Genomic DNA, 230,686 nt, shown 5'->3' with positions numbered 1-230,686 from the left:
ATCGTCGAGGTCGACGTGCGACTGCGGCGTGCCCGCGACCTCGAGCTCCCACCCGTTCGCGAACCCCGAACGGACGATGGTGGCGATGGTCCCGTCCGACAGGCGCGCCGAAGGGCCGGATGCCTCGACCCGAGCGCGCGCCATATGTCAACGCTACCCGTGGGCGCAGTCGCCTGGTCTAGCGTGCTGGGATGCCCGATCTTCCCGTGCACACGTTCCGGCGCGGCGGCGATGTCATCGTCTACACGCGTTCCGGCCGCGCAGGCGGGCCCGTGTTCGTGCTCGTGCACGGCATCGGGATGGGCCGCGGCGTGTTCGGCGACCTCGTGGAAGAGCTCGGCGCCGCGGGCGAGGTGATCGCGCTCGACCTTCCCGGCTTCGGCGACTCGCCGAAGCCGCGCCGGCCACTGGACATGGCCGCGTGCGGGGACCTCGTCGCCGCCCTGCTCGACGCGCTCGGCGTGCGCGACGGAGTGCTCGTCGGCCACTCCATGGGGGCGCAGGTCGTGACCGAGACGCTCGCGCGGCATCCGGATCTTCGCGGCCGCGCGGTGCTCGTGTCGCCGACCGTCAACCCGGCCGAGCGGAGCGCGGTCGTCCAGGGCCTGCGGCTGCTGCAGGACATCGCGATCGAGAGCCCGAAGGTGCTCGCGCTCGGCGCGGTCCACTACGTCAAGGCGGGACCCGTCTGGTACGCGAAGACGCTGCGCCGCATGGTCGGCCATCGCATCGAGGATGTGCTGCCGCGGCTCGACGCCGACACCCTCGTGATCCGCGGGGAGGTCGACCGCGTGAGCCCGCGCGAGTGGGCTCGCGAGGTCGCGAGGCTCGTGCCCCGCGGAGTGCTGCGCGAGGTGCCCGACCGCGGACACGAGGCGATGATCCGCACGGCACAGCCCGCCGCCACGCTCATCGCCGAGCACGCCGCGGGAACGAGCGGGCGCACACCCGACTCCGGACCGCCGCGCGGCGATACCGTGGAGGAGTGACGTCGATCGACCTCAACGCCGACCTCGGCGAGACGGTCGGCGGGATTCCGACCGCCGACGACGAGGCCATGTTCGCGGTGATCTCGAGCGCGAGCATCGCGTGCGGAGGGCACGCGGGCGACGACGAGACGATGCGCCTGTCGGCGGCGCGTGCGGTGCGGCTCGGCGTCGCGGCGGGCGCCCACCCGTCGTATCCCGATCGCGCGGGGTTCGGCCGCGTGGGCATCGAGATCGGACGCGAAGCCCTCACCCTCGCGATCGCGGGCCAGCTCGAGGCGCTGCGGGCGGCGGGCGCCGACATCCGCTTCGTCAAGCCTCACGGCGCGCTCTACAACCGGATTGTCGCCGACCGCGAGCAGGCGGCGGCCGTCGCCGATGCGGTCGCGGCGCTGTCGGAACGGCTCGGGCGCGCGGTTCCGCTGCTGGGGCTCGGGGGAGTCGGCGCGGCGATGGCGGCCGAGCGCGGGCTGCCGTTCGTGCAGGAGGCCTTCCTCGACCGCGGCTACCGCTCCGACGGCACGCTCGTGTCGCGCGGGGAGCCCGGAGCGCTGCTGAGCGATCCCGACGCGGTCGCCGAGCGCGCGGTGCTCCTCGCCACGGAGCGGGTGGTGGAATCGGTCGACGGACGCGTCGTCGCCGTGGGCGCCGCGTCGCTGTGCGTGCACGGAGACTCGCTCGGCTCGGTCGCGATCGCGCGGGCGGTCCGGGCGGCGCTCGACGAGGCCCGCGTCGAGGTGCGTGCGCCATGGTGACGCTCGGCCGCGAGGCATCCGGAGGGCGGATCCTGCCGATGGGGGACCGCGCGCTCCTGCTCGAGGTCGGCTCGCTCGACGACGTGCTCGACCTGCGCGACCGGCTCGAGGCGTCCCGCCCCGACGGCATCGTCGACCTCGTTCCCGGTGCGAGGACGGTGCTCGTGCGCGTCGACCCCGCGGTGCTGTCGCTGGGTGCGGCGCAGGCCTGGGTCGCGGGGGCGAAGACGGATGCCGCATCCGCGGCCGCCGCATCCGGCCCGCTCGTCGAACTCGACGTCGTCTACGACGGCGCCGACCTCGCCGAGACCGCGGTGCTGCTCGGCGTGAGCGCCGACGAGCTCGTCCGCCGGCACGCCGCCGCCGAGTGGACCGTCGCGTTCACGGGCTTCGCGCCCGGCTTCGCCTACCTCGTGAGCCACGAATGGACGTTCGAGGTCCCCCGGCTCGCGTCGCCCCGCACGCGCGTCCCGGCCGGGTCGGTGGGTCTCGCGGGGGTCTTCTCGGGCGCGTATCCGCGTGAGACACCGGGTGGCTGGCGGCTCATCGGCACGACGTCGACGCCGCTGTGGTCGCCGGATGCCGCATCCCCCGCGCTCCTTCCGCCGGGCGCCCGCGTGCGGTTCCGCCGGGCCGAGAAGGCGTCGCCGGAGTCGGGTGCGGTTGCCCCTGTCGAGACGGATGCGGCGCGCAGCGGCATCCGCGTCATCCAATCCGGCCTGCTCGCGACGATCCAGGACCGCGGACGCGAGGGAGCGGCCTCGCTCGGCGTCTCGCGCTCGGGTGCACTCGACCGCACGGCCCTCGGTGTTGCCAACCGGCTCGTGGGCAACCGCGACGTCGCGGCGGGCGTCGAGGTCACGATGGGCGGCTTCCGCGCGGTCGCGGAGCGCGACCTGTGGTTCGCCGTCACCGGGGCGTGGGGTCCCGTGCGCCTGGGCGGCCACGAAGTCGACCCCTACACGGCACTCGAGTGGCGTGCGGGCGAGGAGCTGCACCTCGATTGGTTCGCGCACGGCGCGCGCGCCTACCTCGCGGTGCGCGGGGGAGTCGACGCTCCCGTCGTGCTCGGCTCGCGCGCCACGGATCGCCTCGCGGGCATCGGCGCCGCGCCCCTCGCGGCGGGGTCGACGGTCGCCGTGGGCGACGACGTGGCGGGTCCGATCCCCGTCGCCCCTCCCGCCCCGTGGGGCACACCGCACGACGACGAGCTCGAGATCGAGCTCGCACCCGGACCCCGCGCCGACTGGTTCGCGCCCTCCGCGCTCCGCGCCCTCTTCGACGAGACGTGGACCGTGTCGAGCGCCGCCGACCGCGTCGGCATGCGCCTCGACGGCACCGAGCTCGTGCGCACGCGCGACGGCGAGCTTCCGAGCGAGGGCATGGTGCCCGGCGCGCTCCAGGTTCCCCCGAGCGGCCGCCCGACGATCCTCCTCGCGGACGGTCCCGTGACAGGCGGCTATCCCGTGATCGCGGTGGCGACGGATGCCGCGCTCGACCTCCTCGCGCAGGCTCGGCCCGGCACGCGCCTGCGCTTCCGCCACGCACGGCCGCCGGCCTGAGCCCCACCACCCGGTCGAGATCGCACGAACGGCGGCGCCACGCGGTATCCGCCCGTCATTCGGGCGATCTCGGCGCCTGTTCGCCGCCGAGCGGGGGCTACCAGTGCCGCAGGATCTCGTCCACCTCGGGGTGCTCCTCGTCCGGGAGGGCGAGCAGCACCGCCTCGGCCAGCGACATCTCCTCGCCGGCGGCCTCGCCGCGAGCGACGGCCTCCGGCTCGCGGCCGCGCAGGATCTCCAGGTGCGGCGTGTGCACCGTGAACGCCTCGACGTCGAACACGCCGATCCGATGCCGCACCGAGCTCGCCGCGACCGCGAGGGCAGCCGCCCGCCACGCGTCGCCGCGCGCGGCGGCCACAGCGCACACGCCCTCGAGCCCGTACGCGACGCCCTCGTCGTAGTGCAGCCGCAGCGACAGCAGGAGAGTCTCGAGGAACTCCGGCTCGGCGAGGTCGATCTCGCCCCGCACGAAGTTCAGCCGTGCGCGCAGGTTGCCCGCCACCGACGTCGTGAACAGGTCGCCGCCCGCACGGGCGACCTCGCTCGCGCGGTCGAAGTGCGCGAGCGCGTCGTCGATCGAGCCGCGGACCCAGCACAGCCGCCCGAGCGACACCTCCGAGATCGCCTCCGCCCAGCCGTTGCCGAGGTCGTGCAGCCGCTGCACCGCATCGAGCAGCTCGGCCTCGGCCCGCTCGACGTCGATGTCGGACAGCTGCACGCGCGCGGTGCCGCGCGCCGCGAGGGCCATGGCCGCGGCATCCGCGTCGCCCGCCTCGGCGAACAGCCGCACGCACTCGCCGAGCCCCGCGACGACCTGATCGCTCGGGCGCTGCCACATCTCGCCCCACAGGGCGAAGAACCATGCGACGGCGCGCGTGTGCTGCGAGATGGGCTGCGGCTTGTCGAGGAGCTCGAGCATCCACACGCGCACCTCGCCGAAGAACCCGGCGATCCACCAGTAGATGAGGAGGGACCACGCGAAGTCTCCGGCATCGTCGAGCCGGTCGGTGTAGACGAGGTGGCGCACCGCCGCGCGCAGGTTCGGCAGCTCGAGGCCGAGCCGGGCGACGGCGTCCGCCTGCTCCTCGCCGCGCAGTCCCGGCGCGACGCGCTTGACGAACGCGCTGTAGTAGTCCGCGTGGGCCGCGCGCATGCGGCCGGCCTCGCCGCGCTCCTTGAGGCGCCCGAGCGCGTACTCGCGCACGATCGCGAGGAGCGACAGCGCAGCCCGGCCGCCGACCTCGGTCTGCTTCACGAGCGACGCGTCCACGAGCGACGCGATCCCGTCGATCGTGTTGCCCTCCCACGAGCGTCCCGCGCCGAGCGCCTCGACCGCGTCCAGCGAGAACACGCGCGCGAACACGCCGAGGTCCTCGAGCAGCTCGCGATCGCGGTCGGGGAGCAGGCTCACGCTCCACTCGATCGTCGCGCGCATCGTCTGGTGCCGCTCCGGCATGTCGCGAACGCCCGCCGTGAGGAGGGGGAGCCGCTGCTCGAGGCGCTGCGCGATGCCGCGCGGGGTCAACAGGCGCATCTTCGCCGCGGCGAGCTCGATCGCCAGCGGCAGCCCTTCGAGGCGGCGGCAGATGTCGGCGACGTCCGCGGCGTTGTCCGCGGTGATCTCGAACCCCGGCTTCACCGCCTGCGCGCGGTCGACGAAGAGGGACACCGCGCTCGTGCGCGTCGACGGATCGAGGCTCGCCGCCCGCCCCTCGTCGGGCGTGCGCAGCCCCTGCACCTCGTACACGCGCTCGCCGCGGATACGCAGGATGGTGCGGCTGGTCACGAGGAAGCTCGCGAGCGGCGCGACCGTGTACAGCCGCACGAGCGCGGGCGCGACGTCGATGATCTGCTCGAAGTTGTCGAGGACGAGCAGCACCTTGCGCCCGTCGAGAGCGCGCGAGATGCGCTCCTCGAGCGACGCCTCGCCGTTGTCGCGGATGCCGAGGACGTACCCGATCGTCGGCAGCAGCAGCGCCGACTCGAGCACGCCCTCGAGCGGCACGAAGTACGTGCCGTCGGGGAAGAGGTCCTCGGTCGACCGCGCGACCTCGATCGCGAGCCGGCTCTTGCCGATGCCGCCCGGCCCGATGAGGCTCACGACGCGGTCGGTGCCGCGCGCGAGCAGCTCGCGCACTCCGGCGATGTCGCGCTCGCGGCCGATCGTCGTCGTATAGGGGACAGGCACGCGCGACGCGAGGGATGAGGAATCCGGCGCCGGGGGCTCGGGCTCGGCGCGCGACTCGTCGAAGCGCTCGGCCAGCAAGGTCGCGAGGTCGGCCGCGATCTGGTCCTCGAGCTCCGAGGCGTCGCGGAAGGGTAGGTACGCGGCGGTGTCGTCGTCGCGGATGCGCGCGATGAGCTCCTCGAGCCGCGCGTCGCGCCCGTCCGACACCCGCACGTAGATGAGCTTCGGCATGTTCCTCGGGGCGAGGTCGTACTCGTCCTCCAGGCCCGAAACCGTCTCCTCGGGGGCGACCCAGCCGTAGCTGTCGCCGTAGATGCCGATGAAGATGTCGCTCTGCGCGAGGTAGGAGCGGTAGAGGCTGCGCGGCGGATGCGGCCGCGCCCCCAGCTCGAACATCACCGGTGCCAGGCGCATCCGCTCGATCGCCGCGCGCGCCGCCCTGCGCTCGTCGGCGAGCTCGCGCAGCGTGGAGCTCACGAACACGCGGATCCTCTGGTCGGGCGTTCGGATGCGCGGATGCTCGCGCTCGCCGGTCACCACGCCTCGGCCAATCGCCGCATCTCGACCTCGGCGTCGGGCAGCGCGAGGGCGATCGCCTCGGCGAGGCTCATGTCGCGCCCGGCGCGCTCGCCCGCCGCGACCGCGTCGGGGTCGGCGGCGCGCGCGGCCTCGAGCGGCTGGAGGTGAATGGCCAGCCCCGCGATGTCGTAGATGCCCGTCTCCTGCCGGATCGTGGCCGCCGCGGCCGCGAGCGCGCCCGCGCGCCACGTCTCGCCGCGGCTCGCGGCGATCGCGCACATGCCCTCGATGCCGTACGTGGCGCCCTCCACGAAGCGGAGCTGGATCGCCAGGCGCAGCGTCAGCAGGAACTCCTCCTCGCATTCCTCGACGATGCCCAGGAGGAAGCGGAGTCGTGCGCGGTTGTTGCCCGCCACGATGCGCGTGAACGCGTCGTCGGCCGCCTCGGCGATCTCCACAGCTCGGTCGAAGTGCGCCAGAGCCGCCGGGATGTCCTGCACGACGACGCCGAGCTGACCGAGGGCGACTTCCGCGAGCGACTCCGCCCACCGGTCGCCGAAGCCCTGCAGACGCGCCACGGCGTCGTCGAGCTCGGCCTTGGCCACCGCCGGATCGAGGTCGGGGAACTGCAGCCGCGTCGACGCGCGAGCGGTGAGGGCCATCACCGCGGCATGCTCATCGCCGCTCAGCGTGAACAGCCGGGCGCATTCGCCGAGCCCCGCGACGACCTCGACGCCCGGGGTCTGCCACATCTCCGCCCAGATCGTGAAGAACGTCACGATCGCCTGAGTGCGGACGGTCGTCGGCCGTCCCGTGCGCTGCAGCTCGATCATCCACAGGCGCACATCGGCGAAGTACCCCGAGATCCACCAGTAGACGAGCAGGTCCCACGCGAAGTCGGCGGCGTCGTCGACGCGTCCGGCGTGCACGAGGTGACGCGCCGCCACGCGCAGGTTGGGCACCTCGAGCCCGAGCTCGGTGACGGCGTCGACCTGCCCCTGGCCCCGCAGCCTGGGCGCGATGTCCTTCACGAGGGCGAGGTAGTGGTCGGCGTGCGCGAGCTTCAGCTCGTCGGCATCGCCGCGCTCCTCGAGCGCCTCCAGCGCGTACTCGCGCACGATCGTGAGCAGCGAGAAGACGGACCGGCCGTCCTGATCGGCCTGGCGCACGAGGCTCGCATCGATGAGGGCCGCGAGCGTCTCGATGGCGTGGCCGCCCCAGGGCCTCGCGGATCCGACCGCTTCGACCGCGTCGAGCGAGAAGCGCGCGCCGAACACACCGAGGTCCTCGAGCATCTCGCGCTGCTCCGCGGTGAGCAGCCCCACGCTCCAGTCGATCGTGGCGCGCATCGTGCGATGCCTGTCGGGCAGGTCGCGCATGGGCGCCGACAGCAGGGGGAGTGCGCGTCCCAGCCGCGCCGCGATGTCGGCGGGCGGCAGCAGGCGCACCTTCGCGGCGGCGAGCTCGATCGCCAGCGGCAGTCCGTCGAGGCGACGGCAGATCTCGATGATGTCCGCGGCGTTGGCCTCCGTCAGCTCGAACTCGGGCTTGACGGCCGCCGCGCGCTCGGCGAACAGCACGCACGCGGCCGACTCCTGCGCCTGCGCGAGGGTGGGCGGGGCATCCGCCGGCGGCAGGCCAAGAGTGTCGACGTCGAACACGCGCTCGCCGCGGATGCGCAGGATGGTGCGGCTCGTCACGAGGAAGCACGCGTTCGGCGCGAGCGTGTACAGCCGCACCAGCACGGGGGCCTCGTCGACGATCTGCTCGAAGTTGTCGAGCACGATGAGGACGCGCCGGTCATCGAGGGACTGCGCGATGCGCTCGTCGAGGGAGTCGGCGCCCGTGTCGCGGATGCCGAGCACGTACGCGATCGTCGGCAGCAGCAGCCCTGGCTCGAGCACCCCCTCGAGCGGCACGAAGTAGACGCCGTCGGGGAAGAGGTCGGCGTTCGCGTGCGCGGCGACGATCGCCAGACGGCTCTTGCCGATGCCGCCCGGTCCGATGAGGCTCACGACGCGGTGCCGGCCGCCGGCGAGGAGCGCCCGGATCTCGGCGAGCTCGCCATCGCGTCCGATCGTCGTCGTGTAGGGCGCGGGAACGCGGGCGGCCAGATCCGGCTCGGCGGGGGCCGGGGCATCCGCCCTCGACTCGTCGAATCGCTCGGCGAGCAGCGTCGCGAGGTCCGCGGACACGCGCTCGCCCAGCTCTTCGGCGGTGGAGAAGTGGAGGTACGCGGCGGTGTCGTCGGCCTGGACGCGCGCGATGAGCTGCTCGAGTCTCTCGTCCCGCGCGGGCACGTCCTTGATGTAGATGAGCTTCGGCATCGAGCGCGGTGCGAGGTTGTACTCGTCCTCCAGGCCCGACACCTCCTCTTCCGGCGCCACCCAGCCGTAGCTCGCACCGTAGATCCCGACGAACACGTCGCTCTGCTCGAGATACGAGCGGTACAGGCTGCGCGGCGGATGCGGCCGCGCCCCCAGCTCGAACATCACCGGCGCCAGGCGCATCCGCTCGATCGCCTCGCGCACTGCGTGACGCTCCCCCGCGAGTTCACGCAACGTCGAACTAACGAACACCCGGATCCGCTGATCGGGCGTACGGATCACGGGGTGCTCCACCCCAGTCATGTGCACATCATCCCCCCGACAAGGTCGCGACGCCATCATTCGCGCGAATGCGATGCCACTGCGGATGCCGTCCGCGGCGCTTATACCGCAGCATCCGGAACTTTTCAAGAATGCGAGTGGACACGCCGCGCCCAGCGGCGTATAGTGGGTAGTTGCGCTCTTGGATTCCCCCTGCCCTCATATGGTGGTCGGCTGTGCCTGTGCGCCCCCTACGCGAACGCTGTTCCCGTGTAGGAGTGCGTCGCGCGGGCTTCGGGGACCGGAGCACTTCACTCACGACAAGGAAACGAGCCCTCGCCCGGGCCCACGGAGGTAATCCCCTTGGCTGCTGCGCGCAACGCATCCAACCCCACCACCACCACCCCCAAGAACGGCCGCGGAGCATCCCGCCTCTCGTTCGCCAAGATCTCCGACACGCTGACGGTCCCTGACCTGCTCGCCCTGCAGACCGAGTCCTTCGACTGGCTCGTCGGCAACGAGGCATGGAAGGCGCGCGTTGCCGAGGCCAAGGCCGTCGGTCGCACCGACGTGCCCGAGGTCAGCGGCCTCGAGGAGATCTTCGAGGAGATCTCGCCGATCGAAGACCTGAGCGAGACGATGCAGCTCTCGTTCACGAACCCGTACCTCGAGCCCGAGAAGTACTCCATCGAGGAGTGCAAGGAGCGCGGCAAGACCTACGCCGCGCCCCTGTACGTCGAGGCCGAGTTCATGAACCACCAGACCGGTGAGATCAAGACCCAGACAGTCTTCATGGGCGACTTCCCGCTCCAGACCGACAAGGGCACGTTCATCATCAACGGCACCGAGCGCGTCGTCGTCTCGCAGCTCGTGCGCTCGCCCGGCGTCTACTTCGACAAGACGCCCGACAAGACCTCCGACAAGGACATCGTCTCGGCGCGCATCATCCCGAGCCGCGGCGCGTGGCTCGAGTTCGAGATCGACAAGCGCGACCAGGTCGGCGTCCGCATCGACCGCAAGCGCAAGCAGTCCGTGACCGTCTTCCTCAAGGCGCTGGGTCTGACCAGCGAGCAGATCATGGAGGAGTTCGCGGGCTTCGAGTCGATCGAGGAGACGCTCTCGAAGGACACGATCCTCACCAAGGAGGACGCGCTCCGCGACATCTACCGCAAGCTCCGTCCGGGCGAGCAGGTGGCCGCCGAGGCCGCGCGCGCGCTGCTGGACAACTTCTACTTCAACCCGAAGCGCTACGACCTCGCCAAGGTGGGTCGCTACAAGATCAACCAGAAGCTCGGCCTGAGCGCCGAGCTGACGGCGTCGGTGCTGACGGTCGACGACATCGTCGCGACGATCAAGTACCTCGTGCGCCTGCACCGCGGCGACGAGACCTTCGAGGGCGACCGCAACGGCAAGCTCACGGAGATCCGCCTCGACATCGACGACATCGACAACTTCGGCAACCGTCGCATCCGCGCCGTGGGCGAGCTCATCCAGAACCAGGTCCGCACCGGCCTGTCGCGCATGGAGCGCGTCGTCCGCGAGCGCATGACCACGCAGGACATCGAGGCGATCACGCCGCAGACCCTGATCAACGTGCGCCCCGTCGTGGCGGCGATCAAGGAGTTCTTCGGCACGTCGCAGCTGTCGCAGTTCATGGACCAGAACAACCCGCTCGCGGGCCTGACCCACAAGCGCCGCCTGTCGGCGCTGGGCCCCGGCGGTCTGTCGCGTGAGCGCGCCGGCGTCGAGGTCCGCGACGTCCACCCGTCGCACTACGGCCGCATGTGCCCGATCGAGACGCCGGAAGGCCCGAACATCGGCCTCATCGGCTCGCTCGCATCGTTCGCGCGCATCAACGCGTTCGGCTTCATCGAGACGCCGTACCGCAAGGTCGTCAGCGGCAAGGTCACCGACCAGATCGACTACCTCACCGCGTCTGAGGAGGACGACTACATCGTCGCCCAGGCCAACGCGCGCCTGAAGGCCGACGGTCACTTCGCCGACGACCGCGTGCTCGCCCGCAAGAAGGGCGGCGAGGTCGACCTGTTCCCGGCCGAGGAGATCGGCTACATGGACGTCTCGCCGCGCCAGATGGTGTCGGTGGCGACCTCGCTCATCCCGTTCCTCGAGCACGACGACGCGAACCGCGCGCTCATGGGCGCGAACATGCAGCGTCAGGCCGTTCCGCTCCTCCGCTCGGAGGCCCCGGTCGTGGGCACCGGCATGGAGGGCTACGCGGCCGTCGACGCGGGTGACGTCGTCATCGCGGAGCGCCCGGGCGTCGTGGTCGAGGTCTCGGCCGACGTCGTGACGGTCCAGCTCGACGAGGGCGGCACGCAGGACTACTACCTGCGCAAGTTCGACCGCTCGAACCAGGGCACGTCGTACAACCAGCGCGTCGTCGTCTCGGCGGGCGACCGCGTCGAGGCCGGCGAGGTCATCGCCGACGGCCCGGCGACCGAGAACGGCGAGCTCGCGCTCGGCAAGAACCTCCTCGTCGCGTTCATGACGTGGGAGGGCCACAACTTCGAGGACGCGATCATCCTCAGCCAGAACCTCGTGAAGGACGACACCCTCTCCTCGATCCACATCGAGGAGTACGAGGTCGACGCCCGTGACACGAAGCTCGGCAAGGAGGAGATCACGCGCGACCTCCCCAACGTGAGCCCCGACCTGCTGAAGGACCTCGACGAGCGCGGCATCATCCGCATCGGCGCCGAGGTGCGCCCCGGCGACATCCTCGTCGGAAAGGTCACGCCGAAGGGCGAGACCGAGCTGTCGGCGGAGGAGCGCCTGCTCCGCGCGATCTTCAACGAGAAGAGCCGCGAGGTGCGCGACACGTCGCTCAAGGTCCCGCACGGCGAGGCCGGCACGATCATCGCGGTGAAGGAGTTCAACGCCGAGGAGGGCGACGACGAGCTCGGCTCGGGCGTCAACCGCCGCGTCGTGGTCTACATCGCCCAGAAGCGCAAGATCACCGAGGGCGACAAGCTCGCGGGCCGCCACGGCAACAAGGGTGTCATCGCGAAGATCCTCCCCGTCGAGGACATGCCGTTCCTCGCGGACGGCACGCCGGTCGACGTGATCCTGAACCCGCTCGGCATCCCCGGCCGCATGAACTTCGGCCAGGTGCTCGAGACCCACCTCGGGTGGATCGCGAAGCAGGGCTGGAAGGTCGAGGGCGAGCCCGAGTGGGCCGTGCGCCTGCCCGAGGGCGCCCGCGAGGCCGCTCCCGGCACCAAGGTCGCGACCCCGGTGTTCGACGGCGCGTCCGAGGACGAGATCGTCGGCCTCCTCGACTCGACGAACCCGACCCGCGACGGTGAGCGTCTCATCGACTCGTCGGGCAAGACCGTCCTGTTCGACGGTCGCTCGGGCGAGCCGTTCCCGGCTCCGATCTCGGTCGGCTACATGTACATCCTGAAGCTGCACCACCTGGTCGACGACAAGATCCACGCGCGTTCGACCGGTCCGTACTCGATGATCACGCAGCAGCCGCTGGGTGGTAAGGCGCAGTTCGGCGGTCAGCGCTTCGGCGAGATGGAGGTGTGGGCACTCGAGGCCTACGGCGCGGCGTACGCGCTCCAGGAGCTCCTCACGATCAAGTCCGACGACATCCTCGGCCGCGTCAAGGTGTACGAGGCGATCGTCAAGGGCGAGAACATCCAGGAGCCCGGCATCCCCGAGTCGTTCAAGGTGCTCATGAAGGAGATGCAGTCGCTCTGCCTGAACGTCGAGGTGCTCTCGGCGGACGGCACGGCGGTCAACCTCCGCGACACCGACGACGACGCCTTCCGTGCGGCCGAAGAGCTCGGCATCAACATCTCCACCCGGTTCGAGTCCTCGTCGATCGACGAGATCTGACGCTTCGGCAAGCTCAGCGACCGGTTACCAAGAAGAATTCCGACACAGGAGAATCAGTGCTCGACGCAACAACTTTCGATGAGCTTCGCATCGGCCTGGCCACCGCCGACGACATCCGTCGGTGGTCGTATGGTGAGGTCAAGAAGCCCGAGACCATCAATTACCGCACGCTGAAGCCGGAGAAGGACGGCCTCTTCGGCGAGCAGATCTTCGGACCCTCCCGTGACTGGGAGTGTGCGTGCGGCAAGTACAAGCGCGTCCGCTTCAAGGGCATCGTGTGCGAGCGCTGCGGCGTGGAGGTCACCAAGTCCTCCGTCCGCCGCGAGCGCATGGGCCACATCGAGCTCGCCGCGCCCGTCACCCACATCTGGTACTTCAAGGGCGTCCCGTCGCGCCTCGGGTACCTGCTCGACATGGCGCCGAAGGACCTCGAGAAGGTCATCTACTTCGCCGCCTACATGGTGATCTCCGTCGACGACGACGCGCGTCACCGCGACCTCGCGACGCAGGAGAGCAACATCCGCCTCGAGATCAAGACGCTCGGCGACCGCCGTGACGCCAAGATCGCGACCCGCCTCCAGAAGCTGGAGGAGGAGCTCGCCGCGCTCGAGGAGGAGGGTGCCAAGGCCGACCAGAAGAAGAAGGCCAAGGACGCCGCCGAGAAGGACATGGCGCAGTACCGCAAGAGCGCGGACGACCAGATCGCCAAGCTCGAGCGCGTGTGGGAGGACTTCCGCACGCTCGAGGTCGGCCAGCTCAAGGGCGAGGACGAGATCTTCCACGAGCTGCAGGACCGCTTCGGCCAGTACTTCGAGGCGTACATGGGCGCCGAGTCGATCAAGCGTCGCCTCGAGTCGTTCGATCTGCAGGGCGAGGCCGACAGCCTCCACCAGCAGATCGCCGAGGGCAAGGGCCAGCGCAAGATCCGCGCCATCAAGCGGCTCAAGGTCGTCAACTCATTCCTCTCGACGGGCATGAGCCCCGCCTCGATGGTGCTCGACGTCGTGCCGGTGATCCCGCCGGAGCTGCGTCCGATGGTCCAGCTCGACGGCGGCCGGTTCGCCACGAGCGACCTGAACGACCTGTACCGTCGCGTGATCAACCGCAACAACCGCCTCCGTCGCCTGATCGACCTCGGTGCGCCCGAGATCATCGTCAACAACGAGAAGCGGATGCTGCAGGAGGCCGTCGACGCGCTGTTCGACAACGGCCGCCGCGGCCGCCCCGTCACGGGCACCGGCAACCGCGCGCTCAAGTCGCTGTCCGACATGCTCAAGGGCAAGCAGGGCCGGTTCCGCCAGAACCTGCTCGGCAAGCGCGTGGACTACTCGGGCCGTTCGGTCATCGTCGTGGGTCCGCAGCTCAAGCTGCACCAGTGCGGCCTGCCGAAGCAGATGGCGCTCGAGCTGTTCAAGCCGTTCGTCATCAAGCGCCTGATCGACCTCGGTCACTCGCAGAACATCAAGGCGGCCAAGCGCGCCGTCGAGCGCACGCGCCCCGAGGTGTGGGACGTGCTCGAGGAGATCATCCGCGAGCGCCCCGTGCTCCTCAACCGTGCGCCCACGCTGCACCGCCTCGGCATCCAGGCCTTCGAGCCGCAGCTCGTCGAGGGCAAGGCCATCCAGCTGCACCCGCTCGTCTGCGCCGCGTTCAACGCGGACTTCGACGGTGACCAGATGGCCGTGCACCTGCCGCTGTCGGTCGAGGCGCAGGCCGAGGCGCGCATCCTGATGCTCGCGTCGAACAACATCCTCAAGCCGTCGGACGGCCGCCCGGTGACCCTGCCCTCGCAGGACATGATCATCGGTCTGCACCACCTGACGACGATCAAGGAGGGCGCTGAGGGCGAGGGCCGCGTGTTCGGCTCGGTCGCCGAGGCGATCCTGGCGCGCGACGAGGGCACCCTCGACCTGCAGGCCAAGGTCCGCATCCGCATCCCGGGTCTCACGTTCCTCGAGGGCGAGGCCCCCGAGGGCTACGGGGACGACCTCGACGGTGACGGGACCGTCGTGAAGAAGGGCCACGGTCTCGTGGACGCCTCGCTGGGCCAGGCGATCTTCAACGACACGCTCCCCAAGGGCTACCCGTTCGTGCGCGAGCAGGCCGACAAGGGCAAGCTGTCGCAGATCGTGAACAAGCTCGCCGAGGAGTACCCGAAGGTGGAGGTCGCCGCGACGCTCGACCGCATCAAGGACGCCGGCTTCTACTGGGCCACGCGTTCGGGTGTGACGGTCGCGCTCAGCGACATCCTCACTCCGCCGAACAAGCAGGAGATCGTCGCGCAGTACGAGAAGCAGGCCGCGAAGGTCCAGGCTCAGTTCGAGAAGGGTCTCACGACCGACGCCGAGCGTCGTCAGGAGCTCATCAAGATCTGGACCGAGGCGACTGACGAGGTCCAGAAGGCGATGCGCGAGAACTTCCCTGCGGACAACACCATCAACCGCATGGTGTCGTCGGGTGCTCGAGGCAACTGGCTGCAGATCCGCAACATCGCGGGTATGCGAGGCCTGGTGAACAACCCGAAGGGTGAGATCATCCCGCGTCCGATCATCTCCTCGTACCGCGAGGGTCTGTCGGTGGCGGAGTACTTCATCGCGACGCACGGTGCCCGCAAGGGTCTGGCCGACACGGCCCTCCGCACGGCCGACTCGGGCTACCTCACGCGTCGTCTCGTGGACGTCTCGCAGGATGTCATCATCCGCGAGGACGACTGCGGCACGACGAAGGGCCTCGAGCTGCCGATCGCCGCTCCGTCGTTCGACGGCACGCTCGTGAAGGACGCGAACGTCGAGAACTCGGTGTTCGCCCGCACGCTCGCCGCGGATGTGGTCGACGCTCAGGGCACGGTGCTCGCGGAGGCCGGCCAGGATGTCGGCGACCAGCTCATCGACCGCCTCGTCGAGGCCGGCATCGAGACCATCAAGGTCCGCTCGGTGCTGACCTGCGACTCGGCCGTCGGCGTCTGCGCCCGCTGCTACGGCCGTTCGCTCGCGACCGGCAAGATGGTCGACATCGGCGAAGCCGTGGGCATCATCGCGGCGCAGTCGATCGGCGAGCCCGGCACGCAGCTGACGATGCGCACGTTCCACACCGGTGGTTCGGCATCGGCGGATGACATCACGCAGGGTCTGCCCCGCGTGCAGGAGCTCTTCGAGGCCCGCACCCCGAAGGGCGCCTCCCCGATCGCCGAGGCCGACGGCCGCATCACGATCGAGGAGACCGACCGTTCGAAGAAGGTCATCCTGACGCCCGACAACGGCGACGAGCCGCACGTCTACCCGGTGCTCAAGCGCGCGACGCTGCTGGTCGAGGACGGCCAGCACGTCACAGTGGGCCAGCCGCTGCAGGTCGGCACGCTCGACCCCAAGGAGGTCATGCGCGTGCAGGGTGCCCGCGAGGTGCAGAAGTACCTCGTGAACGGCGTCCAGGGCGTGTACCGCTCGCAGGGTGTGCCGATCCACGACAAGCACATCGAGGTCATCGTGCGCCAGATGCTGCGCAAGGTCACCGTCGTCGACCACGGCGACACGACCCTGCTCCCCGGTGAGCTGGTGGACTTCAAGCGCTACCAGCTGATCAACCGCGAGGCCGTGGCCGAGGGCAAGCGCCCCGCGTCGGGTCGTCCGGAGCTGATGGGCATCACGAAGGCGTCGCTCGCGACGGAGTCGTGGCTGTCGGCCGCTTCCTTCCAGGAGACCACCCGCGTCCTCACGCAGGCGGCCATGGAGGGCAAGAGCGACCCGCTCGTCGGGCTCAAGGAGAATGTCATCATCGGAAAGCTCATCCCCGCCGGCACGGGACTTGCGAAGTACCGCAACGTCATCGTGGAGGCGACGGAAGAGGCCAAGAGCGAGCGGTACCCCAACCGCATCTTCGCCTCGGACGGCGCGTTCAGCGACGCCGACCTGAGCTACGTCGACTTCGACAGCTTCTCGACGGACGACTTCTCGGGCAACTACAACTGACCCGACAACGTCTGAAAGAGGAAGGCCCCCGGCGCGATACCGGGGGCCTTCCTCTTTTCATTTTCCGGATGCTGCGACCGCGGCATCCGAGCCGTCAGCGCTCAGCCCCGAGGCCGACGCCCTGGTCCTGGTCACCGCTCGATGAAGTGACGCGCTCCTTGACGTGCTCGGTCGTGTCTCGCGCCTCCGTCTTGACGTGGTCGGCGGCGTCCACGGCCTCGGACTTCACCTGTTCGAACGCCTCGCGAGCGGGCTCCTGGAGTCCGGACGCAACCTCCTTCGCGGCATCCGTCGCCGAGTCGACGATCGGCTGCGCCGATTCGCGCAGCGACCGGGCCATCCGGCGCTCCGCGGCCGACGGCGGGGCGAGCGACGCCGCGAGCCAGCCGAGTCCGAGGGCGACGAGTCCGACCGCGATGGGCGCGCCCTGTGCGGCGCCTGCGGCGCGCTTGGGCAGCTCGCGCACCCCTTCCGCCGCGCTCTCGGCGACATCGGATGTCGCGTTTCCCACGTCTTCGGCTACACCCATGATGCGGTGCCTGACGTCTTCGAAGGCGCGCCGCATGCGGGACTTCTGGCGTTCGACGATCTTGCCGGGCGTGACCTTGTCGGCCAGCGCGTCGACGTCGCGCCCGAGCTCTTCTCGGGTCACCTCGATGTCGGCGCGGATCTGCTCGGGGCTGGTGGAAGTGCTGGGGGTGCTCATGATCTGTTCTCCTCGTTCCTCTTGAGCGCGTCCGGGATCTCCTTGACCGTCTCGACGGTCCGCGGGGCGCCGCGCACCGAGCGCAGCCGGCTCATGCCGACGGCGTACAGCACAGCGGCGATCGCCGCCCAGATGACGGCCACGATGACCGCCGACCATCCTTCGCCGACGAGCGCGGCCAGGGCCTGCCACAGGGCGATCGACAGGAACAGGAGCGTCATGGCCGCCCCGTACGCCGCCGCCGCCATGAGGCCCGAGCCGACCCCGGCTCGCTTGGCCGACTCGGTGAGCTCGGCCTTCGCGAGCTCGAGCTCCTGGCGCATCAGCACGGACATGTCCCGCGTGACCTCGCCGACGAGCTCGCCGAGCGACGTGTTCGCGGCCTTCTCCTGCGATGGCGTGGGCATGTCGGTCATCGTCGTACCTCGCCGCTGCGCGACCACTCGTCCTGCGCGGACTCGCCTTCGGTCAAGAGGCCTTGCGCCCCGTCGCGCCCATCGGTGCCGTGTCCGCTGCCGGTCTCGGCTGCGAGGGCATCTGCGATGGGCGTGTCACCGGCCGCGGTCGCCGCGCCCGAGGGCGCCGCGGCCCGGCCGGCCTCACTCGTGCCCACGCCGCTCGCGGCTCCGGTCGAACCGGGACCCATCGCGCCGACGGCCGCGCCGGTCGCCATGGGGTGGCCCGCCGATCCACCGCCCGCGGCGGGTGTGGACCGCGCGGACGTCCGGCTCGATGACGACCCGTCGCCGTTCGACATGAGCGCGCGCGTCAGCCTGCCGGCGACGACGCCCACTCCGACGGCGATCAGCAGGAACGCGCCGGTGTGGCGCCGCGCGAAGCCGCGCACCTCGTGGACGAGGTCGCCGGGCTCGCGCTGGTCGAGCCACGACGCCGCGTCGCGGGTCTTCTGCCCGACGGTGCGGACGATGCCCGTCGCGACGTTGTCCGACTCGGTGGACTGCGCCATCCCGACGAGCTGGTCGCCCGTCGTGCGCAGCGAGCCCGCCGCGCGCCGCTGCTGGTGCGACGCCTGCTCGGTCAGCTGGTGGCGCGTCTCGTCGAAGAACCCCCGCGCGGCCGTCTTCGCCTTGTGCGCGACGTTTCCGAGCTCGTCCCCGGCGACGCCGACGACGTGCTTCGCTCCCGCGTCGACCTCGCCCGCCGCCTCGGCGGCCCGTTCCTTGAGCTCTTCCTTCTTCGAATCGGTTCCCGCGGTTGCGCCCGCTTCGTATGCAGACATGCTGGTCCTCCACTCTCTTCGGCGGATGGGGGTCCCGGGAGCGAGTGCGCTCCGTCGGCTCCGCCGTGGCGAACCACCGTCCCCCACGCAGGCGAATCGCACAGAGGGGGTCGCTTCCGCGAGAAGCGCGAGGTATCCTCTGCGACCCGCCGGATGAGCCTGCCCGAGTCCTGCGCGCCGTGCCGGGGCATCCGCCATCGCGTCTTAGCGTGGAGGTCGCGGAGGGATCCATGGCGCGGACCGGCGGTCGGAATCTGTGGATCGCGGTGCCTGCTGGGCTGCTGTGCGCCGCGGTCGTCGTCGCACTCGCCTATCTGGCGCTGCCGATGATTCCGGTCAGCGTCGCATGGGCGGGGGAGGTCCTTCGCTCGGCGAGCACACCGAAGGATCCGGGCGACGCGCCGCCGCCCATCACTCAGGCCGAGCGGCCCGACTGCCGCGATCTCTACCCCGACGATCTGTGGGCCGAGCTCGTGTGGTCTCGCGACACCCTGCTCGCGCAGTCGATCGCCGTGCCCGACACGATGCCGCCGACGCTCGTCGAGGCGCTCACGCCCACCGTGCTCGTGACATGCACGTGGCGCGGCGGCGACGGGCGGCAGCTCGTCACGGCGCTCGCGCGCGTCCCCGATCAGATGACGCCCGTCGCCGAGGCGGCGCTGCGCGCCGAGGGGTTCCTGTGCCGCACCGTGGTCGGCGGCACGCTCATCTGCCGGCAGCCGTCGGGCGACGACGATCTCGTGCAGCAGGTGCTGCGGGACGGCGTGTGGCTCTCGATCGCCGAGCGCGGGTGGCACCCGCTCCGCTTCGCCGACCGTGTGGTCGCGCACGTGTGGGAGTGACGGCCGTCAGCCCCACAGCGCCGCGATGATCGCGTCGGTGTAGCCGGAGGGCGCGAGGTTCGAGTACCGCGTGTCGATGAGGACGTCGTCACGCCAGAACAGCGTGCGCCCGTCGGTGACGGGGTACTGCTCGTTCTGCCACGTCTTCTCGCAGCGCGTGCCCTGGTCGGGCGTGTAGCACGTGAAGTCCTCTTGGTCCGCGAGCTCGTTGAGCAGGTCGAGCGCCGGCCCGCGCGACAGATAGCTGATCGTCGTGACGAGACTCGTCGTGTCGGCACCGGGGTCGCCCCACACGCAGATGAGGCTCCCATCGGGCTGCGGGCCGGACGGACCGAACGCCTCGTCGTTGAGGGGCACGCCCTCGAGCTGCTCGAGCACCGAGGCGCTCAGGATCGCGCGGCAGTCCTCGGGGATCGGCGGGGTCGCATCGGCGGTCGACGTGGGCGACGGCTCGGGCGAGCCGGACTCGGCCGGCGACGAGGTCTCGCTCGACGTCGGAGAGGGCGCGGGTCCCGCGGAGTCATCCGGCGCGCAGCCGGCGAGCGCGAGGACGAGCAGGACGGATGCCGCGGCCACCGCCGCCGTGCCACGTCGATGCGACATGCGGTCACGATAGCCCCGGCGCCCGCCCTCCGACGCGCGACGCCCGGGCGAACCGCCGGAACGGGAGCGGGCCGCCGGTGAAACGCCGCGTGTCTTCGGCACGCCTCCGCGACCGCCCGGATGCGGAGCGCTACTCTGCACCGTGCGGGGAACCGCCCCGCGTGAGGAGTCGATCCCGGATGAGTGACCCCACGAACCGCCCCGGCGAGCCCGCCGACGAGCCGCGTGACGTCAACGGCGTCGTCGGCAGTGCGAACGAGAGCCTGGCCGAGGCCGACGCCGCCGGGCGCGACGCGGTGGGGGAGCCCACGCCCGGCGAGCCCGTGACGACGGACGCCGAGCCGGTCGTCGTCGAGCAGGAGCCCGTCGTCGTCGAGCAGGAGCCCGTAGTGGCCGAGCAGGAGCCTGTGGCCGAGACGGCTGCCGCGGATGCCGACGCCACGACTGCTTACGACACGACGACTGCCGACGCCGGAGACACCACGATGCACGATGCCCCCACCACCGCCTACGACGAGTACACGCGCTCGGACGACGCCCCTGTCGTGACCTCGAGCGAGCCCGTCGTCGCGACCGGTGCCGCGGCCGGAGCCGCGGCCGCGGCGCCCCAGCCGATCTTCGTGCAGGCGCCCGAGCCGCCGCGCCCTCGCGGCAACCGTGCGGCCGCGGGCGCGATCGGCCTCATCGCCGCGCTCGCGTTCGCCGTGCTGTACCTCGCGGCGTGGCTCGGTTTCGGCGCGCTCGCGGGCGACGTGACGATCGACAATGTGGGCGAGACCGCGCTCGAGGCGCTCGGCACGTGGTCGCTGTGGGTGCCGGTCATCGTGTTCTTCATCGCGTTCTGGCTGCTCGGGGCGATCATCAACCGCGGGCGCTGGGGCGCGTGGGTGATCATGGGCCTGCTCGTCGGCCTCGCCGCGTACGGCGGCCACCTGCTCGGTCAGCTCTTCCAGGCGCCGTTCTGGATGCTGACCGCGACCGAGGGGGCCGAGCTCGTCGAGGGCCAGCTGCTGGCGCCGCTCGCGATCGCCGCCTTCGTGTTCGGTCGTGAGCTCACGATCTGGTTCGGTGCGTGGGCCGCCGCACGCGGCAAGCGCGTGACCGAGCTGAACGACGCCGCCACGTACGAGTACGAGCGCACGCTCGAGGCGGGTCCGACGATCGTCCGTCAGTGATGGACGACGGGCAGCCTCCGACTCCACCCCCGCCGCCGGGCGGTCCCGTCCGCAAGCCGGTCGCGCTCGCGTTCGCGACCGTCGCGTTCATCGCCCTTGAGATCGCGGGCCTCGGCATGGCGAGCCTGCTCCTCGACGAGGACGTGGTCGCGTCATCCGGTCTCGGCCCCTGGCCGGCCATCGCGAGCACCGGCCTCGCGACGATCGTGTTCGGCGCCGGGCTCGCGCTCGCGTTGCGGCCCGACCCGCCGTCGTACTGGAGCGCGGCGTGGATCGCGCTCGCGACCGCGCTCGCCTACGTCGGCGGGGCATGGTTCGGGTGCCTGTTCGCGGGCGCCGACCTCGCGGTCGCGGGATCGGTCGCCGGGCGGATCGCGACGAGCTGGTTCGGCGTCGTGGTGCTCGCGGCGGCGGCCGTGTCGGCGTGGGGCGGCATCGCGCTCACGCGCACGAGGGCGCGTCGTCCGCTGTGGCCGTGGGAGGACGACGAGGACAGGTGACCGGGATTCGGCCGTTGACCTCGCGATCTTCGTGCACGCCGTCCGGCGAGGTCGGGATACCGTAGGACCATGGAGCGGTCGCTCGAGACCCGCGTGAGCCAGGCTGTCGACGCCTGGCTCAAGTGGCTGCCGCGCTGGGAGCCGGCGACGCACCGCGGTCGCGTCGCCCCGTGCCGGCGCTGCTTCGGGTCTCCTGTGCTGTCGGCCGCGGGCCTCGGCGCCGATGTGCCGCACGGCGTGCAGCACGGGCTCTCGACCCGCATCAAGACGATCGTCGACCATGCCGTCGCCGAGTACACGGCGCGCAACCTCCCGATGCTGCAGGCCGAGCTCGATCAGCAGGCGGCGCGCAACCGCGCGCGCAGCTACCGTCCGACCGAGGGTCTCGAGCCCGAGTTCGAGGGGCTGCCGCTGGATCCCGAGCCCGCCCCGGGGGCGCCGTTCCTGTTCACGATCGCCGGGCTGGCCGAAGAGGCGGATGCCGACGTGCCGGCGCTCCCGCCGCTGAGCGAAGACGCCAAGGCGGCGCTGCGGCAGGAGGTCGGACTCGCCGACGACTACGCGAACATGATCGGGCGCGAGGTGTGCACGATCCTGCTGCACCACCGCCTGCGGATCCAGGCCGCGATCACGCGGTACGTCGAGCCGCAGATCGAGGCGATGCTGCAGGAGCTCACGCAGTCCCTCGACGTGCCGTTCGACCCGCTCGACGGTTCGCAGGACTGACGCTCGACGACACGAGCGCGGGCCGGAGGCTCCTGTGGACAGTCGCCTGCGCTCTCATGCGCCTTTGTTAGCATGACGGGGCCGACGCGGATGCGTGAACGAGGGGCGTTGGGGACCCTCGGCTCCGTCCAGCAGGGAGGATCGTGGCGACCAGACTCCCCTCAGCGCCGCCCATTCTGCCGGGGCTGTCCTACATCCGGCCGCTCGGGTCGGGTGGCTTCGCCGATGTCTTCCTCTACGAGCAGGACATGCCCCGTCGTGACGTGGCGGTGAAGGTGCTGCCCAGCGACGTGCGTGACCCCGACCTGCTGCGCATGTTCAACGCCGAGGCCGACGTCCTCGCGCACCTGTCGGCGCATCCGTCGATCGTCACCGTGTACCAGGCGGGCATCTCCGCCGACGGCCGTCCGTACATCGTGATGGAGTACTGCCCGGGCTCGCTCGCGCAGCGATACCGCATCGAGCGGATCCCCGTCGACGAGGTGCTGCGCATCGGCGTGAAGATGGCGTGCGCGCTCGAGTCCGCGCACCGCGCGGGACTCGTCCACCGCGACGTCAAGCCGAGCAACATCCTCGTCACGACGTTCGGAGCCCCCGTCCTCGCCGACTTCGGAATCTCGTCGTCGCTCGCGCGGCAGACCGCCGACGAGGTGCTCGCGATGTCGATCCCGTGGAGCGCGCCCGAGGTGATCGCCGAGCAGACGGCCGGCTCGATCCCGAGCGAGGTGTGGAGTCTCGGTGCGACCGTCTACTCGCTGCTGGCGGGGCACAGCCCGTTCGAGCGACGCGAGCGCGGCCAGAACAGCAAGGAGCAGCTGCGCCGCCGCATCGCCCGCGCCACCTACACTCCGATCGCGCGCGCCGACGTGCCGCCCGCCCTGCAGGAGGTGCTCGCGGCCGCGATGTCGCGCGACGTGCGGCAGCGGCATCCGTCCGCGTTCGCCTTCGCCGAGGCGCTGCGCCGCGTTCAGGCGTCCATGGGTCTCACGCCCACGCCGCTCGAGGTGCCCTCCGACGAGTGGATGCCCGTCTCCGACGAGGTGGACTTCACGGATGCCACGCCCCGCGGCCCCGTGCGCAGCAAGGTCGAGCACGAGAGCGCCCGCAAGCAGCCCGTCGCCGTCGGCGTGGCGGCGCTCGCGCGTGACGAGGAGACGGACTTCGCCGAGCCGGCCGCGTCGAACGGGGTCTCCCGACGCGCGGCCGTGTGGATCGTCGCCGGAGTCGTCGCGGCGGCGGTCGCGGCATCCTCCGCTGTCGTCTACTTCGTGCTGACCGGAGCCTCGTGATGCGCCGGAGCACAGCGATCGGGCTCGCGTCGGCCACGGCCGTCGCGGCGCTCGTCGTGGGCATCGGCATCGTGTGGCCGGGTCTCGACGCGCAGGAGACGCCTCCCGTCGACACGTCGGTGTGGGCTCTGCAGACGGCCGACGGTCGCCGGTACGCGCGCGTGAACACGGCCGTCGGCGAGCTCGACACCGTGCGCGCCGTCAGCAATCCGAGCGATGTGGTGCAGACGGGCGACCGCGCCTACATCTTCTCCGACAGCTACAGCAAGGTCACGCCGATCGATCCCGTCCTGCCCGCCGACCTCGGCGAGGACGCGCTGCGGGCGTCGCCGCCGACGCCTCCGGGCACGGTCGAGGTCTCCACCGCCGGGGACTTCGTCGCGTACATGACCGACTCCGGCGTCGTGCACGTCGGGCGCCTCTCGACCGGCGAGACGAAAGAGCTCGACCCCTACCCGTCCGAGGACGAGGACGCTCCGCAGTACACCTCCGACGCGCTCGCCGTCGACGAACGCGGCCGGCTCTACTCGTACTCGTCGGCCGACGGCGCGGTGCTGCGGTACGACATCCCGGCCTCCGAGGTGCGGGGGCGTGACGAGCTCGACGTGGATGGGCTGGCCGAGCCGATGATCTCGGCGGCGGGGAACCGGTGGGTCGTCGTCGACGCGGCCGACGGCGACGTGTGGGTGCGCGATGTCGATGGCGCGTTCGAGGCGCCCGTGTCGGATGCGGCGGTGATCAGCGTGCCGCAGGAGGACGGAGACGCCGTGTACGTCGCCGACGACGCCGTGCTCGTGCGGGTTCCGGTCGACGGCTCCGATCCCGTCGTCGTGCCCGGCACGGGCGGTGCGGGGCTCGGCACGCCCGCGCGGCCGGTCGCGCGCGACGGCATCGTGTACGCCGCGTGGCTCCCGCAGGGCGAGGGGCCGGGAACGCTGTGGAACTCCGAGACGGGGGCGTTCGAGCAGCTCGACTACGGCGGCCAGGCGCTCGTCGACGAGGGGCGCCCCGTGTTCATCGTGGGCGGCGACGGAATGATCCTCAACGAGACGCGCACGGGGTGGGTATGGACCATCCCCGACGGACGCCTCGTCGCGTCGAGCCAGGACTGGAGCCTCGACGACAAGATCGAACCGGATGCGGTCGAGAGCGAGGTCGAAGTCCCCGTGGTGATCGACCCGCGTCCGCCGGTGGCGGAGCCGGATGCCTTCGGCGTGCGTGCGGGCGGGCTCACGACGCTGCCCGTGCTGTTGAACGACCACGACCCCAACGGCGACGTGCTCAGCATCGACCCGGCGTCGGTGGCGGGGCTCGATCCCGCGTTCGGCACCGTGTCGATCACCGACGATGGGCAGCGGATCACCGTGCGCACGGAGCCCGGCGCGTCGGGGACGGCGGCCTTCTCGTACGCCGTCACCGACGGGACGGTCGAGGGCGGGCTTCCGTCTGACGCCGCCGTGGTCACTCTGACGGTCAGCTCGGCCGACTCCGCACCCGTGTGGTGCGGCGTCGAGGGATGCCTCGCGGAGTGGCCGGAGCCGCAGGTCGGGCGAGGGGGCACCGTCACGGTTCCCGTCCTGCCGGGATGGGTCGACCCCGAGGGCGATCCGCTTCTGCTGCTCGACGTGAAGAACGTGTCGGGTGGGGGCACCGTCGCGGCGACTCCCGACGGCGACGTCGTCTACCAGCACAGCGAGGACGGCTCGGGCGGCACCGACACGGTGGAGCTCGACGTCACGGTCTCCGACACGACGGGGCGCATGGCCACGAAGACGCTGGTGGTCGAGGTCAGCCCCGAACCCGAGCTCCGTGTCCAGTCGTTCGCGGTGATCGACTCGATCGGGTCCGCGATCACGGTCGACGTCGCGCCGCACGTGACCGGCACCGCGGGCACGCTGTCACTCGAGTCCGTGCGCGTGCTCGACGATGCGGCCGCGACGGCGACGATGGTGCGCGGCGCGACCGAGTTCGACTTCGCGGCGACGGAGCCCGGCACGTACCGCGTGGGCTTCACCGTGACGGATGGCAAGAACGACGACACGGGCACCGCCCGGATCACGGTGCTCCCGTCCGACGCTCCGCCGCAGCTGGCGACCGCGCCCGTCGTCGCGTTCGTGCACCCGCAGCAGGACGCGACGCTCGACGTGTTCGTCGCGGTCGAGAACCCCACACGGCGAGTGCTGCTGCTGTCCGACGTCGTCGCCACCGCGGACCCGGGCGCCTCGCTGTCGGTCGACGTCGTGGGCCAGAACTTCCTGCGCGTCTCCGGCACCACCGCGACGAGCGAGGCGGGGCGGCTCGGCACGATCACCTACACCGTGAGTGACGGCACCACCGACCGTGGAGCGAGCGTTCAGGGCGAGGCGACCGTGTATCTGCTCCCTGTCGCCCCCGAGCTCGCGCCGATCGCCGTCAACGACTCGCTCGTCGTGCGCGCCGGCGCGCAGATCGACATCCCGGTGCTCGAGAACGACACCGCCCCCGCAGGCGGCCGGCCCATCCTGAATCCCGCGTCGATCGACTCGTCGACGCCCGACGCGCTCGCGTTCGCGTCGGGCGACACGCTGCGGTACCTCGCGCCGGAGGAGCCAGGGCAATACCGCGTGGAGTACTCGGTCTACACATCTGGCGCTCCCGCGCTCGTCGACTCGGCGGTCGTGCGCATCGACGTGCTGCCCTACGACGAGAACCGTGCGCCGCAGCCCGACACGCTCGAGGGCCGCGTCCTGAGCGGCCAGTCGACGGTGATCGAGTTCGACGGGTACGGCATGGACCCGGACGGCGACGTCGTGCAGCTCGACCAGGTCGTGAGGCAGCCCGACCAGGGCGTCGCCACGATCTCGCCGGACGGCGAGTCCCTCATCTACACGAGCGTCGTGGGATTCAGCGGCCAGGTGTCATTCCGCTACCGCGTCGTCGACGCCTTCGGGCAGACCGGCGAGGCGACCGCGCGCGTCGGCGTACTCGACAGTCAGGCGAACCCGAGTCCCGTCACGTTCACCGATTACGTGCAGGTGCAGGTGGGGGCTTCCAGCACGATCCGAGTGAGCCCGCTGTCCAACGACATCGACCCGACGATGGGCGAGCTGTCGATCACCGACGTGCGTCCCGACGTCGCGCCGACGCTCGACGACGGCACCGAGAACCCCGAGTACGAGCGGCTCGAGTCCCGTCTGCGGGAGGTGGACGACACGACCGTCGTGATCTCGGCCGGCAACGTGCCGGGCACGATGGCCTTCCTGTACGACGTCGAGTCGTCGTCGGGCAACACCGGCCGAGGCCTCATCGTCGTGAAGGCCGTTCGCGAGTCCGTCCCCGACTACCCGATCGTGACCGACACGGTGCTGACGGCCGAGTCGCGTGAGGACTTCCCGCGCGGCGTCGACGTGCTCACGGGCAAGGTCTCGTGGCCCTCGGGCGAAGTCGACGACCTCGACCTCGAGCTGTGGGGCGACCCCGACGACGTCGCCGCTCAGGGCCGCCGCATCCGTGGCGAGCTCCCCGAGTCGACCCGCGTGATCCCGTTCTCGGTCACAGGCGAGGGGCAGTCGGGCGAGGTGACGACCTACGGCTTCCTGCGCGTGCCCGGCGAGGACGATCTCGCTCTCGCGCTGCGCGCAGGCATGGGCGCCCGCGACGTGCGCGAGCTCGCGTCGGTCGCCTTCGACATGGCCGACCTCATCGTGCGCCCGCGCGGCGCGGCGGTCGAGGTCGGCGACGGCGTCAAGGCGTCCGGCGCCCGCCAAGGAGCCGCGTGCGCGCGCGAGACGGGCACGACCGTCCGCTACGACGCGGGTGCGGGCGCGCCGTGGGCGGACGCGTGCCAGGTTCCCGTGCGTCTGGCCGGTCAGACGGAGTGGACTTACCTGTCGGTGCCGATCCGCGTCGAGCCGCTCGATCCGCAGCCCGTGCTGCGGGCCGGCTCGATGACGGTCGGGCCGGGCGAGACGGCGACCTTCGACCTGACTGCCATGACGGACTGGCAGCTGCGCCCCGACCCGGATGGCATCGAGTACGCCCTCGACTACCAGGGCGCCGCGTTCGACGTCTCGCTCGACGGCTCGATCGTGACGGTGACCGGTGCGGACCGGGCGCTCCCGGGCACCGAAGAGGCGTCGATCGTGTCTGTCACCAGCCACGCGGGAGTCGAACCCGTCCGGCTCATCCTGCGGGTCGGCGCCGCGCCGTCGACACTGCCGCGCGGCGGGTCCGTCACGCAGCAGTGCACGCAGGCCGCGGGCACTTCGTGCACGATCGACGTCGTCGGGGCGACGGGCGAGGTCAACCCGCTGCCGCGCACCCCGCTGCAGGTCGTGGACGTGAAGCCGACGGGCGCGTGCGTCGGTGTCACCTTCCAGGTGGCATCCGAGACGTCTGTCACAGCGTCGTGGACCGCGGATGCCCCGGGCGCGACGTGCACCGCGGCCTTCTCGGTCGAGGACGCGCAGAACCGCCGCACCAACGCAGAGCGCGATGGGCAGCTGCTCCTCGACCTCCTCGGCTACCCCAAGGCTCCCGCGAGCGTGCGTCAGACGGCGTACGCGAACGGCTCGCTCACGCTGCGGGTCGATCCGGGGGAGTCGGCGCTGGCGTACCCTGCCCTGTCGGGCTTCGTGATCCGGTCCGCGGGGTCGATCGTCGCGCAGTGCGACGTCCAGGGGCTGTGCCCCTCGATCTCCGCGCCGAACGGCGAGCGGCGCGTGTATGAGGCATCCGCGGTCAACGCCGTCGGCGAATCGCTCACGCGCGTGAGCACGGCCGCGTGGGCGTACGACGCGCCGCCCGCGCCCGCATCCGTCAGCGCCCGGCCCGTGGTGACGGGCGGCGAAGGCGGCGTCGTCGCGCTCACGGTCGAGGGCGTCGATGCGACCCAGACGGCGAGCCTCGAGGTCGCGAGCCCCGCGGGCGAGCTCCTGCGCGTGCAGGTCGGGCGCGGCCAGACGACCGTGGAGATTCCGTCTTACCGGGTCGGGTCGAACTCCACGTCTCCCATCACGGTGACGCCGTTCTCGCGATTCGAGCTGCCGCCGGGGCTCGGCGGCACGACCTCCGGGTCCGCCGTGACGGTGTGGGCGAACGGCATCGGCGCGCCGCGCGATCCGGTCCTCACCCTCGCGGCGCAGTCTTCGGGAGACGGCACATCGGTCGTCACCGCCAACGGCTCGGCGGGGCTCAACGGCGACGGATCCACCTTGCGGTTCGGAATCGTGCGCGACGGCCAGCCCTGCACCGCGACGCCCGACGGTGCGAGCGCGGTGTTCGGCGGTCTGCCCGACGGCGAGGAGTACGCCTTCACGCTGTGCGCCGAGTCGTGGTTGGGCGACACCTCGTACGGGCGCATCACGGCGACGGCGTCGGTCCGCGCGGTGCAGACGGGCGCCGCTCCGACCGGGTGGACGTTCGTCGTCGACGGCATCCCCAACGTGGGTGAGAGCCGTGCGGACTGGATCATCCGCTCGACCCCGACCTCGCCCGAGCGCATCCCGAACCGCAACCGTGTCGAGTTCAACCAGGCGATCCCGCCCGCGGTGTTCGACCGCGATCCTGGCCTCCAGGTGCGCTACGTGCACCAGAGCTGGGGCACCGCGACCCCGTGGGCGAACGTCGTGCCCGCCGCGGGCAGCGCACCCTTCCAGCTGCAGGCGACATGGTGGGTCGACTCGTGCGTCGGCGGGAACCAGCTCCAGCCCCGCGGCGATTCGTCGGCGACGCCCGCCGGCAAGGCCGCCATGGCGTTCTCGAACGCCAGGCTGAGATACTTCGACGCGGCAGGCGTGCCTCTCGCGTCGACGCCCGGAGACTGGACGGTGCCTGTGGGCGCGGTGCGCGTCGAGGGCATCGGCGTGAGCGTGGACTGGTCCGCGCAGGGCTGGGGCCTCCAGCCGGCGTCGACGACGTACTCGGCCACGTGCGACCCCAACCTCCCGCCGGGCCCCCCTGGGCCCCCGGGGCCCCCTGGGCCCCCTGGCCCCCCTGAGCCCGCGCCATGAACGACACCCGGAGGACGACCCGCATGACGATCACGCAGGAGCAGGCGACCTGGTTCGCGCAGACGTTCGGCCAGATCGCCGACAACGTGGAGCGCGCCGTGCTCGGCAAGCGCCACGTCGTCGAGCTCGTGCTCACCGCGATGCTCAGCGAGGGCCATGTCCTCCTCGAGGACGTGCCGGGGACGGGCAAGACCTCGCTCGCCCGCGCGATGGCGCAGTCGGTGCAGGGCACGAACACGCGCATCCAGTTCACGCCCGACCTGCTCCCCGGCGACATCACGGGGATCACCGTGTACGACCAGAAGTCCGGGGCGTTCGAGTTCCACGCCGGCCCGGTGTTCGCGAACATCGTGCTCGCCGACGAGATCAACCGCGCGAGTCCCAAGACGCAGGCGGCGCTGCTCGAGGTCATGGAGGAGGGGCGCGTCACGATCGACGGCGTCTCGCGTCAGGTGGGCGTGCCGTTCCTCGTGCTCGCGACGCAGAACCCCGTCGAGCAGGCCGGCACATACCGGCTCCCGGAGGCGCAGCTCGACCGTTTCATGATGCGCGCGTCGCTGGGCTACCCAGACCACGCGGCGACCGTCCGCATCCTCGACGGCGCGGCCGTCGCGACCGCCGAGCTGGAGCCCATCATCACGCCGCAGGCGCTCGTCGGCATGGCCGACCTCGCGCGCGACGTGTACATCGACGCACTCGTGCTGGACTACATCGCGCGACTCGTCGACGCGTCGCGCTCGGCCGACGAGGTGCGGCTGGGTGTGAGCATCCGCGGCGCCCTCTCCCTCACGCGTGCGACGCGCACGCGCGCGGCGTCGCAGGGGCGCACGTACGCGACCCCCGACGACGTGAAGGCGCTCGCCGTGCCCGTGCTGTCGCACCGGCTGATCCTGCACCCCGAGGCCGAGTTCGACGGCGTGACGCAGGAGGCCGTCGTCGGCCAGGTGCTCCTCGATGTGACACCGCCCAGCCGCAGAGAGGCCGTATGACGCTGACCGACCCGCGGCAGACCCGGCTCTCACTCGAGACCGACGCGTCCGACCGCACGACCCAGGTGACCTCGACCACGCGTCGAGGCGGCCGGATCGTGCGCGCCGTCGTGCGGGTCACCGAGGGGCTGCGGGTCGCCGGCACGGCCGCCGCGAGCGGGTGGGCGTGGGCGGCGCACACCGTGCGCCCGGCCGGTGCGCTCGTCCTCGCCGCCGCGACGGCGGGGCTCGTGCTCGGGCTCGTGTTCGGCTGGGTGGAGTGGATCGTGGCCGGTGCGGTCGCGGTCGTGCTTCTCCTCATGACGGTGCCGTTCCTGTTCGGGACGCGGCTCTACGAGGTCGACCTGCAGCTCGCGCGCGAGCGGATCGTCGCGGGGGAGGGAGTCGTGGGCGAGGTCGTCGTGCGCAATGCGGGCACGCGCCTCGCGCTTCCCGGCCGCATCGACATCCCGGTCGGCAACGGCCTCGTCGAGTTCGGCGTGCCGCTCCTGCGTCCGGGGCACACCGTGTCGCAGCCCCTCGACATTCCGAGCCTGCGCCGCGGCGTGTACGACGTCGGCCCGGCGACGACCGTCCGCAGCGACCCGCTCGGCCTCCTGCGCCGCGAGCACGCGTTCGAGGACGTGCACGTGCTGTACGTGCATCCGCGCACCGTGAGCATCCCGTCCACGAGCACGGGGCTCGTGCGCGATCTCGAAGGAAGCCCGACGCGACGGCTCGTCGACGCGGACATGTCGTTCCACGCGATCCGCGAGTACGCGCCGGGCGACGCGCGCCGCCAGATCCACTGGAAGTCGACGGCGAAGACGGGCCAGCTCATGGTGCGCCAGTACGAGGAGTCGCGCCGTTCGCGCATGGCGGTCGTCCTCGCGTCGTCGATCGGCGAGTTCGCGGACGAGGACGAGTACGAGCTCGCCGTGAGCTGCGCGGCGTCGCTGGGCCTGCGCGCGGTGCACGACGTGCGCGAGGTGGAGGTCGTCGTCGGCACCGAGATCCCGCGCGTCGTGCGGGGACGCCTCCGCGCGATCCGCCGCCTCCCGGCGACGTCGACGCGCACGCTCCTGGACGCGTTCAGCGGCGTCGAGATGATCGAGAGCACGATGCCCGTCGCCGAGGTGGGTCGCCTCGCGGCGGAGTCGAGCGACCACCTCTCGATCGCGTTCGTCGTCGTCGGCTCGACCGTGCCCCTCACGCGGCTGCGGCAGGCGGCGCTCGGGTTCGGGGCCGAGACGACTGTGGTCGCCGTCATCTGCGACGAGCAGGCCCATCCCCGTACGCGCACGCTTCCGGGCCTCACCGTGCTGACCGTCGGCACGCTCGACGACCTCACCGGGCTCCTGCTTCAGGGGGCGACGTCATGACCGAGCGGATCGCCGCGCGAATCGGCGCCGGGGCGTCGCGACGACGCCGACCCAACCGGCGGCTGTTCTCGGCGCGCGTCGTCGCGGGGTCGCTCTTCACCACTGCGGCCGCGACGCTCGCGGCGTTCGCGGCGTGGCCGATCTACCAGTCGTCGTCCTTCGTCCTGCTCGTGCTCGTCTCGATCGTGGTCGCCGCCGCGATCGCGGTGGTCTCGTGGGTGCGCCGGTGGAGCGGATGGGCGACCGCCGGCGCGGTCGCCGTCGCCATCCTCGTGCTGGGCGTCCCGCTCGCCGTGCCGTCCCGGCTGGGCGCACCTCTCGAGGTCGCGCGGGGGCTCGCCGAGCTCGCGAGCGGAGTGGTGCTCGGTTGGAAGGACCTCGTGACGGTCGACCTCCCCGTGGGGTCGTACCGCAACCTGCTCGTCCCCGCCCTGATCGTGTTCCTCGTGGGGACATGCGCGACGCTGCTGCTGTCGTGGCGCGACTCACGCGTCGCGTACGCCGCCGTGCCGGTGGGCCTGGGCATGCTGGGGTTCGGTCTCTTCTTCGGGCGGACGTCGGTGAGCGAACCGCTCGTGCTCGGCGCGGTGCGGCTGCAGGCGCCCGTCGAGACGGCGCTCGGCATCGCCGGCCTCCTCGCTTGCCTCGTATGGCTCGCGTGGCGCACGGGCGACGAGCGCATCCGGGCGCTGCGCCGCGCCGCCGCGTCGAGCGGCGTGCGCATTCCGCGCAAGCCGTCGGCCGCCGACCGCCGCCGTCTCGCGCTCGGGGCGGGCATGGTCGCGGTGGCGGTCGTCGGAGTGACAGCCGTCGTTCCGGCCGTCGCGGCGGATGCCCCGCGCGAGGTGCTTCGATCGGCGGTCGGTCCCGACCTCGACCTCGCCGAGGCGGTCAGCCCGCTCGCCTCCTACCGGGCGCTGTTCGACCCGGATCGCGCCGACCAGGTGCTGTTCACCGTCGATTCCGACGGGCCTCTCCCTGAGCGGGTGCGCCTTGCGACGCTCGACGTGTACGACGGCGCCGCGTTCCGGACGGGCGCCGGGAGCCGGTCGGTGGACGCGGGTCGCTTCGTGCGCGTGCCGTCGGCGCTCGACGCGGGCGACGGGCAGCCGTTCGAGGTGGTCATCACGATCGACGGGCTCGACGACATCTGGATGCCGACGATCGGGCAGGTCGAGCGCGCGACGTTCACCGGCGAGCGTACGGCGGCGCTCGAGGACGGCTTCTACTACAACTCCACGGGCGCGGCCGGGGTCCAGACCGCGGGCGGCGGACTTCGCACCGGCGACCGGTACGTCCTGAGCGTCGTCGAGCCCGAACCCGTCGATCTCTCGTCGATCGCCGCGCCCGGCGGATCGCGGTCCCGCGTCGAGCCGCCCGAGACTCTCCGCGAGTGGGTCGATACGCACCGGCAGGGCTCCGGGGGCGCCGCGCTCGCGGGCCTGGCCGGGCTCCTGCGCGACCGGGGCTTCCTCAGCCACGCGCTCGCCGTCGACGAGGGGAACCCGCCGACGTGGATGCTCGAGCTCGGGGACTACACGTTCCAGGCGAGCGCGTCCGGTCACTCGCTGGCGCGGATCGACTCGCTCTTCCGGCGCCTGCTCGAGCGCGAGGCGGACGAGCGCGCGGTGGCTCCCGAGGACTTCGTCGCGGCCGTCGGCGACGACGAGCAGTTCGCGGTCGCGATCGCCCTCATCGCGCAGGAGCTCGGCTTCCCCGCGCGCGTCGTCGTCGGCGCGTATCTGTCGGCCGCCGACCCCGATCTGCGCACGTGCGACGGCGGCGTGTGCCGTGCGCGCGATCTGTCGGCGTGGGTCGAGGTGCAGTCCGCCGAGGGGGAGTGGGTGCCGGTCGCGGCCACTCCGCAGCACGAATATTCGCCGAGCCTCGAGTTCACGCGCCAGCGCGACCCCGAGTTGCCGACCGAGGTGCGGCCCGACTCGGTCGAGGAGGTCGTGCCGCCCGAGCCGTTCCAGGAGGACGAGGCCGCGCCGCCCGGCGAGGGCGCCGACGCCGGGATCGACCTGGCGTGGCTGTGGCCGACGTTGCGCATCGCGGGCCTCATCCTCGCGGGACTCGCTCTCATCGCAGGCCCGTTCGTCGTGGTCGCTGCGGCGAAGGCGTCGCGTCGCCGCGGCCGCCGCATGCGCGGCGACGCGGCCGCTCGCTTCGCGGCCGGATGGGACGAATACACGGATGCCGCCGTCGACGCCGGCCGCACCGCGCCGCCCTCCGCGACTCGCGTCGAGCTCGCCGAGGCATTCGCGACACCGCGCGGGTCCGAGCTCGCGGTCGGCGCCGATCGCGCGGTCTTCTCGGGGTCGTCGCTGCGCGACGAGGACGCCGCGGCGTTCTGGAGCGTCGTCGACGAGGAGCGGCGCTCATTCACCGAGGGTGAGACCGTGTGGCGGCGGCTCGCCGCGACCGTATCGTTGAAGTCGTTCGTCAGACAGGCGACCCCCGTGCACGGGCGTCGTCCGCACACCGTCGAGAGGGGGACGCGCCGGCCGCTGGCCGTGCGCACCACGCCATGACCGACACCGCAGGCCTCGCCTTCGCACTGGGAACCGTCGCGGTCGCCCTGGCCATCGCCCTGTACGTCTGGACCGCGATCGCGCTCGCCGCCGTCTTCCGGAAGTCGGAGGAGGAGCCGTGGAAGGCGTGGGTGCCCGTCTTGAACGGCATGACGCTGCTGTGGCTGGGCGGGCTCTCGGGGTGGCTCTTCCTCGTGGTGTTCGTGCCGATCGTGGGCACGCTCGCGGCCTGGGTCCTCATCGTGATCGCGTGCCACCGCGTGAACGTCGCGTTCGGTAAGGGCCCCGGCATGACGGTGCTCGCGGCGCTGCTCTTCCCGGTGTGGGCCACCGTGCTCGGGTTCGGACCGGACCGGTGGGTCGCCCGTCGGCCGCTCGACGACACGCGAAGCCTGTCTCCGGTGTTCCCCGGCGGTGCGGCCACCGGATCGGGCGGCGCCGTACGGCCCACAGGTCCGACCCGCAACACGTACGCGGCGCCGGGGCCGCGCCGCTCGGGTTCGCACGATCCGGTCGCCGAATCGTCCGCGCCGGGCTGGGTGCGCCCCGCGCCACCGCTCCCGCCGACCGTCGTCGACCCCGAGATCGCGGGCTCTCGCCCGTCGGCGACCCGTTCGCAGAACCCGATCCCGCCCGTGCCTCGGGCGTCCGCGGCCGAGGCCGCCCAGGTGCACGGCCCGTGGGAGCCCGCCTCCGCGACGCCCGCGGCGCAGGCCGGTCCCTCCTCGCCCGCCGGACCTCCGCCCGCGGCGCCGGCGCCCGCCGCACCGAGCGCGAGCGACGGCGGAGCATCGGACGGCGCTGCGTCCGTCGATGGCGCGCAGCCGCGCTCCGCGGTGTCGCGTCCTGCGAGCGAGTCCGATTCGGGTCACCACGCGCCCGACTCCGAGCAGCGCCCGGCTCGCACGGACCCGGTCGAGGCGGGCGCGGGCCTGCGCCGCTCCTCCGCGCGGTCGGCCCCGCTGCCCGGATCCGACGAGGATCTGTGGGCGATGTTCGACTACGAGCCGTCGCTCGGCGCGACCGGCGAGGTCACGGGCGGCGTCTCCGGCGCACCCGGACCCATCTCCGCGATCCCCGGCGTCAGCGCCGCGTCTCCGGCGCCTCCCCCCGCCGCGCCGCCGGTCACGCGCGTGCCGTCGGCGCCCCAGGTGCCGACGCGCGATCCGTGGGCGCCGTCCGACGGCGATGCGTTGGGCACTTCGGGCGAGGTCTCCGCGATCGCGGGCGCTCCGGACGCCGGCGCCCCGCGCGCCGCGCGATCGTCGGTGTCGGCGCAGCACCCGGAGGCCGAGATCCCCGAGGAGCCGCTCGAAGAGACGATCGTCGCCCGCCGTCGCCGCACGACGTGGACGCTGCAGATGCCGGCCGGGCGCTCGGTGCCGCTGACCTCCGACGTCGTCGTCCTGGGTCGGCGCCCTTCGAGCGATCCGCAGTTCCCTGACGCGCAGCTCGTGCCGATCGACGAGCCGACGGTCTCCAAGACCCACGCGCGGCTCGAGCTGCGCGACGAGGACTGGATCATCACCGACCTCGACTCGACGAACGGCGTCGTGCTCGTGACCGACGCCGGCGCGGAGATCGACGTCGTGCCCGGCGTCGAGTCGATCGCGGGAACGCGCATCCTGCTCGGCGATGCCGACCTGAGGCTCGTCCGGGCCGACTTGTGATCGCGTCGACCGGAGGAGAGCTCACGGGGGCAGGCCCGGCCGGGGGAGATCCGGTGGGCCGCAACGACCACGACGACTTCGTCGACGAGACGGTCGCCGTCAGCAGGAGCCGGCCCGGGCCCCGAAGGCGCAGGTCCCCCGAGGACACGGCGCTCGACGTGCCGTCCGAGCATGAGGAGCCGACCGAGGGGTCGACGGTGGTCGCGCATCGCGAGTCGCGGCGGCGGGCCCGCGGGGAGTCCGTGCACGAGCCGGTTCCGGTCCCCAAAGTGGCGGGCCGAGATGCGCGGATGCCCCACCCCGGCCCCGGCGACGTCTATCCCGTTCGTGCGGCGGCCCCCGTCGTCGCGCCGCGCCAAGCCCCCGCCGAGCGCCCGCCGCAGTCGCCCGCCGACACCGCCGTCGCCGAGGCGAGGCTGCGGTCGCGCGCACGGCACCGCGTCATCGCGGTGGTGGCCGCGGCATCCGTGACCGCCCTCGCGGCGGCCGCCGTGATCATCGCCCTCGTCGTCGCCGGCTGACCCCCGCACGCACCGCGTCGCCGCGGCGGGCCGCGCGTTTGCCGCCCCCGTGAATCCGGCGTATCATAGATCGGGTGTGCGCTCACGCGCGCCGTCCGCCGTGCCCCGGCACGGGACGACCGTGTGACGACATCTCAGGGAACGGTCTGCGAACAGGCCACCCCCACGGCATATCCACCAACGAACGCTTCGCCAGGCTCTGGCGTGCCGGTGGATCCACGTGAGACCCGCAGGATCCGTCCCGCGGGAGGAGAACACGACCGCTGTCACCGTGCAGCACAAACCAGAGAAGAGAGAACGTGCCAACCATTCAGCAGTTGGTTCGCAAGGGTCGCTCGCCGAAGGTCTCCAAGACCAAGGCCCCGGCCCTGAAGTCGAACCCGCAGCAGGCCGGCGTCTGCACCCGTGTGTACACGACCACGCCCAAGAAGCCGAACTCGGCCATGCGCAAGGTCGCCCGTGTCAAGCTGCGCAACGGCACCGAGGTCACGGCGTACATCCCCGGTGAGGGCCACAACCTGCAGGAGCACTCGCTGGTGCTCGTCCGCGGCGGTCGTGTGAAGGACCTCCCCGGTGTCCGCTACAAGATCGTCCGTGGCGCGCTCGACACGCAGGCCGTCAAGAACCGTAAGCAGGCTCGCAGCCGCTACGGCGCGAAGAAGGGTTGAGTTAGATGCCTCGCAAGGGACCCGCCCCGAAGCGCCCCGTCGTCAACGACCCGGTCTACGGCGCTCCGATCGTCAGCCAGCTGGTGAACAAGATCCTCGTCGACGGCAAGAAGTCGCTCGCCGAGTCGATCGTCTACGGCGCCCTCCGCGGCGTCGAGGCCAAGAACGGACAGGACGCTGTCGCCACGCTCAAGAAGGCGCTCGACAACGTGCGCCCCACCCTCGAGGTCAAGAGCCGCCGCGTCGGCGGTTCGACCTACCAGGTGCCGGTCGAGGTCAAGCCTCACCGCGCCAACACGCTCGCGCTGCGCTGGCTCGTGAGCTACGCGAAGGGTCGTCGTGAGAAGACGATGACCGAGCGTCTCCAGAACGAGATCCTGGACGCCTCGAACGGCCTCGGTGCCGCGGTCAAGCGCCGCGAGGACACCCACAAGATGGCCGAGTCCAACCGCGCCTTCGCGCACTACCGCTGGTAACAGCCTCCGTGATGCGGGGGCCGCGACCCGGCCCCCGCATCCACATGGACAGATAAGGAAAAGACCCCGTGGCACAAGAAGTGCTCACCGACCTCACCAAGGTCCGCAACATCGGCATCATGGCGCACATCGATGCCGGCAAGACGACGACGACCGAGCGCATCCTCTTCTACACGGGCGTCAACCACAAGATCGGCGAGACGCACGACGGCGCGGCCACGACCGACTGGATGGAGCAGGAGCAGGAGCGCGGCATCACGATCACGTCGGCCGCCGTCACCTGCTTCTGGGACAACCGCCAGATCAACATCATCGACACGCCCGGCCACGTCGACTTCACCGTCGAGGTGGAGCGCTCGCTTCGCGTGCTCGACGGCGCGGTCGCCGTCTTCGACGGCAAGGAGGGCGTCGAGCCCCAGTCCGAGACCGTCTGGCGTCAGGCCGACAAGTACGACGTGCCCCGCATCTGCTTCGTCAACAAGATGGACAAGCTGGGCGCCGACTTCTACTTCACGGTCGACACGATCGTCTCGCGCCTGAAGGCCAAGCCCCTCGTGCTGCAGCTGCCGATCGGCTCCGAGAGCGACTTCGTCGGCGTCGTCGACCTCGTCGAGATGCGTGCCCTGGTCTGGCCGGGCGACGCCAAGGGCGACGTCACGATGGGCGCCAAGTACGAGGTGCAGGAGATCCCCGCCGACCTCGCCGACAAGGCCGCCGAGTACCGCGAGAAGCTGCTCGAGACCGTCGCCGAGACCGACGACGCCCTGCTCGAGAAGTACTTCGGCGGTGAGGAGCTCACGATCGCCGAGATCAAGGGCGCGATCCGCAAGCTCACCGTCGCGGGCGAGCTCTACCCCGTGCTGTGCGGCTCGGCGTTCAAGAACCGCGGCGTGCAGCCGATGCTCGACGCGGTCGTGGACTACCTGCCGTCGCCGCTCGACGTGCCCGCCATCGAGGCGCACGACCCGAAGAACGAAGAGACGATCATCCAGCGTCACGCGGACCGCGACGAGCCGTTCGCGGCGCTCGCGTTCAAGGTCGTCACGCACCCGTTCTTCGGCCGTCTCACCTACATCCGCGTGTACTCGGGTCACCTCGACTCGGGTTCGCAGATCGTGAACTCGACCAAGGGCAAGAAGGAGCGCATCGGAAAGATCTTCCAGATGCACGCCAACAAGGAGAATCCGGTCGACTCGGTCACCGCCGGCCACATCTACGCCGTGATCGGCCTCAAGGACACCACGACGGGCGACACGCTGTCGGATGCCGGCCAGCAGGTCGTGCTCGAGTCGATGACGTTCGCCGAGCCCGTGCTCGAGGTCGCCATCGAGCCCAAGACCAAGGCCGACCAGGAGAAGCTGGGCCTCGCGATCCAGAAGCTCGCCGAGGAGGACCCGACGTTCCGCGTCGAGCAGAACCACGAGACCGGCCAGACGGTCATCAAGGGCATGGGCGAGCTGCACCTCGACATCATGGTCGACCGCATGAAGCGGGAGTTCAAGGTCGAGGCGAACGTGGGCAAGCCCCAGGTCGCGTACCGCGAGACGATCCGCAAGACCGTCGAGCGCCACGACTACACCCACAAGAAGCAGACGGGTGGCTCGGGTCAGTTCGCGAAGATCCAGTTCGCGCTGGAGCCCCTCGAGGTCACGGCCGACAAGACGTACGAGTTCGAGAACAAGGTCACGGGTGGCCGTATCCCGCGCGAGTACATCGAGCCGACCAACCAGGGCTTCCAGGACGCCATGGCAGTCGGCGTGCTCGCCGGCTACCCCATGGTGGGCGTCAAGGCGACGCTGATCGACGGCGCCTCGCACGACGTCGACTCGTCCGAGATGGCGTTCAAGATCGCCGGCTCCATGGGCTTCAAGGAAGCCGTCCGCAAGGCGAGCCCCGTGCTGCTCGAGCCGATCATGGCCGTCGAGGTGCGCACGCCCGAGGAGTACATGGGCGATGTCATCGGCGACCTGAACTCCCGTCGCGGCCAGATCCAGTCGATGGAGGACGTCACCGGCGTCAAGGTAGTGCGCGCGCTCGTGCCGCTGTCGGAGATGTTCGGCTACATCGGCGACCTGCGTTCGAAGACCTCGGGTCGCGCCGTCTACTCGATGGTGTTCGACAGCTACGCCGAGGTTCCGAAGAACGTCGCCGAAGAGATCGTCCAGAAGAACAAGGGCGAATGACCTCTGCGGATGCCTCGGCCTCCCGAGCTCGTCGAGGGCGGCCGGGGCATCCGAACCCCATAACTTCACAGAAACCCCTCTACTAAGCTAGAGAAATCCCCGTAGACGACCGGTCGCAAACCAGTGCCCGGAACCTCTACATGACCGTCCTGAGGAGGACCCAGTGGCTAAGGCCAAGTTCGAGCGGACCAAGCCGCACGTGAACATCGGAACGATCGGTCACGTCGACCACGGCAAGACGACGCTCACCGCGGCGATCTCGAAGGTGCTCGCCGACAAGTACCCGTCGAACGTCAACGTTCCGCGCGACTTCGCGTCGATCGACTCGGCTCCTGAGGAGCGTCAGCGCGGTATCACCATCAACATCTCGCACGTCGAGTACGAGACCCCGAAGCGTCACTACGCGCACGTCGACGCCCCGGGCCACGCGGACTACATCAAGAACATGATCACCGGTGCCGCCCAGATGGACGGCGCGATCCTCGTGGTCGCAGCCACCGACGGCCCGATGGCTCAGACCCGTGAGCACGTGCTGCTCGCCAAGCAGGTCGGCGTGCCCTACCTGCTCGTCGCGCTCAACAAGGCCGACATGGTCGACGACGAGGAGATCCTCGAGCTCGTCGAGCTGGAGGTCCGCGAGCTCCTGTCGTCGCAGGACTTCGACGGCGACAACGCCCCCGTCATCCGCGTCTCGGGCCTGAAGGCTCTCGAGGGCGACGAGAAGTGGGTCCAGTCGGTTCTCGAGCTCATGGAGGCCGTCGACGAGTCGATCCCCGACCCGGTGCGTGACCGCGACAAGCCGTTCCTCATGCCGATCGAGGACGTCTTCACCATCACCGGCCGTGGCACGGTCGTCACGGGCCGCGCCGAGCGCGGTACCCTCGCGATCAACTCCGAGGTCGAGATCGTGGGTCTGCGCCCGACGCAGAAGACGATCGTCACCGGTATCGAGATGTTCCACAAGCAGCTCGACGAGGCGTGGGCCGGCGAGAACTGTGGTCTGCTTCTGCGCGGCACCAAGCGTGACGACGTCGAGCGCGGCCAGGTCGTCGTCAAGCCCGGCTCGGTGACCCCGCACACGGAGTTCGAGGGCACGGCGTACATCCTCTCCAAGGAGGAGGGTGGCCGTCACAACCCGTTCTTCACGAACTACCGTCCGCAGTTCTACTTCCGCACCACCGACGTCACCGGCGTCATCACGCTGCCCGAGGGCACCGAGATGGTCATGCCCGGTGACACCACCGACATGAAGGTCGAGCTGATCCAGCCGATCGCCATGGAGGAGGGCCTCGGCTTCGCGATCCGCGAGGGCGGTCGCACCGTCGGCGCCGGTACGGTCACGAAGATCCTCAAGTGAGCTCGCGCCCGTAGGGCGCACCGAGACTCATCCACGAGAAGCCCCCGGGAGAGATCCCGGGGGCTTCTCGCGTCTGCCGGGAGAGACGGATGCCGCGGCATCCGTCACGCCCTTTCCGCGTCTCGCCTGCCGCGAGACAATGTCACCGTGCCGCCCCGCCGGGGCGCAGAAGGAGCCGACATGGGCATCGACGACCTCGTGAACCAGGGCAAGGAGTTCCTGGAGCAGAACAAGGAGAAGATCGACGACGTGATCAAGTCCGATCAGGCGGAGGACGTGAGCGACAAGGTCCTCGACGCCGCGGCGGATTTCGTCAAGAAGGTGGCGCCCGACAGCGTCGACCAGCACGTGGACGGCGTCCGCGACAACGTCGACAAGGCGATCGGCAACGAGTAGCCCTCCCGCATCCGCGAAGGCCCGGGGGAAGGGGTTCCTCCGGGCCTTTGGGCGCGGCGGCGAGGGCACTCGCCTGGGAAGGTGCCGAGCAACCGTGTCTGCGACACGCCCGGGTTTGCGACACGCCCGGGCGACCCGTAGACTATTGAGGTTCCACATTCCGGCGCGCTTTCGGCGTGCACAGGATCACTGCCAGGGCAGTGCATAGGCGGCGCGAACGCGCAGGGTCCTAGGCCGCGGGCAGCAGAACGAGAAACCGTCCTCGAAAAGGCTCGGGTGACCGGATCATCCGGTAAGCCCGGGCCGCACGTGTGCGTGCGGCGAGCGGCGGGCCGGATGCCTCGGCGCCGGCTTGACAGCAGAACAGTGGTGCGCAGCACCCGTCCATGCGGGTGAGAAGTGCCAGGCGCGCGAGCGCCACCGTGCGTCCAATGCCACAAGGGTAAGACGCGGAAAGAGAGTGAGCAGACAATGGCGGGACAGAAGATCCGCATTCGCCTGAAGTCGTACGACCACGCCGGTCTCGACTCGTCGGCGCGCAAGATCGTCGACACCGTGACCCGTGCGGGCGCGACCGTCGTGGGCCCCGTGCCCCTTCCGACCGAGAAGAACGTCGTGTGCGTCATCCGGTCGCCCCACAAGTACAAGGACAGCCGCGAGCACTTCGAGATGCGCACCCACAAGCGTCTGATCGACATCATCGACCCGACGCCCAAGGCCGTCGACTCGCTGATGCGCCTTGACCTGCCGGCCGACGTCAACATCGAGATCAAGCTCTGAGGACGACGACCATGGCACACATCAACGAAAAGGTTTCCAAGGGCCTGCTCGGCACGAAGCTGGGCATGACCCAGGTCTGGGACGCGAACGGCAAGCTCGTGCCCGTCACGGTCATCGAGATCGCGCCGAACGTGGTCACCCAGGTTCGCACGCCCGAGAAGGACGGCTACAACGCCGTCCAGATCGCCTACGGGCAGATCGACCCCCGCAAGGTCAACCAGCCGCTCACGGCCCACTTCGAAGCTGCCGGCGTGACGCCGCGCCGCCACCTCACCGAGATCCGCACGGCGGACGCTGCTGACTACTCACTCGGTCAGGAGCTCACGGTGGACGGCACGTTCGAGGCGGGTCAGCTGGTCGACGTCGTCGGCACCAGCAAGGGCAAGGGCACCGCGGGTGTCATGAAGCGCCACAACTTCAAGGGCGTCTCGGCCTCGCACGGTGCGCACCGCAACCACCGCAAGCCCGGTTCGATCGGCGCCTCGTCGACCCCGAGCCGCGTGTTCAAGGGCATGCGCATGGCCGGCCGCATGGGCGGCGAGCGCGTGACCGTCCTCAACCTCACGGTGCACGCCGTCGACGCCGAGAAGGGTCTGCTGCTCGTCAAGGGCGCCGTCCCCGGCGCGCGCGGTCGCATCGTCTACGTCCGCAACGCAGTGAAGGGTGCCTGATCTCATGGCTGACTCGACTCTCGCGCTCGGCGTCGTGAAGGCAGACGGCACGGCGGCTGGTTCGGTCCAGCTGCCCGCTGAGCTCTTCGACGTCAAGACGAACATCCCGCTCATCCACCAGGTCGTCGTCGCGCAGCTCGCCGCTGCCCGCCAGGGCACCCACTCGACCAAGCGTCGTGGTGAGGTCTCGGGCGCCGGCCGCAAGCCCTTCAAGCAGAAGGGCACGGGCAACGCCCGCCAGGGCTCGATCCGCGCGCCGCAGATGACCGGCGGTGGCATCGTCCACGGGCCCAAGCCGCGCGACTACGCGCAGCGCACGCCCAAGAAGATGATCGCCGCGGCCCTGCTCGGCGCGCTCAGCGACCGCGCTCGCGGCGAGCGTCTGCACATCGTCGACTCGTTCGGCATCGAGGGCGCGCCCTCGACGAAGGCCGCCGCGGCCGTGCTGTCGGGCCTCGGCGCGACCAAGAACGTCCTGGTCGTCATCGACCGTGACGACGAGCTCAGCACCCTGAGCGTGCGCAACCTCGCGTACGTCCACGTGCTGTCGTTCGACCAGCTCAACGCCTACGACGTGGTCGTCTCCGACGACATCGTCTTCACCAAGGCCGCCTTCGACGCCTTCGTCGCGGCGAAGACCGGCGCCACCGAGGAGGTCTCGGCATGACCGCCGTGAACAAGGACCCGCGCGACATCATCCTCAAGCCGGTCGTCTCCGAGAAGAGCTACGGGCTCATCGACGAGGGCAAGTACACGTTCCTCGTGGACCCGCGTGCCACGAAGACGGAGATCAAGCTCGCGATCGAGAAGATCTTCGGCGTCAAGGTGGCTGCGGTCAACACGATCAACCGCGTCGGCAAGGCCCGTCGCACCCGCTTCGGCGTGGGCAAGCGCAAGGACACCAAGCGCGCCATCGTCACGCTCAAGTCGGGCACCATCGACATCTTCACGGCAGTCGGCTGACGGTCGGGATAGAGGACTGAAGACACATGGCTATTCGCAAGTACAAGCCCACGACCCCCGGTCGCCGCGGCTCGTCGGTGGCGGACTTCGCTGAGATCACGCGATCGACCCCCGAGAAGTCGCTGCTTCGCCCGCTCTCGAAGACGGGCGGCCGCAACAACCAGGGCCGCATCACGACCCGTCACATCGGCGGCGGTCACAAGCGCCAGTACCGCGTGATCGACTTCCGTCGCAACGACAAGGACGGCATCAACGCCAAGGTCGCGCACATCGAGTACGACCCCAACCGCACCGCGCGCATCGCGCTGCTGCACTACTTCGACGGCGAGAAGCGCTACATCCTCGCGCCCGAGAAGCTGAAGCAGGGCGACATCGTCGAGTCCGGTCCGAGCGCCGACATCAAGCCGGGCAACAACCTGCCGCTGCGCAACATCCCGACCGGTACCGTCGTGCACGCGATCGAGCTCCGCCCCGGCGGCGGCGCCAAGCTCGCGCGCTCGGCCGGCGCCTCGGTGCGCCTCGTGGCGAAGGACGGCCCGTACGCCCAGCTTCGTCTGCCCTCGGGCGAGATCCGCAACGTCGACGCGCGCTGCCGCGCGACGATCGGCGAGGTCGGCAACGCCGAGCAGTCGAACATCAACTGGGGCAAGGCCGGCCGCAAGCGCTGGAAGGGCGTGCGCCCGACCGTCCGCGGTGTCGCGATGAACCCGGTCGACCACCCGCACGGTGGTGGTGAGGGCAAGACGTCCGGCGGACGTCACCCGGTCACTCCTTGGGGCCAGCCGGAGGGTCGCACCCGCCACGCCAACAAGGAAAGCGACAAGTACATCGTCCGCCGTCGCACCGCCGGCAAGAAGCGCAAGTAGGAGTAGAGGAAGATGCCTCGCAGCCTTAAGAAGGGCCCCTTCGTCGACGAGCACCTGCTTCGCAAGGTCGTCTCGCAGAACGAAGCCGGCACCAAGAACGTCATCAAGACCTGGTCCCGTCGCTCGATGATCGTCCCGGCCATGCTCGGCCACACGATCGCCGTGCACGACGGTCGCAAGCACATCCCCGTGTTCGTGACCGAGACCATGGTCGGCCACAAGCTGGGCGAGTTCGCGCCCACCCGCACCTTCCGCGGCCACGAGAAGGACGACAAGAAGGGCCGCCGCCGCTGACGCGGGGGCGCAAGAGGAGAGAGAAATGGTGGAGTCCATCGCACGCGTGCGACACATCCGCGTGACCCCTCAGAAGGCTCGTCGTGTCGTCGCTCTCATCAAGGGCAAGCAGGCCGAGGAGGCCCTCGCCATCCTGAAGTTCGCGCCGCAGGGCGCGAGCGAGCCGATCTACAAGCTCGTGGCGGCAGCGATCGCCAACGCGCGCGTGAAGGCCGACAAGGACGGCGAGTTCCTGGACGAGCAGGACCTGTACGTGAAGAACGCGTACGTCGACGAGGGCACGACGCTCAAGCGTTTCCAGCCCCGCGCGCAGGGTCGTGCGTTCCAGATCAAGAAGCGCACGAGCCACATCACCGTCGTGCTCTCGACCCCCGAGGTCGCTGAGACCGGTGCCGGCACCAAGACGAAGAAGGCGAGCAAGTAATGGGACAGAAAGTCAGCCCGTACGGCTTCCGCCTCGGCATCACCACGGACCACGTGTCGCGGTGGTTCTCGGACTCGACCAAGCCGGGCCAGCGCTACGCCGACTACGTCGCCGAGGACATCAAGATCCGCAAGCTCCTGCAGTCGAACCTCGACCGCGCGGGCGTCAGCCGCATCGAGATCGAGCGCACGCGTGATCGCGTCCGCGTCGACATCCACACGGCTCGCCCGGGCATCGTGATCGGCCGCCGCGGCGCCGAGGCCGAGCGCATCCGCGCCGACCTCGAGAAGCTCACCGGCAAGCAGATCCAGCTGAACATCCTCGAGGTCAAGAACCCCGAGGCCGACGCCCAGCTCGTCGCGCAGGGCATCGCCGAGCAGCTCTCGGCTCGTGTGGCGTTCCGCCGCGCGATGCGCAAGGGCCTGCAGGGCGCGCAGCGCGCCGGCGCCAAGGGCGTCCGCATCCAGGTCTCCGGCCGCCTCGGCGGCGCCGAGATGAGCCGCTCGGAGTTCTACCGCGAGGGTCGTGTGCCGCTGCACACGCTGCGCGCGAACATCGACTACGGGTTCTACGAGGCCAAGACCACCTTCGGCCGCATCGGCGTGAAGGTCTGGATCTACAAGGGCGACCTCACCAACAAGGAACTCGCGCGCGAGCAGGCGGCCCAGAAGCCGTCCCGCGAGCGTGGCGACCGTCCGCGTCGCGGCCCGCGCAGCGAGGCCCCCGTCGCAGAAGGAGCGTCGGCGTAATGCTCATCCCCCGCAAAGTCAAGCACCGCAAGCAGCACCACCCGAAGCGCACCGGTCAGGCGACCGGCGGTACGAAGGTGACCTTCGGTGAGTTCGGCATCCAGGCCCTTTCGCCCGCGTATGTGACGAACCGTCAGATCGAGTCCGCTCGTATCGCGATGACCCGTCACATCAAGCGTGGCGGCAAGGTGTGGATCAACATCTACCCCGACCGTCCGCTCACGAAGAAGCCCGCCGAGACCCGCATGGGTTCGGGTAAGGGCTCGCCGGAGTGGTGGGTCGCAAACGTCAAGCCGGGTCGCGTCCTCTTCGAGGTCGCGGGCGTCAACGAGCAGCTCGCTCGCGAGGCCCTGACCCGTGCCATCCACAAGCTGCCCCTGAAGGCACGCATCATCAAGCGCGAGGAGGGCGACGCGTAATGGCGATCGGCACCAAGACGCTCGCGACGAGCGAGCTCGACACGTTCGAAGACCAGCGCCTCGTCGAGGAGCTGCGCAAGGCCAAGGAAGAGCTGTTCAACCTGCGCTTCCAGTCGGCCACCGGCCAGCTCGAGAGCCACGGCCGCATCCGTGCGGTCAAGCGCGACATCGCGCGGATCTACACCGTCATCCGCGAGCGCGAGCTCGGCATCCGTGCCACGCCCGCGCCGCTCGAGACGGCGACGAAGGCCAAGAAGAGCAAGGCCAAGAAGGCGGACGCCGACAAGGCCGAGAAGGAAGAGGCTGAGTGATGGCCACCACGAAGAAGGCTGCGGCCGAGGTGCAGCACGCCGAGCACGACGTGCGTGACGCGGACGCTCGCGGCTACCGCAAGGCTCGTCGCGGCTACGTCGTCAGCGACAAGATGGACAAGACGATCGTCGTCGAGGTCGAGGACCGCGTGAAGCACCCCCTCTACGGCAAGGTCATCCGTCGCACGTCCAAGGTCAAGGCTCACGACGAGAACAACACCGCCGGCATCGGCGACCTCGTCCTCATCAACGAGACCCGCCCGCTGAGCGCCACCAAGCGCTGGCGTCTGGTGGAGATCCTGGAGAAGGCCAAGTGATCCAGAACGAATCGCGACTCAAGGTCGCCGACAACACGGGCGCCAAGGAGCTCCTCACCATCCGCGTGCTCGGCGGCTCCAACCGCCGCTACGCGGGCCTGGGCGACGTCATCGTCGCCACGGTCAAGGACGCCATCCCCGGCGGCAACGTCAAGAAGGGCGATGTCGTCAAGGCGGTCGTGGTGCGCACTGTCAAGCAGACCCGCCGTTCCGACGGCTCGTACATCAAGTTCGACGAGAACGCCGCCGTGATCCTGAAGAACGACGGGGAGCCCCGCGGTACCCGCATCTTCGGACCGGTCGGCCGTGAGCTTCGCGACAAGAAGTTCATGAAGATCGTCTCGCTCGCCCCGGAGGTGATCTGACCGCATGGCCAAGATCAAGAAGGGTGACCTCGTCCAGGTCATCACTGGCAAGAAGCAGGACAAGGGCGGCGACCGCGGCAAGCAGGGCAAGGTCCTCGAGATCCTTTCCGAGCAGAACCGCGTGATCGTCGAGGGCGTGAACTACGTCACCAAGCACAACCGCGTGGGCCAGTCCCAGCGCGGCACCAAGACGGGCGGCATCGAGACGATGGAAGCCCCGATCCACATCTCCAACGTCGCGCTCGTCGACCCCTCGACCAAGAAGCCGACCCGCGTCGGCCACCGCGTCGAGGAGCAGGTCAAGGACGGCGTGAAGCGCACCGTCCGCGTGCGCTACGCGAAGAAGTCAGGCAAGGACCTCTGATATGAGCACCGCCACTGCCGTGGAGGCTGGCAAGATCCAGCCCCGCCTGAAGCAGAAGTACAACACCGAGATCAAGAAGGCCCTGCAGGACGAGTTCGGGTACAAGAACGTCATGCAGATCCCCGGCCTGGTCAAGGTCGTGGTGAACACCGGCGTCGGCGAGGCAGCTCGCGACAGCAAGGTGATCGAGGGTGCGGTCGACGACCTCACCAAGATCACCGGCCAGAAGCCGGTCGTGACCAAGGCCCGCAAGTCGATCGCGCAGTTCAAGCTGCGTGAAGGACAGGCCATCGGCGCGCACGTCACCCTCCGCGGCGACCGCGCGTGGGAGTTCGTCGACCGCCTGGTCAACCTCGCACTGCCGCGCATCCGCGACTTCCGCGGTCTGTCGCCCAAGCAGTTCGACGGTCACGGCAACTACACCTTCGGTCTCCAGGAGCAGTCCGTGTTCCACGAGATCAACCAGGACAAGATCGACCGCGTCCGCGGCTTCGACATCACGGTCGTCACGACGGCGAAGACCGACGAGGAGGGCCGCGCGCTCCTTCGTCACCTCGGCTTCCCGTTCAAGGCCGACGACGCTCAGGCCTGAGACAGCCGGATGCCTCGGCCGACGCAGCGCCGACGCCGAGGCATCCGTCACACAACTGAACAGCACAGTCATAGAAGGTCGGCTGTCGTGTAACGGCAGTCGAAACCTCATGAACAAAGGAATCAAGAAATGACGATGACAGACCCGGTCGCAGATATGCTGACCCGTCTGCGCAACGCGAACTCGGCGCACCACGACTCCGTGTTGCTTCCGAGCTCGAAGCTCAAGACCCACATCGCCGAGATCCTCAAGCAGGAGGGCTACATCGCCGACTGGTCCGTCTCGGACGCCCGCGTCGGCCAGACCCTCACGATGACGCTCAAGTACGGCCCCAACCGTGAGCGTTCGATCGCCGGCATCAAGCGCGTCTCGAAGCCCGGCCTGCGCGTGTACGCCAAGTCGAACGAGCTCCCCAAGGTCCTCGGCGGCCTGGGCGTCGCCATCCTGTCCACCTCCTCCGGTCTTCTGACGGACCGTCAGGCCGAGCAGAAGGGCGTGGGTGGGGAAGTCCTCGCCTACGTGTGGTGATCTGACATGTCGCGAATCGGACGTCTTCCCATCGACATCCCCGCCGGCGTGACCGTCACGGTCGACGGCCGGGAGGTCGCAGTCAAGGGCCCCAAGGGCGAGCTCACGCTCACCGTGGCGCGCCCGATCGAGGTCAAGGTCGAGGACAGCCAGGTGCTCGTCACCCGTCCCGACGACGAGCGCGAGTCGCGTTCGCTGCACGGCCTGACCCGCACGCTCATCAACAACAACATCATCGGTGTCACCCAGGGCTACTCGAAGGGCCTCGAGGTCGTCGGCACGGGCTACCGCGTCGCGCAGAAGGGCAGCTCGGTCGAGTTCGCGCTCGGCTTCTCGCACCCTGTGCTCGTGGAGCCGCCCACCGGGATCACGTTCACCGTCGAGGGCAACAACAAGCTCACGGTGAGCGGCATCGACAAGCAGGCCGTCGGCGAGGCGGCTGCGAACATCCGCAAGATCCGCAAGCCCGAGCCGTACAAGGGCAAGGGTGTGCGTTACGCGGGCGAGGTCGTCCGTCGTAAGGCCGGAAAGGCTGGTAAGTAACCATGGCTGTGAAGTCGAAGTCCGACGCCCGCGCGCGTCGTCACGCACGCCTTCGCAAGAAGGTCGTCGGCACGTCGGAGCGTCCGCGCCTGGTGGTCACCCGCTCGTCGCGTCACGTCTTCGTGCAGCTCGTCGACGACAGCAAGGGCCACACGGTCGCATCGGCCTCGACCCTCGAGACCGACCTGCGCTCGTTCGACGGTGACAAGACCGCGAAGGCCCGCAAGGTCGGCGAGCTGGTCGCCGAGCGCGCGAAGGCCATCGGCGTCGAAGGCGCCGTGTTCGACCGGGGCGGCAACCGTTACGCGGGCCGCGTCGCGGCGATCGCCGAAGGCGCCCGCGAAGGGGGGCTGAACCTGTGAGTGAGAACAAGGAGAACAACGTGACCGAGCAGGCTGCCGCTGCGGCTCCGGCCGAGGCTGCCACCGAGCGCGAGCCCCGCGAGGCCCGCCGGGGCGGTCGCGAGCGCAACCCCAACCGCGACCGCGGCGGACGCGACCGCGACCAGAGCCAGTTCCTGGAGCGCGTCGTCACGATCAACCGCGTGTCGAAGGTCGTCAAGGGCGGCCGCCGCTTCAGCTTCACGGCTCTCGTGGTCGTGGGTGACGGCAACGGCGTCGTGGGCGTGGGCTACGGCAAGGCCCGCGAGGTGCCCCTGGCCATCTCGAAGGGTGTCGAAGAGGCCAAGCGCAACTTCTTCCGCGTGCCCCGTTCCGGCTCGACCATCCCGCACCCCGTGCAGGGTGAGGCCGCCGCGGGTGTCGTGCTGCTGCGTCCCGCCGCCGCCGGTACCGGTGTCATCGCCGGTGGTCCGGTGCGGGCGGTGCTCGAGTGCGCCGGCATCCACGACGTGCTCTCGAAGTCGCTCGGCTCGTCGAACACGATCAACATCGTGCACGCGACTGTCGACGCCCTGAAGCAGCTCGAGGAGCCCCGCGCGGTCGCCGCGCGCCGTGGCCTCGACTTCGATCAGGTCGCGCCGGCCCGTCTCGTCCGTGCTGAGGCAGAGGCCGCGGCCGCTGCCGCCTCGAAGGTAGGTGCCTGATGGCTGCGCGTCTGAAGGTCACGCAGATCAAGTCCAAGGTGAGCGAGAAGCAGAACCAGCGCGACACGCTGCGTTCGCTCGGTCTCAAGCGGATCGGCGACTCGGTCGTCCGTCCCGACGACGCGCAGACGCGCGGCTACGTCAAGACCGTCGCCCACCTCGTGAAGGTTGAGGAGATCGACTGATGGCTGAGAAGGCCGAGAAGAACGAGGCCGCCGAGGCGGAGGTCAAGGCTCCCGCCAAGAAGGCGCCCGCCAAGAAGGCTCCCGCGAAGGCTTCGGCCGACGCGAAGCCCGCCGCCGAGAAGGCTCCCGCCAAGAAGGCTCCGGCCAAGAAGGCTCCTGCCAGCAAGGCCGGTGCCGAGAAGGCGGAGAAGAAGTCGGATGCCGCGCCCTCGCGCCCCGGCGTCCTGAAGGTTCACCACCTGCGTCCAGTCCCCGGCGCCAACACCCCGAAGACCCGCGTGGGTCGCGGTGAGGGCTCGAAGGGCAAGACCGCCGGTCGCGGCACCAAGGGCACGAAGGCCCGCTACCAGGTGCGCGCCGGCTTCGAGGGCGGCCAGATGCCGCTGCACATGCGCACTCCGAAGCTGCGCGGGTTCAAGAACCCGTTCCGCGTGGAGTACCAGGTGGTCAACCTCGACAAGCTCGCCGAGCTGTACCCGCAGGGCGGGGAGGTCACCGTGAGCGACCTCGTCGCCAAGGGTGCGGTTCGCAAGAACGAGAAGGTCAAGGTGCTCGGCACCGGCGACATCTCGGTGAAGCTCGAAGTGACGGTCGACAAGGTCTCGGGCTCCGCCGAGCAGAAGATCGTCGCCGCGGGCGGAACCGTCAAGTAACGCACGCGGTGGGGGCCGGAGCTTGCTCCGGCCCCCACTGGGTTACCCTGGACGTTGGCGCGTCGCCGCGCGCGCCGGCATCCCCTCTGGAGGCAGCCTCTTGTTCAGCGCCATCGCGCGGGTCTTCCGTACACCCGACCTTCGTCGGAAGATCGCATTCACCCTGGCGATCATCGCCCTGTACCGGTTCGGCGCGCACGTGCCGGCACCCTTCGTCGACTTCCCGAACGTGCAGTCGTGTCTCAGGCAGAGCGCGGGCACCGAGGGACTCCTGTCGCTCGTCAACCTCTTCTCGGGCGGCGCGCTGCTGCAGCTGTCGATCTTCGCGCTCGGCGTCATGCCGTACATCACCGCGACGATCATCGTGCAGCTGCTGCGCGTGGTCATCCCGCACTTCGAGGCGCTCTACAAAGAGGGCCAGTCGGGTCAGGCCCGTCTCACGCAGTACACGCGCTACCTGACGATCGCCCTCGCGCTCCTGCAGTCGACGACCCTCGTCACCGTGGCGCGCAGCGGTCAGCTCTTCGGGGTCACCGGCGTCCCCGAGTGCGAGCAGCTCCTGACGAATGTCGCGTGGTGGGCGCAGCTTCTCATGATCATCACGATGACCGCCGGCACCGGCCTCATCATGTGGTTCGCCGAGCTCGTCACCGAACGCGGCATCGGCAACGGCATGTCGCTGCTCATCTTCACGTCGATCGCCGCGGCGTTCCCCGCCTCGATGTGGGCGATCTGGCAGTCGCGCGGCTTCGAGGTCTTCCTCCTCGTGCTCGCGATCGGCATCGTCGTCGTCGCCCTCGTCGTCTTCGTCGAGCAGTCGCAGCGGCGCATCCCGGTGCAGTACGCGAAGCGCATGGTCGGCCGTCGCACGTACGGCGGCACGAACACGTACATCCCGATCAAGGTCAACATGGCGGGCGTCGTGCCGGTCATCTTCGCCTCGTCTCTGCTGTACATCCCGGCGCTCATCGCGCAGTTCAACCAGCCGCAGCCGGGTGAGCAGGCCGCCCCGTGGGTCGTCTGGATCTCGCAGTACTTCACGACGGGCGACCACCCGGTCTACATGCTCGCGTACTTCCTCCTGATCGTCGGGTTCACGTACTTCTACGTCGCCATCACGTTCAACCCCGTCGAGGTGGCCGACAACATGAAGAAGTACGGCGGCTTCATCCCCGGCATCCGAGCCGGTCGTCCGACGGCCGAGTACCTCGATTACGTGCTGACGCGCATCACGCTGCCCGGCTCGATCTACCTCGGTCTCATCGCGCTGCTCCCGCTCATCGCCCTCGCGACGGTGGGCGCGAACCAGAACTTCCCGTTCGGCGGCGCCTCGATCCTCATCATCGTCGGTGTGGGTCTCGAGACCGTGAAGCAGATCGACGCGCAGCTGCAGCAGCGCCACTACGAAGGGCTTCTCCGCTGATGGCTGCACAGGCTCACGAGTCGGGCGCGCGGCGGGCCACCCGCCTGCTCATCGTCGGCCCCCAGGGGTCGGGCAAGGGCACCCAGGGCGTCCGCATCGCGGAGGCGTTCGGCATCCCGGCGATCTCGACGGGCGACGTCTTCCGCGGCGCGGTCGCGGCCGGCACCGACCTCGGTCGCCAGGTGCAGGCGATCATCGCGGCGGGCGACCTCGTCTCGGATGAGCTGACGAGCAAGGTCGTCCGCGAGCGCCTCGAGAAGGAGGACGCCGCCGACGGCTTCCTGCTCGACGGGTACCCGCGCAACATCGCTCAGGTGCGCGACCTCGACGCGTTCCTCGAGGGGCGCGGCGAGGCCCTCGACGCCGTCATCGAGCTCAGCGTGCCGCGCGAGGAGAGCATCGCGCGCCTCTCGCTGCGCGCGAAGGAGCAGGGCCGCACCGACGACACCGAAGAGGTGATCGCGAACCGCCTCGCGATCTACGAGCGCGAGACGGCGCCGATCCTCGGCGTCTACCGCACGCGCGGCGTCGTCGACGAGATCGACGGCACCGGGACCCTCGACGAGGTGACGGACCGCATCGTCGGCGCGCTCGAAGCGCGCGGCCTCATCCGCACGGCCGCCGCCTGACGTGTCGTTCCGCCGCTCGATCTACAAGTCGCCCGCTCAACTGCGGGCGATGGTCGAGCCTGGGCTCATCACGGCCGAGGCGCTCGCCGCGGTGCGTGAGCTGATCCGCCCGGGCGTCACGACGCTCGAGCTCGACGCCGCGGCTTCGCGGGTCATCTCGGGCCGCGGGGCACGCTCGAACTTCCAGCTCGTGCGCGGCTACCGTCACACGATCTGCGCGTCTGTCAACCAGCAGGTCGTGCACGGCATCCCGGGCGACCGCGTGCTCGAGCCCGGCGACATCGTGTCGATCGACGCCGGCGCGGAGTACAAGGGCTGGAACGGCGACTCCGCGATCACCGTCGTCGTGCCCGATCCGTCGCGGCCCGACATCGTGGTCGAGCGCGAGCGGCTGTCCGAGGTGACCGAGGGGTCCCTGTGGGCGGGCATCGCGGCGCTCGCGACGGCGAGGCACCTCGCCGAGATCGGCGCCGCCGTGCAGGAGTACATCGAGGCGAACGCCCCGGACGGCGGTTACGGCATCCTCCGCGAGTACGTCGGCCACGGCATCGGCCGCAAGATGCACGAGTCGCCGTCGGTGTTCAACTACCGCGTCGCCGATCCCGGACCCGAGATCCGTCCGGGACTCGCGCTCGCGATCGAGCCCATGGTCGTCGCCGGCGACCACACGACGTTCGTCGAGGACGATGACTGGACCGTCTCGACCGTCGACGGCTCGCCCGGCTCACACTGGGAGCACAGCGTCGCCGTGCACGATGGCGGCATCTGGGTGCTCACCGCTCCCGACGGCGGCGCTGCCGGTCTCGCCCCGTTCGGCGTCACGCCGGCGCCGATCGCCTAGCGCGACCGGTCCGGATCTCGCACACGTTTCTCGGAGGCACACATGGCGCAGGCACGCAAGGTCAACTGGTTCGCGATCTGGGTGAGCGTCGCGGTCGTCGTCGCTCTCGTCGCGGTCGCGGTGCTCGTCGTGTGGCTGAACAACCCGTCGACGGACGCGGGCGAGGCGCCGGATGCCCCGAACATCAGCGCCGAGACGGGCGCGATCGCCGTCGGCGACGGCGGCGACTCGCTCGACACCTACATCGACTTCATGTGCCCGATCTGCAACCAGTTCGAGCAGGCGTACGGGCCATCGATCCAGGAGCTCGTCGACGACGGCACGATCACGCTCAACATCCACCCGATCTCGATCCTCGACCGCTACTCGCAGGGCACGGAGTTCTCGACGCGCGCCGCGAACGCGATGTACTGCGTCGCCGAGGCGGATGCCGACGCATCCGTCCCCTTCATGCAGGCGATGTTCGAGAACCAGCCCGCCGAGGGGACGAGCGGCCTGACCGACCAGGCGCTCCTCGACATCGCGTCGGGGGTCGGCGTGAGCGGCATCGACTCGTGCGTCAACGACGGCCGCTATTCGGGCTTCGTCGCCGCGATGACGGAGCAGACGCCGGTTCAGCCCGGCGCCGCCGGCATCGCCACGCCGACCATCGCGGTCAACGGCGAGGTCATCGCGAACTCCGAGCTGCCTGCTCCGGCCGAGCTGCGCTCGCTCTTCGAGTAGGGCTGTCACCGGCCTCGGTGCGAGCCGGATGCCGCGCACCGCGAGTTGCCGGTGCATCCGGGATCGCGTATGATTGATCCTTGGTGCGTTGCGCCATTATTGGCGTGTCATCGCACCGATCCCATCCACCGCAGACCGACCGGTCTGCACAAGCGTAAGCGAGGCTATGGCCAAGAAAGACGGTGTCATCGAGATCGAGGGCACGGTGTCTGAAGCGCTTCCCAACGCGATGTTCCGCGTTGAGCTGACGAACGGACACAAGGTGCTCGCCACGATCTCCGGAAAGATGCGGCAGAACTACATCCGCATCATCCCGGAGGACCGCGTCGTCGTGGAGCTCAGCCCCTACGACCTCACCCGCGGCCGCATCGTCTACCGCTACCGCTAGACCGGTCGAGAAGTAACGCCCCAGGCGCGCCCGCAAGGGTGGCGTCTGCCCGGCGAAGACAGCGAACAGGAAATCCCATGAAGGTCAACCCCTCCGTCAAGCCCATCTGCGACCACTGCAAGGTCATCCGCCGCCACGGTCGCGTGATGGTCATCTGCAAGTCGAACCCGCGTCACAAGCAGCGCCAGGGCTGATAAGGCTTCCGGATGCCTCGGGAGAGGCATCGCTGACACAACTCAATACGAACAATCGGCAGGATCAGAACCTCTCCGGAGGGGACACCTCGGGGCGGAGGCCCGGGCACCGATCCTGCTCCACACCTCCACGACACTCCTAGGAGAGCCGCATGGCACGTCTCGCCGGCGTCGACATCCCGCGCGACAAGCGCGTGGTCATCGCCCTGACCTACATCTACGGCATCGGCCGTACCCGCTCGAACGAGATCCTCAAGGCGACGGGCATCGATGAGAACATCCGTGTGAAGGACCTTCACGACGACCAGCTCATCGCCCTTCGCGATTACATCGACGCCAGCTACAAGGTGGAGGGTGACCTTCGCCGTGAGGTTGCCGCAGACATCCGCCGCAAGGTCGAGATCGGCTCGTACGAGGGCCTCCGCCACCGCCGCGGCCTCCCTGTGCGCGGTCAGCGGACCAAGACGAACGCGCGCACCCGCAAGGGCCCGAAGCGCACGGTCGCCGGCAAGAAGAAGGCCGGCCGCAAGTAACCGCGGGCCCGAAGGTTTAGGAGAGCAAAGCAATGGCACAGGCCAAGTCCGCTGCGCGCAAGCCGCGCCGCAAGGAGAAGAAGAACATCGCGCTGGGCCACGCCCACATCAAGTCGACGTTCAACAACACGATCGTCTCGATCACCGACCCGTCGGGCGCCGTCATCAGCTGGGCGTCGTCGGGTGGCGTGGGCTTCAAGGGCTCGCGCAAGTCGACGCCGTACGCCGCAGGCATGGCCGCGGAGTCCGCTGCCCGCCAGGCGCAGGAGCACGGCGTCAAGAAGGTCGACGTCTTCGTGAAGGGCCCCGGCTCGGGTCGCGAGACGGCGATCCGCTCGCTGCAGGCTGCCGGCCTCGAGGTGGGCTCGATCCAGGACGTGACGCCGCAGGCGCACAACGGCTGCCGTCCCCCCAAGCGCCGCCGCGTCTGACATCTCGATCTCGCTCGGGGACCGCGGTGCACCCGCCGGTCCCTGAGCGCATCGATTTCAGGTTTGCGCGTCCGGTACCGAGTCGCCGCCCCGCGGCCGAACGGGACCGCCGGACGCTGAGAACAACTCAATACCCATCCACCGCACGTGTCATATAGCGGGCACGTGATCGAAAGGAACCCATAGTGCTCATCGCACAGCGTCCCACTCTGACCGAGGAGAAGATCGGGGAGTTCCGCAGCCGTTTCGTCATCGAGCCGCTCGAGCCCGGCTTCGGCTACACGATCGGCAACGCGCTGCGTCGCAGCCTCCTCTCGTCGATCCCCGGCGCGGCCGTCACGAGCATCCGCATCGACGGCGTCCTCCACGAGTTCAGCACCATTCCGGGTGTCAAGGAGGATGTCACCGAGATCATCCTCAACATCAAGCAGCTCGTCGTCTCGAGCGAGCGCGACGAGCCCATCACCGCCTACCTGCGCAAGACGGGCGCCGGCGAGGTCACCGCGGCCGACATCTCGGCCCCCGCGGGCGTCGAGGTGCACAACCCCGAGCTGGTCATCGCGACTCTGAACGACACCGCGAAGTTCGAGCTCGAGCTCACCATCGAGCGCGGCCGCGGTTACGTCTCGGCGACGCAGAACCGCAACGAGTACGCCGAGGCCGGCCAGATCCCGGTCGACTCGATCTACTCGCCCGTGCTCAAGGTCAGCTACCGCGTCGACGCGACGCGTGCCGGCGAGCGCACCGACTTCGACAAGCTCGTGCTGGACGTCGAGACCAAGCCCTCGATCGCCCCGCGCGATGCCGTCGCATCGGCCGGTCGCACGCTCACCGAGCTGTTCGGCCTGGCGCGCGAGCTCAACGTCGAGGCCGAGGGCATCGAGATCGGCCCGGCGCCGGTCGAGACCGTCCTCTCGAACGAGCTCTCGATGCCGATCGAGGACCTCGACCTGTCGGTGCGCTCGTACAACTGCCTGAAGCGCGAGGGCATCAACACGGTCAGCGAGCTCGTGGCTCTGTCCGAGACGCAGCTCATGAACATCCGCAACTTCGGTCAGAAGTCGGTCGACGAGGTGCGCGACAAGCTCACGTCGCTGGGCCTGTCGCTCAAGGACTCGGTCCCCGGGTTCGACGGTGCTCACTTCTACGGCGGCTACGACGACGACACCGTCTGAGCCGATGCGGATGCTCCGTCTGCGGAACTCGTGCTGAGCGAGCGCAGCGAGGCGGAGCATCCGAATCCCCCTGACCGAACCCTCATCCTGGAGTAACTGAGAAATGCCGAAGCCCACCAAGGGTCCCCGCCTCGGAGGCGGCCCCGCCCACGAGCGCCTGCTGCTTGCGAACCTCGCCGCCGCGCTGTTCACGCACAAGTCGATCAAGACGACCGAGACGAAGGCCAAGCGCCTGCGTCCGCTCGCTGAGCGCCTCATCACGTTCGCGAAGCGCGGCGACCTGCACGCGCGCCGCCGCGTGCTGTCGGTGATCGGCGACAAGGAAGTCGTGCACGTGCTGTTCACCGAGATCGCTCCGCTCGTGGCGGACCGTGACGGCGGCTACACGCGCATCACCAAGGTCGGCAACCGCAAGGGCGACAACGCCCCCATGGCCCAGATCGAGCTCGTGCTCGAGCCGGTGACGCCGAAGGCGAAGTCGACCAAGAAGTCGGCCGCGTCCGCCGAGAAGGCCCCCGCCAAGGAGGAGGCTCCCGCCGAGGAGACCGCCGCCGAGGAGACCCCGACTGAGGACGAGGCCGCCGAGGCCGGCGCCGAGTCGCCCGAGGAGGGCGCCGCCGCCGAGGCCGCTGCCGAGGACGCCGTCGTCGAGGACGAGGCTCCCGCAGCCGACGAGGACGCCGAGGCCGAGAAGGCCTGAGGCATCCGCCACAGCAACGCACGAGACCCGCGAGCCCCTGGGGGCCGCGGGTCTCGTCGTCCGTGCGCGCCGCGGGGGGTGGCACCGAGGACGCTGCACGCGGGCGGCCGGCACCGCGCGTAAGGTGGGCTGGTGACCGACGCGACCGCTGATGACGCAGCCCGCCCGCCGCTCGCCGAACGACTCGGCCGGGTGGCCGCGCCCGTGCTGCCCGCCCACCCGGAGGTCGCCGAGTGGCGCCCGTCCACGATCGAAGACGTCGACGCGCTCACCGAGCTGTTCCGCGCCTGCGATCTCGTCGACCACCCGACCTGGACCACTCCGCGCGAGGAGATCGAGGAGAGCTTCACCGTCTCGTGGACCGATCCCGCGCGCAACACGCTCGTCGGCCTCGACGCGGCTGGGCGCATGGTCGCCTCCGCGGCGGTGATGCTGCATCCGTCACGCGACGCGCACGTGCACGTGTACCTGAGCGGCCGCGTGCACCCCGAGTGGCGCGGACGGGGGATCGGCCGGGAGGTCATGCGGTGGGAGCACGAGCGGGCGCTGGAGGCCCTCGCCGAGCTCGACCTCGCGCTGCCGGCGGCGGTCTTCGTCTACGCCGAGGAGGGCGAGGTCGGCGCGCAGCGCCTCGCGACGCGTCGCGGCTTCGCCGCGGAGCGCTGGTTCACGACGATGGTGCGCGACCTTTCGCTCGAGATCCCCGAGGTCGAGGCATCCGGCCATGCCGTCGTGCGGCCGTACGAGCGGGCTCTCAAGGAGGCGACGCGGGTCGCGCGAAACGACGCCTTCCGCGACCACTGGGGGAGCCTCGCGACGCCCCCCGAGCGGTGGGAGACGTTCGTCGAGGGACCGTTCCTGCGCCCCGACCTGAGCCGCGTGGCCCTCGAGGACGATCGGGTGGTGGCGTTCGCGCTCGGGTCGGTCAACGAGGAGGACTGGGTGACGCAGGGCTACTCGAGCGTGTACATCGACCTCATCGGCGTCACCCGCGACCGGCGGGGTCGCAGGCTCGCGCCCGCGGTGATCGTCGCGCTCCTGCGCGCCGCGCGAGACGCGGGGCTCGAGAAGGCGGTGCTCGACGTCGACACCGAGAGCCCGACGGGCGCGAACAACCTCTACGGACGGCTCGGCTTCGTGGCGACGGAGCGCAGCGTCGCGTTCGTGCGCCGGTACTGAGCGGCTGAGCCGGGCCTCGGGCGCGCGGGGCGCCGAAGGTTACTCGTACACGCGACCCGCCGAGTGGTGGAGCCTCAGGTACGCGCGCCGCTCGATCTCGTGCTGTTTGAGCGCCCGCAGGTGCTCGGCCCGGTCGACGGCCGCCGCGACCGCATCGGCGAACACGCGCCCGCCGGCGGAGCCCGGGTGGATGTGGTCTCCGGCGAGCAGGTCGGTGCGCGGGGCGATCGCGCCCGACCAGTCCGCGAGCACGGTGCCCGGGTGCGACGCGACGAACGCGGCGAGCTCGGTGTTGACTCCGGGGATCCAGTCGCGCGGCGCATACGCGTTCACGAGCACGAGCGTGCGGCTCGGCCCGGCGATGCGCGCGACCTCCTCCAGCGACGACGCGTCGATGGGGCCGTTCGTGCCGAGGGCTACGACGACGTAGGAGCGGAGGCGTCCGGCATCCGCGAGCTGCTGCACGATGCCCGGAGCCGCCCACATCGAGCGGGACACCGTCGCGTCCACCTCGATGCCCGGGAAGCGCTCGAGCAGCCCGGGCGCGGACGCGAGCATGACAGAGTCGCCGATCGCCGTGATCTCGGCACCCGTGACGAGGGTGGGCGACGGCGACGGCATCGTGCCGGGCTGCGGACGGGCAGGCTCGGCGTCATCCGCCGCGGCCTCGGGGATCGCGGTGGAGGAGGGCGCGGGCGACGGCGTGCGCGCTTTCTCGCGGTGCAGCGCGTCGATCCCAGCCTCGACGGCGGCCTGACCCGACGAGACCTCAGGCGCCGCTGCAACGGCGGCCGACGCCCCGAACGTGACGATGACAGCCGCGGCGACAGACCCGATGGCACGCCAGCGTGCGGCGGGCGACGCCGTGAGGTGGCGGCCCAGCGCAGCGAAGGACCCACGGAACCCGAGCCGCCGGATCGGACTCTCGACCCACCGGTACGAGAGCTCGGCCGCAGCGAGGGTCAGAACGAGCGCGAACGCGCCGATCCAGAATGGCACGCCCGCCCCGGTGGCGCCGCCCGAGGTCGCCGCGAGCAAGAGGACGAGGATCGGCCAGTGCCACAGGTACAGGCCGTACGATCGGTCGCCGAGCCACCGCAGGGGCTGCGTGTCGAGCCGCGGGCCGAACGCCGAGCCCGGCCACACGGCCGCGGTGATCGCGATCGCCGAGAGCACGCTCGCGGCGGCGAGAGCGCCCGGGAACGTCGAGGTGGAGTCGCTCGCCGGAACGGCCGCGACGACGAGGAGACCCGCCACCGCGGCGATACCCACGGCGGCTCCGGTCACGCGCCAGCCGCGGCGGCGCGACCACGTGGGCGGTGAGGCGAGGAGGCGCTCGAGCGCAAACGCGAGGGCGATGCCGAGCAGGATGCCGAACGCGTGCGTGTCGAGCCCGAAGTACGCGCGCGTGAGGTCGCCGCCGGTGGCGACGACGACGGCCATCCACCCGGCCGAGGCGGCGGCGAGCAGCACAGCCGCGGCCGCGCGCGCCCACGCCCACGGGATGAGCAGTGCGAGCGGCAGGACGAGCGGCCACAGCACGTAGAACTGCTCCTCGATCGCGAGCGACCACACGTTGCGGAAGAGCTCGGGGTTCGCCGCCGAGAAGTAGCCCGCACCGCCGGCGATCGAGATCCAGTTGTAGCTGAAGGTCGCCGCGCCGACGAGCTGCGCGCCGAGCCGGACGAGCACGTCGCCGCCGATGAGCCAGGCGACCGACGAGCACACGAGCAGCACGAGCGCGAGAGCGGGCAGGAGGCGTCGTGCGCGCCGTCGCCAGAACTCGACGAGCCGGATGCGCCCCGCCGACGCGCGCTCGCGCAGCAGGAGGCTCGTGATGAGGAAGCCGCTGATGACGAAGAAGACGTCGACGCCGATGAAGCCGCCGTGCAGCCACCAGCCGGGGAACAGGTGGTACGCGAGGACGAGGCCCACGGCGACGGCGCGCAAGCCATCCAGCCCGGCGTACCGGGCTCGTGAAAGGGTGTGCGCACTCGTGTTCATGAATCTGACCCGGGGTCACTCCAGTGTAGACGGCGAGTGTGCCGGGGCCCGGCTTCCGCGCATGCGCGCGGCAGCCGGTATCACGCCGCGATGGGGCGCCTCTACCTCGGAGGGGAGCGCGCGTCGTAACATGGGCGCACCTCGGAAATTGCCGGGGTACTGGGGGTTTTCTCGCGGTGACCCGATCGGGCGCGCGGTGAGGAAGTGCGGACTATGGCCGAGCCGGGTCAGAGCGCTGCGGGTGCCGGATGGGTGGGCACGCCGCGGATGCGGCGGCGCGCCGGCCTGTCGATCTACTCGGTGCTGCTGATCATGCTCCTGTCGGTGAGCGTTCTGTCGAGCATCGTCGTCGGCATCATCGGCTACGTCAACGGCACCGAGGCGCTGCGGGCGATCGCGTACGAGAAGCTCGTCGAGATCCGCGAGAACCGCAGCCGCGAGGTGGCGCAGCTCTTCCACTCGATCGAGAACACCGTGCGCCTGGGGGCGCTCAACGAGACGAGCCGCCAGGCCACGCGGGCGTTCACGGCGGCGTTCGCCGAGCTCCAGCAGCAGCGGCTCGACTCAGAGGCATCCGCTGAGCTCGACTCCTACTATCGCGACACGTTCGCGTCGGCCCTCGCCGAGGCGACCGGCGAGGACGTCGACGGGTCGGCGTTCTCGCCGCGCAGCGAGGCGCAGCGCTATCTGCAGTACCACTACGTCATCCCGTACGACAGCTGGGAGGACGCCGTCCGGGCGGACGACGCGGGCGACGGCAGCGCGTGGTCGGCGGCGCACTCGCGGTATCACGACTATTACCGCGAGATGACGAACCTGCAGGACTTCGAGGACGTCCTCATGGTCGACACGGAGGGAAACGTCATCTACACCGCCTTCAAGGGCGTCGACCTCGGCACGAACCTGCTCACGGGGCCGTACCGGCTCTCGAACCTCGCCGACGCGTACCGCGAGGCGATGACCCGCAACATCGTCGGCGATGTCGTGATCGCGGACTTCGCGTCGTACAGCCCGAGCCTCGGCAACCCGGCCGGGTGGGCGGTGACCCCGATCGCCGACGACGGCGAGGTCATCGGCGCCCTCGCGATCGAGCTGCCGATCGAACGCGTCAACAGCGTCATGACGGTCGACGGGGAGTTCGCGGTCAACGGCCTCGGGGCCACGGGCGAGACGTACTTGGTCGGCCGCGACGGGCTCATGCGATCGATCTCGCGCCAGCTGCAGGACGATCCCGACCGGTACGAGTCGCTCGCCGTCGAGGCAGGGCTCTCGCCCGCCGCGGCCGCCCTGAGCGTGCGCAACGGCAACACGCTCTTGCAGCAGCAGATCTCGAGCGACGCCGTCACGCGTGCGTTCGCGGGGGATCGCGGAACGCTGCTCGAACGCGACTATCTCGGTCGCGAGAGCCTCACCGCGTACGCGCCGCTCGGCGTCGACGGCCTCAACTGGGCGATCGTGGCGCAGCAGTCGTCGCGGGAGGCGATGGTTCCGGTGGAGGACTTCACGCGAAACCTCATCCTGTCGACGGCAGGGATGATCATCTTCGTCTGCCTGCTCTCGCTCGTACTCGCCCAGGTGTTCGTGCGGCCCCTGCGCCGTCTCAAGGTCGCGGCGCAGCGCATCGCCGCAGGCGACGAGGGAGTGCAGGTCGACGCCGGCTCGAGCGACGAGCTCGCCGACGTCGCCGATGCGTTCAACAACATGAGCCGCAGCCTGCAGGTCAAGTCCCACCTCATCGAGGAGCAGGAGCGGGCGAACGAGGAGCTCATTCTGTCGTTCATGCCCGAGGGCATGGCCAGCCGCTACAAGCTCGGCGACGAGGCCATCACGCAGGACAGCGACGACGTGACGGTCGTGTTCGCCGACATCGTGGGGTTCGAAGAGCTCTCGCTGTCGATGACGTCCGAGGACGCGGTCGCGCGTCTGAACGACCTCATCCGCTCGTTCGACGACGCGGCCGAGCGGCACGGCATCGAGCGCGTGCGCACGACGCGCCAGAGCTACCTCGCGAGCTGCGGCCTCGTGAACCCGCGCGTCGACAACGCGCGCCGCGCGGTCGAGTTCGCGCTCGAGCTCGACGCGATCCTCGAGCGCTACTCGGCGCAGCAGGGCGTCGACCTGCGGCTGCGCGCCGGCCTCGACTCCGGCAAGGTCACCAGCGGCCTCATCGGGCGTGCGCGGGTCGCGTACGACATGTGGGGCGACGCGGTGAACCTCGCGTTCCGCGTGCAGGGCGACTCGTCCGAGCCGGGCATCTACGTCACGCAGCGCGTCGCCGACCGGCTGCCCGACGCGATCGCGCTCGAGCCGGCGGGCGAGATCGAGACGCAGAGCGGCACACAGCGGGTGTGGCGCATCGATACCGCCTCGGCGGCGGCGGTGAGGTGAGGCATCCGTGGCCGACATCGTCTCGCAGCCGTGGTTCTGGCCCGCCGTCATCGTCTCGGTGGGGCTGCCGCTCGCGCTCATCCTGCTGACGGAGTTCCACAACGCGCTCGCGCGCCGGAACAGCCGCGCCGCCCCCATCGTGCTCATGGTGCGGAACTACCTCGTGCCGGTCGCGGGAGTGCTCGTGCTCATCAGCCAGCCCGGCGCGTGGCAGGGCGAGGGCACGTGGCCGCGCGTCATCTGGACGATCTTCGGCCTGCTCGTGATCGTCGTGACGATCAATGCGATCAACCACCTCGTGTTCCACCGCGCCGAGAAGGGGTCGTGGCGCGATCGCTTCCCGAAGATCTTCAGCGACCTCATCCGGTTCGTGTTCATCGTGCTCGGCATCGCCGCCGTGTTCTGGTGGGTGTGGGACGCGGATGTCGCGGGCGTGTTCGCCGCGCTCGGCGTCACGTCGATCGTGGTCGGCCTCGCGCTGCAGCACGCGGTCGGCTCGGTCGTGTCGGGCCTGTTCCTCATCTTCGAGTCGCCGTTCGAGCTCGGCGACTGGATCGAGGTGGGCGACGAGCGCGGCCAGATCATCGAGGTCAACTGGCGGGCGGTGCATCTGGACACCGCGAACGGGATCCTCGTGATCCCGACCGCCGAGCTCGCCGGCTCGTCGTTCGTGAACCTCTCGCGCAGCCCGTCGCCGTACGAGGCCGGAACGGAGCTGCTCTTCTCGACGGACGATCCGCCCGGCCGCGTGCGCGAGCTGCTCGTGCAGGTCGCCCGCGACATCCCGCTCGTGTCGGAGGACGCCGAGCCGTACGCCGCGGCCCTGCCGGGCGCGCGCTTCGAGGTGGCGATCCCGCTGCGCAGCCCGGGGGATCGGTTCGCGGTCCTGAACGCCTTCAACACGCGCGTCTGGTACGCCGCGCGCCGCGCCGGGCTGCACCTCGACGGCGACATCACCGATGTGTGGCACACGCCCGGGCGCCTGCAGGACGCGCTGCGCAAGATCGCGCCGGCGCTGAGCCTCAAGCCGGGCGAGACGGATGCCCTGGCCGGGCGCGCACGGCTCGAGCGGTACTGCTCGGGCGAGTCGATCCTGCGGCCGGGCATGATCCCGAACGAGACGCGGTTCATCCTCGAGGGCACCGTGACGCTCGGCATCCCGACCGAGGAGCACGGCTTCGTGCAGGTCGCGCAGCTCGCGCCCGGCGACCCCATCGGCATCACCGCTCTCTCGCGAACGCAGACGATCTCGCGCGCGGTCGCCTCGAGCGAGGTCGACGTCGTCGTGCTCCCGGTGCAGGTGCTCGACGACATCGTGCGCACGCATCCGGTCGTGGCGCGCGAGTTCGTCCGCGAGAGCGAGAACCGCGTGCACCATGCGCGCACGGCGCTCACCGCCGTCGGCGAGAGGCTGCCGCTCGCGCGTCGCGTGCTGGGGTGACGGCATCCGCACCGCCTAGGCTGGGGCGGTGCGCATCCGGCTCGATCTCGCCTACGACGGCACGCACTTCCGCGGGTGGGCGCGCCAGCCCGGCCTGCGGACAGTGCAGGGCACGCTTGAAGACGCGATCGCGCGCGTGCTGGGCGGGGAGCCGAGGCTCGTGGTGGCGGGGAGGACGGATGCCGGCGTCCACGCGAGCGGACAGGTGGCGCACCTCGACCTCGACGACGAGCAGGCGCAACGGCTCACCGCGCGATCGGTCCGCCGCGCCGGCGGCGACCCCGTCGCGGTCCTCGCGGGGCGCCTGCGCGGTGTGCTCGGCGCGTACTCGGATGTGACGGTGCACCGCGCATCCGTCCCGCCCGAAGGGTTCGACGCCCGGTTCTCGGCGGTGTGGCGCCGCTACTCGTACCGCATCGCCGACCAGAAGACCGGCTACGACCCCCTCGAGCGGCACCGCACGACGACGGTTCGCGCCGAGCTCGACGTCGACGCGATGGACGCCGCCGCCCGCTCGCTTGTCGGCCTCCACGACTTCGCCGCATACTGCAAGCCGCGCGAGGAGGCGACGACGATCCGCACGCTGCTCGAGTTCGACTGGCATCGCGACCACGACGGCGTGCTCGTCGCGAACGTGAAGGCCGACGCGTTCTGCCACAGCATGGTGCGCGCGCTGGTCGGCGGATGCGTCGCAGTCGGCCAGGGCCGCCTCGACATCGACGACCTAGAGTCGATCCGCGACGAGGGCGAGCGCACGAGCGACTTCACCGTCCTCGCCGCGCGGGGGCTCACGCTCACCGAGGTGGGATACCCGGCCGACGACCAACTCGCCGCGCGCGCCGAGCGGACGCGTGCGCGGCGCGATCAGGAGTAGCCGGCGGCGGACGATCAGGAGCAGTCCAGCCCGGCGGCATAGGCTTGAAGCGGCATGAGGGTCATCTCCTACAACCTGCGCAAGCACCGTGCCGCCCGTGAACTCGAGGAGCTCGTGGATCGGCACGGCGCCGATGTCCTGTGCCTGCAGGAGGTCGACACCGGCGACATGCCTGAGCTGATCGCCGGTCTGCGCCTGGCCCAGGCGACGCAGCGCAACCGGCTGGGCCTGGCCGTCTACTACCGCGAGAACACGTTCCGAGCCATCGAAGTGCGCTCGCTCGCGCTCAAGAAGTCGCTGCACGACCGCGTGCTCAAGCCGGCCGAGGAGCGGATGCTGGGGGTGAGGCTCCACGACATCGACGAGGGTCGCGAGTTCATCGTCGCGTCGTTCCACGCCGCGCCCCTCACGGCGCTCAACTCCCTGCGGCGCCACCAGATCCGCACGGCTCTCGCGGCGCTCGAGCAGCTCGGCGAGGGACTGCCCGCCCTCATGGTGGGCGACTACAACTACCCCGTGTTCAAGGAGAACCTCGGCCAGAAGGTGCGCGAGCAGGGCTACGAGCTCTCGCTCAGCGATTCGCGCACCTACACGCGGTACCGCTTCTTCCGCGGGCACTACGATTTCGCCACTTCGGTCGGCTTCACGATCGAGCGCGTGCGCACCCTCCCGCAGGGCCTGAGCGACCACCTGCCGATCCTCGTGACGGCGGAGCTGTCGGCCGACGCGGCGCGCGGCGCGGCGTGACCTTCCCTCGATAGGCTGGAGTCACAACCCGGCGAAGGGATGCCTCATGAGCAGCACCATCATCGTTGGAGTGACCGCCGCACCGGCCGCCCGCCGAGCCGTCGACTGGGCGGTCGCGCGTGCCGCCGAGCGCGGCCAGACGGTCGAGCTCGTGGGGGTCGTCGGCGGCGCGATCGGCGCGGTCGGCGAGGAGTCCGTGCTGAACGACGCCGTCGATCAGACCCGCTCGCTCCTGTCCGAGGAGGCAGCCCGGGTCGCGGAGCGCGGCGTGCAGGTGACCACTCGCGTGGGCCGCGGAAACCCGGTCGCGTGGCTCATCGAGGCATCCGCGGACGCCGACCTGCTCGTGATCGGCAGCGACTACAAAGGACCCGGCAGCGGCCCCGCCCGCGGCGCGCACGGGCTTCGCATCGCCGCCGCGGCGAAGTGCCCCGTGGTCGTCGTGCCCGATCTCGACTTCGAGGGCCGGTCGGGCGTCCTGGTGGGCGTCGACGGCTCCGAGATCTCCGAGGCTGCCGTGCGATTCGCGGCCGCCGAGGCGGACCGGCTGCGTGAGCCCCTCCTCGCGGTCACCGTGTGGACGCCGCTCGAAGCGCCGCGCAACCTCGGGTGGTACCCCGAGGAGTACCTGGAGAACATGCGCCTGCTCGCGGAGGAGTCCCTCGCGCTGTCGCTCGCGGGAACCCGCCAGGACTACCCGGATCTCGAGATCGTGACGCGCGTCGAGCGGGGGTATCCGTCGCTCATCATCAACGAGCTCGCGGCCAGCGCGAGACTGGCCGTCATCGGCACGCACGGCCGTGGCGCGCTCGCGCGATTCCTCCTCGGATCGATCAGCCAGGAAGTGCTGGCGCGCCTCGCGACGGTCACCGCCGTGGTCCGCTGAGGCACCTCGAGAGAGCCTTCCGGGCAGGGTCATGCGGCTCGCGGCATCCGTCTGATGGCTGCGCATAGGTGCCGATCAGCGTTTTTCTCGTAGCATGGTGCCCAATCAATGACGGCTCCGCTGGTTTTGGGGGGGGGGTGACCATCCGGCGTCCGTTCGTCGAGTTCGCCGGCGCCATCGCCGGGGGGAGGGGGCGAACGACTTCAGCACGCCTGCAGCTCGATGAATCTGCTTCCGACGATCCTCAGCGCTGTACGTTTTCCCGTTGGTCGTGCGCGCGGGATCGGCGACTACACGGGTGTGCCCGTTCCGCCGATCGTGATCGCCGCGGCGATCCTTCTGCTCGGCATCGGGCTCTCGGCGTCGACGACGGCCGACCCGCTGTGGTGGCATCTGCACTTCAGCCGGCTCGGCATGTTCGACGACGTCTCCGGGTACACCTTCAATGCGACGCTCACCGCCGTCGGCGGAGTGATCGCTCTGGGCGCGCAGCCGCTGCGCACCCAGCTGCGGCTCGCCGTGGAGCTCGGCGTGGTCAGCCGGCCGAACGCGACGACCATCCTGCCGGCCGCGGTCGCGGGGCTCGGCATCAGCATGTCGGCGGCGGGCATGATCCCGCTGTCGGTGAGCGAGTTCCTGCACGAGCGCGGCGCGAACGGCATGCTCATCTCGTTCGCGGTGGTGCTCGGGTCATCGCGCTGGCTCCTGAAGGGCGTGGCCGTCAGGATCCGGCGGATCGCAGATGCCTCGGCCGCCATCCTCGCCGGCGGAGTCGTCGCCATGGTCGTCGGGATCATCAACCTCGCCGCCCTCGAGGCGATCATGTTCACGCTCGTGCTCGTGTCGATCTACTCCCTTTCTCGGAGCCTGGACGGATGCCTCCTCCGGCACGTGACCGGCTCGTCGGTCGACTCCGAAGTCGCGGACGCCGCGCCGCAGCAGGAGCGCGTGGAGCCGCGCCGGGCGTTCGTCGAGCTGCGTCCTGACCGCAGCGGCGACGCCGGCCGGGTCGCCGCCTCATGCGTCGCGCGGCGGAGCTCGCTCGCGCTCGCGGAGATGCCGGTGTGGACGCCCCGCCGTCGGCGCCGGGCCCGCGTCCTCACGGTGTGCGCGCGTGCTCCGTCTGCGCCGCCGCGGCCAGCCGCGGGTCCGGGTCCCGCCACTTCTCGATCCCTTGCGCGACCCAGAACGCGAAGAACAGACCCAGGGCGGCGGCCTCGGTGATCAGCACGACCGGCACGCCGGTCGCGTCGGCCCGCGGCAGCAGCGCCACGTAGAGCACGAGCAGAAGCGCCAGCCCGACGGCGATCCCGGTGTAGAGCACGCGGAAGACCGGGCGCGGCGGCGCCTCGCGTCGAGGGAACGCGTTGCGCAACGCGACCGCCGCGAACAGCGCGAAGAACGCGACGGTCGCGGCGAAGTGACCCTGCTCCAGGAAGTGGTCGCGCGCGAGGGTCCACGTGAGCGCCACCGCGACGAGCACCGCAGCAGTGAAGACGAGCGACGCCGCGATGCTCGCGAGCGCCGTCTGCCGCAGGGCGACGAGCAGCAGCGCGACGAGGACGGTGAGCGTGCCGACGATGAGGTACGTCGTGACGCCGGTGGCGACATCCGCCTCGAACTCGCGAGGGAAGCAGCGCTCGTCGCACGCGACCTCGACGCCTGGGATCGACCCGGGCACCAACGTCGTCGGGACGACCGCGATGAGCGGCGCGAACACGGCTGCCGCGTCGAGGAGGAAACGCTCCGCCCCGCGCCCCGACAGCGCGACGAGCGCGAGCGCCACCGCGACGAGCGCGCCGACGAAGGCGTCGCGCGCGGTCGTGTAGTAATAGTCGCTCACCGACGTGAGCCAGCCGACGGATGCCGCGGTCACTCCGATCGCCGTGAAGATGACGACGACCGCGCCGGCGACGCCGATGCGGAGGTATCGGTAGGTGCGCTCGAGCGACGTCGAGACGGGAGGCGGCGACATGCGCACACCCTATCGACGGGCGTCGACAGCCTCGGGTCGGCGTGCGGTCAGGGACGGCCATGTCGGGCGGTTTGGGTGTGGCATCCGGATGCCGTAGACTTGTCGTTTGGTGTCCGGCTCAGCTGACCCGGCACCGCGAACGTGAGCCCTCCACTGGCGTGTTCAACCTCGTCGAGGCCTGAACCACCCCGGAGTGGGATTCACGAACTCCTCCGTTCGATCAAGAAAGCAGCACTCCTGTGACGCGCACGTACACCCCCAAGGCAGGTGAGACCCAGCGCGAGTGGCTGGTCATCGACGCGACTGACGTCGTCCTCGGCCGCCTCGCCTCCCACGCCGCCGCCCTCCTCCGCGGCAAGCACAAGCCGACCTTCGCGAACCACGTCGACACCGGCGACTTCGTCATCATCGTCAACGCCGGCAAGGTCGCCCTGACCGGCCAGAAGCTCCAGAAGAAGATGGCATACCGGCACTCGGGCTACCCGGGCGGTCTGAAGGCCGTCTCGTACGAGGAGCTCCTCGAGAAGAACCCCGTCCGCGCTGTGGAGAAGGCCGTCCGCGGCATGCTCCCCAAGAACAGCCTGGGTCGCCAGCAGCTGTCGAAGCTCAAGGTCTACGCCGGCGGCGAGCACCCGCACGCCGCGCAGCAGCCGAAGACGTACACCCTCGACCAGGTCGCCCAGTAAGCGCCGCACAGACTTAAGGACACACTCGTGGCGAACATCGAAGAAACCACCAACTACTCGACCGAGACTCCGGCCGACCAGGAGGCCATCGCCGCCGAGCGCCCCGTGCTCTCGGTCTCGGGTGCGGCCGTCGGCCGCCGCAAGCGCGCCATCGCGCGTGTGCGCGTGATCCCCGGCACGGGCGTCATCACGGTGAACGGCCGTACTCTCGAGGACTACTTCCCGAACAAGCTGCACCAGCAGCTGATCACCGACCCGTTCACGGTGCTGAACCTGGGCGGCGCCTACGACGTCATCGCGCGCATCTCCGGCGGCGGCGACTCGGGCCAGGCCGGCGCGCTGCGCCTCGGCATCGCCCGTGCGCTCAACCAGATCGACGCCGAGAACAACCGCCCGACGCTCAAGAAGGCGGGCTTCCTCTCACGCGACGCGCGCGTCATCGAGCGCAAGAAGGCCGGTCTCAAGAAGGCCCGCAAGGCGCCGCAGTACTCGAAGCGCTGATCGCCCGGATCGTCACCGGATGCCGCTCTTCGGAACGGATGGGGTGAGGGGACTCGCCAACGGCCCCCTCACCGCCGATCTCGCGCTCTCCCTGGCCCAGGCGACCGCCGTCGTCCTGGGCCAGGGCCGTACCGCCGAAGCCCGCCGCGCAGCGGGCCGGCGGATCACCGCCGTCGTCGCACGCGATCCGCGTGTGTCCGGCGAGTTCCTGTCTGCCGCTGTGGAGGCGGGGCTCGCGTCGTCCGGCGTCGACGTGCTCGACGCGGGTGTCCTCCCGACGCCCGCGGCGGCGTTCCTCGTCGCCGACCGTGACGCCGACTTCGGCGTCATGATCTCGGCGTCGCACAACCCGGCGCCCGACAACGGCATCAAGATCTTCGCGCGCGGCGGCGTCAAGCTGCCCGACGTCGTCGAGCAGCGCATCGAGTCCGCGATGGCCGGCCCGAAGCTGCAGCCGACGGGCGGCGAGGTCGGCCGCATCCGCCGTTACTCCGACGCTGAAGACCGCTACCTGCTGCACCTGCTCGGGTCGTTGCCGCATCGGCTCGACGGCATCCACGTCGTGCTCGACTGCGCGCACGGCGCGGCCGCCGGTGTGTCTCCCGACGCGTTCCGCGATGCGGGCGCGCGCGTGACCGTCATCGGGGCCGAGCCGGACGGCATGAACATCAACGACGGCGTCGGCTCGACCCATCTCGACTCGCTCGCGGCCGCGGTCGTCGAGCACGGCGCCGACGTCGGCATCGCGCACGACGGCGACGCCGACCGCTGCCTCGCAGTCGACGCGGACGGCGTCGTCGTCGACGGCGACCGCATCATGGCGATCCTCGCGATCGCGATGAAGGAGCGCGGCACGCTCAAGGACGACACGCTCGTCGCGACCGTCATGAGCAATCTGGGCCTTCACCGCGCGATGACCGAGCACGGCATCCGCGTCGAGCAGACGGCGGTCGGCGACCGGTACGTCCTCGAGCGCATGAACGAGGGCGGCTTCTCGCTCGGCGGCGAGCAGTCCGGCCACGTGATCATGAGCGACTTCGCGACGACAGGCGACGGGCTGCTCACGGGCCTGCACCTGCTCGCCGAGATGGCGTATCGCGGCAAGACGCTCGCCGAGCTCGCCTCGGTGATGACGGTCTATCCGCAGGTGCTGCTCAACGTCAAGGGCGTCGATCGCTCACGCGTCGCCACCGACGAGGGCGTGCAGGACGCCGTCGCCCGGGCCACGGCGCAGCTCGGCCTGTCGGGTCGCGTGCTGCTGCGCCCGTCGGGCACCGAGCCGGTCGTGCGCGTCATGGTCGAGGCCGCGTCGCAGGACGACGCCCGTCGTCACGCGGATCGTCTCGCGGCGATCGTGCGGGAGCGGCTGGCCCTCTAGCCTGTCGTCGGCAGGTCTCGGACCGTCGCGGTCCCTTCCTGGCGAGTAGCGAGCTCGCACCACACGGTGAAGGCCGCGTAGCCGACGAGCGCCGCGGCGACGAGCGCCAGGAAGAACGGGGTCGCCGGGCGATCCCAGCGCAGGTCGCCCCACGCGGCGATGACGGACGCCGCGATCGCCACGAGGCTGATCAGCTGCGCCTGGAACAGGATGCGGAACGAACTCCACCGGTCGTCGCGCACCATCCCGAGATTGACGACGCCGGTGAGGCTCAGCACGGCGCCCGTCACCTGCGCAGTTAGGGGCGTGAGCTCCCACGCCCACACCCCGACCGCGAAGTCCGGCGCGACGAAGAGCGCCGCGCCGGTGCCGAGGGCCGCCAGCCCCACGACGATGAGCACCCATCGCGCCGGCGCCGGGATGCGCCAGTCGCCGGCATCCGTCGAACCGCCGTCGCGGGCACCGGGGTCCTCGCGCCGCTGCGCCCACGCGAGCGCGGCCACGACGAACGGAGTCGTCGCGTAGAGGATGAGCCACACGACGAAGGACAGGTTCGCCGAGAACCGGTCGAGGTGCAGCAGCGTCGCCACGAGCAGCGCACCCGCGAACACAACGACGGCGGGGAACCCGTGCTTCACGCGATGCCACTGGCGGGCCATGGCCACCCGCACGAAGAACCACACGCCCCCGACATATGCCGAGCCGAGCATGTAGGCCGACAGCGGCGGATCGATGGCCCACGCGAAGAGCTCTCCGGTGCGCGTCGGGAAGGCGAAGAGCAGCACCGCGGCGACGACGAGGAACGGCACGATCGCGACTGCGACGATGCGCGTCGAGACGAGGACGCGGTCCCGGGCGATCGCGTCAATCACGGATCAGCTCCAGCGCGTCCGCCACACTCAGAATGACGCCCTCCGCGATCCCGCGATCGATCTCGTCGCCGCGCCCCGCCTCGCGCAGCGCGGTGAACGGGATCATGTAGAACTCGAACGCCCCGGGGTTGAGGAATCCCTTGCGGCGGCGGAGCGTCTGCGCCGCTCCGACGAGCCGCCCGGCTCCGAGCGCATCGCCCTCGACCGCCCGGACGCCGGCGAACGCCTCGAGCCCGTACGTGATGCTCTCGTCGTGGCCGAGCGCGAGAGATAGATCGAGGCTCCGCGAGAAGTCGTCGCGAGCCGCCTCGACGTCGCCCGCGAGCAGCTTCGTCCACCCGCGGTGGTTGAGGGCGATGACGATTCCGAGACGCTCTCCCTGGCGCTCCGCGAGCGTCAGGCTCTCCTCGGTGTGGGCGAGCGCCCCCGCCGGGTTCCCCGTCAGCATGTCGATGCGCGCGAGCATGACGTCGGCCATCGCCTCGCCCCACGTGTCCTCCGCCGCGCCGAACTCGGCGTGACTCGCGCGCAGCGCCTCGGCGGCCGCCTCGAAGTCGGGGCTTCCACGGCGGGCGAGCAGCGCGAGGCCGAGCGAGATGCCGGCGAGCGCGGCGCCGAACCGGTCGCCCGCCTCACGGAACAGCGCCCGGCATTCGCGCATGCCCGGGCCGGTGTCGAACGACGGGTCCTGCCAGAACAGCACCGCGTTGCGGTAGTAGAGCGCGATCGCTCGCGTGCGGACGGATGCCGGGGCATCCGCGGTGTCGATCAGCTCGAGCATCTCGGTCGCCCAGTCCTCGACGAGGCCGAGGTAGCCGCCGATCCACAGGTACAGGTACAGCGACCACATGTACTCGGCCGCGCGGTCGAGCTCGCGCCGGTCGATGAGCGTGCGCGCGACGGCGGCGTAGTTCTCAGCCTCGCGGTCGAGGTGGGCGAGCCACTCGAGCTGGTCGCGGCCGCGAAGGGCGGCGGATGCCTCGCGCGCTGCCGCGCGGTAGTGGGCGATCCACGCGAGTGTCGCGCGTTCCCGTCCGGCGGGATCGAAGATCGTCGAGGCGTACGCCCGCACGAGCGACAGCAGGCGGAACGTCGGCGGATCCTGGCTGTCGGTGCGGCTGACGAGACTCGCGTCGACGAGCGCCTCCAGTTGCGCGAGGGGATCGTCGATGCCGATCGCAGCGAGCACGGACTCGACGCTCGCGAGAGCGAACCTGCCCGCGAAGACCGAGAGCGTCGCGAGCGCCTCGCGCGCTTCGGGCGACAGCAGCTCGACGCTCCATTCGATCGTGTCGCGGAGGGCGCGCTGGCGCTGCGGCAGGTCCCGCGCGCCGCTTACGAGCAGCGCGAACGCGTCCTCGAGGCGTGCGAGGATGTCGGTCGGCGACAGCGACCGCACGCGCGCGGCGGCGAGCTCGATCGCGAGGGGCACGCCGTCGAGGGCGCGGCAGATCGCGACCACCGCGGCCTCGTTCTCGTGTGTGAGCTCGAACCCGGTCCGCACGGCGGCCGCGCGCGCGACGAACAGCTCCACGGCCGGCGCGTGGGCCGCGGCATCCGTCTCGGCACCCTCCTCGGGCAGCCCGAGCGCGCCCAGCTCGTACACCCGCTCGGCGCGCACGCGCAGCGGCGAGCGGCTCGTGACGAACAGCTGAGCGCGCGGGCACTCGGTGACGATCCGCACGAGCAGGGTCGCCGCATCGATCACGTGTTCCATGTTGTCGACGACGAGCAGCACGTCACGCTCGCCGATCGCACGCACGACCTTGTCTTCGAGGGGCCCTTCGCCCGCGGCCCCTGTCACGCCCAGGGCCCTCGCGATCGCGAGGATGACGCGGTCGGGGGTGTTGATCGACTCGAGCATCGCGAACGAGACGTCGCGTCCGGCCTTCATCGCGTCGATGGCGACCTCGATCGCGAGTCGCGACTTGCCGATTCCGCCCGGTCCCACGATCGTGACGATGCGCACGTCGTCGCGCGCGAGAAGGTCGGCGAGCTCGCGCCGCTCCCGTTCGCGCCCCACGATCGCGGTGTAGGGGGCGGGCACGTCCGGCACACGGTCCGCCGATGGCCCCTCGGCGCCGCGCTGCGACTCCTCGAAGCGCTCGGCGAGCAGCGTCGCGAGGTCCGCCTGCACGAGCGCCGCGAGCTCATCGGGGGTCGTGAAGGACTTGTACGACGTGCGGTCGTCGTCGCGGATGCGGTCGAGCAGCTGAGCGAGCCGCTCCTCGCGCTCGGGCGCCGGCGTCTTGACGTACAGGAGGCGGGGGAGCGGCCCCGACAGCAGGTACTCGTCCTCGAGCCCCGACACGACTTCACCCGGCGCGACCCAACCGTACTTCTCGCCATAGATGCCGATGAAGATGTCGCTCTGCGCGAGGTACGAGCGGTACAGCTCGCGCGGCGGATGCGGCCGCGCCCCGAGTTCGAACATGACGGGCGCGAGGCGCAGCTGCTCCACGGCCGCACGCACGGCGCGGCGCTCGGGTTCGAGCTCCCTCAGCGTGGAGCTCACGAACACGCGGATGCGCTGGTCGGGCGTGCGGATCGCCGTCGGCCGTTCCGCCATGAGGGAATCATTGCGGCAGGCGGGCCGTCGCGTCCAGGGTCAGTCCCCGCGCGGTCCGGTCTTGGCCGGGTTTGGGGCGGATTTCTGTGTTCGGGGCGCATCCGGTACGCCCCGGAGTCGGAAATCCGCCCCGAACGGCTCGCTTGGGGTGGGATGGGAGGAGTGACGGATGCCGCGTGCCCGCGTCAGGAGCCGGCCGGGCTCCACGACATCGACTCGATGTAGCGCAGCAGCACGCCCTCGCGCAGCGCCCACGGCGAGACGTCGAGCTCGCTCACGTCGAGGGCCGACATCGCTGTGTGCAGCACGACGGCCGCCGCGACGATCTGGAACGTGCGATCGGGCGTGATGCCCGGAAGCTCCTGCCGCGCCGCCGCCGGGATGCGCGCGAGGCGCGGGATCCACGACCCGAGGGCCTCGCGCGGCAGCCGCCACCGGTCGATCCCCGACCAGCCGCTCACGGAGTATCCGACGAGCTTCGCGAGCGAGCGGATCGCCTTCGAGGACCCGACGACGTGCTGCGGGCGGGGGAGTTCGCGGAACGTCTCGGCGACCGGTGCGAGCGTCGCCGTCGCGTGCGCGCGGAGCCGCTCGACGGCCTCTTCGCCCGGCGGGTCGTCGGGGAGGAACTGGACCGTCATGCGCCCCGCGCCGAGGGGGACGGATGCCGCGGCATCCGGCAGCTCATCGGCACCCGCTGCGAGCTCGAGCGATCCGCCGCCGATGTCGAACAGCAGGATCTGGCCCGCGGCCCACCCGAACCAGCGCCGCACGGCGAGGAAGGTGAAGCGCGCCTCGGTCTCGCCGCCGAGCACCTGCAGGGGCTGGCCGAGTGCCTCCTCGATGCGCGCGATGACCTCGGCGCCGTTGGTCGCCTCGCGCACAGCGGACGTCGCGGTCGCGAGGAGCTCGTCGACGTTCTCGGATGCCGCGACCTTCCGCGCCTCGGTCGTGGCCGCGACGAGTGCCTGGACGCCCTCGTCCGAGATCGAGCCGTCGGGCTGCAGAAAGCGCATGAGCCGCAGCACGGATCGCTCGCTGGTCGTCGCAAGCGGGCGGCCTCCCGGCCGGACGTCCGCGACCAGCAGGTGGACGGTGTTCGAGCCGATGTCGAGGACCCCGAGGCGCACGCGTTCAGGTTAGCGGGAGCGGGTGACTACGATGGGCGCGATGTCCACCGACGAAGCGATCGACACGACGACAGCGCACTCGCGGTACCGCGAGATCGGCCGCGCGGAGTGGGCGCGCCTCGCGGCCGACATGGCGCAGCCGCTGAGTGAGACCGAGGTCGTGCAGCTGCGGGGCCTCGGCGACCGGCTTGATCTCACCGAGGTGCGCGAGGTGTACCTGCCGCTGTCCCGACTGCTGTCGCTGTACGCCGAGAACACGAAGCGACTCGGGGTCGAGACGTCGGGGTTCCTGCGCGAAGACGACACGACGACCCCGTTCGTGGTCGGCGTGGCCGGGTCGGTCGCGGTCGGCAAGTCGACGATCGCGCGCCTGCTGCGCGAGCTCATGAGCCGGTGGAAGGGAACGCCCCGGGTCGAGCTCGTCACGACCGACGGCTTCCTGTACCCGAACGTCGAGCTCGAGCGGCGCGGGCTCATGGACCGCAAGGGCTTCCCCGAGTCGTACGACCGCCGCGCGCTCGTGCGGTTCCTCACCGACGTCAAGAGCGGGGCGCCCGAGGCCCGCGCACCCTTCTACTCGCACATGAAGTACGACATCGTCCCCGACGCATACGTCACGGTGCGCCGGCCCGACGTGGTCATCGTCGAGGGCCTCAACGTGCTGCAGCCGCCGCCCACGCCGAACGACGTCGCGGTGAGCGACCTGTTCGACTTCTCGATCTACGTCGACGCCGAGGCCGAGCACATCGCGCAGTGGTACGTCGACCGCTTCATGGCGCTGAAGACCGGCGCGTTCTCGAACCCGAACTCGTTCTTCAACGTCTTCTCGCACCTCACCGACGAGGAGGCGGTCGAGACAGCGCTCGGGTACTGGAACTCGATCAACCTCCCCAACCTCGAGGAGAACGTGCTGCCGACGCGCCACCGCGCGACGCTCGTGCTGCAGAAGGCGGCGGACCACACGGTCGAGCGCGTGCTGCTGCGCAAGCTCTGAGCGCACGCGTCCCTGAGCGAGCGCAGCGACACGAAGCGCGAGGATTCGTACAGGTCCCTCGCAAACCCGCCCGCTTACGATGGTCGCCATGTGTGGAATCGTCGGATACGTCGGCCCTCGCCCGAGCCAGGACATCCTGATCTCCGGTCTCGCCCGACTCGAGTACCGCGGCTATGACTCCGCGGGCATCGCGATCATCGACGGGGACGGCAGCCTCGGCATGCGCAAGCGCGCCGGCAAGCTGAGCGCCCTGCGCGATGAGCTCAGCAGCTCGCCGATCGCCGACGGGACGACCGGCATCGGCCACACGCGCTGGGCGACCCACGGCGGGCCGACCGACGCGAACGCCCACCCCCACCTCGCCGACGACGACAAGCTCGCCGTCATCCACAACGGCATCGTCGAGAACTACTCGGCGCTCAAGGACGAGCTGCTCGCCGAGGGCTACGACTTCCGCAGCGAGACCGACACCGAGGTGGCCGCCGTGCTCCTCGGCCACGAGTACCGCTCGAACGGCGGCGATCTCGTCGAGGCCTTCCGCGCGACGGTGAACCGCCTCGAAGGCGCGTTCACGCTGCTCGCCGTCCACAAGGACCACCCCGGCCTCGTCGTCGGCGCGCGCCGCAACTCGCCGCTCGTGATCGGCATCGGCGAGGGCGAGAACTTCCTCGCATCCGATGTCGCCGCGTTCGTCGAGCACACGCGCCACGCGCTCGCCATCGGCCAGGACGAGATCGTCGCGATCACGCCGTCGGGCGTCGAGGTCACCGACTTCCAGGGCAACGCCGTCGAGGTCGAGCCGTTCGAGGTCACGTGGGACGCGTCGGCCGCCGAGAAGGGCGGCTGGTCCTCGTTCATGGCGAAGGAGGTGTCGGAGGAGCCCGAGGCGGTCGCGAACACGCTGCGCGGCCGCATCCGCGACGGCGCCGTCGCCATCCCCGAGCTCGACGGCCTCGACGACCTGTTCCGCGGCGTGCAGCGCATCATCGTGATCGCCGCCGGCACCGCCGCGTATGCGGGCATGGTCGGAAAGTACGCGCTCGAGCAGTGGGCGCGTGTGCCGGTCGACGTCGAGCTCGCGCATGAGTTCCACTACCGCGACCCGGTGATCGGCCCCGACACGCTCGTCGTCTCGATCAGCCAGTCCGGCGAGACGATGGACACGCTCATGGCCGTCAAGTTCGCCCGCGAGCGCGGCGCCAAGACGCTCTCGATCTGCAACACGCAGGGTGCGACGATCCCGCGCGAGTCCGACGCGATCGTCTACACGCACGCCGGCCCCGAGGTCGCCGTAGCCTCGACGAAGGCGTTCGTCGCGCAGATCACCGCGCTGTACCTGCTCGCGCTGCACATCGGCGCGGTCCGCGGCGAGCTGTCGCCGACCGAGGTCGCGCACCAGCTGCTCGAGCTCGAGGCGGTGCCCGAGAAGATCCAGCACATCCTCGACCACGAGCAGGAGCGCATCGAGCAGTTCGCGCACTGGATGGCCGACACGCGCTCGGTCCTGTTCCTGGGCCGCCACGCCGGGTACCCGATCGCGCTCGAGGGCGCGCTCAAGCTCAAGGAGATCTCGTACATCCACGCCGAGGGCTTCGCGGCGGGCGAGCTCAAGCACGGCCCGATCGCGCTCATCGAGCCCGGTCAGCCCGTGTTCGTGATCGTGCCGTCGCCGCGCGAGGCGCCGGTGCTGCACTCGAAGGTCGTCTCGAACATCCGCGAGATCCACGCGCGCGGCGCCCGGGTCATCGCGATCGCGGAAGAGGGCGACGCGGCGGTGCTCCCCATCTCCGACGAGGTGCTGCGCATCCCGCTCGCGGACCCGCTGTTCGGGCCGATCCTCGCGGTCGTGCCGCTGCACATCTTCGCGATGGGCCTCGCGACGGCGAAGGGCCTCGACGTCGACCAGCCGCGAAACCTCGCGAAGTCGGTCACTGTCGAGTAGCGGCCCGCGTCCCGCTCGCTTCGGTAGGGTTGCGGATGCCGCGCCCGCGGCGCGAGGGAGGTCCAGCGTGATCGTCGGAATCGGCGTCGACCTCGTCGACATCGCCCGATTCGAGCGGAGCATCGAGCGGACTCCGCGTCTGATCGAACGCCTCTTCGCGCCGTCGGAGCGCACGCTTCCAGCGCACTCGCTCGCGGCGCGGTACGCCGCGAAGGAGGCGCTCATCAAGGCTCTCGGCGGATCGGACGGCGTGCGCTGGACCGACATCGAGATCACGCGCGAGGCATCCGGTCGCCCCCTGTTCGCGCTCACCGGCACGACCGCGAGGGCCGTCGCCGAACGCGGCATCACGATGGTGCACCTCTCGCTGTCGCATGACGCCGGCCTCGCGACCGCGTACGTCGTCGCCGAGGCCGCAGGATCGAACGGAGGCGGCGCGTGACGCGCTTCCCGGCCGGCGTGCTGCGCGAGGCACGCATCGACGTCGGCGCGATCGCCGACAACGTGCGGCACCTGCGGCGGCTCACCGAGTCCGAGATCATCGCCGTGGTGAAGGCCGACGGCTACGGCCACGGCGCGGTGCGCTCCGCCGTCGCGGCGCTCGAGGGCGGTGCGTCGCGGCTCGGCGTCGCCGACATCGGCGAGGGTCTCGCGCTGCGGCGCGCGGGCGTCGACGCGCCGATCGTCGCGTGGCTGCACGCGCCGGGGGCCACGTTCGACGAAGCCGCCGCCGCGGGGATCGAGCTCGGCGTGTCGAGCCTCGACCAGCTGCAGAAGGCGGCGGCCGCGGCATCCGCCGATCGTCCCGTCGCCGTCCACCTGAAGCTCGAGACCGGGCTCGGGCGCAACGGCGTCCCACCCCAGGACTACGGGGTCGTGTTCGCCGAGGCGGCGCGGCTCGAGCGCATCGGCCGCATCCGCGTTCTCGCGCTGTTCAGTCACTTCTCGAACGCCTCCGCCGACGACGACCGGGCCGCGCTGCGGCGGTTCCTCGACGCGGTGGGCGCCGCGGCATCCGTCGGCCTCGCGCCGCCCCTGCGGCACATCGCGGCGACCAACGCGGCGATCGACCTGCCCGAATCCCGGCTCGGATGCGTGCGCATCGGCATCGGCCTCTATGGGCTCTCGCCGTTCGACGACCGCGACTCGGCCGACCTCGGGCTGCGGCCCGCCATGACGCTGCGCGCACCGGTCGCGGCGGTGCGCCGCGTGCCCGCGGGGCAAGGTGTGTCGTACGGCTACGAGCACCGCACGGGCAGCGAGACGACGCTCGTACTCGTGCCGCTGGGGTACGCGGACGGCGTTCCGCGGCAGGCGTCGGGCGCCGGGCCGGTCACGATCGGCGGAGCGCGGTTCCGCGTCGCCGGCCGCGTCGCGATGGACCAGTTCGTCGTCGACGTCGGCGACCACCCCGTGTCGGTGGGTGACGAAGTCGTCCTGTTCGGCGACCCCACGCTCGGCGTGCCGTCGGCCGACGAGTGGGGGCGCGCCGCCGGCACGATCAACTACGAGATCGTCACGCGCATCGGCCCGCGGGTGCCGCGCCGGCAGGTGTCGGGATGAGCGGCCTCGACGAGCTGGTCGGGCGGCGCGAGATCACGTCGCCGGAGGACATGCAGGCTCTCGGTGAGCAGATGGGGCGGATGCTGCGCCCCGGCGACCTCGTCGTGCTCACCGGTGCCCTCGGTGCGGGCAAGACGACGCTCACGCGGGGGATCGCGGCAGGCCTCGGCGTGCGGGGTCCCGTGCAGAGTCCCACATTCGTCATCGCGCGCACGCACCCGTCACTCGTGGACGGACCTCCGCTCGTGCACGTCGACGCCTATCGGCTCGGGTCGGCGATGGAGCTCGACGACCTCGACCTCGACCTGGACAACTCGGTCGTCGTCGTGGAGTGGGGGCGGGGGCTGGTCGACGTGCTCGAGCGCGACGTGTGGTGGGAGGTCGAGCTCGAGTCTGAGTGGGGCGGAACCGGCGTGGACAACGCGTGCGGAACGAGCGGTCCCGCGGCGGCGGAGCTCGACGCGAACGCGCCGCGTATCGTGACGGTGTCGCGGCGGACGGCGTCTCCCGGTCGCTGAGCGAGGAGTGCAGCGACGAGACGAAGCGCGCTCAGCCTCCGGCGACTCGCCACGACTACCCTGGAACGCGTGATTCTGGGCTTCGACACCTCGCTCGGCACGGCCGTCGCCGTGATCGAGCCGGACGGCATCGTGCGCTCGGCGATCGAGTCTCCCGACCCACGCGGGCACGCCGAGGTGATCGGCACCCTCATCGCGCGGGCGCTGGATGAGGCATCCGTCGCACCCGACGCGATCGAGCTCGTCGCCGCGGGAATGGGACCCGGACCCTTCACGGGGCTTCGCGTCGGCGTCGCTGCTGCCCGAGCGTTCGCGCTGGGACGCGGCATCCGGTTCGTCCCCGTCGTCAGCCATGACGCCGTCGCGCTCGCGCTCATGCTCGACGCCGCGGTGCGGGGCGAGGACGCCGGACGGTTCGCCGTCGTGACCGACGCGCGGCGGCGCGAGTTCGCGTACACCGTGTACGACGGCCTCGACGACGACGGCCTCCCCGTGCGCGCGAGCGAGCCGGCGCTCGTCCCGCGCGACGACCTCAACGCCCTGCTCGCAGAGCTCGCCGCCACGCGCCGCGACGCGCACACCGTGCCCGCGTCGATGGTGGCGCTCGCCGCGAGCCGCGCCGTCGCCGCCCACCGCGTGATCGGACCCGACGACGCGCTCTACCTGCGGGCACCCGACGTCACGCCGTCGGCGGGCCCGAAGCCGGTGACGACGCCGGCCGAGCGATCCGGAGCGGGCGCATGACCCTTCGTCAGGCGACCCTCGACGACCTCGACGCGATCATGGCGCTCGAGCGGGCGTCGTTCCCCGGCGACGCGTGGTCCGAGGCGTCGATGCGCGAAGAGCTGCGGTCGCCGCACGGGTGGTACGTCGTCGACCTCGAGGCCGGGGTGCTCGTGGGCTATGCCGGGCTTCGCGCGCCGCGGGGGTCGAAGGACGCCGACGTGCAGACGATCGCGATCGCCGAGGCGTATCGCGGACACGGGCGGGGCCGGCGGATCCTCGAGGCCCTGCTCGCCGAGGCGCAGCGTCGTGGCGTGCGCGAGGTGTTCCTCGAGGTGCGCGCCGACAACCCCGTCGCGCAGGCGCTCTACGCGTCGGAGGGCTTCGTCGAGATCGCGCGCCGGCCGCGGTACTACCAGCCCGGCGACGTCGATGCCCTCGTGATGCGGCTCGATGTGGCTTCGCGTGCCGCCGCGCGCACGCCGGACGCCGACGAAGCGGGGACCTGCACATGACCGAACCGCTCGTGCTGGGCATCGAGACGAGCTGCGACGAGACCGGCATCGGGATCGTCCGTGGTCGCACGCTGCTGTCCAACACCATCGCGAGCTCTATGGACGAGCACGCCCGCTACGGCGGCGTCGTGCCCGAGGTCGCGGCGCGCGCCCACCTCGAGGCGCTCGAGCCCGCGATCGAGGCCGCTCTCGCCGAATCCGGCGTCACCCTCACCGACCTCGACGCGGTCGCGGTCACGAGCGGACCCGGCCTCGCCGGTGCCCTCATGGTCGGGATCGGCGCCGCGAAGGCGCTGGCGGTCTCGCTCGGCAAGCCCCTCTACGCCGTCAACCACCTCGTCGGGCACATCGCCGCCGACATTCTCGACCCGGACGCACCGCCGCTCGAGTACCCGACGGTCGCGCTGCTCGTGAGCGGCGGGCACACGTCGCTCCTGCTCGTGCGGGACCTCACGACCGACATCGAGCTGCTCGGCGAGACGATGGACGACGCCGCCGGCGAGGCGTTCGACAAGGTCGCGCGCCTCCTCGGACTCCCGTACCCCGGCGGCCCCGAGATCGATCGGGCCGCGGCATCCGGCGATCCCGCCGCGATCCGCTTCCCGCGCGGCCTGTCCCGCGCGAGCGACCTCGCCCAGCACCGCTACGACTTCTCGTTCTCGGGACTCAAGACCGCCGTCGCGCGCTGGATCGAGCAGCGGCGGGCCGCCGGCGAGGAGGTGCCCGTCGCGGATGTCGCGGCGGCATTCCGGGAAGCCGTGGTCGACGTTCTCGTGACGAAGGCGCTCGCCGCGTGCAAGGACCACGGCGTCCCGCGCCTGCTGCTCGGCGGAGGAGTCATCGCCAACCGCCGCCTGCGCGACATAGCGCTCGAGCGCGCCGAGGCGGCCGGCGTGACGGTCCGGATCCCGCCGCTTTCGCTGTGCACCGACAACGGCGCGATGATTGCGGCCCTCGCGTCGGAGCTCGTGATGTCCGGCCGCGCTCCGTCGACGCTCGAGTTCGGCGCCGACTCGACGCTGCCCGTCACCGAGATCCAGGTCGCCGAAGCGGAGGAGGTGGCGTCGTGAGCGACGAGCGCGACGAGGCCGCTGCCGCGGGCGGGTCGAGCGAAGAGGCGGATGCCGCGGCCGAGGCGCCGTCGGCGGAGCGCGACGCGGCGGATGCCGGGGCGAATGAGCCCCGCGAGGCGCCGGCGCAGTCCGCCGAGCCCGCAGCGGCTGAACCGGCAGCCGCCAGTGCCCCTCCCGCCGCTGCACCGCAGCCCGCCGCATCCGCGCCGGCATCCGAGCCCGCCGTCGCCCCGCAGGGGACCGTCGCATCGACCGGGCCCGCCTCGCCAGCCGTCGTCGTCGGCCCGCCGTCGCCCGATGTGGCTCTCGCCGGCGAGGCGCCCCGCCTCCCTGGGGAGCACCGGGGAGGCTTCGGCCGCCTTCCGACCGCTCCCATCGACATCGCTCCCGCGCCGGTCCTCCCCGCCGATGCCGAATGGGCGCCGACCCCGGCGCCCCCTCCGCGTGCACTCGCGCCGTGGGCGCTCGCGACATCCGTCATCGGCCTCGCGGCCTCGCTCGTGGTCGGGTGGGCGTTCCTGATCGGGATCATCGGCACCGTGCTCGGCATCGTCGCGCTGCGCCGTCCGCTCGAGAGCAGCGCCGTCGCGGCGTGGGCGATCGCGCTCGGAACCCTGTCGGTGCTCTACAGCGCGGGGTGGCTCATCTACGCCGCGTGGGAAGCCGGGCTCATCGGCTGAGCCGTCGCCGAAGTTCTCCACAGATGCTGTTCGGCGTGACGGGAGTGTCGTACGGATGTTCTAAAGTAGACGCATGCCCGGCGCCGCCGACGGCGACTCGTCTGCTCCGATCTCGGAGGCGATGGAGTGTGTCCGCGTCGCCGGTGACATGGTGACGATGTTCGCCGCGGAGCAGTCCTACCGGGTCGATGAGGCGCGCCGTGAGGCGCTGGAAGATGCGGCCCGGGATGGGCGGGGGTTGACCGGGGTGGTGGAGCGGAGGATCCGGTTGGAGTTGGCGGCGGGGATGCGGGTCACCGAGCGCGCCGCGGGGGACCTGATCCGGCGGGCGGAGGCGTTGGTGCACCGTTACCCGGGCGCGTGGGAGTCGTTGAGTCGGGCGCGGATGACGGTCGCGCACGCGGAGTACTTGGTGGACCGGCTCGACGAGTGCGAACCGGCGGTGCGGGACGCGCTCGCTGTGGAGGCGGTCGCGCTTGCGGAGGAGTACCCGGTGGGGGTGTTCCGGCGGGCGCTGCGGAAGCTGATCGAGATGCACCGGTCGGTGACCCTGGCGCAGCGGCATGAGGTGGCGGTGGGCAGGCGGCGGGTGGTGGTGGAGCACGCGGATGACGGGATGGCGTGGCTGAGCGCGTACCTTCCCGCGGTGGAGGCGCACGCGATCTACGGGCGGGTCACCGCGATCGCGAAAGCGATCAAGGCCCCGGGCGAGGATGCTGCCGCCATTGAAGAGACGCGGACCATCGGCCAGCTCCGTGCGGATGTGCTGGCCGATCTGCTCATCGAGGGGGACACGACCCTGCACCCGGTGGAGGCGCGCGGCATCCGCGCGACGGTCGCGGTGACGGTGCCGGCTCTCACCCTCCTGGCGGACACGGACGCTGATCGTGCCGCGGCGGGGTTGGCACCCGCGGTCGTGGAGGGGGGGCCGATCCCGCTGGAGAAGGCCCGGGAGTTGTGTGGGGGTGCGGACGGGTGGATGCGGGTGCTCACCCACCCCGAAACGGGCATGGTGCTCTCGGTGGGCCGGTCGCAATATCGTCCGCCGCCGATGCTGCGGAAGCTGGTCAGGTGGCGGGCGGACCGGTGCATGGCACCCGGATGCGGCATCCCCGCCTCCCGGTGCGAGATCGATCACACCATCGCGTGGGAACACGGCGGGGAGACCTCGCTCGACAACCTCGCCCCACTGTGCAAAGGGCATCACACCGTGAAGCATCGCGGTGGCTGGCGGGTCAGACAAGTCCCCGACAGCGGGGGAGCCCTCGAGTGGACCTCGCCCGCGGGTCGCACCTACGTGGTGCAACCGGAACGGCGGGTGCCGGTGTTCCGACCCACCGACACCGCCACCGCACCCTTCTGAATCGGGCCCCGGGCCTGGATCACTCTCAGGCGGCGGATGCCGGGCGCCGCACACGCTCGGCGAGGATCGCGCGCCGGCGGGAGCCCACGCGCGTGACGAAGAGCGTCGCCTCCTCCGGCCCCCGGAGCTTGAGCGCCGTGCGGTAGGCGGCCGGATCGATGTCGACGCCGCGCTTCTTGATCTCGAGGCGTCCGACGCCGCGGTCGCGCAGCGCGCGAGAGAGCTCCTTCGTCGCAGTGGGCAGCTCGTCGACCACGCGGAACGTCGAGACGAAGGGACTCGTGAGCGCGGCATCCGAGGTCAGGTACGCGATGTGCTCGTCGAGCATGCCGGCGTCGAGCGACCGGGCGACCTCTCCGATGAGGCGCGCGCGGATCACCGCCCCGTCGGGCTCGTGCAGGTACGCGCCGAGCGCGCGGACGGGCTCGTCCGGGGCATCCGCCGCGGCCGTGAGCTCGTGCGCGGTGTCGTCGCGGATCACCAGCGCTGCACGCCGCACGCCTTCTCGTGCGAGCGTTCCCGACCACAGGACGAGCTCGATCGTCGACCCGTCGGCGCTCACCCACTGGGCCTCGACGTCATCCGGGATGAGGTCGCGGTCGATGGCCGGTCCGAGCTTGATGCCGGTCGGGATGCGCGAGGCGAGGTCGAGCGCCCAGTCGAGCGAGGGCGACCAGTCCTCCGGGCGCGTACGCGACGTCTCCTTGTGCCCGGCCGTGCGGCGCGCGGGGTCGAGCCACACGGCGTCGACGCCGGCGAGGTCCGCGTCCTCGGCGCGGCCGTGCCGCACCGAGACCTGGTCGCCGAAGGGCGCGAGGTTGTACGCGGCGATCGCGGCGGTGATCTCGTCGGCGTCCACGGCCTCGACGTGCAGCCCGAGAGCGGCGAAGCCCAGCGCGTCGCCGCCGATGCCGCATCCGAGGTCGGCCACCGTCTCGACGCCCGCGTCGCGGAAGCGTCCCGCATGCTTCGCCGCGACCACGAGCCGCGTCGCCTGCTCGAGCCCCGCACGGGTGAAGAGCATCCGCTGCGCGAACTCGCCGAACTTCGCCTCGGCGCGCTGACGCAGTCGCGCCTGGCCGACGACCGCCGAGACGAGGTCGGGGGAGTGTCCGTCCTTGCGCAGGCGGGTGACGGCGGCCGCGACATCCGCCGTCGAGTCGATCGGGTCGAGGCTGTCGAGCAGCCGCAGACCCTCGGGAGTCAGCAGTGCGGTGAGCTCGGCGACATCCATCCGGCCAGCCTACGGCGCGCCCGCGGGTTGGCACTCACGTTGCATGAGTGCCAGCGCATCCATAGACTGCTGTTAGCACTCTCGATGTGAGGGTGCTAACGAGTCTTGAGTCTCAAAGGAAAGCAGAGGTAGACCCGTGTCGGTTTCCATCAAGCCGCTCGAGGACCGCATCGTCATCAAGCAGGTCGAGGCCGAGCAGACCACCTCCAGCGGTCTGGTCATCCCCGACACCGCGAAGGAGAAGCCCCAGGAGGGCGAGGTCGTCGCGGTGGGCCCCGGCCGCATCGACGACAACGGCAACCGCATCCCGCTCGACGTCGCCGTCGGCGACCGCGTCATCTACAGCAAGTACGGCGGAACCGAGGTGAAGTTCGGCGCGGACGACTTCCTCGTCCTGTCGGCTCGCGACGTGCTGGCGGTCGTCGTCCGCTGACGCTCGTCTCGCGCGGAGCGCGTTCTGCGAAGAGGGTCGGATGCCGCGGCATCCGACCCTCTTCGCTGTTCCCGCGCGCCCGCGCGCTTCGCGCGGCGGTGCCCCCGGTGCCGAGATTGCGCATTTGACGGGTTCTCCCGGCCTTGCGGCGCGGAACGTGCAATCTCGGCGGGTGGGCTGGGCGGGCCCGACGCCCGTGGGCGGGTTCTAGGCTGGATCGGTGACTCGTGATGTCCGGGCCGCGGATGCGCACGCCGCTCGCGAACGCACCCTCGGCGGCATGTACGCGTTCACGGCATACCTGCTGTGGGGGTTCCTGCCGCTCTACTTCCTGATCCTCGCGCCGACCGGGCCGTGGGAGATCGTCGCGTGGCGGGTCATCCTGTCGCTCGTCTTCTGCGCGCTCCTGCTGACCGTCACCCGCAATTGGGCGAACGTGTGGCGCATCCTCCGCACGCCGAGACTCGTGTGGCTCACCGTGCTCGCGGGCGGGCTCATCTACATCAACTGGCAGGTCTTCCTCGTCGCGACGCTCACGGGCCACGTGATCGAGACGAGCCTCGGATACTTCATCAATCCGCTCGTGACCGTGCTCCTCGGCGTCATCGTGCTGCGCGAGCGCGTGACCGCCACGCAGTGGGTCGCCCTCGGAATCGCCGCGGTCGCTGTCATCGTCATCGTCGTCGGCTATCGCGCGTTCCCGTGGATCGCGCTCGCGCTCGCCTTCAGCTTCGGCATCTACGGACTCGTGAAGAAGAAGATCGGGCCGTCGGTCGATGCCGTGAGCGGACTCACGTTGGAGTCGCTGTGGCTCACTCCGATCGCCATCGTGCAGCTCGTCGCGGTGGGGTTGACGACCGGCATCACGATGGGTCAGGTGAGCCTCGCGCACACGCTGCTGCTCCTGTGCGCCGGCGCCGCGACCGCCATCCCACTGCTGTTCTTCGCGGCGGGGGCACGCCGCGCGCCGCTCACGGTGCTCGGGCTCATGCAGTTCGTCGCGCCGGTCATGCAGTTCATCACGGGTGCGTGGCTGCTGGGCGAGCCGATGCCCACGGAGCGCTGGATCGGCTTCGGCCTCGTGTGGCTCGCGCTCGTCGTGCTGACCGTGGACTCGCTGCGCAACGCGCGGCGCGCACGGGTCGTCGCGTCGGACGTCGGCGCGGTCACCTGACCGTCCAGCGGTGCGGGAGCGGTCGGATCAGCGCACGAGCCGCGCGATGGCCTCGCTCGCCTCGCGGAGCTTGATCTCGGCCTCTTCGCCGCCGGCCTGCGCCGCGTCGACCACGCAGTGCCGCAGGTGATCGTCGAGGAGCCCGAGAGCGACCGCTTCGAGCGCGCTCGTCAGGGCGCTGATCTGGGTGAGGATGTCGATGCAGTACTTCTCGTCCTCGACCATCTTGTGGATGCCGCGCGCCTGTCCCTCGATGCGCTTGAGGCGGTTGAGGTACTTGCCCTTGTCGCTGATGTAGCCGTGGTGGCTGTGCTCGGACGGAACGCCGGCGGAGCCGGGGACGAAGTCGACGGGGCCGATCGCGGTGTCGGTCATCGTGGTGCTCCTTCGGTGCGGCGCGCGAGCGCGGCGGAGGCGCTCGCGGCGGGGGCGATGTCGAGTCGCCGCAGCAGCTGCGCGTTGACGGCCACGACGATCGTCGAGAGGGACATGAGGATCGCGCCGACCGACATCGGCAACACGAATCCGAACGGCGCGAAAACGCCCGCGGCGAGAGGGACTGAGACGAGGTTGTACCCCGCGGCCCACCACAGGTTCTGCTTCATCTTGCGGTAGCTCGCGCGTGACAGTTCTATCACCGAGAGCACTGCTCGCGGGTCGTCACCGGCAAGGATCACGCCCGCGGATGCGATCGCGACATCGGTGCCCGCGCCGATCGCGATGCCGACATCCGCGGCCGCGAGCGCAGGGGCGTCGTTGACGCCGTCGCCGACCATCGCGACGCGACGGCCTTCGGCGTGCAGCTCCGCGACCTTTGCGGACTTGTCTTCGGGGCGCACGCCGGCGAAGAACCGACGGATGCCGAGCTCTGCCGCGACGGCGCGGGCGACGGGCTCCGCGTCGCCCGTGATCATCACGACCTCGACGCCGACGGCGTGGAGGGCCGCGACGGCTTCGCGCGACTCGGGGCGGATCTCGTCGTCGAGGCGCAGGGCGCCGACGACGGCGCCGTCGCGCAGCACGTGCAGCACGGTCGCGCCGTCGTCGTGCCACGACGCGGTCTCGGGCAGCTCGGTCGCACCGTTGTCGGCGAGAAGTCGCGGGCCGCCGACCCGCACGGTCCGGCCGACCACGGTCGCGCTCACGCCCACCGCGGGGGAAGAGGTGAAGTCCGCGGCCTCTGGAACGCGCAGGCCGCGCTCAGTGGCGAACCGCACGATGGCTCGCGCGAGGGGGTGCTCGCTGTCGGCCTCGGCCGCGGCGGCGAGCGCGATCACGTCGTCCTCGCCGACCGTGCCGGCGGTGGCGACGCCCGTCACGGCGGGCTCGCCCTTCGTGAGCGTGCCAGTCTTGTCGAAGAGCACCGCGTCGACCGTGCGCATCGCCTCGAGGGCGAGGCGATCCTTGACGAGGACGCCGCTGCGCGCCGCGCGCTCGGTCGCGATCGCGACGACGAGCGGGATGGCGAGGCCCAGCGCGTGGGGGCACGCGATCACGAGGACCGTGATCGTGCGGACGACCGCCTCGTCGGGCATGCCGAACGCGGTCCACACGACAGCGGTCGCGAAGGCCGCGCCGAGGGCGAACCAGAAGAGCCAGCCGGCCGCCCGATCGGCGAGGCGCTGCGCGCGCGACGTCGAGCTCTGGGCCTCGGCGACGAGCCGCTGGATGCCCGCCAGCGCGGTGTCGCCGCCGACGGCGGTGACCTCTACCCGCAGGCCGGAGTCGGTGGCGACCGTGCCGGCGGTCACCTGGTCGCCGACGCCGCGCGCGACGGGCCGCGACTCGCCCGTGATCATGGACTCGTCCACGTCGGCGGTGCCGTCGATGACGCGACCGTCGGCGGGGATGCTCGCCCCCGGCCGCACGAGGACGACATCGCCCACGCGCAGATCGGCGGGCGCGACCGTGACGATCTCGCCGCCGTCGACGCGCTCGGCCACGTCGGGCAGGAGCGCTGCGAGCGAGTCCAGCGCCGACGACGTCTGGGCGAGCGACCGCATCTCGATCCAGTGCCCGAGCAGCATGATGACGACCAGCAGCGCGAGCTCCCACCAGAAGTCGAGCTCGGGGTGCAGCAGGCCGACGCTCGCGCCGAGCGACGCGAAGAACGCGACGGTGATCGCGAGCCCGATGAGCAGCATCATGCCGGGACGGCGCGAGCGGAGCTCGCTCACGGCGCCGCTGAGGAACGGCCAGCCGCCCCACGCGAAGATCACCGTGCCGAGGACGGGGGAGATCCATGCGACGCCCGGCACGTCGGGCAGCTCGTACCCGAGGATCATCGCGAACTGCGGCGAGAACGCGACGACCGGGATCGCGAGCACGAGCATGATCCAGAACAGTCGCCGGAACTGCGCGACGTGGTCGGCGCCGTGATGCGCGTGACCGTGCCCGCCGCCGTGGCCCTCGTGGCCTTCGTGGCCTTCGTGGCCCTCCCGGCTCGATGTGTCGTGCGCGTGCGGCGCGGGGGCGTGTGCCACGTGCCCGGCGTGCTGGTGCCCTGGGTGCTGGCGTTCCGCTGGCACCGTGTCTCCCGCGTGCCCCGCGTGCGTCGTGTCGTGCTCGTTCATGCTCACTTCACCTCGCTCCCGCTGCCGCGGAAGCTCCGCAGGCGCAGGCTGTTGCCGACCACGAACAGGCTGGAGAACGCCATCGCCGCGCCCGCGATCATCGGATTCAGAAGCCCGAGCGCCGCGAGCGGGATCGCCGCCACGTTGTACGCGAACGCCCAGAAGAGATTGCCCTTGATCGTGCCGAGCGTTCGGCGCGCGAGGCGGATGGCCTCGGAGGCGCTGCGCAGGTCGCCCCGCACGAGGGTGATGTCGGATGCCTCGATCGCGGCATCCGTTCCCGTTCCCATCGCGAGGCCGAGGTCGGCCCGCGCGAGCGCCGCGGAGTCGTTCACTCCGTCGCCCACCATCGCGACCACGCGCCCCTCGGACTGAAGGCCTCGGACCACGTCGGCCTTCTCGCTCGGCAGCACCTCGGCGACGACGCGGTCGATGCCGACCTGCGCCGCCACCCGCTCGGCGGCGGCGCGATTGTCGCCGGTGAGCAGCACGGGCTCCAGACCCAGGGAGCGCAGCTGAGCGACGGCTTCGGCGCTCGTCGGCTTGACTGCGTCGGAGACGACGAGGACTCCGCGCGCGACGCCGTCCGACGCGATGACCACCGCGGTGCTGCCGGCCGCTTCAGCGTCCGCCAGCCGCTCCGAGAGCGTCTCATCGATGGCGACGCTCCATTCGCGCAGCAGCGCGGGGCGGCCCGCGATGACCGCGTGCCCGTCGACGACGCCCGACACGCCGAGGCCGGGTGTGTTCTGGAAGGCCTCCACCGCGGGGAGCGCACCGACCTCGTCGGCCGCGGCCGCGGCGATCGCCCGGGCGATCGGATGCTCCGACGCCGACTCGAGCGCGCCGGCCAGACGGAGCAGCTCGTGCCGCTCGGTGCCCGCGCCGAACACGTCGGTCAGGGTCATGCGCCCGGTCGTCACGGTGCCGGTCTTGTCGAGCACGATCGTGTCGGCGCGGCGCGTCGACTCGAGCACTTCGGGTCCCTTGATGAGGATGCCGAGCTGCGCGCCCCGACCCGTTCCCACGAGCAGTGCGATCGGGGTCGCGAGACCGAGCGCGCACGGGCACGCGATGATGAGCACCGCCACGCCGGCGGTGAAGGCGCTGGCGGCCGGGAACCCCAGGAGCATCCACGCGGCCACGGTCGCGACGGCGATCACGAGCACGATCGGCACGAAGACGCCCGAGATGCGGTCGGCGAGGCGCTGTGCATGAGCCTTGCCCGACTGGGCCTCTTCCACGAGCCGCGCCATCTGAGCGAGCTGGGTGTCGGCGCCGACGCGCGTCGCGCGCACGACGAGTCGACCGCCCTCGTTGACGGTCGCGCCCAGCACGGAGTCCCCGGGCTCGACCTCGATGGGCACAGCCTCGCCCGTCATCGCCGACGCGTCCACCGCTGATGACCCCGAGACGACCACGCCGTCCGTCGCGATCTTCTCGCCCGGCCGCACGACGAACTCGTCGCCGACACGGAGGTCGCCGATCGGGACGCGCACCTCGACGGCCGATCCCGCGGCGCCGCGCAGCACCGCGACGTCCTTCGCGCCCAGGTCGAGGAGCGCGCGCAGCGCGGCGCCGGCCCTGCGCTTGGAGCGCAGCTCGATGTATCGCCCGGCGAGCACGAAGGTCGTCACCGCGGAGGCGACCTCGAGGTACATCGCCGACTCGCCCGCGCCGGGGCGGATCACCCACTCGAACGACTCGGTCATGCCGGGCATGCCCGCGCCGCCCAAGAACAGCGCGTACAGCGACCACACGAACGCGGCCGACACGCCCAGCGAGATGAGGGTGTCCATCGTCGCGGCACCGTGGCGCAGGTTGATCCACGCGGCGCGGTGGAACGGCCACGCGGCCCACACGACGACGGGGGCTGCGAGCGTGAGCGAGGCCCACTGCCAGTACGTGAACTGGAGCGCCGGAACCATCGCGAGCACGACGACCGGAACCGAGAGGACGATCGCGCCGATGAGCCGCTGGCGCAGCGACGTCAGCTCGGGGTCGTCGGGCACGCTCGCGCCGTCGTCGAGCGGGGGAGCGGGGACGGATGCCGTGTACCCGGCCTTCTCGACCTCATCGATGAGCACGGCGGGGTCGAGTCCCGCAGGGCTCTCGACGACCGCCTTCTCGGTGGCGTAGTTGACGCTCGCCACGACGCCGTCGAGGCGGTTGAGCCGCTTCTCGATGCGGGCCGCGCACGAGGCGCACGTCATACCGCCGATCTCGAGCTCGAGTCGAGCGTCGGAGGGCCGGATGGCGGACATCAGGCGCGGACCGCGGCGTAACCGGCCTCGTCGACGGCGGCGATCACGGCATCGTCGGCGATCGGGGCGGCGGATGTCACCACCAGGCGGCCGTCCGCGGCGCTCACGTCGATCGCCTGGACGCCGTCGAGCTTGGAGACCTCTCCGCGCACCGCGTGCTCGCAGTGGCTGCAGCTCATCCCGGTCACCTGGTACTCGGTCGTCGTGGTCATCTCTCTCCTCATGATGCGATGCCGGCTCTCTGCGGCGGTTCGGATTCCGGGATACCCCCTGGGGGTACCTGTGGTGTGCAAGTCTATGCTCACCGCAGACATTCCCGGGCCGCTGAGGCAGCAGCATCCGTCAGCGCGATCTCAACACCGTTACACATCGTTAACGAAAGGCAACATTGCCGAAGCCGAGGTGCGGTTAGGTTAGGTGAACTGGGGCGGCTTCCCGAGGTCGTCCCGCGTTCATACACAGCAAGGAGCAACATGAGCGGCTTCATTCGTTCGCGCGCCGGGAAGGCCATCGGCGGAATCGCCGCCGTCGGTATCAGCGCGCTCTTCCTCGCCGGCTGCACCGGCACCGGTGGCGGCGGCGACGCCTCCGAGCCGGCCGACGACCAGCCCCGCGAGGAGCTGACCCTCAAGGTCGGCACGGCGCTGCCCCAGACGGGAAACCTGGCGTTCCTCGGCCCGCCCGAGGAGGCGGGTGTCGCCTACGCGGTGTCGCAGATCAACGAGGTCTCCGACACGACGGGGCTCACGATCGACCCCGTCTACGGCGACTCGGGCGACACCGACAACAAGGCGTACGAGACCGAGATCCCGCGCCTGCTCGGCGAGGATGTCTCGGCCATCATCGGCGCCGCGTCGTCGGGTACGTCCCTCCAGTTCATCGACCAGGTCGTCGGTGCGGGTGTCATCCAGTTCTCGCCGGCCAACACCTCCGACCAGTTCACGACGTACGACGACAACGGCCTGTACTTCCGCACGGCCCCGTCCGACGTGCTGCAGGGCGAGGTGCTCGGCAACCTGATCGCCGAGGACGGCGCTCAGACGCTCGGAATGATCGTGCTGAACGACTCGTATGGCACGGGTCTCGCCAAGTACGTCACCGAGGCGTTCGAGGCGGCGGGCGGCGAGGTCGTCGCGGCTCCCACCTACAACACGGGTGACACGACGTTCGACGCACAGATCTCCGAGGTCCTCGCGGCCGACCCCGACGCGATCGCGCTGATCACGTTCGAGGAGATCACGACGATCCTGCCGAGCCTGTTCGGGCAGTTCGACGCGAGCAAGCTCTACTTCGTCGACGGCAACCTGTCGAACTTCGGCGACGAGTTCCCGGCCGGATCGCTCACGGGCGCCAAGGGCACGCTCCCCGGTCTGTCGATCGACTCGATCGGCGACTTCACGGACGCGCTCGACGAGTTCGTCGCCTCCGAGGGCATCGAGCCGCTGACCGAGTACAGCTACGCGGCGGAGTCGTTCGACGCGACCATCCTGCTCGCGCTGGCGTCGCTCGCGGCCAACTCGACCGACCCGGCCGACATCGCTGCGAAGCTGATCGAGGTCTCCGGCGGCGAGGGCGACGGTGAGAAGTGCACCACCTACGCCGAGTGCGCCGAGATCATCGTCGGCGGCGGCGTCGCCGACTACGACGGCGTCTCCGGCCCGATCACGTTCAACGAGGTCGGCGACCCGACCGAGGCGTCGATCGGCATCTACCAGTTCGGTGAGGACAACACCTACTCGGCCTACGAGGGCTGATCCTCTCTGACACGCAGCGCCCCCGGGTCTTCGGATCCGGGGGCGCTGTCTCGTATCGGGGGGCGCGCTTCGCCTTGCTGCGCTCGCTCAGCGTCCGGCGACGGCACGAGTGAGGGGGCGGATGCCGCAGCATCCGCCCCCTCTCCGTCTTGAAGGTCAGCGCCTCACGTGCCGAGCGTCCCGAGGTACAACTCGGTGACCTTCGGGTCGTTCAGCAGGTCGCGTCCGGTGCCGGTGTAGGCGTCCCGGCCCTGGTCGAGGACGTAGCCGCGGTCGCAGATCTGGAGGCAGCGGCGGGCGTTCTGCTCGACCATGATGCACGTGACGCCGGCACGGTTGATCTCGGAGACGCGGATGAACGCCTCGTCCTGACGGACGGGGGACAGGCCCGCGGACGGCTCGTCGAGCAGCAGCACCTTGGGGTCCATCATGAGCGCGCGGCTCATCGCGACCATCTGGCGCTCACCGCCCGAGAGCGAGCCCGCGCGCTGCTTGAGGCGCTTGCCGAGCTCCGAGAAGATGCCCGTCACGAACTCGAGGCGCTCCTTGTAGATGCCGGGCCGCTGGTAGAGGCCCATCTGGAGGTTCTCCTCGATCGTGAGGCTCGGGAACACGTTGTTCGTCTGGGGGATCATGCCGACGCCGCGCGCGACGAGCTTGTTCGCCCGCAGCCCGGTGATGTCTTCGCCCTCGAGTTCGATCGTGCCCTTGCGGACGTGCACCTGGCCGAAGATCGCCTTCAAGAGGGTCGACTTGCCGGCGCCGTTGGGACCGATGATGCCGATCAGCTCGCCTTCGTACGCCTCGAGCGAGCAGCCGTTGAGGATGTTGACGCCCGGAAGGTATCCCGCGTGCACGTCCCTGATCGCGACGACGGGCGTGCTGGTGGCGGTTGCGCTGGTCACTTGCCCTCCTCCTGCTCCTCTTCAGCGATGCCGGCTTCGACGATCGCATCGGCGTCCGCGCCGGCGGACGCCGCGGCATCCGTGGTCGGGTCGGCCTGGATCACGTCGATGCGTCCCGTCACGACGCCGAGATCGAGCTCCTGATGGGCGCCGAGGTACGCGTCGACGACCGCGGGGTTGCGCATGACCGAGTGCGGGTCCCCCTCGGCGACGATGCGGCCCTCGGCCATCACGACGACCCAGTCCGCGATGTGGCGGACCATGTGCATGTCGTGCTCGACGAACAGCACCGTCATGCCCTCGTCTTTCAGATCGAGGATGTGGTCGAGCAGAGACTGCGTCAGCGCCGGGTTGACGCCCGCCATCGGCTCGTCGAGCATCACGAGGGTGGGCTCGGTCATGAGCGAGCGCGCCATCTCGAGGAGCTTGCGCTGCCCGCCGGAGAGGCTCGCCGCGAAGTCCTCGGCCTTCGTGTCGAGCTTGAACTTCGTGAGGATGCGCATCGCGCGCTCTTCGAGCTCGGCATCCTGCTTGCGCCACAGCGCCGGGATGAGGCTCGACCAGAAACGCTCGCCTCGCTGGCCGTTGGCGCCCAGCTTCATGTTCTCGAGCACGGTCAGCAAACCGAGGGCCTTCGTCAGCTGGAAAGTGCGCACGAGGCCCATGCGGGCGACCTTGTAGGCCGGCATGCCCGAGAGCGAGCGGCCGTTGAAGCTCCACGTGCCCTCGTCGGGCCTGTCGAAGCCTGTCAGCAGGTTGAACAGCGTCGTCTTGCCGGCACCGTTCGGGCCGATGAGCGCCGTGATCGCGCCCCGCGGGACCTCGAGGTGATCCACGTCGACGGCGCTCACGCCGCCGAACGAGCGACGCACGTTGTCGGCGACGATGATCGGGTCGACCTTCTTGCAGCCGGGCTCGGCGTCGCCGATGTGCAGGCCGGTGGTCTTCGGCCTGGGGATGGGAGAGGTCATCGTCGGCTGGGCACCGGTCGCGGGGGAGCCGGTGCCGCCGGGCGTGGGGCCCGTGCCGCTCGGAGTGTCACTTGACAAAGGTCAGCTCCTTCTTGTTGCCGAGGAGGCCCTGCGGCATGAAGATCACCAGCAGCATGAGCGCGATGCCCACGAGAATGAAGCGCAGCGTTCCGGCCTGGATCTGGCTCAGGCCGAACAGCAGCCCCGCCTCCGCGAGCGCCGGGAGCACGTTGCTGAGGAAGGTCTGGAGCGCCCAGAAGATGAGCGAGCCGAGCAGCGGACCGAACACGGTCGCTGCGCCGCCCAGCAGGAGGGCGGTCCAGACGAAGAACGTGAGCGATGTCACGTAGACACCAGGACTCACGGCCGAAGGCAGCGCATACACGATGCCGCCTGCCGCGGCGAGCACGCCGCCGAGCACGAGGGCCTGAAGCTTGTACGAGAAGACGTTCTTGCCGAGCGAGCGCACGGCGTCCTCGTCCTCGCGGATGCCCTTGAGCACGCGGCCCCACGGGCTGTGCGTGAGCATCCACACGACGAGCACCGCGATGCCGATCGTGATGAGGCCCATGATGCGCACCCACCACCCCGTCTCGTTGTACGTCCACGGCCCGAAGCCGTAGGTGCCCGGGGGGATCGGGTTCGACGCGCGGAAGCTCGCGTGGTAGCCGCTGAGTCCATCGGCAGAGCCGGTGACCGCGTCGAACGCCGTCGTGAGGAACAGCAGTCGCACCACTTCTGCGGCCGCGATCGTCACGATCGCGAGGTAGTCGCCGCGCAGCCGCAGCGTCGGGATACCCAGGATGAGCGCGAACACGGCGGCCGCGACGAGACCGATGATGGCGCCGAGCCACCATTCGAAACCGAACGTGAGGATCGAGATCGCGTAGCCGTACGCGCCGATGGCCATGAAGCCGGCGATTCCCATGTTGATGAGGCCCGCGTAGCCGAAGTGCACGGCAAGGCCCAGGGCCGCGAGGGCGTAGCCGATCGTCGCCGGGCTCAGGATCGACGAGGCGGTGTTGGAGAGGATCTGCAGCCAGTCCATGAGGCGCCCTTAACCTATTCTCTCTCGGCGACCGAGGATGCCCTGTGGTCGGAACAGCAGGATGACGATGAGGATGAACAGCGCGCTCGCGTACTTGAGGTCCGCGGGGATCCACAGCGTCGACACCTCGACGAGGACGCCGACGATGAGCGCGCCGACGAGGGCGCCGAACGCCGTTCCAAGACCGCCGAGCACGACCGCTGCGAACATCAGCAGCAGCACCTGGGCGCCCATATCCCACTTGATGCCCGGGCGGTAGTACGCGTACAGGATGCCCGCGAGGCCTGCGAGACCACCCGCGATGGTCCACACGACCCGCACGACGAAGTCGACGTCGATGCCGGATGCCGCGGCCAGCGACGGGTTGTCGGAGATGGCCCGTGTGGCCTTGCCGAGCCGGCTGCGCGTGAGCCACAGAGCGAACGCGACGATCACGACGATCGCGATGCCGATCGACGCCATGTCGATCACGCTGAGCTGGACGACGCCGAACAGCGGGATCTTGGCGTCGGCCGCACCTGGGAGCTGGCGCGTGCCGCCGCCGATGAACAGCTGGAAGATGTAGCGCAGTGCGAGCGAGAGACCGATGCTCACGATCATGAGCTGCACGACGCCGACCCGTTTCCGACGCAGCGGACGCCAGAGGATCATGTCGAGCACGAGGCCCAGGAGCGCGCTCAGGATCACGGCGAATGGATAGCCGAGCCACCACGGCAGTGCGAGGCTCGCCGGCCCGACGAGGAACACCGCGGCGATCGCGCCGAAGGTCACCATCTCGCCGTGGGCGAAGTTCGAGATGCCTGTCGTGCCGTACACCAGGGAGAGGCCGACCGCGGCGAGCGCCAGCATGAGGCCGAAGCTGATGCCCTGCACGACGCGCGCGACGAGCTGGTCGAAGAAGCTCGTGACGTTGCGCTGGCCTTCGCCGATGAAGAAGTTGACGGTCACGCGCCCGCCGGGGCCGACCGTGACGTCCTTCACGTTGGGGGTGTCGTCCTCGGGGTCGACGACCGCGATGCCCTCGGGAAGCGTCTCCTCGTCGAGCGTGACGGTGTAGTCGGCGTTGCGCTCGGGGACGCCGACGCGCCACTGGCCGTTCTCATCGGTCTCGACCTCCTGCTCGCCGCCGGGGCCGTCGATCGTCAGCCGCACGCCCTCGAGCGGCTCGCCGTCGAGCTGCACATTGCCGCTGATGCGGTACGGATCGTCTTCATCGGCGAACGCGGATGCGGAGGGAAGGAAGAAGCCCACCACCATCAACGCGAGGGCCGCGAGTGCGACGATCGTCCGTGCGCGCGGACGGCGCAGAGCGGTCTCAGTCGTAGGACCCAATAGAACCTCCCATGTCGGCACCGCGCACCGAAGGTCCGGGTCGCATCGGCCGTGATGAACGACGGTACGAGAGTAATGTGTCAAGTCTGTTTCGCCCAATCACGTTCGTGCGACGTGACCGAATCGGAACGTGGGCGGGTGCGGCATCCGTCGATCTGCGCCGGTCCACCCGCTCAGCCGGCGGGGAATGATTTCCCAGGCGCCCCGCTTAGAATCGAGTACGGAGCGCCTCCGCGCACCGGCCGCCGCCGTCCACTTTTCGAGCACCGCGCCCGATGCATCCGCAAAGTGCGCAGGAGAACCCATGGAGCACAACGACCCGTTCGGTTTCGTCGGACTCACCTACGACGACGTCCTCCTGCTTCCCGGCCACACCGACGTGATCCCCAGCGAGGCCGACACCTCGTCGCGCGTGACGCGCCGCATCACGGTGGCGACGCCGCTCGTGTCCAGCGCGATGGACACGGTGACCGAGTCGCGCATGGCCATCGCGATCGCGCGCGAGGGCGGGCTCGGCATCATCCACCGCAACCTCGCGATCGAGGAGCAGGCGGCGATGGTCGACCGGGTCAAGCGCAGCGAGTCGGGCATGATCTCCGACCCGATCACGACGCATCCGGATGCCACGATCGAAGAGGTCGACGCGCTGTGCGCGCAGTACCGCATCTCGGGCCTCCCGGTCGTCGACGCGGACGGCCGTCTCGTCGGCATCGTGACCAACCGCGACATGCGCTTCGTGTCGGGCTTCGAGCGGCAGACGACGCTCGTCAAGGACGTCATGACGAGCGAGAACCTCATCACGGCGAAGGTCGGCATCGGCGCGAACGACGTCATCGCGACCTTCGCGAAGCACCGCGTCGAGAAGCTGCCCCTCATCGACGACGAGGGCAAGCTCGCGGGGCTCATCACCATCAAGGACTTCGACAAGAGCGAGAAGTATCCGCTCGCGACCAAGGACGACCAGGGCCGCCTGCGCGTGGGCGCGGCGATCGGCTTCTTCGGCGACGCGTGGGAGCGCGCCGAGGCGCTGCGTGACGCGGGTGTGGACGTCCTCGTCGTCGACACGGCGAACGGCCAGTCGGCGGGCGTGATCGACATCGTCCGTCGTCTCAAGGCCGACCCGTCGTTCCAGCACATCGACGTCATCGGCGGCAACGTCGCGACGCGCGAGGGTGCCCAGGCGCTCATCGACGCGGGCGTGGACGCGGTCAAGGTCGGCGTCGGCCCGGGCTCGATCTGCACGACGCGTGTCGTCGCGGGCGTGGGGGTGCCGCAGGTGACGGCCGTTTACGAGGCCTACCTCGCGGCGCGCGAGGCGGGCGTCCCGATCATCGCCGACGGCGGTCTGCAGTACTCGGGCGACATCGCGAAGGCCCTCGTCGCGGGCGCTGACACCGTCATGATCGGGTCGCTGTTCGCGGGCACCGATGAGTCTCCCGGAGAGATCGTCTTCCAGGGCGGCAAGCAGTTCAAGCAGTATCGCGGCATGGGGTCGCTGGGCGCACTGCAGACGCGCGGCAAGAAGACGTCGTACTCCAAGGACCGCTACTTCCAGGCCGACGTCCCCACCGACGACAAGCTCATCCCCGAGGGCATCGAGGGTCAGGTCGCGTATCGCGGGCCTGTGTCGGCGGTCGCGTACCAGCTCGTCGGAGGGCTGCGACAGTCGATGTTCTACGTCGGCGCCCGCACGATCGAGGAGCTCAAGGCGAAGGGCAAGTTCGTGCGCATCACGGCGGCCGGCCTCAAGGAGTCGCACCCGCACGACGTGCAGATCGTCGTCGAGGCGCCGAACTACAAGAAGTGACCCCGGCGGCGCATCCGCCGCTACCCTGATCCGCATGATCAGGCAGCGCTCTCACCCTGCCGCGACGCAGGGCGCGACGCGGCTCGAGGCGTTCACCGACGGTGTCTTCGCGATCGCGGCGACCCTGCTCGTGCTCGACCTCACGACGCACTCACTCGGCCGGATCGGCTCCGAGGCGGAGATGTGGACCGCTCTCGGCGGCATGTGGGAGCTCTTCCTCAACTTCGGGCTGAGCTTCCTGCTGCTGTGCCTGCTGTGGATGGTGCACGTGCAGCAGTTCGAGCACATCGCTCGCGTCGACGCGATCCTCGTGTGGCTCAACAACGGGCGGCTGCTGTTCATCGTGCTGGTGCCCTTCGCGACGAACCTCACGACGGAGTACTCGGAGTTCCTCGCCGGGCGCCTCGCGATGCCGCTCGCGTTCTTCTTCGCCATCCTGTTCGGATGGCTGCAGTGGCAGTGGGCCGTCCGTCACCGCGAGGTCATGCTGCCCGACCTGAGCGACGCCGACGCGAGATCCGCCGGGCGCGCGTCGCTCAGCGCGCTCGTGATCGGCGGTCTCGTGGTGGTGCTGTCGCCGTGGATCGGCTCGGCGGCCTTCCTCTTGTTCCTGTTCGACGGCATCCTCACGAGGTTCCTGCGCGGCAGGTGACCTGAGGCCGATGGGAGGGGGCCGGATGCCGCGTCCCGGCGTATCGTCGGAGCCATGTGCCGCAACATCCACACGCTCCACAACTTCGAGCCCGCTGCGACGGCCGACGAGGTCCACGCCGCGGCGCTGCAGTACGTGCGCAAGATCGCCGGAACGACGAAACCCTCGAAGGCGAATCAGGAGGCGTTCGACCGCGCCGTTCACGAGATCGCGCACATCACGCAGCACCTCCTCGACGACCTCGTGACGACCGCTCCGCCCAAGAACCGCGAGATCGAGGCCGCGAAGGCGCGCGAGCGCGCCGTGAAGTCGGGCCGCTACGCGGTCGCGTGAGCCGCGGCATCCGGGGGCTCGCCCGACCCGGTCGCGGAGCGAGTGAAGCGAGACGAACCGCGTGAGGTAGTCTGATCGGCTCCCCTTTCCGCATCGAAGCGCCCGGGAGCAGACAAGGGATCGCTGTGGGCTACATCGACATCGCCGCAGTCTCGTTCGCGCTGCCCGACGGCCGCCCGCTTCTCGACGAGGTGTCGTTCCGCGTCGGCGAGGGCTCGACCACGGCGCTCATCGGGCAGAACGGCGCCGGCAAGACGACGCTGCTGCGGATCGTCCGCGGCGAGGTCCCGCCGCTGTCGGGAGCCACCTCGATCGACGGCGGGCTCGGCGTCATGGATCAGTTCATCGGGCACGGCAAGCCCGGGCAGACCGTTCACGACCTGCTCACCGCGGTCGCGCCCGAGCGCGTGCGCCGTGCCGCGCGAGAGCTCGAGGACTCCGAGGCGGCGATCATCGAGCGCGACGATCTCGACACGCAGATGCGCTACGCGGCCGCGCTCGCCGAGTACGCAGAGGCGGGCGGTTACGAGTACGAGACCGTGTGGGACACATGCACGGTCGCGGCCCTCGGGGTGCCGTTCGCACGCGCGCGGTTCCGCGAGCTCACGACGCTTTCCGGCGGCGAGCAGAAGCGGCTCGCGCTCGAGGCCCTGCTGCGCGGACCCGACCAGGTGCTCCTGCTCGACGAGCCCGACAACTACCTCGACGTGCCGGGCAAGCGCTGGCTCGAGGAGCGCCTGCGCGAGACGAACAAGACGGTGCTGCTCGTCTCGCACGACCGGGAGCTGCTCGCGCGTGCGGCCGACCGCATCGTCACGCTCGAGGTTGGCGGAGCAGGGAGCACCGCGTGGGTCCACGGCGGCAGCTTCGCCACCTACCATCGGGCGCGCGATGAGCGCATGGCTCGCCTCGACGAGCTGCGCCGGCGCTGGGACGAGCAGCACGCGAAGCTCAAGGCTCTCGTGGCGGACCTCAAGGTCAAGGCGGCCGCCAACGACGGCTTCGCCTCGCGGTACCGTGCCGCGCAGACGCGGCTGCGGATGTTCGAGGAGGCCGGTCCGCCGCTCGAGCGCCCGAAGGAGCAGAGTCTGGACGTGCGTCTGCGCGGCGCCCGCACGGGGCGACGCGCGGTCGTGGCCGAGCGGCTCGAGCTCACCGGGCTCATGAAGCCGTTCGACCTCGAGGTGTGGTTCGGCGACCGCGTCGCCGTGCTCGGCTCGAACGGGTCCGGCAAGTCGCACTTCCTTCGTCTGCTCGCGCGCGGCGGCACTGATCCGGATGGGCGCCTCGGTCACCTCACGTCCGTCGGCGAGACGCTCGAACCGGTGCCGCACACGGGGCGCGCGATCCTCGGGGCGCGCGTCGGGCCCGGGTGGTTCGCCCAGACGCACCGGCACCCGGAGTTCGCGGGGCGTAGCCTCCTCGACATCCTGCATCGCGGAGAGGACGCCCGGCCCGGCATGCAGCGCGACGCGGCCAGCTCGGCCCTCGACCGCTACGGCCTCGTCGCGCAGGCGCAGCAGGCGTTCGACAGCCTGTCGGGCGGACAGCAGGCTCGGTTCCAGATCCTCCTGCTCGAGCTCTCGGGTGCGACGCTCCTGCTGCTCGACGAGCCGACCGACAACCTCGACCTCGTGTCGGCCGAGGCGCTGCAGGACGCGCTCGCGCGCTTCGAGGGCACGGTCCTCGCCGTCACCCACGACCGCTGGCTGGCGAAGTCGTTCGACCGGTTCCTGGTGTTCGGCGCGGACGGGCGTGTCTTCGAGTCCGACGAGCCGGTGTGGGACGAAGGGCGGGTCGCGCGAGCGCGCTGACAACGGGTGACGGATGCCGCGGCATCCGTCAGCTCGCCTGGCGGGCCCGCCGAGACCGCCGGGTAGGCTTGTCGGGTGAGCATGGACATGGAGCTGGGTCGCGCCAAGCGCGCCCGGCGGGCCTACACGTTCGATGACATCGCGGTCGTGCCCTCGCGGCGCACGCGCAATCCCGAAGACGTGTCGACGGCCTGGTCGATCGACGCGTTCCAGTTCGACGTCCCGGTGCTCGGCGCCCCCATGGACTCCGTTGTGAGCCCCGCGACCGCGATCAAGCTCGGCAAGCTCGGCGGCCTCGGCGTCCTCGACCTCGAGGGTCTGTGGACGCGGTACGACGACCCCGAGCCGCTCCTCGCCGAGATCGCGTCCCTCAACGACGGCGATGCCACGAGGCGGATGCAGCAGCTCTACTCCGAGCCGATCAAGCCCGAGCTCGTGCGCGACCGCCTCGCCGAGATCCGCGCGGAAGGCGTCACCGTCGCGGGCGCCCTCACGCCGCAGCGGACGCAGGAGCTCTACGAGACGGTCGTCGCGGCGGGCGTCGACCTCTTCGTCATCCGCGGCACGACGGTATCGGCCGAGCACGTCTCGAGCGTCGACCAGCCGCTCAACCTCAAGAAGTTCATCTACGACCTCGACGTCCCCGTCATCGTGGGCGGCGCGGCCACCTACACCGCGGCGCTGCACCTCATGCGCACGGGTGCCGCGGGCGTGCTCGTCGGGTTCGGCGGCGGCGCCGCCTCCACCACGCGTGCGACGCTCGGCATCCACGCGCCCATGGCGACCGCCGTGTCGGATGTCGCGGGTGCCCGCCGCGACTACCTCGACGAGTCGGGCGGCCGCTACGTGCACGTGATCGCCGACGGCGGCGTGGGCACGTCGGGCGACATCGTGAAGGCACTCGCGATGGGCGCCGACGCGGTCATGCTCGGCGTGGCGCTCGCGCGCGCGACGGATGCCCCGGGCCGCGGCTACCACTGGGGCCCCGAGGCGCACCACGCGAAGCTCCCGCGCGGCCACCGCGTCAAGGTCAAGCAGGTCACCGATCTCGAGGCGCTCCTGTACGGACCGGCGCCCGTCGCGGACGGCACCGCCAACCTCATCGGGGCGCTGAAGAAGTCGATGGCGACGACGGGCTACTCCGATCTGAAGGAGTTCCAGCGCGTCGAGGTCGTCGTCGCGCCTTACGGCGCCGGATGACCGATCCGACCCGGACGCCGGCCGGCGACGCCGAACCGGAGACCTTCCCGCCGACGCTGCGCGAGGTCATGCTGCGGCCGCGCTGGCTCGCGCTGCTGGGGCTGTGCCTCGTCGTCGCGGGCGTGTTCGCGTGGCTCGGGCAATGGCAGCTCGGCCGGGCGATCGACACCACGCCCACCCCGCCCGGGTCGACCGAAGAGGTCCGCCCGATCGCGGAGGTCGTGCGGCCGGGGGAGTACCTCGCCGGACCGCTCGTCGGGCAGCGCGTGACCGCGACCGGCACGTGGGTGCCAGGTGACTTCCTCGTAGTCTCGTCGCGGTTCAACGACGGCGAGGAGGGGTACTGGGTCACGGGCCAGTTGCGCATCGCCGACACCGAGACGCCGACCTCGGTCGCCGTCGCCATCGGGTGGGCGGCGACGGAGGCGGATGCCCAGGCGGCCATCGAGGAGCTCGAGGCGGATGCCGCAGCACCGTTCACGAACCCGTTCGCCATCACCGGCCGACTCATCTCTGACGAAGGTCCGGCTGTGCCGCCGCGCGGAGCGGATCCGCTGACGATGACCCGGATGTCTCCCGCCGCGCTGCTGTCGCAGTGGCACGAGACCGAGGGACTCGACGTCTACCGCCCGTATCTCGCCGCCGAGATCGCGCAGGGTCCCCTCGTCGACATCTCGTCGCCGGCACCTGAGGACGGGTCGGATCTCAACTGGCTCAACATCTTCTATGCCCTCGAATGGGCGGTGTTCGCGGGCTTCGCGTTCTACCTGTGGTACCGCCTCGCGCGCGATGCGTGGGAGCGGGAGCTCGAGGAGCTCGCGGAGGGCGAGGACGGCGGGCCTTCTCCCAGTCGCTGAGCGAGCGCAGCGAGACGAAGCGCGCGTCCGCGCCGTGAGACCTACGCCGGCGTCGCCGCGAACAGCGCCTTCGCCGACACCGACCGGCGCCGCGACACCGCGACGAGCGTCGCCGCGAACGCGAGCAGCGACCAGATCGCGAGACCCGCGAGCCCCGCGCCGACCCCTGACGCCTCGGTGAGCGCCCCGAGCATCGCGTTGTAGGCGGGTGCGGTCGGCATGAGCGCGGCGACGTCCGACAGGAGTCCCGGCACCGTCGAAACGACCCCCGTCGCGACCGCGAGCACCCCCACGAGCGCCGCGATCCACCGGCCGGCACCGCCGAACACCGCGACGAGCGCCTGGTTCACGGCAGCGAACGCGACGCCGGCTGCCACGCAGATCGCGGCGAAGATCGACCACTCCGCGAGGTCGTACGACGCGGCGAGCTGCACGACGCCCGCCACGAGCAGACCCTGCACGGCGCCGAGGCCGGCGGCCGGTGCGAGCGTGCGCAGCGCGAGCAGCGCCGACGGAGCGCGCGAGGTCAGCGTTCGACGCGTGACGGCCTGCAGCGCGACGAACGTTCCGAGCCCGCCGAACCACAGCGCGAGCGTCGCGAGCAGCGGGACCGCGGAGGCGCCGAACAGCGAGGATCCGACGCCCTCCGCCTCGACGGGCGCCGCGACGACGTCGGCGAGGCTCGTCGCCTCCGAGTCGGTGTAGGACGGGAGCGAGTCGGATGCCGTCGCCAGCCCGTCCGCGAGCTGGGCGGTGCCGTCCGACAGCTGCCCGAGCCCGGACGCGAGCCCGTCGGCGCCGTCGGCCGCGGAGGACGCACCGCCCGCGAGCTCCGCGCCGCCCGACGCGAGCTGAGTGGCTCCCGACGCGAGCTGCGAGACGCCCGCGGCGGCTCGATCGGCGCCGCCCGCGAGGGCGTCCATGCCGCCCGAGACCTGGTTCAGTCCGCCCGAGATCGACTGCAGTCCGCTCGCGAGCTGCGGCAGCTGCGTCAGGCCGCCAATGCCCTCGGCGATCGTGTCGGACTGGCCGATGATCCCCTGCACGGTGGGCAGCGCCGCGTCGGCCTCGTCGGCGACGGCGGACAGCTGCGCGCAGAACTCGGCCGAGCCGCCCTGTGCCTCGCAGCCCGCGGCGAGCTGGGCGAGGGCGGCCGAGGCATCCGTCACCGTCTCCTGAACCTGCTCGCTGTTCTGCGCGAGCTGGTTCGCGATGTCGACCATGCTCTGGGGGATCTGCGGAGCCTGCGACAGCCCGCCCGCGATCGTCGCCAGGCTGCCGGCGAGCGTCTGCGTATTGGCGGCGAGATCCCGCGCACCGCCCGCCCAGTCGCCGAGTCCGTCGGCGGTCGATCGAGCACCGCCCGCCCACCCGTTCAGGCCCGACGACAGCTCGCCGACGCCCGACGACAGCTGCCGCACGCCATCGGCGAGGCTCACCGCGCCCGACGCGGCCTCGCCGGCGCCGTCGGCGAGTCCCCGCGCTCCGTCGGCGGCCGCGCCGAGCTCGTCACCCAGCGTCGTGAACCCGAGGAAGACGTTCTCGAGGTAGATCGACGAGAGCTCCTGGCCCATGAGCGAGGCAGCCGCCTGCGTCACCTGCGCCGTGATCGCGTCATCGACGATGAGCGAGTCCGGTGGGGTTGCGACTTCGATCGTCGCGCGCTCGGGCGTCTCACCCGGCTGCGTCGAGGTCGCCGCGGCGGAGAAGTTCGACGGGATCGTCACGACCGCGGCATACGTGCCGTCGGCGAGGCCCGCCTCGGCGTCGTCGGCGTTGGAGATCGTCCAGGAGAGGTTGCTCTCGACCTCGTCCGAGCCTTCGACGAGCCCGGCGGTGAGCTGTCGCCCGAGGGGAACCATCTGGCCGTCGATCGTGACCGGGTCGTCCTCGTTCACGATCGCCGCCGACATCGCGTCCAGGCGCTCGGCCGGGTTGTACAGCGCGGCGACGAGCACGCCGCCGATCACGACGGGCAGCAGCAGCACGCCGATGAGCGTGAGCCACGTCACGGGCCGGCGCGCACGCGCGCGCTCGAGGGGGAGGTTCATGCGTTCACCTCGGGGGTCAGGGTGGAAGTCGAGCGGTCGAGGTCGAGCACGTCCGCGTGCGGACGGCGGGCCTCGGCGAGAAGGGATTGAGCGGCGGCGGGGTCGGATGCGGCAGCCACGACGGTCACGGGAGCGGCGTCGCGCAGCACCGCCGCCGCGCGGTCGCGCTCCGGTCCGGGGGCGATCGCGTCGGCGCCGTCGACCACCACGAGGCGCGTGCCGCCGCGGACGGCGTCGCGCAGCTCGGCGACGGGGTCGTCCGCGCCGGCGAGCGAGGCGACCCCGACGTGCGCACGCACCCACGGGGCCCGGCCGGGGAGCAGGTGCCCCGCGACGCGGAGGCGGCCCTCGGTCGGCTCGAGGCGTCCCGCGATCGCGAGCAGCAGCGCGGTGCTCGTGCGGGCGTCGGACGACGTCACGATGAGGGACTCGCCCGGCTCGACGCGAAGGGCGACGCCGCGGAAGACCGTGATGTCGTCGGCGCTCACGGCGAGGTCTTCGGCGACGACGGCGGCGGTCGTGTCGGGCTCGGGCCAGTCGGCGAGCGAGAGCTCGCGCTCGACGGCCGCGCCCTCGATGTCGAAGTGGGGGAGCATCCGGTCCAGCCAGCGCGGCATCCACCACGCCTTGTCGCCGAGGAGGGCCATGACCGCAGGCACGAGCGTCATGCGCACGAGGAACGCGTCGACCGCGATGCCGACTGCGAGTCCCAGCGCGATCGGCTTGATCGACGAGTCCCCTTCGGGCACGAACGCCGCGAACACGGCGAACATGATGATCGCCGCCGCGGTGACGACGCGCGCCGAGGCGGTGAAGCCCGACCGCACCGCGCCGATCGCGGTCGCCCGCTCGGCGCGCCCGCGGCGGGCCCGCGAGGCATGCACGTAGTCCTCGCGCATGCGCGAGACGAGGAACACCTCGTAGTCCATCGCAAGGCCGAACAGCACGCCCATGAGGATGATCGGCATGAACGAGATGACCGGCCCGGTCCGCGTGACGTGCAGGAGGTCGGCGCCCCAGCCCCACTCGAAGACCGCGGCCACGACGCCGAAGGCGGCGACCACCGAGAGCAGGTAGCCCAGGGCCGCCTTGATCGGCACCCAGATCGAGCGGAACACGACCATCAGCAGGATGAGCGAGAGGCCGACGACGAACAGCCCGAACGGCAGCAGGGCGGCGCCGAGGCGGTCGGAGATGTCGATGCCCACCGCGGTGAAGCCGGTGACCTTCAGGTCGACGCCGTACTCGTCCTCGAGCTCGACGGCGAGCGCGCGCAGATCGCGCACGAGCTGCGCCGTCGCGGGGTCGTCGGGAGCGGTCTCGGGCACGATCTGGATCAGGCCCGTGTCGGCGGTCTGGTTCGGGGTCGCGAGGGCGACCTCCTTGACCCCGTCGACCTTCTCGACCTCTGCGGCGAGGTCGTCCATGAGCCCCAGGGGGTCGGTCGAGGTGACGATCGTGCCGGTCATGATGAGCGGCCCGTTCGAGCCTGGGCCGAAGTGCTCGGCGGTGAGGTCGTATGCCTGCCGGGCCTGGCTCGAGAGCGGCTGGACGCCGGCATTGGGCAGGGCGAGCGCGAGGCTCGAGGCCGGGACGGCGAGTACGCCGAGTCCGACGACGACGGCGAGGGTCGTGACCAGCGGATGCCTCGTCACGAGCATCACCCAGCGGTTCGGCCGCTTCGCGGCCTTCCGCTTCCGGCCGACGCCGGCGCTCAGCGCCCGGTGCCCCCACCCGGCGACGCGGCCCTTCGCGAGGCCGAGCAGGGCAGGGGTGAGGGTGATCGCGACCGCCACCGCGATGGCGACCGCGACCGCGGCGGCGATTCCCATCGTCGTGAGGAACGGGATGTTCGCGAATGCGAGGCCGATGAGCGCGATGAGCACCGTCACGCCGGCGAACACGACGGCGGAGCCGGCGGTGCCCGTCGCGCGGGCGGCGGACTCCTCGGGATCGACGCCCGCGCGCACCTGGTCCTGGTGGCGGGCGACGATGAATAGGGCGTAGTCGATGCCGACCGCCAGCCCCAGCATGATCGCCAGCATCGGGGTGGTCGACGAGATCGAGGCGAACGCGGTCGACACGAAGATGAGCGCGATCGCGAGCCCGACGCCGATGATGGCGCTCACCAGCGGGAACCAGGCGACCGCGAGCGAGCGGAACGTCACGATGAGGACGAACAGCGCGATGAGGACGCCGACGGCCTCGGTGATCGACAGCGACGGCACCGAGATCGAGAAGAGATCTCCGCCCATCGCGACGCGCGAGCCCTCGGGTAGCTCGGCGCGCAGGTCCGCGGCGATGTCCTGCAGCGCTGTCTTGGTCTCGGCGGGCACGTCGGTCGTCTGGCCGTCGAACTGCAGTCGGACGATCGCCGCCTCGCCGCCGTCGGACACCATGCCCGAGACCATCTCGTCGAACGGATCGGTGACCGCCAGTATCCCGTCGAGGTCGCTGAGCTCGCCGATCGCATCGGCGATGGCCGTCGCGTACGGCTCGTCCGACACGTGCGTGTCGTCGGCGGTGACGAGCACGAGCTGGGCACTCGTGCCGCTGGCCTGCGGGAACGTGCGGTCGAGCAGCTCGATGCCCTCCTGCGCCTCGGTGCCGGGGATCGAGAAGGTGTTGTCGGTGCCCTTCATGAACAGGAGCGCCGCGCTTCCCGCGATCAGCAGCAGCACCACCCACGAGACGACGACGCGCCACGGGTGACGGTACGACCAGCGCCCGAGGGCATAGAGAAGGGTGGACAAGAGCGCCTCCGTGCGAATCGATCAGCATGCATGGATACAGTGCTGTATCGGATACACCAGTGTATCGTAGGACGGAGAAGCCCCCGCAAACCGGGAACTTCGTGTGAACATGGTCGAGAGGAGGCCGCATGACCGACACCCGAGTCGCGGGCGGCGCCACGACCACTCGACGGCGCGAGACGACGCGGCGGCGACTGCTCGACGCGGCAGCCCAGGTCTTCGCCGAGGTCGGGCTGGATGCGGCATCCGTCGAGGCCATCTGCGATCGCGCCGGCTTCACGCGCGGCGCCTTCTACTCGAACTTCGAGACGAAGGACCAGCTCTTCCTGGAGCTCGCGGGCGAGGTCGCGCTCGAGCGCGTCGAGGCTGTCCGCCGGCGTATCGCCGAGCTCGATCACGAGGGGGGCTTCGCCGACCTTCCCGCCAACGCGTTCGCGATCGTGCAGGACGTGCTCGACGTGTCGGCCGACGACCGCTTGAGCGTCCTCCTCATGAGCGAGATCCGCATCCACGCGATGCGCAACCCCGAGCTCGCGGCCGCGTACCTCGCGCAGGACGAGGAGATGCGCCGTGCGATCGCGCGCATCATCGATGACATCGGGCAGACGAAGAAGGTCCGGTTCCGGCTCCCGTCCGATCAGGTCGCACGACTCATGCTCACGGTGTGGGAGGGCGCGACGGTGCGTTCGGCGATGGCGGGCCTCGACTACGAGGCGATGTGCCGGCGCACGAACGAAGAGCTCGCACGGGTGGCGCAGCTGCTCATCGACGCCTGATCCGGCGAGGTCAGCGGGAGAGCAGCTCGTAGCAGCGGGTGAGCCGGTCGAGCCACCGGGATCGGCGATCGGCGGATGCCGCGAACTCGTCGAGCATCGCCGGGTCGGGCGTCACCCGGCGTACGGGCAGCACGCCGTGTCGCGGCCGCAGCGGCGGTGAGGCGACATCGGCCGCCAGCAGCGACGCCGTGCCGAGTCCGCAGTCGTACGGGAGGTCGGGCAACGCGGCCGCGAGCGCGACCCCCATGCCGAGGCCGACCGACGTGTCCAGTGCGCTCGAGACGACGGCGGGGAGCCCCGCCTCGGCGACGATCTCGAGCGCGCGTCGCACGCCGCCCAGCGGCTGCGCCTTCACGACAATGAGGTCCGCGGCTCCGGCGCGGGCGACGGCAAGCGGGTCGTCCGCCTTGCGCACGCTCTCGTCCGCGGCGATCGGGATGCCGAGCCGCGCGATGCGCCGCCGCAGCTCGGCGAGCTCCTCGATCGTCTCGCACGGCTGCTCGACGTACTCGAGGTCGAACTCCTCGAGCGCGCGCACGGCGTGCTCGGCCGCGTCGACGTTCCAGGCGGCGTTCGCGTCGATGCGCACGCGCCCCTCGGGTCCCATCGCCTCGCGCACGGCGCGAACGCGCGCGACGTCGTCGGCGAGCCGCTGGCCGGCCTGCGCCACCTTTATCTTGGCGGTGCGGCATCCGTCGAATCTGGCGAGGACATCGGGGACGGATGCCGCGTCGACGGCCGGCACCGTGGCGTTCACCGACACCTCGTCGCGCACCGCGGCGGGCTGCGTGCTCCAGCCGTAGTCGATCGCCGCGGCGAGCCAGGCCGACGCCTCGCGGTCGTCGTATTCGGTGAACGGCGAGAACTCGGTCCATCCCGCAGGCCCCTCCAGGAGGAGCGCCTCGCGCACGTCGATGCCGCGGAACCTCGTGGCGAGCGGCAAGGCGACGACGCGAGCGGTCGCGAGGAGGTCGCCAAGGGAGGGGAACGCGGTCACGAGTCCATCCTGCCCCTGCCGCCGCCTCTGTGAGGCTTGGGGAGCGTCGCGATAGAATAATGTGCCCTTGACGATAGTGTGTGACACACAGTACAGTGTGATGCATGAGCGAAACCGAAGCCCTCGAGACGCACCTGCAGGAGCTGCGCCGCGGCACGGTCGTGCTCGCGTGTCTGCGACTCCTCGAGCAGCCCGGTTACGGCTACGGCCTCCTCGAAGACCTGCAGGCTCGAGGGTTCGACACCGACGCCAACACGCTGTACCCGCTCCTGCGACGGCTCGAGAAGCAGGGCCACCTGACGAGCGAGTGGAACACCGACGAGGCGCGCCCTCGCAAGTTCTACCGCACGAGCCCCGCCGGCGCCCGGCTCGCCGCCGCACTGACCGAAGACTTCCGCGCGATCGCCGCCGCGATCGACGGACTGCCCGCTGCGGGCAACGACTGATCGGAGAACGACATGACCATGACGGCTTCCCTCACCGACCGCTACGTCGACGCGGCGATGCGCACCGTGCCCGAACGCCAGCGCGCCGACCTGTCCGCCGAGCTGCGCGTCTCGATCGAGGACCAGATCGACGCCCGGATGGAAGCCGGCGAGTCCCGGGACTCCGCCGAGTACGCGGTGCTCACCCAGCTGGGCGATCCAGAGGTGCTCGCCGCCGGCTACACCGACCGCCCGCTGTGGCTCGTCGGGCCGCGCTACTTCCTGGACTGGTGGCGGCTGCTCAAGCTGCTGCTCGCGATCGTGCCCGTGTGCGCGGCGTTCGGCGTCGCGCTCGGCCAGACGCTGTCGGGGGCGACCGTGGGCGCGGTCATCGGCACGACGGTGGCCGTCGTCTTCCAGATCATCGTGCACCTCGCGTTCTGGACGACGCTCGTCTTCGTGGTGCTCGAGCGCACCGGCCACGAGACCATCAACTCGACGAAGTGGACCCCCGAACAGCTCCCCGAGCCGCGCCCCAGGGGCGCCGGCCTGGGTGACCTCATCGGCAGCCTGGTGTTCCTCGCGATCGCCGTCGGCGTCATCCTGTGGGATCACTTCATCGGCCTGGCCCCGCTGCACCCCGGTGTGCCGCTCCTCGACGACGGTCTGTGGCCGTGGTGGATCACGGGGCTCTTCGTGATCATTGCGCTCGAGGCGCTGCTGGCCATCGCGGTGTACGCCTCACGCGGCTGGACGTACACGCTCGCCGTCTCCAACGGCATCCTCAACGCGGCGGTCGCGCTGCCCGCACTGTGGCTGCTCTTCGAGGGCCGCCTCATCAACCCCGACTTCTGGCCGACCGTGGCCGGGGACAGCGGGGCCGAGGTGCACGGCGTGCTGTCGGTGGTCGTCGGCTTCGTGATCGCGGGCATCGCGATCTGGAGCACCGCGGATGGCGTGATCAAGGCCGCGCGCGGCCGCAACTAGGCTGGGGCCATGGTCTCCGACTTGTTCGATCCGGACGAGTGGGTCGTCGCCCCGCGCGCTGATGACTACACCGACATCACCGCCCACGTCTCGACCGACGGACGCATCGCCCGCATCGCGTTCGACCGGCCCGAGGTGCGCAACGCGTTCCGCCCGCACACCGTCGACGAGCTCTACCAGGCCCTCGACATCGCACGGCAGGATCCGCGCATCGGGGTGGTTCTGCTCACCGGCAACGGTCCGAGCCCGAAGGACGGGGGCTGGGCGTTCTGCTCGGGCGGAGACCAGCGCATCCGCGGCCGCGACGGTTACAAGTACTCCGACTCCGACTCCGTGACGGACGTTGCGCGGGCCGGCCGCCTGCACATCCTCGAGGTGCAGCGGCTCATCCGGTTCATGCCCAAGGTCGTCATGGCGGTGATCCCGGGCTGGGCTGCGGGCGGCGGGCACTCGCTGCACGTCGTGTGCGACCTGTCGATCGCGTCGGCCGAGCACGGGCGGTTCAAGCAGACGGATGCCGACGTCGGCTCGTTCGACGCCGGCTACGGGTCCGCGTACTTCGCGCGGCAGGTCGGCCAGAAGCTCGCGCGCGAGGTGTTCTTCCTCGCCGAGGAGTACTCGGCCCAGCGCGCGTACGAGATGGGCGCCGTCAACCGCGTCGTGCCCCACGCCGACCTCGAGCGCGAGGCCGTCGCGATGGCCCGCACGATCCTCACGAAGTCCCCGACCGCCGCCCGCATGCTCAAGTTCGCGTTCAACGCCGTGGACGATGGACTCGTCGGCCAGCAGGTGTTCGCGGGTGAGACGACGCGCCTCGCGTACGGAACCGACGAGGCCGTCGAGGGTCGCGACGCGTTCCTCGAGAAGCGCGAGCCCGACTGGTCGCCCTACCCGTGGTACTTCTGATGCCGCGATGAGACTCGAACCCCTCGTCGACGACGACCCGCGCGAGGTGCTGCGGGGGCTGCGTGCCGCCCTGCACGGCGCCGGTCCTGCGATGGGGCTCGGGCTCATCCACGACGCTCCGGGCGAGGTGCGCGCGGGCACCGCCGTCGTCGTGACGACGTCCGGTTCGACCGGGATCCCCAAGGGCGTGGTCCTCAGCCGCGACGCGCTCACAGCGAGCGCGCTCGCGACGTTCGCCCGCATCGGGAAGGGCGCGTGGCTGCTCGCCCTGCCGGCGGCCTATGTCGCGGGACTCCAGGTCCTCGTCCGCTCGATCGTCGCGGGGCGCGAGCCCGCGCTCCTGGCGGGCACGTTCACCCCGCAGGCGTTCGCCGCGGCGGCGGCCACGATGGCGTCGACCGAGCGAGGCGAACGGATCCCGACGTATACGTCGCTCGTGCCCGCTCAGCTCACCAAGCTCCTCGACGCGGCCGATGACGACAAGGCGGTCCTCGCCGCGCTGCGCTCGTTCGAGCGCATCCTCGTCGGCGGACAGGCGCTTCCCCCCGCGACCCTCGAGCGCGCGCAGGCCGTCGGCGTGCGCATCGCTCGCACGTACGGCGCGACCGAGACGAGCGGCGGATGCGTCTACGACGGCCGCCCGCTCGACGGCGTCGGCATCGCGATCGTCGACGGCGAGGTGCGCCTTTCCGGGCCGACGCTCGCGGACGGCTACTTCGGCGATCCCGAGATGACGGACGCCGTGTTCGTGCGCGATGCGGACGGCGTCCGGTGGTATCGCACAGGCGACGCGGGCCTCATCGAGGACGGCGTGCTGCGCGTGCGAGGGCGCCTCGACAACGTCATCATCTCGGGCGGCATCAACATCTCGCTGGATCGCGTGGAGCGCATCGTGCGGTCGGTGCCGGGTCTGGCCACTGCCGTGGTCGTGGGTGTTGCGGATGCCACGTGGGGCGAGGCATCCGTCGTCGTCGCATCACGGGGTGAAGCCCTGCGCCGCAGCGAGTCCCTCCAGCTCGCGGCAGCGCGAGCCGCCGTCGAGGCGGAGATCGGCCCGCATGCCCGGCCGTCCCGGCTCGTGCTCGTCGACGAGCTCGCGATGCTCCCGTCGGGCAAGCCCGACCGCGAGGCGATCCGTCGCGCGATCGCGGCGCTCCACTGACGCGCGTCACTCCTCGCCGGAGAACCACTCCGGCGCCTCGACCACGCAGAAGCGGTTGCCCTCGGTGTCTTCCATGACGACGTAATCGGCGGCGGGCGGGTAGCCGTGCCAGTCGACGTCGCGCGCGCCGAGGGAGCGCAGGCGCTCGAGCTCGGCCTGCTGGTCGGATGCGTAGAGGTCGAGGTGCAGCCGGGGCGGATAGTGCTGCGGGTAGCCGGTCTTCGACAGGGCGATCGACGCGCGCCCGTGCGGACCCTCGGGCGGGTCGAGGATGACCCAGTCGTCGCTCGGCTCGCGGCGGCTGACGTAGCCGAGGGCGGCGCGCCAGAAGTCGCCCGCACGGTCGATGTCTTCGACGGTGAGCACCGTCGTTCCGATTTCGAGCATGGGGCCATTGTCGATCGGACCGGGGACACAGGCGAGGGGGTTGCGCTCACTAGGATGTGGACTCGTGGCAGGTACCAAGAGCAAGCACCGCAAGCGCCCCGGCCCGAAGAAGCAGCCGCCGCGCGGGAACCCGCAGAAGGCGCACGCGCCGCGCGATCCGCGACACGTCGAGCCGGCGACGTTCGGCGACTGGGTCGGCGCCGCGCGACTGCGCACGCTCCCGCTCGCGGTGACGCCCATCCTCATCGGCACAGGCGCCGCGCTGCTGGTCGACCGCGCGTTCCACTGGGTGCTCGCGCTCGCGTGCCTCGTGGTGTCGGTGAGCCTGCAGATCGGCGTCAACTACGCGAACGACTACAGCGACGGTGTCCGCGGCACCGACGACCACCGCGTCGGCCCCGCCCGGATCACGGCGAGCCGCAAGGCGAAGCCCCGCACGGTCCTCACCGTCGCGCTCGTGTTCTTCGGGATCGCCGCGCTCGCCGGCCTCGCGATCACGATCCGCACGCAGCAGTGGTGGCTCATCGCCGTCGGCGTCGCGGCCATCCTCGCCGCGTGGTTCTACACGGGCGGCAGACGTCCGTACGGCTACTACGGCCTGGGCGAGCTGTTCGTCTTCGTGTTCTTCGGACTCGTCGCGACAGTCGGCACGACGTGGGCGCAGGTGCAGTCCATTCCGCAGGAGGCATGGTTCGGCGGGGTCGCCGCCGGACTGCTCGCGTGCGCCGTGCTGCTCGCCAACAACCTGCGCGACATCGACCAGGACCGCGCCGCGGGCAAGCGCACCCTCACGGTGCTCATCGGCCGTCGCGCGACGCAGGCGCTGTTCACGATCTTCGTGCTCGTGCCGTTCGGCATCGCCGCGTGGCTCGCGGTGTTCTACGTCATCGCGTGGCTGTCGCTGCTCGCGCTCCTCGCGGCGCTGCCGGCGATCCTCATCGTGTGGACGTACCGCCGGCCTCGCGAGCTCGTCGTGGCCCTCGGGCTGACGTCGCTCACGTCGCTCGCGTACGGCGCGTTCCTGCTCTGGGCGTTCGTCGGGTGAGTGCCCCTCAGGGCTGAGGGCGGTCGGGCGCGGCATCCGGCCCGTGCGCGACTTCGTCTTCGACGTCTTCGTCGGAGCGTTCGTCCTTCGCGCGCGTGCGGCGCTCGGCGAGGCCTGACGTCACTTCTTCGAGGGGTCGACGCAGGAAGATCATGGAGAGGCTCAGCCCGATGAGCGCGGCGAAGATCGCCGACAGCCAGTAGTACTCGCGCATGATCGGGAAGAGCATGAAGATCCCGAACGGCACGAAGAACGCCAGCAGCCGCAGCACCGTATAAACGAGGGCCGAGCGCGTTCGCATGCCTCCATCGTAGTTCGCCGGTTCGGGCCGCCCATCCCGAGAGGCTGGGCGGAGCCTGAGGGGTTCACGACGGTTCCATGACGACCGGCCACTTCTCGCCGCGCGCGCCTAGGATGGGAGGCGTGACGAGGGTGCTGCTGATCGGGGCCTTGCTGGCCGCCGTGTTCTGGGTGTACAGCATCGTCGACTGCGCCATCCAGCCGCCGACGAAGCACCGCGGTGTGAGCAAGCCCGTGTGGATCCTCATCGTCGTGATCTTCCCCGTGCTCGGCGGCATCCTGTGGTTCGTCATCGGCCGCGCACGCGCGTCGCAGATGGTCGCGCCCCGCGCCCCCGACGACGACCCCGAGTTCCTGGGTCGCATCGGCTCGATCTCCGACCAGGACGAGCGCATCCGCCGCCTCGAGGAAGAGCTCGCGCAGCTCGACGCCGAGGCCGACGACCCGCGCTGGAGCAACCCGATCACTCCGATCAACCCGGTCACCCCGCCGGACGACGCGCCGCCCACGCCTCCGAAGCGCGGTGCCGAGCCTGCCGTCGAGCGGCCTACGGATCGCCCGGGCGACGGCGAGGACGACCCGCGCGGCCACCGCGGCGCCATCTCCTGACGTGAGCGACGACCCGGAGGCCGTCGGCGAGCCCGGCGCTGCCGGCGACGATCCACTCGCGGCCACCGTCCGCGGGGTCGAATCACCGGCGACGGATGCCGCGGCAGCCCTCCTCGGAGCACTCGTCGAGCGCGGCGTACGCCACATCGTCGTGAGCCCCGGATCGCGCTCGCAGTCCCTCGCGCTGGTCGCCGCCGAACTCGAGCGCCGCGGCGCGATCGGCCTGCACGTGCGCATCGACGAGCGCGTCGCGGGCTTCACGGCGCTCGGCATCGGGCGAGAGACGCGGATGCCGGCCGCCGTCGTCTGCACGTCGGGCACCGCCGCCGCGAACCTCCTTCCGGCCGCGCTGGAGGCGCATCACGCGGGCGTGCCGCTCCTGCTGCTGACGGCGGATCGCCCGCCCGAGCTGCGCGGCGTCGGCGCGAACCAGACCACGCGACAGCCGGGCATGTTCTCGCCGAACGTCCGCTTCGAAGCCGACCTTCCCGTGGCCGATGCCGTCGACCCGGACGGCGCATCCGAGCAGAGCGCGATGCTGCGCGCGGTCGCCGCCGAGGCGGTCGACGCGGCGCTCGGCGTCGGCACTCGCTCACCCGGTCCTGTGCACCTCAACGTCCCGTATCGCGAGCCGCTCGGAGGCGACCTTCCCTCGTGGCTCGCGGTCCACTCGGCCGAGCTCGCGGTCGAAGAGCACGTCGACCTCGACGCGGCACCCGTCGTCGCCGATCCCGCCGATGAGCCGTCCGGCGCGCTGTACCAGGGCGGCGGCGGCATCGGCGAAGCCGACGTCCCGCCCGACCCCGACGGCCCGCACGTGCTCGAGCGAGGCCCGCGCACGATCGTGCTGGCGGGCGCCGACGCAGGGCCCGATGCCGAGGCCCTCGCCCACGCGGGCGGGTGGCCGCTCGTCGCCGAGATCGTGAGCGGCGCGCGCTTCGGCCGCAACCTCATCCATGGCTATCGCACTCTCGTGGCTGCCCCCGAGCTCGGCGGGCGCGTCGAGCGCGTCGTCGTGTTCGGGCATCCGACCCTCGCGCGCGAGACGGCCGCCCTGCTGTCGCGCCCCGACGTCGAGGCGCTCGCGGTGCGCGGACCGGGGGAGCCGCTCAACCTCAACGGGGCGACTGTCGCCGTCGACGAGGTCGCGGTCGCGACCGGCGAGACGGATCGCGAGTGGCTGGGCGCGTGGATGCGGGCGTCGCGCGCGGCATCCGTCGATCTGTCTCCTCCTGCCCCGGATGCCGCGGCCCTCGCGTCGACCGTGCCGAGCGAGCGGCTCGGGGCGATCTCGTCGGAGCTCGAGGTGCTGCGGGCTCCCGTCGACCGAACCGCTCTGGTGGACGCGGTGTGGCGCGCGACGTGGCCGCATGACCGGCTCGTGTTCGGATCGTCGCGGCTCGTGCGGGTCGCCGACGCGGTGCTCGGCGGCAAGCGCGTTCCGGTGCACTCGAACCGCGGTCTCGCGGGGATCGACGGCACCGTCGCGACCGCTCTCGGAATCGCGCTCGCGAGTCAGGCCGACGGGCGTCCGGGGGTGACGCGTGTGCTGCTCGGCGACCTCGCGGTGCTGCACGACGTCGGCGCGCTGCTGCTGCCGCCGCACGAGGAGGAGCCGCGCATCCAGGTGATCGTCGGCAACGACGGAGGCGGCACGATCTTCGACGGACTCGAAGTCGCGGCAGTCGCGAGCGACGAGGCGATGGACCGCGTGCTCTACACGCCGCACGGCGCGCGCCTCGAACACCTCGCGCTCGCGTACGGGTGGGAATACCACCGCGTGACCACGCGGTCGGCGCTCGACCAGGTGCTCACGTCGCCTGTGGGTGGTCGGCAGCTCATCGAGGTGCCGCTCGAGCGCTGACGTACGCCAGTATGAACGCATGACAGCGACCAGCCAGCGCTATTGGGACGCCGATGCCCGCGAGATCCTGCGCGTGAACGAGGGATTCGTGCTCACGAGCGTCGATCCCGAAGCCACCCCGGGCTACTCCGGCGACAAGGAGCAGTCCGCCGAAGACCTCGCCGCCGGCGCCCAAGAGCTGAGCGAGCTGCAGGAGCGCTTGTATGCGCAGAGTCGCGTCGACGCGACGGATGCCTCGGTGCTGCTCGTGCTTCAGGCGATGGACTCCGCGGGCAAAGGCGGGATCATCCGGCATGTCGTCGGCTCGGTCGACCCGCAGGGCATCGCGCTCACGTCGTTCAAGAAGCCGACGCCCGAGGAGCTCGCGCAGGACTTCCTGTGGCGCGTCGAGAAGCGGGTGCCCGAGCCCGGCTTCATCGGCGTGTTCGACCGCTCGCACTACGAGGACGTTCTCATCGGGCGCGTGCGCGAGCTCGCGCCGCCCGAGGAGATCGAGCGGCGCTACGGCGCGATCAACGACTTCGAGAAGCGATTGACGGATGCCGGGACTCGCATCATCAAGGTCATGCTGAACATCTCGTACGAAGAGCAGCGTGCACGCCTCATGGAGCGGCTCGAACGGCCCGACAAGCACTGGAAGTACAACCCCGGCGACGTCGACGAGCGCGCGATGTGGCCGCACTACATGAGCGCGTACCAGACGGCGTTCGAGCGCACCTCGACCGAGTACGCGCCGTGGCACGTCGTCCCTGCGAACCGCAAGTGGTACGCGCGGCTCGCCGTGCAGGCGCTCCTGCTCGAGACGATCGAAGTCATCGACCCGCAGTGGCCTCCGGCGAACTTCGACATCGCCGAGGAGAAGGAGCGCCTCGCGGCGACGTAGCCGCTTCGTCTCGCGCCCTCGCTCAGCGTCCGGGGGAGTCAGGGCGCGATCCCGCGCGCGGCCCACGCGGTCGCCGAGATGCGGATCGGACCATCCCCGACGAGCTCGTGTGCGCGCTCGCGAACCGAGGCCACGGTAGCTTCGTCGAGCCCCGCGAGCTGCCCCGACGTGGACCCGATCCCGAGGGTGTGCGGATGCCACCACTCGTCGAAGTCCGGATGCTCCACCTCGACCGTGAGCTCGCCCTCGACGACGTCACGGCAGCCAGCCTCGGTGAGCAGCCCGACGAGGTCTCCGCGGCTCGTACCCGGTCGGGGAGGAGGTGGTTGCCGACCGGTCACCTCCTCGACCGCGCGCAGGAACGGCGAGTAGGGGCCGCGCGCGTTCTCGAGGTCCCACACACACGCGGCGACGACACCGCCCGGGCGGGTGACGCGCACCATCTCGCGGGCGCCGGCGGCGGCATCCGTCATGAAGTGGAAGACGAGCTCGGCGAGCGTCGCGTCGAACAGGTCGTCGTCGAAGGGGAGTTCCTCGGCAGAGCCGTGCCGCACGTCGGCCCATGGGAACCGTGCCGCGGTCGCGGCGACGAACCCGGGTGATGGGTCGGCGGCGGCGACCTCGGTCTGACCGAATCGGCGGGCCAGCACCTCGGTCAGCGCGCCCGTGCCGCAGCCCACGTCGAGGGCGCGGCCGGTCTCGGGAAACCGCGCGAACTCGACGAACACCTCAGCGAGCGGACGGGAGTACCGGCCCATGAATCCGTCGTAGGCCTGGGCGGCCACGTCGTCGAACGACATGGCGGCAGTGTAGGCCGGTTTCCCCACCCTCTCCCACGGGTTGGGGCGGATTTCCGACTTCTGGGGCCCGCGAAACGCGCCCCGAAGTCAACCATCCCGCCTCAACTCACGAGAGAGGGTCTTGCGTGAGCAAGTACTTGATGTGATACAGTACTTGCCATGACACAGGACGATGCCTTCTCGGCCGACCTGCTGCGCGGCCACACCGACACCATCGTGCTCGGTGTGCTGCGTCGTGGCGACCGGTACGGCTTCGAGATCTACAAGACCATCCGCGATGCGACGGGCGGCGAGCACGAGATCAAAGAGGCCACTCTCTACGCGACCTACCGCCGGCTCGAGAAGGACGGCCTGGTGGAGTCGTACTGGGGCGATGAGACCCAGGGCGGCCGCCGCAAGTATTACCGCATCACCGATGCGGGCCGTGCGGTCTACGGAAACAACGTCGCGGCGTGGGTCGCCACCCGCCGCGTGATCGACTCCCTCCTCGACGTGAAAGACAACACCGATGACTGAGAACCTCCACATCCATCGACTTCTCGACGAGGCGTTCGCCGGCGTCGAGCTGACCCCCGACACGCAGGACCTGAAAGAAGAGATCCGCGCGAACCTCATGGCACGCGCGGCGGAACTCGAGGAGTCCGGTGTCGCCCCCGACGAGGCGGCACGCCGCGCGGTCGCCGAGCTCGGCGACGTGCGCGAGCTGGTGGGCGAGACGGCGCCGGCGGGCGTGGCGGATGCCGCGGCCCCGCGCCGCAGCTGGGAGGACCTCATGCGCCGCCACCACGTCAAGCCGAAGCCCGGCTTCGTGGTGCGCGCGGTCGTGTGGTCGGTCGCGGCCGTCGTCGGCATCACGCTCGGGATCCTCGGCGCGACCGGCGTGCTGCCGCTTGCGCTCGGCGCCCAGATCGGCCTCTTCGGGCTGGCCTCGACCGGGATCGCGCTCCTCGTGGGCGACTCGCTGTCGCAGGAGACCACGATGAACCACCCGATGCCGCAGAACCGGGCGGCGGGCTACTTCCTCGCCACGCTGCTCGGGGCGTTCGGCCTCGCGTTCGCGGGACTCGTCGCCCTCGGCTCGATGCCCATGTGGGGAATCGTCTTCGCCGCACTCGGGGTCGTTGCGTCGATCATCCTGTTCGCGTTCCTGCTGGCCAGCCAGACCAATCGCCACAAGGCGTGGACGCGCCAGATGGTCGCATCCGAGCCGCCCAACCGGTTCGAGCGCGAGCCCGAGACCGCTGCACGGTTCGGCATCTACACCGCCGTCATCTGGATCGTGACCTTCGGCGTCATCGTGGCGCTCATCTTCACGGTCGGGTGGTGGTGGACGCCCCTCGCATTCATCGGAGGCTTCGCCCTCATGATGCTCGTGCTCGCGCGGATGCTCTTCGCGCCCGACAAACGCTGACGCGTCACACCCTCGGTCGCCGAGCGTCTCGTCGCTCCACTCCTCGCTCGACGTCCGAGCGCTCAGAACAAGCCCAACCAACAGAAGGGATGCTTCGCCATGCCTGAAAACACCACTGCGGCGATCGTCGCCGAGAACCTCGTCAAGACGTACCACGGCCGTGGCCGTAAGCCCGGCGTGCGGGCCCTCGACGGACTGAGCCTCACGGTTCCCGAGGGCCGCGTGTTCGGCCTCCTCGGCCCGAACGGCGCCGGCAAGTCCACGACCACCAAGATCCTCACGACGCTGTCGCGCCCGACGAGCGGCACGGCGCGCGTCGCGGGCCGCGACGTCGCTCGCGAGGCCGATGCGGTCCGCACCGCGATCGGCTACGTGTCGCAGGGCGCGAGCACCGATCCGCTCCTGACCGCGCACGAGAACCTCGAGATCGCGGGACGGATGCGCGGTGCTTCGCCTTCGGCCGCGCGAGCCCGCGCGAAGCGGCTGCTCGACGACTTCGGTCTCGCCACCGCAGCCGCGCGGCCCGTGTCGACGTTCTCCGGCGGCATGCGCCGGCGCCTCGACGTCGCCGCAGCACTCGTGCACCGTCCGCGCGTGCTGTTCCTCGACGAGCCCACGACCGGGCTCGACCCCGAGGCGCGGGCGGCGATGTGGGCCGAGATCCGGCGCCTGTCCGCCGAGGACTCGCTCACCGTCGTGCTGACGACGCACTACATGGAGGAGGCCGACCGCCTCGCCGACGAGCTGCTCATCGTGAACCGCGGCCGCGCCGTCGTGCAGGGGTCGCCCGGCGACCTCAAGGCGGCGCTCCACGGCGACTCGCTGCGAGTCTCCCTCATCGAGCCCGACCCGGCCGCCGTGCGTGTGGCGGTCGCGCGGGTCGGCGGTCTGCGTGACGTCGTGGTCGAGGCATCCGGAGTCGACGGCGTCCTCGCCGCACGCACCGACGATGCGTCAGCCGCCGTCGGCGCGGTCATCGCGGCACTCGATGCCGCCGGCATCCGGTTCGGCCAGGTCTCCGCATCGCACCCCTCGCTCGACGACGTGTATCTGCATTTCGTCGGCCACACGTTCGAAGAGGCCGGTGCGCCGGCCGTCACGGAAGGAGAAGCGGCATGACCACGATCGCGATCCCGACGACCGCCACCGCAGCCGAGCGCGCGGGGTGGTTCACCCAGACCGGGCAGGTGCTCCGGCGCTGGCTCATCGTGACCGTTCGGCAGGTGTGGGGGCCCGTGATGTCCCTCGTGCAGCCGATCATCTGGATCCTGCTGTTCGGGCAGGTGTTCAGCTCGCTCGGCGACCTGCCGCAGTTCGCCCCTTCGGCGGGCTCCGGAACCGGAGGGTATATCGAGTACCTCGTGCCCGGCATCCTCATGATGACCGTCCTGTACTCCGGCGCCTGGGCGGGGACAGGCTTCATCGACGACATCAACTCGGGTGTCATGGACCAGTACCTGAGCTCGCCGATCCGCCGCTCCGCGATCGTCACCGGCCAGCTCGGACAGCAGCTCGTCGTGAACCTCGCCCAGTCGCTCGTCGTGCTCGGCATCGGCTGGCTCGGCGGGGCGCGGTATGCGGGCGGGGTGGGCGGACTGCTCGTCGCTCTCGCGGTGGCGACACTGCTCGCGACGATCTTCTGCTGCGCGTCGACCGCGATCGCGTTCATCTCACGCAGCCAGATCGCGCTCATCAGCCTGTCGCAGCTCATCGTGCTGCCGGCGACGTTCCTGTCGACGACCATGATGCCGTCCGCGCTGCTGCCGGACTGGGTGGCCGCGGTCGCCCGGTGGAACCCGATGACGTGGGCGGTCGAGCTCGGCCGGGGCGGACTCTCGGGCCAGTACCCGGATGCCGCGGGGCTCCAGGTCGCCGGCCTCGTCGCCCTCGCCGCGCTCGCGTTCACGTGGGCCGTGGGCTCGATCCGCGCGTATCAGCGCTCGATCTGAGCATCGGGTGGGCACCGGCCCGCCGCATAGGGTGGACCGGTGCCCACTGCTGTCCCCGCCGAGAACCCCCAAGATCCCGTTCGCGCGATCGCCGACGCCTACGTCGCGGAGCTCGCGAAGCACGAGCCGGAAGCCGCGCAGGCAGCGGGTCTTCCCGATGGCCCGCTCGTGGCCGACCTCGGTCCCGAGTGGTTGCAGCGGAGGTACGAACTCCAGGGCGAGACGCTCGCCGGGCTGGACGTCCTTCCCGCCGGCGCCGGGGACGAGAACCTCCGTGCCGCGCTGCGCGAGCGCCTCGAGAGCGAGCGGCTCCTCTTCGACACCGGGTTCACGGCGCGCCTGGTCGCGGGGCTCGCGACGCCAGTCCACCTCGTGCGGGGTGCGTTCGAGGGAGTGACGGTGACCCCGGATGCCGCGGGCGATGCGCTCGTCGCGCGCGTCGAGGCATCCGCCGCCGCCGTCGATCAGTACATCGCGAGCCTGCGCTGGGCGCGCGACCACGCCGACCGCTTCACCGGTTCGGGCGTCGCTCCCGTGCGCCAGCTCGACACGCTCGCGGCGCAGGTCGAATCCTGGGTGGCTCGCGACTGGTTCGGGTCGATTCCGGTCGCCGAGCGCGTGGGGGAGTCGACGCGGTCGCGGCTCCGCTCCGCTGCAGACGCCGTCAACGAACGACTGACCGCGCTCGTCGGCGTGCTGCGCGACGAGCTGCGTCCGGTCGCGCCGACCGAGGACGGCGTCGGCGAGCACGTGTACGCCGACATGGCGGCCGCGATGCTCGGCGCGCGCATCGACCTCGCCGACACCTACGCGTTCGGGTGGGCTGAGCTGGAGCGGCTCGTCGGCGAGGCGCGCGCGCTCGCGGTCGAGCTCGGCGGCACGGGCGACGATCCGGTTCGGTCGGGGGCTTCTGCGCTCGACGCGGATCCGCGGTATCGCCTTGAGGGCGTTCCGGCGATCCAGGCGTGGCTCGCGCGACGGGTCGACGAGACGATCGACGCGCTCGGCGACGCCTTCGCGCTTCCGCCGTCGGTGCGCGACGCCGAGTGCCTCGTGTCGGAGGCGGCATCCGGTGTCGTCTACTACGCGCCCGGCGCTCCGGACGGCTCGACGCCCGGACGCATCGTGTGGACGATCCCGAGCGGCGTGCCCGTCGCCGCGACGTGGCAGGAGGTCACGAGCGTCCACCACGAGGGGCTGCCCGGACACCACCTGCAGTTCGTGGTGACCGCGTCCTATCCCGATCTGCACCCGTGGCAGCGGCACCTGGCCCACATCCACGGGTACGCCGAGGGATGGGCGCACTACGCCGAGCAGCTCGCCGACGAGCTCGGCCTCGTGCGCGACCCCGCGGAACGGCTCGGGCTCGTGCTCGGCCAGATCTGGCGCTCCGTGCGGATCGTCGCCGACATCGGGCTGCACACCGGCTGGGCGATCCCGTCGAACCCTCTCGTCACCGAGACGTCGTGGACGCCCGAGCTGGCGAAGCGGATGCTGGTGGACTTTGCGCTCGTCGAGCCGACGCTCGCCGGATTCGAGGTCGACCGGTACCTCGGGTGGCCGGGTCAGGCGCTCGCGTTCAAAGTCGGAGCGCGACTGTGGAACGAGGCGCGCGCGGCCCGCGCCGCACAACTCGGGGAAGCGTTCTCGCTGCGCGAGTTCCACCGCGACTCGCTCGGTCTCGGGCCGATGGGGCTCGGGCCGCTGCGGGAGCTGCTGCTGCGCTGAGTCGTCGGGCGGCGGCGGAACCGGGAGCGACAGCCCGGCGCCGTCCGTCAGTCGCGCGTGACCTGCGGCAGCACCGCCTCGCCGAGCAGCCGGATGCCCTCCGCCGAGTCGATGCCGTGCGGGGTGCCGAACTCGATGCGGTCGACCCCCGCGTCGATCAGCCGTTGCGTATGCTCCGCGAGGTCGTCGGGGTCCCCCGCGAGCGCGAAGAGGTCGAGCACGTCGCGTGGCACGAGCCGGCCGGCGCCCTCGTCGTCGCCGTCTGCCAGGCGCGCCCGGATCGCGGGCAGCAGGTCGTCGGGGAGCGCGACGGTGGGGTCGAGCGCCGCGACCACGTCGAGGTACATCGCGACCTCGCGCCGTGCGCGTGCACGGGCGGCGTCGCCGTCGCGATCGACGACCGTCACGGCGCCGAGCACCACGCCGACGGAGTCGCGCGTTCGTCCCGCCCGCTCCAGTCCCGGGCGCAGCCGCGCTCGTACCACGTCGATGATCGCCGGGTTCGCGCTTCCGCCCACCTTCACCTCGTCGGCGAGCTCGCCCGCGAGTGCGATCCCCTGTTCGCCCCACGAGCCGATCAGCAGCGGCGCACGCTCGCGCTCGGTGGGATACCGCAGCCGCACGCCGGGCTCGACGCGGAACACGCTGCCGTCATACCCTCGTCCCTCGCCGTCCAGCAGGGCGCGGATGACGCCCACGGCGTCGCGCAGGCTCGTGAGAGGCCGCGACGCCTCGACGCCGACCGCCTCGAGCCACGAGCCCCGCGCGAGCCCGAGGTACGCGCGGCCCCGGCTCGCGGCATCCGCCATGGCGAACTGCCCCGCGATCTCATACGGATGCAGCGTGAAGGGGTTCCAGCACGCGCAGCCGAGTCGGATGCGCGAGGTGGCGGCCGCCATCTCGAGCAGCGCGGCGATCGGCGGCTGGTACAGGAGGTCGGAGAACACGCTGACGCCGTCGAACCCGAGATCCTCGGCGAGAGTCGCAAGCCGCGCGTATTCGCCGAGGGGCTTGTCCGTCTGCAGCCCGAGCGACACGGCGACGCGACGCGTCGTCGCGGCCGTGCCGGAAGCGCTCACGTCAGCTCATCCGTCCGCATCGACCGGATGCCCCGGCGCTCGATCCGCATGATCAGCCGCTCGTCGGGGTCGGGGCAGGCCACGAGGGCGTCGCGTTCGAGCCAGTCGCCTTCGGAGAGCCGCCGCTGCTTGGCCGGAAGCAGGGGGAGCACCGCCTGCAGCGCGTACATGCAGAAGTGCCCGCCGTCGGGAAGGCGCAGCCGACTCGACTCCACGAGGTCGATGTGGTCTCCGACCTTCATGCCGCACACCGAGCGCCCCTCGATGCGGTCGACGACGACGCGCAGGTCGTAGAGCTCGGTGATGGCCTCATCGGCACCGGACGCGTCGCTCATCGCGCCCTCCCCAGGTCGTCGCGCACGACGACTCCGCCCTTCATGACGAAGTCGAGCTCGCGCAGCGCGCTCGTGTCGGCGGTCGGGTCGGCGGGCATAGCGATGAGGTCCGCGAAGCGTCCGGGCCGCAGAGTCCCCACTCTGTCGTCGGCATCGAGCCAGCGGGCCGGTGCACTCGTGGCGGCTGCGATGACGGCGGATACCGCGAGCCCGCCGTCGCGCATGTGCTCGAGCTCGCGCACGACCGCCGTCGTGCCCTCGAAGCCCCAATACGGGGGCATGTCGCTGCCGAGGAGGATCTCGACCCCGGCCTCGAGCGCGAACGCGTAGGACTCGAGATGGCGCGGACCGGCGCCGAGCGAGCGCTGCTGCATCCACGCCGGCACGCCGAGGTCGTCGAAGAACGCCTGCGCCCGCGTGACGACGAGGGTCGGCACGAGCGCCGTGCCGCGCTCCGCCATGAGCCGGGCGACCTCGGGGGTGAGCTCGTAGCCGTGCTCGACGCAGTCCAGGCCGAGTTCCACGGCGCGCGCGATGATCGGCGCCGGCCCGGCGTGCGCCGTGACCTTCCGACCCCACGCGTGCGCGACCTCGATCACCGACGCGAGCTCCGCGTCGGTGAGCTGCGGTGTCGAGATGCCCTCGTGCTCGCCGGCGATCCCGCCCGAGATCATGACCTTGATGAGGTCCGCGCCGCGTTTGACCTGGCTGCGCACGCCGCGGGCGAAGTCGTCGGGGCCGTCGCACTCGATCGTGTCGTCGGAGTCGTGCCCGTGGCCGCCCGTGCAGCACAGCGCCCGGCCGGCCGTGAAGATGCGAGGCCCCGGCACCTTGCCCTCGTCGATCGCCGCGCGCAGCGCGAAGTCGGCGCCGCCCTTCTCGGCGACGCAGCGGACGGTGGTCACGCCGGACATGAGGGTGCGCCGTGCCGTGTCGGCCATGTGCAGCGCGAGCTCGTGCGGGTTCAGCGCGTTCACTGCGTCGCCGCCCGGGCCAGGCAGCGACAGCGAGAAGTGCGTGTGCATGTTGATGAGCCCCGGCATGACGTACGCGCCGCCGAGGTCGATGCGCGGCGTGGCGTCGCCGAGACCGGATGGCCCGGCATCCGGCACGACGTCGGCGATCACGCCGTCGACCACGACGAGAGCGAGGCCCTCCTGCGGCGCCGGCTGGACCCCGTCGACGAGCCGGAGGTTCGCCAGCACAGCGCTTGCCGTGGTGGGGAGGCGGCCCGGTGCTGCCGCGCTCATGCCAGGGCGTCCACGATCGGCCGGAACTTCACGCGCGTCTCGATGAGCTCCGCCTCGGGGTCGCTGCCCGCGACGATCCCCGCACCGGCATGCGCGATCACCGGGATCGTGTCGCTGTACTCCGCGTGTCGGCGTACCGGACCCGCGCCGATCTGCGCGCAGCGCAGTGCGATCGCCCACTCGCCGTCGCCGTGTGCGTCGACCCAGCCGACCGGACCGGCGTAGCGACCGCGGTCGAACGGCTCGAGTCGGCGGATCAGCTCGACCGCGGCATCCGTCGGCGTTCCGGCGACGGCCGCGGTGGGGTGGAGCGCCTCGACGAGGTCGAGGGCCGAGGCGTGGTCGTGAAGCTCGCCGGCGACGTCGGTCGCGAGGTGCCACAGGTTCGGCAACTCGAGCGTGTACGGCTCGTCGGCGGCGCGCAGCTCGCGCGTGTACGGGCGCAGGACCTCCAGAACGCTCTCGACGGCGTACCGGTGCTCGTCGATGTTCTTGGCGCTGTGCGCGAGCTCTTCCGACGCGTGCGCGTCGTCGTCCGCATCCGTCCCGCGCGGGATCGTGCCCGCGAGCACGCGGGCGGTCACCGCGCCGCCCGACACCGTGACGAGCGTCTCGGGACTCGCGCCGATGAGGCCGTCGACCGCGTACGTCCACGTGTCGGGGTAGTCGTTCGCGAGGGCCCGCGCGAGGCGCCGGATGTCGGAGCCCGCCGGGATCGTGCCGACGAGATCGCGCGCGAGCACGACCTTGCCGACCTCTCCGGCCGCGATCGCGTCGAGCGCGGCGCGCACGGCGTCCTGATAGCCGGCGGGATCGAGGGCGCCGGGGCCGAGCGTGCCCGACCAGTACGGACCGTAGGGGATGGGCTCGATGACCGGCTCGGGAAGGCCGACGCCCTCGGCCCGGATCCGGGTCACCCAGGAGCGCCCGCTGTGCCGCCCGATGATCGCGCGCGGGACGATGAGCCGGCTCGACGAGTGCGAACGGCGATCGAACACGAAGGCGCCGAACGCGACGAGGCCCGTGCCGGGCAGTCCGACGGGATCATCGACCTCGGCGGCGGCCGTGAGGTGTCGCCATGCCTCCGCCGGCGGCGGCACGTCGGCTGGGTCGATTCCGGCGGGCGAGGTTTCTCCGCCGCCCTCGAACCCGGTGACCGTGCCGCCGATGCCCACGATCCCGTCGGAGCGGCGCAGCCACGCGAGCGGCGCGGCCGGGTCGGCGTAGGCGAGCAGATCCTCGACGGGGTCGATCTCCCGGGTCTCGACCACCAGTCGCGGCGGGCGGTGCGGGTCGATCACGGTTCCAGCCTACGTCCGCGCGGGGGTCCCCTCATGCCCCGCCGCGTCCGGGGCCGGTCCTAGACTGACCCGGTGACGACGCACACCACTCCCGCGAAGCGGCCGGCACCCGGCACGCGGGTGATCTTCCGGTGGCGCAAGTGGAACGGCGGCGACCACTGGGTGCACGAGTGCGTGTATCTCGGCAGCGACGAGTGGGGCGACTGGTTCGGGCAGCCTGCGGGCTGGCGCAGCCACCGCCCGGGCCGGGAACTCACCGCCGCGGCCGCGAACGTGACGCTCGTGCCGGCGAGCGGCGACTACGCACTGACGCACAACGTGAGCCCGCCCGCGACCTACCGCATCTACATCGACCTCGCGTGGGATGTGCACTGGGAGGGCGCGGAGCCGACCGGCATCGACATGGACCTCGACGTCGTGTGGGCGGTCGACGGGCGCGGCCTGTTCATCGACGACCGCGACGAGTGGGACGAGCACCGCGTCGAGTACGGCTACCCGCTCGATGTCGTCGAGCACCTCGAGTCGCTCGCCGTCGACCTCGAAGCGCGCGTGCGCGAGGGCGCCGCGCCGTTCGACGACTCCACCGCGCGGCGCTGGCTCGACAGGCTGGCGGCCGCCGTGCCCGCCTAGACTCGACGGGTGACCGCGAGCACGCCCGAGCACCAGCCCAACCGCGCCGACCTGCACAAGGACCCGGCGCGCGTGAGCGGCATGTTCGACCAGGTCGCGCGCGGCTACGACCGCACCAACACGGTGCTGAGCCTCGGCAACGACCGCATGTGGCGCGTGGCGACCACGCGCGCGGTCGCGCCCAAGCGCGGGGAGCGCATCCTCGACCTCGCCGCCGGCACGGGTGCGTCGAGCGTGTCGCTCGCCCGCAGCGGCGCAGAGGTCGTCGCGGCGGACTTCTCGCCCGGCATGATCGCCGAAGGGCGGCGCCGGCACGGCCCGGGTGCGCCGGGCGGCGGCATCCGCAATCTCTCGTTCGTCGAGGCGGATGCCACGGCCCTCCCGTTCGGCGACGACGAGTTCGACGCCGTGACGATGTCGTTCGGGCTGCGCAACGTGAACGACCCGAAGAAGGCGCTGCGCGAGCTGCTGCGCGTCACCAAGCCCGGCGGGAGGCTCGTGATCTGCGAGTTCTCGCACCCGCCGTCGCGCGCGTTCCGAGGGCTCTACCGCTTCTACAACGACCGCGTCCTTCCCGTCGTCGCGAAGACCGTGAGCTCGAACGCCGACGCGTACGACTACCTCAACGAGTCGATCAAGGACTGGCCGGATCAGCGGCGGCTTGCGGCGTGGATCCGCGAGGCGGGGTGGACGGATGTCGCGTACCGCAACCTCTCGCTGGGCATCGTCGCCCTGCACCGCGCCGTCAAGCCTGTCGGCGATCGTTAGGCTGGAACGGTGACCCCCTCAGCGCCGGGCTCGCGCATCGCGAGCAAGCTGGGCCTCACCGACCGCATCTTCGCCGGGCCGAGGTCCCGCCGGCTGATGGCGACCGTCGACGCAGGCCTCGAGCGCGTCGACGAGTGCCTGCGCACCGAGCTCCATGTCTCCGACGCGCTCGCCGACGCGACGAGCCGCTACCTCTACGACGCGGGCGGCAAGCGCGTGCGGCCCATGCTGGCGCTGCTGACCGCGCAGCTCGGCGAGGGCACGACCGACGAAGTCGTCCAGGCGGCGACCGCGCTCGAGCTCACGCATCTCGGATCGCTGTACCACGACGACGTGATGGACGCCGCCGACCGTCGCCGCGGAGTGCCCAGCGCACACGCGGTGTGGGGCAACAGCGTCGCGATCCTCACGGGTGACCTCCTCTTCTCGCGCGCGAGCCAGCTCATGGCCCGCAACGGCGAGCGCGCCATCCGGCTCCAGGCCGACACGTTCGAGCGCCTCGTGCTGGGGCAGATGCACGAGACCGTCGGCGCTCAGCCCGACGACGATCCGGTCGAGTTCTACCTGCAGGTGCTCGCCGACAAGACCGGCTCGCTGATCGCGGCGGCCGCAGAGGCAGGCGTGATCTTCTCGAACGCGCCGGCCGAGTACCAGAGGCCGATGTCGGTGTTCGGCGAGAAGGCGGGCGTCGCGTTCCAGTTGCTCGACGATGTGATCGACCTGTCCCCCGACCCCGCCGAGACCGGCAAGGTGCCCGGCACAGACCTGCGCGCGGGCGTCCCCACGATGCCGTACCTTCTGCTCGGCCGAGCCGACGACGACGAGTCGCGCGCGCTGCGCGGCCGGATCGACGAGGGTGTGGCGGCGATCGCCGAGGGCGCCGACCCGGCGGTGCTCGACGCCGACCTGGCTCTCCTTCGCGATCACTCAGCAACCGCCGCTACGCTCGACCTGGCGAATTCCTGGTCGCGCGACGCGATCGAGGCTCTGGCGCCCGTGCCCGACGGGCCCGTGCGCGAAGCGCTCACACGGTTCGCGCAGGCCGTCGCCGACCGCTCCAGCTAGTCGCGGCATTCGCGCTGCACAGCTCGCGTCTCGTCTCGCTTCGCTCGCTCATCGACCGAGTCATCCGGAAAGGATCACCATGACCAAGCTCAGGCTGGCCATCGTCGGCGCCGGCCCCGCCGGTATCTACGCCGCCGACATCCTCCTGAAGGCCGAGCGCAAGTTCGACGTCTCGATCGACCTCTTCGAGCAGCTGCCCGCTCCGTACGGGCTCGTGCGCTACGGCGTGGCTCCCGACCACCCCCGCATCAAGGGCATCATCACGGCCCTGCGCGAGGTGCTCGACCGCGGCGACATCCGCATCTTCGGCAACGTGCGCTTCGGCGAGGACATGACGCTCGACGACCTCAAGCGTCACTACAACGCCGTCATCTTCGCTACGGGCGCCGTGCACGACGCGTCGCTGAACATCCCCGGCATCGACGCGAAGGGCTCCTACGGCGCGGCGGACTTCGTGAGCTGGTACGACGGCCACCCCGACGTACCGCGCGAATGGTCGCTCGACGCCGCGTCCGTCGCCGTGATCGGCAACGGCAACGTCGCGCTCGATGTCGCGCGCATGCTCGCGAAGCACGCCGACGACCTGCTGCCCACCGAGATCCCCGAGAACGTCTACGCGGGGCTGAAGGAGTCGAAGGTCACCGACGTGCACGTGTTCGGCCGCCGCGGCCCCGCGCAGGTGAAGTTCACGCCCCTCGAGCTGCGCGAGCTCGGCGAGCTGAACGACGTCGACATGGTCGTGTACGACGAGGACTTCGACTACGACGAGGCCTCCAAGGCCGCGATCGCGAGCAACAAGCAGGTCATGGTGATCGACCGCGTGCTCCAGTCTTGGCGCCAGCGCCCCTCGGTCAACAACGAGGGCGGCACGGCGTCGCGCCGCCTGCACCTGCACTTCTACGCGAAGCCCGTCGAGGTGAAGACCGATGACGAGGCCCGCGTGTGCGCGTACGTGTACGAGCGCACGCGTCCGGACGGCGAGGGTGGTGTGGTCGGCACGGGCGAGCTGCGCGAGGTGAAGGTGCAGGCGCTCTATCGCGCGGTCGGCTACTTCGGCTCGCCCCTGCCGGGCGTGCCGTTCGACAAGCGCCACGGCGTCATCCCGAACCACGAGGGCCAGGTGCTGCGCAAGGACTCGAACGAGCGCGTGCCCGGCGTCTACGCGACCGGCTGGATCAAGCGCGGGCCGGTGGGTCTGATCGGCCACACGAAGTCCGACGCGATGGAGACGATCCGCCACCTCATCAACGACCAGGGGTCGTGGTGGCAGCCCGTCGACCCGTCCGAAGAGGCGATCCCGCGCCTGCTCGCCGAGCGCGGCGTCGCGTGGACCGATCTCGAGGGCTGGCACCGCCTCGACGAGCACGAGATCGGCCTGGGTGCGCCGCACGAGCGCGCCCGCATCAAGGTCGTGCCGCGCGACGAGATGGTGTCGATCTCTCGCGGCGAGTAGTCGCCGTCGGTTCGGGTGTCTTGCTGAGCGGCTCGTACGTCCGCCACGCGTAGCTGTACGTCAGGACCCACCAGACGAGCGCGAGCACGGCGACGACGGCGCCGGCGGCTCGGCGGCCATGGCGTCATCGTCCACGCGCGGGATGCGCCGCCGCCACTGCCGAAGCGGCCCGTCGCAATAGGCTGACGCCATGGCGGAGGAGTGGATCCCCGACATCCTGGGCGGGCCGTTCGAGCAGCTCACGCTGCCGCTCGGCGAGGACGACGAGGGTCCGGTCGTCGCGACGCTCGTGCGGAGCATCCGAAATCCCCTTCTGTCGCTGTTCAGCCCGCTGCGCGACGTGGACGTGCTCGCGGTGCACGGGTGGTCGGACTACTTCTTCCAGACCGAGCTCGCGGAGTTCTGGAACGGCCTCGGGGCACGGTTCTACGCGCTCGATCTGCGCAAGTACGGCCGCAGCATGCGGGCCGGGCAGACGCCGGGCTACGTGGCGCGACTCGACGAGTACGACGAGGACATCGAGGCGGCGCTCGACGCGATGGGCCATGGTGCCGGCTGGTCGAGAGGCGCGCGGCGGCTCGTGCTGCTCGGGCACTCCACGGGCGGGCTGACGCTCTCGCTGTGGGCGGCACGTCACGCCGGCCGTGCCGCCGCCGTCGTGCTCAACTCCCCGTGGCTCGAGCTGCAGCTCGGATCGGTCGCGCGGCAGGCCATCGCGCCACTCGTCGACCTCCGCGCGCGGATCGACCCGCTCGGACAGCACCCCGCCGTCGACCTCGGCTTCTACACGCGTGCGCAGACCGAGGTCGGCGTGCTGCCGGCGCCGGCGTACCGGACCGACTGGCGGCCTCCGCGCGGCTTCCCGACGCACCCGGGGTGGCTCGCCGCCGTGCTCGAGGGGCACCGGCGCATCGCAGCGGGCGTCGACGTCGGCGCCCCCACGCTCGTGCTCCTGTCGGCGCGGTCGACGCCTCCGCTCTCGTGGAGCGAGGACATGACCTCGAGCGACTCGGTGCTCGTGGTCGACGACATCGCGAAGTCGGCGACCAAGCTCGGCAGGCTCGTCACGATCGCGCGCATCGAGGGCGCGATCCACGACGTCTTCCTGTCGCGACCGGGACCGCGTGCCGAGGCGTACGCGGTGCTGAGGAGGTGGGTGACCGGATGCCTCGCGTCGAGGCATCCGTGAATCGCCGCTCCCGGTGCGTGCCGCCTAGCCCTCGGGCGCGAGCGCGAGGACGGGCGCGAGGTTGTCGCGTGTGAGGCTGATCCACGGGCCCGCGGGATCGATGAGCACTCCGTCGAGCCCGGGCTCGGTGATCAGCACGGCGGCGAGCTGGGCGGGCGTCATCGGAACGGGCTGCGTGCCGCGGTCGAGAGCGATGACCTCGAGCGGGTGCGAGAAGATCTCGAGCAGGCGCTTGCCGTCGTTCGCACGCGCCTCGGAGATGCCTGGACCCTGCTCCGTCTGGCCGACCGACACCCACAGCTTCGCGTCGACGAGCGCGCGGCCGATCTCGGTCGCCGTCTGCGGGGTGCGCTCGCCCGAGACGAGGCGCTTGATCGGGAACTCCGTGCCGCCCGCCTCTTCGACGATGCGCTCGAGCAGCTCCCGCGGGATCACCGCACGGCTCTGCCCCGACGCGGGGTCGAGCACGAGACCGGCGTACGTCCCGGCGAGGACGTACCGGAGCACGGATGCCACGGGCTGCGCCATCGCGGACGTTCCGGTGTCGCCGTCGGCGAGCACGCTCGCCCGCAGCGCGCCCAATCCGCTGTACGCGACGGCGAACTGCTTGTCGCCCGCTGTCAGCATCGCGAGGGGGAGGTTCTCGCCCGCGGCGAGGAGGGCGCGGGCGTCGCCCTTCACGCGCAGGAAGAGGTGGCCCTGCAGCAGCTGCCGCGCGACCGCCATCACGTCTCGGCCAGTCGGCTCGGCGGGCAGCTTCGCGAGAGCGTCGCGCAGAAGGACGTTGTCGGACGCCTGGGCGCCCGAGCCCGCCGCGTGCTCGGCGGCCTGTGGCGACGGTGACGGCGGCTGCTGCGCAGGGGTGGTGGCACGGCCGTAGGTCGAGAGCGAGATGCCGACGTGTGGGACCGACTGGTCTGCGGCCGCGCCGGGCGCGGCATCCGTGTCTGCCGCGTCCGCGTCGGACGGCGCCACGGATTCGGGCTGTTCGTCAGGCGTGCGCTTGCCGCGCGAGAAGAGGGCCATCGCTCGAGCCTAGGCGTCCGTCCTGGATGCCGTGTGCGGATCATCCGAGCACTCGGTGTTCACCTCGAAGGACGCGCTCGAGGATGATCCGAGCGGCATGGAGACCGGGCTTGCCGAGGGATTCGAGCAGCTCGACGAACTGCTCGCCGCGAAGCGCTGACGCTGTCGGCAGGGGTGCCGCACGTCGGCGGTGCGTCCTAGGGTCGGAGCATGGCCTCGCCCCGCATCACCCTGACCATGCCCGGCCCCGACGGCGATCGCGAGGTCAGCGTGTCGAACCCCGACCGCGTGCTGTGGCCCGAGGTCGGGATCACCAAGCGGGAGCTCGCCGAATACCTCATCACGATCGCCGAGCCGTTCCTCGCCTCGAACGGAAACCGCCCCGTGTCGCTCGAGCGGTTCCCCGAAGGGGTCGACGGCGAGCGCTTCTACTCGAAGAACCCTCCCAAAGGGGCGCCCGCGTTCGTCGAGTCGCGAACCGTGACGTACAACAGCGGGCGGCGGCATCCGCAGATCGTGTTCACCGAGATCGCCGCGGCCGTGTGGGCGGTGCAGATGAACACGATCGTTTTTCACCCGTGGGCCTCGCTCATCTCGAACACCGACAACCCGGTCGAGCTGCGGATCGACCTCGACCCGCAGCCGGGAACGGACTTCGCGGATGCCGCGGCCGTCGCGCCCGCGATGCGCGACGTGCTCGCCGAGGCGGGGCTCACGGCGTTCCTCAAGACGAGCGGCAACCGGGGGATCCACATCTTCTGCCCGATCAAGCCGGAGTGGGAGTTCCTCGACGTGCGGCACGCCGTGATCGCCGCCGGCCGGGAGCTCGAGCGGCGCATGCCCGACAAGGTCACGATGAACTGGTGGAAGGAGGAGCGCGGCGAGCGCATCTTCATCGACTTCAACCAGGCCAACCGCGACCGCACGATGGCGGGTGCGTACAGCCCGCGCGCGCTGCCCCACGCCAGCGTGTCGACTCCGCTCACGTGGGACGAGCTCGAGGCGGGGGTGGACCCTGCCTCGTTCACGGTGCGCTCGATCCCGCAGCGCCTCGCCGACATCGGCGACCCGTGGGCCGACCTCCTCGCGAAGCCCGGTCGGATCGACACGCTGCTGGAGTGGTGGCAGCGCGACCTCGACGACGGGCTCGGCGAGCTGCCCTTCCCTCCCGACTTCCCCAAGATGCCGGGTGAGCCGCCGCGCGTGCAGCCGAGCCGCATCAATCCCGAAAACTGGCCCAAGGAGGAAGGATGACCGAGCGCACGCCCCTCGCCGACCGGCTCGTGGCGCGTCTGCTGCAGACGCCGTGGCTCACACGGCTGCCGATCCCTCTCTATCGGGCAGGCTTCGGGTGGATCTTCGGCGAAAGGCTCGTGATGATCGAGCACCTTGGCAGGGTCTCGCACGAGCCGAGGTACGGCGTCGTCGAGGTGGTCGAGCGAACGCCGAACGCCGTGCGCGTCGCGTCGGGGCTCGGAGAGCGTGCGCAGTGGTATCGAAATCTGCGCGCGAACGGCGTCGCGTACCTCAGTCTCGGTCGCCGGCGGCGCGTGCCGGCGGCAGTGCGGATGCTCGACGCCGATGAGTCCCGGACGGTGCTCGAGCGCTATGCGCGACAGCATCCGCAGGCGTGGAAGCACCTGTCATCGGCGATGGACTACGCGGCCGGAGGGCACGCGCAGATCCCGGTCGTCGAGTTCGGGCCGCCGGGCCGGACTGACGATGCCGAACCTGTGCGCGGCACTCCGCGTGCGGGATACTCGCGATAGCCCTTGTCGCGACCCTTGCAGGAGGGGCCATGACCGCCGTGTTCGAGTTCCTTGCGCTGCATCCGGTCATCGTGCTGTTCCTGCTCATCGGACTGGGCGCGGCGCTCGGACAAGTGCGCGTCGGCGGCGTGTCGCTCGGTGCGGTCGCGGTGCTCCTCGTCGGCATGGCGATCACGGCGTGGGGCGTCGCGCTCGGCGTCTCGATCGAGCTGCCGGCCGCGATCGGCGATGTCGGTCTGGTGCTGTTCGCCTTCTGCATCGGGATCATCTCGGGACCGGGCTTCTTCAACGCGATGAAGTCGTCCTGGGCGCTCATGCTGGTCGTGACGGGCATCCTCATCGTCGGAGCCGCGGCGGCGTTCGGCCTGGGAGTCGCGTTCGGGGTGTCACCCGTCACGATCGCGGGAACCTTCGCGGGCGCGGTGACGAACACCCCTGCACTCGCGGCGACCGGCGGCAGCGCCGAGGCGACCGTCGGCTACGCGAGCGCCTACATCTTCGGCGTCATCGGGGCGCTGGTCGTGGCCGCGCTCGCTCTGCGCCACCGCGCCGCCGACACGGATGCGCCCGCGCCGATCATCGACAAGGCGGTCGAGATCGACACGACGTCGATGCCGACCGCCGACGAGCTCTCGAAGCGCCACGGCCGACGCGTGCTGTTCTCGCGCGTGATGCCCAAGGACGGCGAGATCGAGGCGGTCGGACCCGACACCCAGCTCACTCCGGGCGCGGTCGTCAACGTCGTCGGCCCGAGCGACGCGGTGGAGGCCGTCAGCGACGAGATCGGCCACACGGCGGCGGTCGACATCGTGGGTCAGCGCTCGGAGCTGGACTTCCGTCGCATCATCCTGTCGAACCCGCGACTGGCAGGCCGAACGGTCGCGAGTCTCCAGCTGCGCGAGCGGCTCGGCGCGACGATCGTCCGCGTGCGTCGCGGCGACGTCGAGTTCGTCGCGACGCCGGATTTCGTGGTGCTGCAGGGAGATCGCTTGCGGGTCGTCGGCCCGAAGCGCTCGATGCCCGCCGTGTCGGAGTTCCTCGGAGACTCCGAGCGCGGCATGGCCGACACCAACCCGGTCGCCCTCGGGCTCGGGATCGCGCTCGGCCTGCTCATCGGCGCGATCCAGATCCCGCTCCCCGGAGGCGGCTACTTCGGCCTGGGGTTCGGGGCCGGCGCGCTCGTCGTCGGGCTCATCATGGGGCGCATCGGCCGAATCGGCCCTTTCGTGACCTCGCTGCCGAACACCGCGGCGAACGTGCTCGCCGAGCTCGGCCTGCTCATCTTCCTCGCGTTCGCGGGGACGAAGGCGGGATCGCTCATCGTCAGCGCGATCGTGTCGGGTGAGATCGTGACGCTGCTGCTCATCGGCGCCGTCGTCACCCTCACCGTGATGCTCGGCACGTATCTCATGCTGCGCCACGTGTTCCGGCTCGGCGGCACGCGACTGTCGGGCGCCATCGCGGGGACGCAGACGAACCCCGCGATCCTCGCGTTCGCGAACAGCCGCACCGGCCACGACGTGCGCGTCGCGCTGGGGTACCGCCTCGTGTATCCGGCTGCCATGGTGGTGAAGATCCTGCTCGCGCAGGTTCTCGTGACGCTGTGAGCTGGGGAGGTCAGACGAGGACGTCCGCCAGGTCGTAGGCCGACACCGTCTCGAGCTGGTCGTAGGTGCACGAACGCGGCTCGCGATCGGGACGCCAGCGCTCGAACTGCACCGTGTGACGGAATCGCCAGCCCTCGAGCTGGTCGTACCGGACCTCGAGCACGCGCTCGGGGCGGAGTCGCACGAACGACGAATCGGCTCGCGACGGGGTGAAGCGCGACTTCTCGCCCTCGTTCCGGACCGGATTCCCGTCGGCATCTCGCTCGACGAGCGGATCCAGTTCGTCGACGAGCTCGAGCCGCCTCTGGTTGCTCCACGCCGCGACTCCGCCCACCGGGTACAGCTCACCGTCGTCGGAGTAGAGGCCGACGAGAAGCGAGCCGACGCCCTGGCCGGACTTGTGCACGCGATACCCCATCGCGACGACGTCCGCCGTGCGGGCGTGCTTGATCTTGAACATCGTCCGCTTGTTCGGGGCGTACGGCTGCTCGAGCGGCTTTGCGATCACGCCGTCGAGGCCGGCTCCCTCGAACTCCGACAGCCACCGCCGCGCGACCTCGGGGTCGTCGGTCGTGCGCGTCACGTGAACGGGGTGCGGCACGGTGCCGAGCAGGTCGACCAGCTCGGCACGCCGTGTCGAGTACGGCTCGGCCTGGAGGTCGCGGTCGCCCCGCGCGAGCAGGTCGAACGCGATGAACATCGCCGGCGTCTCGACCGACAGCTTCGCGACGCGTGACGCCGCGGGGTGGATGCGCTGAGTGAGCGACTCCCAGTCGAGCCGCTGCGCGCCAGGCTCGCCCTTGGGCACCACGACCTCGCCGTCGATGAGACACGGCTCGGGGAGGAGCCGCGAGAACGCCTCGACGAGTTCGGGGAAGTAGCGCGTGAGCGGCTTGGCCCCGCGACTGCCGATCTCGACGCTCGAGCCGTCCCACGACACGAGCGCGCGGAACCCGTCCCACTTCGGCTCGTAGCAGAGCCCGCCGGGCACGGCATCGGGGAGGGGCACTTCGGGGACCGACTTCGCGAGCATCGGCGCGGGGATGTCGTAGGCCATGCGTCCATCCTGCCGTGGGCCTCCGACCCCGCACAGGGCCGCGACGGATGCCGCGCCCGCCGGCCTCAGGACGCCGAGGGGCTCGACGCGGCGAAGATCGCCGCCGCCTCGGCGCGGTTCGCCGCACCGACCTTCGCGAGGATCGCCGACACGTGCACCGAGGCGGTCTTCGGGCTGATGAACAGCCGCCTGCCGATCTCGGAGTTCGTGAGCCCGTCCGCCACGAGCTCGAGCACCTGCAGCTCGCGCGGGGTCAGGCCGGCGATGGCACCGGATGCGGCGGCGGCATCCGCCCCGCCGAGCAGGCGCGCATGCGCGCCCAGCTCCTTCGCCCAGCGTGCGACGCGCGCGACGCCCTGCGGCGGAGCCTCATCGAGGATGCGCTCGAGCATGTGCGCGGCCTCGTCGCGCTCGCCGTTCGCGATGAGCGCTTCGGCGAGGCGCAGTCGCGCGACCTGGACGTGCCAGATCAGCAGGCCGCCGCCGGCGGGAGCCGCCGCGACTGCGCGCCAGCGCGCGACCCGCTCGGCGGCGGGTCCCGTGTCGCCGAGCGCCGCTCGCACGTAATCGCCCCATCGGCGGTTGATCTCGTGGTCGGCCCAGTCATCGAGCGCGCGCAGCAGCCGTTCCCGCTCCTCACCGTGCTCGTCCGGTGCGCTCGCGACGAGCAGCGACGCCGCGACGGCGGCGTACCTCCGGGTCGCCGGCTCCATGTCGCTCTCGACGACCTCGAGCGCGCCCGCGAGCGCCTCGCGTCGGCGTGCGTCGGCTTCGGGCGAGGGGCGGCCGACAGTGAACTCGAGCGCGGCATCCGCCTTGTCGAGGTGCCACCACGCACCCTTCTCGGGCTTGAGACGCTTCGTCTCGTCGATGGAGCCCCGCTCGCTCGCGAGCAGCTCCGCGCGGGCGGCGGCTTCGTCGTTCCACGCCAGGTGGGTCGCCGTCATCCGCACCGCCGACGTCCGCGAGGCCTTGTCGGAGAGCCGTCGCGCGCGCGTCGCGTACGCGAGCGCGTCGTCGGGACGGCCCACCGCGAACAAGGCGAACGCCAGGCCGTGGGCGATCGAGGTGCCCGAGCCGCGTTCGATGCCGGCTCGCACCGCCTCCGCGTAATAGCGCTCGGCCACCGCGGCAGCTTCCGCGAACCGTCCCAGACGCGAGAGCTGGTCGACGTGGGCGCTGCCGGCATAGGCGCGCAAGGGCGGATCGAGCTTCAGCGCGACCGCGCGCTCGAGCGGTCGAAGCGCCGCCGGCTGGTCGTCCTCGTCACCCGAGACGCGCCAGCCCTCGATCGTGAGCGCGACGGCGAGCGCCGCGTCGTCTCCCGCGGCCTCGGCGAGCTCGATCGCGCGGCTGGCGTGGTCGGCGGCCTCCCGGCCGTGCTCGCTGATCGCGAGGTTGGACATGGCGCGCGACATGAGCGCCTTCGCCGGCGTGGAGTCGATGCCCTCGAGCAGGCGCACAGCCTCTTCGAGGTCTTCGCGCCGCTCGCGGTGCTCCGCGTTGAACACCTCGACGAATCGCTGCCTCAGGAGCGCCGCACGCGTGAGCGGGTCGTCGACGCACACCGCGAGTCCCTCGTTCGCCGAGCGCAGCGCGCGATGGGCGTCGCCGAGGTCGTGCCACGCCTGCGCGGCCTCGAGGTGCAGTACGGGACGGGACGTGCCCGCGCGCGCTTCGGCATCCGGCACCTGGTCCCACAGCTCGGTGAGGCGCTCCGCGAGCTTGACCGAGGTCGCCGGCGCGAAGCTCGCACGCGAGAGGCGCAGAGCGCGCACGGTCGCGTCGAACGCCGCCGTGAGGTCGCGCGCGGCGAGCCAGTGCTCGGCGACCGCCGACACATCGTCGGGGGAGTCGGCCGGACGGTTCTGCTGCAGATACTCGGCGAACGCGCGGTGCACGCGCACGCGCTCGCTCGGCAGCATCTCGCCGTGCACGGCTTCGCGCGTGAGCGCGTGGCGGAACGAGTACCCCGCACCGGCGGCGAGCACGACCCGCGTGTCGATCGCCTCGCGCAGCGCGCGATCGAGTGTGCGGTCGTCGAGCATCGACACCGCCGCGAGCACGTCGTGATCGACGTGCATTCCGCCGGCGGCCATCGCGCGGACCGTCTCCTGCGCGGGGTCGCTCAACCGCGTATAGCGCGCGAGCACGAGGTCGCGCAGGGTGTCGGGGAGGCCGCGGTCGCCGAGGTCGACGAGCTCCTCGACGAGGAACGGGATTCCGCCGCTGCGTTCCGCGAGTCGCTCGACGCCCTGCGGGTCGATGCCGTCCGCGGTGAGGATGCTCACCTGCTCGGCGACCTCGGCGAGCGACAGCGGCTCGAGGTCGACGCGCACGAGGCCCGGGGTTCGGTCGAGCTCGGCGAGAACCGGGTGCAGCGGGTGGAACCGGTCGATGTCGTCGGAGCGGTACGTCGAGATGATCGTCAGATGGCGTCCCCGCAGCGTGCTCGCGAGCGTCTTGAGGAGCGCGAAGGTCGCGGCATCCGCCCATTGCAGGTCTTCGATGACGATCACGACGTGACGCGTCGCCGACAGGCTCTCGAGCACGACCTCGATCGCCTCGGCGAACTCGCCCGCCTGCTCGTCGTCCGCCGGAGCATCGGGCGCGAGGCCGGGCACGAGGGCCGCGAGCGCCGTGACCGCCGCGGGAGAGCCGGCGGCCTCGCGCAGCGCATCGGTGCCGACCTCGCCGTGGAGGTCGCGCAGCACGCGGCGGATGGGCCCGAAGGGCGCGCCGATCGGGCCGAGGTCGACGCACTGGCCGACGGCGACCACGAGCGGCAGCCCTTCGTCACGGCGCGCCGCGGCCTGCGCGAGCAGCTCCTGCACGAGACGCGTCTTGCCGATGCCTGCCTCGCCTCGCACGAGCACGGCTCGCGGGCGTCCGCGCCGGCCGTCGTCGAACGCGTCGAGCAGCGAACGCAGCTCCGCGCCGCGGCCGACCATGACCGAGGGAGTCCCCGTGGGGCGCATGAACATATCGTGTCACCTTCCGTGGCAGGGCGAGTGGCGGCGGTGGACCGGATGCCGCGTCACGCGTGGCGCGGACGCGACTTCCGGTCCCCACCGGCCGCCCGCGGGCGCGCGCTCGGCGCGGCCTCCGCGGGAAGGGCTGCCGCCGGGAGCGCGGCCGCCCCCTGTCGGCGTTCGCGCACCCGGAGCAGCAGCTCGTTCTCGCGCCGCAGAGCCTCGGCCCGGTGCCCGTCGAGCACGCTCGCGGCGAAAACCAGTTCGTTCATGTCGTCCTCCGTCGGCCGGTGCACAGCCGGCCACGACACTTACGGTCCTCCCTAAGGAGGGGTGGGCGAATCGGGCGAACGCCTTATCTTCCACGGCCGAGTACTCGCTGCGCGACGCCCCGCGCCCCGACTGATCGCACCCCTGCTTCCTCGCGAGTGAACGACTTCGCGTCGAGTGCACGGGCTGGGCGCGTGGCGAGGTCGTGCGCTCGACGCCAAGCCGTGCACTCGGCGAAGAGGGGGAGGGCGAGCGGGATCAGCCGAGGGTCGACGACAGGCGGCGGGCGACCTCGGCGGCCGGCATCCGCCTCGGGAAGACCGCGACCATGACATCGTCGTCCGCGGGCGTGCCCGACGGATCGGGGTGCACGCCGAACCGCCGCATCGCGTCGTCGAGCGCGGCCTGCAGCACCGACACGGGCACGCGCTTCGTGCCGCGCAGCAGGCGCCGCAGCACGTGGTTGTGGACGGCCGTGACGAGCGCGGCGAACCCGACCGCATCGACCGGGTCAAGGCCGGGGAGCGCGTCGCGCAGGTACTCGTCGAACAGTCGCTCGTAGCGGAAGACGGCCACGATCTCGCGGTTGCGCAGCGCGGGGACCTGCCGCACGACCGTGTACCGGCGGCGGGCGAGCTCGGGGTCGCGTGCGAAGTGACGGAAGGCGATGACGGATGCCTCGCACACCGCCTGCCACGGATTCTCGTGCGGCTTCGACAGGAAGGTCCGCAGCTGCTCGAGCAGCGCCTCGTGGTCGGCGAAGATCACGTCCTCCTTGCCGCCGAACTGGCGGAAGAAGGTCGAGCGGGACACGCCGGCGGCCTTCGCGATCTGGTCGACCGACGTCTGGTCGAAGCCCCGCTCGGCGAACAGCTCCACCGCAGCGGCGATCACCGCCGTGCGCGACGCCGAGCTCTGGTCGAGGTCTGTCATCGGCATGAGCCTAGAGCACGGCGTGTTCGCGCGCCCGGGTACGGAACTCCGGAGATTCGGCGCGGGACGCGCCGCATCCGCCCGATCCGGGCCCTCGGAGCCACGGTTCTCCGGAGTTCGGCGCGGCGGGCCGACGCGACGTTGTCAACCCGGTGGCAGCGGGACGGGCGACGGCGTTGACTGGGCGCATGCCGTCACTGTGGCGCACCGGAACGCAGCCGATCGAGGGAACCGAGTTCGAGCCTGGACGCCATCACGACGTCATCGTCGTGGGAGCGGGGCTGACGGGGCTGTGCACCGCGCTCATGCTGACCCGGGAAGGGCTCGACGTCGCCGTCGTGGACTCCGGACGCGTCGCAGAGCTCGCGACCGGCGGGAACACGGGCAAGGCCACGCTCCTGCAGGGCACGCGCCTGTCGACGCTGCGCCGCGACCACCCCGCGCCGCTCGTGCGTGCGTACGTCGACGCGAACCGGGACGGACTCGAGTGGCTCACGGCGTTCGCGATCGAGGCGGGCGTGCCGTCGACACGGCGGACCGCGGTGTCGTACGCGCAGACCCTCTCGGGCGTCGAACCGGTCGAGGCCGAGCTCGCGGCAGCCCGGGAGGCGGGACTCGCGGTGCGTCGGATCCCGGGACCGGACGGGGCGGAAGACGGCGGGACGCGGCATCCGTTCCCCTTCGCGGGCGGGGTCGCGCTCGACCACCAGCTCGCGATCGACCCCGTCGTCCTCGCGAACGCGCTCGCGCGGGCGTTCACGGCCGCGGGCGGGACGCTCCACACCGGCGTGCGCGTGCGGCACGCGCACGCTGCGCCGCATCCGTGGATCGAGACGGAGTCGGGGTACGCATCGGCCGACCACATCGTGCTTGCGACGGGCATGCCGATCGCCGATCGCGGACTGTACTTCGCGAAAGTCCGCGCGCTGAGGTCGTACTGCGTCGCCTTCTCGTACGACGGCGAGCTTCCGGACGGCATGTACATCTCGGTCGACGGGCCGACGCGATCGATCCGGCCCGTGGCGTCCGAGGACGGCCCGGTCGACCTCGCGCGCCTCGTCGTCGGGGGGAACGGGCACCCCGTCGGGCGCGGCGACTCCGAGAAGCACTGCGTCGAGGACCTCATCGCGTGGACGCGCCGGCATTTTCCCGGTGCCGAGCCCGTCGAGGTGTGGTCTGCCCAGGACTACGAATCGCACAACCTCGTGCCGTTCGTCGGCGCCCTGCCGCGCGGGCTCGGGCGCATCCGGTTCGCCACCGGCTACGCGAAGTGGGGGCTGACGAACGCGCCGGCCGCGGCGCTGCGCCTGTCGGCGGAGATCCGGCGCGTCCCGCGTCGCGAGCGGCCGCAGTGGATGGCCACGATCGGGCGGCGGCTCACGATGCCGGCCGACCTCGGGCGAGGAGGCGTCGAGAACCTCAAGATCGGGTGGGAGGCGGCCGCCGGATGGACGGGCGCGCTGCGCACGCCCGTGCCTGTGCCCGCACCGGCCGACGGCGAGGGCGTCGTCGCGAACCGCGCCGGACACCCGGTCGCCATCTCGACGGCCGACGGCACGACGAGGGCGGTGAGCGCCGTCTGCACGCACCTGGGCGGGGTCGTCTCGTGGAACGACGCGGAGTGCACGTGGGACTGCCCGCTGCACGGATCGCGGTTCGCCGCCGACGGCGCGCGCATCGAAGGGCCGGCGGTGCACGACCTCGAGCGGCTGCCCCGGACTGGCCGCGGGTCGGGAGCACGATCCGACGGGTAGTAGGCTTGATGACCGGCCGATCTCTCGACATCGAGAGATTTTCTGCGGCCGAAGCCACGTTCGCCCACGAAGGACTGCACTGTGGATCTTTACGAGTACCAGGCACGAGACCTTTTCGAGAAGTACGAGGTGCCGGTGCTCGCCGGCATCGTCGCCGACACCCCTGAAGAAGCCAAAGCCGCCGCCGAGAAGCTCGGCGGCGTCGTCGTGGTCAAGGCCCAGGTCAAGACCGGCGGCCGCGGCAAGGCCGGCGGCGTCAAGGTCGCCAAGACGCCCGACGAGGCGTTCGAGGCCGCGAAGGCGATCCTCGGCCTCGACATCAAGGGCCACGTCGTCAAGCGGGTCATGGTCGCCGCCGGTGCGCGCATCGCGAAGGAGTTCTACTTCTCGGTGCTGCTCGACCGCGCCAACCGCTCGTACCTCGCGTTGTGCTCGGTCGAGGGCGGCATGGAGATCGAGCAGCTCGCCGTCGAGAAGCCCGAGGCGCTCGCGCGCGTCCAGGTCGACCCGCTGACGGGCATCGACGGGGCGAAGGCGCTCGAGATCGCGAAGGCCGCGAACTTCGACGACGAGCTCGCCCCGAAGGTCGCCGACGTGTTCGTGAAGCTCTTCAACGTCTACAAGGGCGAGGACGCGACGCTCGTCGAGGTCAACCCGCTCGTGCAGACCGAGGAGGGCGACATCATCGCCCTCGACGGCAAAGTGACGCTCGACGACAACGCCGAGTTCCGCCACGCGTCGCACGCGCTGCTCGAAGACAAGGCGGCCGCCGACCCGCTCGAGGCCAAAGCCAAGGAGAACGACCTCAACTACGTCAAGCTCGACGGCGAGGTGGGCGTCATCGGCAACGGCGCGGGCTTGGTCATGTCGACGCTCGACGTCGTCGCCTACGCCGGTGAGCGCCACGGCGGCGTCAAGCCCGCCAACTTCCTCGACATCGGCGGCGGCGCGTCGGCGGAGATCATGGCCGCGGGCCTGGACGTCATCCTCGGCGATCCGCAGGTCAAGTCCGTGTTCGTCAACGTGTTCGGCGGCATCACCGCGTGCGACGCCGTCGCGAAGGGCATCGTCGGCGCGCTCGCCGAGCTCGGCTCGACCGCGACCAAGCCGCTCGTCGTGCGCATCGACGGCAACCGCGTCGAGGAGGGCCGCCGCATCCTGCAGGACGCGAACCACCCGCTCGTCACGCTCGCCGCCACGATGGACGAAGGCGCCGACAAGGCCGCTGAACTGGCGAACCAGGCCTGAGCGCGACGCTTCGACGAGCTCAGCGACCGAAGATAAGGAACAGGAATGTCGATCTTTCTTGACAAGGACTCCAAGGTCATCGTCCAGGGCATCACCGGCGGCGAAGGCACGAAGCACACCGCGCTCATGCTGAAGGCGGGCACGCAGGTCGTCGGCGGCGTCAACGCGCGCAAGGCCGGCACGACCGTGTTGCACACCGACGAGAGCGGCGCGGCCGTGGAGCTGCCCGTGTTCGGGACCGTGGCCGAGGCGATCGAGAAGACCGGCGCGGATGTGTCCATCGTCTTCGTCCCCGCCGCCTACACGAAGGACGCGATGGTCGAGGCCATCGACGCCGAGATCCCACTGCTCGTCGTGATCACCGAGGGCGTGCCGGTCGGTGACACCGCCGAGGCCTGGGCGTACGCGAACTCCAAGGGCGACAAGACCCGCATCATCGGCCCGAACTGCCCCGGCATCATCACGCCCGACGAGTCGCTGGTCGGCATCACGCCGGCCAACATCACCGGCAAGGGCCCGATCGGCCTCGTGTCGAAGTCGGGCACGCTCACATACCAGATGATGTTCGAGCTGCGCGACATCGGGTTCTCGACGGCGATCGGCATCGGCGGCGACCCGATCATCGGCACCACGCACATCGACGCGCTCGCCGCGTTCGAGGCCGACCCCGAGACGAAGGCGATCGTCATGATCGGCGAGATCGGCGGCGACGCCGAGGAGCGCGCGGCCGACTTCATCAAGGCCAACGTCACCAAGCCCGTCGTCGGCTACGTCGCCGGCTTCACGGCGCCCGAGGGCAAGACGATGGGTCACGCGGGCGCGATCGTGTCCGGCTCGGCCGGCACCGCGCAGGCGAAGAAGGAGGCCCTCGAGGCCGCCGGCGTCAAGGTCGGCAAGACTCCGAGCGAGACGGCTGCGCTCATGCGCGAGATCATCGAGTCGCTCTGACGCGAGACTCACGAGGGGTCGGATGCCGCGGCATCCGACCCCTCTGCCGTCGGGCTAGGGTGGCACCATGCCGCTGACCGGAACGTACGCACCAAGCAAGGCAGAGTGGGCTCGCAAGCAGGCTGAGCGGTACGAGGAGTCCGCCGGCGCCGAGGCCAACGAGCTGCGGGGCAAGCCGATCATCGTTCTGACCACGGTCGGCGCGAAGACGGGCGCGCTGCGCAAGACCGCGCTCATGCGCGTCGAGCACGACGGGCGCTACGCGGTCGTCGCGTCGAAGGGCGGGTCGCCCGACGAACCGAAGTGGGCGGGCAACATGCGCAAGCACCCGCACGTCGAGCTGCAGGACGGTCCGGTCAAGAAGGACTACCTCGCGCACGAGGCCGCGGGGGCCGAGCGCGACGAGTGGTGGGCACGTGCCGTCGAGGCGTGGCCCGACTACGCCAACTACCAGACGCGCACCGACCGGCTCATTGCGGTGTTCGTTCTCGAGCCGATGGAATGACCGCCGGGGCGGTGGGTCAGCCCTCGTAACCGATCAGCCACGTGACCCCGAAGCGGTCGGTCACCTGACCGTCGTGGTCGCCCGGCGCGATCGCGTCGCCGGGTCCGTCGTCACGCCCGAAGTCGGCGTAGGTGTGCAGCTCGACGTCGCCGCCGAACACCGAGCGGTAGAAGGTCAGCGCGTCGCGGGCCGTGCCGGCGAAGCGCAGGCAGGGGGTGGGGCCTGTCATGCCCGAAACCTACTCCCGGGCGGCCCACGCAACGGGAGGGGGACGCCTGGCGGCATCCCCCTCCCGTGAATGCGGGCGCGTCAGGCGATGCCGAGCGCCGCCTCGATCGGTCCGCGGGCGAAGTAGATCGCGAAGCCTGCTGCGACCACCCACAGCAGCCAGTGCACGCGCTTCGCACGGCCGGAGAAGGCGTTCACGAGCACCCAGCTGATGAAGCCGGCGCCGATGCCGTTGGCGATCGAGTACGTCAGCGGCATGACTGTCGCCGTGAGGAACACCGGCAGCAGGACGCGGAAGTCCGTGAAGTCGATGTTCTTGATCTGGGCGAGCATCATCGCGCCCACGAGCACGAGGGCCGCCGCCGCGACCTCGCCGGGGACGAGCGACGTGAGGGGCGTGAAGAACATCGCGAGGAGGAACAGCAGACCCGTGACGATGTTCGCGAGGCCCGTGCGCGCTCCCTCTCCGATGCCGGAGCCGGACTCGACGAACACGGTCGCAGACGACGAGGAGGTGCCACCGCCGACGACGGCGCCGACGCCCTCGATGATGAGCGCCGACTTGATGCGGGGGAAGTCGCCTCGACCGTCGGCGAGGCCCGCTTCGTTGGCGAGGCCCGTCATCGTGCCCATGGCGTCGAAGAAGTTCGAGAACACGAGCGTGAAGACGATCATCACGAGGGCGATGATGCCGACCTTGCCGAGATCGAACCCGAAGTCGATCGCGCCGACGAGGCTGAAGTCGGGCAGCGCGAAGATTCCCGCCGAGCTGAGGTCGAGGCCGAGCGCGTCGGGCCAGATCGCGTTGACGATGTACGAGACGATCGTGCCGCCGATGAGGCCGAGCAGCAGCCCGCCCTTGACCCGCAGGGCGATGAGGATGCCCGCGAGCACGAGCGTGATGATGAACATCAGGGTGCCGATCGAGCCGACCGAGCCGCCCACGCCGAGGTCGAGCGGCGGGGACGGGTTGCCCGTTGCGGTGACGAACCCGGCGTTGACGAAGCCGATGAACGCGATGAACAGGCCGATGCCGACCGTGATCGCGAGCTTGAGCTGCACCGGCACGGCGTCGAAGATCATCTTCCGCAGTCCGGTTGCGGCCAGCAGCACGATGATCAGACCGTTGATGACGACGAGCGCCATCGCCTCGCCCCACGTGACCTGCCCGACGACCGAGAACGCGACGAAGGCGTTGATGCCGAGGCCCGCCGCGAAGGCGAACGGAAGCCGCGTGACGAGGCCGAACAGGATCGTCATGAGGCCCGCCGTCAGCGCGGTCGAGGTCGCGACGGCGGCGGACGAGAGGGTGGTGCCGTCGACATCCGGCGTCGCGAGGATGATCGGGTTCAGGATGACGATGTAGGCCATCGTCACGAACGTGACGATGCCGCCTCGCACCTCCGTCGCGATCGTCGAGCCTCGTCGGGTGATCTCGAAGAAGCGATCGAACGCGTTCTTCGGCTCTGCCTCGGGCGGCGCGGTGCCGGTCTCCTCGGCGGACTCGGGCGGGGCGGGCGGAGTGCTTGTCATGTGGGGCCCTTCGGCTCTCAGGGAAGTTTCAGGAACCGACGTTACCCCGCGAAGGTCTCGCGAGTGGTTACAGGGGCACGCGCCGTCCACTGGGTAGGGTCGATCGCGCATGCATCGCCTCGTCGTGGCCCTTCTCGCCGCCTTCGATGCCGCCGTCGCGGCGGCGGTCGGATTGGCGGCCGTCCTCGCGCCCCTCACGGTGCTGTTCGTGTTCGGCCTCGGCGACGCGGCTGACTGGCGCGCGCTCTGGCCGGCCGGGGCATCCGTGTGGCAGCTCGGTCATCTCGTCCCCCTCGAGATCGCGCTTCCCGGCGACTTCCTGGCCGATGCGGGCATCGATGCGGATGCCGCGACCTTCGTGCTCTCGCTCGCCCCGCTCGCGTTCGCTGTGTTCACGGCCGTGTTCGCGGCGCGGTCGGCGATCCGCGCGTCGCGCGCCGACGCGTGGATGACGGGCGTCGCGACCGGCTCGCTCGTATTCGCGGCGATCGCCTTCGCCGTATGGAGCACGTCTGGCAACGAGATCACGACGGCGGTCGCATGGCGGGCGATCGTCGTCCCGGCGGCCGTGTTCGCGGTGCCGGCGATCGTCGCAGCGGTGGTCGCCGAATGGAGCGAGGCGGGTGCGGGTCTCATCGCGCGCATCCGTGACCGCGTCGAGGCGTCCGCGGGCGGGTGGGCGGATGCCCCGGCCCTCATCGCACGCGGCACCGGCGTCGCCGCGGCAGGTTTCGTGGGCCTGGGCGGCATCGCCGTGACGGTCGCCCTCGTCGCGCGCGGGGGAGAGGCGATCGCGCTGTTCCAGTCCTCGCACGTCGACGCCCTCGGAGCCGCGATCTTGACGCTCGCGCAGCTCGCCTACCTCCCGACGCTCGTCGTGTGGGGCGGCGCGTTCGTGGCCGGGCCCGGCTTCGCGCTGGGCACCGGCACGGCGGTCTCGCCCGCCGGCACGCAGCTCGGGGTCGTCCCGGGGATCCCCGTGCTCGGGGCGGTGCCTGAGACGACGTCGACGCTCCTCCTCCTGCTCGCGCTGCTCCCCGTGGGCGTGGGAGTGCTCGCGGGGTGGGTCGTGCGCTCGCGCATGGCCGCGCCGCGCGCGGCCCTCGCCGAGCCCGTGCCCGTCGCGGCGGCCGATCCCGAGCGCGACGAGGCGCTTGCCGCGCTGCTGGCGACGGGAGCGCCCGTCGAGGTGGCGCCCGAGACCCGGATCGACGAAGAGGCGGATGCCGAGCCCATTGCCCCCAGGATCGTCGTGACCCTCGGCATCGCCGTCGCCACCGGCGCGATCTCCGCGCTGCTCGCGTGGGTCGCCTCGGGGTCGGTGGGTCCGGGGCGCCTCGCCGAGGTCGGTCCCGCGCCGGGTGCCGTCGCCCTCGCCGTCGGAGTCGAGGTGCTCGTCGGCGCCGCGATCCTGATCCTGTCGCCGCGGCGGTCCGGGCGGCGGCCGCTCACCGGGACTGCGGCCCCGGGGGGCCCCGAAGCCGACGGGTAGACTGGGCGCGTGCTCACGGTCGCCGTCCTCATCTCGGGCGGGGGGTCGAATCTGCGAGCCCTGCTCGACGCGGCGGCGGATCCTGACTTCCCTGCGCGCGTCGTCGTCGTCGGCGCCGATCGCGAGGCGGACGGATTCCGCCACGCCGAGGAGTACGGCATCCCGACCTTCATGGTCCCGTTCGAGCAATTCGCCACCCGCGAGGAGTGGGGCGAGCAGCTGGGCGCGCAGCTCGACGTCTGGGCGCCCGACCTCATCGTGCTGAGCGGCCTCATGCGGCTGCTGCCGGCGTCCCTCGTCGAGGCGTGGTCGCCTCGCGTCATCAACACCCACCCGGCGTACCTCCCCGAGTTCCCCGGCGCGCACGGCGTGCGAGACGCTCTCGCCGCGGGCGTCGACCGCACCGGCGCGAGCGTCATCGTCGTCGACCGCGGAGTCGATACCGGCCCGATCCTCGCGCAGGAGCGCGTGCCCGTGCTGCCCGGCGACGACGAGCATGCGCTCCACGAGCGCATCAAGCCCGTCGAACGGCGCCTTCTGATCGACGTCGTGCGCCGCATCGCGACCGGCGAGCTCGACCTCACCGCCGCCGCCGCGGCCTAGACCCTTCACCGAACCCGAGACTGCAACAGGAGCCCCCATGGCAGGCCCGCGCCACGATCCCGCCCTCTACCGCGACCGCGATGTCGTGCCGATCCGTCGCGCGCTCGTGTCGGTGAGCGACAAGACGGACCTGCTCGTCCTCGCCGAGGCGCTCGCCGCCGCGGGCGTCGAGATCGTGTCGACGGGCGGCTCGGCCTCGCTGCTGCGCGACGCGGGCTACGCCGTGACCGATGTGTCGAGCATCACCGGCTTCCCGGAGTCCCTCGACGGGCGCGTCAAGACGCTGCATCCGTCGGTCCATGCGGGCCTGCTCGCCGATCTGCGCCTGGAGGACCACGAGCGTCAGCTCGAAGAGCTCGGCATCCGGGCGTTCGAGCTCGTCGTCGTGAACCTGTACCCGTTCATGGAGACGGTCGCGTCGGGCGCCGTCTCCGACGACGTCATCGAGCAGATCGACATCGGCGGACCGGCGATGGTCCGCGCGTCCGCGAAGAACCACGCGAACGTCGCGATCGTCGTCTCGCCCGAGGCGTACCCGGCGATCATCGACGCTGTCCGCTCGGGTGGCACGACCCTCGCGCAGCGCCGCCAGCTCGCGGCGCGCGCGTTCGCCCACACCGCGGCGTACGACACGGCGGTCGCGACGTGGTTCGCCGAGGGCACGCTCGCCGAGGGCGTCGCCCTCCCCAGGCACCTCACGATCAAGGCCGAGCGGCTCGCGATGCTGCGCTACGGCGAGAACTCGCACCAGCGCGCCGCGATCTACACGACCCTCGGCGGTCACGGCATCGCCCAGGCGAAGCAGCTGCAGGGCAAGGAGATGTCGTACAACAACTACGTCGACGCGGATGCCGCCCTCCGCGCCGCGTTCGACATGATCAAGCCCGCCGTGGCGATCGTGAAGCACGCGAACCCGTGCGGCATCGCGGTAGCGGCGCCCAACGCCCTCGACCCCATCGCGAGCGCGCACCTGCGTGCGCACGAGTGCGACCCGGTGTCGGCGTTCGGAGGAGTCATCGCCGCCAACCGCACGGTGACGCTCAAGATGGCCGAGAACCTGCGCGACATCTTCACCGAGGTGATCGTCGCGCCCGACTTCGAGCCGACGGCCCTCGAGCTGTTCCGCGAGAAGAAGAACCTGCGCATCCTGCAGCTTCCGCCGGACTGGCGGCAGGAGCGCATGGATGTGCGCCTCATCTCGGGCGGGCTCCTGCTGCAGGACGCCGACCGCTTCCCCGACGACATCGAGTCGGTCGCGAAGGACTGGCAGCTCGTGTCGGGCGATCGCCCGGCCGAGTCCGAGATGACGAACCTCATCTTCGCGTGGAAGGCGTGCCGCGCGGTCAAGTCGAACGCGATCGTGCTCGCGAAGAACTCCGCGACCGTCGGCATCGGCATGGGCCAGGTCAACCGCGTGGACTCGTGCCGCCTCGCCGTCGAGCGCGCAGGGGGCCGCGCGGCCGGGTCTGTCGCGGCATCCGACGCGTTCTTCCCCTTCGCCGACGGACCGCAGGTGCTCATCGACGCCGGCATCTCGGCGATCGTGCAGCCCGGCGGGTCCGTGCGCGACGAGGAGGTCATCGGGGCCGCGCGTCAGGCGGGCGTCACGATGTTCTTCACGGGCGAGCGCCACTTCTTCCACTGAGCCCGCGCGCGTCGGGCGCTCGATGGGGAGTTCTCCCCATCGCGGCGGCACGCGCGGCCTGCCTAGGGTTGCCGCGGGTGGAGGTCCTGCATTGATGACGATTTTGCCGAATGAGCTCGAGCCGGAGCGCGTCCTCGACGGTGATCGCGGATGAGCGCGATCAAGCCGATCATGCGCGAAGTGCGCGAGGCGGTGCTCCAGGGGTTCGTGCACGCGAAGGACAAGCTCCATCAGGTCGCCGACAACGTATCGGGCCACATCGACGACGTCGTCCGGGGCGTGCGCGACGTGGACGTCTTCGACGACCGGCCCGACACGCCTCACCTGCCCGACCCGAAGCGGCCCGGCTTCAACTCGGACGGAACGATCGACCCCGAGGTCTTCCGGACGCCGAGGGATGGCGCGTTCTACTGGTCCGGCATGTGGCCCCGCAACGGTCAGGAGATCGCGGGGAGGATCGCCGCGGACAACAATGGGACGACGCTCGAGATGCTCATCGAGGCCCGGGGCGTCGCCATGCCCGAGTGGGACGCCGACAACCCGGCCGCGGTCGCGACCTGGACGCAGGTCTCGGAGGCGTACGCCTCGGGGGCGTCCGGCACGGTTCGCGCGGTGCTCGGTGAGAACATCCGGCCGGATGCCGTGTGGTGGGCCGAGCTCGACCGCCTCAAGGCGAACCCGGAGGTCACGCAGGTGGTCCGCATCGACCCCGATACCCTTGTCGAGTCGGTGATCTGGCCGGAATGAACGCGATGGAGACGAGCGTGGAAGACGCACGGGTGAGCCAGGCGATTGTCGAGTACCTCGCCAAGGGGCGGTCGCCCTTCCCCAAGTCCGATGAGGACGCTGTCATCGCCTTCGCCGGCGGCGCGGAGCCGGAGGCGCTGCTCGCGCACGTGAAGGGGCTCACCGGCGAGATGATGTCGATCGAGGTCGACTGGTCGGCCAGGACCCTGTCCGAAGGCGGGCGGGAAGCGCAGCGGATCATGGCTGAGCGGCATCCCGAGCTCGGTCAGAACGCGCTGGAAGCGCTGTATTGGATGTTCACGTACAACTGGCGTTAGCCGGCCGCCACCGCGGGCCGGCCGTCGCACCCCTCTGTGCGGTCGAGCGACTGATTCACACCGCCGCGCATGGCACGTGGGGAGAAGTACCCATGGTGCGTTCCGCGGGCGTTTCCGTACATTCGAGGCCTGGAGGTCGTTGCCGTGGGAATGATGTTGCCGAACGAGCTTGTCTGGATCATGGAGAAGCTCGGATTCGAGTGGCCCGATATCGATGAGGACGAGGTCCGCAAGGGCGCCGTGTTGGTGCGCAACTTCGGGTCGGACCTGGAGTCGGTTGTCCAGGCCGTGGACCGGAAGATGAACGGCGATCTGGCGTCGGCGCTGGGTGGCCAGTCGGGCCCGGCCACGCTGAGCGCGTGGAACACGAACCGGTCGCAGAATCTGCAGAAGCTCATCGACATAATGCCGCCGGCGGCGACGGCGATGGACGTCGGCGCGGATGTCATCTTCGGCTTGAAGATGAAGGTGATCGTGGATGTGACGTCCACGATGATCACGCTGGTCGCGATGCTGACCAATCCGTTCACGGCTGCCGGTGCCGGTCCGATGCTGCTCATCAAGAAGAAGCTCCTGAACGCCGCGGTCGACATCGTGGTCGAGCAGCTGCTGAATCAGCTGGCGCCGATGGTGATCGAGCCGATGGCGGACCAGCTGCCCGCGGTGATCGACGCGATCCTGGATGCGCCCATGGTGGAAGGCGCGGTGGGCGACTCGGATGAGTTCCAGGCCGATCTGGCGGCGCTGGAAGAGGCCCAGTCGACGATGAAGCTGCACGGAGAGGACGTCGCGTCGTTGACGTCGAACTTCTTCGCGGAGTTCTCGGCCCTCGACTTCGGAGGCGACGGATGAGGCCCGGGGATGTCGTCAGGCGAGCTGCCGACGCAGTGCGGGACGCGGCGACGCAGTCGGGCAGGCTCCGTGGCGTCGCCGACAACCTCGACAACCACCTCGACTCGGTCATCAGGCAGATCCGAGACGTCGACAAGTACGACAGCACGGTGACCACGCGCGGCACGAACACCAAGACGACGTACTGGGACCGCGAGACGGGGCGACCCGGCTCGGAGCGGGGGACGATCCGCGAGGACTTCGGCGGCGGCGACCGCGGCGACAACGCGACGGAGATCGGCAACCTCGGGAGCTCGACGGATCACGGCGGCCACTTGGGCGGGCACCGGTTCTTCGGCGATACGCCCGATCCCGGCATCATTCCCCAGGCCGGCAACCTCAACACCGGCGCGTGGAAGAAGATGGAGAACGAGTGGGCGGCCTGGGTCGCGAACGGCTACCAGGTCGACTACCGCATCGACATCTACCCGCCCGGCGCGGTGCGCCCGGATGCGCTCGAAGTCGAGTACGTCGTCACGAACCCGAGCACGGGCGACGAGGTCTACCGCAACTTCCCCAGCTTCTGGAACGAGGCCGGCGAGAGCTTCGACCGCAAGTACTCGCGAGACATGCCCGGCCTTCCCTGACCCCGGCCGACCCTAGGAGAACCTCTTGTCCACGAATGTGACCGCTGACCTCATCCGCGCGCTGATCGAGCACATGCGCGGTGCCGGCGATGACTGGGAGTCGTTCGCGATGGTGATCGAATTCCGGGGCGAGCAGCTCGCGGGGACTCACGGCTACGCGTACTCACCGGGTGGCGCGGTGTCGCCGGTCGCTTCGCGCCCGACCGGCATCAAGCCCGCGCTGGACGCGTACACCGAGAGTTACTACAAGCCCGGGGAGGCGCTCCCCGTGGCGATCCTGGTGCAGTTCGATCGCGTCAAGGGCGAGTACGAGGTGACATTCGAAGACACGGATGCCACACGCTGGCAGGTGACGCCGGAGAACATCGCCACCATCGCCGAGCAGCTGCGTCCGAAGCTCGACTGATCGCGTCGCGCGGCGGGGCGGCAGCTCCGATCAGGGGCGGGATGCGGGGCTGGGTACTGTGGACCGGGGCAACGGGCGTCATGAGGAGCATTCGGAGGCAGCCGGCGGCATGATCTGGGAGATCCACGAGCAGGAGCGCGTCATCGAGGGGATCGACGCCTCCGGGCGGCCCGACCCTGCCTACGCGGCGGCTCTCGGGCTGCTCAGTGCGCCCTTCGGCCGCCGCGCGCTCGCGCTGGCGTGCGACCTCGCCATCTGGGTGGTCATCCAGCTCCCCCTGTGGATCGGCGCGCTGCCGCTGGTCGTCAAGCTGCTGACGGGCGCCGTCTCGCCGTACGGCTTCGTCAACCATCCCGACTTCGGGCTCGGGGTCGTGACCGCCGGCATCACCGTCCTGCTCACGCTCGTGTTCGCCGTCGTCCAGCTGGTCCTCCACGGACGGAAGGGGATGACGCTCGGCAAGGCCATGGCCGGGGTCCGCTCCGTGAACGTTCGCACCCTCGAGCGGCCGGGCGTCGGCGCCGTGCTGCTGCGCTTGCTCATCGTCGTCGCCGCCGGCGTCGTGCCCTTCGGCTCCGCCGTCTTCCTGCTGTCGCCGACGTTCGATCCGCAGGGGCGAGGTCGCGGCTGGCATGACAAGGCGACGAATGTGTGGCTGGTCGACGTGCGCAACGGGCTGGACCCGTACGACGAGAAGCGCATGCGCATCGCGCGCAAGACGGTGAACGCGGAGCCTGTGGAGGAGCGTGCCGAACTGCCGTCGCTGGCCACCCCGCTCGACCCGGCACGGCAGCCCGAGTATCGCCCAGGAAGCCGGATCAGCGCGGGTGTGCTCGGCCTCGCCCGGCCGCCCGAGACGTCGGATCGCCCGACGGCACCGACACCGGCACCGGCACCCGCTCAGGCTCCCGTTCCGCAGCCGAGGCTTCCGCAGCCCCAGCTCCCGCAGCTTCAGCCGGACGGTGTTCCCGAGCTGATGCCCGCGGCATCGCGATCAGCGACGCTCGTGCTGCGGCTGGACACCGGCGAGCGCATCCCCGTCCCCGGGCCGATCCTCCTGGGTCGGAACCCCGACGCCGCCGAGCATCCGGGTGCGCGACCGATTCGGGTCGCAGACGGAAGCCGCACGCTCTCCAAGACCCACATGCTGGTGCGCCCCGTCACCGGAGGCCTGGAGGTCGTGGACTGCGCATCGACGAACGGATCCGGGCTCATCCGCGCTGGCGTCGACGAGGGCCTGACCGCCGGCGTGCCCGTCCGCGCGGCCGACGGCGACCGGATCCGACTGGGCGACCGTACTGCGGACATCGTTCGCGCATGACCCCCCGTTCGCGAGAAGAACATCCATGAGACTGAAGCTGACCCTGCACCGCCACACGAGCGATCCCGTCGACATCGTGATCACCACGGATTCCACGGCGACGGCGGGCGACGTGGCCCGCCACATCGCCGAGGCCGACCCGGCCCGCTCGATCCCCTTCACGGACGGCGACGTCCTGACCCTCGCCGTCGCGCCGCCGACCGGTGAGCGGATGGTGTCGCTGCAGCCCGACATCCCGATCGGCGAGGCTCCGATCGGCTCGGGGTTCGCCGCATCCGTCATCAATTACGGCCCTGGCTTCGTCTCGACGGCGCGCCGCGACATCGTCGGACTGCTTCGTGCGACGACGGGTCCGCTCGCCGGCCAGGAGTTCCCGCTCGCGGCCGGCCGCGTCTCGCTGGGACGCGACCCGGGGAACGACATCGTGCTCTCCGACCCGCTGGTGTCCAAGCGCCACGCGCGTCTCGAGGTCGGTGCCCACGTCGAGGTCGTCGACCTCAACTCCGCCAACGGCGTTCTCGTGGACGGCGTCCAGGTGCAGCGTGTGCGGATCGAAGAGGGCACGCCGTTCGTGATCGGCGCGACGACCCTCGTGCTGGTCTTCGCGCGCACGTTCGACGGGTCCGCGGCCGAGGAGCCGATCATCGAGCGAGGCGGGGGACTCCTCTTCAACCGCAGTCCGCGAGTCGAGGTGCGCTACCCGGGCACCCGCTTCAAGCCCCCGCGGATCCCCACCGAGAAGATCGGCAGGCTCTTCCCGTGGCCGATCCTCATCGCGCCGATCCTCATGGGCGCCGCGCTGTACGCGATCAACGAGAACCCCCGGTCGTTGCTGATCATCGTCATGACACCGCTCATGGCGTTCGGCAACCTCATCAATCAGTCGCTGCAGAGCAAGAAGGGCGAGAACCACGAGTACGGCCTGTTCGAGCGGCAGTACGAGCAGCTCGAGGAGGACTTCTTCCGCGGCAAGCCGGAGGAGGAGCGCGCCCGCAACGCCGAGGCCCCGCCGGTCGCCGAAGTGTTCGACCAGGCGATGCGACTTGGCCCGATGCTGTGGACGAGGAGGCCGGAGCACTGGAACCACCTCGCCGTGCGGTTGGGCAGCTGCCGGCTGCCGGCGCGGAACGCCATCGACGACGCCGACACCCCTGAAGGGCTGCCCGAGTTCATCGAGCGCATCGAGCGGCTGCGCGCGCGCTACGAGTTCGTCGACGACGTCCCGGTTTTCGACACGCTCTCCGACGCGGGCTCGATCGGGATCGCCGGTCCGCGCGCGCTCGTCGCCGACACGATGCGCGGCATCGCCGTCCAGCTGTTCGGCCTGCACGCCCCGAACGACCTCGTTGCCGTCGCGTTCGCCGACTCGGCGTGGACGCCCGAGCTCGACTGGCTCAAGTGGCTGCCGCACACCTCGAGCGAGCGCAGCCCGTTCGCACACGGTGCGCTCGCCGACTCCGCACCGACGAGCGCCTCGCTGCTGAACTCGCTCGAGGAGTACGTCAGCCGTGCCGCGGCGCGCGCCGACAAGGGCGAGCCGCGCGGACCGTTCAAGGAGGACTGGAACCCCCTGGTCTACGGCACGGATGTCGCGCGTGCGGCCACCGAGCGGCAGAAAGCCCCGCAGGTGTCGGTGATCGTCTTCGTGACCGGCGACGCCCCCGTGGATCGCGGTCGCCTCACCGACGTGCTCGAGCGCGGAGCCGACCACGGCGTCCACGCGGTGTTCGTCGCGCCCACCGTCGAGTCGCTCCCCGCCGTGTGCCGCAGCTACATCGAGCTCACGAGCAGCCTGGATGAGGCGCGCGTGGGCCAGGTGCGCACCGGCCAGCACTTCGACTCCGTGCGGGTGGAAGGCGTGTCGAACGCGTACATGCAGATGTTCGCGCGACGGCTCGCCCCGGTCGTGGACGCGAGCACGGTCGTCCACGACGCATCCGACATCCCGAACTCGGTGATGTTCCTGCAGTTGGTGGACCGGGCGATCGCCGAGGACCCGAGCGTCGTGATCGAACGGTGGCGGCAGAACAACACGATCGTCGATCGATCCCCCGCTCCGCGGCCGCGGCTGAAGAAGGCGGGCACTCTGCGGGCGATCGTCGGGCAGGGCGTGAGCGACGCGATGGCGCTGGATCTGCGCACGCACGGTCCGCACGCGCTCGTGGGCGGCACGACCGGTGCGGGGAAGTCGGAGTTCCTGCAGGCGTGGGTGCTCGGCATGGCCGCGGCCCACAGCCCCGATCGGGTCACCTTCCTGTTCGTCGACTACAAGGGCGGATCGGCCTTCGCCGACTGCGTCGACCTGCCACATTGCGTCGGATTGGTCACCGACCTCAGTCCGCACCTCGTGAGTCGCGCTCTGACGAGCCTCCGCGCCGAGCTGCAGCGCCGCGAGCATCTGCTCAACCGCAAGAAGGCGAAGGACCTCCTCGAGCTGGAGAAGCGGCAGGACCCGGAGTGCCCTCCGTCGCTCGTTCTGGTGATCGATGAGTTCGCCGCACTGGCCTCCGAGATGCCGGAGTTCGTCGACGGCGTCGTCGACATCGCCCAGCGAGGCCGGTCCCTCGGAATCCACCTGATCATGGCGACGCAGCGACCGGCCGGCGTCATCAAGGACAACCTCCGGGCGAACACCAACCTGCGCATCGCGCTGCGCATGGCCGACGAGTCCGATTCGCGCGACGTCGTCGACGATCCCATCGCGGCGAGCTTCGCGCCCACGATTCCGGGCCGCGCGATCGCCAAGATCGGTCCCGGGCGTCTGGTTCCCTTCCAGGCCGCGTACACCGGCGGATGGACGGACGACGACGACAGCGCCGCCGCCGAGGTCCGCGTCGCGGAGCTCCGATTCGGCGCCACGGGCGAGTGGGAACCCGACCGGCCGCCTGAGTCGGATGCGCACGAGGAGCTCCTCGGGCCGAACGACCAGAGGCGCATCGTCTCGACCCTCGTCCGGGCGAGCGAGCTGGCGGCGCTTCCCCGACCGCGTCGTCCGTGGCTGGACGAGCTGTCGCCGCTGATCGACCTGAGGGATCTGCCGAACGACGGCGACACCCGCATCCCGATCGCGCTCATGGACGTGCCCGAGAAGCAGCAGCAGGCGCAGGCGGTCTTCGTTCCCGACCGGGACGGATCTCTCGTGGTCTACGGAACGTCGGGCTCAGGCAAGTCCACCGTACTCAAGACGATCGCCACCGCGGCAGGCATGCGACCCGACCGCGGTCGTGTGCAGGTGTACTGCCTCGACTTCGCGTCCGGCGCGCTGGGCGCCCTGGCCGCGCTCCCGCACGTGGGGTCGGTCGTCGACGGCGCCGACGTCGAGCGCATCCAGCGCCTGCTGCGCACCCTCGACAAGGAGCTGGACCGTCGGGCGGCGGCCTTCTCGGCGGCGAGCGCCGCGTCCGTGCACGAGTACCGCGAGCTGGTCGATCCAGCCATGCCGCGCATCCTCGTGCTCATCGACAACTATCCGGAGTTCAAGAAGGACTGGGAGGTCGCTCCGGGCCGGGGTCCCTTCTACCGGATCTTCATGCGGATCCTCGGCGAGGGGCGCACCCTGGGCGTGCACACGGTCATCACCGCGGACCGCGGCAATGCCGTGCCGAGCGCGGTGGCAGCGAACATCTCCCGGCGCGTCGTGCTGCGGATGGGCGACAACGCCCAGTACATGCTGCTGGGCGCGCCCCGCGACGTGCTCGACGAGCAGTCAGCGCCCGGCCGTGCCGTCATCGACGGTCACGAGGCGCAGATCGCCGTGCTCGGCGGCACGTCCAACGTGGTCGAGCAGACCAAGGCCCTCGCCGCGCTCGGCGACCGTCTTCGGGAGATCGGCGTCCGGGACCTCCCCGAGATCGGCGCCCTTCCCACGTCGGTCCGGACGGCGGAGATGCCGGCGCGGGTGGACGGGATGCCGGTGTTCGGCATCGCCGACGACACCCTCGCGCCACGCGGATTCGAGCCGGTGGGATCGTTCGTGATCTCGGGTCCGCCGCAGTCAGGCCGCACGAACGCGCTCAAGGCGCTCATCGTCGCGATGGAGCGCTTCGACCCCGACCTGCGGCTGTACCACTTCGGCAGCCGGCGTGCGGAGCTCAAGGACTTCCGCCCGTGGGTGCGAAGCGCTACCAAGCCCGAGGACGAGAAGGAACTGGCGACGGAGCTGGCAGAGCTGGTGGTCAGCGACGCTCCCGGCAGCCGCATCCTGATCGTCATCGAAGACATTCCCCACCTGGCGGACGGCCCGGCCGATCGCCCGATGCGCGGGCTGCTGCAGGCGATGAACAACAGCGAGCACATGCTGATCGGCGAGGCGGAGATCACGCGTGCCAGTGGAAGCATCGGCGTCCTCGGAGAGTGGAAGACCGGCCGGCAGGGAATCGTGCTCAAGCCCGACACGTACGACGGCGAAGCGCTGTTCAAGGTCACGTTCGGTCGCGTCAAGCGGTCGGACTTCCCGGTCGGGCGAGGGATCTTCGTGCAGGCCGGTCGTGCCGTCACGATGCAGGTCCCGTTCGTCGCCGAACCCGCCGGCAGCGGCGCGCCGAGACCGGTCGCCGAGCCGGCGGGAGCCCATGGGTAGTTCTCCCCATGGGCGGTGCCTGCCCCGTTCGCTAGCCTCGACGAGGTAAGGCCGAAACGGCCTGAATATGACGAACGCTGGGAGGCGGGTTTCATGGCCGGACACGATTTCGGTGCAACGTACAGCGAGATGGAGAGCGCGGCGCAGCGACTGCGTGACGGACGCCAGAGCATCACCGACACGCTGAAGGAGCTTCAGGGAGTCATCGACGACCTCGTGCAGGACGGCTTCAAGACCGAGAACGCGTCCGAGGCCTACTCGACCGCGTACTCGGAGCTGACGAGCTCCCTCGACGACGCGTCGGAGGCTGTCAACGACATGGCGCAGGCGCTCGACCGCATGGCTGACTCGATCCGCGACAAGGACGCGGAGCTCGCCGGCGGCTGAACTCTCGAGACGTGCAGAGGTCGTGGTGCCGACGGAACCGGCACCACGACCTCTTCGCATGATGAGAGGCTTGTGAGGATGTCTGAGACGAACGGAGCAGCGAGCGGATGACCCCAGGGCAGACCTACTGGTACAACCTGTCGACGCAGTCGGTGCAGCGCGCCGACGAACGGCCGTCCGAAGACACGATCGGACCGTTCGCCACCGCGGAGGAGGCCGAGGAGTCGCCGGCGGTGCTGGTCGAGTACGCGCGCGCGTGGCTCGAGAGCGAACAGAGCGAGCCCTTCCGTCAGTTGGCCGCCGAGGGCGGCGACGACGCCGACCTTTGATTGCGTGCCGATGACGGTCCACCGCCGCGTCGCGGCAGTCGTCCTCGCGCTCGTCGTCGCCGTCCTCGCCGGATGCGCACCCGCTCTTCCCAGCACGGTCGTCGTGGGCACGAGGATCGCGGTGGGGTGGAACGCGGAGCTCACCTCCCTGAACGCGGCCGCCGCGCCGACCGCGGGGAATCTGCAGATCGCGCAGGCGATCCGTGCCGACTTCGGCGACATCGTGGACGGCGACTTCGTCTCGGACGAGAGCTTCGGCACGGTCGCGATCGTCCGCGAGGAGCCCTTCACCGTGCGTTACGACCTCGGCGAGCCGAGCTGGTCGGACGGCATCCCGCTCGACGCGGCCGACCTCCTGCTCGGGTGGGCGGCATCGGCCGGGTACTTCGCGTCCGGGGCGGACGACGTCGGCGACGGCGAGCCGGAGGCGGCACCGGTGCCGACGGTGGACGAGTTCGGTCGTTCGATCGACGTGACGTTCGCGCATCCGACGAACACGTGGCAGAGCGCGATCACCGTCCCGGTCGCCGCGCACATCGTGGGGAAGCGGGCGTTCGGGCTGGACGACGACATGGAGGCGAAGCAGGCGGTCATCCGTGCGGTCCAGGAGGCGGATGCCGCGGCTCTCGCCGCGATCGCGGATGTGTGGAGAAACGCCTTCACGATCCCCGAGGGTGGTTCCCGCATCGCCCCCGATCTGCTGGTCTCCAGCGGACCGTTCCGACTCGACCAGGTCGATGCCGCCGACGAGGGGCAGACGGTCACGCTGGTGGCCGATCCGTCGTACCGGGGCGCGGCGACTCCGCAGGTCGCGCAGATCGACCTGGTCCCCGCCGGGGCCGAGCCCGTGGCGGCGATCGGCGGCAGCCTGGACATCGTGCAGGTCGGCCCGACCGCTTCCCATGCCGCGCCGATCAAGGAGCTGGAACGGAGAGACCACACGGTGCAGACCACGCACGACGGCACGGTGTGGACCGTCCTGCTCGAACCGACGGGCGTCTTCGCCGACGCGGCGGCGCGTGCCGCCTTCTTGCGGATGGTGCCCTCCTCCGATCTGGTGGATCGCGGCGCCGGCGTGTGGTCCTCGGCCTACACGGCGACGACATCGCTGCTTTCCGCACCGGGCTCTCGCGCGTACGAGGTCGTGAGCGAAGACTCCGGGTTCGCGGTCGCCCTCGGCAAGGCCGACGATCCCGTCCTCGAGCGAGAGGCCGCCGGGGTCGCGGCGGGCTCGACGGTGTGCGTGCTCTACGAGCGGAGCACCGAGTTCGCGGCCGGCGCCTTCGCCGCGCTGCGCGACGCTGCGCAGGCGGCGGGGTGGAGCGTGGCGGACTGCGGCAGCGACGACGTCGGGGCGGCTCTCGATCAGGGCGGCTGGAACGCGGCGATCGTCCGGATCCCGATCCCGCAGACTCCGGCGGACGTCGCCGCGCAGTGGGGCAGCGAGGGGGATGCCTCCCTCCTCGCGCTCGCCGACCCGGAGCGCGATGCGCTCATCGCACAGCTCGCCCAGACCGTCGACGTGTACGAGGCGAGGGAGGTGCTGGCGCAGGTCGAGGCGACGCTCGTGCGCGCGGCCGTCGCCCGGCCGTTCGCCGCGAACCCGCGACTGACCATCCTCGACCGTGACGTGACGGGCGTGACGGCGCGGAACGGTGCGGACGCGTCGCTGACCCACTCCGTCGCGCAGTGGGCCGTCGCCCCCTGACGACTCAGGTCGTGGGGCGCCCGTACTCCTCGAGCCAGCGCAGCCACACCTCGCCCACGGTGGGGTAGGCGGGCACCGCGTGCCACAGCCGGTCGAGGGGCACCTCGCCGACGATCGCGATCGTCGCGGACTGCAGCAGCTCGGCGACATCCGGCCCCACGAACGTCGCTCCGATGAGCACGCCACGCGCGGTGTCGACGATCGCGCGCGCCGTGCCGCGGTAGCCGTCGGCGTAGGTCGTCGCACCGGCCAGCCACGACAGGTCGTAGTCGAGAACCCGGATGCTGCGCCCCGCCTTCCGCGCGGCGGCTTCCGTGAGCCCGACCGAGGCCACCTCCGGGTCGGTGAACGTCACCTGCGGCACGTGGTCGCGGTCGGCGGTCGCGACGTGCACGCCCCACGGGCGGTCGTCGACGCGCTTGCCGGTGGCTCGCGCCGCGATCACGTCTCCCGCCGCGCGTGCCTGGTACTTCGCCTGGTGGGTGAGCAGCGCGCGATGGTTCACGTCGCCGACGCCGTAGAGCCAGTCGGTGCCGCGCACGAGGAGCGTGTCGTCGACGTCGAGCCAGTCGCCGTCGGTGATGCCGAGGTCGAGCGCCTCGAGTCCGAGGTCCGCGGTGCGCGGCATCCGTCCCGTCGCCACGAGAACCTGCTCGGCCTGGACCCGCGTGCCGTCCGACAGGTCGAGCTCCTTATGCCCTCCGGCGCGACGAGCGCCTGTCACCTCGACTCCCGCGAGCACGGTCACGCCGGATGCCTCGAGCGACTCCTGCACCAGCTCGCCGGCGAACGGCTCCATGGCGCCGAGGAGCCGTGACCGCACGACCATCGTCACGGCGGTGCCGAAGCCCGCGAAGAGAGTCGCCATCTCGGTCGCGACCGTTCCCCCGCCGAGGATCGCGAGGCTCGCCGGCACATCGCGCACGCTCGTCGCGTCTCGGCTCGTCCAGGGCTCGATGTCGCGCAGCCCGGGGATGTCGGGGAGGAGCGCGGCCGACCCGGTCGCGATCGCGACGGCGTGCCGCGCCGTGAGCGTCGTCTCGCCCTCGGAGCCTGTCACTGCGACCCGCCTCGGCCCAGCGAACCGCGCGTGCCCGCGAACGAGGTCGATACCGGCGGAGTCGAGCCACTTCACCTGCGACGCGTCGTCCCAGTCGTGCACGATCGTGTCGCGTCGGGCGAGGGTCGCGGCGACATCGACGTCTCCCGTGACCGCCTGCTTCGCGCCGTCGACCGCGCGCGCGGCGCGCACGGCGGCGTGACTTCGCAGCAGCCCCTTCGAGGGCATGCACGCCCAGTACGAGCAGTCGCCGCCGACGAGCTCGGCTTCGACGATGACCGATCGCAGCCCGCCCTGGGTGGCCCGGTCGGCCACGTTCTCGCCGGCGACGCCGGCTCCGATCACGATGAGGTCATACTCGCGCTCGCTCACCCGGCCCACGCTAGCGATTCCGGAAGGAGGCGAGGACGGGCACGCCCCATTTCGGGTGCGCCAATACACCCGACTCGCGGGATCACGCAAGGGGGTGGCGGCAGCAGCCTAAACCGGTTTAGGGTGCCTCTGAGCGCAGGAGCTCTCTGGCTGGAGTCACGAAGGAGTGAGATGGCCGAGACATCGCGTCCCACGATCGCCGACGTCGCGCGCCGCGCGGGCGTCAGCAAGGGGCTCGTCTCGTTCGCGTTGAACGGCAGGCCGGGCGTCTCGCCCGCGAGCCGCGAGCGCATCCTCGACGCGGCGCGCGAGCTGGGCTGGAGTCCGAGCCTGCGCGCGCGGTCGCTCAGCGTCGGCCGGTCCTTCGCGTGCGGGCTCGTGATCGGTCGCAGCCCCGACGTCATCGCCGCCGATCCGTTCTTCCCGTCGTTCATCGCGGGGCTCGAAGACGTCCTCTCCACCTCGGGCCAGGTCCTCGTGCTCGCGGCCGTGACTCCCGGGCGCCACGAAGAGCAGACCTACCGGAACCTCGCCCATGACAAGCGCGTCGACGGCGTGATCCTCACCGACCTGCGGGTCGCCGATGCGCGCGTCGGCCTGGTCGAGGAGCTCGGCCTCGCTGCGGTGACGCTCGGCGTGCCCGACCTCGCCAGCCCGTTCTCCTCGGTGTCGGTCGACGACGGCGCCGGCATCCGACACGCCGTCGAGCATCTCGCCGAGCTCGGCCACCGCGACATCGCGCACGTGGCCGGACCCGAGGAGATGCTCCACGCGTCGCGCCGCGCGCGGGCGTTCGTCGAGACGGCGGAGGCGCACGGCATGCGCGGTCGCGTCCTGACGACGGACTTCAGCGCCGCAGAGGGCGCTGCCGCGACCCGTGCCCTGCTCGAAGGCGACGCCCCGCCGACGGCGATCGTGTACTCGAACGACCACATGGCCGTCGCGGGACTCGGCATCGCGCAGCGCCTCGGCCTCACCGTGCCGCGAGACCTGTCGATCACAGGCTTCGACGACACCGATCTCGGTCGCCATCTGCACCCCGCGCTGACGTCGGTCGCCACCGACGCGCGCGCGTGGGGCGCCGTCGCGGCGCGAACCCTTCTCGAGGCGCTCGCCGGTACGCCTGCGACGCACCTCGACCTGGACGAACCGACCCTCGTGGTGCGCGAATCCACGGGGCCGGCCCCACGTCGACCGCGTCGTTCGCGCGGCTCGACAGTCTGAACCACACCGGAGAAGGAGCAGAACATGAGACGCGTCATCATCACGGCGGCAGGAGCGGCCGCGGCCGCCCTCGTCCTCACCGCGTGCGGCGGAGGCGGAGGCGGCGGGGGCGGCGAAGACATGGAGGCCCGCGGCGACATCACCATCTGGTACTCCAACAACGAGGCCGAGATCGAATGGGGCGAGCAGATGGTGGAGGCCTGGAACGCCGATCATCCCGACGAGCAGATCAGGGCTCAGGAGATCCCTGCGGGCGCGTCGAGCGAAGAGGTCATCGGCGCCGCCATCACGGCGGGCAACGCGCCCTGTCTCGTGTTCAACACGTCCCCGGCGGCCGTCCCGCAGTTCCAGAAGCAGGGCGGGCTCGTGAACCTCTCCGACTTCCCCGACGGCGACGACTACATCCTCGAGCGCAGCGGCGACGTCGCCGAGCAGTACCGCTCGGAGGACGGCGGCTTCTACCAGATGCCGTGGAAGGCCAACCCGGTGATGATCTTCTACAACAAGACGATGTTCGCCGACGCGGGCCTCGACCCCGAGAACCCGTCGCTGTCGACCTACGACGAGTTCCTCGAGACGGCTCGCACGCTCAAGGAGGCGGGTGTCGCGCAGTACGCGATCAACCCGGCGCCGACGAGCGAGTTCTTCCAGTCGTGGTTCGACTTCTACCCGCTGTACGCCGCGCAGACCGGCGGCACGCTGCTCGTGGAGGACGGCCAGGCGACGTTCGACAGCGACGACGGCGGCGCCGTCGCCGAGTTCTGGCGCACGCTCTACGAAGAGCAGCTCGCGGGGCAGGAGCAGTACCAGGGCGACGCGTTCGCCGACGGCTACGCCGCGATGGCGATCGTCGGCCCGTGGGCCATCGCCGTCTACGGCGACGCGGTCGAGTGGGGTGCCGTCCCCGTTCCGACGGAGCAGGGTACGGCCCCGGACGAGACGTACACCTTCAGCGATGCGAAGAACATCGGCCTGTTCACCGCGTGCGAGAACAAGGCGACCGCATGGGACGTCCTGAAGTTCGCGACGAGCGAGGAGCAGGACGGCATCTGGCTCGAGACGACGGGACAGATGCCGCTGCGGCAGAACCTCACCGAGACGTTCCCGGACTACTTCGAGGCGAACCCCGCCTACGAGCAGTTCGGCGACCAGGCGTCGCGCACCGTCGAGGTGCCGAACGTGCCGAACTCGGTCGAGGTGTGGCAGACCTTCCGCGACGGATACTCCGAGTCGGTCATCTTCGGCGAGGTGCCCGTCGACGAGTTCCTGACCGACACGGCCGGCCGGATCGACGAGCTGGTCGCGCAGGGCTGACATGAGCGCGGATGTCGCGGGCGCCGCCCGTCGGACGGGGGACTCCTCCGCCCGGCCGGCCGGCGGCGGCCCACCCGGGATGCCCGCATCGCGCGGCGGCGAGCCGAGCGGGAAGCCCCGTCGCGGTCTGACGCGCATCCTCGGCGCGCAGCCCCACGGACTCCTGTTCTCGGCGCCGTACATCGCCTTCGTGATCCTGGTGTTCGCGTGGCCGATCGTGTTCGCCGTGTGGATGTCCTTCCAGGACTACTTCTTCGCGGCACCGGGCGCCGACGTCGACCGGCCGTTCGTCGGCTTCGACAACTACGTCGCGGTGATCAACGACCCCAAGGTGTGGCAGTCGTTCCGCAATGTGGGCGTGTTCCTCATCATCAACGTTCCGCTCACCGTCGTGCTGTCGATCATCCTGGCGACGGCGCTGGATCGCATCGTGCACGCACGCACGTTCTTCCGGGTGAGTTACTACGTTCCGTACGTGACGGCGTCGGTCGCGGTGGTCGCGGTGTGGCTGTTCCTGTTCTCGCAGAACGGGCTCGTGAACCAGATCCTCGGACCGCTCGCGCCCAGCCCCTCGTGGCTCATCAACTCGGCGCTCGCCATGCCCACCATCGCCCTGTTCGTGACGTGGAAGGGACTCGGGTTCTACATCCTGCTCTACCTCGCGGCGCTGCAGAACGTGCCGCGGGAGCTGTACGAGTCCGTGTCGATGGACGGGGGCGGGCGCATCCGTCAGTTCTTCACGGTCACCGTGCCGGGCGTGCGGCCGGCGACGCTGCTGGTCGTGCTGCTGGCGACGATCACGGGTGCGAACCTGTTCACCGAGCCGTACCTGCTGACCGGCGGCGGCGGGCCGAACGGCGCGTCCGCGAGCCCCGTGCTGCTGATCTACCAGAGGGGCATCGAGCAGGGGAACCCCGACGTCGCCGCGGCGATCGGCGTGATCCTGATCATCTTCGTGCTCATCATCGCCGCACTGCAGCGGCGGCTCGTGGGAGGTGAGGAGTCATGAGGCGCATCCTCGGGAGCAAGATCACGCTCTACATCGTGCTGGGCCTGGGCGCGCTGGCGTTCCTGTTCCCCTTCTACTACATGGTCGTCGGCTCGCTGCAGACGAATGTCGATCCGACCCCGGCCGGCGCATTCCCGAACCCTGAGAACCTCACGATCGAGAACTACGTCGCGATCAACGAGCGCATCAACCTGCTGCAGGGGCTCGTCAACTCGGGCATCTTCGCCGGCGGCGTGGTGCTCGGCACGATCGTGTTCGGCGTGCTCGCCGGCTACGCGCTCGCGGTGCTGCACTGGCGCGGCCGCGGAGCGACGTTCGCCCTCGCCCTGCTCGTGCAGGTCGTGCCGTTCCAGCTGCTCATGATCCCGCTGTACGTCATGATCGCGCGCGACTACGGCATGTCCGACACCTACGTCGGCATGATCCTGCCGTTCTTCATCAACTCGACGGCGGTCGTGCTGTTCCGTCAGTACTTCCTGCAGCTGCCGAAGGACCTCTTCTCGGCGGCCCGCATCGACGGCGCGGGGGAGTTCCGCATCCTGTGGAGCGTCGCGCTTCCGCTTGTGCGACCCGCACTGCTGACGGCCGTCCTGCTCACGTTCATCGGCCCGTGGAACGAGTTCCTCTGGCCCTTCCTCATCACGAAGGAGGCGTCCATGCAACCGCTCGCGGTCTCGCTGGCGAACTTCATCACCAACATCGCGGCGTCCACCGCGAATCCCTTCGGAGCGATGATGGCAGGCGCCGTCGTGCTGGCGATTCCGGCGGTCACGCTCTTCATCATCTTCCAGAGGTACTTCACCTCGAACGAGCTCGGATCGGGGGTGAAGGGATGAGCGCGGCATCCGTGCCCTACCGGCTCACACGGGTCGGCGTCGTCATGACGCCCGATCCCGACGACCCGAACGAGGCCGAGGGGGTGCTCAACCCCGCGTCGGGCCGCGGTCCGGACGGTGAGCTCTACCTCCTGCCGCGGCTCGTCGCGGCGGGCAACGTGTCGCGCGTCGGCCTCGCTCGCGTGGTCGTCGAGGACGGCGCACCGGTTGGCGTGGAACGGAGGGGCGTCGTGCTCGAGCCCGATCGCGGGTGGGAGCGGGGTGCCGACAACGCCGGCGTCGAGGATCCGCGCGTGACGTTCATCCCCGCGCTGGGCACGCACGTCATGACATACGTCGCGTACGGGCCGCTCGGCCCGCGCACCGCGCTCGCGGTGTCGGACGACCTGCGCTCGTGGCGACGGCTGGGTCCCGCGCTCTTCCGCTACGACGACGCGCTTGACATGGACCTCAACCTCTTCCACAACAAGGACACGGTGTTCTTCCCCGAGCCGGTGACGGCGCCCGACGGCACGACAGCGCTCGCGGTGCTGCACCGGCCGATGTGGGACCTCGGCGAGACGAAGCCCGGTCAGGGCATCCGCGTCCCCGCCGGGGTCGAAGACACGCGCCAGTCGATCTGGATCAGCTTCGTGCCGCTCGCGGCCGTCTCCGCCGACATCACGGCGCTCACCCTGTGGGAGCAGCACCGCTTCGTCGCGGGGCCTGAGTTCCCGTTCGAGGAGCTCAAGGTCGGAGGGGGACCGCCGCCCATGCGCGTGCCCGAGGGCTGGCTCGTGCTGCACCACGGCGTCACGGGAGTGATCGACAGCGCGTTCTCCCAGCAGCAGCGCGTGAACTACGCGGCCGGAGCGCTCCTGCTCGACGCCGACGAGCCGTGGCGCGTCATCGCCCGCACGCCCGAGCCGCTGCTCGCCCCGGAGACCGAGGACGAGCGCAGCGGCATCGTGCCGAACGTCGTCTTCCCGACCGCGATCGAGCGCATCGAGGACCGCACGTTCGTCTTCTACGGCATGGCCGATTCGAAGATCGGCGTCGCCGAGCTCACACGCACCGACACGGGCGCGGCCGACGCGTCCTGAACCTGAACGAAGGAACGAACATGAACCGGATGCTCCGCCCCGCCCGCACGCGCGGGGCGATCGCCGGGGCGGCGGCCGTCGCACTGGCGCTGTCGCTGCCCGGAGCGGCGCTGGCCGCGCCGGTAGGGCCGACGCCGGCCCAGGCGGTCCAGGGGCCGCTCACGAACCTCGCGCACCTCGACTTCCTGCTCGACGAGGCGACGCCGCCCGCCGACGTCGAGGGCCACACGACGTACCGGCTCGCGGAGGAGCCGGCCCTCGTGATGCCGTGGACGTACGCGGACGCGCGCCCCGGCGGCACGTTCGAGCGCATCGGCGGCGGAGGTCCGCCCGACCCCGTGACCGGCCACTGGAAGCAGGGCGCGTACAACGCGGACGACATCTCGCGCGCCGCCGTCGTCTACGTGCGCCACTGGGAGCAGACGGGCGAGGCGTCGAGCCGCGACAAGGCGTACGAGCTGCTGCGGTCGCTCGCGTACCTGCAGACCGTGGACGGCCCGAACGCGGGCAACGTCGTGCTGTGGATGCAGCCCGACGGCACCCTCAACCCGTCGGCCGAGCCCGTCGAGCTGCCCGATCCGTCCGACTCGGGTCCGAGCTACTGGCTCGCCCGCACGATCTGGGCCTTCGGCGAGGGCCACGCCGCCTTCGCGGACGCCGACCCGGAGTTCGCGGCCTTCCTCGACGACCGGCTCGCGCTCGCGATCGAGGCGGTCGACCGCCAGGTGCTCATCCGGTACGGCCAGTGGGCAGAGGCCGACGGGCTGCGCGTGCCGCAGTGGCTGATCGTCGACGGGGCGGATGCCTCGGCCGAGGCCGTCCTGGGCCTCGCCGCGCACGTCGAGGCGCAGCCCGACGACACCGCCGCGGCCGAGGCTTTGCGCAAGCTCGCGGAGGGCATCGCGGCGCTGAACGCGGGCGACAGGCGCTCGTGGCCGTACGGCGCGCTGCTGCCGTGGGCGCCCGCGCGCTCGCTGTGGCACGCGTGGGGCTCGCAGATGCCGGCGGCGTTGGCCGGGGCATCCGTGGCTCTCGACGACCCGTCGCTCGTCGAGCCGGCCGTCCGCGACTCCGCCTCGTTCACGCCGACCCTCATGACCGCGGGCGGGCCCGACAACGGGTGGCTGCCGACGCCGACCGAGCGCGTGCAGATCGCGTACGGCGCGGACTCGCGCGTGCAGTCGCTCTTCGCGGTCGCCGACGCGACGGGGGCGCCCGGCTTCACCGAGCTCGCCGTCATGCAGGCGGCGTGGTTCTTCGGGGCCAATCACGCGGGGGAGCGGATGTACGACCCCGCCACGGGCGTGACCTTCGACGGACTCGAGGCCGACGGCCGGGTCAATCGCAACAGCGGCGCGGAGAGCACGATCCACGGGCTGCTCACGATGCTCGCGCTCGACGCGCGACCGGGGCTCGGCGAACGCACGTCCGCGCTCACCGAGGTCGCCTCACGCGAGGGCCTGCGGCTCGTGCAGGCCGAGAGCGGGACGACCACCGGCGGAACAGTGACCACGCCCGAGGCATGGACGGGCGAGTCGCTGTGGGCGGGTCAAGCGCTGACGCTGCCGCGCGGCTCGAGCGCCGTGTTCGACATCGGGACAGACCCGACACGCCGCTGGGTCGAGCCCGTCGTGTGGTCGGCGCCGGGCGAGTCCAGCACGTCGGTGTGGCGCGCGGGCAACGTGCCGCTCGGCGTGCTGCACGAGGAGGGACCGGAGCAGGGCGTGTCGCCCACGCCGGGCGTGCTGTGGCCAAGGTCGCTGCAGCTCCCCGCGCTCGGTGACCGGTCGGCGCTGCGCGTCGACGCGCTGTCGGGCGACCTCATGCTCGACGGCGTCCTCGTGCGACCGGTCATCTCGCGACTCGCGCTCGCGGGGGAGGGCGGCCGCGTGGAGCTCGTGCATTCGAGCGCAGCAGTGCCGCAGCCGACGCGCGTCGGCGCGGACGGGACCACGACGCACGTGATCGTGTTCGACTCGCATGGGGGGCAGGTGCGCGAGACGACCGTCCGCGGCTCGCGGACGGTCGTCGTACCGGCCGGCGGGTTCGCGATCGCGACGTCGTGAGGGCGGTGCCGGGGCGGCCGCGGATGCGGCGCCCCGGCACCCGTTTCGGCGGTGGCCTCAGCCGCCGGTGCGCTCGTCGTAGGAGATGGTGCGGGCGCAGGACCGAACGGCTCGGAAGGCTCCTGCCCTTGCGCCATCTCCTACGCCCGGCACGGCGGCGGGGGCTTCGCGGCCGCCCACAGCCGTGTCCGATTTCCGCCAGCCGATGTCGTCGGGGCGTGACAGGCTGGACGCATGACGATCACGACCACGCGTCCCGCGATGACGTTCGACGAGCGCTACCGCGCGATCGACTCGCGCGACGCGCGGTTCGACGGGCAGTTCGTTACGGCCGTGCGCTCCACCGGCATCTACTGCCGGCCGAGCTGTCCCGCGCGCACCCCGAAGCCCTCGAACGTGACGTTCTACCCGACGAGTGCGGCCGCGCACGAGGCGGGGTACCGCGCGTGCAAGCGCTGCCTGCCCGAGGCCGCGCCGGGCTCGCCCGAGTGGAACCTGCGGGGCGACACGGCGGGCCGCGCGATGCGCCTCATCGCCGACGGCGTGGTCGAGCGCGAGGGCGTCCCCGGGCTCGCCCGGCGCCTCGGGTACTCGCCGCGTCACCTCACGCGACTGCTCACAGCCGAGCTCGGCGCCGGGCCCCTCGCCCTCGCGCGGGCGCAGCGGGCGCACACCGCGCGAATGCTGCTCGTGGGCACCGACCTGCCGGCGGCGGACGTCGCGTTCTCGGCGGGCTTCACGAGCGTGCGCCAGTTCAACGACACCGTGCGCGAGGTGTTCGGCGTGTCGCCGCTCGAGCTGCGCGCCCGCCGCAGGATGACCCGCCACGGCGCGTCGGACCACGCCCTCGGCGCGATCGACCTCGTGCTCCCGCACCGCGGACCCCTCGACGCTGCGGGGCTGTTCGCCTGGATGGGCGCGCGTGCGCTCCCGGGCGTCGAGCACTCGACGGCGACGAGCTTCGCGCGCACCCTGCGCCTTCCGGGCGGACCCGCGTGGTTCGAGCTCCGCGTCGACGACGCCGGCCACGTGCGCCTGCGCGCGCGGCTCGCGCACCTCGGCGACCTCTCGACGCTCGTCGCGCGGGCGCGGCGCCTGTTCGACTTCGACGCGGACCCGCTCGCGGTCGACGAGGCGCTGTCGCGGCATCCGGAGCTGCAGCCGCTCGTCGCTCGCGTCCCCGGCATCCGCGTGGCCGGTGCGGCCGACCCGCACGAGATGCTCGTCCGCGCGATGGTGGGGCAGCAGATCACGGTCGCAGCGGCCCGCACGGCGCTCACCGCGCTGGCGGATGCGCTCGGCGAACCGGTCACGGGGCTCGGCGGGACGGATCCCGAGACCGGCGACGAGAGCGCCGGCGCGACCGTGCGCCTGTTCCCCACGATGGCCGCGATCGCCGAGCGGGGCCACGAGGTGCTGCGCGGTCCCGCCGCCCGCATCCGCGCGATCACGGGCGCCGCGGCGGCGCTCGCCGATGGGACCCTCGCGCTCACCTCGGGCGACGACACCGCTGAGCAGCGCGCGGACCTGCTCGCACTGCCCGGCGTCGGCCCGTGGACCGCCGACTACGTGCGCATGCGCGTGCTCGGCGACCCCGACATCACCCTCCCCGGCGACGTCGCGGTCCGCTCCGGCGCGGCCGCAGCCGGCATCCCCACCGACCCCAGAGGCTTCACGGCGTGGGCCGCCCGCACGGCGCCGTGGCGCAGCTACCTGACCGCACACCTGTGGCGCAACGCCCCCGCCCGGCCGCGCTCCCCGCGCCGCCGCACCGAGACCCCGAAGGACGGATCATGACCGCCAACCTGCAGACCATCGAGACCCCCGACGGCGCCTTCACGATCCTCGCCGACGAGCGAGAGCGCGTGCTCGCGTCCGGCTGGACCGCCGACCCCGACGCGATCCTCGCGCGCGTGCGGCGCGCACCGTCGTCGGTGACGGAAGGCGAGACGGATGCCGCGGCCGCCGTCCTCGCGTACTACGACGGCGACCTCTCGGCCATCGACACGGTCGAGGTCGTGCAGGACGGCACGCCGCTCCAGTTGGACGGCTGGCACGCGCTGCGGTCGATCGAGCCGGGGCATCCGCTCACCTACGCCGAGTTCGCTGCGCTGCTGGGCCGTCCCTCCGCCGTGCGCGCGGTCGCGGCGATCTGCGCGCGAAACGCTCCCGCGCTCTTCGTGCCGTGCCACCGCGTGCTGCGCACAGGGGGAGCGATGGGCGGCTTCGCATGGGGAGTCGACGTCAAGCGCAGCCTCCTCGCGCGCGAAGCCGCCGCATGACCTTGCGTCCAGCGAACTCACAGGTATAGGCTGGAGGGCTGTCGCGCCATGCGCGGCACTCAGCCGGATCCAGAGGAGGACGCCATGCACAAGGCCGTTATCGTCGCCCAGTTCGCATACGTCGCTCTCGGCATCCGTCTGGGCAGCCCCCGCGTTCAGGGATAGCACGCCGCCGGCTTCGCGCCGCCAGGCATATCGCCTCAGCCAGGAGCGTTCCCTCTCCTATCGAGAGAATCCGCCCTGAGTCGCGCTCTGCGCTCACCTCATCGCCCCGACCGGGGCTCGCATCCACCGTCCATCAGGACCCCGCAAGGATCATGACCACCACCGCTGAACCGCAACGGTCCCGCCTGTCCACTCCGCGCGCGCTCGCGCGCCTGATCCCGTACGCCAAGCCCGTCCTGCCGCGGCTCGCCCTGGGCGCGGTGAGCGCGCTGCTCGCGAGCCTGCTCGCCCTCGGAATCCCGCTCGTGCTCGAGGCCGTCGTGCGCGGCCCGATCGCGTCGGGCGACCTCGCCCTCATCACGTGGGGCGCGGTCGCCGTGCTCGTGCTCGGGCTGCTCGAGGCCGCCATGGTGTGGGCTCGCCGCTGGTTCGTGCTCGCGCCCGCGACGCAGGTCGAGTACGACCTGCGCACGACGTTCTACCGTCGCCTGCAGCGGCTGCCGGTCGCCTTCCACGACCGGTGGCAGTCCGGCCAGCTGCTGAGCCGCATGATGCAGGACATCAGCATGCTGCGCCGCTGGATGGCGTTCGGCGTCATCCTGTTGATCGTCAACGTGCTCACGATCGCGGTGGGCCTCGCTCTGCTGTTCCGCTGGCACTGGCTGCTGGGCACGGTCTTCATCGTGTGCTCGCTGCCGATCTGGTACGCCGGCTACCGCTTCGAGAAGACCTACGGCACGCTCACGCGCCAGAGCCAGGACCAGGCGGGCGACCTCGCGACCTCGGTCGAGGAGAGCGTCCACGGCATCCGCGTGCTCAAGGCCTTCGGCCGCGGCAAGCACGCGCTGCAGAAGTTCACGCGCCAGGCCGAGACGCTGCGCGGCACCGAGCTGCGCAAGGCGGGTGCGATCGGCTGGATCTGGTTCTGGCTCGTGCTGCTGCCCGACATCGCCTTCGCGCTGTGCCTCGGCGTCGGGATCTACCTCAACGCGACCGGCCAGCTGAATGTCGGCGAGCTGTTCGCGTTCTTCGCGATGGCGACCGTGCTGCGGTGGCCGATGGAGTCGATCGGCTTCCTGTTCTCGTTCACGCTCGACGCGCGCACGGCGACCGACCGTCTGTTCGAGGTGTTCGACGAGGACAACCCGATCACCGACCCCGAGTCGCCCGCTACGCTCGATCGCGTGCGCGGCGAGCTCGCGTTCGAGGGGGTGCACTTCCGCTACCAGGACGCGTCGCCGAACGAGCGCGATCTGCTCGACGGCATCGACCTCGTGCTGCGTCCCGGCGAGACCATGGCGCTTGTGGGGCTCACGGGGTCGGGCAAGACGACCCTGACGACGCTGCCCGCGCGCCTGTACGACGTCACCGGCGGACGCGTCACGCTCGACGGCGTCGACGTGCGCGACCTGACGCTCGCCGAGCTGCGCCGGCACGTGGGCATGGCCTTCGAGGACGCGACGCTGTTCTCGCAGTCGGTCCGCGACAACGTGCTGCTCGGCCGCGAGGACCTCGAGCCGGGCAGCCCCGAGGCCGAGGCCGTGCTGCGCGAGGCGCTCCAGGTCGCGCAGGCGGGCTTCGTCGACGACCTGCCCGACGGCGCCGACACCATCATCGGCGAAGAGGGGCTGAGCCTCTCGGGGGGCCAGCGCCAGCGGCTCGCGCTCGCGCGCGCGGTCGCCGCCCGCCCGTCGGTGCTCGTGCTCGACGACCCGCTGTCGGCCCTCGACGTCGACACCGAGGCCCTCGTCGAGGACGCGCTTCGCGAGGTGCTGCACGACACGACCGCGCTCGTGGTCGCGCACCGTCCGTCCACGGTGATGCTCGCCGACCGCGTCGCGCTGCTCGAGGGCGGCCGCATCACGGCCGTAGGCGGGCACTCCGAGCTGCTGCGTCGCAGCGAGCACTACCGTCACGTGATCTCGAGCCTCGAGATCGATGAGGCGCGCAAGCGCGCCCTCCACCAGGAACAGGAACCGCTGGAGGTGAACCTGTGAGCACCACCGTCGTCGGAACGAGCGGCGAAGACCGCTCCGATTACACGCGCGAGGAGAGCCGCGCCGTCCGGCGCCGCTCGCTGCGTCTGCTGGGATCGCTCATCTCGCCGGTGCGCTGGCAGCTCGTGCTCGCGGCGGTCGTGCTGGTCGTGTCGACCGTGCTGCGCGTCATCGGCCCGGCGCTCATCGCGTTCGGCCTCAACAACGCGCTGCCGGCGGCCGTCGAGCGCATGGACTGGATGCCGACGATCCTCGTCGTCGCCGTGTACCTGGTGTCGGCACTCGGCGGTGCGGCCCTCATCGGCTGGTACGTCGTCGTCGCGGCACGGCTGACGCAGGCCGTGCTCCTCGACCTGCGCAAGCGCATCTTCCTGCACACGCAGCGACTGAGCCTCGAGTTCCACGAGTCCTACACGTCTGGCCGCATCATCTCCCGCCAGACAAGCGACCTCGATACGATCCGCGAGCTGCTCGACGGCGGCCTCAATGAGCTCGTCTCGGGCATCCTGTACGGCGGGTTCACCCTGATCGCGCTGCTGCTGCTGGACTGGCAGTCGGGTCTCATCGTCGTCGCGATGGGTCTGCCGCTGTACGTGCTGATGCGCTGGTTCTACCGCAGCTCGCAGGTCGCGTACCGAGAGTCGCGCGTCGTGAGTGCGAAGGTCATCGTCAAGTTCGTCGAGACGATGACCGGCATCCGCGCCGTCAAGGCGTTCCGCAAGGAGCCGCGCAACGACGGCGAGTTCAGCGGTCTCGCGAGCGACTACCGCGAGGTGAACATGCGGACGATCCGCCTGTTCGGCGCGTTCGAGCCTGGGCTGATGGCCGTGGCATCCGTCTCGATTGCCCTCGTCGTGCTGTGGGGCGGCATCCGCGTCGCCGACGGCGCGCTCGCGATCGGAACGCTGCTGGCTGCCGTGCTGTACGTGCGGAACTTCTTCTCGCCGCTGCAGGAGGTCGCGTTCTTCCTGAACTCGTACCAGTCGGCGACGGCGGCGCTCGAGAAGGTCTCGGGCGTGCTGGAGGAGGAGCCGACCGTGCCCGACCCGACCGACCCGGTCGACCTGTGGACGGCGCGCGGCACGGTCACCTTCGACCACGTGAGCTTCGGCTACTCCAAGGACCGCCTGATCCTGCCGGACTTCTCGCTCGAGATCCCCGCCGGCGAGACCGTCGCGCTCGTGGGCACGACGGGTGCCGGCAAGTCGACGCTCGCGAAGCTCGTGTCGCGGTTCTACGATCCGACGCAGGGCTCGGTGAGCCTCGACGGCGTCGATCTCAGGCGCCTGCACCCGAAGGACCTCCGTCGCGCGATCGTCATGGTCACGCAGGAGGCGTACCTGTTCAGCGGCACGGTCGCCGACAACATCTCGCTGGGCAAGCCGGATGCGACGCTCGACGAGATCCGCGCCGCGGCGCGCGCGGTGGGGGCGGATGCCTTCATCGAGCGCCTCCCGGACGGGTACGACACCGACGTGAACAAGCGCGGCGGCCGCGTGTCGGCGGGTCAGCGCCAGCTGATCTCGTTCGCGCGCGCGTTCCTGGCGAACCCGGCGGTGCTGATCCTGGACGAGGCGACGGCGTCGCTCGACATCCCGAGCGAGCGGATGATCCAGGAGGCGCTGCAGACGCTCCTGGCCGATCGCACGGCGATCATCATCGCGCACCGCCTGTCGACGGTCGCGATCGCCGACCGCGTGCTCGTGATGGAGCACGGCCGGATCATCGAGGATGACGCCCCGGAGACCCTCATCGCGGGGACGGGGAAGTTCGCGCAGCTGCACGCGGCGTGGCGCGAGTCGCTCGTGTGACGACGACGGCGGATCCCGGTGCTACGTCGGGATCCGCCGTGTCTTCGCCAGTTCCGCGAACCACCGGCCGCTGTCCTTGACGGTGCGCTCGAGCGTGTCGAAATCGACCCGCACGATGCCGAAGCGCTTCGCGTAGCCGTAGCCCCACTCGAAGTTGTCGAGGAGCGACCACACGAAGTATCCGCGCAGGTCGACGCCGCGCTGCAGCGCGCGGTGCGCGGCGGTGAGGTGGCGGCGCAGGTAGTCGAGGCGTTCTGGGTCGGGCACCGAGCCGTCCGCCGAGACCACGTCGTCGAACGCGGCGCCGTTCTCGGTGACCATGAGCGGCTGGCCGGGGAACTGCTCCGACAACGACACGAGCAGCTCTTCAAGACCCTCCGGGGCGATGTTCCAGCCCATCGCGGTGTACGGCCCCGGCTGCTGGATGAACTCGAGCACCTGGTCGCTCCCGGGCCAGGCGGTCCCGCCGGCGTCGCCCTTGTGCCCATCGTTCATCTGCCTCGGCGAGACGCCGTCCCACGCCCGGACGGTCGCCGTGGAGTAGTAGTTCACCCCGAGCACGTCGATCGGCTGGTTGATCGTCGCGAGGTCGCCGTCGCGCACGAACGACCAGTCGGTGACCGATTTCGTGTCGTCGAGCAGGTCGGCGGGGTACTCGCGCCGCAGCAGCGGGTGCGTGAACGCGCGGTTGGCGAGCGCGTCGGCGCGGCGCATCGCCTCGGCGGCACCCTCCCCGCCGGGGCGCAGCACGTGGAAGTTGAGCGTGATCGAGTACTCCGGCGAACCGGTCGACGTCGCCCGCAGCGCCTGCACGGCGCGCCCGTGTGCGAGGTTGAGATGGTGCACCGCGGCGAGGGCGGATGCCGGCTCGTGCCTCCCGGGAGCGTGACCGCCCTGCCCGTACCCGAGGTACGCCGAGCACCACGGCTCGTTGAGCGTCGTCCACGTGTGCACACGGTCGCCGAGCGCCTCGCCCATGATCCGGGCGTAGTCCTCGAAGGCATCCGCGGTCGAACGCGCCGTCCACCCGCCCTCGTCCTCGAGCGCCTGCGGCAGGTCCCAGTGGTACAGGGTCGCGACGGGACGGATGCCGCGCTCCAGCAGCCCGTCGACGAGGCGCGAGTAGAAGTCGACGCCCCTGCGGTTCACCTCGCCCCGTCCCGAGGGGAGGATGCGCGGCCACGCGATCGAGAACCGGTACGCCCCGAGCCCGAGCTCGCCCATGAGGTCGAGGTCGCTCTCCCAACGGTGGTAGTGGTCGCACGCGACGTCGCCCGTGTCGCCGTTCCACACCTTGCCGGGCGTGCGGCTGAACGTGTCCCAGATCGACGGTCCGCGTCCGTCCTCGTTCGCTGCGCCTTCGACCTGGTAGGCGGCGGTCGCCGAGCCGAACGTGAAGCCGGGAGGGAACTCGAGGCCCGAGTCGCGGTAGTCCGCGCGGGCTGCAGTGGTCGCCACGGGCCCATCGTTCCACGTCGCGAACGACCGCATCGAATCGTTGCGACGACGGAGGCGGGGCATCCGCTGTATCGTGTCGCCGTGCCGTTCACCGACCTGACGCTCGACGACCTCCGCACCTACCGACCCGACCTCCCCGAACCCGCCGATCTCGACGCCTTCTGGTCGACCACTATCGCCCAGGCGCGTTCGGCCGGGAGTGGCTACGACCTGACGCCCGCCGCGACGCCGATCACCGAACTCGTCATCGAAGATCTCGCGTTCCCCGGATTCGGCGGAGAGCCCGTCCGCGCCTGGGTGACCAGGCCTCGGACGGATGCCGCGCTCCCGGCCGTCGTCGAGTACGTCGGCTACGGCGGCGGCCGCGGCCTCCCTGGCGAGCGACTGCAGTGGGCGGCCGCGGGCTTCGTCCACGTGCTCATGGACACGCGCGGGCAGGGGAGCGCCCACGGAACGGGCGGGGACACGCCCGATCCGCACGGCTCAGGACCCGCGATGCCCGGCTTCATGACGCGCGGGGTCCTCGATCCCGAGACGTATTACTACCGCCGCGTCTTCACCGACGGGGTGCGGCTCGTGGACGCCGTGCGCGAGCTGCCGTTCGTCGACGCGTCACGCGTCGCGGTCACCGGCGGCAGCCAGGGCGGCGGCATCGCGATCGCGGTCGCGAGCCTCGTGCGCGACCTTCGCGGCGCGATGCCCGACGTGCCTTTCCTGTGCGACTTCCCGCGGGCGGTCGCACTCACGCCGCGCAACCCCTTCACCGAGATCACCCAGTTCCTCGGCGTGCACCGGGACCTCTCCGATCAGGTCTTCCGCACGCTCTCGTACTTCGACGGCGCCGTGCTCGCGCGGCGCGTCACCGTGCCCTCGCTCTTCTCGGTCGCGCTCATGGACGACATCGTGCTGCCGTCGACCGTCTTCGCCGCGTACAACCGGCTCGCCGCCGAGGACCGCGAGATCGTCGTATACGCCTACAACGGGCACGAGGGCGGGCAGGCGCACCAATGGGTGCGGCAGGTGGCATGGCTGCGCGACCGGCTGTGACGACGGATGCCGCAGCTGCGGCATCCGCTCTCAGAGCTTGATCTCGGCGATGACCTCGCCGTACTCCGTCTCGCCGACCGGCGTGAAGCCGACGCGCTTGAAGAATGCCTCGGGCCCGCCTTCGCCCGCCTCGTAGATGACGTTCACCTTCTCCATGCCCCGCTTGCGCGCCTCGTCGAGCAGGGCCTCGACCGCGTACCGGCCGACGCCTCGGCCCTGATCGTCGGCGTCGACGTTGATGCGCCACAGAACGGAGCGGAAGTGCTCCTGGGGGAAGTCGGGGTCGAAGTTCGCGCTCACGAACGCGACGACGTCGTCGCCGTCGAGCACGACGCGCTGCCACGACGTCTGAGGGTTCACGACCGTGGCGGCGATGCCGTAGCTCACCGGCGAGAGGAACTCCTCCTGGCCGGGCTTGAGCGACATGTTGTTGACCGCGACGATCGTCGAGGCGGACAGTTCTTCCAGTCGGAGCTCAGCCATTGCCCCAGGCTAATGGAGGCCCGGCGCATCCGGCCATGTTCGACCCCGACCTTCACAGGGAATTCATGCGGGCCGAAGTATCTCGATATCAAGATACTTTCGCGATTGCGATAGGCTGGCACGACGCCCCGAGACGAAAGACGGAACCGGTGACCGACTCCACCATCATCTACACCTACACGGACGAGGCCCCGGCTCTCGCGACCGCTTCGCTCCTGCCGATCGTGCAGGCGGTGACCCGTCAGGCGGGGGTCGACATCGAGACGCGCGACATCTCGCTGGCGGGTCGGGTGCTGGCCGCGTTCCCGCAGCGACTGACCGCCGAGCAGCAGGTGGGCGACGCTCTCGCCGAGCTGGGCGGGCTCGCGACGCTGCCCGAGGCGAACATCATCAAGCTCCCCAACATCTCGGCGTCCATCCCGCAGCTGAAGGCCGCGATCGCGGAGCTGCAGTCGAAGGGCTACGACGTCCCCGACTATCCCGACGAGGCCGAGACGCTCGAAGAGAAGGACATCCGGGCGCGCTACGACCGCATCAAGGGCTCGGCCGTGAACCCGGTGCTGCGCGAGGGCAACAGCGACCGGCGCGCTCCGCTGTCGGTCAAGAACTACGCGCGCAAGCACCCGCACCGCAACAAGCCGTTCGCCGAGGGCTCGAAGACGCGCGTCGTCACGATGGGCCAGGACGACTTCCGCTCGAACGAGCAGACGACGGTCGTCCCGTCCGACGACGTGCTCACGATCCAGCACGTCGCCGAGGACGGCACGGTCACCCCGCTCAAGGGGGGCATCAAGGTGCTCCCCGGCGAGATCGTCGACGGCACGTTCCTCTCGGCCCGGGCGCTCGACGCGTTCCTCGCCGACACGCTCGAGACAGCCAAGGCCGACGACGTGCTCTACTCGGTGCACCTCAAGGCCACGATGATGAAGGTCAGCGACCCGATCATCTTCGGCCACGTCGTCAAGGCGTACTTCGCCGACGTGTTCGATCGCCACGGCGACAAGATCGCCGAGGCGGGCCTCACGCCGAACGACGGCCTGGGCGCGATCCTCACGGGTCTCGGCGAGCTCGAGGGCGGTGACGCCATCAAGGCTGCGATCGACGACGCGATGAAGAACGGCCCGCGCCTGTCGTACGTCAACTCCGACAAGGGCATCACGAACCTCCACGTGCCCTCCGACGTCATCGTCGACGCCTCGATGCCCGCGCTCGTCCGCAACGGCGGCAAGCTGTGGGGCGCAGACGGTGGTGAGGACGACACGGTCGCCGTCATCCCCGACTCCTCATACGCCGGCGTCTACCAGACCGTGATCGACGACGTCATCGCGCACGGCCCGCTCGACCCCGCGTCGATGGGCACCGTCCCCAACGTCGGCCTCATGGCGCAGGCCGCCGAGGAGTACGGCAGCCACGACAAGACGTTCGAGATCGCCGCTCGGGGACGCGTGCAGGTCGTCGACTCGGCCGGAGACGTGCTGCTCGAGCACGTCGTCGACCGCGGCGACATCTGGCGCGGAACCCAGACGAAGGACATCGCGATCCGCGACTGGGTCAAGCTCGCGGTGACACGCGCACGCGCGACGGGCACGCCTGCGGTGTTCTGGCTCGACGAGCAGCGCTCGCACGACCGCGCGCTCATCGCGAAGGTGCGCGAGTATCTCGCCGAGCACGACACCGACGGCCTCACGATCGAGATCCTCGCGCCGGCCGCGGCGACGCAGTACTCGCTCGACCGGCTGCGCAAGGGCGAGGACACGATCTCGGTCACCGGCAACGTGCTGCGCGACTACCTGACCGATCTGTTCCCGATCCTCGAGGTCGGCACGAGCGCCAAGATGCTCTCGATCGTCCCGCTGCTCGCGGGCGGCGGCCTCTTCGAGACCGGCGCGGGCGGATCGGCGCCGAAGCACGTGCAGCAGCTCCTCGCCGAGAACTACCTGCGGTGGGACTCGCTCGGCGAGTTCTTCGCCCTCGCGGCCTCGCTCGAGCACTACGCGGACTTCACCGGCAACGTGCGTGCGCAGGTGCTCGCCGATACGCTCGACGCCGCGACGGGCACGTTCCTCGAGAACGACAGGTCCCCCGGCCGCGCTCTCGGCACGATCGACAACCGCGGCAGCCACTTCTACCTCGCGCTCTACTGGGCGACCGAGCTCTCGAACCAGCAGGTCGACGCCGAGCTGGCAGCCGTTTTCGCGCCGGTGGCCGAGGCGCTCGCCGAGAGCGAGCAGCAGATCGTCGACGAGCTGCTCGCCGTGCAGGGCTCGCCGGCCGACATCGGAGGCTATTACCGTCCCGACCCCGACCTCGTCGAGAAGGTCATGCGCCCGTCCGCGACGCTCAACGCGATCGTCGACGGCATCGGGAACTGACGACCGGTCTGCCGCTGAGTGAAGCGGATGCCTCGGCTGGGGCATCCGCTTCACCCGTCTTTCCGCCCTCGCGGGCTCCGGACGTGCGAAGGTGTTTCCCGTGGGAAAGGAACCCGGGGGGCGCGTCACGATCTCCGACATCGCCGAGCGCGCGGGTGTGTCGATCGGCGCGGTCTCGTTCGCGCTGAACGGGCGCAAGGGCGTATCGGATGCCACGCGCGAGCGCGTGCTCCAGGTCGCCGACGAGCTCGGGTGGGCGCCCGCGAGCGCGGCGAGGTCGCTCGCGGGGGCGCGGACAGACACGTTCGGCCTCGTGCTCGCGCGCGATCCGCACAATCTCGGCGTCGAGTCGTTCTACATGCGGTTCCTCGCGGGACTCGAGTCCGAGCTGTCGAGACGGTCGTACGGCCTGCTGCTGCAGGTGGTGCCGTCTCAGGAGATCGAGATAGCGACGCTCAAGAAGTGGCGCCGCTCGCGGCGCGTCGACGGCGTGCTGCTCGTCGACCTCGCCGTCGACGACCCGCGCATCGAGCTCGCGTCCGAGCCGGGCGCGCTGCCCGCCGTCGTGGTCGGAGACCCCGCCGTCGCGAAAGGCCTCACGAGCGTGTGGACCGACGACGCGACGTCGATGCGGCAGGCCGTGCAGTACCTCGTGGGCCTCGGGCACCGGCGTATCGCCCGCGTGTCGGGTCTCGCGCCGTTCGCCCACACGCACATCCGCGATGAGGCGTTCGTCGAGGAGATGGCTTCCGAGGGGGCGGAGGCGGTGCTGCTGCGGACCGACTACACACCCGAGGCCGGCGCCTCCGCGACCCGCCATGCGCTGCAGTCGGATGCCCCGCCCACCGCGTTCGTCTATGACAACGACGTCATGGCGGTGGCAGGTCTGACGGTCGCGATGGAGCTGGGGAAGCGGGTTCCCGCCGACATGTCGATCATCGCGTGGGACGACTCCGTTCTGTGCGACCACACGTTCCCGACCCTCACGGCGCTGACCCACGACGTCGTCGCGTTCGGCGCGCACGCGGCCCGGCGCCTCTTCGACGTGATCGACGGCGCACCGCCCGGGGCCTTCCTCGACTCCACTCCGCGGCTGGTCATCCGCGGCTCGACCGGCCCGGTCTGAGCGGCGCGGGGGCTCTCCGGCCTTCTTCGCGGAAAGAGAGATAAAGCGCTTTACAAGATGACCTCGGCACCCCTAATCTGACAGCGCGACCACATCGAAGCGGACGACGACGTCGGCCGTTGCGGCCACCAGTTACAAGGGAGTAATCACATGGCATCACGTACCGCGGTGACCGGCGTCATCGCACTGGGCGCGCTCGCCGCGCTCGCTCTGAGCTCGTGCTCCGGCGCGGGCTCCGCCCAGCCCTCGCAGGGCATCGACGGCGAGGTGTCCGGCGAGGTGACCTTCGTCACCTGGCGCACCGACCTCATCCAGGACGGCACGTTCGAGGAGTACGCCGAGCAGTTCAACGCGGTCTACCCGGACGCGACGGTGACGTTCGAGGGCATCACCGACTACGAGGGCGAGATGCGCACGCGCCTGAGCACGACGAACTACGGCGACGTGCTGGGGCTGCCCAACAGCGTGCTGCCCGACCAGTTCGCCGACTTCTTCGAGCCGCTCGGGCAGACCGAGGAGCTCGCCGATAAGTACCGCTTCCTCGCGCCGAAGAGCTACGAGGGCGTCCAGTACGGCATCGCACTCGGCGGCAACGCGAACGGCCTGATCTACAACAAGGACGTCTTCGAGCAGGCGGGCATCACCGAGCTCCCCAAGACCCAGGAGGAGTGGCTCGACGCACTCCAGCAGATCGCCGACAACACCGACGCGATCCCCCTCTACACGAACTACAAGGACGGCTGGCCGCTCAGCCAGTGGTCCGGCAACCTCGGCGCGATCACGGGCGACCCCGACTTCGTGAACGAGATGGCGCACGACGACGCGCCGTGGACCGAGGGCACCGACATCTACGCGATCGACTCGCTCATCTTCGAGTCCGTCGCCGCGGGCCTCACCGAGGATGACCCGCTCACGACGAACTGGGAGCAGTCGAAGGTCGACTTCGCGACAGGCAAGATCGCGACGATGGCGCTCGGATCGTGGGCGATCTCGCAGATGCAGCTCGCCGCGGAGGACAACGGCATCGACCCCGAGGTGGTCGGATACCTGACCTTCCCCGCGACCGCGGACGGCACGCAGTACGCGATCGTCGGCGGCGACTACAACCTCGCGATCAACAAGAACTCGTCGGTCAAGCCCGCGGCGAAGGCCTGGATCGACTGGCTCATCGAGGAGTCCGGCTTCACCGAGACCCAGGGCATGGTCTCGCCGCTGATCGCCGACCCGCTCCCGTCGAATCTCGCGGGACTCAGCGACGAAGGTGTCGAGCTCATCGAGCTCAACCCGGCTCCGGCGGGGGAGGAGGCGCTGTTCAACAACATCGCCGACACCTCGCAGATCGACATCTGGGGCAACATCTACCGGCAGAAGCTCGTCGACATCGCACGCGGTGCCGCCGACGGCGACAAGGCGTCGTACTTCGCCGAGCTCAACGAGCGGTGGGCCGCGGCCCGCGCCGAACAGGGCTGATCCGACCACTCCGGCCGGGGGCGCGCGCCGCCCCCGGCCGGACACGACTCAGGAGGTGCGAAGACGCATGTCCATCTCGACCGCGGGAACCGGCGCCCCGGGCTCGGTCGTGGCCGCGACCGCGCGGCGGCGAGGCCGCCGGCGCACCCGGGTGACCGCGGCGGGCGTGCCGGCCGGTCGCGGCATCCGGGCCCGCATCACCCCGTATCTGTTCATCCTCCTCGCGGTCGGGCTGCTCCTGCTTCTCACCTATCTGCCCGCCGCGAACATGCTGTGGTACAGCGTCACCGACTGGGACGGGCTCGACCTCGAGAAGGAGTTCATCGGGCTCGACAATTACATCCAGGTCTTCACCAACCCGCAGATCTTCGGCGTGTTCTTCGTGAGCCTCTACTACTTCGGCGGTGCGTTCCTGCAGATGGCGATCGCGATGTACTTCGCCGCGATCCTCAGCACGTCGACGCGGTTCTCGAACCTCTTCCGGGGCATCCTCTTCTTCCCGTACCTCATCAACGGCGTCGCGATCGGCTTCGTGTTCCTGTACCTGTTCCAGCCGGGCGGCACGCTGGACACCGTGCTGTCGTGGTTCGGGCTCACCGATACGCCGAAGTGGCTAGGCGACCCCGCCGTCGCGAACTACTCGCTCGCCGCGACATCGGTCTGGCGGTACACGGGACTCAACTTCGTGCTCTTCCTCGGCGCGATCCAGTCGATCCCGGGGGAGCTCTACGAGGCGGCCGAGATCGACGGGGCGAACAAGTGGCAGCAGTTCTGGGCGCTCACGTTCCCCGGCATCCGTCGCATCGTCGGGCTCTCCTTCATCCTTGCGATCGCCGGCAGCCTGTCGGTGTTCGAGATCCCGTTCATCATGACGGGCGGCGCGAACGGCACGTCGACGTTCGTCATCCAGACGCTGCAGACGGCGTTCAACTTCCGGCAGGTGGGCCTCGCATCGGCGATGGCGATCGTGCTGCTGGTCATCGTGCTGCTGGTCACGTGGATCCAGCGAAAGCTCTTCCCCGACGAGAAGGTGGATCTCGCATGACGATCGCCGCCCGCCCGCCGCGCACGCCGCGAGTCGGTCCGCGCCTCGCGACGACAGGCAAGTACGGCTCGCTCGTCGTGGGCGCGGTGCTGACCCTCCTGCCGCTCACGGTGCTCTTCTTCGCGAGCTTCAAGACCTCGCAGGAGTTCGGCGCATCCGGTCCGTTCGATCCGCCGTGGAACTGGTTCAACCTCGAGAACTACGTGACCGCGTTCCAGCAGGGCGGGATGGTCGAAGGATTCATCAACACGACGATCGTGCTCGTGATCTCGCTCGCGGGCACGATCCTCATCGGCACCATGGCCGCTTACGCGATCGACCGGTTCTCGTTCCGAGGCCGCAAGCTCGTCGTCGGGCTGTTCCTCGTCGCCACGCTCATCCCGGGCGTGACGAGCCAGGTCGCGACGTTCCAGATCATCAACGGACTCGGGCTCTACAACTCGATGGCGGCGCTCATCCTGCTGTTCCTGGGCACCGACATCATCTCGATCTACATCTTCATCCAGTTCATGCAGTCCATCCCGACGTCCCTCGACGAGGCCGCCATGATCGACGGCGCCAACCGCTGGACCATCTACTGGCGCGTCATCCTGCCGCTGCTCAAGCCCGCCATCGCCACCGTCATCATCATCAAGGGGATCGCCATCTACAACGAGTTCTACCTCCCGTTCCTGTACCTCCCGTCGCAGGGGCTCATCTCGACATCGCTGTTCCGGTTCAAGGGGCCGTTCGGCGCGCACTGGGAGATCATCGCGGCGGGCACGATCCTCGTGATCGTCCCGACGCTCGTGGTCTTCCTGCTGCTGCAGCGATGGATCTACCGGGGCCTCGTGGCCGGAGCGGTCAAGTGACGCGTCTCACGCGTCGCGAGCTGCACGAGGGGTGGTCGGTGCGCGCGGCCTCGGGGCCTGCGCCCGCCGACATCGCCGCCGCCGTCGTCCCCGCCTCGGTGCCGGGGGTCGTCCACACCGACCTGCTCGCCGCGGGACTCATCCCCGACCCGTTCCTCGACGACAACGAGGCGCTCCTGGCATGGATCGGACTCGTCGACTGGACGTACGAGACGACCGTGCAGCTGTCCCGGGAAGAGCTCGCCGCCGCGCACCACCATCTCGTCTTCGAGGGCATCGACACGGTCGCGACGGTGTCGCTCAACGGGTCGCCCCTCGGCGAGGTCGCGAACCAGCACCGCACGTTTCGCTTCGACGTCACCGAGCTCGTGCGCGAGGGCGCGAACACGCTCACGGTCGCGTTCCGCAGCCCCGTGCGGTACGCGAACGCACAGGGCGTCGCGCTCGGCGCGCGGCCCCGGCCGTACCCGCTTCCGTACGACGCGATCCGCAAGGCGGCGTGCAGCTTCGGGTGGGACTGGGGCATCTCGACCGCGACCAGCGGCATCTGGCGGCCGGTCCGCGTGGAGTCCTGGTCGGTCGCACGCCTCACTGACGTGCGCGTGCACGCGGTTCCGAACGAGGGCGGTGGCGGGCGCGTCGACGCGGTCGTGCGCGTGGAGCGAGAGACCGCTGCCGCGCTCACGGTGTCGCTCGCGGTGGCGGGGGGTGAGGCATCCGTCACGATCCCCGCCGGCGAGACCGAGGCGACCGTCACCGTCGAGGTCGACGCGGTCGAACGGTGGTGGCCTGCCGGGCACGGGGCGCAGCCCCTGTACGACGCGGTCGTGTCACTCTCCGCCGACGGAGAGGAGACGGATGCCGCGACGCGGCGCGTCGGGTTCCGCGACCTGCGCTGGGAGACCGCGCCCGACGCCGACGGCACGCCCTTCCAGCTCGTCGTCAACGACCGGCCGGTGTTCGTCAAGGGGGTCAACTGGATCCCGGATGACGCGTTCTTCACGCGGGTCGACCGTGCCCGGTACGCCCGCCGGCTGGGTCAGGCAAAGGCGGCGAACGTCAACCTCGTGCGCGTGTGGGGCGGTGGCGTGTACGAGTCTGACGACTTCTTCGACGTGTGCGACGAGCTCGGGCTGCTCACGTGGCAGGACTTCACCTTCGCGTGCGCCGCGTACGCCGAGGAGGACCCGCTGCGCTCCGAGGTCGAGGCCGAGGCGCGCGACAACATCGTGCGGCTCGCGCATCACGCGTCGCTCGCGGTGCTGTGCGGCAACAACGAGTGCCTGTGGGGCTACGAGGACTGGGGCTGGCAGGCGCTCCTCGACGGGCGCACGTGGGGCGCGTACTACTACCGCGACCTCTTACCGGCGCTCATCGCCGAGCTCGCCCCGCACGTGCCGTACATCCCGGGAAGCCCCTTCAGTCCCGGCGACCGCCACCCCAACGACGAGCGCCACGGCGCGACGCACCTGTGGGAGCAGTGGAACCGCCGCGACTGGATCACGTACCGCGAGCACACGCCGCGCTTCGTCGCGGAGTTCGGCTGGCAGGGACCGCCCACCTGGACGACGCTCACACGCGCGGTCGGCGACGATCCGCTGACGCCCGACTCGCCGGGCATGATCGTCCACCAGAAGGCGGCGGAAGGGGGAATGAAGCTCGCCGCCGGGCTCGTGCCGCATTACCGCGTGCCCGACGACATCGAGACATGGCACTGGGCGACTCAGCTCAACCAGGCGAACGCCGTCTCGGCCGGGCTCGAGTGGTTCCGCTCGCACGCTCCCGGCACGTCGGGGGCGATCGTGTGGCAGCTCAACGACTGCTGGCCCGTCACCTCGTGGGCGGCGATCGACGGCGACGGGCGGGAGAAGCCCCTCTTCTTCGCGCTCGCGCGGGCCTTCGCGCCGCGGCTGGTGACCGTGCAGCCGCGCGGCGACGCGCTCGCGGTGACGCTCGTGAACGACACCGACGACCAATGGCACGACGACCTCGTGCTGACGCGGCGCCCGTTCGACGGAGCCGTGCTCGCGGAGCACACGGTTCCCGTGTCGCTGGCGCCGCGATCGGTGGTGACACTGCCGGTCCCCGAAGCGCTGGCCCACGCGACGGATGCCGCAGCCGAGGTGCTGGTCGCGACGGCCGGCGCCGAGCGCGGCCTGTGGTACTTCGCCGAGCCGCGCGACAGCGCACTCACGGCGGCCCAGCTCGAGTTCTCGGTCGCGCGGGACGGGGGCGAGTTCATCGTGGGGGTGACCAGTCGTGGCCTGGTGCGCGACCTGACGCTGCTGGTCGACCGGCTCTCGCCCGATGCGACGATCGATCGCGGGCTCGTGACCCTCCTGCCGGGGGAGTCGACGGAGTTCCGGGTGTCGGGCATGGAGGACCTCGATGCGGATGCCGTGGCGGATCCGCTCGTGGCGCGCTCCGCCAACCAGCTGGTCACTCGATGAGCCGCCTCGAGGTCCTCGACGAGCCCGTGTGCGGCATGACGTGGGGCTGGGTCGGGACGCGCGGCACGTGGGCGACACCTGAGGCGGCCGCATCGATGGACCTCATGGCCGAGCACGCGGTGACATGGACGGCACTTGCGTACGCGGCGGTGCAGAAGACTCCGTTCTCCACCGAGATCCCCTTCGACGAGCCGCCCACCGTGACCGACGACGAGATCGTGTGGGCGATCCGGCACGCCCACACCCTCGGCCTGAAGGTGTGCCTCAAGCCGGTCGTCAACGTCGCCGACGGCACCTGGCGGGCGCACATCGGCTTCTTCGACTGGGACGTCCCGGGCGAGCCGACGTGGACGCAGTGGTTCGACGCCTACCGGCGGTTCACCGTGCAGGCGGCGACGATCGCGGAGCGCGAGGGCTGCGAGATGCTCTGCATCGGCTGCGAGATGGTGCGCGCCGACGGGCAGGAGGCGCACTGGCGGCGTCTCATCGACGAGGTCCGGTCGGTGTACTCCGGCCCGATCACGTACAACTGCGACAAGTACCAGGAGGACCGCGTCACGTGGTGGGACGCGGTCGACATCGTCTCGTCGAGCGGGTACTACCCGATCGATGCGTGGGCGACGCAGCTCGACCGCATCGAGGCGGTGGTCGTGGCATCCGGCAAGCCGTTCTTCTTCATGGAGGCCGGCTGCCCGTCGCGCGCCGGCTCGGCGCACGCGCCGAACGACTGGGCGCTCGAGGGCGCTCCGTCAGGGGAAGAGCAGCTGCGTTACTACCGCGCGATGTTCGACGCGTGCCGCGAGCGGCCGTGGGTGCGCGGCTTCATGCTCTGGGACTGGCCCGCCCGCCTGTACTCGCGCGAGGACGCCGCGGCGAACCGCGACTATTGCGTATACGGCAAGCCGGCCGGCGACCTCATGGCCGCGGAGTACGCCGACTGGTCGCGTCGGGGCTGAGGCCGGGGCATCCGCCTCAGTAGTGCACCCATACCTCGGTGCCGTACGCCGACCATTCGTAGACGAACCTGGCCTCGGCGTCCCACATGTTCACGCATCCGTGGCTCTGCGGGAACCCGAGCGACGAGCGGAGCGAGTTCGCACCGTGGAAGCCGATGTCGGGCGCGAACCACGTGACCCACGGCACGTCGCGCACGCAGTACGGCGCGCCCTCGAAGCAGCCCATGCTCTGGACGCGCGAGTACCCGTTGACAGTGAAGTGGCCGGCCGGCGTCGCCGAGCCGGGGAGGCCGGACGAGATGACGTGCGAGCTGACGAGGTTGCCGTTCTCGTAGAGGTACGCCCGCTGCGAGCTCAAGTTCACCTCGATCGTGCGTGCGAGCGCGGTCGTCGTGAACGGGAGCGTCGTCATGGGGAGCTCGTAGACGCCGTTCACGTTCTGAAGCTGCTCCGCGAAGGCCGCCGCGATGCCGTCGGTGCTCTCGAGCGTGCGGCCCTCGACGCCCTCGGACAGGGTCCGCAGCACGGTGCCGCTCGAGTTCGTCACGACCGTCGCGTTGACCGGCTCACGATGGACGAGGGCCGGGATCGTCTCGACGAAGGCTTCGATCGCCTGCTGGTCGACCTCGACCGAGAAGCTGCCGCGCGGACCGTCGCCGAGCGTGATCCACGACGCGGCGAGAGCACGGTCGACGGGCACGACCCGCTCGCCGCCGGTGTAGAAGCCCATCGAGTCGAGCATCGTGTTGAGACGATAGGCGGTCGCGTCCGCGACGTACGTCTGCGTCTCGGCATCGATCGGGGCCGCGACGGGGTCGAACTCGACGCGCGACTGACCCGCGTCGAAGGCGTCCTGCAGAGCGGTGCGCACCGAGTCGACGTCGATGCCCGTGCCGAGGATCGCCGGCGTGACGACGTACGACGCGGATGCGGCGTCGAAGGCGAGTTGCGCATCCACCGGGTCGGTGTACAGCGACGGGGCGGCGTCCCGCAGCACCGCCGTCGCGACGTCGGGGTCGAGCTGGACCACCGCCTTCTCGGGCGCCGAGAACCACTCGGTCGGATTCCACATCGGATGCGTCGCGAACGCGTCGTTCGCGAGCTCGCGCGAGCGCACGCTCGCGGCGAGCTCGGCGCCGGTGACCTCGACGTCGCCGTCGGGTCCGTTGATCACGAGGGTCGTCTCAGCGAGGCGCGCGCTCACCGCGTCGGCGGCGGCGCCCGGCGTCAGGCCGCCCACGGACACGCCCCCGATCGACGTGCCGGGCGCGATGAGCACGAGGGAAGAGGCGACGAGCGCCGCGATCGCGACGGCAGCCGGGACGCCGATCCACCATCCCAGGTGACGCTTGCGCTTCGCGGGATCCGCGGGTGCCCACTGCACGTGCGGCTCGGGGGTCGTCGCGGGTCCGGGCACCGGGAGCACGGTCGGAGCAGGAGGAGCTGCGGGTGCCGCGACCGGCGCCGCCGCAAGGGCGCCGACGGGCACCGACTCGCTCTCGGGCTGCGCGGCCGGCTCGTCCACGAGGTCGTCGGCGTCGCCGGGCTCCACGTCGTCGGGCGCGGCCAGTGCCGTGGGCGGCCCGAGGTCGTCGGCGGCGTCGTCCTCGACGTCCGCCTCGGGTTCGGCGTCTTCGGTGAGTGAATCCGCCTCGGGCTCGGGCTCGGGCTCGGGCTCGGGCTCGGGCTCGTCCGCGTCGACCTCGGCCTGCGGCTCGGTGTCGTCGGTGTCCGCCTCGGTGTCGGGCTCGACCTCGACCTCTTCCACCTCGGCTTCGGGCTCGACCTCGGCCTCTTCCACCTCGGCTTCAGCGTCTTCGGCTTCGGCCTCGGACTCCGCCTCGGACTCCGCGTCGGCTTCGGCGTCGGGCTCCGCGTCCTCGGCTTCGGCGTCGGGCTCCGCGTCTTCGGCTTCGGCGTCGGGCTCCGCGTCCTCGGCTTCGGCGTCGGCCTCGGGTTCGACCGCTTCGGCGTCGGGCTCGGCGTCCTCGGCTCCAGCCTCGGCGTCTTCCGCTCCGGCCTCGGCATCCGCCTCGACCTCTTCCGCTTCGACCTCCTCGGCCTCCGCTTCAGCGTCTTCGGTCTCGGCCGCGGCCTCCTCCGACTCGGATTCCTCCGGCTCGACCTCCTCGGCGTCCGCAGCACCGGCCTCGGCATCCGCCTCGACCTCTACGTCCTCGGCTTGCGTGCTCTCGTCACCCTCGACGTCTTCGGGCGCGGCGTCCTCGGCCTCGGCATCCGCCTCGTCCAGCGACTCGTCGGCTTCCGCGTCGACAGCCTCGATGTCGTCGATCTCGAGTTCGTCCAGCGACGTCGTGACGTCGTCGTCGGGCACGTCCTGGGCGCCCGCCTTTGTGGCGAGATCCGTCACGCCATCACCCCCCGGTTGGCCGAATCGTTCTGATCATGGTAATGGACGTCACTCCGGAGGGTCGTGGAAACCCCTATTCCCCGCACACGTCCCGGAATCCATCCATGGTTTCGCGGAACGTCGTCGCGAGTTCGGCGAGCTCCCCCGACTGGTCGAGATCTCCGTTCGCGAGGGCCTCGAGGACGTCGCCGATCTGCCCGTACATCTCCTGCAGCGAGGGCAGGAGCGCGGCGACCTGGTCGTTCGTGATCTCGGATGCCGTCTCGCCGAGCTTCTCGGCTGCGGCGCGCATCGCCTCGACGACCGAGGCAGGGTCATCGGCCGCAGCGGTCTCGAACTCCTCGGCCGCGGCGACGACGGAGTCGCGCACGAGCGCGCACGCGTCTTCGGTGGACTGGCCGGAGTCGCCCGGTCCGTCAGGCCCCGCTTGGACGGTGGCCGTGCCCGTCCCGGACGGGGTGGGGGAGGCCGTGCACGCGGCGAGGCCGAGCGCTGCGAGGGCGACGAGGACGACGGCGGCGATGCTGCGGTGCATGTGTGGGGGACCTCCAGCCTCCCAGCGTAGGCGAGCGCCGCATCCCTCACCCTGGAGTCTTCCGGGACGATGCCGATTTGTAACAGTTTTGTAAATCGTCCGTTCAAATCGTTTCGAGATGTTGCGCGGAGGTTAGTTCGTAAGCTCTACTAACAAACATGTCCGCATCGGAAGTGCAGCGCGGCTCTTCCACAGTGACGCCCGCGCATCGAGAGGAACCCGCCGCCGTGCGCGGCGAGGGCACCCGAGCCCTCCGGCGAGCCGCCAAGGTCCTTCCCGAGCACGCCCGCGCGCACAACCGCTCGCTCGTGCTGCAGACGCTCTTCCACAGCGGCGCGATGAGCCGCGCCGACCTCTCCCGTCAGACGGGACTCACTCGCGTGACCATCTCGGACCTCGTCGCCGAGCTCATCGCCGACGGCTTCGTCGCCGAGAAGGGGGTGCGCGAGGCATCCGGCCCGGGCAAGCCCGCGATGCTCGTCGACCTCGACCGCTCAGGCCACCGCATCATCGGGATCGACCTTTCGGGCAGCGACCGCTTCCTCGGCGCCGTTCTGGACCTCGACGGCAGCATCGTCGCGCGCCGCTCGATCCCAGTCTCGGCCGGGGACGAGCTCGTCGAGTCGGTCATCTCGCTCGCACGCGAGCTCATCGCCGACTCGGACGTCCCGGTCCTGGGTGTCGGCGTCGGCGCGCCCGGCGTCATCGACGATCGGGGAGTCGTGCTCACGGCGCCGAACCTCCGGTGGACGGGCTTCGACCTGCAGAGCACGCTCGAGAATGCCCTCGATCTGCCCGTCGTCGTCGCGAACGACGCGAACGCAGCGGTGCTGGCCGAGTACACGTTCGGCGGAGCGGGCGACGACATCATGCTCGTGAAGGTCGACCGCGGCGTCGGCTCCGGCTTGCTCTCGGGCGGGCGACCGATGCGCGGAGCGCGCTTCGCCGCCGGTGAGATCGGCCACGTCACGGTCGGCACGGACGGCGGCCCGCTCTGCGCGTGCGGCAAGATCGGATGCCTCGAGGCGTGGATCTCTGTGCCGTCGCTGTCGGGCCGGCTCGCCGAGGCATCCGGTGACGCCGCGCGCGAGAGCGTGCTGCGCGATGCGGGAGAGCGCCTCGGAATCGCCCTCGCGCCCATCGTCGGCGCGCTCGACCTGTCGGAGATCGTGCTCTCCGGCCCCTCTGAACTTCTCGGCGGACCCCTCGCGGAAGCGAGCGCCGAGACCCTCCGCACCCGGACGCTCGCCGAAGTCCACGAGGGCATCCGTGTGCGGATGACGGAGCAAGGCCAGGACATCGTCCTGCGCGGCGCGGCCGTCATGGTCCTGTCGGGACAACTGGGCGTGTCCTAGACGACGCCACCAAACCCCCTGGATGGGCCCCACAGGTCCATCCGAACCAAGAGAGAACGAGGGAATCATGAAGAAGACGCTCGGAGCCGTCGCCCTCCTGGGCGCGACGGCGCTTGCCCTGGCCGGCTGTGCCGGCACCAGCGGCGGCGGGAGCACCGAAGAGACCGGCGCGGAGATCCGCGTGTGGCTCAACGGCACGGACACCCCCCAGGAAGCGCGCGACTACCTGAAGGAGACGTTCGAGGAGGAGAACCCGGGCAACACGCTGGTCATCGAGGAGCAGTCGTGGGAGGGCCTCGTCGACAAGCTGACGACCAGCCTGTCGAGCTCGGACAGCCCTGACGTCGTCGAGATCGGCAACACGCATTCGCCGGCGTTCACGTCGGTCGGCGCGCTGCTGGACATCACCGACCTGTACGAGACCCTCGGCGGCGACGACCTGCTGCCGGGCTTCGTCGAGGCGGGGTCGTACGACGACAAGTTCTACGCGCCGCCGCTGTATTCGGGCGCTCGCGTCGTGTTCGCCGACCCGGCGTTCGTGTCGGAGGCCCCGGCGACGCTCGAGGATTACATCGCGAAGGCAAAGGAGCTCGCGGCGTCGCACCCCGGCACCTCGGGCATCTACTTCGCCGGTCAGGACTGGTACAACGCCCTCCCGTTCATCTGGGAGAACGGCGGCGAGCTCGCCGTCGAGGACGGCGGCGAGTGGGACGCTCAGCTGAGCTCGCCCGAGTCGGTCAAGGGCCTCCTGCAGGTGCAGGACCTCATGACGACCGCTTCGGTCGCCCCGAAGGACGGCGACAACGCCGAGCCGTGGACCCCGTACTGCGAGGGTGCCGCAATCCAGTTCTCGGCGCCGAACTGGGCCCTCGGCCTGGCGAGCGAGTGCGACACCGACACCCCGCCGGCCGCGCCGTTCGTGTACGCGCTCCCGGGCGCCTCGGACGGTGCCGCCCAGGTGTTCGCGGGTGGCTCGAACATCGGCATCTCGGCCAAGTCGGCTCACCCCGAGCTTGCCAAGAAGGCGCTCGAGATCATCCTGAGCGATGAGTTCCAGACGATCTACGGCGAGAACGGCCTGATCCCCGCCAAGAAGTCGCTCGCGTCGACGCTCGGCGATACGCCGGAGGCGCAGGCCTTCGCGGAGGCCGCGGGCAACGCGAAGCTCACGCCCGCGTCGCCGAACTGGGCTGAGGTCGAGGCCTCGCGCATCCTCGAGGACTTCTTCGTGAAGATCGCGCAGGGCGGCGACGTGCAGTCGCTGGCCGAGGAGGTCGACCAGAAGATCGAGGACATCCTCAACGGCTGAAACGCCTGAACCATCCCCGGGCGCTCGTGTCCGGAACCGTACCGGGCCGGCGGCTCGCACCGTCGCCGGCCCGGTACTCTCACGATCAGGAGGACTCATGTCCACGCTGCCCAGCGAGGTCGGCCCCGCGGTGAGCGCGGTCGACGGGGAGCGGCTCACCGCACCGGCGGCGCCCGAGCCGCCGAGCCGCCGCCGGCGGTTCGCGCAGGCGGGCGGCTTCACGCCCTACGCGCTGCTGACGCCGGCGCTCATCGCACTCGTCGCGATCACGGGCTGGCCGCTCGTGCAGCTGCTCATCATGTCGTTCCAGGAGTTCGGGCGCGCCCAGGTCTTCGGCGCACCGCCCGAGTTCATCGGACTGGACAACTACATCCAGGTCCTCGGCGACTCGGAGTTCTGGCAGGTCCTCGCCCGCTCGCTCGTCTTCGCCGCGGTCTGCGTCGTCGTCACCATGGTGCTCGGCGTGCTCGTCGCGCTCCTCCTGAAGCGCCTCGGCATCGTGCTGCGCACGCTCGTCTCGGTCGGCCTGCTGCTCGCGTGGGCGATGCCCCCGCTGTCGGCCACGATCGTGTGGGGCTGGATCTTCGACACGAACTACGGCGTGCTCAACTACGTGCTCGCGAACTGGTTCGGCCTCGAGCAGTTCGTGGGGCATCCGTGGCTCATCAACCCGCTCAGCTTCTTCTTCGTCGCGACGATCATCATCGTGTGGGGCGCGATCCCGTTCGTCGCCTTCACGATCTACGCGGGCCTCACGCAGGTGCCCGACGAGGTCATGGAGGCCGCCCAGCTCGACGGCGCCGGAGGCGTGAAGCGCTTCTTCCTCGTGGTCGTGCCGTACATCCGGTCGATCCTCATCATCGTCACGATCCTGCAGGTGATCTGGGATCTCCGCGTCTTCACGCAGATCTACTCCCTGCAGTCGATCGGCGGCCTCGCCGAGCAGACCAACACGCTCGGCGTCTACATCTACCGCGTCTCGCTCGGCTCGGGCGACTTCGGCGTGGGCGGCGCGATCTCGGTGATCGTCGTCCTGCTGCTGGTCGCGATCTCGATCTTCTACGTGCGACGGAGTGTCAAGGAGGAGGCACTGTGACCACCGCGACCCTCACCCCTCCGTCGGCGCCGGGCGCCGCATCCGTGCCGACCCGTCGTCGCAAGAGCCCCCGTCGCCGCATCGGCGGGATCCTCGCGGGCGTCGCCGCGATCGTCGTGTTCGTCGCGTCCGCGTTCCCCGTGTACTGGATGGTGAACACCTCCTTCCAGCCGAACGCGCAAGTGCGCGGCAGCGAGCTGCACCTGTGGCCCGACAACGCGACCCTCGACAACTACATCAACGTCATCTTCAACGCGGAGCGAGCGCCGTTCCTCCCCGCGCTCGCGAACTCGGTCGTCATCACGATCATCACGGTCGCCGTCGCGGTCGTGTTCGCGTTCCTCGCGGCGCTCGCGGTCACGCGATTCCGGTTCCGTTCGAGTGCCGCGTTCATCATCGCGATCCTCATCATCCAGATGATCCCGGCCGAGGCGATGATCATCTCGATCTTCCGTCTGATCGACGGGTGGAACCTGCTCAACAGCGTCGTCGGCCTATCGGCGGTGTACATCGCGACGGTGCTCCCGTTCACGATCTGGACCCTGCGCGGCTTCATCAACGGCGTGCCCGCCGAGCTCGAGGAGGCCGCCATGATCGACGGCCTGAGCCGGTCGCAGGCGTTCTGGCGCATCACCTTCCCGCTGCTCATGCCGGGCCTCGTCGCGACGGGCATCTTCGGCTTCATCCAGGCGTGGAACGAGTTCGTGTTCGCGCTCGTGCTCAATCCGCGTCCCGAGGCGATGACGCTGCCCGTGTGGCTGCGCACGTTCCTCGACCCGAACGGCGGCATCAACTGGGCGGAGCTCATGGCGGGCTCGACCATCGTGGCGATCCCCGTCGTCGTGTTCTTCCTGTTCGTGCAGAGCCGCATGACGAGCGGCCTCGTGGCCGGGGCGGTCAAGGGCTGATGGGCACGTGGGCGTTGGCCGCCTCCCGTGGGGAGGTCGGCCGGTGAGGGTCGGGCTCGATGTCGGCGGAACGAAGACCGAGGTGGTCGCGATCGACGCGGACGGCGTGATCGCCGGTCGCGTGCGCATGGCGACGGGGTGGGGGCCGGATGCCGTGACCCGCACGATCGTCGACGGCGTCCGCGCTCTCGGGGCGGAGGCCGGCATCGACCTCGCCGCGGTGCGCTCCGTCGGCGTGGGCATCCCGGGGCAGATCGAGCCCGGGTCGGCGCGCGTCGTGCACGCGGTCAACCTCGGGGTCGACGAGCTCGACCTCGCGGCGGCCGTCGGGCCGCAGCTCGGTGTGCCCGTGCGCGTCGAGAACGATGTCAAGGCCGCAGCGCTCGGCGCGTTCGCGCTGCACGGCGGTGCGGGGACGATGGCCTACCTCAATCTCGGCACCGGCGTCGCGGCGGGCATCGTGGCCGGCGGCGAGCTGTGGCGCGGCGCCCGCGGCGCCGCGGGCGAGGTCGGGCACATCTCGGTCGACCCGAATGGGCCCGTGTGCCGCTGCGGACAGCGCGGATGCATCGAGGCGTTCGCCGGTGGCGGCGTCATCGCCGAACGCTGGGGCCGCTCAGGAGCGCTTCCCGTGCGCGACGTCTTCGACGCGGCCGACGCGGGCGACGCCGGCGCGATCGAGCTGCGCCGGGGCCTCGCCCGAGGCGTCGCGGCCGCGGTGCGCGTGCTCGTGCTGACGGTCGACGCCGACGTCGTCGTGCTCGGTGGCGGGATCACCGCCCTCGGCGACCGCCTGCTGGTGGACGTCGTGAGCGAGCTGGGCGCGAGCGCCGAGGCATCCGCGTTCATGCGATCCCTGCGGCTGGAGGACCGCGTCGAGCTGCTGCCCGCCGGTTCACCCGCGGCCGCGCTCGGCGCTGCGCTCATCGGCGCCGCACACGACCCCGAGGAGGCTCTCGCCCATGGCTGAGGTCATCATCGTGTCGTCGGAGAACGAGGCGGGCGCGATCGTCGCCGACGAGATCGTGCGGCTCATCCGCGCGAACCCCGAGACGGTGCTCGGCCTCGCGACCGGGTCGACGCCGCTGCCCGTGTACGAGGCGCTGCGCCGGCGGCTCGAGGGCGTGAACGTGTCGCGCGTGCGCGGCTTCGCGCTCGACGAGTACGTGGGGCTGGACCCGGCGCATCCGCAGTCGTACCGATCGGTCATCACGCGCGAGGTCGTCGAGCCTCTCGGGCTCGCGCCCGAGCTCATCCGCACGCCGAACGGCTCGCTCGACGGCATCGAGCACGCGGGCGACGACTATGAGCGCGCGATCGTGGAGGCAGGGGGCGTCGACCTGCAGATCCTCGGCATCGGGACATCCGGCCACATCGGCTTCAACGAGCCCGGTTCGTCGTTCGCGTCGCTCACGCGCGTCAAGACGCTCATCGAACAGACGCGGCACGACAACGCGCGATTCTTCGACTCCGTCGACGACGTGCCGATGCACTGCATCACGCAGGGCCTCGGCACGATCCTGCGCGCGCGGCACCTCATGCTGCTCGCGTTCGGCGAGAACAAGGCGGATGCCGTCGCCGGCGCCGTCGAGGGACCCATCACGGCCTCGTGCCCGGGCTCGGCGATCCAGCTGCACCCGCACGCGACCGTCGTGATCGACGAGGCCGCCGCCTCGCGCCTCGAGCACGCGGACTACTACCGCTACGCGTACGCGCACAAGCCCGAGTGGCAGCGACTCTAGCCCGCGCCTGTTGCCCCCACCGGCGCCGAGTGCACGACTTCCTGTCGAGCGCACGGGGTGCCTGCGTCGCGAGGTCGTGCACTCGGCGCGAGGTCGTGCACTCGCGGCGGGGTGTGCCTCGCGTGAGCGCGGCGCCTAGGCCCACGCGTGCCGGATGAGGTGGTTCCGGCTCAGCGGCGCGAGCGGCGTGTGCTCGACCTCGTCCTCGGCGAGCCACCGCAGCTCGGCGATCTCAGCGCTCGCCTCGGCGAAGACCTCATCCACACGGAGCAGGTACGCGTCGGCGACGACGACGTGGCCGGGCTCGTTGGCCGCGGCATCCGTGAATCGCCCGAGAGAGACGAACGACCTCGGGTCGGCCCGGATCCCCGTTTCTTCAGCCACTTCGCGCACCGCTGCGTCGAGCGCCGACTCGCCGGGGTCGGGCTTGCCTCCCGGCTGCTGGAACACGGATGCGCCGTGCTTGCGCACGACAAGCGCACGTCGGTCGGCGACCACGACGACCGCGCTCACGTGCACCTCGGCGCTCACCGCGAGAAGACCTTGCCGGGATTGAGGATGCCGAGCGGGTCGAACACCGCCTTGATCTGCCGCTGCAGCTCCCACTGGTCGTCTCCGAGCTCGTCGGCGAGCCAGCGGCGCTTGAGCACGCCGACGCCGTGCTCGCCGGTGAGAGTGCCGCCGAGGCGGAGAGCCGCGCGGAAGAGATCGTCGGCGGCGTCCCAGATGTACGCGGGCGCCTCGACGATCCCGCCGGCTCCGATCGCTGAGCCCGCCGGGGCGTCGAAGATGAAGTTCGGGTGCAGGTTGCCGTCGCCCGCGTGGGCGACGGTCGGGATCGTGACGCCGTGCTCGCGCTCGACCCGCGCGATCTCGTCGAACATCGCGGGCAGCGCGCTCCGCGGAACGGACACGTCCTCGATGAGGGCGGTGCCGAGGGACTCCATCGCCGGATGCATCATCCGCCGGACCGTCAGCAGCCGCTCGCCCTCCTCGCGATCGTGCGACACCGCGACGGTGCCGCCCGACGCGCGCAGCACCTCGGCGATCGCATCCGCCTCGGTGACGGCGGCGGGCCCGTCGGTCTGGATCGTGAGCTGCGTGGCCCCGGGTGTCGGCGGCTCGAGCTTCAGCAGGGCGTGGACGGCCGCGAGCGAGTGCGCGTCCATGAGCTCCATGATCGCGGGCTGCGCGCCCGACGCGGTGACGGCGGCGGATGCCACGGCCGCCGCCCGCACGTCGGGAAAGGTCGCCGCGATCGTGCACACCTCGCCCGGCACGAGCCGGCGGAGCTTGAGCGTCGCCCCGACGACGACGCCGAGCGTGCCCTCGGAGCCGATCACGAGCGACGTGAGGTCGAGGCCCGTCACGCCCTTCACGGTGCGGTGCCCGAGGTGGAGGAGCCGTCCGTCGGCGATCACGAGGTCGACGCCGAGCACCGCGTCGCGCACGACGCCGTACTTCGCGCACAGGAGTCCGCCCGCGCCGGTCGCGATGTTGCCGCCCACGGTCGAGATCGCGCGGCTCGCGGGGTCGGGCGCCCACCACAGGCCGTGCTCGGCGAGCGCGGTGTTGAGGTCGGCGTTGAGGATGCCCGGCTCGACCACTGCCAGCAGGTCGTCGGGACGGATCTCGAGGATGCGGTCCATCGCCCGCAGCGACAGCGCGAGCTCGCCTTCGCCCGCGTTCGCGCCGCCCGCGAGGCCCGTGGCGGCGCCGCGCACCACGACGGGAGTGCGTGTCTCGGTCGCGATGCGCATCGTCTGCTGCACGTCTTCGACCGAGGTCGCGTTCACGACCGCGAGAGGAAGACCGGATGCCGCATGCCCCGACTTGTCGGCGCGTGCCAGCGCGAGCGAGTCAGGGCTCGTGTCGACGCGGTGTCCGAGCGCGGCGCGCAGCCGCTCGACGACGCCACTCATGGATCAGGCGAACCGGCGACGACCGGCGAAGACTCCGACCGTGACCGCGACGACTCCGAAGATCAGTCCGACCCAGGTGGCGCCCAGACTCCACCACGCGATCGTCGCCGACACGTACACGAGCAGCTCGACGACGCCGCGCACGAACGGATGCACCGCGAGCACGGCGCGCGGTGAGACGAACAGCGCCCACACGACGATCGCCACAACGGGGGTCGCTATGCCGAAGACGATGTTCCACGGGAACGGCCACGCGACGAAGCCCCAGATCGCGAGGCTCGCGAACGCGAACAGCTCGCACAGGAACGCGAGGATGTCGATGCCCGTGATGCGGGGGACGGTGCCCGCCTCGGTGGTCGCGGGGGTCTGGTCGGGCTTGTCGGGCATGACCTCCAGTCTACGACCGGGGCTGCCGCGGATCGGCGCCGCGGCCTTCCGCTCAGCGGGGGAGCGCTGCGAGGATCGCGCGCAGGTCCACCAGACCGCTCAGGCGCGTCGAGCCGGTGGGTCCGGTCTCCGTCACCGTGACATACCGCAAGCCGACCGATGCGTCGGCGAGCAGCTGCGGGAGCGTGGGGCGGACCGAGGCGGTGCCCGCGCCGCCTGCGTCCAGGGTGATCCGCTGCTTCACCGCACCGGCGAGGAGCACTTCGACCGTCGAGCCCGCCGCGCCCGACACGGGGATGTGCAGCGTCAGCCGCATGCCCGTCGAGAACTCCGCGGTCGCACGCGACGGCGTCGGCACACCCGCGGGGAGCGGAGCGACCACCGGCGGGTCGGGGGCGGCCGCGGGAGGGTCGGGGTCGACCGGCGTCGTCGGCGGAGGACCGGGATCGACGGGATCGCCCGGGTCGCCCGCGCCCGGGTCGCTCGGTTGCCCGGGCTCGGATGCCGCGGGCGGAGCGGTCCGTGGTGCGACGGGCTCGGACCCAGGCGGCGTCTCTTCGACGGGAGGAGTCGGCTCGTCGGGGGTCGGCTCGGGCGTCGGCTCCTCGGGCGGAGCATCCGCCTCGTCTTCGGGTGCCGGCGCGACGTCGGGTCCGGTCGCGGGACCGACCACGAGGTCGTCGAGCGAACCCTGCTGAGCCGCCGCCTCGGCGACGGTCGAGGACTGCTGCAGAGAGGGCAGCACGGCGGCGGTCGCCACGAGGCCGCCCACGACGACGGTCGCCGCGACGGCCAGCGCGGCGATCCCGCCCGCACCCGAGAGCACGCCACCGCCGGACGCCGCGCCCGAGCCCACGGCCGACCCCGCGCCGGTCCCGGATGCCCCGCCGCCCGCCACGGCGCCCACGGCGGGCATCGCGACGATCGCCTCGGGCATCGCGGGCACGACGCCCGCCGCCATCGCGGCGCTCGTCACCCCGCCCTGCAGCGAAGCGAGGTACGACGCCGAGCCGGCCGCGCCGAGCACGAGCGGAAGCAGCACGAGCGCGAGGCGGTTCGAGACGTCGCGCGCCTCGGCGGCGACGATCGCGCAGCGCGCGCAGTCCGCCAGATGGGCCTCCACCTTCGCGTGGTCGCGGCGCCCGAGGTTGGAGCGCGCGTAAGCGCCCAGGCGCTCGATCGTCCACTGGCAGTCCGACCCGTCGGCGACGCTGCGCAGGTGCGCCTGGATCCACGCCTCGCGCAGGCCCTCGCGGGCGCGGAACGCGAGCTGGCTGACCGCCGCCGCCTTCATGCCCAGCAGCGGTGCGACCTCGGAGGGCCCCAGCTGCTCGATCTCGGTGTACCAGAGCACCTCCTGCCACCGGGTCGGGAGACTCTTGAACGCCTGCGCGGTGATCCCGCGGTCGAGCGCGTCCTGCGTCGCCTGCTCGCCCGAGTCGGGATCTTCGACCGTCTCGAGCTCGTCGATCGTCACCTCGCGCCGGCTGCGGCCCCAGCTCGCCGCGGTGTTGCGGATGCTCGTGAACAGGTACGCGCGGAACGAGCCGGTGGGGCCGCCGCCCTTGAGGATCGACTGGTAGATGCGGACGTACGCCTCCTGCACGAGGTCGTCGGCGTCGAGGCTCGGCGAGACCGACGTCGCGACGACGATTCCCGACCGGTAGTGGCGTCGCCAGAGCTCGCCGAACGCCTCGCGATCGCCGGAGCGCGTGCGGAGCACGAGGTCGGCATCCGCCGTCTCGGTGAACGCGGGGGGCGCGGTGTCGTGTGCGGTCATCTCTCGCTCTCGGCGCGTCTCGGAACGCCGGTCGGGTCGCCGGCGTCACTCATGAGACGCGCGCAGTCGGGTCTGCATAACGCGTTCTGACCATTCTCTCGGTTTCGCGGCAGTCGTCGCACGGCTTTCCCCATTTCCCTTGAAGAAATTCTCAGAAGTCGCGTAACGGATGCCTCACGCCCGCGTCTCATGTGCAGAGACGTCGTTCGAGTCGGGGGGCTGACCCGGGCGGCGGTGCGGGGGGAGCGGGTGAGAGCCTGCGGCACAGGGCAGGGCCCGGAAGCGCTCGGGGGAGACGCTTCCGGGCCCCCCGTCTCTCCCCGCGTGCCGACCGCGTCAGATGGGGTCGCCGGCGACCCACACGTGCTGCACCCGCAGCGCGTCGTCCAGCAGCACCGCGTCGGCGGCCGATCCGATCTCGAGCCGGCCGAGATCGGGTCGGCCGATCGCGCGGGCGGGGGTCGCGGTGAGCGCCGCGAGGGCGGCGTCGACCGCGACACCTGCCGCGACGACGTTTCGCAGGGCCTCGTCCTGCGTGAGCGTCGATCCGGCGATCGCAGCGTCGTCGGCGAGGCGTGCGACGCCGTCCGCGACCTCGACCGCGAGTCCGCCGAGCTCGTAGCGTCCGTCGGACGCGCCCGCCGCGGCCATGGCGTCCGTGACGAGTGCGATGCGCCCGGGCGCCGCGTCGAACGCGACCGCGATGAGCGAAAGGTCGACGTGCACGCCGTCGGGGATGAGCTCGAGCGTCACGCGGTCGTCCTGCAGCGCCGCGACGACGGGTCCGGGAGCGCGGTGGTGGATCCCGCGCATGGCGTTGAACGCGTGCGTCACGATCGTCGCGCCCGCGTCGAACGCGCGCTTCGCGGCATCCGCATCGGCATCCGTATGCCCGATCGCGACCGCGACGCCGGCCTCGACGAACACGCGGATCGCATCATGCGCGCCGTCGAGCTCAGGGGCGATCGTCACCTGCCGGATCGTGCCGCGGCCGGCCTCGAGCAGGCGATCGACGGATGCCGCATCCGGCAGGCGCAGCAGGGATCCGGTGTGCGCGCCCTTGTGCCCGGGGTCGAGGAAGGGCCCCTCGAGGTGCGAGCCGAGGATCGTGGGGTCGGCCTCCGCGAGGTCCGCGACGAGTGCGGCGCGCTCCGCGAGGTCGTCGATCGACGCGGTGACGAGCGAGACGACGGCGCGCGTGGTGCCGTGGGATCGGTGGAGGGCGCGGGCGGTCGCGATCGCGTCGGCTCCGTCGTCGTAGGTCGCGCCGCCGCCGCCGTGGCCGTGGATGTCGATGAAGCCGGGGGCGAGGCATCCGCCGTCACCGTCCACCGCGTCGCGCGGCGCGAGCACGCGCCAGCCGTCACACGTGCCGCGATCGACGACGACACCGGCGTCGAAAGCGAGCCACGCGTCGTCGTCGCCGCCCGACCGCACGGAGTGGACGACGCGGTCGGCGCTCACTCCGAGGTCCAGGGGATCTCGTCGGACGGGTGGTACGCGATGCCGAGGCTGGTCCAGAGGGGACCGAGCGCGCCGACGCGCTCGCGGAACGACTCCCACGTGCGCAGCTCGCTCGCACCCGTCGCGGGCGACCACGCCGCCTCGGCGGCCGCGGCGATCCGCGGGAACGCGAGGTGGTCGATGTCGTCGGCCGAGCGGACGGTCTCGGTCCACAGCGGCGCCTCGACACCGAGGATGTCGTCGTCCTCGATGCCGTCGATGACGTCGGACGGCTCCCACGAGTACGCGCGCTGGACGCTCGTAGGGCCATTCGCCCACGAGAGTCCGAGCGTCGTCGACTTGTCGTACTTCATGTCGAGATAGACCGCGTCGGCCGGAGACAGGATGATCTGCGAGCCGAGCTTCACGAACGCGCGCGCCTTGTCGTCCATGCCCTCAGTCGGCTGCACGAAGCCCCAGTACTGCCCGATCGTGTCGTCGCACAGATCCGGGGCGGAGCCCGCCTCGTGCCATGCGACGGGGATCTTGTCGAGGTCGGAGATGAGCCGGCTCGTGCGCTCGACGAACTCGGCGAAGTCGTCGTCGGCCGTGCCGTGCGCCTCGTCTCCGCCGAAGTGCAGGTACGGTCCGGGCGTCATCGCGGCGAGCTCGCCGAACACGTCGGCGACGAAGTCGTACGTCGCCTCGTCGTGGATGCGCAGCGACGAGAACCCGACCGCGATCCCCTCGTACGGAACCCCCGCGGCAGGCAGGTCGCCGCCGAAGGCCTCGATCGTCGCCCGCACGGCGTCGGTGATGACGGGCTCCTCGACGAGCTCGGGGTAGGCAAGTCCGACCGCGTGCGTGTGTCCGGGCATGTCGATCTCGGGAACGAGCGTCATGTGGCGCGAGGCCGCGTACTCGACGATCTCGCGGTAGTCGTCCTTCGTGTAGAACCCTCCGGCGTCGCCGCCGACCGACGTCGCCGACGCGCGCTCGGTGAGCTCGGGGCGCGACGTCAACTGGATGCGCCAGCCCTGGTCGTCGCTCAGGTGCAGGTGGAGCACGTTGAACTTGAGGCCCGCCGCGCGATCGATGTATCCCTTGACGGTCTCGACCGGATGGAAGTGCCGCGCCACGTCGAGCATCACGCCGCGGTACGCGAAGCGCGGGGCATCCGCGATCTCGACGGCTGGAACGACCCAGCGGTCGCCGTCCCGGTCGACGAGCTGCGCGAGTGTCTGCACGCCGTAGAAGAGTCCCGCCGCGTCGGCGCCGGTGACGATGACGGATGCCTCATCCGCCGTCAGTCGGTAGGACTCCGCCCCGCCCGAGGACTTGTCGACGTCGAGGCGGACGACCCCGGTGTCGTCGTCTTCGGACGCGGATGCCCCGAGCTCCAGCCCCGTGCGCGCTTCGAGCAGCGCGGTGAGGGCGGCGGCGGCATCCGCGTCGCCTTCGATGCGAACGCGGGCATCGAGCGGGAACGCGGCGGACTCGCCGGCGGTGACGGATGCGGGGGCGGGGACGACGGAGAGCTGGCGCACAGTGCCTCCATTCTGGGGTGCGGACGTGCACCCGGCCAGTGTCGGGCCCAGGGCGAGGCTCAGGGCGAGGGCCAGGGCGAGGGCGGTCCGTCCGCGGTGACGAATCATGTAAAGGTCCCTAACAAATCCGGTGGCGATCAGCCTAGCAGCGCGCTTTCGGCTATGCTTCCGATGTCGCGACTGGCGTTGAGGTGGACCCACCACCGGGGAGCGACCGTCACGGCACCGACCGCACGCCTGGGCCGGGCCTCAGAACACCGTCGCTGGGCGACGGCGCTCGAAACCGAGTTCTGCCCCTACGCCAGGAGAATGCCTTGACCGACTCGTCCTTCAACGCCCCGCTCGCCGAGGTCGATCCCGAGATCGCCGACGTGCTCGAGCGCGAGCTGCAGCGCCAGCGCTCGTATCTCGAGATGATCGCCTCCGAGAACTTCGTGCCCGTCTCGGTCTTGCAGTCGCAGGGGTCCGTGCTCACGAACAAGTACGCCGAGGGGTACCCGGGTCGCCGGTACTACGGCGGCTGCGAGGTCGTCGATGTCGCCGAGGAGCTCGCGATCGCGCGCGCCAAGGCGCTCTTCGGCTCCGAGTTCGCGAACGTGCAGCCGCACTCGGGCGCGAGCGCGAACGCCGCCGTCCTGCATGCGATCGCGCGCCCGGGCGACACGCTCCTCGGGCTCTCGCTCGACCAGGGCGGCCACCTCACGCACGGCATGAAGGCGAACTTCTCCGGCCGCCTGTACGAGATCGTCGCCTACGGCGTCGACCCTGAGACGTCGATCATCGACATGGACGAGGTGCGCCGCCTCGCGCTCGAGCACCGCCCGAAGGTCATCATCGCGGGCTGGTCGGCATATCCGCGGCAGCTCGACTTCCCGCGGTTCCGCGAGATCGCCGACGAGGTGGGCGCGTACCTGTGGGTGGACATGGCCCACTTCGCGGGCCTCGTCGCGGCGGGCCTGCACCCGAGCCCCGTGCCGCACGCGCACGTCGTCTCGTCGACGGTGCACAAGACGATCGGCGGCCCGCGCTCCGGCTTCATCCTCACGAACGATCACGCGATCGCGAAGAAGATCGACTCGGCGGTGTTCCCCGGCCAGCAGGGCGGTCCGCTCATGCACGTGGTCGCAGCGAAGGCCACCGCGTTCAAGCTCGCCGCGACCCCCGGGTTCCGCGAGCGGCAGGAGCGCACGGTGCGCGGCGCCGCCATCATCGCCGACCGCCTGTCGCAGGCCGACGTTCGCAGCGCGGGCATCGCCGTCCGCTCGGGCGGCACCGACGTGCATCTCGTGCTCGTCGACCTGCGCGAGGCCGCGATCGACGGCAAGCAGGCCGAGGACCTCCTGCACGAGATCCGCATCACGGTCAACCGCAACGCGGTGCCGAACGACCCGCGTCCGCCCATGATCACGTCGGGTCTGCGCATCGGCACGCCGGCGCTCGCGACGCGCGGGTTCGGCGACGTGGAGTTCGCCGAGGTGGCCGACGTCATCGCGCTCGCGCTGCAGCCGGGCGCCCACCTCGAGGCGCTGCGCGGCCGTGTCGCGGCCCTCGCCGACGCGTTCCCGCTGTACCCGGGCCTGCAGCAGTAGGGTCGCGGGCGCGCGAATCCGTCTTCCGAAGGCCGGGAATCGCACTTGCGCTCGCGAATACCTATGGGCATAGTGATTCAGTCATCACGACGAGGAGTGCACATGACCGCGAAGAAGCTGGACGGTGTCGCCACGGCGGCGGCCATCAAGGAAGAGCTGCGCGCCCGCGTCGCGGCGCTCCGAGAGCGCGGCGTCGTGCCGGGACTGGGGACGCTGCTCGTCGGCGACGACCCCGCATCGCGCTCGTATGTCACCGGCAAGCACCGCGACTGCGAAGAGGTCGGCGTCGCGTCGATCTCGGTCGAGCTGCCGGCCACCGCCTCGCAGGGCGAGATCGCCGAGGCCGTGCGCGGCCTCAACGAGAATCCCGACGTGACCGGCTTCATCGTGCAGCTGCCGCTTCCTGCGGGCATCGACGAGAACGCGATCCTCGAGCTCATCGACCCCGACAAGGACGCCGACGGCCTGCACCCGACGAACCTGGGCCGCCTCGTGCTGGGCGTGGACCCGAAGACTGCGATCGACGCACCGTTGCCCTGCACGCCGGCAGGCGTGGTCGAGCTGCTCGCGCGCAACAGCGTGCCGATCGCGGGTCAGCACGTGACCGTGATCGGTCGCGGCATCACGGTCGGCCGCCCGCTCGCGCTGCTGCTGACCCGCAAGGGCACGGATGCCACCGTCACGATCACGCACTCGCGCACGCCCGACCTCGCCGACCAGGTGCGCAAGGCCGACATCGTCGTGGCGGCGGTGGGCCAGCCCCACCTCGTGCAGGCGGACTGGGTCAAGCCCGGCGCCGCCGTGCTCGACGTGGGCGTCACACGCGTCGGCACGACCGAGTCGGGCAAGGCGAAGCTCGCGGGCGACGTCGACCCCGCCGTCGGCGACATCGCCGGGTGGCTGTCGCCGAACCCGGGCGGCGTGGGTCCCATGACGCGCGCGATGCTCGTCTCCAACGTCGTCGAGGCGGCGGAGCGTCAGGCCGGCGGCTCGCCCGGCACCGTGCTCTGACCGATCCGCCGACGACCGGTCAGTCGGCGCGGCGCGCATGCACCGCGTCGAGCGCTGCCTGCGCGCCGAGCGTCGGCGAGATCGCGACGAGCCCGCGGTAGAGCTTCTCGAGCGCGTCCACGTCGAGCACCCCTGTGCGCGCCCGATCGCAGTGGACGGCCTGGATCGCAGCCTCGAGCTGGAACCGCCCGAGCGGCCGACCGAGGGCGGATGCCCGCCGCAGCAGCGACTCGCCCTCGGCGATGAGCTCGTGCGACCAGGTCGACGGGTCCTGCTCGTCGAGGGGAGGCCAGGGGTGCACGGTGCGAGCCGGTGCTCGCGCCTGCGCGAATGTGAGGAGAGCCGCGAGGCCCCACGCCTCCGGCTCGACCCGCAGGAGGTCCGCTGTGAGGACGGCGAGCCAGCGCGCCTCGTCGGCGATGGATTCGCGCACGCGGTCGCCCTGGTCGAGCCAGTCGATCGCGTACGCGCCGTAGATCGCCTCGAGCACCGCGGGAAGGCGCTCGGGCATGTCCGCGCGGGTCGGCAGCGCAAACGGGATGCCGGCGTCGCGGATGCGCCGCTTCGCGCGCACGAGCCGCTGGGCCATCGCCGCGGGCTCGACGGCGAATGCCCGTGCGATCTGCGCCGCGTCGAACCCCAGCACCGCCTGGAGCATGAGCGGCGTGCGCACGGCGGGGTCGATCGCCGGATGCGCGCACGCGAAGAGCAGCTCGAGGCGCTTGTCGGGGATCGACTCGGTGCGCTCGGCGAGGGTCGCGGCATCCGTCCCGCCGAGGATCCGCTCGGCGTCGAGCGGCATGCTCGTGCGGTGCGCGGCGGAGCGCAGCAGGTCGCGGAGCCGATTGCGGGCCACGGTGAGCAGCCAGCCTTCCGGGTTCGAGGGGACGCCCGACTCCGGCCACGTGCGCAGCGCCCGCTCGAACGCGTCCGAGAGGGCGTCTTCGGCGAGGGTGAGATCGCGCGTGGGCGCGGCCAGGAGTGCGACGAGACGACCGTAGGCGCCGCGCGCCGCGCGCTCGGCGGCGGCGCGCGCACGCGCGGTGTCGTCCGTCACGCGAAGGGCGTCCACTCCCCGTCGACGAAGCGGGTCGCGGTCGGGCGGATCTCGATCGGACCCCACCCGACCGACGGAGCGCGCTTCGCCCACTCGATCGCGGCGTCGAGGTCGGGCACGTCGATCACGAACGTGCCGCCGAGCTGCTCCTTCGTGTCGGCGTACGGCCCGTCCTGCACGCGCAGCGCGCCGTCGGCCGGCCGCAGGGTCGTGGTCGCCACGGACTGCTGAAGCACCTCCGCGGAGCGCAGGATCCCGGCCTCGTCGAGCGCCTTCGCGTACTCGTCGAAGGCGCGCATGCCCTCGGCCCAGCCATCTTCGCCCGTGTCCTCGGCGGTCATCTCCGGGTAGTGGAGCAGGAGTGTGTAGCGCATGATGCGTCCTTTCGGTCGTTCTCGACCTTGTGACGATCGAGCTCGCGCTGAATCGACACGACCTTGCGAGACGCGTCAGAGCTCGTCGAGCATGCGGCGCTGCTCGTCGGTGAGACCGTCCTTGAGCTCGCGGCGGGCCGCCTGCGACTCGGGACTGGGAGGAACGGCGGATGCGGCATCCGCCCCGCCGACCTGCGTTCCCGTCGCCCTGTCGACCAGCGCGCCCGCGTGCGACTCGGCGCGCGAGGCGATGAGCTCATACACCCACCACCCCGCCGCGAGGATGATCGGCGGCAGGATGTACCCGAACGGGTTGAGCCCGATGCGCACGCCCGTCAGCAGCACCGTGCCGATCCACACGATGAACGCGATCAGCAGCACGATGCCGACCTCGACGAGGAACTCGCCGGCCTTCGTGCGACCGCCCGCGCTCTTGGCCGCGCGGGCACGGAACCAGCTCGTCAGCGCGGGGCGCACCCACATCGTGAGGAGCGTGAGCACGATGCCGGCCCACAGCGCCGACCAGCCCACGCGGGCCGGGGTCAGCCATCCGATGACGAGCAGGACGAGGATGTTGAACGCGAGGAGCACGACGAAGCGCACGATCCACTTCTTCATGTCCTCAGCGTGCCACGTCCCCGGGCCGATCGGGAGATCGATCTCGCTCACCTGATCGAGACGAGCTCCGTGACGTCGTCGTCCGGAAGGACGTCGGCGACCGCGGTGACGGTCACCTCGACGAGATCCGCACGTCCGCTCACGACGTCGAGGAACGCGGTGTCGGCCGCGTCCCGCCCCGTCGCGATCCGCACGAGGGTCGACCGCGGGGCGAGGGTCGTCGCGTCGAGCGCGCGCCACGCGCCATCGACCCATGCCTCGGCGACGGCATGGAAGTCCATCGGATCCAGGCCCGGGGCATACACCGCGGCCATGCGCGCGGGCACGCCCAGCGACCGCAGCAGCGCGACGCACAGGTGCGCGTAGTCGCGGCACACGCCGCGGCGGGCGAGCAGCGTGCGGGCGGCCCCGTCGGTCGGCAGGCTGGACCCGCTCACGTACGCGAGGCGCGTGCCCACCCACGAGGACACCGACGCGAGCAGGTCCTCCGGCCCGGCGATGCCCCGGAACTCGGCACCGGCGGTCGGGGCGAGGGCATCGGACTCGGCGTAGCGGCTCGGCCGGAGGTAGACGAGCCGCTCGGTCTCGGTGGAGTCGTCGGCCCCGCCGTTCCCCTCGATCGTCGCGGAGTAGTCGAGCTCGAGGCGGCCGGCTCCGGCGCGGACGCGGTGCAGCCGGGTGCCGTGGGCGTCGGGAACCTCGGATGCCTCGACCGCCGCCCCGTCGAGCGTCACCACGAGCGACTCGGCGACAGGCGCGTAGTGCCGCGACACCGCGATCGCGAACACGAGGTCCGCGGGCTCGGTGATGTCGAGGACGATGCGGCATCCGACGTCCCTCTGCATGGGTTCAGCATGGCAGGGGCCACCGGGCCGGAGGGGACGCTTGACGTCGGACTCGCGAGCCCCTACGCGTGGCTCAGTAGGACGCGCGCTCGGTGTCGTCCGCCGCGGGGATGAACGTCGCCGCGAGCGCTTCCGACCCGCGCGCGAGCAGTGCGACATCGGCCCCGACGAGGGCGAAGGACGCACCCGCCTCGAGGTACGACCGCGCGACGGCCGGGTCGAACGCGTTGACCCCGACGGGCTTGGCTGCCGCGCGCACCGCCGCGAACGTGCGCTGCACGGTCGCGACCACATCGGGGTGCGACTGCTGGCCGAGAAGCCCCATCGACGCGGACAGGTCGGACGGCCCGACGAAGACCCCGTCGACGCCGTCGACCGCGGCGATGTCGGCCGCGGCATCCGCCCCTTCTGCCGTCTCGATCTGCACGAAGACCGAGACGTGCTCGTCGGCGTTTGCGAGGTAGCCGTCGACGCGGTTCCAGCGGGCGGAGCGCGCGAGCGCCGACCCGACCCCGCGGCGGCCGCGCGGGGGATACCGCACGGCCTCGACGACCGCGCGCGCCTCATCGCCCGACGACACCATCGGCACGAGCAGGTTCTGCGCGCCGAGGTCCAGCACCTGCTTGATCGTGACGACGTCGCCGATCGGCACGCGCACGACGGGGGTCACCGGGTACGCGGCGACCGCCTGCAGCTGAGCGAGCACCGACTCGAGGCTGTTGGGGGAGTGCTCCATGTCGACGAGGAGCCAGTCCAGCCCGGCGCCCGCGCAGATCTCCGCCACGAGGGGGCTGCCCGACGACACCCACATGCCGATCAGGGGGCGGTCGGCGGAGGCGAGACGATCGCGGAAGGTCGGGTTCAGACGAAGCGGCATTCGATGACTCCCATGGGTCCGTAGTCGCACAGCACGCTATCGTCCCGCTCGACCCACACGGGGCGCGTGAACGAGCCGGCGAGGATGATCTCGCCCGCCTCGAGCCGTGCGCCGTGCTGGTGGAACTTGTTCGCGAGCCATGCGACGCCCGTCGCGGGGTGGCCGAGGACGCCCGCCGCGACGCCCGTCTCCTCGATCTCGCCGTTGCGGCTGAGCACACCGGGGACCCACCGCAGGTCGATCTCATCGGGGCGCTTGCGCACGTCTCCGAGCACCATCGCGCCGTACGCGGCGTTGTCGGCGATCGTGTCGACGATCGTGCGGCCCTCGAGCTCGATGTGCGAGTTGAGGATCTCGAGCGCCGGCACGGCGTAGTCGATCGCGGCGAGCGCATCCTCGAGCGTGCAGTCCGGACCCTCGAGCGGCTCCTTCAGCACGAACGCGAGCTCGACCTCGATGCGCACGTTCGAGAAGTGGTCGACCGGGATCTCGGCGCCTGTCGGGTACACCGTGTCGTCGAACATCACGCCGTAGTCCGGCTCGGTGATGCCCGTCGCCTGCTGCATCGCCTTCGACGTGAGGCCGATCTTGCGGCCGACGAGCCTCCGTCCCACGGCGAGCGCCTTGTCGCGCCACACGCCCTGGATCGCGTACGAGTCCTCGACCGTCGCCTCGGGGTGGCGCGCCGTGATCCGCGGGATCACGCCGTGCGTGCGATCGGCCTCGGCGAGCTCCTCCGCGATCGCGGCGATGACCTCAGGCGGCAGCATCCGGTTCTCTCCTTCCTCGCTTCGCTCGCTCAGCGACCGGGGGTGCGTTCGACCTACAGCTGGTGGCCGAGCTTGTACTCGCCCTGCTTCCAGCTCGGCAGCTCGTCCGCCGTGTCGTCCGGGCGGGTGTACGAGAAGCCGTCGGCGCCGATCGTCACGGCCATCTCGGACTCGTCGGTGCGCGCGACGACGGGCTGCGGGTTGCCGTCGAGGTCCAGCACGAGCGAGGCCTCGGTGTACCACGACGGCACGACCGGGTTGCCCCACCAGTCGCGGCGCTGGTTGTCGTGCACGTCCCACGTGACGACCGGGTTGTCGGGGTCGCCCGTGTAGTAGTCCTGCGTGTAGATCTCGACGCGGTGGCCGTCGGGGTCGCGCAGGTACAGGTAGAACGCGTTCGACACGCCGTGGCGGCCGGGGCCGCGCTCGATCGCGTCGGAGCGGCGCAGCGCACCGAGCTTGTCGCAGATCGCGAGGATGTTGTGCTTCTCGTGGGTCGAGAACGCGACGTGGTGCATCCGCGGGCCGTCGCCGCCGGTCATCGCGGTGTCGTGCACCGTGGGCTTGCGACGCATCCACGCGGCGTAGACCGTGCCCTGCTCGTCCTGGATGTCCTCGGTCACGCGGAACCCGAGGTCCTGCATGAACCGCGTCGCGCGCGGCACGTCGGGCGTCACCTGGTTGAAGTGGTCGAGCCGCACGAGGGCGCCGGGCGTGTACAGGTCGTACCGCCATGCGAGCCGCTCGACGTGCTCGGTCTCGTAGAAGAACTCGTACGGGAATCCGAGCGGGTCGACGACGCGCACCGAGTCGCCGATGCCCTTCGTGAAGCCCTCCGGGCTGCGGCGCACGTCGCACCCGAGCTCGGTGTAGAACGCGACGGCCCGATCGAGATCCTCGGGAGTGCGCACGCGGAAGCCGAAGACGGCGACAGCCGCGACCGGGCCCTGGCGCAGCACGAGGTTGTGGTGGATGAACTCCTCCATCGACCGCAGGTAGACGGTGTTCTCGTCCTCCTCCGTCACGACGAGATCGAGCACGTCGACGTAGAACTCGCGCGACGCGGCGAGGTCGGTCACGACGAGCTCCATGTACGCGCAGCGCAGGATGTCGGGTGCCGGGCTCGACGGCGTAGGGATGGGGTTGTCGGTGTGGATCGGCGCCTCCTGGCTCACGAAGAAGCCGGAGGAGGTGCGGGTCATCTGATCGCGGTCGGTCATTTCTCAGCGTCCTTGCGTTGTGTCTCTGGCGGAGCCGGATGCGGCGGCTCAGCCCTCTTCGGATTCGGCGGCGTCGGCCTGCTCGGTGGCCGGCGTGGACTTGCCGAAGGTCGGGTTGTGCACCGCCCCGAGCGTGATGTGCACGGCCTGCTGGTGCGTGTAGAAGTCGATCGAGCGGTAGCCGCCCTCGTGGCCGAGGCCGGAGGCCTTGACCCCGCCGAACGGAGTGCGGAGGTCGCGCACGTTGTTCGAGTTGAGCCACACCATGCCCGCGTCGATCGCCTGCGCGAAGTTGTGGGCGCGCTTGAGGTCGTCGGTCCACACGTACGCCGCGAGGCCGTACTTCACGCCGTTGGCGAGCTCGAGGGCCTCTTCGTCGGTGTCGAACGGGGTGATCGCGACGACCGGGCCGAAGATCTCCTCCTGGAAGATGCGCGCGTCGCGCGGCACGTCGGCGAACACCGTGGGGGCGACGTAGTTGCCCGTCGGGAACCCTTCGGGGCGACCGCCGCCGGCGACGAGGCGCCCTTCGGACTTGCCGATCTCGATGTAGGACATGACTTTCTCGTAGTGCTCGGGGTGCACGAGCGCGCCGACCTCGGTCGCAGGATCCTGCGGGTCCCCGACAACGACGCGCTTCGCCTGAGCGGCGTACCGCTCGACGAACTCGTCGTAGATGTCGCGCTGCACGAGGATGCGCGAGCCCGCGGTGCAGCGCTCGCCGTTGAGGGAGAACACCCCGAAGATCGTCGCGTCGACGGCGGCCTCGAGGTCGGCATCCGCGAAGACGATCGCCGGCGACTTGCCGCCCAGCTCCATCGACAGGCCCTTGAGGAAGGGGGCGGCGTTGCCGAAGATGATCTGCCCCGTGCGGCTCTCGCCCGTGAACGAGATGAGGGGCACATCCGGATGCTTCACGAGCGCGTCGCCCGCCTCTTCGCCCAGTCCGTTGACGAGGTTGAACACGCCCGCCGGCAGCCCGGCCTCCTCGAAGATGCCCGCCCACAGCGACGCCGAAAGCGGGGTGAACTCGGCGGGCTTGAGCACGACGGTGTTCCCCGTCGCCAGTGCCGGGCCGAGCTTCCAGGACTCGAGCATGAACGGCGTGTTCCACGGCGTGATGAGGCCGGCGACGCCGATGGGCTTGCGGTTGACGTAGTTGATCTGGCGGCCGGGCACCTTGTAGGTGTCGTCGGCCTGCGCGACGATCAGGTCCGCGAAGAAGCGGAAGTTCTCGGCGGCGCGCCGCGCTTGACCGAGGGCCTGTGTGATCGGCAGGCCCGAGTCGAACGACTCGAGCTCGGCGAGGCGCGCGTCGCGGGACTCGACGATGTCGGCGATGCGGTGCAGGATGCGGGAGCGCTCGCGCGGCAGCATCCGCGGCCACGGTCCTTCGTCGAAGGCGCGCTTCGCGGCGGCGACGGCCAGGTCGATGTCGGCCTTCTTGCCCGCCGCCGCCTGCAGGTACACCTCATTGGACACGGGCTCGAGCACGTCGAACGTGCCGCCGTCGGTCGAGTCGACGAACCGGCCGTCGATGTAGTGCTGGATGCGGTCGGGGAGGTCGGCGGGCACGCGGCGCGTGGCCAGGGCGGTGTCGGTCATGGGGTCCTCCATGGGTGGGGTCAGAAAGCGGGGAGTCCGAGCACCTCGTCGGGGTGCTCGTGGATCATGTAGGCGTCGAGCGTGGCCGACCGATGCCGGCGGGCGGCCTTCTCGATGTCACCGAGCGGCGCGCCCTTCTCGATGAGGTTCACGATGTCCTCGTGCTCCTGCACCGACTCCTGGGCGCGGCCGGGGACGAAGCTGAAGGTGGAGTCGCGCAGGTGGCCGAGGCGTCCCCATTCGGCCTCGACGAGCTCCAGCAGGCGAGGATTCGCGCACTTCTCGAACAGCGTCGAGTGGAACTCCTGGTTGAGCCGCGTGAACGCCCGGGGGTCGAAGTAGTCGAGCGTCTCGATCATGAGCGCGTTGACCTCGCGCGCGCGTCGCAGGTCCTCGGTCGTGAGACGACGTGCGGCGAGCGCGGTCGCGGCGCCCTCGAGGATCGAGAGCGCCTGCATGCTGAACCGGTACTTCGAGTCGTCGACCATCGACACGCGCGCGCCGACGTTGCGCTCGAAGGTCACGAGCCCCTCGGCCTCGAGCTGGCGGATGGCCTCGCGCACCGGCACGACGCTCATGTCGAGCTCGCCGGCGATGGTGCCGAGGACGAGCCGGTAGCCGGGTGTGTACTCCTGCCGGGCGATGCGGTCCTTGACCCAGTGGTACGCGCGCTGCGACTTGCTCTGGGCCGACGGCTCGGCTCGCTCGGCGGAGCCGTCTCCGCCTGATGTCCGGCCCTGCCGCACAGTGCTCATCGTGCCTCCTCGTCGGATGCCGCGCGGCGCGCGGTCTCTGCCTCGTACCGGGCGCGCCACTCGGCGTTCATCGGGAACAGCCCGTCGACCGCGTGCCCCTCCGCGACGCGGGCGGCGATCCACGCGTCCTCGTCCTCCTGGGCGAGCGCCGCGTCGGCGACCTCCTCGGCGAGGGCGGGCGGGATCACGATCACGCCGTCGGCGTCGCCGACGATGACGTCGCCCGGCTGCACCGTGGCCCCGCCGCACGCGATCGTGAGGTCCGCATCCCACGGCACGTGCTTGCGACCGAGCACCGCGGGGTGCGCGCCGACCGTGTAGACGGGGATGCCGACGGCCTTCACGGCATCGAAGTCGCGCACGCCGCCGTCGGTCACGATTCCGGCCGCGCCGCGCGCGTGGGCGCGGATCGCGAGGACGTCGCCGAGCGTGCCCGCTCCCGCCTCGCCGCGCGCCTCGATGACGATGACCTCGCCCTCGCCCACGGCGTCGAACGCGCGCTTCTGCGCGTTGTAGCCCCCGCCGTGGCTCTTGAACAGGTCTTCGCGGTTCGGCACGTAGCGCAGTGTGCGGGCGGTGCCGACGAGCTTGGCCGACGGATGCAGCGGCCGAACTCCGTCGATCGTCACGTTGTTCAGGCCGCGCTTTCGCAGCTGCTGCGAGAGCCCCGCGACAGGGGCCTTCTCGAGCTTCGTGCGCAGTTCGGAGGAGAGCGAGGCGGCACCGGCGGCAGGAGATGATTCAGGCGTAGGACGATCCGCGCCGGATCCTCCTGCGGCGGGACCATCTCCTACGCCCGGTGCGGCCGGCACGAGCTCGGGAGCGCCCCACGCCTCGGCGCGCTGCGTGTCGTCGACGGACGGGAGCGATCCGACGCTCGCGTCGAAGCCCGGGCCCGAGCCCTCGGACACGGTCGTCACGAGACGACCCGAGGCGGGGGCGCCCGGGGCATCCGGTGCGTCCACCTCGACCTCGACGACGTCGCCGGGACCGACGACCGACGACCCCGCCGGTGTTCCGGTGAGGATCACATCGCCCGGCTCGAGCGTGAAGTGCTGCGACAGGTCGGCGACGAACTGCGCGAGCGGGAAGATGAGGCCGGCGGTCGTGTCGTCCTGCACGAGCTCGCCGTTGACCCACGTGCGCAGGCGGATCGCCGCGGGGTCGAGCGCGCGCGCGTCGATGAGGCGCGGGCCGATGGGCGTGAACCCGTCTCGGCCCTTCGAGCGGACGTTGGAGCCCTTGTCGTTGGCGCGCAGGTCGTACAGGCCGAAGTCGTTCGCGGCGGTGATCCAGCCGACGTGTCGCCACGCGTCGTCGAGCGAGACGCTCCGCGCGGCGGTGCCGATCACGAGCGCGATCTCGCCTTCGAAGGCGAGGAGCTCAGTGCCGGCGGGGCGCTCGATGAATCCGCCGGATGCCGCGACGGAACTCGACGGCTTGAAGAAGTACGACGGATCGGCGGGGCGGCGGCCGCGCTGCTCGGCGCGCGATGCGTAGCTGAGGTGCACCGCTATGATCTTGCCCGGCCGGACGGGGAGGGCGAAGAAGCGAGGGTCGGTGCCGTGCGCTTCCTGATGCGTCTCGATCATGAGCCTCCTCGCTCGGGGTGATATCTGAAATCGTATATGATCCGGTGAGCTTGAGCAACGATCGTTCGCGCGAAGACATCATCCGCGCGCTGGGCGACAAGCCGCGAGGCATCCGGCGCTTCGACAATGGGACCCGTTCCCGACCGTCGAAGGAGACCCGCGATGTCCGACACCCGACTCCAGACGCATCTGCTCGATCGCGTCCAGGCCGCCCCCGGAGAGGGACGCGAGATCCCGGATGCCGCGACCCGCGCCGTCATCGGCAGGGCTCCCGTGCACGGTCTCGCCGACCTCGACGCCGCCGTCGCGCGCGCGAAGGCGGCGCAGCCCGCGTGGGAGGCCCTGGGGCATGCCGAGCGCTCCGGCCTGCTGCTGGCCGCAGCCGACGCGATCGCCGCCAACGCCGAGGAGCTCGCCCACCTGCTGTCCCGCGAACAGGGCAAGCCGCTGGACGGACCCAACGCGCGCTTCGAGGTGGGCGCGTGCTCGGCGTGGCTGCGCACCGCGGCGACGACGCCGCTCGAGCCGGAGGTCGTCTTCGACGACGGCGTGGTGCGGGCGGAGCTGCACTACCGCGCGATCGGAGTGGTCGGGGCCATCGGCCCGTGGAACTGGCCGCTTATGATCACGATCTGGCAGATCGGCCCAGCGCTGCGCATGGGCGACACGGTCGTCGTCAAGCCCAGCGAGTACACGCCGCTGAGCGTGCTCGCATTGCTCGCCGTGCTCAACGAGGTGCTTCCGCCGGATGTGCTCATCGGCGTCTCGGGCGACCGTGAGGTGGGTGCGCGTCTGGCATCCCACCCCGACATCGGGAAGGTGATGTTCACGGGATCGACCGCGACCGGCCGCCGCATCGTCGAGGGCACTGTGGGCAATCTCGCGCGGCTGACCCTGGAACTTGGCGGGAACGACGCCGGGATCGTGCTGCCGGGTGCGGATGCGACGGCGATCGCGAAGGACCTGTTCTGGGGCGCGTTCATCAACACCGGCCAGACGTGCGCCGCGCTCAAGCGTCTGTATGTCCACGACTCCGACTACGAGGAGGTTCTCTCGGCGCTCGCGGAGGTCGCCCCCGGTATGCCGATGGGGATCGGACTCGAGGAAGGCAACGTGCTCGGGCCCCTGCAGAATCGGAAGCAGTTCGACATCGTCTCGCGTCTTGTGGAGGACGCGCGGTCGCGCGGTGCGCGGATCGTCACGGGCGGGTCGCCCGCGACCGAGCTGGGTGAGCTCTTCTACCCCGTCACGATCGTCGCCGACGTCACGGACGGAGTGCCTCTCGTCGATGAGGAGCAGTTCGGACCCGTCCTGCCCGTCATCCGCTACACCGACATCGAGGACGCGATCCGCAGCGCCAACCGGCTCGATGCGGGGCTGGGCGCATCCGTGTGGGGCGACCGTGAGCAGGCGCGCCGCGTCGCCGCCCGACTCCAGGCCGGCACCGTGTGGATCAACTCTCACGGCGGCGTGCATCCGATGATCCCGTTCGGAGGCGTGAAGGGCTCCGGATACGGCCTCGAGTTCGGAGTCGAGGGGCTCAAGGCCGTCGCCGTGCCCCAGGTGATCAACGGCTGACCGGCCGCCGTGGCTCGACGCCTGGTCACGATCTGCGCGGGACTTGTCGGCGAGTGCGCTCTCGACACGAGGGCGTTCCGCCGGAGCATCCGCCGCCCTAGCGTTCAGAACAGCCGCGCAACGCGGCCCACCCGAGGAGGACGAATGACAGACATCGGCATCGTCGGCGCCGGCACCGCAGGCCTTCATCTGGGTCTGCTGCTGCGCCGACACGACATCCCGGTCACCATCTACACCGACCGGTCGGCTGACGACGTACGCGGCGGCCGGCTCCCCAACAGCGTCGCCCACCACGCCGTCACCGTCGCCCGCGAACAGGAGCTCGGCGTCGACCACTGGCCGGTCGAGGAGTACGGGTACGGATGCCACCACCACTTCGTGGGCGGCCCGAACCTCTTCTACCGCGGCGATTTCGTCTCGCCGTCCCGAGCGGTCGACTATCGCATCTACCAGCCCGCCCTCATGGGCGACTTCGAGGATCGCGGGGGCCGGATCGAGATCCGCTCGGTCGAAGCTGACGACCTGGGCTCGCTCGCCGCGAGGCACGACGCCATCATCGTCGCGTCGGGCAAGCGATCCCTCGGAGAGTTCTTCGGCATCCGGGCCGAGAAGTCACCCTACGCGAAGCCCATGCGCCGGCTGATGGTGGGGCTGTGGACGGGCGTGGCGCGAACCGAGCCCCACGGCGTCACCCTCAGCATCGCGCCCGGGCACGGGGAGCTCATCGACATCCCGATCTACTCGTTCGCCGGTCACGTCAACGCGCTCCTGTTCGAGAACGTGCCGGGCGGCGACACCGAGGTACTCGCCGACGCGCGCTACGAGGACGATCCCGAAGCGTTCCGGCGACTCGTGCTCGACAAGCTCCGGATGCATCACCCGACCGTCTTCGAGCGCGTGGACGAGAGCGCATTCCAGCTCACGAGCACCCAGGACCTGCTCCAGGGTGCCGTCACGCCGGTCCTTCGCAATGACTATCGCGTGCTCGATGACGGCACGGTCGTCATCGCGGCTGGCGACGTCCACTCCGTGCTGGATCCCGTCGTCGGGCAGGGCGCGAACTCGGCGTCGTACTCGGGTTACACCGTTGGCGAGGAGATCCTCGAGGACCGCGGCTTCGGCGAAGACCTCGGGCGTCGCGCGGCGGAGCGCCGTCGCGAGCGCATCGAGGCAGTCAGCGACTGGACCAACCTCATGGTGCAGCTGCCCCCGGCGGATCACATCATCCAGCTCCTCGGGGCGATGAGCCAGGACAAGGCGCTCTGCGACGAGTTCACGGAGAACTTCAATCATCCCGTCCGTCAATGGCGCGACGTGGTCGGGTCGCCTGAGATCGCCGCCGCGGCGATCGCGCGTCACGCCCATGAAGGGGAGCCCGCTCATGCATAAGCTCTTGGTCCTCTACCCCGAGCCCGTCGATCGCGCCGCGTTCGAGCGCCACTACCGCGACGTGCATCTGCCGTTGTGCGCGCGACTGCCCGGGCTCGTCGACATGGCGTTCGCCCTGGGCGTCGACGAGCCCGACGGCGGGCCCTACTTCGCCGTCTTCGAGGCGACTTTCGCTTCCGCCGAGGCGCTCGGCGCCGCGCTCGCGTCACCCGAGGGGCAGGCGGTTCAGGCCGACGTCCCCAACTACGCGACAGGCGGGGCGGTGGTCGTGCCGTTCGCGGCGGAGCGGCCCGTCACAGTATGAGCACCGAGACGGCCCCGTCAATCGGCGGGTCGCGCCGCGATCGCCGCGGAGGCGCGGTAAGCCGTCGGCGATGTGCCGGCGTGCGCCCGGAAGACCTTGCTGAAGTGCGACGCGTCGACGAAACCCCACGACGCCGCGATCGCGGCGATCCCCTCGGCGCCGCGACGCGGGTCGATGAGGTCGCGCCGAACGTGCTCGAGGCGCCGCTCGCGCACCCACTGCGACACGGTCGTCTCGCGCCGTTGGAAGAGCGTGTGCAGGTATCGCGTCGAGATGTAGTTCGCTGCGGCGATCCTCTCAGGTCCGAGGTCGGGATCGCGCAGGTGGTCGTTGATGTACGTGTCGATGCGGAAGAGGAGCTCGGCCGCGGGGTCGGCCCACGTCCCGCCGCGCAGCTCGCTGCCGACCATCGTCGCGATGAGGTCCATGGTGTTGTGCGTGATCCGCAGCCCCGTCGGGCCGTCCAGCGTCGGCAGCGCGGACGCGAGGCCGGCGAGGAAGTGGCTGACCGCGCGGGCGAAGCCCTCCTCCCCGCGGATGCGGATCGCGGTGAGCTCCCGCAGCATCTCGGGGTCGGCGTCGATCATGCGGTGCGGGAACATCACCACGACCGCAGCGAGGTCGGCGCCGAACTCGAGCGTGTAGGGACGGCTCGTGTCATACAGGACGATGTCGCCGGGCGTGAGCGCGGCAGTGCGGTCGTCCTGGATGAGCAGGCCGGTGCCCGCGAGCTGGAGCGTGAGCTTGACGTAGTCGCCCGGCGACGTGGCGATGTGGGACGGCGTCCGCTCGACGGCGTGCGGCGTCGCCCGGATCGTCGAGAACAGCACGCCGTCGCTCACGCGGCCCTCGAGACGCGCGCGGAAGTCGGAATGCCCCGGCGTGTGGACCGTCAGGGGGACGAAGGACCGCGAAACGGCGTCCTGCCAGCGCGCGATCTCGGTCGTCGTCTCCTGCACGGCGAGCGGAGCGGATCCGGCCATGGCGTGCCTCGTCTCATCGTGGGTCGAGTCGCGTCGGCCGCGCTGCGTGGGCGCCGTCGACCTCCGCGATGTGCCGGGGAGTCTACTCCCGGCGCTCACGGTGACGGGAGGGTGCGGGAGGCGACGGCGCCCGCGGACAAGCCCAGTGCGCGGACGGACCGGTGGCGCGTGCCGCGAGGGGAGGCGCCGCGATGATGACTTCGAGCATCCGCCCGTTCCGGCCGGACTCCGCGCTCTACCGCCCTCCCGTGCACTTCTTCCGTGGGAGCCTCGGCCGCTTCGCGACCGGTGTCGCGGTGGTCACCTTCGATGCCGAGGAGTCCGACGGGAGGTCGCGGCGACAGGGCATCACCGTCAACTCCTTCACATCGGTGTCCATGGATCCGCCCCTCGTGCTCGTCTCGATCCAGCGATCGGTGCGCAGCCATGACCTGCTGGCCGGCCGTCCCTTCGCCATCAACGTGCTCGGTGCCGAGCAGCGCGTGGTCGCGGAGCACTTCGCGGGGCGCCCCTCGCTCGACCCGGTGTGGATCGAAGGGCGATTCGCGCCACGACTGTGCGACGCGCTGAGCCACTTCGAATGCACGCCGTGGGCCGCGTACGACGGAGGCGACCACACGCTGTTCCTCGGCGAGGTGCAGGAGTTCGACTATCGCCGCGGGGATGCGCTGGGCTTCGTCAACGGCCAGTTCTGCACCATCCCAGAGCAGACGTCGGGCCACGAACCGCTCTTCTAGAGACCGCGAGCGACGCGGTGAGGGGAGAAGGATGACGATGGGTGCTCGCACGGGAAGGCAGTATCTCGACCGGCTGGACGCGTCGACGCCGACGCTTCACATCGAAGGCGAGACGGTGACCTCGCGGGTGTCGCAGCATCCGGCGTTCCGGGACAACGCCCGCACCTACGCGAAGCTGTTCGATCTGCAGCACGATCCCACGCACCGCGACACACTCACGTACGAGTCGCCGACGACGGGCGATCGTGTCGGCATCTCCTTCCTGGTCCCCCGAAGCGAGGTCGATCTGCGGGCCAGGCGCGAGGGCATGACCGTGTGGGCCCGGTACTCCAACGGCTTCCTCGGACGGACTGCGGACTACCTCAACTCGGCGCTGACGGCGCTCTCGACCGCGAAGGGCTTCTTCAGCAGGGCGGACCCGGTGTTCGCCGATCG

At 70.8% G+C, this 230,686-nt stretch carries 209 protein-coding genes and 1 riboswitch (2 of these 210 cut by a window edge); of the genes, 149 read left to right on the top strand and 60 right to left on the bottom strand.

Annotated features, from left to right (window positions below; translation table 11 throughout):
* On the bottom strand, positions 1-144 hold the 5' end (the start) of the coding sequence (locus tag BJ991_RS16955; protein ID WP_179491937.1) for a spermidine synthase. 720 nt of this gene lie to the left of the window's left edge; 144 of the gene's 864 nt are visible here — the first part of the coding sequence; it begins with the start codon at positions 142-144; its stop codon lies off the left edge, out of view.
* Positions 145-191: 47 nt separating this feature from the next.
* On the opposite strand from BJ991_RS16955, the gene BJ991_RS16950 reads away from it, so the two are divergent.
* Genes BJ991_RS16950 through BJ991_RS16940 form a run of 3 tightly spaced genes read left to right on the top strand, consistent with a single transcriptional unit; the run spans position 192 to position 3,303 of the window.
* Positions 192-989 carry an alpha/beta fold hydrolase gene (locus tag BJ991_RS16950; RefSeq protein WP_179491935.1) on the top strand — a complete coding sequence of 266 codons (798 nt, stop codon included), beginning with the start codon at positions 192-194 and terminating at the stop codon, positions 987-989.
* Entirely contained in the window at positions 986-1,741 is a 756-nt protein-coding gene (locus tag BJ991_RS16945; RefSeq protein WP_179491932.1) for a 5-oxoprolinase subunit PxpA, read from the top strand. The genes BJ991_RS16950 and BJ991_RS16945 overlap by 4 nt, the downstream gene beginning before the upstream one ends.
* Entirely contained in the window at positions 1,735-3,303 is a 1,569-nt protein-coding gene (locus tag BJ991_RS16940; RefSeq protein ID WP_179491930.1) for a 5-oxoprolinase subunit B/C family protein, read from the top strand. Before BJ991_RS16945 ends, BJ991_RS16940 begins: the two co-directional genes overlap by 7 nt.
* 97 nt (positions 3,304-3,400) lie before the next feature.
* Here BJ991_RS16940 and BJ991_RS16935 read toward each other — a convergent pair whose 3' ends face one another.
* Both BJ991_RS16935 and BJ991_RS16930 read right to left on the bottom strand, forming a co-directional pair.
* Entirely contained in the window at positions 3,401-6,028 is a 2,628-nt protein-coding gene (locus tag BJ991_RS16935; RefSeq protein WP_179491928.1) for a DUF4062 domain-containing protein, read from the bottom strand.
* On the bottom strand, positions 6,025-8,640 hold the full coding sequence (locus BJ991_RS16930) for a DUF4062 domain-containing protein (RefSeq protein ID WP_179491926.1): 2,616 nt from the start codon (positions 8,638-8,640) through the stop codon (positions 6,025-6,027). The genes BJ991_RS16935 and BJ991_RS16930 overlap by 4 nt, the downstream gene beginning before the upstream one ends.
* Before the next feature lie 321 nt (positions 8,641-8,961).
* Here BJ991_RS16930 and rpoB point away from each other — a divergent pair, with 321 nt between their 5' ends.
* Positions 8,962-12,462: a DNA-directed RNA polymerase subunit beta gene (gene rpoB, locus BJ991_RS16925; protein ID WP_179491924.1), complete on the top strand. Its 3,501-nt coding sequence runs from the start codon at positions 8,962-8,964 to the stop codon at positions 12,460-12,462.
* Between the two features lie 56 nt (positions 12,463-12,518).
* On the top strand, positions 12,519-16,427 hold the full coding sequence (rpoC, locus tag BJ991_RS16920; protein WP_179491922.1) for a DNA-directed RNA polymerase subunit beta': 3,909 nt from the start codon (positions 12,519-12,521) through the stop codon (positions 16,425-16,427).
* Between the two features lie 94 nt (positions 16,428-16,521).
* On the opposite strand, the gene BJ991_RS16915 is transcribed toward rpoC, so the two are convergent.
* Genes BJ991_RS16915 through BJ991_RS16905 form a run of 3 tightly spaced genes read right to left on the bottom strand, consistent with a single transcriptional unit; the run spans position 16,522 to position 18,373 of the window.
* Positions 16,522-17,133 (bottom strand): DUF3618 domain-containing protein, encoded by a 612-nt coding sequence (locus tag BJ991_RS16915; protein ID WP_179491919.1) that lies wholly within the window; start codon positions 17,131-17,133, stop codon positions 16,522-16,524.
* Positions 17,130-17,549 (bottom strand): phage holin family protein, encoded by a 420-nt coding sequence (locus tag BJ991_RS16910; RefSeq protein ID WP_179491917.1) that lies wholly within the window; start codon positions 17,547-17,549, stop codon positions 17,130-17,132. The genes BJ991_RS16915 and BJ991_RS16910 overlap by 4 nt, the downstream gene beginning before the upstream one ends.
* Complete coding sequence (locus BJ991_RS16905) at positions 17,546-18,373, bottom strand: hypothetical protein (RefSeq protein ID WP_179491915.1); 828 nt, start codon at positions 18,371-18,373, stop codon at positions 17,546-17,548. The genes BJ991_RS16910 and BJ991_RS16905 overlap by 4 nt, the downstream gene beginning before the upstream one ends.
* 230 nt (positions 18,374-18,603) lie before the next feature.
* Here BJ991_RS16905 and BJ991_RS16900 point away from each other — a divergent pair, with 230 nt between their 5' ends.
* Positions 18,604-19,215 (top strand): hypothetical protein, encoded by a 612-nt coding sequence (locus tag BJ991_RS16900; RefSeq protein WP_179491912.1) that lies wholly within the window; start codon positions 18,604-18,606, stop codon positions 19,213-19,215.
* A gap of 6 nt (positions 19,216-19,221) precedes the next feature.
* On the opposite strand, the gene BJ991_RS16895 is transcribed toward BJ991_RS16900, so the two are convergent.
* Entirely contained in the window at positions 19,222-19,818 is a 597-nt protein-coding gene (locus BJ991_RS16895) for a hypothetical protein (protein ID WP_179491911.1), read from the bottom strand.
* A gap of 179 nt (positions 19,819-19,997) precedes the next feature.
* On the opposite strand from BJ991_RS16895, the gene BJ991_RS16890 reads away from it, so the two are divergent.
* From BJ991_RS16890 to BJ991_RS16665, 46 genes are all read left to right on the top strand, one after another.
* A complete protein-coding gene (locus BJ991_RS16890) occupies positions 19,998-20,993 on the top strand; it encodes an ABC transporter (protein ID WP_179491909.1) in 996 nt (331 codons plus the stop codon).
* Positions 20,993-21,493, top strand: a complete 501-nt coding sequence (locus tag BJ991_RS16885) for a hypothetical protein (protein WP_179491907.1) — start codon at positions 20,993-20,995, stop codon at positions 21,491-21,493. Before BJ991_RS16890 ends, BJ991_RS16885 begins: the two co-directional genes overlap by 1 nt.
* 69 nt (positions 21,494-21,562) lie before the next feature.
* Positions 21,563-22,219 (top strand): spermidine/putrescine ABC transporter substrate-binding protein, encoded by a 657-nt coding sequence (locus tag BJ991_RS16880; RefSeq protein ID WP_179491904.1) that lies wholly within the window; start codon positions 21,563-21,565, stop codon positions 22,217-22,219.
* Positions 22,220-22,362: 143 nt separating this feature from the next.
* A complete protein-coding gene (locus BJ991_RS16875) occupies positions 22,363-23,508 on the top strand; it encodes a protein kinase domain-containing protein (protein WP_179491902.1) in 1,146 nt (381 codons plus the stop codon).
* A complete protein-coding gene (locus BJ991_RS16870) occupies positions 23,508-29,498 on the top strand; it encodes an Ig-like domain-containing protein (protein ID WP_179491900.1) in 5,991 nt (1,996 codons plus the stop codon). The genes BJ991_RS16875 and BJ991_RS16870 overlap by 1 nt, the downstream gene beginning before the upstream one ends.
* A 23-nt stretch (positions 29,499-29,521) precedes the next feature.
* Positions 29,522-30,487: an AAA family ATPase gene (locus BJ991_RS16865; RefSeq protein WP_179491898.1), complete on the top strand. Its 966-nt coding sequence runs from the start codon at positions 29,522-29,524 to the stop codon at positions 30,485-30,487.
* On the top strand, positions 30,484-31,848 hold the full coding sequence (locus BJ991_RS16860; protein WP_179491896.1) for a DUF58 domain-containing protein: 1,365 nt from the start codon (positions 30,484-30,486) through the stop codon (positions 31,846-31,848). The genes BJ991_RS16865 and BJ991_RS16860 overlap by 4 nt, the downstream gene beginning before the upstream one ends.
* Positions 31,845-34,382, top strand: a complete 2,538-nt coding sequence (locus BJ991_RS16855; RefSeq protein WP_179491894.1) for a transglutaminaseTgpA domain-containing protein — start codon at positions 31,845-31,847, stop codon at positions 34,380-34,382. The genes BJ991_RS16860 and BJ991_RS16855 overlap by 4 nt, the downstream gene beginning before the upstream one ends.
* Positions 34,379-36,052 (top strand): DUF5684 domain-containing protein, encoded by a 1,674-nt coding sequence (locus BJ991_RS16850; protein WP_179491892.1) that lies wholly within the window; start codon positions 34,379-34,381, stop codon positions 36,050-36,052. Before BJ991_RS16855 ends, BJ991_RS16850 begins: the two co-directional genes overlap by 4 nt.
* Before the next feature lie 53 nt (positions 36,053-36,105).
* Entirely contained in the window at positions 36,106-36,573 is a 468-nt protein-coding gene (locus BJ991_RS16845; protein WP_179491890.1) for a hypothetical protein, read from the top strand.
* A gap of 299 nt (positions 36,574-36,872) precedes the next feature.
* Positions 36,873-37,241, top strand: a complete 369-nt coding sequence (rpsL, locus tag BJ991_RS16840) for a 30S ribosomal protein S12 (RefSeq protein ID WP_013584051.1) — start codon at positions 36,873-36,875, stop codon at positions 37,239-37,241.
* Positions 37,242-37,246: 5 nt separating this feature from the next.
* Positions 37,247-37,717 carry a 30S ribosomal protein S7 gene (rpsG, locus tag BJ991_RS16835; protein ID WP_179491888.1) on the top strand — a complete coding sequence of 157 codons (471 nt, stop codon included), beginning with the start codon at positions 37,247-37,249 and terminating at the stop codon, positions 37,715-37,717.
* Positions 37,718-37,785: 68 nt separating this feature from the next.
* Complete coding sequence (fusA, locus tag BJ991_RS16830) at positions 37,786-39,900, top strand: elongation factor G (protein ID WP_179491886.1); 2,115 nt, start codon at positions 37,786-37,788, stop codon at positions 39,898-39,900.
* Between the two features lie 163 nt (positions 39,901-40,063).
* Entirely contained in the window at positions 40,064-41,257 is a 1,194-nt protein-coding gene (tuf, locus tag BJ991_RS16825) for an elongation factor Tu (protein WP_179491883.1), read from the top strand.
* A 180-nt stretch (positions 41,258-41,437) separates the two neighbouring features.
* On the top strand, positions 41,438-41,653 hold the full coding sequence (locus BJ991_RS16820; protein WP_179491881.1) for an Rv0909 family putative TA system antitoxin: 216 nt from the start codon (positions 41,438-41,440) through the stop codon (positions 41,651-41,653).
* A 471-nt stretch (positions 41,654-42,124) separates the two neighbouring features.
* Positions 42,125-42,433: a 30S ribosomal protein S10 gene (gene rpsJ, locus BJ991_RS16815; protein WP_013584016.1), complete on the top strand. Its 309-nt coding sequence runs from the start codon at positions 42,125-42,127 to the stop codon at positions 42,431-42,433.
* A gap of 11 nt (positions 42,434-42,444) precedes the next feature.
* Positions 42,445-43,104 carry a 50S ribosomal protein L3 gene (rplC, locus tag BJ991_RS16810; protein WP_179491879.1) on the top strand — a complete coding sequence of 220 codons (660 nt, stop codon included), beginning with the start codon at positions 42,445-42,447 and terminating at the stop codon, positions 43,102-43,104.
* A gap of 4 nt (positions 43,105-43,108) precedes the next feature.
* Positions 43,109-43,771, top strand: coding sequence for a 50S ribosomal protein L4 (gene rplD, locus BJ991_RS16805; RefSeq protein WP_179491877.1), 663 nt, complete (start codon positions 43,109-43,111; stop codon positions 43,769-43,771).
* Positions 43,768-44,067: a 50S ribosomal protein L23 gene (gene rplW, locus BJ991_RS16800; RefSeq protein ID WP_179491875.1), complete on the top strand. Its 300-nt coding sequence runs from the start codon at positions 43,768-43,770 to the stop codon at positions 44,065-44,067. Before rplD ends, rplW begins: the two co-directional genes overlap by 4 nt.
* Positions 44,068-44,093: 26 nt before the next feature.
* A complete protein-coding gene (gene rplB, locus BJ991_RS16795) occupies positions 44,094-44,933 on the top strand; it encodes a 50S ribosomal protein L2 (RefSeq protein ID WP_179491873.1) in 840 nt (279 codons plus the stop codon).
* A gap of 12 nt (positions 44,934-44,945) precedes the next feature.
* Positions 44,946-45,227, top strand: a complete 282-nt coding sequence (gene rpsS, locus BJ991_RS16790) for a 30S ribosomal protein S19 (RefSeq protein ID WP_124291708.1) — start codon at positions 44,946-44,948, stop codon at positions 45,225-45,227.
* A gap of 25 nt (positions 45,228-45,252) precedes the next feature.
* Positions 45,253-45,651, top strand: coding sequence for a 50S ribosomal protein L22 (rplV, locus tag BJ991_RS16785; RefSeq protein WP_179491871.1), 399 nt, complete (start codon positions 45,253-45,255; stop codon positions 45,649-45,651).
* Positions 45,651-46,400: a 30S ribosomal protein S3 gene (rpsC, locus tag BJ991_RS16780; protein WP_179491869.1), complete on the top strand. Its 750-nt coding sequence runs from the start codon at positions 45,651-45,653 to the stop codon at positions 46,398-46,400. Before rplV ends, rpsC begins: the two co-directional genes overlap by 1 nt.
* Positions 46,400-46,819, top strand: a complete 420-nt coding sequence (gene rplP, locus BJ991_RS16775) for a 50S ribosomal protein L16 (protein WP_179491867.1) — start codon at positions 46,400-46,402, stop codon at positions 46,817-46,819. The genes rpsC and rplP overlap by 1 nt, the downstream gene beginning before the upstream one ends.
* On the top strand, positions 46,819-47,130 hold the full coding sequence (rpmC, locus tag BJ991_RS16770) for a 50S ribosomal protein L29 (RefSeq protein ID WP_179491865.1): 312 nt from the start codon (positions 46,819-46,821) through the stop codon (positions 47,128-47,130). The genes rplP and rpmC overlap by 1 nt, the downstream gene beginning before the upstream one ends.
* Entirely contained in the window at positions 47,130-47,447 is a 318-nt protein-coding gene (gene rpsQ, locus BJ991_RS16765) for a 30S ribosomal protein S17 (RefSeq protein ID WP_179491863.1), read from the top strand. The genes rpmC and rpsQ overlap by 1 nt, the downstream gene beginning before the upstream one ends.
* Positions 47,444-47,812, top strand: a complete 369-nt coding sequence (gene rplN, locus BJ991_RS16760) for a 50S ribosomal protein L14 (protein WP_141881982.1) — start codon at positions 47,444-47,446, stop codon at positions 47,810-47,812. The genes rpsQ and rplN overlap by 4 nt, the downstream gene beginning before the upstream one ends.
* 4 nt (positions 47,813-47,816) lie before the next feature.
* The gene (gene rplX / locus BJ991_RS16755; protein ID WP_179491862.1) at positions 47,817-48,176 is read left to right on the top strand and encodes a 50S ribosomal protein L24; all 360 of its coding nucleotides are present in this window, start codon (positions 47,817-47,819) and stop codon (positions 48,174-48,176) included.
* Between the two features lies 1 nt (position 48,177).
* Positions 48,178-48,768 carry a 50S ribosomal protein L5 gene (gene rplE / locus BJ991_RS16750; RefSeq protein WP_179491860.1) on the top strand — a complete coding sequence of 197 codons (591 nt, stop codon included), beginning with the start codon at positions 48,178-48,180 and terminating at the stop codon, positions 48,766-48,768.
* Between the two features lie 129 nt (positions 48,769-48,897).
* Positions 48,898-49,296 (top strand): 30S ribosomal protein S8, encoded by a 399-nt coding sequence (rpsH, locus tag BJ991_RS16745; protein WP_179491859.1) that lies wholly within the window; start codon positions 48,898-48,900, stop codon positions 49,294-49,296.
* A gap of 6 nt (positions 49,297-49,302) precedes the next feature.
* Entirely contained in the window at positions 49,303-49,839 is a 537-nt protein-coding gene (gene rplF, locus BJ991_RS16740; RefSeq protein ID WP_179491858.1) for a 50S ribosomal protein L6, read from the top strand.
* 2 nt (positions 49,840-49,841) lie between these two features.
* Positions 49,842-50,201 carry a 50S ribosomal protein L18 gene (gene rplR, locus BJ991_RS16735; protein ID WP_179491857.1) on the top strand — a complete coding sequence of 120 codons (360 nt, stop codon included), beginning with the start codon at positions 49,842-49,844 and terminating at the stop codon, positions 50,199-50,201.
* Positions 50,198-50,884: a 30S ribosomal protein S5 gene (gene rpsE, locus BJ991_RS16730; RefSeq protein WP_179491856.1), complete on the top strand. Its 687-nt coding sequence runs from the start codon at positions 50,198-50,200 to the stop codon at positions 50,882-50,884. Before rplR ends, rpsE begins: the two co-directional genes overlap by 4 nt.
* On the top strand, positions 50,884-51,069 hold the full coding sequence (rpmD, locus tag BJ991_RS16725; protein ID WP_060960260.1) for a 50S ribosomal protein L30: 186 nt from the start codon (positions 50,884-50,886) through the stop codon (positions 51,067-51,069). Before rpsE ends, rpmD begins: the two co-directional genes overlap by 1 nt.
* Positions 51,069-51,722, top strand: coding sequence for a 50S ribosomal protein L15 (rplO, locus tag BJ991_RS16720; RefSeq protein WP_218852964.1), 654 nt, complete (start codon positions 51,069-51,071; stop codon positions 51,720-51,722). The genes rpmD and rplO overlap by 1 nt, the downstream gene beginning before the upstream one ends.
* Before the next feature lie 100 nt (positions 51,723-51,822).
* Positions 51,823-53,145 carry a preprotein translocase subunit SecY gene (secY, locus tag BJ991_RS16715; RefSeq protein WP_179491855.1) on the top strand — a complete coding sequence of 441 codons (1,323 nt, stop codon included), beginning with the start codon at positions 51,823-51,825 and terminating at the stop codon, positions 53,143-53,145.
* Positions 53,145-53,774 (top strand): adenylate kinase, encoded by a 630-nt coding sequence (locus BJ991_RS16710; RefSeq protein ID WP_179491854.1) that lies wholly within the window; start codon positions 53,145-53,147, stop codon positions 53,772-53,774. Before secY ends, BJ991_RS16710 begins: the two co-directional genes overlap by 1 nt.
* A gap of 1 nt (position 53,775) precedes the next feature.
* Positions 53,776-54,615, top strand: coding sequence for a type I methionyl aminopeptidase (map, locus tag BJ991_RS16705; RefSeq protein ID WP_179491852.1), 840 nt, complete (start codon positions 53,776-53,778; stop codon positions 54,613-54,615).
* Positions 54,616-54,657: 42 nt separating this feature from the next.
* Positions 54,658-55,338: a DsbA family protein gene (locus tag BJ991_RS16700; protein WP_179491850.1), complete on the top strand. Its 681-nt coding sequence runs from the start codon at positions 54,658-54,660 to the stop codon at positions 55,336-55,338.
* Positions 55,339-55,504: 166 nt separating this feature from the next.
* Positions 55,505-55,726 carry a translation initiation factor IF-1 gene (infA, locus tag BJ991_RS16695; protein WP_013583992.1) on the top strand — a complete coding sequence of 74 codons (222 nt, stop codon included), beginning with the start codon at positions 55,505-55,507 and terminating at the stop codon, positions 55,724-55,726.
* A 77-nt stretch (positions 55,727-55,803) separates the two neighbouring features.
* Positions 55,804-55,920: a 50S ribosomal protein L36 gene (gene rpmJ, locus BJ991_RS16690; protein ID WP_005050492.1), complete on the top strand. Its 117-nt coding sequence runs from the start codon at positions 55,804-55,806 to the stop codon at positions 55,918-55,920.
* Between the two features lie 152 nt (positions 55,921-56,072).
* On the top strand, positions 56,073-56,453 hold the full coding sequence (gene rpsM / locus BJ991_RS16685; RefSeq protein WP_179491848.1) for a 30S ribosomal protein S13: 381 nt from the start codon (positions 56,073-56,075) through the stop codon (positions 56,451-56,453).
* Positions 56,454-56,485: 32 nt separating this feature from the next.
* Positions 56,486-56,884 (top strand): 30S ribosomal protein S11, encoded by a 399-nt coding sequence (gene rpsK, locus BJ991_RS16680; protein ID WP_179491846.1) that lies wholly within the window; start codon positions 56,486-56,488, stop codon positions 56,882-56,884.
* A 185-nt stretch (positions 56,885-57,069) separates the two neighbouring features.
* The gene (locus tag BJ991_RS16675) at positions 57,070-58,059 is read left to right on the top strand and encodes a DNA-directed RNA polymerase subunit alpha (protein ID WP_179491844.1); all 990 of its coding nucleotides are present in this window, start codon (positions 57,070-57,072) and stop codon (positions 58,057-58,059) included.
* A gap of 103 nt (positions 58,060-58,162) precedes the next feature.
* Entirely contained in the window at positions 58,163-58,759 is a 597-nt protein-coding gene (gene rplQ / locus BJ991_RS16670; RefSeq protein ID WP_179491842.1) for a 50S ribosomal protein L17, read from the top strand.
* A 132-nt stretch (positions 58,760-58,891) separates the two neighbouring features.
* Positions 58,892-59,938 (top strand): GNAT family N-acetyltransferase, encoded by a 1,047-nt coding sequence (locus BJ991_RS16665; RefSeq protein WP_179491840.1) that lies wholly within the window; start codon positions 58,892-58,894, stop codon positions 59,936-59,938.
* Positions 59,939-59,977: 39 nt separating this feature from the next.
* Here the strand turns inward: BJ991_RS16665 and BJ991_RS16660 are convergent, their stop codons facing one another.
* Positions 59,978-61,942 carry an acyltransferase family protein gene (locus tag BJ991_RS16660; RefSeq protein ID WP_179491838.1) on the bottom strand — a complete coding sequence of 655 codons (1,965 nt, stop codon included), beginning with the start codon at positions 61,940-61,942 and terminating at the stop codon, positions 59,978-59,980.
* A 213-nt stretch (positions 61,943-62,155) separates the two neighbouring features.
* Between BJ991_RS16660 and BJ991_RS16655 the strand changes: the two genes are divergently transcribed.
* The 5 genes from BJ991_RS16655 to BJ991_RS16635 are packed head-to-tail and all read left to right on the top strand — an operon-like array spanning position 62,156 to position 68,278.
* Complete coding sequence (locus tag BJ991_RS16655; RefSeq protein WP_179491836.1) at positions 62,156-64,330, top strand: adenylate/guanylate cyclase domain-containing protein; 2,175 nt, start codon at positions 62,156-62,158, stop codon at positions 64,328-64,330.
* Positions 64,331-64,337: 7 nt separating this feature from the next.
* The gene (locus BJ991_RS16650) at positions 64,338-65,771 is read left to right on the top strand and encodes a mechanosensitive ion channel domain-containing protein (protein WP_179491834.1); all 1,434 of its coding nucleotides are present in this window, start codon (positions 64,338-64,340) and stop codon (positions 65,769-65,771) included.
* Positions 65,772-65,799: 28 nt separating this feature from the next.
* Positions 65,800-66,645, top strand: coding sequence for a tRNA pseudouridine(38-40) synthase TruA (gene truA / locus BJ991_RS16645; protein WP_179491832.1), 846 nt, complete (start codon positions 65,800-65,802; stop codon positions 66,643-66,645).
* A gap of 54 nt (positions 66,646-66,699) precedes the next feature.
* A complete protein-coding gene (locus BJ991_RS16640; RefSeq protein ID WP_179491830.1) occupies positions 66,700-67,392 on the top strand; it encodes an endonuclease/exonuclease/phosphatase family protein in 693 nt (230 codons plus the stop codon).
* Between the two features lie 46 nt (positions 67,393-67,438).
* Positions 67,439-68,278 (top strand): universal stress protein, encoded by an 840-nt coding sequence (locus BJ991_RS16635; RefSeq protein WP_179491828.1) that lies wholly within the window; start codon positions 67,439-67,441, stop codon positions 68,276-68,278.
* A 1,099-nt stretch (positions 68,279-69,377) separates the two neighbouring features.
* Here BJ991_RS16635 and BJ991_RS16630 read toward each other — a convergent pair.
* Positions 69,378-70,253 carry a hypothetical protein gene (locus tag BJ991_RS16630; RefSeq protein WP_179491826.1) on the bottom strand — a complete coding sequence of 292 codons (876 nt, stop codon included), beginning with the start codon at positions 70,251-70,253 and terminating at the stop codon, positions 69,378-69,380.
* A 239-nt stretch (positions 70,254-70,492) separates the two neighbouring features.
* On the opposite strand from BJ991_RS16630, the gene rplM reads away from it, so the two are divergent.
* The 3 genes from rplM to glmM are packed head-to-tail and all read left to right on the top strand — an operon-like array spanning position 70,493 to position 72,818.
* The gene (rplM, locus tag BJ991_RS16625) at positions 70,493-70,939 is read left to right on the top strand and encodes a 50S ribosomal protein L13 (RefSeq protein ID WP_179491824.1); all 447 of its coding nucleotides are present in this window, start codon (positions 70,493-70,495) and stop codon (positions 70,937-70,939) included.
* A gap of 27 nt (positions 70,940-70,966) precedes the next feature.
* Entirely contained in the window at positions 70,967-71,440 is a 474-nt protein-coding gene (gene rpsI, locus BJ991_RS16620; RefSeq protein WP_179491822.1) for a 30S ribosomal protein S9, read from the top strand.
* A 19-nt stretch (positions 71,441-71,459) separates the two neighbouring features.
* Positions 71,460-72,818: a phosphoglucosamine mutase gene (gene glmM / locus BJ991_RS16615; RefSeq protein WP_179491820.1), complete on the top strand. Its 1,359-nt coding sequence runs from the start codon at positions 71,460-71,462 to the stop codon at positions 72,816-72,818.
* Here the strand turns inward: glmM and BJ991_RS16610 are convergent.
* From BJ991_RS16610 to BJ991_RS16600, 3 genes are all read right to left on the bottom strand, one after another.
* Entirely contained in the window at positions 72,815-73,690 is an 876-nt protein-coding gene (locus BJ991_RS16610; protein WP_179491818.1) for a hypothetical protein, read from the bottom strand. The genes glmM and BJ991_RS16610 overlap by 4 nt on opposite strands.
* Positions 73,683-76,259 (bottom strand): ATP-binding protein, encoded by a 2,577-nt coding sequence (locus BJ991_RS16605; RefSeq protein WP_179491816.1) that lies wholly within the window; start codon positions 76,257-76,259, stop codon positions 73,683-73,685. The genes BJ991_RS16610 and BJ991_RS16605 overlap by 8 nt, the downstream gene beginning before the upstream one ends.
* A gap of 185 nt (positions 76,260-76,444) precedes the next feature.
* Positions 76,445-77,389, bottom strand: a complete 945-nt coding sequence (locus tag BJ991_RS16600; protein ID WP_179491814.1) for a Ppx/GppA phosphatase family protein — start codon at positions 77,387-77,389, stop codon at positions 76,445-76,447.
* A gap of 40 nt (positions 77,390-77,429) precedes the next feature.
* Between BJ991_RS16600 and coaA the strand changes: the two genes are divergently transcribed.
* The 10 genes from coaA (at position 77,430) to BJ991_RS16550 (ending at position 86,760) form a co-directional block, all read left to right on the top strand.
* Positions 77,430-78,383, top strand: coding sequence for a type I pantothenate kinase (gene coaA / locus BJ991_RS16595; protein ID WP_179491812.1), 954 nt, complete (start codon positions 77,430-77,432; stop codon positions 78,381-78,383).
* An 88-nt stretch (positions 78,384-78,471) separates the two neighbouring features.
* The gene (gene glmS, locus BJ991_RS16590; RefSeq protein ID WP_179491810.1) at positions 78,472-80,325 is read left to right on the top strand and encodes a glutamine--fructose-6-phosphate transaminase (isomerizing); all 1,854 of its coding nucleotides are present in this window, start codon (positions 78,472-78,474) and stop codon (positions 80,323-80,325) included.
* 67 nt (positions 80,326-80,392) lie between these two features.
* A complete protein-coding gene (locus BJ991_RS16585; protein WP_179491808.1) occupies positions 80,393-80,767 on the top strand; it encodes a holo-ACP synthase in 375 nt (124 codons plus the stop codon).
* Entirely contained in the window at positions 80,764-81,888 is a 1,125-nt protein-coding gene (alr, locus tag BJ991_RS16580; RefSeq protein WP_179491806.1) for an alanine racemase, read from the top strand. The genes BJ991_RS16585 and alr overlap by 4 nt, the downstream gene beginning before the upstream one ends.
* Positions 81,885-82,406, top strand: a complete 522-nt coding sequence (gene tsaE / locus BJ991_RS16575; RefSeq protein WP_179491804.1) for a tRNA (adenosine(37)-N6)-threonylcarbamoyltransferase complex ATPase subunit type 1 TsaE — start codon at positions 81,885-81,887, stop codon at positions 82,404-82,406. Before alr ends, tsaE begins: the two co-directional genes overlap by 4 nt.
* A 69-nt stretch (positions 82,407-82,475) precedes the next feature.
* Complete coding sequence (gene tsaB, locus BJ991_RS16570) at positions 82,476-83,150, top strand: tRNA (adenosine(37)-N6)-threonylcarbamoyltransferase complex dimerization subunit type 1 TsaB (RefSeq protein WP_179491802.1); 675 nt, start codon at positions 82,476-82,478, stop codon at positions 83,148-83,150.
* Entirely contained in the window at positions 83,147-83,644 is a 498-nt protein-coding gene (gene rimI / locus BJ991_RS16565; protein ID WP_179491800.1) for a ribosomal protein S18-alanine N-acetyltransferase, read from the top strand. Before tsaB ends, rimI begins: the two co-directional genes overlap by 4 nt.
* Positions 83,641-84,714, top strand: coding sequence for a tRNA (adenosine(37)-N6)-threonylcarbamoyltransferase complex transferase subunit TsaD (gene tsaD / locus BJ991_RS16560; RefSeq protein WP_179491798.1), 1,074 nt, complete (start codon positions 83,641-83,643; stop codon positions 84,712-84,714). The genes rimI and tsaD overlap by 4 nt, the downstream gene beginning before the upstream one ends.
* Positions 84,711-85,397 carry a hypothetical protein gene (locus BJ991_RS16555; protein ID WP_179491796.1) on the top strand — a complete coding sequence of 229 codons (687 nt, stop codon included), beginning with the start codon at positions 84,711-84,713 and terminating at the stop codon, positions 85,395-85,397. The genes tsaD and BJ991_RS16555 overlap by 4 nt, the downstream gene beginning before the upstream one ends.
* A gap of 73 nt (positions 85,398-85,470) precedes the next feature.
* Positions 85,471-86,760: an HNH endonuclease signature motif containing protein gene (locus BJ991_RS16550; protein WP_246301121.1), complete on the top strand. Its 1,290-nt coding sequence runs from the start codon at positions 85,471-85,473 to the stop codon at positions 86,758-86,760.
* A gap of 25 nt (positions 86,761-86,785) precedes the next feature.
* On the opposite strand, the gene BJ991_RS16545 is transcribed toward BJ991_RS16550, so the two are convergent.
* On the bottom strand, positions 86,786-87,994 hold the full coding sequence (locus tag BJ991_RS16545; RefSeq protein WP_179491794.1) for a class I SAM-dependent methyltransferase: 1,209 nt from the start codon (positions 87,992-87,994) through the stop codon (positions 86,786-86,788).
* A 136-nt stretch (positions 87,995-88,130) separates the two neighbouring features.
* Here BJ991_RS16545 and groES point away from each other — a divergent pair, with 136 nt between their 5' ends.
* Positions 88,131-88,427, top strand: a complete 297-nt coding sequence (gene groES / locus BJ991_RS16540; protein WP_179491792.1) for a co-chaperone GroES — start codon at positions 88,131-88,133, stop codon at positions 88,425-88,427.
* Positions 88,428-88,707: 280 nt separating this feature from the next.
* The gene (gene rarD / locus BJ991_RS16535; protein WP_179492921.1) at positions 88,708-89,601 is read left to right on the top strand and encodes an EamA family transporter RarD; all 894 of its coding nucleotides are present in this window, start codon (positions 88,708-88,710) and stop codon (positions 89,599-89,601) included.
* A gap of 27 nt (positions 89,602-89,628) precedes the next feature.
* On the opposite strand, the gene BJ991_RS16530 is transcribed toward rarD, so the two are convergent.
* The 4 genes from BJ991_RS16530 to BJ991_RS16515 are packed head-to-tail and all read right to left on the bottom strand — an operon-like array spanning position 89,629 to position 94,650.
* On the bottom strand, positions 89,629-89,976 hold the full coding sequence (locus BJ991_RS16530) for a metal-sensitive transcriptional regulator (protein ID WP_179491790.1): 348 nt from the start codon (positions 89,974-89,976) through the stop codon (positions 89,629-89,631).
* The gene (locus BJ991_RS16525; RefSeq protein WP_179491788.1) at positions 89,973-92,174 is read right to left on the bottom strand and encodes a heavy metal translocating P-type ATPase; all 2,202 of its coding nucleotides are present in this window, start codon (positions 92,172-92,174) and stop codon (positions 89,973-89,975) included. The genes BJ991_RS16530 and BJ991_RS16525 overlap by 4 nt, the downstream gene beginning before the upstream one ends.
* 2 nt (positions 92,175-92,176) lie before the next feature.
* Positions 92,177-94,438, bottom strand: coding sequence for a heavy metal translocating P-type ATPase (locus BJ991_RS16520; RefSeq protein WP_179491786.1), 2,262 nt, complete (start codon positions 94,436-94,438; stop codon positions 92,177-92,179).
* A complete protein-coding gene (locus BJ991_RS16515) occupies positions 94,438-94,650 on the bottom strand; it encodes a heavy-metal-associated domain-containing protein (protein WP_179491784.1) in 213 nt (70 codons plus the stop codon). The genes BJ991_RS16520 and BJ991_RS16515 overlap by 1 nt, the downstream gene beginning before the upstream one ends.
* 261 nt (positions 94,651-94,911) lie before the next feature.
* Between BJ991_RS16515 and BJ991_RS16510 the strand changes: the two genes are divergently transcribed.
* A complete protein-coding gene (locus BJ991_RS16510) occupies positions 94,912-96,192 on the top strand; it encodes an ABC transporter substrate-binding protein (protein ID WP_179491782.1) in 1,281 nt (426 codons plus the stop codon).
* A gap of 164 nt (positions 96,193-96,356) precedes the next feature.
* Here the strand turns inward: BJ991_RS16510 and BJ991_RS16505 are convergent, their stop codons facing one another.
* The 4 genes from BJ991_RS16505 to BJ991_RS16490 form a co-directional block, all read right to left on the bottom strand.
* On the bottom strand, positions 96,357-97,097 hold the full coding sequence (locus BJ991_RS16505) for an ATP-binding cassette domain-containing protein (protein ID WP_179491780.1): 741 nt from the start codon (positions 97,095-97,097) through the stop codon (positions 96,357-96,359).
* Positions 97,094-98,068 (bottom strand): ABC transporter ATP-binding protein, encoded by a 975-nt coding sequence (locus BJ991_RS16500; protein WP_179492919.1) that lies wholly within the window; start codon positions 98,066-98,068, stop codon positions 97,094-97,096. The genes BJ991_RS16505 and BJ991_RS16500 overlap by 4 nt, the downstream gene beginning before the upstream one ends.
* A 67-nt stretch (positions 98,069-98,135) precedes the next feature.
* Positions 98,136-99,116 (bottom strand): branched-chain amino acid ABC transporter permease, encoded by a 981-nt coding sequence (locus tag BJ991_RS16495; RefSeq protein WP_179491778.1) that lies wholly within the window; start codon positions 99,114-99,116, stop codon positions 98,136-98,138.
* A 9-nt stretch (positions 99,117-99,125) separates the two neighbouring features.
* On the bottom strand, positions 99,126-100,373 hold the full coding sequence (locus tag BJ991_RS16490) for a branched-chain amino acid ABC transporter permease (protein WP_179492916.1): 1,248 nt from the start codon (positions 100,371-100,373) through the stop codon (positions 99,126-99,128).
* A gap of 379 nt (positions 100,374-100,752) precedes the next feature.
* Between BJ991_RS16490 and guaB the strand changes: the two genes are divergently transcribed.
* The 6 genes from guaB to BJ991_RS16460 all read left to right on the top strand — a co-directional run bounded on the left by guaB (position 100,753) and on the right by BJ991_RS16460 (position 107,111).
* On the top strand, positions 100,753-102,255 hold the full coding sequence (gene guaB, locus BJ991_RS16485) for an IMP dehydrogenase (RefSeq protein ID WP_179491776.1): 1,503 nt from the start codon (positions 100,753-100,755) through the stop codon (positions 102,253-102,255).
* 34 nt (positions 102,256-102,289) lie between these two features.
* On the top strand, positions 102,290-102,907 hold the full coding sequence (locus BJ991_RS16480) for a TMEM175 family protein (RefSeq protein ID WP_179491774.1): 618 nt from the start codon (positions 102,290-102,292) through the stop codon (positions 102,905-102,907).
* 54 nt (positions 102,908-102,961) lie between these two features.
* On the top strand, positions 102,962-103,240 hold the full coding sequence (locus tag BJ991_RS16475; protein WP_179491772.1) for a DUF2277 domain-containing protein: 279 nt from the start codon (positions 102,962-102,964) through the stop codon (positions 103,238-103,240).
* Positions 103,241-103,365: 125 nt separating this feature from the next.
* On the top strand, positions 103,366-105,054 hold the full coding sequence (locus tag BJ991_RS16470; RefSeq protein WP_179491770.1) for an ATP-binding cassette domain-containing protein: 1,689 nt from the start codon (positions 103,366-103,368) through the stop codon (positions 105,052-105,054).
* 81 nt (positions 105,055-105,135) lie between these two features.
* Positions 105,136-106,254 (top strand): GuaB3 family IMP dehydrogenase-related protein, encoded by a 1,119-nt coding sequence (locus BJ991_RS16465; RefSeq protein WP_179492914.1) that lies wholly within the window; start codon positions 105,136-105,138, stop codon positions 106,252-106,254.
* A gap of 68 nt (positions 106,255-106,322) precedes the next feature.
* Positions 106,323-107,111 carry an SURF1 family protein gene (locus BJ991_RS16460; protein ID WP_179492912.1) on the top strand — a complete coding sequence of 263 codons (789 nt, stop codon included), beginning with the start codon at positions 106,323-106,325 and terminating at the stop codon, positions 107,109-107,111.
* 41 nt (positions 107,112-107,152) lie between these two features.
* On the opposite strand, the gene BJ991_RS16455 is transcribed toward BJ991_RS16460, so the two are convergent.
* Entirely contained in the window at positions 107,153-109,162 is a 2,010-nt protein-coding gene (locus BJ991_RS16455) for a YhgE/Pip domain-containing protein (protein ID WP_179491768.1), read from the bottom strand.
* Positions 109,159-111,915: an MMPL family transporter gene (locus tag BJ991_RS16450; RefSeq protein ID WP_179491766.1), complete on the bottom strand. Its 2,757-nt coding sequence runs from the start codon at positions 111,913-111,915 to the stop codon at positions 109,159-109,161. Before BJ991_RS16450 ends, BJ991_RS16455 begins: the two co-directional genes overlap by 4 nt.
* A gap of 128 nt (positions 111,916-112,043) precedes the next feature.
* Between BJ991_RS16450 and BJ991_RS16445 the strand changes: the two genes are divergently transcribed.
* Positions 112,044-112,691: a TetR/AcrR family transcriptional regulator gene (locus BJ991_RS16445; protein WP_179491764.1), complete on the top strand. Its 648-nt coding sequence runs from the start codon at positions 112,044-112,046 to the stop codon at positions 112,689-112,691.
* 10 nt (positions 112,692-112,701) lie between these two features.
* On the opposite strand, the gene BJ991_RS16440 is transcribed toward BJ991_RS16445, so the two are convergent.
* Complete coding sequence (locus BJ991_RS16440; protein ID WP_179491762.1) at positions 112,702-113,688, bottom strand: o-succinylbenzoate synthase; 987 nt, start codon at positions 113,686-113,688, stop codon at positions 112,702-112,704.
* Positions 113,689-113,792: 104 nt separating this feature from the next.
* Here BJ991_RS16440 and BJ991_RS16435 point away from each other — a divergent pair, with 104 nt between their 5' ends.
* The 4 genes from BJ991_RS16435 to BJ991_RS16420 are packed head-to-tail and all read left to right on the top strand — an operon-like array spanning position 113,793 to position 117,168.
* Positions 113,793-114,134, top strand: coding sequence for a PadR family transcriptional regulator (locus BJ991_RS16435; protein ID WP_179491760.1), 342 nt, complete (start codon positions 113,793-113,795; stop codon positions 114,132-114,134).
* A 12-nt stretch (positions 114,135-114,146) separates the two neighbouring features.
* Positions 114,147-115,100 carry a permease prefix domain 1-containing protein gene (locus BJ991_RS16430; RefSeq protein ID WP_179491758.1) on the top strand — a complete coding sequence of 318 codons (954 nt, stop codon included), beginning with the start codon at positions 114,147-114,149 and terminating at the stop codon, positions 115,098-115,100.
* A 9-nt stretch (positions 115,101-115,109) separates the two neighbouring features.
* Complete coding sequence (locus BJ991_RS16425) at positions 115,110-116,006, top strand: 1,4-dihydroxy-2-naphthoyl-CoA synthase (RefSeq protein ID WP_179491756.1); 897 nt, start codon at positions 115,110-115,112, stop codon at positions 116,004-116,006.
* A 7-nt stretch (positions 116,007-116,013) separates the two neighbouring features.
* On the top strand, positions 116,014-117,168 hold the full coding sequence (locus BJ991_RS16420; RefSeq protein WP_179491754.1) for an AMP-binding protein: 1,155 nt from the start codon (positions 116,014-116,016) through the stop codon (positions 117,166-117,168).
* A 6-nt stretch (positions 117,169-117,174) separates the two neighbouring features.
* Here BJ991_RS16420 and BJ991_RS16415 read toward each other — a convergent pair whose 3' ends face one another.
* Positions 117,175-117,555: a VOC family protein gene (locus tag BJ991_RS16415; protein ID WP_179491752.1), complete on the bottom strand. Its 381-nt coding sequence runs from the start codon at positions 117,553-117,555 to the stop codon at positions 117,175-117,177.
* Between the two features lie 64 nt (positions 117,556-117,619).
* Between BJ991_RS16415 and BJ991_RS16410 the strand changes: the two genes are divergently transcribed.
* Entirely contained in the window at positions 117,620-118,600 is a 981-nt protein-coding gene (locus BJ991_RS16410) for a 1,4-dihydroxy-2-naphthoate polyprenyltransferase (RefSeq protein ID WP_343048808.1), read from the top strand.
* Positions 118,601-118,607: 7 nt separating this feature from the next.
* On the opposite strand, the gene BJ991_RS16405 is transcribed toward BJ991_RS16410, so the two are convergent.
* On the bottom strand, positions 118,608-118,901 hold the full coding sequence (locus BJ991_RS16405; protein WP_179491748.1) for a DUF4229 domain-containing protein: 294 nt from the start codon (positions 118,899-118,901) through the stop codon (positions 118,608-118,610).
* Between the two features lie 122 nt (positions 118,902-119,023).
* On the opposite strand from BJ991_RS16405, the gene BJ991_RS16400 reads away from it, so the two are divergent.
* Genes BJ991_RS16400 through BJ991_RS16390 form a run of 3 tightly spaced genes read left to right on the top strand, consistent with a single transcriptional unit; the run spans position 119,024 to position 122,256 of the window.
* On the top strand, positions 119,024-119,509 hold the full coding sequence (locus BJ991_RS16400) for a PLDc N-terminal domain-containing protein (protein ID WP_179491745.1): 486 nt from the start codon (positions 119,024-119,026) through the stop codon (positions 119,507-119,509).
* 1 nt (position 119,510) lies between these two features.
* Positions 119,511-121,373: a 2-succinyl-5-enolpyruvyl-6-hydroxy-3-cyclohexene-1-carboxylic-acid synthase gene (menD, locus tag BJ991_RS16395; protein WP_179491744.1), complete on the top strand. Its 1,863-nt coding sequence runs from the start codon at positions 119,511-119,513 to the stop codon at positions 121,371-121,373.
* A gap of 19 nt (positions 121,374-121,392) precedes the next feature.
* Entirely contained in the window at positions 121,393-122,256 is an 864-nt protein-coding gene (locus BJ991_RS16390; protein WP_179491743.1) for a polyphosphate kinase 2 family protein, read from the top strand.
* 38 nt (positions 122,257-122,294) lie between these two features.
* Here the strand turns inward: BJ991_RS16390 and BJ991_RS16385 are convergent, their stop codons facing one another.
* Positions 122,295-123,056 carry a class I SAM-dependent methyltransferase gene (locus BJ991_RS16385; RefSeq protein ID WP_179491742.1) on the bottom strand — a complete coding sequence of 254 codons (762 nt, stop codon included), beginning with the start codon at positions 123,054-123,056 and terminating at the stop codon, positions 122,295-122,297.
* Positions 123,057-123,215: 159 nt separating this feature from the next.
* Here BJ991_RS16385 and BJ991_RS16380 point away from each other — a divergent pair, with 159 nt between their 5' ends.
* From BJ991_RS16380 to BJ991_RS16360, 5 genes are all read left to right on the top strand, one after another.
* Entirely contained in the window at positions 123,216-123,572 is a 357-nt protein-coding gene (locus tag BJ991_RS16380; RefSeq protein WP_179491741.1) for a PadR family transcriptional regulator, read from the top strand.
* Positions 123,565-124,467, top strand: coding sequence for a permease prefix domain 1-containing protein (locus tag BJ991_RS16375; RefSeq protein WP_179491740.1), 903 nt, complete (start codon positions 123,565-123,567; stop codon positions 124,465-124,467). Before BJ991_RS16380 ends, BJ991_RS16375 begins: the two co-directional genes overlap by 8 nt.
* A gap of 99 nt (positions 124,468-124,566) precedes the next feature.
* Positions 124,567-125,586 carry an ABC transporter ATP-binding protein gene (locus tag BJ991_RS16370; protein ID WP_179491739.1) on the top strand — a complete coding sequence of 340 codons (1,020 nt, stop codon included), beginning with the start codon at positions 124,567-124,569 and terminating at the stop codon, positions 125,584-125,586.
* Entirely contained in the window at positions 125,583-126,416 is an 834-nt protein-coding gene (locus BJ991_RS16365; protein ID WP_179491738.1) for an ABC transporter permease, read from the top strand. The genes BJ991_RS16370 and BJ991_RS16365 overlap by 4 nt, the downstream gene beginning before the upstream one ends.
* Positions 126,417-126,455: 39 nt before the next feature.
* Entirely contained in the window at positions 126,456-128,144 is a 1,689-nt protein-coding gene (locus tag BJ991_RS16360) for a DUF885 family protein (RefSeq protein ID WP_179491736.1), read from the top strand.
* A gap of 47 nt (positions 128,145-128,191) precedes the next feature.
* On the opposite strand, the gene BJ991_RS16355 is transcribed toward BJ991_RS16360, so the two are convergent.
* The 4 genes from BJ991_RS16355 to BJ991_RS16340 are packed head-to-tail and all read right to left on the bottom strand — an operon-like array spanning position 128,192 to position 132,106.
* A complete protein-coding gene (locus tag BJ991_RS16355; RefSeq protein WP_179491734.1) occupies positions 128,192-129,223 on the bottom strand; it encodes an LLM class flavin-dependent oxidoreductase in 1,032 nt (343 codons plus the stop codon).
* Positions 129,220-129,558 (bottom strand): TIGR04076 family protein, encoded by a 339-nt coding sequence (locus tag BJ991_RS16350; protein ID WP_179491733.1) that lies wholly within the window; start codon positions 129,556-129,558, stop codon positions 129,220-129,222. The genes BJ991_RS16355 and BJ991_RS16350 overlap by 4 nt, the downstream gene beginning before the upstream one ends.
* Positions 129,555-130,808, bottom strand: a complete 1,254-nt coding sequence (locus BJ991_RS16345; RefSeq protein WP_179491732.1) for an amidohydrolase family protein — start codon at positions 130,806-130,808, stop codon at positions 129,555-129,557. The genes BJ991_RS16350 and BJ991_RS16345 overlap by 4 nt, the downstream gene beginning before the upstream one ends.
* Entirely contained in the window at positions 130,805-132,106 is a 1,302-nt protein-coding gene (locus BJ991_RS16340) for an isochorismate synthase (RefSeq protein ID WP_425487552.1), read from the bottom strand. Before BJ991_RS16340 ends, BJ991_RS16345 begins: the two co-directional genes overlap by 4 nt.
* Positions 132,107-132,181: 75 nt before the next feature.
* Here BJ991_RS16340 and BJ991_RS16335 point away from each other — a divergent pair, with 75 nt between their 5' ends.
* The 5 genes from BJ991_RS16335 to BJ991_RS16315 all read left to right on the top strand — a co-directional run bounded on the left by BJ991_RS16335 (position 132,182) and on the right by BJ991_RS16315 (position 137,214).
* Positions 132,182-132,739 (top strand): DUF402 domain-containing protein, encoded by a 558-nt coding sequence (locus BJ991_RS16335; protein ID WP_179491731.1) that lies wholly within the window; start codon positions 132,182-132,184, stop codon positions 132,737-132,739.
* Between the two features lie 9 nt (positions 132,740-132,748).
* Positions 132,749-133,507: a demethylmenaquinone methyltransferase gene (locus BJ991_RS16330; RefSeq protein WP_179491730.1), complete on the top strand. Its 759-nt coding sequence runs from the start codon at positions 132,749-132,751 to the stop codon at positions 133,505-133,507.
* A 9-nt stretch (positions 133,508-133,516) separates the two neighbouring features.
* The gene (locus BJ991_RS16325) at positions 133,517-134,572 is read left to right on the top strand and encodes a polyprenyl synthetase family protein (protein WP_179491729.1); all 1,056 of its coding nucleotides are present in this window, start codon (positions 133,517-133,519) and stop codon (positions 134,570-134,572) included.
* A gap of 79 nt (positions 134,573-134,651) precedes the next feature.
* A complete protein-coding gene (locus BJ991_RS16320; RefSeq protein ID WP_179491728.1) occupies positions 134,652-136,025 on the top strand; it encodes an FAD-dependent oxidoreductase in 1,374 nt (457 codons plus the stop codon).
* 190 nt (positions 136,026-136,215) lie between these two features.
* Positions 136,216-137,214: an alpha/beta hydrolase gene (locus tag BJ991_RS16315; RefSeq protein WP_179491727.1), complete on the top strand. Its 999-nt coding sequence runs from the start codon at positions 136,216-136,218 to the stop codon at positions 137,212-137,214.
* 24 nt (positions 137,215-137,238) lie between these two features.
* On the opposite strand, the gene BJ991_RS16310 is transcribed toward BJ991_RS16315, so the two are convergent.
* Complete coding sequence (locus tag BJ991_RS16310) at positions 137,239-138,240, bottom strand: SseB family protein (RefSeq protein WP_179491726.1); 1,002 nt, start codon at positions 138,238-138,240, stop codon at positions 137,239-137,241.
* A gap of 210 nt (positions 138,241-138,450) precedes the next feature.
* Between BJ991_RS16310 and ligD the strand changes: the two genes are divergently transcribed.
* From ligD to BJ991_RS16295, 3 genes are read left to right on the top strand one after another with little or no spacing between them, the layout of a single operon-like run.
* Positions 138,451-139,494, top strand: a complete 1,044-nt coding sequence (gene ligD, locus BJ991_RS16305) for a non-homologous end-joining DNA ligase (protein WP_179491724.1) — start codon at positions 138,451-138,453, stop codon at positions 139,492-139,494.
* Complete coding sequence (locus tag BJ991_RS16300) at positions 139,491-140,009, top strand: nitroreductase family deazaflavin-dependent oxidoreductase (RefSeq protein WP_179491722.1); 519 nt, start codon at positions 139,491-139,493, stop codon at positions 140,007-140,009. Before ligD ends, BJ991_RS16300 begins: the two co-directional genes overlap by 4 nt.
* Positions 140,010-140,038: 29 nt before the next feature.
* Entirely contained in the window at positions 140,039-141,616 is a 1,578-nt protein-coding gene (locus BJ991_RS16295; protein ID WP_179491721.1) for an aspartate:alanine exchanger family transporter, read from the top strand.
* A 10-nt stretch (positions 141,617-141,626) separates the two neighbouring features.
* Here the strand turns inward: BJ991_RS16295 and BJ991_RS16290 are convergent, their stop codons facing one another.
* The 4 genes from BJ991_RS16290 to BJ991_RS16275 all read right to left on the bottom strand — a co-directional run bounded on the left by BJ991_RS16290 (position 141,627) and on the right by BJ991_RS16275 (position 146,848).
* Complete coding sequence (locus BJ991_RS16290) at positions 141,627-142,673, bottom strand: ATP-dependent DNA ligase (RefSeq protein WP_179491719.1); 1,047 nt, start codon at positions 142,671-142,673, stop codon at positions 141,627-141,629.
* 65 nt (positions 142,674-142,738) lie between these two features.
* Complete coding sequence (locus tag BJ991_RS18705; RefSeq protein WP_281363933.1) at positions 142,739-145,651, bottom strand: helix-turn-helix transcriptional regulator; 2,913 nt, start codon at positions 145,649-145,651, stop codon at positions 142,739-142,741.
* Positions 145,652-145,710: 59 nt separating this feature from the next.
* Positions 145,711-145,917 carry a hypothetical protein gene (locus BJ991_RS16280; RefSeq protein WP_179491717.1) on the bottom strand — a complete coding sequence of 69 codons (207 nt, stop codon included), beginning with the start codon at positions 145,915-145,917 and terminating at the stop codon, positions 145,711-145,713.
* 256 nt (positions 145,918-146,173) lie between these two features.
* On the bottom strand, positions 146,174-146,848 hold the full coding sequence (locus BJ991_RS16275; RefSeq protein ID WP_179491715.1) for a TetR family transcriptional regulator: 675 nt from the start codon (positions 146,846-146,848) through the stop codon (positions 146,174-146,176).
* 188 nt (positions 146,849-147,036) lie between these two features.
* Here BJ991_RS16275 and BJ991_RS16270 point away from each other — a divergent pair, with 188 nt between their 5' ends.
* From BJ991_RS16270 to BJ991_RS16255, 4 genes are all read left to right on the top strand, one after another.
* Positions 147,037-148,602, top strand: a complete 1,566-nt coding sequence (locus BJ991_RS16270; protein WP_179491713.1) for an FAD-dependent oxidoreductase — start codon at positions 147,037-147,039, stop codon at positions 148,600-148,602.
* 81 nt (positions 148,603-148,683) lie between these two features.
* Positions 148,684-149,850 (top strand): ADP-forming succinate--CoA ligase subunit beta, encoded by a 1,167-nt coding sequence (sucC, locus tag BJ991_RS16265; RefSeq protein ID WP_179491711.1) that lies wholly within the window; start codon positions 148,684-148,686, stop codon positions 149,848-149,850.
* A gap of 45 nt (positions 149,851-149,895) precedes the next feature.
* Positions 149,896-150,798: a succinate--CoA ligase subunit alpha gene (gene sucD / locus BJ991_RS16260; RefSeq protein WP_179491709.1), complete on the top strand. Its 903-nt coding sequence runs from the start codon at positions 149,896-149,898 to the stop codon at positions 150,796-150,798.
* Between the two features lie 67 nt (positions 150,799-150,865).
* Positions 150,866-151,303: a nitroreductase family deazaflavin-dependent oxidoreductase gene (locus BJ991_RS16255; RefSeq protein ID WP_179491707.1), complete on the top strand. Its 438-nt coding sequence runs from the start codon at positions 150,866-150,868 to the stop codon at positions 151,301-151,303.
* A 16-nt stretch (positions 151,304-151,319) separates the two neighbouring features.
* Here the strand turns inward: BJ991_RS16255 and BJ991_RS16250 are convergent, their stop codons facing one another.
* Entirely contained in the window at positions 151,320-151,532 is a 213-nt protein-coding gene (locus tag BJ991_RS16250) for a VOC family protein (protein ID WP_179491705.1), read from the bottom strand.
* Between the two features lie 80 nt (positions 151,533-151,612).
* Positions 151,613-153,064, bottom strand: coding sequence for an NCS2 family permease (locus BJ991_RS16245; protein WP_179491703.1), 1,452 nt, complete (start codon positions 153,062-153,064; stop codon positions 151,613-151,615).
* Positions 153,065-153,173: 109 nt separating this feature from the next.
* On the opposite strand from BJ991_RS16245, the gene BJ991_RS16240 reads away from it, so the two are divergent.
* The 13 genes from BJ991_RS16240 to BJ991_RS16180 all read left to right on the top strand — a co-directional run bounded on the left by BJ991_RS16240 (position 153,174) and on the right by BJ991_RS16180 (position 168,076).
* The gene (locus BJ991_RS16240) at positions 153,174-154,556 is read left to right on the top strand and encodes a cell division protein PerM (RefSeq protein ID WP_179491701.1); all 1,383 of its coding nucleotides are present in this window, start codon (positions 153,174-153,176) and stop codon (positions 154,554-154,556) included.
* Positions 154,557-154,565: 9 nt separating this feature from the next.
* The gene (gene purN / locus BJ991_RS16235) at positions 154,566-155,159 is read left to right on the top strand and encodes a phosphoribosylglycinamide formyltransferase (protein WP_179491699.1); all 594 of its coding nucleotides are present in this window, start codon (positions 154,566-154,568) and stop codon (positions 155,157-155,159) included.
* A 37-nt stretch (positions 155,160-155,196) separates the two neighbouring features.
* Entirely contained in the window at positions 155,197-156,804 is a 1,608-nt protein-coding gene (gene purH / locus BJ991_RS16230; protein ID WP_179491697.1) for a bifunctional phosphoribosylaminoimidazolecarboxamide formyltransferase/IMP cyclohydrolase, read from the top strand.
* Positions 156,805-156,954: 150 nt separating this feature from the next.
* A complete protein-coding gene (locus BJ991_RS16225) occupies positions 156,955-157,551 on the top strand; it encodes a hypothetical protein (protein ID WP_179491695.1) in 597 nt (198 codons plus the stop codon).
* A gap of 17 nt (positions 157,552-157,568) precedes the next feature.
* Positions 157,569-157,868, top strand: a complete 300-nt coding sequence (locus BJ991_RS16220) for a hypothetical protein (protein ID WP_179491693.1) — start codon at positions 157,569-157,571, stop codon at positions 157,866-157,868.
* Positions 157,869-158,018: 150 nt separating this feature from the next.
* The gene (locus tag BJ991_RS16215; protein ID WP_179492906.1) at positions 158,019-158,720 is read left to right on the top strand and encodes a WXG100-like domain-containing protein; all 702 of its coding nucleotides are present in this window, start codon (positions 158,019-158,021) and stop codon (positions 158,718-158,720) included.
* A complete protein-coding gene (locus BJ991_RS16210) occupies positions 158,717-159,346 on the top strand; it encodes a DNA/RNA non-specific endonuclease (protein ID WP_179491691.1) in 630 nt (209 codons plus the stop codon). Before BJ991_RS16215 ends, BJ991_RS16210 begins: the two co-directional genes overlap by 4 nt.
* Before the next feature lie 25 nt (positions 159,347-159,371).
* Complete coding sequence (locus BJ991_RS16205; RefSeq protein ID WP_179491689.1) at positions 159,372-159,752, top strand: hypothetical protein; 381 nt, start codon at positions 159,372-159,374, stop codon at positions 159,750-159,752.
* Positions 159,753-159,861: 109 nt separating this feature from the next.
* Complete coding sequence (locus BJ991_RS16200) at positions 159,862-161,073, top strand: RDD family protein (RefSeq protein WP_179491687.1); 1,212 nt, start codon at positions 159,862-159,864, stop codon at positions 161,071-161,073.
* A 25-nt stretch (positions 161,074-161,098) separates the two neighbouring features.
* Positions 161,099-165,652, top strand: a complete 4,554-nt coding sequence (locus tag BJ991_RS16195; RefSeq protein WP_179491685.1) for a type VII secretion EssC family protein — start codon at positions 161,099-161,101, stop codon at positions 165,650-165,652.
* 93 nt (positions 165,653-165,745) lie between these two features.
* Positions 165,746-166,039 carry a WXG100 family type VII secretion target gene (locus BJ991_RS16190; protein WP_246301120.1) on the top strand — a complete coding sequence of 98 codons (294 nt, stop codon included), beginning with the start codon at positions 165,746-165,748 and terminating at the stop codon, positions 166,037-166,039.
* Between the two features lie 107 nt (positions 166,040-166,146).
* Entirely contained in the window at positions 166,147-166,368 is a 222-nt protein-coding gene (locus BJ991_RS16185) for a hypothetical protein (RefSeq protein WP_179491683.1), read from the top strand.
* A gap of 10 nt (positions 166,369-166,378) precedes the next feature.
* Complete coding sequence (locus tag BJ991_RS16180) at positions 166,379-168,076, top strand: ABC transporter substrate-binding protein (protein ID WP_179492902.1); 1,698 nt, start codon at positions 166,379-166,381, stop codon at positions 168,074-168,076.
* Positions 168,077-168,080: 4 nt separating this feature from the next.
* Here BJ991_RS16180 and BJ991_RS16175 read toward each other — a convergent pair whose 3' ends face one another.
* The gene (locus BJ991_RS16175; RefSeq protein ID WP_179491681.1) at positions 168,081-169,508 is read right to left on the bottom strand and encodes an FAD-dependent oxidoreductase; all 1,428 of its coding nucleotides are present in this window, start codon (positions 169,506-169,508) and stop codon (positions 168,081-168,083) included.
* A gap of 171 nt (positions 169,509-169,679) precedes the next feature.
* Between BJ991_RS16175 and BJ991_RS16170 the strand changes: the two genes are divergently transcribed.
* The 10 genes from BJ991_RS16170 to BJ991_RS16125 all read left to right on the top strand — a co-directional run bounded on the left by BJ991_RS16170 (position 169,680) and on the right by BJ991_RS16125 (position 183,294).
* Positions 169,680-170,732 (top strand): LacI family DNA-binding transcriptional regulator, encoded by a 1,053-nt coding sequence (locus BJ991_RS16170; RefSeq protein ID WP_179491679.1) that lies wholly within the window; start codon positions 169,680-169,682, stop codon positions 170,730-170,732.
* Between the two features lie 24 nt (positions 170,733-170,756).
* Entirely contained in the window at positions 170,757-172,046 is a 1,290-nt protein-coding gene (locus tag BJ991_RS16165) for an extracellular solute-binding protein (RefSeq protein ID WP_179491678.1), read from the top strand.
* 79 nt (positions 172,047-172,125) lie between these two features.
* Positions 172,126-173,055 (top strand): carbohydrate ABC transporter permease, encoded by a 930-nt coding sequence (locus BJ991_RS16160; protein WP_246301119.1) that lies wholly within the window; start codon positions 172,126-172,128, stop codon positions 173,053-173,055.
* Positions 173,052-173,891, top strand: a complete 840-nt coding sequence (locus BJ991_RS16155) for a carbohydrate ABC transporter permease (protein ID WP_179491674.1) — start codon at positions 173,052-173,054, stop codon at positions 173,889-173,891. The genes BJ991_RS16160 and BJ991_RS16155 overlap by 4 nt, the downstream gene beginning before the upstream one ends.
* Positions 173,888-174,973: a glycoside hydrolase family 130 protein gene (locus tag BJ991_RS16150; protein ID WP_179491672.1), complete on the top strand. Its 1,086-nt coding sequence runs from the start codon at positions 173,888-173,890 to the stop codon at positions 174,971-174,973. Before BJ991_RS16155 ends, BJ991_RS16150 begins: the two co-directional genes overlap by 4 nt.
* A gap of 20 nt (positions 174,974-174,993) precedes the next feature.
* The gene (locus BJ991_RS16145; RefSeq protein ID WP_246301118.1) at positions 174,994-177,039 is read left to right on the top strand and encodes a hypothetical protein; all 2,046 of its coding nucleotides are present in this window, start codon (positions 174,994-174,996) and stop codon (positions 177,037-177,039) included.
* Between the two features lie 234 nt (positions 177,040-177,273).
* Complete coding sequence (locus BJ991_RS16140) at positions 177,274-178,836, top strand: DNA-3-methyladenine glycosylase 2 family protein (RefSeq protein WP_246301117.1); 1,563 nt, start codon at positions 177,274-177,276, stop codon at positions 178,834-178,836.
* Positions 178,833-179,321 carry a methylated-DNA--[protein]-cysteine S-methyltransferase gene (locus BJ991_RS16135; RefSeq protein WP_179491670.1) on the top strand — a complete coding sequence of 163 codons (489 nt, stop codon included), beginning with the start codon at positions 178,833-178,835 and terminating at the stop codon, positions 179,319-179,321. Before BJ991_RS16140 ends, BJ991_RS16135 begins: the two co-directional genes overlap by 4 nt.
* Positions 179,322-179,638: 317 nt before the next feature.
* On the top strand, positions 179,639-181,483 hold the full coding sequence (locus BJ991_RS16130) for an ABC transporter ATP-binding protein (RefSeq protein WP_179491669.1): 1,845 nt from the start codon (positions 179,639-179,641) through the stop codon (positions 181,481-181,483).
* A complete protein-coding gene (locus BJ991_RS16125; RefSeq protein WP_179491668.1) occupies positions 181,480-183,294 on the top strand; it encodes an ABC transporter transmembrane domain-containing protein in 1,815 nt (604 codons plus the stop codon). The genes BJ991_RS16130 and BJ991_RS16125 overlap by 4 nt, the downstream gene beginning before the upstream one ends.
* 21 nt (positions 183,295-183,315) lie before the next feature.
* On the opposite strand, the gene BJ991_RS16120 is transcribed toward BJ991_RS16125, so the two are convergent.
* A complete protein-coding gene (locus BJ991_RS16120) occupies positions 183,316-184,785 on the bottom strand; it encodes a glycoside hydrolase family 1 protein (RefSeq protein ID WP_179492896.1) in 1,470 nt (489 codons plus the stop codon).
* Positions 184,786-184,833: 48 nt separating this feature from the next.
* Between BJ991_RS16120 and BJ991_RS16115 the strand changes: the two genes are divergently transcribed.
* A complete protein-coding gene (locus tag BJ991_RS16115) occupies positions 184,834-185,799 on the top strand; it encodes an acetylxylan esterase (protein WP_179491667.1) in 966 nt (321 codons plus the stop codon).
* Between the two features lie 30 nt (positions 185,800-185,829).
* Here the strand turns inward: BJ991_RS16115 and BJ991_RS16110 are convergent, their stop codons facing one another.
* On the bottom strand, positions 185,830-186,282 hold the full coding sequence (locus BJ991_RS16110) for a GNAT family N-acetyltransferase (RefSeq protein WP_179491666.1): 453 nt from the start codon (positions 186,280-186,282) through the stop codon (positions 185,830-185,832).
* A 149-nt stretch (positions 186,283-186,431) separates the two neighbouring features.
* Between BJ991_RS16110 and BJ991_RS16105 the strand changes: the two genes are divergently transcribed.
* From BJ991_RS16105 to BJ991_RS16075, 7 genes are all read left to right on the top strand, one after another.
* The gene (locus tag BJ991_RS16105; protein WP_179491665.1) at positions 186,432-188,654 is read left to right on the top strand and encodes an NADP-dependent isocitrate dehydrogenase; all 2,223 of its coding nucleotides are present in this window, start codon (positions 186,432-186,434) and stop codon (positions 188,652-188,654) included.
* Positions 188,655-188,754: 100 nt separating this feature from the next.
* Positions 188,755-189,780 carry a substrate-binding domain-containing protein gene (locus BJ991_RS16100; protein ID WP_179491663.1) on the top strand — a complete coding sequence of 342 codons (1,026 nt, stop codon included), beginning with the start codon at positions 188,755-188,757 and terminating at the stop codon, positions 189,778-189,780.
* A 150-nt stretch (positions 189,781-189,930) separates the two neighbouring features.
* A complete protein-coding gene (locus BJ991_RS16095; protein WP_179491661.1) occupies positions 189,931-191,250 on the top strand; it encodes an ABC transporter substrate-binding protein in 1,320 nt (439 codons plus the stop codon).
* 67 nt (positions 191,251-191,317) lie between these two features.
* The gene (locus tag BJ991_RS16090) at positions 191,318-192,295 is read left to right on the top strand and encodes a carbohydrate ABC transporter permease (protein WP_179491659.1); all 978 of its coding nucleotides are present in this window, start codon (positions 191,318-191,320) and stop codon (positions 192,293-192,295) included.
* Positions 192,292-193,146: a carbohydrate ABC transporter permease gene (locus tag BJ991_RS16085; protein ID WP_179491657.1), complete on the top strand. Its 855-nt coding sequence runs from the start codon at positions 192,292-192,294 to the stop codon at positions 193,144-193,146. Before BJ991_RS16090 ends, BJ991_RS16085 begins: the two co-directional genes overlap by 4 nt.
* Entirely contained in the window at positions 193,143-195,596 is a 2,454-nt protein-coding gene (locus BJ991_RS16080; RefSeq protein WP_343048805.1) for a glycoside hydrolase family 2 protein, read from the top strand. The genes BJ991_RS16085 and BJ991_RS16080 overlap by 4 nt, the downstream gene beginning before the upstream one ends.
* Positions 195,593-196,552: a glycoside hydrolase family 113 gene (locus tag BJ991_RS16075; RefSeq protein WP_246301116.1), complete on the top strand. Its 960-nt coding sequence runs from the start codon at positions 195,593-195,595 to the stop codon at positions 196,550-196,552. Before BJ991_RS16080 ends, BJ991_RS16075 begins: the two co-directional genes overlap by 4 nt.
* Before the next feature lie 16 nt (positions 196,553-196,568).
* On the opposite strand, the gene BJ991_RS18855 is transcribed toward BJ991_RS16075, so the two are convergent.
* Positions 196,569-198,923 carry a L,D-transpeptidase family protein gene (locus tag BJ991_RS18855; protein WP_343048804.1) on the bottom strand — a complete coding sequence of 785 codons (2,355 nt, stop codon included), beginning with the start codon at positions 198,921-198,923 and terminating at the stop codon, positions 196,569-196,571.
* Between the two features lie 73 nt (positions 198,924-198,996).
* Positions 198,997-199,458, bottom strand: a complete 462-nt coding sequence (locus BJ991_RS16065; protein ID WP_179491653.1) for a hypothetical protein — start codon at positions 199,456-199,458, stop codon at positions 198,997-198,999.
* A 158-nt stretch (positions 199,459-199,616) separates the two neighbouring features.
* On the opposite strand from BJ991_RS16065, the gene BJ991_RS16060 reads away from it, so the two are divergent.
* The 6 genes from BJ991_RS16060 to BJ991_RS16035 all read left to right on the top strand — a co-directional run bounded on the left by BJ991_RS16060 (position 199,617) and on the right by BJ991_RS16035 (position 205,868).
* Complete coding sequence (locus tag BJ991_RS16060; RefSeq protein ID WP_179491651.1) at positions 199,617-200,813, top strand: ROK family transcriptional regulator; 1,197 nt, start codon at positions 199,617-199,619, stop codon at positions 200,811-200,813.
* 67 nt (positions 200,814-200,880) lie between these two features.
* Complete coding sequence (locus BJ991_RS16055; RefSeq protein ID WP_179491649.1) at positions 200,881-202,122, top strand: extracellular solute-binding protein; 1,242 nt, start codon at positions 200,881-200,883, stop codon at positions 202,120-202,122.
* 97 nt (positions 202,123-202,219) lie between these two features.
* On the top strand, positions 202,220-203,218 hold the full coding sequence (locus BJ991_RS16050; RefSeq protein WP_179491647.1) for a carbohydrate ABC transporter permease: 999 nt from the start codon (positions 202,220-202,222) through the stop codon (positions 203,216-203,218).
* A complete protein-coding gene (locus tag BJ991_RS16045; RefSeq protein WP_179491645.1) occupies positions 203,215-204,126 on the top strand; it encodes an ABC transporter permease subunit in 912 nt (303 codons plus the stop codon). The genes BJ991_RS16050 and BJ991_RS16045 overlap by 4 nt, the downstream gene beginning before the upstream one ends.
* A gap of 43 nt (positions 204,127-204,169) precedes the next feature.
* On the top strand, positions 204,170-205,096 hold the full coding sequence (locus BJ991_RS16040) for an ROK family protein (RefSeq protein ID WP_179491643.1): 927 nt from the start codon (positions 204,170-204,172) through the stop codon (positions 205,094-205,096).
* Positions 205,089-205,868: a glucosamine-6-phosphate deaminase gene (locus BJ991_RS16035; RefSeq protein ID WP_179491641.1), complete on the top strand. Its 780-nt coding sequence runs from the start codon at positions 205,089-205,091 to the stop codon at positions 205,866-205,868. The genes BJ991_RS16040 and BJ991_RS16035 overlap by 8 nt, the downstream gene beginning before the upstream one ends.
* Positions 205,869-206,003: 135 nt before the next feature.
* Here BJ991_RS16035 and BJ991_RS16030 read toward each other — a convergent pair whose 3' ends face one another.
* The 6 genes from BJ991_RS16030 to BJ991_RS16005 all read right to left on the bottom strand — a co-directional run bounded on the left by BJ991_RS16030 (position 206,004) and on the right by BJ991_RS16005 (position 213,055).
* On the bottom strand, positions 206,004-206,399 hold the full coding sequence (locus BJ991_RS16030; protein WP_343048803.1) for an NUDIX hydrolase: 396 nt from the start codon (positions 206,397-206,399) through the stop codon (positions 206,004-206,006).
* On the bottom strand, positions 206,396-207,790 hold the full coding sequence (locus BJ991_RS16025; protein ID WP_179491637.1) for an FAD-binding oxidoreductase: 1,395 nt from the start codon (positions 207,788-207,790) through the stop codon (positions 206,396-206,398). The genes BJ991_RS16030 and BJ991_RS16025 overlap by 4 nt, the downstream gene beginning before the upstream one ends.
* Positions 207,791-207,793: 3 nt before the next feature.
* The gene (locus BJ991_RS16020) at positions 207,794-208,177 is read right to left on the bottom strand and encodes a YrdB family protein (RefSeq protein ID WP_179491635.1); all 384 of its coding nucleotides are present in this window, start codon (positions 208,175-208,177) and stop codon (positions 207,794-207,796) included.
* Positions 208,178-208,229: 52 nt separating this feature from the next.
* Positions 208,230-209,957, bottom strand: coding sequence for a sigma-70 family RNA polymerase sigma factor (locus tag BJ991_RS16015; RefSeq protein WP_179491633.1), 1,728 nt, complete (start codon positions 209,955-209,957; stop codon positions 208,230-208,232).
* A gap of 336 nt (positions 209,958-210,293) precedes the next feature.
* On the bottom strand, positions 210,294-211,421 hold the full coding sequence (gene nagA, locus BJ991_RS16010) for an N-acetylglucosamine-6-phosphate deacetylase (RefSeq protein WP_179491631.1): 1,128 nt from the start codon (positions 211,419-211,421) through the stop codon (positions 210,294-210,296).
* A complete protein-coding gene (locus BJ991_RS16005) occupies positions 211,418-213,055 on the bottom strand; it encodes a beta-N-acetylhexosaminidase (RefSeq protein WP_179491629.1) in 1,638 nt (545 codons plus the stop codon). Before BJ991_RS16005 ends, nagA begins: the two co-directional genes overlap by 4 nt.
* A 58-nt stretch (positions 213,056-213,113) precedes the next feature.
* A riboswitch (ZMP/ZTP riboswitch) is annotated at positions 213,114-213,197 on the top strand.
* A gap of 64 nt (positions 213,198-213,261) precedes the next feature.
* On the opposite strand from BJ991_RS16005, the gene glyA reads away from it, so the two are divergent.
* Positions 213,262-214,536: a serine hydroxymethyltransferase gene (gene glyA, locus BJ991_RS16000; protein WP_179491627.1), complete on the top strand. Its 1,275-nt coding sequence runs from the start codon at positions 213,262-213,264 to the stop codon at positions 214,534-214,536.
* 102 nt (positions 214,537-214,638) lie between these two features.
* On the top strand, positions 214,639-215,547 hold the full coding sequence (locus BJ991_RS15995; protein ID WP_179491625.1) for a bifunctional methylenetetrahydrofolate dehydrogenase/methenyltetrahydrofolate cyclohydrolase: 909 nt from the start codon (positions 214,639-214,641) through the stop codon (positions 215,545-215,547).
* A gap of 19 nt (positions 215,548-215,566) precedes the next feature.
* Here the strand turns inward: BJ991_RS15995 and BJ991_RS15990 are convergent, their stop codons facing one another.
* The 10 genes from BJ991_RS15990 to BJ991_RS15945 all read right to left on the bottom strand — a co-directional run bounded on the left by BJ991_RS15990 (position 215,567) and on the right by BJ991_RS15945 (position 225,260).
* Complete coding sequence (locus BJ991_RS15990; RefSeq protein ID WP_179491623.1) at positions 215,567-216,604, bottom strand: DUF6596 domain-containing protein; 1,038 nt, start codon at positions 216,602-216,604, stop codon at positions 215,567-215,569.
* On the bottom strand, positions 216,601-216,978 hold the full coding sequence (locus BJ991_RS15985) for a YciI family protein (protein ID WP_179491621.1): 378 nt from the start codon (positions 216,976-216,978) through the stop codon (positions 216,601-216,603). The genes BJ991_RS15990 and BJ991_RS15985 overlap by 4 nt, the downstream gene beginning before the upstream one ends.
* Positions 216,979-217,053: 75 nt before the next feature.
* A complete protein-coding gene (locus BJ991_RS15980; protein ID WP_343048802.1) occupies positions 217,054-217,647 on the bottom strand; it encodes a hypothetical protein in 594 nt (197 codons plus the stop codon).
* The gene (locus BJ991_RS15975) at positions 217,644-218,441 is read right to left on the bottom strand and encodes a transglutaminase-like domain-containing protein (RefSeq protein WP_179491619.1); all 798 of its coding nucleotides are present in this window, start codon (positions 218,439-218,441) and stop codon (positions 217,644-217,646) included. The genes BJ991_RS15980 and BJ991_RS15975 overlap by 4 nt, the downstream gene beginning before the upstream one ends.
* Positions 218,442-218,514: 73 nt before the next feature.
* Positions 218,515-219,318, bottom strand: coding sequence for an HpcH/HpaI aldolase family protein (locus BJ991_RS15970; protein WP_179491617.1), 804 nt, complete (start codon positions 219,316-219,318; stop codon positions 218,515-218,517).
* Entirely contained in the window at positions 219,303-220,088 is a 786-nt protein-coding gene (locus BJ991_RS15965) for a 2-keto-4-pentenoate hydratase (protein WP_179491615.1), read from the bottom strand. The genes BJ991_RS15970 and BJ991_RS15965 overlap by 16 nt, the downstream gene beginning before the upstream one ends.
* A 53-nt stretch (positions 220,089-220,141) precedes the next feature.
* Positions 220,142-221,308: a 3,4-dihydroxyphenylacetate 2,3-dioxygenase gene (gene hpaD, locus BJ991_RS15960; RefSeq protein ID WP_179491613.1), complete on the bottom strand. Its 1,167-nt coding sequence runs from the start codon at positions 221,306-221,308 to the stop codon at positions 220,142-220,144.
* A gap of 48 nt (positions 221,309-221,356) precedes the next feature.
* The gene (gene hpaE, locus BJ991_RS15955) at positions 221,357-222,913 is read right to left on the bottom strand and encodes a 5-carboxymethyl-2-hydroxymuconate semialdehyde dehydrogenase (protein ID WP_179491611.1); all 1,557 of its coding nucleotides are present in this window, start codon (positions 222,911-222,913) and stop codon (positions 221,357-221,359) included.
* Positions 222,914-222,933: 20 nt separating this feature from the next.
* Positions 222,934-223,668 carry a GntR family transcriptional regulator gene (locus BJ991_RS15950; protein WP_179491609.1) on the bottom strand — a complete coding sequence of 245 codons (735 nt, stop codon included), beginning with the start codon at positions 223,666-223,668 and terminating at the stop codon, positions 222,934-222,936.
* The gene (locus tag BJ991_RS15945; RefSeq protein ID WP_179491607.1) at positions 223,665-225,260 is read right to left on the bottom strand and encodes a fumarylacetoacetate hydrolase family protein; all 1,596 of its coding nucleotides are present in this window, start codon (positions 225,258-225,260) and stop codon (positions 223,665-223,667) included. The genes BJ991_RS15950 and BJ991_RS15945 overlap by 4 nt, the downstream gene beginning before the upstream one ends.
* 162 nt (positions 225,261-225,422) lie before the next feature.
* Between BJ991_RS15945 and BJ991_RS15940 the strand changes: the two genes are divergently transcribed.
* The 3 genes from BJ991_RS15940 (at position 225,423) to BJ991_RS15930 (ending at position 228,531) form a co-directional block, all read left to right on the top strand.
* Complete coding sequence (locus tag BJ991_RS15940) at positions 225,423-226,838, top strand: aldehyde dehydrogenase family protein (RefSeq protein ID WP_179491605.1); 1,416 nt, start codon at positions 225,423-225,425, stop codon at positions 226,836-226,838.
* Positions 226,839-226,982: 144 nt separating this feature from the next.
* Complete coding sequence (locus BJ991_RS15935; RefSeq protein WP_179491603.1) at positions 226,983-228,227, top strand: styrene monooxygenase/indole monooxygenase family protein; 1,245 nt, start codon at positions 226,983-226,985, stop codon at positions 228,225-228,227.
* Complete coding sequence (locus BJ991_RS15930; RefSeq protein ID WP_179491600.1) at positions 228,220-228,531, top strand: EthD family reductase; 312 nt, start codon at positions 228,220-228,222, stop codon at positions 228,529-228,531. The genes BJ991_RS15935 and BJ991_RS15930 overlap by 8 nt, the downstream gene beginning before the upstream one ends.
* A 17-nt stretch (positions 228,532-228,548) precedes the next feature.
* Here the strand turns inward: BJ991_RS15930 and BJ991_RS15925 are convergent, their stop codons facing one another.
* Positions 228,549-229,514, bottom strand: coding sequence for an AraC family transcriptional regulator (locus tag BJ991_RS15925; protein WP_179491598.1), 966 nt, complete (start codon positions 229,512-229,514; stop codon positions 228,549-228,551).
* A 191-nt stretch (positions 229,515-229,705) separates the two neighbouring features.
* Here BJ991_RS15925 and BJ991_RS15920 point away from each other — a divergent pair, with 191 nt between their 5' ends.
* Both BJ991_RS15920 and hpaB read left to right on the top strand, forming a co-directional pair.
* The gene (locus BJ991_RS15920) at positions 229,706-230,251 is read left to right on the top strand and encodes a flavin reductase family protein (RefSeq protein ID WP_179491596.1); all 546 of its coding nucleotides are present in this window, start codon (positions 229,706-229,708) and stop codon (positions 230,249-230,251) included.
* 37 nt (positions 230,252-230,288) lie between these two features.
* Positions 230,289-230,686: the 5' portion of a 4-hydroxyphenylacetate 3-monooxygenase, oxygenase component gene (hpaB, locus tag BJ991_RS15915; RefSeq protein WP_179491594.1), read on the top strand. It continues 1,063 nt past the right edge of the window; only the first 398 of its 1,461 coding nucleotides appear in the window; its start codon is at positions 230,289-230,291; its stop codon lies beyond the right edge, outside the window.

The organism is Microbacterium immunditiarum, assembly GCF_013409785.1.
Lineage (GTDB): Bacteria > Actinomycetota > Actinomycetes > Actinomycetales > Microbacteriaceae > Microbacterium > Microbacterium immunditiarum.
This window is presented reverse-complemented; position numbering and strand designations above follow the sequence as displayed.

Bases quoted from the DNA above. Each gene is read 5' to 3' on its own strand.
- BJ991_RS16950 (WP_179491935.1), top strand. From the start codon at position 192: ATGCCCGATCTTCCCGTGCACACGTTCCGGCGCGGCGGCGATGTCATC.
- BJ991_RS16940 (WP_179491930.1), top strand. From the start codon at position 1,735: ATGGTGACGCTCGGCCGCGAGGCATCCGGAGGGCGGATCCTGCCGATG.
- BJ991_RS16930 (WP_179491926.1), bottom strand. From the start codon at position 8,640: ATGACTGGGGTGGAGCACCCCGTGATCCGTACGCCCGATCAGCGGATC.
- BJ991_RS16915 (WP_179491919.1), bottom strand. From the start codon at position 17,133: ATGAGCACCCCCAGCACTTCCACCAGCCCCGAGCAGATCCGCGCCGAC.
- BJ991_RS16910 (WP_179491917.1), bottom strand. From the start codon at position 17,549: ATGACCGACATGCCCACGCCATCGCAGGAGAAGGCCGCGAACACGTCG.
- BJ991_RS16905 (WP_179491915.1), bottom strand. From the start codon at position 18,373: ATGTCTGCATACGAAGCGGGCGCAACCGCGGGAACCGATTCGAAGAAG.
- BJ991_RS16900 (WP_179491912.1), top strand. From the start codon at position 18,604: ATGGCGCGGACCGGCGGTCGGAATCTGTGGATCGCGGTGCCTGCTGGG.
- BJ991_RS16895 (WP_179491911.1), bottom strand. From the start codon at position 19,818: ATGTCGCATCGACGTGGCACGGCGGCGGTGGCCGCGGCATCCGTCCTG.
- BJ991_RS16890 (WP_179491909.1), top strand. From the start codon at position 19,998: ATGAGTGACCCCACGAACCGCCCCGGCGAGCCCGCCGACGAGCCGCGT.
- BJ991_RS16885 (WP_179491907.1), top strand. From the start codon at position 20,993: ATGGACGACGGGCAGCCTCCGACTCCACCCCCGCCGCCGGGCGGTCCC.
- BJ991_RS16880 (WP_179491904.1), top strand. From the start codon at position 21,563: ATGGAGCGGTCGCTCGAGACCCGCGTGAGCCAGGCTGTCGACGCCTGG.
- BJ991_RS16870 (WP_179491900.1), top strand. From the start codon at position 23,508: ATGCGCCGGAGCACAGCGATCGGGCTCGCGTCGGCCACGGCCGTCGCG.
- BJ991_RS16865 (WP_179491898.1), top strand. From the start codon at position 29,522: ATGACGATCACGCAGGAGCAGGCGACCTGGTTCGCGCAGACGTTCGGC.
- BJ991_RS16860 (WP_179491896.1), top strand. From the start codon at position 30,484: ATGACGCTGACCGACCCGCGGCAGACCCGGCTCTCACTCGAGACCGAC.
- BJ991_RS16855 (WP_179491894.1), top strand. From the start codon at position 31,845: ATGACCGAGCGGATCGCCGCGCGAATCGGCGCCGGGGCGTCGCGACGA.
- BJ991_RS16850 (WP_179491892.1), top strand. From the start codon at position 34,379: ATGACCGACACCGCAGGCCTCGCCTTCGCACTGGGAACCGTCGCGGTC.
- rpsG (WP_179491888.1), top strand. From the start codon at position 37,247: ATGCCTCGCAAGGGACCCGCCCCGAAGCGCCCCGTCGTCAACGACCCG.
- BJ991_RS16820 (WP_179491881.1), top strand. From the start codon at position 41,438: ATGGGCATCGACGACCTCGTGAACCAGGGCAAGGAGTTCCTGGAGCAG.
- rpsJ (WP_013584016.1), top strand. From the start codon at position 42,125: ATGGCGGGACAGAAGATCCGCATTCGCCTGAAGTCGTACGACCACGCC.
- rplC (WP_179491879.1), top strand. From the start codon at position 42,445: ATGGCACACATCAACGAAAAGGTTTCCAAGGGCCTGCTCGGCACGAAG.
- rplD (WP_179491877.1), top strand. From the start codon at position 43,109: ATGGCTGACTCGACTCTCGCGCTCGGCGTCGTGAAGGCAGACGGCACG.
- rplW (WP_179491875.1), top strand. From the start codon at position 43,768: ATGACCGCCGTGAACAAGGACCCGCGCGACATCATCCTCAAGCCGGTC.
- rplB (WP_179491873.1), top strand. From the start codon at position 44,094: ATGGCTATTCGCAAGTACAAGCCCACGACCCCCGGTCGCCGCGGCTCG.
- rpsS (WP_124291708.1), top strand. From the start codon at position 44,946: ATGCCTCGCAGCCTTAAGAAGGGCCCCTTCGTCGACGAGCACCTGCTT.
- rplV (WP_179491871.1), top strand. From the start codon at position 45,253: ATGGTGGAGTCCATCGCACGCGTGCGACACATCCGCGTGACCCCTCAG.
- rpsC (WP_179491869.1), top strand. From the start codon at position 45,651: ATGGGACAGAAAGTCAGCCCGTACGGCTTCCGCCTCGGCATCACCACG.
- rplP (WP_179491867.1), top strand. From the start codon at position 46,400: ATGCTCATCCCCCGCAAAGTCAAGCACCGCAAGCAGCACCACCCGAAG.
- rpmC (WP_179491865.1), top strand. From the start codon at position 46,819: ATGGCGATCGGCACCAAGACGCTCGCGACGAGCGAGCTCGACACGTTC.
- rpsQ (WP_179491863.1), top strand. From the start codon at position 47,130: ATGGCCACCACGAAGAAGGCTGCGGCCGAGGTGCAGCACGCCGAGCAC.
- rplX (WP_179491862.1), top strand. From the start codon at position 47,817: ATGGCCAAGATCAAGAAGGGTGACCTCGTCCAGGTCATCACTGGCAAG.
- rplE (WP_179491860.1), top strand. From the start codon at position 48,178: ATGAGCACCGCCACTGCCGTGGAGGCTGGCAAGATCCAGCCCCGCCTG.
- rpsH (WP_179491859.1), top strand. From the start codon at position 48,898: ATGACGATGACAGACCCGGTCGCAGATATGCTGACCCGTCTGCGCAAC.
- rplF (WP_179491858.1), top strand. From the start codon at position 49,303: ATGTCGCGAATCGGACGTCTTCCCATCGACATCCCCGCCGGCGTGACC.
- rplR (WP_179491857.1), top strand. From the start codon at position 49,842: ATGGCTGTGAAGTCGAAGTCCGACGCCCGCGCGCGTCGTCACGCACGC.
- rpmD (WP_060960260.1), top strand. From the start codon at position 50,884: ATGGCTGCGCGTCTGAAGGTCACGCAGATCAAGTCCAAGGTGAGCGAG.
- rplO (WP_218852964.1), top strand. From the start codon at position 51,069: ATGGCTGAGAAGGCCGAGAAGAACGAGGCCGCCGAGGCGGAGGTCAAG.
- BJ991_RS16710 (WP_179491854.1), top strand. From the start codon at position 53,145: ATGGCTGCACAGGCTCACGAGTCGGGCGCGCGGCGGGCCACCCGCCTG.
- BJ991_RS16700 (WP_179491850.1), top strand. From the start codon at position 54,658: ATGGCGCAGGCACGCAAGGTCAACTGGTTCGCGATCTGGGTGAGCGTC.
- infA (WP_013583992.1), top strand. From the start codon at position 55,505: ATGGCCAAGAAAGACGGTGTCATCGAGATCGAGGGCACGGTGTCTGAA.
- rpmJ (WP_005050492.1), top strand. From the start codon at position 55,804: ATGAAGGTCAACCCCTCCGTCAAGCCCATCTGCGACCACTGCAAGGTC.
- rpsM (WP_179491848.1), top strand. From the start codon at position 56,073: ATGGCACGTCTCGCCGGCGTCGACATCCCGCGCGACAAGCGCGTGGTC.
- rpsK (WP_179491846.1), top strand. From the start codon at position 56,486: ATGGCACAGGCCAAGTCCGCTGCGCGCAAGCCGCGCCGCAAGGAGAAG.
- rplQ (WP_179491842.1), top strand. From the start codon at position 58,163: ATGCCGAAGCCCACCAAGGGTCCCCGCCTCGGAGGCGGCCCCGCCCAC.
- BJ991_RS16660 (WP_179491838.1), bottom strand. From the start codon at position 61,942: ATGAACACGAGTGCGCACACCCTTTCACGAGCCCGGTACGCCGGGCTG.
- BJ991_RS16655 (WP_179491836.1), top strand. From the start codon at position 62,156: ATGGCCGAGCCGGGTCAGAGCGCTGCGGGTGCCGGATGGGTGGGCACG.
- BJ991_RS16640 (WP_179491830.1), top strand. From the start codon at position 66,700: ATGAGGGTCATCTCCTACAACCTGCGCAAGCACCGTGCCGCCCGTGAA.
- BJ991_RS16635 (WP_179491828.1), top strand. From the start codon at position 67,439: ATGAGCAGCACCATCATCGTTGGAGTGACCGCCGCACCGGCCGCCCGC.
- BJ991_RS16630 (WP_179491826.1), bottom strand. From the start codon at position 70,253: ATGTCGCCGCCTCCCGTCTCGACGTCGCTCGAGCGCACCTACCGATAC.
- glmM (WP_179491820.1), top strand. From the start codon at position 71,460: ATGCCGCTCTTCGGAACGGATGGGGTGAGGGGACTCGCCAACGGCCCC.
- BJ991_RS16605 (WP_179491816.1), bottom strand. From the start codon at position 76,259: ATGGCGGAACGGCCGACGGCGATCCGCACGCCCGACCAGCGCATCCGC.
- coaA (WP_179491812.1), top strand. From the start codon at position 77,430: ATGTCCACCGACGAAGCGATCGACACGACGACAGCGCACTCGCGGTAC.
- glmS (WP_179491810.1), top strand. From the start codon at position 78,472: ATGTGTGGAATCGTCGGATACGTCGGCCCTCGCCCGAGCCAGGACATC.
- tsaE (WP_179491804.1), top strand. From the start codon at position 81,885: ATGAGCGGCCTCGACGAGCTGGTCGGGCGGCGCGAGATCACGTCGCCG.
- rimI (WP_179491800.1), top strand. From the start codon at position 83,147: ATGACCCTTCGTCAGGCGACCCTCGACGACCTCGACGCGATCATGGCG.
- tsaD (WP_179491798.1), top strand. From the start codon at position 83,641: ATGACCGAACCGCTCGTGCTGGGCATCGAGACGAGCTGCGACGAGACC.
- BJ991_RS16550 (WP_246301121.1), top strand. From the start codon at position 85,471: ATGCCCGGCGCCGCCGACGGCGACTCGTCTGCTCCGATCTCGGAGGCG.
- BJ991_RS16545 (WP_179491794.1), bottom strand. From the start codon at position 87,994: ATGGATGTCGCCGAGCTCACCGCACTGCTGACTCCCGAGGGTCTGCGG.
- rarD (WP_179492921.1), top strand. From the start codon at position 88,708: ATGTACGCGTTCACGGCATACCTGCTGTGGGGGTTCCTGCCGCTCTAC.
- BJ991_RS16530 (WP_179491790.1), bottom strand. From the start codon at position 89,976: ATGACCGACACCGCGATCGGCCCCGTCGACTTCGTCCCCGGCTCCGCC.
- BJ991_RS16525 (WP_179491788.1), bottom strand. From the start codon at position 92,174: ATGAACGAGCACGACACGACGCACGCGGGGCACGCGGGAGACACGGTG.
- BJ991_RS16520 (WP_179491786.1), bottom strand. From the start codon at position 94,438: ATGTCCGCCATCCGGCCCTCCGACGCTCGACTCGAGCTCGAGATCGGC.
- BJ991_RS16515 (WP_179491784.1), bottom strand. From the start codon at position 94,650: ATGACCACGACGACCGAGTACCAGGTGACCGGGATGAGCTGCAGCCAC.
- BJ991_RS16510 (WP_179491782.1), top strand. From the start codon at position 94,912: ATGAGCGGCTTCATTCGTTCGCGCGCCGGGAAGGCCATCGGCGGAATC.
- BJ991_RS16500 (WP_179492919.1), bottom strand. From the start codon at position 98,068: ATGACCTCTCCCATCCCCAGGCCGAAGACCACCGGCCTGCACATCGGC.
- BJ991_RS16495 (WP_179491778.1), bottom strand. From the start codon at position 99,116: ATGGACTGGCTGCAGATCCTCTCCAACACCGCCTCGTCGATCCTGAGC.
- BJ991_RS16490 (WP_179492916.1), bottom strand. From the start codon at position 100,373: ATGGTGGTGGGCTTCTTCCTTCCCTCCGCATCCGCGTTCGCCGATGAA.
- guaB (WP_179491776.1), top strand. From the start codon at position 100,753: ATGGAGCACAACGACCCGTTCGGTTTCGTCGGACTCACCTACGACGAC.
- BJ991_RS16480 (WP_179491774.1), top strand. From the start codon at position 102,290: ATGATCAGGCAGCGCTCTCACCCTGCCGCGACGCAGGGCGCGACGCGG.
- BJ991_RS16475 (WP_179491772.1), top strand. From the start codon at position 102,962: ATGTGCCGCAACATCCACACGCTCCACAACTTCGAGCCCGCTGCGACG.
- BJ991_RS16465 (WP_179492914.1), top strand. From the start codon at position 105,136: ATGGACATGGAGCTGGGTCGCGCCAAGCGCGCCCGGCGGGCCTACACG.
- BJ991_RS16460 (WP_179492912.1), top strand. From the start codon at position 106,323: ATGCTGCGGCCGCGCTGGCTCGCGCTGCTGGGGCTGTGCCTCGTCGTC.
- BJ991_RS16455 (WP_179491768.1), bottom strand. From the start codon at position 109,162: ATGAACCTCCCCCTCGAGCGCGCGCGTGCGCGCCGGCCCGTGACGTGG.
- BJ991_RS16445 (WP_179491764.1), top strand. From the start codon at position 112,044: ATGACCGACACCCGAGTCGCGGGCGGCGCCACGACCACTCGACGGCGC.
- BJ991_RS16435 (WP_179491760.1), top strand. From the start codon at position 113,793: ATGAGCGAAACCGAAGCCCTCGAGACGCACCTGCAGGAGCTGCGCCGC.
- BJ991_RS16430 (WP_179491758.1), top strand. From the start codon at position 114,147: ATGACCATGACGGCTTCCCTCACCGACCGCTACGTCGACGCGGCGATG.
- BJ991_RS16425 (WP_179491756.1), top strand. From the start codon at position 115,110: ATGGTCTCCGACTTGTTCGATCCGGACGAGTGGGTCGTCGCCCCGCGC.
- BJ991_RS16420 (WP_179491754.1), top strand. From the start codon at position 116,014: ATGAGACTCGAACCCCTCGTCGACGACGACCCGCGCGAGGTGCTGCGG.
- BJ991_RS16415 (WP_179491752.1), bottom strand. From the start codon at position 117,555: ATGCTCGAAATCGGAACGACGGTGCTCACCGTCGAAGACATCGACCGT.
- BJ991_RS16405 (WP_179491748.1), bottom strand. From the start codon at position 118,901: ATGCGAACGCGCTCGGCCCTCGTTTATACGGTGCTGCGGCTGCTGGCG.
- BJ991_RS16390 (WP_179491743.1), top strand. From the start codon at position 121,393: ATGACAGCGACCAGCCAGCGCTATTGGGACGCCGATGCCCGCGAGATC.
- BJ991_RS16385 (WP_179491742.1), bottom strand. From the start codon at position 123,056: ATGTCGTTCGACGACGTGGCCGCCCAGGCCTACGACGGATTCATGGGC.
- BJ991_RS16380 (WP_179491741.1), top strand. From the start codon at position 123,216: ATGACACAGGACGATGCCTTCTCGGCCGACCTGCTGCGCGGCCACACC.
- BJ991_RS16375 (WP_179491740.1), top strand. From the start codon at position 123,565: ATGACTGAGAACCTCCACATCCATCGACTTCTCGACGAGGCGTTCGCC.
- BJ991_RS16370 (WP_179491739.1), top strand. From the start codon at position 124,567: ATGCCTGAAAACACCACTGCGGCGATCGTCGCCGAGAACCTCGTCAAG.
- BJ991_RS16365 (WP_179491738.1), top strand. From the start codon at position 125,583: ATGACCACGATCGCGATCCCGACGACCGCCACCGCAGCCGAGCGCGCG.
- BJ991_RS16350 (WP_179491733.1), bottom strand. From the start codon at position 129,558: ATGAGCGACGCGTCCGGTGCCGATGAGGCCATCACCGAGCTCTACGAC.
- BJ991_RS16345 (WP_179491732.1), bottom strand. From the start codon at position 130,808: ATGAGCGCGGCAGCACCGGGCCGCCTCCCCACCACGGCAAGCGCTGTG.
- BJ991_RS16320 (WP_179491728.1), top strand. From the start codon at position 134,652: ATGACCAAGCTCAGGCTGGCCATCGTCGGCGCCGGCCCCGCCGGTATC.
- BJ991_RS16315 (WP_179491727.1), top strand. From the start codon at position 136,216: ATGGCGGAGGAGTGGATCCCCGACATCCTGGGCGGGCCGTTCGAGCAG.
- BJ991_RS16310 (WP_179491726.1), bottom strand. From the start codon at position 138,240: ATGGCCCTCTTCTCGCGCGGCAAGCGCACGCCTGACGAACAGCCCGAA.
- ligD (WP_179491724.1), top strand. From the start codon at position 138,451: ATGGCCTCGCCCCGCATCACCCTGACCATGCCCGGCCCCGACGGCGAT.
- BJ991_RS16300 (WP_179491722.1), top strand. From the start codon at position 139,491: ATGACCGAGCGCACGCCCCTCGCCGACCGGCTCGTGGCGCGTCTGCTG.
- BJ991_RS16295 (WP_179491721.1), top strand. From the start codon at position 140,039: ATGACCGCCGTGTTCGAGTTCCTTGCGCTGCATCCGGTCATCGTGCTG.
- BJ991_RS16290 (WP_179491719.1), bottom strand. From the start codon at position 142,673: ATGGCCTACGACATCCCCGCGCCGATGCTCGCGAAGTCGGTCCCCGAA.
- BJ991_RS18705 (WP_281363933.1), bottom strand. From the start codon at position 145,651: ATGCGCCCCACGGGGACTCCCTCGGTCATGGTCGGCCGCGGCGCGGAG.
- BJ991_RS16280 (WP_179491717.1), bottom strand. From the start codon at position 145,917: ATGAACGAACTGGTTTTCGCCGCGAGCGTGCTCGACGGGCACCGGGCC.
- BJ991_RS16275 (WP_179491715.1), bottom strand. From the start codon at position 146,848: ATGACAGACCTCGACCAGAGCTCGGCGTCGCGCACGGCGGTGATCGCC.
- BJ991_RS16270 (WP_179491713.1), top strand. From the start codon at position 147,037: ATGCCGTCACTGTGGCGCACCGGAACGCAGCCGATCGAGGGAACCGAG.
- sucD (WP_179491709.1), top strand. From the start codon at position 149,896: ATGTCGATCTTTCTTGACAAGGACTCCAAGGTCATCGTCCAGGGCATC.
- BJ991_RS16255 (WP_179491707.1), top strand. From the start codon at position 150,866: ATGCCGCTGACCGGAACGTACGCACCAAGCAAGGCAGAGTGGGCTCGC.
- BJ991_RS16250 (WP_179491705.1), bottom strand. From the start codon at position 151,532: ATGACAGGCCCCACCCCCTGCCTGCGCTTCGCCGGCACGGCCCGCGAC.
- BJ991_RS16245 (WP_179491703.1), bottom strand. From the start codon at position 153,064: ATGACAAGCACTCCGCCCGCCCCGCCCGAGTCCGCCGAGGAGACCGGC.
- BJ991_RS16240 (WP_179491701.1), top strand. From the start codon at position 153,174: ATGCATCGCCTCGTCGTGGCCCTTCTCGCCGCCTTCGATGCCGCCGTC.
- purH (WP_179491697.1), top strand. From the start codon at position 155,197: ATGGCAGGCCCGCGCCACGATCCCGCCCTCTACCGCGACCGCGATGTC.
- BJ991_RS16225 (WP_179491695.1), top strand. From the start codon at position 156,955: ATGAGCGCGATCAAGCCGATCATGCGCGAAGTGCGCGAGGCGGTGCTC.
- BJ991_RS16215 (WP_179492906.1), top strand. From the start codon at position 158,019: ATGATGTTGCCGAACGAGCTTGTCTGGATCATGGAGAAGCTCGGATTC.
- BJ991_RS16210 (WP_179491691.1), top strand. From the start codon at position 158,717: ATGAGGCCCGGGGATGTCGTCAGGCGAGCTGCCGACGCAGTGCGGGAC.
- BJ991_RS16200 (WP_179491687.1), top strand. From the start codon at position 159,862: ATGATCTGGGAGATCCACGAGCAGGAGCGCGTCATCGAGGGGATCGAC.
- BJ991_RS16195 (WP_179491685.1), top strand. From the start codon at position 161,099: ATGAGACTGAAGCTGACCCTGCACCGCCACACGAGCGATCCCGTCGAC.
- BJ991_RS16190 (WP_246301120.1), top strand. From the start codon at position 165,746: ATGGCCGGACACGATTTCGGTGCAACGTACAGCGAGATGGAGAGCGCG.
- BJ991_RS16185 (WP_179491683.1), top strand. From the start codon at position 166,147: ATGACCCCAGGGCAGACCTACTGGTACAACCTGTCGACGCAGTCGGTG.
- BJ991_RS16180 (WP_179492902.1), top strand. From the start codon at position 166,379: ATGACGGTCCACCGCCGCGTCGCGGCAGTCGTCCTCGCGCTCGTCGTC.
- BJ991_RS16170 (WP_179491679.1), top strand. From the start codon at position 169,680: ATGGCCGAGACATCGCGTCCCACGATCGCCGACGTCGCGCGCCGCGCG.
- BJ991_RS16165 (WP_179491678.1), top strand. From the start codon at position 170,757: ATGAGACGCGTCATCATCACGGCGGCAGGAGCGGCCGCGGCCGCCCTC.
- BJ991_RS16160 (WP_246301119.1), top strand. From the start codon at position 172,126: ATGCCCGCATCGCGCGGCGGCGAGCCGAGCGGGAAGCCCCGTCGCGGT.
- BJ991_RS16155 (WP_179491674.1), top strand. From the start codon at position 173,052: ATGAGGCGCATCCTCGGGAGCAAGATCACGCTCTACATCGTGCTGGGC.
- BJ991_RS16150 (WP_179491672.1), top strand. From the start codon at position 173,888: ATGAGCGCGGCATCCGTGCCCTACCGGCTCACACGGGTCGGCGTCGTC.
- BJ991_RS16145 (WP_246301118.1), top strand. From the start codon at position 174,994: ATGAACCGGATGCTCCGCCCCGCCCGCACGCGCGGGGCGATCGCCGGG.
- BJ991_RS16140 (WP_246301117.1), top strand. From the start codon at position 177,274: ATGACGATCACGACCACGCGTCCCGCGATGACGTTCGACGAGCGCTAC.
- BJ991_RS16135 (WP_179491670.1), top strand. From the start codon at position 178,833: ATGACCGCCAACCTGCAGACCATCGAGACCCCCGACGGCGCCTTCACG.
- BJ991_RS16130 (WP_179491669.1), top strand. From the start codon at position 179,639: ATGACCACCACCGCTGAACCGCAACGGTCCCGCCTGTCCACTCCGCGC.
- BJ991_RS16120 (WP_179492896.1), bottom strand. From the start codon at position 184,785: ATGCGGTCGTTCGCGACGTGGAACGATGGGCCCGTGGCGACCACTGCA.
- BJ991_RS16110 (WP_179491666.1), bottom strand. From the start codon at position 186,282: ATGGCTGAGCTCCGACTGGAAGAACTGTCCGCCTCGACGATCGTCGCG.
- BJ991_RS16095 (WP_179491661.1), top strand. From the start codon at position 189,931: ATGGCATCACGTACCGCGGTGACCGGCGTCATCGCACTGGGCGCGCTC.
- BJ991_RS16090 (WP_179491659.1), top strand. From the start codon at position 191,318: ATGTCCATCTCGACCGCGGGAACCGGCGCCCCGGGCTCGGTCGTGGCC.
- BJ991_RS16085 (WP_179491657.1), top strand. From the start codon at position 192,292: ATGACGATCGCCGCCCGCCCGCCGCGCACGCCGCGAGTCGGTCCGCGC.
- BJ991_RS16075 (WP_246301116.1), top strand. From the start codon at position 195,593: ATGAGCCGCCTCGAGGTCCTCGACGAGCCCGTGTGCGGCATGACGTGG.
- BJ991_RS16065 (WP_179491653.1), bottom strand. From the start codon at position 199,458: ATGCACCGCAGCATCGCCGCCGTCGTCCTCGTCGCCCTCGCAGCGCTC.
- BJ991_RS16060 (WP_179491651.1), top strand. From the start codon at position 199,617: ATGTCCGCATCGGAAGTGCAGCGCGGCTCTTCCACAGTGACGCCCGCG.
- BJ991_RS16055 (WP_179491649.1), top strand. From the start codon at position 200,881: ATGAAGAAGACGCTCGGAGCCGTCGCCCTCCTGGGCGCGACGGCGCTT.
- BJ991_RS16050 (WP_179491647.1), top strand. From the start codon at position 202,220: ATGTCCACGCTGCCCAGCGAGGTCGGCCCCGCGGTGAGCGCGGTCGAC.
- BJ991_RS16035 (WP_179491641.1), top strand. From the start codon at position 205,089: ATGGCTGAGGTCATCATCGTGTCGTCGGAGAACGAGGCGGGCGCGATC.
- BJ991_RS16025 (WP_179491637.1), bottom strand. From the start codon at position 207,790: ATGAGTGGCGTCGTCGAGCGGCTGCGCGCCGCGCTCGGACACCGCGTC.
- BJ991_RS16020 (WP_179491635.1), bottom strand. From the start codon at position 208,177: ATGCCCGACAAGCCCGACCAGACCCCCGCGACCACCGAGGCGGGCACC.
- BJ991_RS16015 (WP_179491633.1), bottom strand. From the start codon at position 209,957: ATGACCGCACACGACACCGCGCCCCCCGCGTTCACCGAGACGGCGGAT.
- BJ991_RS16005 (WP_179491629.1), bottom strand. From the start codon at position 213,055: ATGATTCGTCACCGCGGACGGACCGCCCTCGCCCTGGCCCTCGCCCTG.
- BJ991_RS15995 (WP_179491625.1), top strand. From the start codon at position 214,639: ATGACCGCGAAGAAGCTGGACGGTGTCGCCACGGCGGCGGCCATCAAG.
- BJ991_RS15985 (WP_179491621.1), bottom strand. From the start codon at position 216,978: ATGCGCTACACACTCCTGCTCCACTACCCGGAGATGACCGCCGAGGAC.
- BJ991_RS15975 (WP_179491619.1), bottom strand. From the start codon at position 218,441: ATGCAGAGGGACGTCGGATGCCGCATCGTCCTCGACATCACCGAGCCC.
- BJ991_RS15970 (WP_179491617.1), bottom strand. From the start codon at position 219,318: ATGCCGCTTCGTCTGAACCCGACCTTCCGCGATCGTCTCGCCTCCGCC.
- BJ991_RS15965 (WP_179491615.1), bottom strand. From the start codon at position 220,088: ATGCTGCCGCCTGAGGTCATCGCCGCGATCGCGGAGGAGCTCGCCGAG.
- hpaD (WP_179491613.1), bottom strand. From the start codon at position 221,308: ATGACCGACCGCGATCAGATGACCCGCACCTCCTCCGGCTTCTTCGTG.
- hpaE (WP_179491611.1), bottom strand. From the start codon at position 222,913: ATGACCGACACCGCCCTGGCCACGCGCCGCGTGCCCGCCGACCTCCCC.
- BJ991_RS15950 (WP_179491609.1), bottom strand. From the start codon at position 223,668: ATGAGCACTGTGCGGCAGGGCCGGACATCAGGCGGAGACGGCTCCGCC.
- BJ991_RS15945 (WP_179491607.1), bottom strand. From the start codon at position 225,260: ATGATCGAGACGCATCAGGAAGCGCACGGCACCGACCCTCGCTTCTTC.
- BJ991_RS15940 (WP_179491605.1), top strand. From the start codon at position 225,423: ATGTCCGACACCCGACTCCAGACGCATCTGCTCGATCGCGTCCAGGCC.
- BJ991_RS15935 (WP_179491603.1), top strand. From the start codon at position 226,983: ATGACAGACATCGGCATCGTCGGCGCCGGCACCGCAGGCCTTCATCTG.
- BJ991_RS15930 (WP_179491600.1), top strand. From the start codon at position 228,220: ATGCATAAGCTCTTGGTCCTCTACCCCGAGCCCGTCGATCGCGCCGCG.
- BJ991_RS15925 (WP_179491598.1), bottom strand. From the start codon at position 229,514: ATGGCCGGATCCGCTCCGCTCGCCGTGCAGGAGACGACGACCGAGATC.
- BJ991_RS15920 (WP_179491596.1), top strand. From the start codon at position 229,706: ATGATGACTTCGAGCATCCGCCCGTTCCGGCCGGACTCCGCGCTCTAC.